This is a genomic window from Sphingomonas sp. Leaf407, assembly GCF_001425385.1.
Classification (GTDB): Bacteria; Pseudomonadota; Alphaproteobacteria; order Sphingomonadales; family Sphingomonadaceae; genus Sphingomonas.
In genome coordinates, this window is the sequence record NZ_LMQO01000004.1 from 57,672 (window position 1) to 288,357 (window position 230,686).

Genomic DNA, 230,686 nt, shown 5'->3' on the forward strand with positions numbered 1-230,686 from the left:
CTCGGCGCTCAGCGGCGATCCCGACAGTTCGGCAGCGCCATAATCGCCGGTCCGCCCGCCGGTCGGCGCGAAGGCGCGGCTCTTGAACGCGGTGCCCGGATTGCGCTGCCCGTCATAGGTGAGGACGAGGTCGGCGGTGACGGCGGGGGTCGGCGTCCAGCGCAGCGATCCGCGAAGCCCACGCTGGTCCTGCCCGTTCAGGTCGTCCTGATCGACCCGACCCTGATTCTGGTTCGGGATGGTCGCATCACCCGCGATGTTGCGGACATAGCCGTCGCGGTATTTATAGGCGAACGCCAGCCGCCCGGCGAGCGTGTCGCCCCCCGCATTGATGACACCCGACACCTGCGTCCGGTCGAAATTGCCCCGGGATGCGGCGGCTTCCACCGAGAAACCGGGGCGGGGCCGCGCGGAGATGATCGATACCGCGCCGACGGCGGCGGCGGTGCCGAACAGCGTCGCCTGCGGCCCCTTCACCACCTCGATCCGTTCGAGATCGAACAGGTCCTGATACGCCCCGCGCGACCGGCTGATGTCGACGCCGTTGTAATAGAAAGTGACGCGCGCGCCCTGCTGCGCCGATCCCGAATCCGACGTGATGCCCCGGATCACGAAGCCCGGATTATTGGCGCTCTGCTCCTGGATGACGAGGCCGGGGATATATTGCGCGACATCGGCCAGCGTCGATACGCCGAGGTCGGCCATCCGCTTGCCGGTGATGGCGGTGACGGTGAGGGGTACGTCCTCGATCCGCTGTTCCATCTTTTGCGCGGTCACGACGATCTCGGCGGCACTATCGGCATCGTCGGATGTGCGCGGCTGGACATTGGCCTGCGCGAAGGCGGTGGTCGAACAACCAAGCGCGAGCAGCGCGACGAGCGGACGCGAGAACGACATGCAATATCCCCCTAATGATGGCGCCGCCTCTAGGGGGAAGGAATGACAGTCCGGTTACGTCATCGACCTGTCGTATCAGCGACATAGGGGGCGGCTGTCCCGCTTCTGCCAAGGTTTGCCGCCCATGACGATCAACCGCCGCACCGCCCTTCGCACCATCGGCGGCAGCGCCGCGCTCGCGCTGCCCGCCGTCACGGCCCATGCCGCCCCCCCGCCCGCGCGGTTCGAGCATGGCGTGGCGAGCGGCGATCCGGCGGCGGACGGCGCGATCCTGTGGACCCGCGCGACGCCGCCCGCCGGCGCGACGGGGGACATTCCGCTCGACTGGCATGTCGCCACCAGCGAGCAGGGCACGCCCGTCGCCAGCGGCCGCGTCACTGCCCGCGCCGCGCGCGACTTCACCGCCAAGGTGGAGGTCACGCGGCTGACCGCCGGGCGCGACTATTGGTACTGGTTCACCACTGCCGACGGCACCCGTTCGCCGACCGGCCGGTTCCGTACCCTGCCGCGTGGGCGCACCGCCGATGTCGTGCTGGCAGTGGTGTCGTGCCAGCTCTATCCCGGCGGCTACTGGCACGCCTATACCGCGATCGCCGCCGAACCCCGGCTGGACGCGGTGCTGCATCTTGGCGACTATATCTATGAATATGCTCCCGACGGCTATGGCGCCGACATCGGCCGCAAGCTGAACCGCCTGCCCGAACCGGCGCACGAGATCGTCACCCTCGCCGATTATCGCACCCGCCATGCGCAGACCAAGCGCGACCCGGCGATGCAGGCGGCGCACGCCCGCGCCGCGTTCCTCTGCGTCTGGGACGATCACGAGAGCGCCAACGACGCTTGGGTCGGCGGGGCCGAGAACCACGATCCCGCGACCGAGGGCGACTGGGGCAAGCGCAAGGCGGCGGCGATGCAGGCCTATTTCGAATGGATGCCGATCCGCGATCCCAAGCCGGGCCAGCCATGGGCGGCGATCAACCGCGCGTTCGACTTCGGCGATCTGGCGACGCTGGTGATGGTCGAAACCCGCCTGCTCGCCCGGTCGGAACAGGCCGCGCCCAAGGGAGCCGGCATCGCGCCCGACGATTATGCACGGATGATGGCGATCCGCGCCCGCCCCGACCGCGAATTGCTGGGCAAGGGGCAGCAGGACTGGGTCGAGGCGCAGCTCGCCCGGTCGGTCGCGGCGAAGCGGCCATGGCAGCTCCTCGGCAATCAGGTGGTGATGGCGCGCGTCCCCGGCCCCGATCTTGCCGCAGCCCTCGGCGATGCCGGCTATGCCGAGTTTCTTGCCAAGGCACCCGCCGCCTATCGCGACCGGATCGCCGAGGGGCAGGCATCGTACAAGGCGGGACTGCCGTTCAACTTCGATAGCTGGGACGGCTATCCCCCGGCGCGCGAGCGGCTCTATGCCGCGTTCCGCCGGGCGGGGTCGCGGCCGATCGTGCTGTCGGGGGACAGCCATGCCGGCTGGGCGAACGATCTGCACGACGATGCCGGCCGCCTCGTCGCCGCCGAATTCGGCGCGACCGCGATCTCCAGCCCGTCCTATGGTTCGATCCTGCCCGGCATCGGCACGATCATCGCCGATGGCAGCCCGGAGGTCCGCTACTGCGATCAGGACCGCAAGGGCTATCTGCTGCTCACCCTGACGCCGACCCGCGCGCAGGCGCAGTTCCGCACCGTGTCGAGCGTGATCGAACCGACCTTCACCACCGCAACCACCGCGCGCTGGTCGGTCGCGGCGGGCAGCGTGGCGCCGATCGTCGAGGAGTAGGACTAGGGCCGATCGACATTCCGTCGGCCGTGCCGCCAGCAACGACCATTTCCGTCACCCCGGACTGGTTCCGGGGTCCACCGTGCAGCGATTGATGCCGCTCGAAACACTTGCGACAGCGTTTGCGACCAAGTGGACCCCGGAACAAGTCCGGGGTGACGAAGGAGGATGGCGTTTTCGACTACGAACTGCACCGGAATAGCTGAATGTCGATCCCCACTAGCCCCGCAACACGTCGTGCAGATCGGTCCACGCGACGTCGTAGCGCGCGTTGTCGGTCGGGGCCGACGGCGCGCGCCCGTCGAACATGTTGTGGAGATACTGCATCCCCTGCCAAGCCGGGAACACCGAGGTGCGATCGGGGAACAGCCGCCGCGTCGCCCCGATCAGCCGAGCGAGGCCGTTCAGCGATCCGGCGCGCAGCACGCCATAGCGCTTGCCCGTCACCTCGCCCATCACCCCGGCGAGGTCGCGCGCGCTGACGCTGGCCCCGGCGATGTGCAGGTCGCGTGGTGCTGCGGTATCGAGCGCGGCGGCGGCGGTATAGGCGGCGACATCATCCTTGGTCGTCAGCGCGAAGCGGGTGTCGGCATCGCCCCAGTACAGCACCCGCCGCACCGGCCGCTGGATCAGCGGCATCTGCCCATTGAGCATGTCGGCGAACGCACCGTTGAAGATCGAGGTGGCGAGGATCGGCGCGGTGTCGAGCCGGGTGCGAAAGGCGCGACGCAGGTCGAAATTGCGATTCGTGCCCGTCGGCAACGCGGTATAATCGATCGAGAAGTCGGAAGGCACGAACCGCGCCGCCCCGCCACCGATCGCCGCGTCGAGCAGCCGGGTCTGCGTATCGAGGATCGTCTCGCCCAGACCGTTCAACGCCGACACCACGCAGCGGGCATCACGGCATGCGCGGACCAAAGCCGCCGCATCGCTATAGTCGACGGCGACGACCTCCGCACCGGCCGCCGCCAGCGCCGCGGCGTCGCCCCCCGGCCGGACCAGCGCGCGTACCACCGCACCGCGCGCGAGCCCCGCACGGACGATCCGCCCGCCCAGATCACCGTTCGCACCGGCGACGACGATCGTTTCTGTCACATCCTTGCGTATCATTGCGGTTAGCGAACCACCCTGCCGTCCGTGCGTTCCCTACGCGCACCACCGCGAAACGGGAACAGCCATTGGACGAAGCGATCACCGGGCCCCGCTGCCCGATATGCGGCAACGATCGCTGGCATGCGCGCGCGCTGCCCGAATGCACCCATTGCGGCCTCGCCGTCGCCGATCTGCGTTTCGACGCGGTGGCGCTGCGCGAGGCGATCCGCGCGCATCTGGTGGGAGGAGCGGCAACCGGCTTCACGCTCGCGCCGCATGCCCGGCGCAACGCGGCATGGGCGCTGGGGATGATATGGGAGGCGGAGCGCTGGCACCCGACCACGCCGCGCTCGCCCGACGTGACGCTGGGCATCATCGCCCGCGCCGGCGACAGCGACACGGTGGCGGCGATGCTCGCGGCGCTGCGGCCAAGGTTCCCCAAGGCGATCGTCGTCCTCGACGGCACGATTGGCGATGCCGCCACTCTCGCCATGCAGGCGCGCGGCGTGCAGGTCATGGCGCATCCGCTGGGCGGCGACTTCGCCGCGCAACGCAACCGGGTGCAGGCGCTGGCGGAAGGATGGGTGCTGCACCTCGACACCGACGAACGGCCCGACGACGCGCTGCTCGGCGCGCTCGGCTGGCTGACGGCGGCGGCCGATCGCGACGGTCTGTGCGCGCTGGGCCTCGCCCGGCGCAATCTGGTCGACGGGGTGCAATCGGCGCTGTGGCCCGACATTCAGTACCGGCTGGTGCGCAGCGACATCCGCTTCGCCGGCCGGGTCCACGAACGCCCCGACGTACCGTTCGAGCGGACCTCGCTGGCGCTGACCGGCGCGATCGATCACCGGCTCGACCGCACCCGCGTACTCGCACGATCGAAAGTCTATGAGGCGATGTCCGCCGGGGCCGGCCGCCCGACCGATGAAGCCGCCTTGCTCCGCCCGTTCACCGCCGCGACATAAACCGCCGCCGTCTCCGTCGCCAGGCTCGTCCGGGTGAAGCGCCCCGCCGCCACCCGCGCCGCCGCCGACAGGGCGGCGCGCAACCCGCCGTCGCGCAGCATCCGCCGCAACACGTCGCCTAGCGCCAGCGCCGTGCAATTCTCCGCCAGCAGCCCCGCGCCGCTGTCGCCGACGAACAACCGCGCGCTCGGGTCCTCGCCACACGCCGCGATCGGCCGGGCGAACATCATCGCCTCCTGATACACCAGCCCGAAACTTTCGTAGCGCGACGGCGCGACCACCATGTCCGCCGCCGCCAGTTGCGCGTGCAGCGTGTCATCGTCGACGCGGTGAAAGGAATCGATCCGGCGCAGCGCCGCCGGCGGCAGTCCGTCCAGTTCGTGGCGATGCAGCCCGATCACCGTCAGCCGAAAATCGGGCAGCTCCCCCGCATCGGCCTCCGCCGCCAATGCGGGCAGCGCGCCGATCAGCGCATCGGTCCCTTTACGCGGTTCGTTGCGCCCGACGAACAGCATCCGCAGAATGTCGTTGCCCGGCGGATAGGATGCCGCCTGCCCCGCCGCGACGATCGCGGGGTCGAGGCTCAGGCCGACCACCGCATGACCCGGCCCCGGCGGTGCCGTGCGGTACAGCGCGGCGATCTTCGCGCCATGCGCCGCGGTATTGGAGATGAGCCCCGCCGAGGCGCGCGCCGCCACCGCCTCCACCATCACCGCCCCCCGCCGATCGATCCGGTCGCGCAAGGTTACGGGCGGGGCGGCGCTGGTCGCGACCGGCGTGGAATTGCGCGTGACATAGGGCACCGGCCCGGTCAGTGCGATCCATAGCCCCGGCGCATACCAGTTCGTCCCCTCGACCACGTCGAACGGGCGTTCGGCATGCAGCCGCCGCACCGTCCCCGCGATCATCGCCGGGCCGCACAAATGGCCGATGCCGGGCCAGCGCCGCAGCCATGCCAGCCAGCCGCCGCCGCCTGCGCCGACCACCTCGACCGCGCCGTCGCGCTCGCGCCCCGACCGGTCCATCGTCACGACGCGCACGTCATGCCCCGCCCCGGCCAGCGCCTGCGCGATCTCGCGCGCGGCGCGCGACAGGCCGCTCTTCTCGGGCGGATAGGCCCAGGTGACGATGCCGATCCTCATTTGAGCGCGATCAACTGGCGGTAGAGCGCGACATAGTCCTCGGCCATCCGCCGGGCGGTGAACCGCGCCTCGAAGCGTTCGCGCACCCGCGCCCGGTCGAGCGTTTCGATCCGCTCCAAGGCGGCGACCGCCTCGTCCTCGCTGCCGACGACGAAGCCGGTAACGCCCTGCTCCACCACCTCACGCGCGCTGCCCCGGTCCCATGCGATCACCGGCGTGCCGCACGCCATCGCCTCGATCATCACCAGCCCGAACGGCTCGGGCCAGTCGATCGGGAAGAGCAGCGCCGCCGCCTCGCCCAGCAGCGCCTGTTTGGCGCGGTCGTCGACCTCGCCGACATGCACCGCATCGTCGCCCAGCAGCGGCGCGACGCTGTCGGCGAAATAGCGCGGGTTGCCGACGTCGATCCCCCCGGCCAGCCGGATCGGTCGCCCGGCGGCACGCGCGACGCGGATCGCGACGTCGGGCCGTTTCTGGTCGGTCATCCGCCCGATGAAGGCGACGCCGCGCCCGCCCGGCCCTGCCCGGAACCGTTCGGGCGGAATGCCGTGGTGGACGATGCCGGCGCGGTTCGACCGGGGCAGGTCGCGCGCCTGCGCCGCCGAGATCGCCGCGACCGGCAGCTCGGGAAAGCTGCGAAAGAACAATTGCCGGTCCAGCTCGTCCAGCCGCCAGTGGACCGTCGTCAGGCTGCACCCGATCCGGTCGCCTAGCACCGCCGCATGGGCGAACTCGCCGTGGCAATGCACCATGTCGAACCGGTCGAGATAGCGCCGCAGGATGCCGAGCTGCGCCGCCTCCAGCGCGGCGGGAACCCCCGGCGCGACCGGCCCATGATGCTGTTCCAGCGTGCGCAGGCTGGGGTGCGCCGACAAATGCCGCGCGGTGGTGATGCTGTCCGACGGCGCGATCAGCGTCACGTCATGGCCCATCGCCACCAATGTCTCGGTCAGGTCGGACACGACCCGTTCGGTCCCGCCGGTCCGGCCCGGCGGGGTGGGGTAGATCACCGGGGCGAGCTGCGCGATGCGTAAAGGGACGGGCATTCCACGGGCGGAACCATCCGCCTGCGCGACGGTTCCGTCAGGGTGGTCCCAACACCACGTATTTAAACGGGAAAGTTCCGTAATGTTCATCCTACATCTTGCGTTGCAGGGCTGTCTTCGTGCGCGCGAGGTGGAATATGGCGTTACGGCCGACACCGGCGGCCACATCCGCTACCTGCTCGATCTGGTCACGGCCGGCGGGCGGCATCCCGACATCGAACGGCAGGAAATCGTTACCCGCGCGTTTCGCGGCGGTCCGGCAGGCGAGGGCTATTGGCGCGCGGTCGAATCGATCGATGCGACGACCCGCCTCGTCCGCCTGCGCTCGGCGAGCGATGCCTATATGGCCAAGGAAGCGCTATGGGGCGAACATGAAACCACGGTCGATGCGCTCGTCGCCCATATCGCGACGCTCGACCGCCGGCCCGACCTGATCCATGCCCATTATGCCGATGCCGGCGCGGTGGCGGCGGCGATCAAGGACCGGCTCGGCATCCCCTATCTGTTCACCGCCCATTCGCTCGGCCGGGTCAAGCGGACTGCGTTCGGCACCGATTGCGCCGAGACGCAGGGAATCGACCGCCGCATCGCGATCGAGGACCGCGCGATCGCCGGGGCCGCCGCGATCATCGCCTCCTCGCGCGACGAGGCGGAGGTGCAGTACGCCGGCTATCCGAGCTACGATCCCGGCCGCATCCGCATCATCCCGCCGGGCAGCGATCTCGCGCTGTTCGCCGGCACCTGCACCGATACGCTGGTCGACGCCCGGATCGACCGGTTCCTCGCCGATCCGACCAAGCCCGCGATCCTCGCCATCGCCCGGCCGGTCAGCAAGAAGAACCTCGCCGCCCTCGTCCATGCCTATGGCCGGTGCCCCGCGCTGCAGACCGCCGCGAACCTCGTCATCGTCGCCGGCACCCGCGACGATCCGCGCAGCCTCGAACCCGAACTCGCCGGCAACATGGCCGAACTGTTCGCGCTGATCGACCGCTACGACCTGTACGGATCGGTAGCACTTCCCAAGAGTCACGCCCCGCACGAAGTCCCGGCGATCTATGCCTATGCCCGCGCGCGGCGCGGCGTGTTCGTCAACCCCGCGCTCAACGAACCGTTCGGCCTGACGCTGCTCGAAGCCGCCGCCTCGGGCCTGCCGTTGGTCGCGACCGACAGCGGCGGGCCGAACGACATCATCGAAGGCTGCGGCAACGGCATCCTCGTCGATCCGCGCGATCCGCATGCCATCGGTCAGGCGGTGCTGAAAATCCTCTCCGACGACATGCTGTGGGACCGGTATTCGCAGGCCGGGGCGGTCGCGGCACGGCTGTACGACTGGGACGGCCATGTCGAACGCTATGTCGAACTGGCGCAGGCGGTCATCGCCCCGCCGGCCCCGGTGATGGAGTCGCCGCGTCTGCTGCTCGTCTCCGACATCGACAACACGCTGCTCGGCGAGGCGGAGGCCGCCGCCGCGTTCAACCTGTGGCACGGCGACCAGCGCGACATGGCGTTCGGCATCGCCACCGGCCGCAGCCTGCACAGCGCGCTGGCGATCCTCGCGCAGAACCATGTCGCGCCGCCCGCCGTCATGATTACCTCGGTCGGATCGGAAATCTACCACCGCGTCCACGGCGGCGTCTATGCCCGCGACGATGCGTGGACCCGGCGGATCGACGCCGGCTGGGACCGCGCTGCCATCGCGCGGCTGCTCGCCACCGTCGACCATCTCCGCCCGCAAAGCCCGCTCGAACAGCGCAGCCACAAGCTCAGCTATTTCACCGGCGGCGAGGCGGACATCACCGAACGGGTGCGCGACCTGCTCGCCGCCGCCGGCGTCACCGCCTCGGTGATCCACAGCCACAACCGCTATCTCGACGTGCTGCCGCTCGCCGCGTCGAAGGGTACAGCGGTCGAATATGTCCGTCAGCATCATGGCCTGCGCCCCGATCAGGTGATCGTCGCGGGCGACAGCGGCAATGACGTCGAGATGCTGCGCGCCTGCGCCCGATCGATCATCGTCGGCAATTATTCGGATGGACTGGCGGAGCGCGCCGACCTCGCGCACAGCTATGTCGCGCGGACCGGCTATGCGTTCGGCATCATGGAAGGCGTCGCCCATTTCCGCGCGCAACCCGACCGGCGGCTGATCGCGTGATTTCGGTCTGCACGCTGGTGCGCGGCCGCGAGGGGCATCTTGCGCAGTTGCTTGCCGGCATCGCCCGCCAGACGCAGGCCCCGGACGAAGTCGTCATCGCGTACATGCAGGACGCCGCCCCCACCGGCCTGCCCGATCCCGGCGTGCGGGTGTGTGAGGTGTTCGTCCCCGGCGATCCGATGCCGCTCGCCCGCGCGCGCAACGCCGCCGCTGCCGCCGCAGAGGGCGACACGCTGATCTTTCTGGATGTGGACTGCATCCCCTCGCCGACGCTGGTCGAACGCTATGCCGCCGTGCTGGCCGACGCGCCCGGCGTCTATCTCGGCGAAGTCCGCTATCTGCCGCCCGGCCCGGTCGATCCGGCGGCGCTGCCGTACATCGGCCAGCGCCACCCCGCCAAGCCGGCGCTCGCCGACGCCGAGGTCCGCCCGGTGCCGAGCCACGGCGAACTCTGGGGCCTGTCGTTCGCCCTCCCCCGCAGCGCATGGGATGCGGCGGGCGGCATGGACGAGGGCTATGTCGGCTATGGGGCTGAGGAAACCGACTTCGCGTGGCGGCTCCACGCGGCGGGCGTGCCGATGGCATGGGTCGGCGGCGCGGTCGCATGGCATCAGCATCACGCGGTCCACGTCCCCCCGCTCCACCAGTTCGACCCGATCCTGCGCAATGCCGCCCGCTTCCGCGAACGCTGGGGCCGGTGGTGCATGGACTATTGGCTCGGCCAGTTCGCGGATGCCGGACTTATCCGCTGGACCCCCGACGCGACCGCGATCGAACGCCTGCGCGACCCTACCCCTGCCGAGATCGCCGCCAGCCGGCGCTGGGATGCGTTGTTCAGTTAGCTGGGATCGGCATTCAGCCAGACGTTGGCTTTTGGTGGCTCCCCTCCCTGGAAGGGAGGGGTTGGGGGTGGGTCGGCCCGAGAGGAAACGTAAGCGCTCCACAACCGGCCAACCCACCCCCACCCCCTCCCTTTCAGGGAGGGGAGCAGATTGGGAAGCCATTTCGTTAAATGTCGACCCGACCCAGGACCGAATCCACCAAATCTGCATGCCCGCTCGATACCCGCCGCACATCGTCCGCCTATCGTCCGATCGATCACGACGATGGAGGTTCCGATGCGCACGGTCCGGCGACCCACCTTTCCCTGGCGGCTTCTCGGATGGGGCGGCCTTGCCGCGTTGTTGCTGTTGCCATGGGCGGCGGGCGCACCATGGACGCCGGCGGATTACGGCTTCGCCGCCGCGATGTTCGCCGCACTCGGCGGGATGATCGAGCTGGCGGTGCGCACCTCGGGCAACCCCGCCTATCGCGCGGGCGCGATCGTCGCAATCGGCACCGCCTTCCTGCTGCTATGGAGCAACGCCGCGGTCGGCCTGCTCGGCGACGGGGATAATCCGGCCAATGCGATGTTCCTGATCGTCCTCGCCATCGCCATCCTCGGCGGGCTGTTCGTCCGGTTCGGCAGCGCCGGCATGGTCCGCGTGATGCAGGGCACCGCGCTTGCCCAGTTGCTTGCCGGCACGCTCGGCTGGACCTTGGGCTGGGCCGCGCCGGGCGGGCAGGGCGTGTATGAAGTCACGCTCGGCGTCGCCCTGTTCGGCACGCTCTGGCTGGTCGCCGCGGGATGCTTCGCCCGCGCCGCGCGTCACTCCGCCCAGAGCCGTACCGCCAGCCCTTCGATATAATCGGCGGCATGGGCGGCGGCGGCGGGATCGTACAGCGCCGCCAGCGCCGCAGGATCGAGCGCCTTCGCCGCGTCGAGCAGCCCGCGCCATGGGCTGAGTGACCCCGGCCAGCGGTGCAGCGCCACCGCCGCGCCGACCTCGGCCAGCCGGTCGGCCTTGCGCGTCTGTTCGGCGAAATAGCGCCATTCGGGCGCGCAGATATAGGGCCGGCCGACCCGCGCGATCTCGTGCACCGTATTGTCCCCGGCCGACGCGATGACGACGTCGGCTGCCGCGATATGATCGGTGACGTTCGCGACCCAGCCCTTCTCCACCAGATTGCCGAAGTCGGTTTCATGCCCCTCGCGGTGGACCGGTCCGATCACCAGCCACAGCGCGTCCGGCACCGCCCGCGCCGCCATCGTCAGCGGCGCATAGGGCGTCCCCGCCCCGCCCCCGCCGGTGAGCACCAGTACGACCTCGCGGTTCGGATCGATCCCCAGCCTTGCCCGCGCCTCGGCTTTCGATGGCACCGGATCGGTCGTGGTACACAGGCCGCCGGTGTAGCAGGTCTTGGCCCGCGCCCAGTCGGGGAAATCATCCTGCTCGATGCCCTCATCGAACGGCGCCAGCAAGCCAACGCACGCCTGATAGGCACCGAGATGCCCCGGATCGGTCCGGTCGCCGTGCATGCGGATCTTGATCGCCGGCACGCTCGCGATCCGCGCCATCAGCGCGATCTCTGCCGACACGTCGACCACGAACAGCGCAGGGCCGACATCGTCGAGATGGTCGAGGATCGTGCGCATCGTTCGCCGCGTCGCCGCGACGCCCAAGGGTACGCAATGCAGCACCTCGGGCGTCGGCTGGTCGAACAGCGCAGCGGTGGGCACCGGCGCGCCGATCATGTTGGGCAGTTCGATCAGCTCGATCGGCCGGTCGAACCCGTCGAACAGGTCGGGCCGCGCACACAGGATCGTCACGCGCCGTTCGGGCGGCAGTTCGCGGATGATCGCCATCGCGCGATTGGCGTGTCCGCGCCCTTGATGATGGATGAAGAAGGTGATCGGCCGTGTCGTCATATATCCCCCGGAGAACCCGACTATCGACAGCGGCGTACGCTGCGTTCCGGCCGGGGAACCCTTGTTCGCACCCGGCGTATCCCGCATAGCTAAGTTATTGCGGTAGCGCAACAATTTCCGATTCGATCGCTAGGAATTACCCATGTCCGAACGCTGGACCAGCCCCCGTCCCGGCCTGTCGCTGCTTCGGCGTGGGCACGCCCCGATCCGGGCGATCCAGGTCTATGGACAACGCTGTTCGGGCACCAACGTGCTGATCCGCTCGATCGAGGCGAACCTCGGGGCCGCCGCCTTTACGGAAAGCTGCGGTTTCAAACACTGGTTCGTCCCCGAACAGGTGTTGTTCCCGCGCGACGTGATGGTGCTGGTGATCGCGCGCGATCCCGTAGACTGGGTGCGCAGCCTGCACCGCCAGCCATGGCACGCCCATCCCGATCTCAAGGCGCTCGGCTTCTCCGACTTCATCCGCGCGCCATGGCACAGCTATTGGGACCAGGAATTCTGGGGGGTCGACGCCGACCATCCGGTGCTGGGGCGCGAGATGCTGCACGAACGCTGCCCCGTGACCGGCGACCGGTTCGCCAACCCGCTCGCCAAGCGGACCGCGAAGCTGCGCCATTGGAGCGAGCTTGGCGACCGCGCGCATCATGTCGCGCTGCTCGGGCAGGATGCGTTCCTTGCCGATCCGCAGGGGGTGATCGACGATTTGGCGGCTGCGACCGGCCTCACCCGCAGCGGACCCTTCGTGTCGCACGACAGCTACAAGGGGCAGGGTTTCCGCAAGTTCGTGCCGACCCGCTACGATCGGGTATCGGACGCCGACCTCGCCCATATCCACGCATGGCTCGACCCCGAGGTAGAGGCGCGCTTCGGCTTCGACATTCCCGCGCTTCAGGCACAGGCCGCCGAATAAACGATCAGGCGGGCCGCCGCCGCACGAGCAGCAACAGCACCGCCAGCATCGCGCCCGCCACCACCGCCCAGATCGCCAGCCCCTGCCACGGGGTATAGCCCAGCCATTCGTCGGCGACGGTGCGCAGATAGCCCGGATCGAACCGTTCGGCGAACACGCCGTCGCGCACTGCGCGCTCGACGCTGCCCGGCGCGGTGATCTCGGCGCTGGCGATCGCCATGTTGAGCACGATCGATCCTGCCAGCAACGCCGCCACCGCCAGCCGCGACCAGCGCAGCGCTCTCGCCCAGAACATGCCGATGCCGAGGCACAGGAACCCGACCGCCGGCAGCGCATGGCGCGGCCCGGTCGCATTGCCGCCGTCCCAGTAATAATAGGAGGCGTTGATGAGGAACGGCAGCACCGCCCCGCCCAGCGCCAGCCATCCGACCGCGCGGGTGCGCGCATCGGCGATCAGCATCGCGATCCCGAATGGCGCGACGATCAGGATCGGCGCGACCCACAGCATTCCCCGCCGCTCGCCGAAGGTCAGTTGATACAGGACATCGGGCTTGGGATAGGTCAGCCCGAACAGCCCCTCCTGCATCCCTGCGAAATCGGTGACGCCCGAATAGCCGAGGCGAAACACCGTCCCGAACGCGAACCAGTTATAGCCGAGCAGCAGGACCAGCGCGCTCGCCCCCGCCGCCAGCACGATACCGCAGGCGCGCACCTGTTCGGCGCGGTTCCGGTCGCGCAGGCTCCATAGCGCGTACAGCCCGACCGGCAGTCCGGCGATCAGCGCCGAATGCTCGATCAGCACCGCCCAGCCCAGCGCCAGCCCGGCAACCAGCGGATAGCGCCACGGGATCGCGGGCGACGCGCTCCCCCGCCACACCGCCCAGCCGGCGATCACCAGCAACGCCGCGACCGGCGCATGGCCGAAGATCGTCGTCGACCATCCCCAGACGGTGGTGCCCAGCCCATAGCTCAGCGCCGCGACCACGCCCGCGCTTCGGTCGCCGGTCAGCCCCCCGACCCAGCCGTAGAGCAGCATCGCCGCCAGCGCGGTAAGGCCGGCACACACCAATGCCGCGACCAGCCGGATACGGATTTTCAGGAAGCGGTTGAAGCCGGGGTCCTCGAACGCCGGGGTATAGTCGCTCGACGTCACCCCCGACACCCGGTCGGCCACCGCGACGACCGGCAGCGCGAGCAAGGTCATGCCCGGCGCCTTATCCGAATAATAATGCTCGCCGAACCGTGCCTTGTCGATCGTCAGCGGCGCGTAACGGTCGATCGTCGCATCGCCCTGTTCGACGATCGCGATCGCGGCGAACATCCGCACCGCATTGTTCGGGTTAAATTCCCACGATCCGAACCACGCGCACGAAAACCATGTCAGCAGCAGGATCGCCCAGGCGACGGGATCGCGCTGCAACGGCGGGGTCGGCATGGTCCTGCGTTCCCCGCCGCCGAAATCAGAACAGCTTGTTGAGCAGGAAGTACAGCGACCCCGACAGCAACACCGACACCGGCAGCGTCAGCACCCATGCCATCAGCAGGTTGCGCACCGTCGCCATCTGCAACCCCGACCGGTTGGCCGCCATCGTTCCGGCCACGCCCGACGACAGGACATGCGTGGTCGACACCGGCAGGCCGAGGCTGTCGGCGCCGAAGATCGTGCCCATCGCCACCAGTTCGGCCGACGCGCCCTGCGCATAGGTCAGGTGGGTCTTGCCGATCTTCTCGCCGACCGTCACGACGATCCGCTTCCACCCGACCATGGTGCCGAGCCCGAGCGCGAAGGCGACCGCGACCTTCACCCACAGCGGGATGAAACGCGTGCCCGAATCGAGCGAGCCGCGATATTCGGTCAGCACCTGCTTGTCGGCGTCGGTCAGCGCCAGCGCATTCTCCTTCGACAGCCGCTTGATCGCTTCCGACGTCAGATACATGTCGTTGCGCATGTTGCCGCTGACCGCGGCGGGCACCTTGGCCAGACGGCCATATTCGCGGACCTGCTGGTCGATCGTGCCGATCAGCGTCGATACGGCGGGCACGGTGTCGGCAGCGATCTTGTGCGAGGCGATGTAGCTTTGCGCCTGGGTGCGGGCAGTCGCTTCGTCGGGCGCGGCCTGCACCTGCGCACGCGGGCCGAGCACGCGGAGCGCGGCGGCGCTGTTGGTGGCGAACTGCGCCTCATATTGCGCGGGCACCGCGCGGTTGAGCGCATAGGCGGTGGGCACCGTGCCGATCAGGATCAGCATGATGAGCCCCATGCCCTTCTGCCCGTCGTTCGATCCATGGGCGAAGCTGACGCCGGTGCAGGTAAAGATCAGCAGGCAGCGGATCCACAGCGGCGGCGGCGTATCGGCGACCGGTGCTTCATACAGCGCGCGGTTGCGCACCAGCGTCTTCATCGCAAGAAACAGCAACGCCGCCACGCCGAAACCGATCGCTGGCGATACCAGCAGCGCCTTGCCGATGTCCGCCGCCTTGTCCCAGTCGACGCCGGCCGAACCGCTGCGCCCCTGGATGATCGCATTCGCCACGCCGACGCCGATGATCGATCCGATCAGCGTGTGCGACGACGACGACGGAATGCCGAGCGCCCAGGTGGCGAGGTTCCACACGATCGCCGCGATCAGCAGCGCGAACACCATCGCGAAGCCCGACGCCGATCCGGCGCCAAGGATCAGCTCGACCGGCAGCAGCGAGATGATCCCAAACGCCACCGCCCCCGTCGACAACAGCACGCCGAGGAAATTGAACACCCCGGACCACACAACGGCGACATGCGCCGGCATCGAATTGGTGTAGATCACGGTGGCGACCGCATTGGCGGTGTCGTGAAAGCCGTTGACGAATTCGAAGCCGAGCGCGATCACCAGCGCCAGCAACAGCAGCGCGAAGGGCATCAGCGTCAGCGGATCGACGCTGACGGCGGCGGCATCGCGATAGACGTTGTAGAACACGTATCCGAGCGCGGCGATGATCGCCACAACGAACCCAAGGGAACCGGCACGACCGAAATTGTCGTCCAGTTTCGGGCCGGGGCGTCCATCCCGCTCCAGCGCTGCGCTCGTCATCGATATTCCCCTGCCGAATGAACGGGTCGTCCTATCGACGAAGTGTGACAGCTTCACACCGCCCGGGTGTCGGCATCGCGCCGGGCGAGCGGCCCATAGCGGATGGATCAGGCTTTGGCGATATTGTTCGGTCGCATCGCCGGCACCCCGCCGGCGGCCGCGATCAGCCGGGCGGAACCGGCGTGATGACGACCCGCGCCGGGACCAGTCCGTCGGCCTCGGCGATCAGCGTGATCGGCCCCCGCGCGCCTTCGTTGGCGCGGACGATCGCCAGCGCCTTGCCGTTGAAGGCATGCCGCACCGCCGAGGGAAAGGCGGTCAGGTCGGTCGGATCGCCGTTGTCGGTCGCGACCAGCACGCCCGGCCCCTCCACCCGGAAGCGGACCGGCGGCTTGGCCGCCGGCGCGATCCGCTGCGCCGCATCGACCACGTCGAGCGTAACGAAGGCGAGGTCGCGGCCGTCCGCGGTGATCCGGTTGCGATCGACGCTGGCCTTCAACGCAGTCGCCGCACCGGTCGTCGCCACGGTTTCGCTCGCCCATGGCTGGCCGTTCTTCCACGTCACGACCTTCACCTCGCCCGGCTGGTACGTCACGAAATCCCAGCGGAAGCGATAGGCATAGGGCGCGCGCTTCACCCGGCCCTGCGATACGCCGTTCACGAACAGCTCCGCCTCGTCCGCCGAGCTGAACACCTGCACCGGCGTCACCTGACCCTCGCGGCCGGGCCAGCTCCAGTGCGGCAGGATATGCGCGAATTTCAGGGTGGGCCGCCAGCGCGCCTGATACAGCCAGTAGCGGTCCTTCGGAAAACCGGCGAGATCGACGATCCCCGAATAGGAGCTGCGCGAGGTATAATAGGGCGTCGGCTCGCCCAGATAATCGAAGCCGGTCCACACGAACTCGCCCGCGACTCCCGGATTCTGGTCGATCGCCGACCATTCGCGGTCGGGCGTCGATCCGAAATCGGCGGCGTGCAGTTCATACGCGCTCACCTGATGCGTTACCGGATCGCCGCCCGAGCCGGGGCGTACCGGTCCGCTGACGCTGCCCGACACCGGGAACAGATATTCGCCGCGACTGCTCAGCGCCGACGCGCTCTCGCTCTCGAACAATACCTTGGTCGGGAATTTCGCGCGGAAACCGGGATATTGTCCCGGCAGCGTGCGGATGCCGCCGCCCTGATAGTTGATGTTGATGACGTCGACTTCGGCCGGAAGCGGCATGTCGGGCTTGGCATAGTTCATCGCGGTCGTCGTCGGCCGCGTATCCTCCTGCCGCACGATCGACACCAGTTCGCGTGCGATCTTCGCCCCCTCCTCGCCGGTATATTGCTCGCCCACCTCGTTGCCGACACTCCACAGCATGATCGACGGGTGGTTGCGGTCGCGCCGCAGCATCGCGCGCAGATCGGCTTCGTGCCAGTCGGGAAAGATCAGGTGGAAATCGAGCGGGGTTTTCTTGCGCTCCCACGAATCGAACACCTCGTCGATCACGAGGAAGCCCATGCGATCGGTCAGTTCGAGCAGCCCCGGTGCCGGCGGATTGTGGCTCAGCCGGATCGCATTGACGCCCATCTCGCGCAGGATCTCCAACTGCCGCTCGGCCGCGCGCATGTTGAACGCCGCGCCGATCGCGCCGAGGTCATGGTGGTTGTTGACGCCGTTCAGCGTCACCGCCTCGCCATTGACCAGAACGCCCCGCGCACCTTCGAACCGGATGTCGCGCACGCCGAAGCGCGTCTCGTAGCTGTCGACCAGCCGCCCGTTCCGCCGCACCTGCGATACCGCGACATAGCGGTTGGGTGCCTGTGTCGGCGGCGGTCCCCACAGCCGCGGATGGGCGATGATGGTACGCCCGTCGAACCGGGCGGTCGCCTTTGCCGCCACCGTCTGCCGCACCGGCGCGATCCGCGCCACCGCCTTGCCCGAGCGCGCACCATTGGCGTCGAGTGCATAGAGGTCGCTCGTCACCTCGACGGTCGCGGGGGTGGTGCCGTCATTGTCGACGCTCAGCGCCAGCGTGACCTCGGCCGCCTCCTTCGACACGCTGGGCGTCCGCACGACGCTGCCCCATTGCGCGACATGCACCGGCCGGGTCTTTACCAGCCACACGTCGCGGTACAGGCCGGCGCCGGGATACCAGCGCGCCGATTCGGGCGGATTGTCGAGCCGGATCGACAACTGGTTGCGCTGGCCCGGCACGACATAGGGCGTCAGGTCGAGCCGCCAGCTATTATAGCCATAGGGCCAGCCGCCGACGAGATGCCCGTTCAGCCAGACGGTGGCATAGGCCATCGCCCCTTCGACATCGAGGAACACCGATTTGCCGCGATCGGCGGCGGCGATGTCGATCGTCCGGCGATACCATGCCGGCCCCCAGGTCCTGAGCCGCCCCATGCCGCCATAGGGACCATCCTTCAGAAACGGTCCGGCGATCGCCCAGTCGTGCGGCAACCGCACCCGTTGCCACGCGGCATCGTCGAAGGTCGCACGGACATAGGCGACGTCGCTGCCCGGATCGCCCGCCGGCCGGACATGGCGCTTCGCCGGATCGGCGATGAAGGCATTGGCGCTGGGCAGGATCCACGGTTTCAACACCCGCTGGTTCGCCGCGTCGACCACGACCGCCGCATCGGGCATGGCGTCGGCGACCTTGCCGTCGGCGCTGCGCTCGACCGCCGGCCGCACGTCGTAGCGCAGGTCGACGGTGTTCCCCGCCGGATCGCCCTGCTGGAACCGCCACTCGTCCAGCCGGATGCGTTGCGTCTGGGCCTCGGCGACCGGACTGACCAATATCGTCAGCACGATCGCGCAGGCGGCGTACCGATGATCGGGATACCGCGGCATTGTCTCTCCTTGGGCCGGATTATTTCTCGTTACCGCTATCATCCCCGGCGATCGAGCGATCGTCAACCTGCCATATGCCGTCCGTGGTTTGGCATCCGCCCGTGATATTGTAAGACCAATGACCACGCCATCCCAAGCGAACGCGACCTTGCCCAACCGGCGGTGATAGCGCTAACGATCGGCCTGACCACCGGCGATGGCGGCGATCAGGAGAGACGATGACCAGAATGACTTGGGCGGCGACCATGTCCGCCGCGATGCTCGCGTCGTGTACCACCACGGCCCCGACCCCGCCCGTGACGGCCAGTGCCGCCGCCCCCGCCGCCCGGTCCGATCCGGCGCGCTATCTGTCGCAGCCGCTGGTCAGCGAAATCTACACCGCCGACCCCTCGGCACATGTGTGGAACGGCAAGATCTACGTCTATCCCAGCCACGACATCGACGGGCCGACCCCCGAGGACGATCTGGGCGCGCATTTCGAGATGCGTGACTATCGCGTGATGAGCATGGACCGCGTCGGCGGACCGGTCACGCTGCATCCGGTCGCGCTCGACGTGACGCAGGTGCCATGGGCCGCCAGCCAGATGTGGGCGCCCGATGCCGCGAAGAAGGGCGATACCTATTATCTCTATTTCCCGGCCAAGGACCGGCAGGGCGCGTTCCGCATCGGCGTCGCCACCTCGAAATCGCCGACCGGCCCGTTCGTGCCCAACCCCCAGCCGATCAAGGGCAGCTTCTCGATCGATCCGGCGGTGTTCACCGACGACGACGGTCGCAGCTATATGTATTTCGGCGGAATCTGGGGCGGACAGTTGCAGCGCAACACCACCGGCACCTACGACCCGAACGGCTCCAAGACCGACCTGATGGCCGACGACAAGCCGGCCCTCATGCCCAAGGTCGCCGCGCTCGACGGCAGCATGACCGAATTCGCCGAGGCCCCGCGCGACGTCGTGATCCTCGATCCGCAGGGCAAGCCGCTGCTCGGCGGCGATCACGACCGGCGTTTCTTCGAAGCGTCGTGGATGCACAAATATAACGGCAAATATTATTTCAGCTATTCCACCGGCGATACGCATTACATCAACTATGCGATCGGCACCTCGCCCTACGGACCGTTCACCTATACCGGCCGCATCCTCGATCCGGTCGAGGGCTGGACGACGCATCATTCGATCGTGAAGGCGAACGGCAAATGGTGGCTGTTCTATGCCGATACGCAATTGTCGGGACAGACGCGGCTGCGCAACGTCAAGGTGACGGAACTGACCTATAATCCCGACGGCACGATCGTGACGATCGACCCGATGCGCCGTCGCTGACCCGGCCGGCTGCCGCCCGGTTTCGGCCGGGCGGCACGCCAGACCGGTTGCGGCAAGACGATTCATACAATTGGTCTAGCCAGTTGACGCAACCCATCTGATAGCGCTACCACCTTTCCATCAGACCGCGAATCCGCGGCGTCATTGGGGAGAGGTTTCATGGCCACCACGGGTTTGTTGCGTCGCGCGGGTTCGGTCTCGATGCTGTTGCTGGGCACCACCGCCTGGCCGGTGCTGGCGCAGACCACCACCCCGCCGACCGCCACCGTCGTCACCGAAACCACCGCCGCCGAGGCGCAGGCACAGGATGGTGCCGGCGCGACCCAGCCGACCGCGATCGATTCGACCGCGCAGGCCCCGGCCGACCCGTCCACCACCGGCAATGACGACATCGTCGTTACCGGCTACCGCGCGTCGCTGACCAGCCAGACGAACGCCAAGCGCAATTCGATCGGCTTCACCGACACGATCTTCGCCGAGGACATCGGCAAGTTCCCCGACACCAACATCGCCGAATCGGTCAACCGCATCCCCGGCGTGACCATCAGCCGCGAAGTGACCGGCGAAGGCGCCAACGTCGCGATCCGCGGCCTTGGCACCAACTTCACCCGCGTGCTGCTGAACGGCGCGCCGGCGGCGATCGCCTCGGTCCGCTTCGATGCGCAGAGCACGAATCGCGAAGTCGATCTCGACCTGATCCCGACCGAGTTGTTCACGCAGTTGACCGTCAGCAAGTCGCCGACCGCCAGCCAGATCGAAGGGGGTGCCGCCGGCACCGTCAACCTGCGTTCGGCACGGCCGTTCGACAATCCCAAGCCCTATATCAGCTATGGCCTTCAGGGTTCGAAGGTCAGCACCGCCGACAAATGGGGCTATCGCGGCCATGTGCTGGCCAGCGCGACCTTCGGCGACTTCGGCATTCTCGTCGGCGGCGCGGCGGTCAAGAACCAGTTCCGCGTCGACGGGTTCGAGACGGTCGGCTGGACCAACCCCAATCTGACCGCCGCACAGAGCAGCTCGGCGACCCGCAACGCGACCGGCGGCGGCAACTTCACCATTCCGACGACCGTCCCCGCCAATGCCGGCAACGGCCTGATCGCCGGTACGGTGATCGATCAGGCGTTCCTGCTGCGCAACAATCCGGGTGCGACGATCGACCAGATCGACAACGGCATCCTGCCGCGCCTCGGCCGGCCGCGCACTGAAATCGGCGAACGCACCCGCTACAACGGCCTCGTCAGCCTCGAATGGCGGCCAAGCGACGCACTGCACTTCTATGTCGATGGCATGTACGCCAAGCGCGATACCGAATTCACCCGCACCGCGATGAACTGGGCGGTGCGCAACGGCGCGGCGATCCCGCTCAACACCACCTATGACAAGACCGACTGTTCGGCCGGTTGCACCGTCACCGGTGGCACCTATGCCAATGCGCAGTTCTTCCTCGAATATCGCCCCTACAAGGACACGCAGGACTATTGGGGCGTGAACCCCGGTGCCGAGTTCGTCGTCAACGATTTCATCAAGGGCGACCTGCAGGCCAACTACACGCAGAGCAACTTCCGCCGCGAAAGCCCGACCTTCCTCGTCATCACCCCGCCGAGCAGCGGAACGACCGTCACCTACAAGAACGACGGCGGCATTCCGTCGATCACCAGCAACGTCGATCTCAACAATCCGGCCAATTTCGGCTGGGCGGGCGGCGGCCGCGTCAACCTGAACGGCGAGGAGCGCAAGACCGAGACGCGCGGCATCCGCGGCAGCCTGTTGTTCGGCGACGAAAAGCGTTTCAGCGTCCGCGTCGGCGGCGCCTATGACGACGTCAGCCGCCGGATCACGCCGTTCGACAACACCATTCCGTGGCAGGCCGCAATCTGTGGCAACAACCCCAGCGTGGTGCTGCCCAGCCCGAACCGCCAGCCGATCTGCGACGGCGCCAACGTGCCCGGCACGGTCGCACCCTCGGGCTATCCGACCTATCCGGCGTACGGCACGGCGGCGACCGTCGGCGGCGCGCCGCTCGTCTATCGCGGGTCGATCATCCCGACGGCGGCGGTCCCCTCCTATCTGCTGCCCGGCGACAATGGCTTCGTCACCGTCGACTGGAACAAGGTGAAGGCGGCGACCGGGTACGACCAGTTGCTCGCCGGCGCGACCGAGACGGGGGCGGGCAGCAGCGGCGCCAACGGCGGCCTGATCCGCGAAAAGGTGACGGGCACCTTCGTCGAGATGAACGGCGTGTTCGACGTGGGCGACGAGGACACCATCCGCCTGAACGGCGGCGTGCGCTATGTCCGTACCGAACAGGTCGTCGGCGGGCGCACCACCGTGCCCAATCCGCTCAACACGCGGAACGGCGTGACCTGCCCGGGCAGCAGCGCCAACAACTTCGCGCTCGACGGGTCGTGCTATGCGCCGATCATCAACTTCACCGAGACGAACCGGCTCTATTCCAACTTCCTGCCCTCGGCGAGCATCGCCTACAACTTCGGGCGCAAGGCGGTGGCGCGCGGCTCGATCTCGCGGACGATGACCCGGCCCGATCCGAACCAGCTCCTGCCCGGCGCCAGCTTCGTCCAGCCCTCGGCCGACGTCGGCACGCTCGGCAACAACGCGCTTAACCCGTATATCTCGGACAATATCGACCTCGGGTTCGAATATTATACCGGCGGCGAAGGCGTGATCGCGGTGGCGGCGTTCCGCAAGTCGATCACCGGCTTCACCATCAACGGCGTCAACACCGTTCCCTTCTCGACGCTCGAACCCTTCGGCATCACCTTCTCGTCGCTGACGCAGGCGCAGCAGCAGGCGCTGATCGATCGCGCCCGCCCCTCGGGCATCGCCCCCGAACAGGTGCTGATCCAGATCCAGCAGCAGGTGAACGCCAACGGCAAGCTGAAGGTCAACGGTCTGGAATTCCAGATCACCCAGCCGCTCGACTTCCTGACGCGCCATATCGGCGTCGAGGGCTTCGGCGTGCAGGGCAACCTGACGCTGATCGACCAGAAGGGTGAAGGCACCGGCGCCCCCGCCGTCGCGCTAGGCGTCGCCCCCACCACCTATACGCTGACCGGCTATTACGAGGGCAACGGCCTGTCGACGCGGCTGACCTACACCTACAACGAAGGGTCGCAGGGTTCGGGGCTGAACCAGAACGGCATCACCAACGGCGCGATCTTCGGCCGCAACTATGGTCAGCTCGACTTCTCGGGCAACGTCGACCTCGGCAAGATCCTCGGCAACGACTATCTGCCGACCGTCGTCGTCAACGTCATCAACATCACCAAGCAGGCGCAGGCGAGCTACTTCCAGTTCCCCAACGCGACCTTCAACGAATATAATCCCGGCCGCACGCTGCTGGTCGGCATCCGCGGCCGCTTCTGATCGGTCCGGTTCAACCCTTCCCTCCCCTGACGTGGTCGGCATCCGTGCCGGCCACGTTTTTTTATGCCGGATGACCGAAACGTCACCATCCGGCCAGCCGGCGGTAGCATCCGGCGCGTCAGATGGTCCGGTGTGGGCGGCAGGGAGCCAGGCGATGCAGAGCACGGCAGAACGAACCAACCGGTCGGATACCCCCCGGACCAGCCACCGCCGGCGCGCCAGGCCGCTCGACGAGCGCATCTGCCACATGATCTGCCCGATCGCCGCGGCGATGGTCGGCGTCTGCCTGACCGGGATCGGGCTGCTTCACGTCACCCTGTCGCTGCACCGCCAGCACAGCTTCGCCGACGACCTGCTCTCGATCGATGCGCTGACGTTCCTGATCGCGACGTTCAGTTCCTATTTCGCGATGCGGACCCAGTCGGCACGGCGGCTCCACCGGCTGGAACGGATTGCCGATGCGACGTTCATCACCGCGATGCTGCTACTGACGGCGGCCTGTTTCATCATCACCTATGTGCTGAACGCCTGACCCGTCCCCGGCCAGCACCGCGCGCAACGCGGCGATACGGACGGCGGTGGCGGGATGGTCGCGATCGAGCCAGTCGATCCGCCCGCGCGACACCGCCTCCAGCAGCGGGATCGCGGCGGCGGGCGCAAAGCCGGCATCGGCCATGATCGCCACCGCCAGCCGGTCCGCCGCCAGTTCCTGCGCGCGCACGTCCACCCGGTCGCGTGCCGCCCGGCGCGCCGCGACATGGCCGAGCAGGATGTGCGCCATCTCGTGCGCCATCGCAAAGGCGAGCGCATCGTCCCGCGACGCAAGCCGCGCGAGGCCGGACGTGACCGCGATATAGCGCCCGTCGGCGCGGGCGTTGACCCCGTCCTCGATCGCGACCGCGAACCGTGCCGCACACCCCGCATCGCCGGCCAGCGTCAGCGACAACGCCTGCCCGTCGCGCCGGATACCGATCGTTACCGGCCCCCGCGCCAGTGCGCCGGCCAGATAGTCGACCATCCGTTCGGTCCGGTCGAACGAAGCCGCCGCGCCGATCGCATCGCGCGCGAAGCCGGTCAGGTCGCCGCCGTCGATCGCGACGATCTCATCCCCCGCCCGCACCCCGGCCCGCGCCGCCGCGCCGTTCGCCACGACCGCGCGGACGCCGAAACCATCACCCAGTCCCAGCGACTTGGCGATTGCGGCACGGTCGCTTTGCGCATATCCGCCGATGTCGTGGAGTATCAGGCCGGACATCTTTTCGGGTACCGCGCAGCGCGCCTGTGCGCCGCGCGCCAGACGATAGCCGATCGTGGCGATGCGGGTTTCCAGTGCCAGATCGTCGTCGACCGGTGACGCTCCGGCCGATGCCGGCATCGCGATCATGCACAGCACGAGCGCGATCCATCGCCACCACGGCGCGAACAATCTGGAACGGATGACCATGGCCCGCAGCGCCTCCTTCGCCGGCGGATCGCACGCCCCGCGTCGATCCGCAAACCTTCCCTATCCGGATACCGGCGGGACGGACGATCGCGCGTGGCGGGGTGAGGTCGTGCCGCTCGTCTATCTCGCCTTCGTCCTGCTGCTGGGTGGTGGCGGCACCTATTATCCGCTGGTCGAAACGGCGATCGAATGGGCCGCGATCGGCGTGATCGGCTGGTCGGCGCTGCGGCTGCGCCATGCCGCGATCGGCCTGTTCGGCAAGGCGTTGCTGGCGCTCGCCGCGCTCGTGCTGCTGCTGCCGCTCGCGCAACTGATCCCGTTGCCGTGGAGCATGTGGAGCACGCTGGGCGGGCAGGAACAGGCCGCCGCCATCTACCGCATCCTCGGCTGGGAAGGCGTATCGCGACCGCTCAGCCTCTCTCCCGATGCCACGCGGGCGACGCTGCTCGCGCAACTGCCGGCGCTGGCCGCGCTGCTGGCGGTGCTGGGGCTGTCATGGACCGCACGGCTCGTTGCGTTGCGTATCGTCGTCGCAATCGCGCTGCTCGGCGTACTCGTCGCCGCGCTCCAGATCGCGGCCGGGCCGGATGCCGCGCCGCTGCTCTACGACACCGCACATCGCGGCTATGGCGTCGGGCTGTTCGTCAACCGCAACCATCAGGCGGTGTTCCTGCTGGTCGCAATGCTGGTATCCACCGTCCCCGGCGTGCTGGTTCCCGATCGGCGCGGCGTGGGCGGCATCGGCCGCCTGCCCTTCCCCGCGCTTCTCGCGATCGTCGCCCTGCTGGCGATGGGCGTGCTGGCCAGCGCGTCGCGGACCGCGCTCCTGCTCCTGCCGCTGGCGCTGGCCGGTGCGCTGCTGCCCTTCGTCCGCCGGGTGCGACGCGGTCGCTGGCTGCCCGCGACGATCGGCGTCGCCATGGTCGCGGCGGTCGCGCTGTGGTTCACCCCGCTGGTGCAGGGCGTCCTCGCCCGCTTCGCGACGGTCGGGGAAGAGGATCGCTACAACTACTGGGACAACAGCCTGTTCGCGCTGCGCCAGTCGCTGCCATGGGGCACGGGCTTCGGCAGTTTCCAGACGGTGTATCCCGTCGTCGAACCGCTCGACCAGATCCAGTTCCTGACCGTGCCGCACGCGCATAGCGACTATCTCGAACTGGCGATGGAGGGGGGCGTGCCCGCGCTGGCGCTGGCGCTGGCCGGACTGGTGCTGGTCGGCCGGGGACTGGTCGCGGCGTTGCGCGCGGACGGGGCCGATGCCACGACCCGGCGCGGCGTGGCGATCGGGGCCACCGGCGGCATCGTCATGCTGCTGGCGGGATCGATCGTCGATTTCCCGCTGCGGATGAGCGCGCTGCTGACCTTGTTCGCGGCACTGGTCGCGCTGCTCGCGCCACCGGCGATCGTGCCGGCACGCCGGCGCAGCGGCATCGCGTGGCGTATCGTCGTCGCGGTCGTCCTGCTGGGCGCTGCATGGCAGGCGCTGGCGCAAGGATTGTCGCAGCAACTGATGCACGGCCGGCAAGGAGCCGCCGCCGCGCAGGTCGCGCCATGGTCCGGCCGGGCATGGGCGATGGTCGCCGCGCAGCACCCGCTTCCCGCACAGGCGGCGGCGGCGGAAGCCGCCGCGCGGCGCGCGTTCGCCACCCGGCCGATGGACGCAGTCGCGGTGCGGGTCGCCGGGCTGGCCGCCATCGCGCGGGGCGATACCGCGACCGGACAGACGCTGCTGCGACAGGCGGCCCAACTCGGCTGGCGCGACGCACCGACGCAATTGTGGCTGGTGCGCGAGGCGATCAACGCCGGCGCGTTCGACTTCGCGCTCGAACGGATCGACGCGCTGCTGCGCCAGCGGCAACTGGCGCCGATCCTCTATGCGCAGATGAGCCGGCTGTTCGATCTGCCCGAGGGCCGCAGAGCGATCGCCCGGCGACTGGCCGAACGCCCCGGCTGGCGACAGGGATTTCTCAACACACTAGCACGCGGCGCCCCCGACCGGGTCGATGCGCTGGCCGCCTTCTATGGCGATCTGGCGCGGGCCGGCGTGCCGGTTCGCACCGACGAGGTCCGGCTGACGCTGTGGCGACTGGCCGAGGCCGGCGACATGGTCGCCGCCGAACGGCTGTGGCGGATGGCGGGCGGCACCGGGCGGATTGGCAACGGCGGGTTCGATGGTCCGGCAGGCGCATTGCCGCCCGCCGCACCGCCGTTCGACTGGCGCGCGCCGCCCGCCGCCGGGGTGCGCGTCGCGATCGGCGAGCCCGACCAGCCGTGGAACGGACAGGCGGTGGAGATCGCCGCCGATGCCGGGTCCGCCGGCACGCCGCTGGCGCAGCGGACCCGGTTGCTGTCCGGCACCTACCGGCTGGGCTTCGTCCTGCGCAGCGACGGTCCGGTCCCCGCGCTCGACTGGATCGTCGCGTGTGGCGACGCGCCGTCGGTCGCGGCGACGCTGGCCGTACCGGTCGCGGATCGTGGCTGGCAACGCTACGCCGGGACCATCCGTCTGCCCGGTCGGTGCGACGATGGCGAACTGCGCGTCCGGCTGGGCGAGACGAACCGGGCGGTGTCGGCGTGGATCGACGACGTGACGCTTGCCCCGACCGGCTGATCGACCGCGCCACACCCACGCGATGCGCATGATCGCGTGGGTTGCGGTATGCGGCCGTCAAAAAGAATGATACGGCCTGCACCGGGGTTTGAGCGGGATGATGGAATGACGCTTGGGGTAGCTTCTCGGCGACGCGCGTCGCTGACGGCGGTACTATGTCTGGTGGTCGGCGCGTGTTCGGGGCCGAACATCGGGCCGAACGTGCGGTCGGGCAGCGCGGCCTATGAGGTGATACCCGCACCGGTCGGTGAACTGACCGCACAGGACTATCGCATCGGGCCGCTCGATTCGGTCGACATCACCGTGTTTCAGGAAGGCGACATCTCCAGCAAGGGCGTCGTCGTCGATGCCTCGGGCGATCTGTCGATGCCGCTGATCGGACGGATTCATGCCGGGGGGCTGACCACGACGCAGCTCGCCGAGGTGATCCGCCAGCGTCTCGGCGCACGCTTCTACGTCAATCCGCAGGTCAGCGTCGTCGTCTCCAGCTCGGTGTCGCAGCGCATCACCGTGCAGGGACAGGTGACCGAACCCGGTATCTACCCGATCCAGGGCGCGACCACGCTGCTCGACGCGATGGCGCTCGCCAAGGGCGAGACCGAGAATGCCGCGCTGAACGAAGTGCTGGTGATCCGCTATGTCGAGGGCAAGCGGATGGCGGCGGTGTTCAACGTTGCCCGCGTCCGTCGCGGCGACGATCCCGATCCGGCGATCCTCGCGCGCGACGTGGTGATCGTCGGCAACAGCAACCTCAAGAAGATCTGGCACGACACGCTGCGCGCCGCGCCGCTGTTCGGCGTCTTCACCCAATTCTGACGCTCGGGAACCAGGACCAGGCGATGATGCAACAGGCGACCGGCGGCTTCGATACCGCCCCCGACCGGACGATCGGTCCGCGCGACACCGGCCGGCACGCAGCCGCGGCCGGCGACGATCCGTCGTTGCTGCCCGATGCGGAGGACGAGGCGGGTTTCGATCCGCGCGCCATCTGGGCGGTGGTCTATCGCAACCGGCTGGTGATGATCCTGATCGTCGCGCTGGCGCTGGTGCTGGGCGTCGTCTCGATCATGGTGACGCCGCGCATCTATCAGGCGCGCTCCAGCGTGCAGATCGACCAGCAGGTCGCCAAGGTGCTCGGCACCGAGGATTCGGAACCGGCCACCGCCGGCGGCGATGCCGACCGGTTCCTCCAGACGCAGGTCGACGTCATCAACAGCCGGGCGATGGCCAAGCGCGTGTCCGACAGCCTCGGGCTGGCGGCGAACGACGCCTTCCTCGAATCGATGGGCGGCCGGGCCAAATTGCCGGTGCCGGGCGAACGTCGCATCGATCAGGTGCTCGACACGCTCCAGAATAATCTGAACGTCGACCTGCGCCGCAATTCGCGCGTGGTCGGTGTCCAGTTCAAGAGCCGCGACCCGGCCCTCGCCGCGCGCATCGCCAACAGCTATGCGAACAATTTCATCGAGAGCAACATCCAGCGCAAGTTCTCGACCTCGGCCTATTCGCGCGAGTTCCTCCAGAATCAGCTCGGGCTGGCCAAGGGGCGGCTGGAAGCTTCGGAACGCTCGCTCATCAACTATGCCCGTTCGGCGCAGTTGATCGACGCCAGCACTGGCGCGCGCCGGACCGGCCAGCCCGATGGTCCGCAGTCGCTGGTGACGGCGAACCTCGTGCAGTTGAACGAAAGCTATGCGACCGCCGCCGCCGCGCGGGTGCAGGCGCAGCAGCGCTACGAACAGGCGCGCGCCACGCCGCTGCTCTCGCTGCCCGACGTCTTGTCGAACCCGGCGGCGCAGGAGATGCTGCAACGCCGCGCCGAACTGAACGGACAGCTCAACCAGCTTCGCGAACGGTTGAAGCCCGATCACCCGACCGTCATCCAGGCGACGGCACAGCTCGACGCGCTCAACGCGCAGTTGAACCAGCTCGCCGGCAGCATCCTCGCGTCGATCCGCAACCAGTATCTGACCGCGCAGCGCCAGCAGGATGCGATCGACCGGCAGGTGTCGGGGCTGAAGAGCGCGACGCTCGCCGAACAGGATCGCGGCGTGCAGTATAATATCTTCAAGCGCGAGGTGGATACCAACCGCCAGCTCTACGAAAGCCTGCTCCAGCGCTTCAAGGAAGTGAGCGCCGAAGCCGGCGTCGCGACCAACAACATCACGCTGGTCGACAGCGCCGAAGCGCCGCGTCGGCCGACCTCGCCGCGCCCGCTCGTCAATATGGCGCTGGCGCTGGTGGCGGGCGTGTTCCTCGCCGGCCTCTATGCCTTCGGGCGCGAGCGGCTGGACGATGCGATCCGCGATCCGCGCGACGTGGAGACGAAGCTGCACCTGCCGCTGCTGGGCGTCGTGCCCGAACAGGAGGAGGGCGATCCGCTGGTCGCGCTGCGCGATACCAAGTCGGAGATCGCCGAGGCCTATTACGCGATCCGCACCTCGCTCGAACTGTCGTCGAACCAGGGGCTGCCGCGCTCGCTGCTCGTCACCAGCAGCCAGATGGCGGAAGGCAAGTCGACCACCTCCTATGCCCTCGCCCGCGATTTCGCCTCGATCGGGCACAAGGTCCTGCTGGTTGATGCCGATCTGCGGCGGCCGTCGCTCCACCGGCTGATGAACATGAGCGCGGCCGACAAGGGCCTGTCGACCGTGCTCGCCCGAATGACCCCGGTCGAGGATGCGGTGGTGTCGACCGATACCGACAATCTGTCGTTCCTGCCCGCCGGCCCGCTGCCGCCCGATCCGGCCAATCTGTTCGCGGGCACCGTGCCGGCCGACCTGCTGGCGAAGCTGGGCGAACGGTACGATCTGATCGTGCTCGACGGGCCGCCGGTGCTGGCGCTGGCCGATGCGACCGCGCTCGCGTCGTCGGCCGCCGCGACGGTCATCATCGCCGAGGCGGGTGGCGCGCATTACGGGCAGGTGCGCAACGCCATCACCCGGCTGGTCCGCGCGCAGGGCCATGTGCTCGGCTGCATCGTCACCAAGTACAACCGTCGCAAGTCGGGCTATGCCGCGACCGGCAATTATTACCGCTACGATTACCGCGCGAAGGAATAGTGCGGACGGTTCAATGGAAATCGCGCGACTTCGGCACCAGCCGGACGTCGCGCGGATGGCGCGCCGCCGGCGGGCGGGCGCCATCGCCGCTGCCGCTCCGGGGCGTCACCGGCCCCTCGCCCAGCGTATCGAGCAGGGCGCTGCCGTCCCACACCCGCGCGCCCATCAGGTGGACGACGCCTTCGGGGCTGCGCTGCACCTCGCCCTCCACCAGCATCAGCCGCGCGCCCATCACCTCGCGGCGATACGCCTCGAACAGTCGCGCCCACAGCACGACGTTGACGATGCCGGTCTCGTCCTCCAGCGTGACGAAGATCGCATTGCCCTTGCCCGGGCGCTGGCGCACCAGCACCAGCCCGGCGGTGGTGCAGCGCGTACCGGCCTTCGCCACCCCCACCTGCGCGCAACTCGCCACCCGTCGCCGCTCCAGCCGCTCGCGCAGGAAGGCGAGCGGATGGCCTTTGAGCGACAGGCGCAGCGTCTGGTAATCGGTCACGACCTGTTCGACCGGCGGCATCGCCGGCAACGCCATCGCCGGTTCGATCCCCAGTTCGGCGGCGCGGGCATGGGCGAACAGCGGCAGTTCGGCATCGGGCGTCCGCCGCGCCTCCCATAATGCCTCGCGCCGGTCGAGCCCGATCGAACGGCACGCATCGGCATCGGCGAGCAGGCGCAGCGCGCGTTGCGGCAGCCCGGCGCGCCGGGCCAGTTCCTCGACCTGCGCGAACGGCCGCGCGGCGACGATCGCCTCGGCCCAATTTGCCCGAAACCCGTCGATCTGGCGAAACCCCAGCCGCAGCGCCTGCCCGCCATCTTCCAGCGTATTGTCCCAGTCGCTCAAGTTCACGTCGATGTCGCGCACCGCCACGCCATGATCGCGCGCATCGCGCACGATCTGCGCCGGAGCATAGAAACCCATCGGCTGCGAATTGAGCAGCGCGCAGGCGAAGGCGGCGGGATGGTGGCATTTGATCCACGACGAGACATAGACCAGCCGCGCGAACGACAGCGCATGGCTTTCGGGAAAGCCGTAACTGCCGAACCCCTCGATCTGACGGAAGCAGCGCGCGGCGAAGTCGGCTTCGTAACCGCGCGCGACCATGCCGTCGATCATCTGCTGGCGAAAGCTGTCGATCGTGCCGACGTTGCGGAACGTCGCCATCGCCCGGCGCAGCCGGTTCGCGTCGGCCGGGGAAAAGGCGGCGGCGGTGATCGCCAGCTTCATCGCCTGTTCCTGAAATAGCGGTACGCCGAACGTCTTGCCGAGCAGGACTTCCAGTTCGCGCGGATCGTGCGGCGGCTTGGGCGAGGGATAGGTGATCGCCTCCCTGCCCGATCGTCGCCGCAAGTAAGGATGGACCATGTCGCCCTCGATCGGCCCCGGCCGGACGATCGCCACCTGCACGCTCAAATCGTAGAGGTTTTTGGGTTTCAGGCGCGGCAGCATGTTGATCTGCGCGCGGCTCTCGACCTGGAACACGCCGATGCTGTCGCCGCGCTCGAGCATGGCATACACTGCGGAATCGTCGGCGGCGAGATCGACGGTCAGGTCATGGTCGCCAAGGTCGTGGGCACGCAGCAGCGCGAACGCCTTGCGGATGCAGGTCAGCATGCCGAGCGCCAGCACGTCGACCTTCATCAGCCCCAGCGCGTCGATATCGTCCTTGTCCCATTCGATGAAGGTCCGCCCCTCCATCGCGCCATTGTGGATCGGCACCATCTCGTCCAGCCGGCCCTGCGTCAGCACGAACCCGCCGACATGCTGCGACAGGTGGCGCGGGAATTTCAGGATCTGGTCGACCAGATCGCGCAGTTGCGCGATCTGCGGATCCTCGACGTCGAAGCCGGCGCTGGTATAGCGGCGCCCCTCCATCTCTCCCGCGAAACTGCCCCACACCGTACTGCCCAGCCGCTGGGTCACGTCGCGCGTCAGGCCGAGCACGCGGCCGACCTCGCCCACCGCGCTGCGCGGACGATAATGGATCACGGTCGCGGCGATCCCGGCGCGCTCGCGGCCGTAGCGTTGATAGATATACTGAATCACCTCCTCGCGGCGTTCATGTTCGAAATCGACATCGATATCGGGTGGCTCGGCGCGTTCCTCTGACACGAAGCGCGAGAACAGCAGGTCGTGGGTGCTGGGATCGACCGAGGTAACGCCGAGCAGGAAGCAGACGATCGAATTGGCGGCCGACCCGCGCCCCTGACACAGGATCGGCGGATCGCACGACCGCGCGAAGCGGACGAGATCGTGGACGGTCAGGAAATAATAGGCGTATTTCTGGGTACGGATCAGCGTGAATTCCTCGTCGAGGCGGCGGCGCACGCTTTCGGGAAAGTCGGTGCCATATCGTTCCTGCGCGGCGGCCAGCACCAGATGTTCGAGCCAGTCCTGTGCCTCCCACCCCGGCGGCACCGGTTCATGGGGATATTCATAGTGGAGGTCGTCGAGCCGGAACTCGATCCGGTCGAGGAAGGCGGTACTTTCCGCCACCGCCTGCGGACAGTCGCGGAACAGCCGCGCCATTTCGGCGGGGCCTTTCAGATGGCGTTCGGCATTGGCGGCAAGGCGACGACCGGCGGCGGCGATCGTCGTGCCCTCGCGGATGCAGGTGAGCACGTCGTGCAGCGGACGCTGGTCGGGTTCGGCGTAGAGCGCGTCGTTGGTGGCGATCAGCGGCACGCCCAGCCGCCCGGCCAGGGCGATCCGTGCCGCCAGCCGCCGCCGGTCGCGCCCGCCGCGCGGCATCGTCGTCGCCAGCCACACCCGGCCGGGACAGGTATCGCGCAACCGGGCGAGCAGCACCGGATCGCCGTGCGTGACGATCAGCAGCAGCCCGTCGTGATACGCCAGCAGATCGGCGAGGCGCAGGTGGCAATCGCCCTTGCGCGCGCGCAGGTTGCCGGTGCTGAGCAGCCGGGTCAGCCGGCCCCATGCGGCACGGTCGACCGGATAGGCGATGATGTCGGGCGTGCCGTCATCGAACACCAGCCGCGCGCCGGAGACGAGACGGAAGTCGGCATCGGCAAGCCCCGCCGCCGCCGTCTTTTCGCGCGCGTGTTTGAGAGCGACATGCGCCTGCACCACGCCGGCCACCGTGTTGCGATCGGCGATGCCGAGCCCCGCCAGCCCGAGCGCGATCGCCTGCCCCACCATGTCGGCGGGATGCGACGCCCCGCGCAGGAAGGAGAAGTTCGTCGCGGCGATCAGTTCGGCATAGGCCATGGCGTCAGCCGGACAGGCCAAAGTTTACAAACTTTACACTAGAGCATGATGCCATGGTTTTGACCCACTGTGACGGAGCCGAATTTGGCTTGTGGCTAGGAGCGAGGAAGGAACGGGGTTTTCTGCCCCCGTGACTGACGAGCGACGACGCCACAGGCCAAATTCGGCCCGCCGCGAAGCGGTTGCCCTGAGCCGCCCGTCGGACGTCGTCACGCCGCTTGCACGGGCCACCAGCCCGCGCCGCGCGTCGCTCCTCGCCGACGAACGGCTCAGGGCAATCACGGTGGGTCAAAACCATGGCATCATGCTCTGGTGGCGATGGTGTGCGTGCAGGCGATGACGTGAGGATCAAGCCGTCCTACCCGCCCGATCACGCGAACACCCCGTGGACATACCATGCCGGGTCCGCCGTCTCGCGTTCGTACAGGCCGTGGCGGAAGATCCAGTAGCGCCGCCCGCGCACGTCCTCGACCCGGTAATAGTCGCGGGTGCGTGGCCGAGCCTGTCCCCGCCGCCACCATTGCGCGGCGATCCGCTCCGGCCCTTCGAACCGGATCACGTCATGCTGCGCGCGACGCCAGCGGAAGCGGTGCGGCGGGCCGTCGGGCACCTCGGCCATCACCTCGATCCGCTGCGGCGGATCGAACAGGTGGATCGGGCGCAGCGGCGGCTCGCCCGCCTCGGGCACGTCCCATGCGACCGGGGCGGGCGCGGCATCCTGCGCGATGATCGTCAGCATTCCCTGCTCGGGCAAATGGCTGTCGCCCGGCCGCACCCGCGACACCCGGCCGCGCCCCAGCCGGGTACTGAGCCGATCGACCAGCGCGACCATCGCCTCCTCGCTCACCGTGCCGCCCTCCAGTTGCAACTGGGTAGGGACCAGCGGTTCGAGCGCGGGGACGCTCAGGCGGAGCATGTCGAAGCCGAAGCCGGGATCGAGCGGATCGGCCAGGGCTGCGATCCGCTCGCGCATCAGCCGCAGGATCGTCGGCGGATCGCGCAAGGGCAGCCCGCTTTCGACCGCCAGATCGCGGGTCGCACCATCGGCGCGGTAGAGCCGGACCGCGAAGCGCCGCCCGCCACGGTCGCGCGCGACCAGTTCGGCCTCTGCCTCGCCCGCCAGTTCGCCGATCGCCGCCAGCACATCGGCATCGCGCGCGATCGGTTCGGCAAAACGCCGCTCGAAAAACAGCGCGGGCAGCGCCCGGCGCGGGCGCAGCCGCTGGTCGGCCTCCCCCAGCAGGCGTTGCAAGGCAGCGACCGTCTCCTCGCCGAAGCGCGCGGCGATCGGCGCGGTCGGGCGGCTCGCCAGATCGCCGATGGTCTTGAGCCCCGCGCGGCGCAGCGCCACCACGATCTCGTCGTCGAGCCGGAGCGCTGCCACCCCCAGCCGGCGGATCGCCGCCGCCTCGCTTGCGGCCGGGGTGTGCTGGAACCGCGCCAGCGCCTGCGCCGCGTCGGGCGTGTCGGCCAGCGCATGGCGCAGCGTACCCGCCCATGCGAACCGCGCCTCGACCTCCGCCACCAGTGCGCCCTCCCCGCCCCACAGATGCGCGCAGCCGGTGATGTCGAGCGTCACCCCGTCACCGCCGTCCAGCGCGACCATCGGCGTATAGCGGTCGCACGCATCGGCCAGCGCCTCCAGCCAGCCGTGGTCGGCGAAGGGATCGGCATCGACGACGACCAGCTCGGGCAGCAGCGCGCGGGCGTCGGCCAGCGTCATGCCCGGTGCCAGCCCCCTGTCAGCCGCGACCGGATCGACGGCGGACAGGCGCAGCGCGCCGCGCACCGCCTCGACACAGGCGAGGGCTGCGTCATCCGGTGCGGCGGCGGGCGATTGGCGCCGCAACCGGTCGGTGGGCAGGAACGGCCACCACAGCGCCAGATGGCGTCTGCGGGGCGGTGAAGAGGGTCTGGTCACGGTTCCACTCCACTTGCCAGCGTCCCTCGGCCCCCCGGCCGCGCTGGCGCAACAATTCCAGGTCGAGCGTCGGATGCCCCGGCGCATTGGCGGCGAGCGGCTGCGACGCGCAGGATCGCACCGCCCAGCGGGTGTCGGCGGCACTCGCCACCGGCGTCGCGGCGATGCGCAGCAGCAACGTCGTTACCCCGCTTTCCTCCGCGGCAAGCGCGAGGCGGCGGCTGGCGGTCAGGTCGAGCACGCGGGGATCGCGGTGCAGTTCGACCACCGCGACGCCGACCCCGCCACAGCGCACCACGTCGGCGGCGGCGCGCAGCAGTTCGAGCGGCCCGGGCAACAGCACGATCAGCAGCCGGGCGGGATCGACGCCGATCTCGACCAGCCCCGGCGCATGAAGATGCCCGCCGGCCCGCACCGCCGCTTCCTCGCGCAGCCAGACGATGCCGCCGCCGAGGCGGATCGACACCATGCCGGCAAATCCGGTAGCGCTGCCGCCGTCGCCCGACTCGAGCGCGAAGATCTCGTGCAGCCGCCCGCGCGCGATCCCGCCGCCGAGTGCCGCATCGATGTCGGCATGACCGGTTGCCACCTGCACCGCCTGTACCGACTCGACGCGCCGCTCGATCGCGGCGATGCGACGCTTGAGGGTCAGGAGGGACGACTCTTCGTTCATGATTTGTTCTTTATCGCGCGTTCCCGATGGGTTCGTCAATCGGGGATGGGCGTGGGGTTGTTCACGCGAAGGCGCGAAGGCCGCGAAGAAAGCAGAAGGATTGTTCGCGCAGAGACGCGGAGGCGCAGAGAGGGTACGCTTGCGGTAGCACCCTTCGTGTCCAATCATACCTTCCGTCATTCCCGCGAAGGCGGGAATCCATACACGCTGACGTCTGTGTAAATGCCCGAACGGCAGCGGCTATAGATTCCCGCCTTCGCGGGAATGACGAACATAATGTGCCATCGACACACCCCCTCCGCGCCTCTGCGCCTCTGCGCCTCTGCGCGAACAATCCTTCTGCTTTCTTCTTCGCGGCCTTCGCGCCTTCGCGTGAAACTACCCTCACCCGACCGGCAACGGCTCCACATCGACCGAGACGTGCATCGTCTGCGCACCCGATCCCAGCACCACGCCGTCGATCGGGGCGATGTCGGCATAGTCGCGGCCGATCGCCATCACGACATGGTCCTCCGCCATCCAGATGCCGTTGGTCGGATCGACGCCGGTCCAGCCGAGTACCGGCCCGGCCCAGATCAGCACCCACGCATGCGTCGCATCGGCCCCGACCAGCCGCTCCTGCCCCGGCGGCGGCAGCGTGCGCAGATAGCCCGAGCAATAGGCCGCCGGCAGCCCCGCGGCGCGCAGCCCCGAAAGCATGATCTGCGCGAAATCCTGACACACCCCGCCGCGCTTGGCGAAGGCCTCGGCGATCGGCGTGTCGACCAGGGTCGCGGTCGGATCGAAGGCGAAATCGCGCTGGATCGCCACCGCCAGCGCGATCGCCGCGTCGAGCACCCCGCGCGTATCGGCCAGTTCGGTCGCGCACCAGCCTGCGATCGCGGGATCGAGCGGCACGTGCGACGAGGGAAACAGATAGCTCGCCGGGCTGGCCGGCCCCGCATCGCGCACCGCGCCTGCCAGGTCGCGCACGCCGGCGATCGTCGGATCGGTGGCCGAAGGCATCGGGATCGGCCGGTCGACCCGCACGGTCGCCCGGCTCTCGATCGTCAGCGTGCGTTCGGGCCGTTCGACCACCAGCCGGGTGACGTTGGCGAGGCCCGCCTGCGCGCGCGCCGGCGCGGTATGGCCGCCCGGCTCGACGACCAGCGCATAGTCCTCCAGTTCCTGTCCCGACCACAGGATCGGGCGCAGCCGCAGGTTGCAGCGCGCATAGCCCGCCGCTTCCTCGTAATCGAAGCGGGTGACGTGGCGAATGGCATAGCGCATCATGCGAGGGTCAGCCCGGCTTCGCGCAGCGCCTGCGCGCCTTGCAGGAAATAGCGGGTGGCGATGGCGTCGGACAGTTTCTGCAACTGCTGGTTGATCTCCAGCACCCAGCCGCGATCGATCCGGTCGGCCGCCCCCATGGCGATGCCGGCGGTCAGCCGCGCGGCAATGCGCTGTTGCGGTTCGGCCAGCCCGGCATCGTTCAGCACCGGCAGCTTCGCCAGATGCGCGACGATCGTCTCCACCTGAAACGCGAGGCCCCGCGGATTGCCGGGGTCGAGCGCGATCAGATCGATCACCGGCACCCGCGCGAAGCCAATCAGATAGCGCTGGCGATAGCTGATCTGGCTGTCGGCCAGGTCGAGCAGCGTCGACAGGTCCTCGCCGCTCGCCCGGCGCAGGTCGACCGCGAGCAAGGTGCGCGTGGTGGCCAGCGCGCGTTCGATGCGACGGCCCAGATCGTGGAACCGCCACGCATCGGTCCGCCCCATATGTTCGGCCGACAGTCCGGCCAGCGCGGCATAGCGGCGCTGCAACGTGCCCGCCCGGTCGAGCAGCGTGCCGCCGACCGGATGCGGCGCATCGAGCAGCCGCACCATATCCGCCGACAGCCGGTCGCGCGACACCGCGCCGATGCTGGCGGCCAGCGCGTTGACCGCGCGCACGCTGCCCCAGCCGTCGACCGCCTCCATCGCCGCGCGCGCGAAATCGACGAGGTCGCGGCGGCGGTGACTGGGCGGGCGGGGTGCCGCTCCGGTATCGGCGATGATCGTCACCAGCCGCTCGACCGTCTCGGGGGCCAGCGCCGCGCCGGTATCCGCCGAGATCGAATGGCCGAACAGCACGCGGATGACGCCGAGCAGCGCCTCGCCGCGTTCGAGATACCGCCCCAGCCAGAACAGATTGTCGGCGACCCGGCTGGGCAGCGTGCCAGGGTTGCGGCGCAACTCGACGCTGTCGGTCGGTTGCAGCAGCGAGACGGGCGCGACCGGATCGGGACCATGGACGATGACGTCGGCCGACCACGACCCCTCACCCATCACCGCCGCGCGCGGATCGGGCTGATCGCCGATGCGGACGAATCCGCCGGGCAGCACCTGCCATTCGCCCGCCGCGTCGCGCGCGGCGAACACGCGCAAGCTGAACGGGCGGGGTTCGAGGCCCTCGCCGCAGCCGGTCGGCATCGTCGAGAGTTGCGCGACCTCCTGCCCGATATAATCCTGCGGCCGCAGCGCCATCGCCGCCGCCAGCCGTTCGCGCTGGCCCACATCCAGCGTCGCGCCGAGCACCGGCCCGCCATCCAGCCCCAGCACGCCGGGCACGAACGCCGGGCCGACGACCAGTTGGTCGAGATTGTCCAGTACCCGCGCCCGGTCGGCGGCATCGCCGCACCACCATGTCGGGACGGAAGGCAGCGCCGGATCGCGGCCGAGCAGGTGCCGGCCGATCGCGGGCAGGAAGGCGGCGAATGCGGGCGATTCGAGGACGCCCACCCCCGGCGCGTTGGCGATGACGACATTGCCCGCCGCCATCGCATCGACCAGGCCCGGCACGCCGATCGTCGAGGTCGAATCGAACGCCAGCGGATCGATGAGCCGCGGATCGAGCCGCCGCCACAGCGCGTCGATCCGCTTGAGGCCGGCGATGGTGCGCACGTACAACTGGTCGTCGCGCACCGCCAGATCGGCGCCCTCGACCAGCAGGAAGCCCAGATAGCGCGCGAGATGCGCCTGTTCGGCATAGCTGGGGTTGAGCTTGCCCGGCGTCAGCAGCCCGATGCGCGGTTCGGCGCGGCGGCAGGCGGCGGCGATCCCGGCGCGCACCCCGGCGAAGAACGGCGCGTGCCGCTCGACGTTCAGCCGCGCGGGCAGCGCGCCCAGCGTCCGCCCCATCGCCAGCCGGTTTTCCAGCGCATAGCCCGCCCCCACCGGCATGCGGACATGATCGGCCAGCACGCGCCACGTCCCCCCCGGATCGCGCGCCAGATCCATCGCGATGAAATGCAGTTGATGCCCGCCGGGCGGCACCAGCCCGACCATCGGGCGCAGGAACAGTGGCGATCCCGTCACCAGCATCGCCGGCAGCACGCCGTCGGCCACCAGCCGCTGGTCGCCATGGATGTCGGCGACGATCGATTCGAACAGTCCGGCGCGCTCGGCGACGCCGTGGGCGATGCCCTGCCATTCGGTCTTGCCGATCAGCAGCGGGACCGGCGAGAGCGGCCAGCGCCGCTCCTCGCTCTCGCCCGCCACGCGGTAGACGGTGCCGATGTCCTCGGCATGGCGCTGCGCGCGTTCGCGCGCCGGAGCCATCGTCTCGCCCGACAGCGTCGCCAGTTCCTCGAACGCTATTGCCCATGCCGCGCGGTCGCCCTCGCTCGCGTCGCACAGCATGTCGCCGCGCGGCGCGCGGGCGCAATAGTCGCGCACCCAGCGTTCGGCGGTCACGCCCGCGTCCAGCAGTCCGTTGTTCGCGTGGATCGCCATGCGCTCCCCCAATCCCCGCCTCTCCAAGCATGGGCGGCGGAACGGCGCAACCGCTTTGGGGGATGCGGCGTACCGGTGCAGGATCGAAAAACGCGGCACGCGATCGTCGTGCAACGCAGGGTGCCCGAAGCGCGGCGTTCGGCAGGCCCTGTGGATGGCTCGACCAAACGACGCGGGCAGTTCCCAAAAATGCGGGAGTCCGTCAGAACGGACCCATGCCCGTCGTCGAGTTCGAGAACCGCAAACAACGTCCGCTTGTCCTGTCGATCGAACCGACAGGTGATCGGATCGAGGTTCCGCCGCTTGGGCGCGCCGCCATCCGCTATTCGCTGCCCGAACATGCAGAGGATCGTTACCATGCCGCGATCGGCGAACACAGGATCGATGTCTGGTGCGACGCAGGGGACTATGAGGTCGACATCGTTCCCCCGTCGCCATCGGACCGATTGCTGTGGGCGATTTGCGTGGAACTTGGCTATTGCGGCGGTGTCGTCGATGGCGAGCCCGTTACCGTAACCGATCTGATCCCTGCGGCGGGTGTAATGACCGCCGGGGAATTTGCAGAACTGGCGATACGGGCGGACGGCTGGCCCGCATCAAGCCCCTTGCCGGACAACGCACTGCGACGGCTTCAGACGAAGTTCGTCGAATGTTTCGGACGAACCTCGGTCGAGGCGGACGTGTTTCATCGCGTCACCCGGCGACCGTTCGATCGTGATCCTGCATAGCGGCGATATACAGCCTGAACGGCTACACCGCCGCCCGCCGCAACCGGTCGTTGATCGCCGCGCCCAGCCCGTCCTCGGGCACCGGGGCCACCGCGATCGACCGGGCATCGCTCCGGTCCGCGCGGTGCAACGCATCGAACAGCGCCGCCGCCGCCTCGGTCAGATCGCCGCTTGCCGACAGCGTGGCGTCGCCCGTCACCACGCCGAAGCCGATCCGCCATTCGCCCGCGCGCCACCCGGTCGCGTTCAGGCGCAGCGGCTTGCCCGGTGCGTAATGGCTGGCGAGCTGGCCCGGTGCCTCGATCCCCGCGCCTGCGCCGCCGACCGGCACACCGAGCAGATCGGCCACCGCCTCGCGTGCGATCGGGCCGGGGCGCAGTTGCCGCACCGCTCCGCCGACACAGGCGATGATCGTCGACTCCAGCCCCCGCGCGGTCGGCCCGCCGTCGATCACCAGCGGTATCCGCCCGTCGAGGCTGCGCAGGACATGCCCGGCGCGGGTCGGGCTGATCGATCCGCTGGCATTGGCCGACGGCGCGGCCAGCGGCTTGCCACATGCCGCCAGCAACGCCTGCATCGCATCATGCGCCGGCACGCGAAGCGCGATCGTCGGCAATCCCGCCGTCACCAGCGAGGCGATCCCCGTATGCTCGCGTAGCGGCAGCACCAATGTCAGCGGCCCCGGCCAATAGGCATCGGCCAACCGCGCGGCATGGTCGTCGAACACCGCCAGCGCCTCGGCCGCCGCACGGTCGGGCACATGGACGATCAGCGGATTGAACGACGGCCGTCCCTTGGCCGCATAGATGCCGGCGACGGCACGCGAATCGGTCGCGTCGGCGGCGAGGCCATAGACCGTCTCGGTCGGCACCGCGACGCAGCCGCCCTCCGCGATCACCGCCGCCGCCGCGGCGATCCCCGCGCTGCCGTAAGGGAAGGTCCGGGTGGTCATCGAGGGATTTGGAAGCGCCATGATTTGGGAGCTATAGCCTATCGCAAAACAGAAACGAGAGAGGGCAAATGGACCTGACCCCCGCCACCGCCGAACAGCGGTTCGCGCTGACCCACGCTTCGGGCATCGAGGCGCTCGCGCAAAGCGAACGCTTCGCCGAGGCGACCCCCGACATGCTGGATGCCATCCTCGACGGGATCGGCCAGTTCGCGGCGGGCGAATGGCGGCCGCTCGACCGGGCGGGCGATACCGTCGGTGCGCGCTGGACTCCGCAAGGGGTGGTGATGCCCGATGGCTACCGCGCCGCCTATCAGGCCTATGTCGCGGGCGGATGGGGCACGATCGGGTCGCCGGTCGACCATGGTGGACAGGGCATGCCGTTCGCGGTCGCCACCGCCGTCCTCGAAACGCTCGGCACCGCCAACATGGGGTTCGCGCTCGCCCCCACCCTCACGGTCGGCGCGGTCGAGGCGCTGGTCCATCATGGCAGCCCCGAACAACAGGCGCGCTATCTGCCGCACCTCGCCACCGGGGCATGGACCGGCACGATGAACCTGACCGAGCCGCAGGCCGGATCGGACGTCGGCGCGCTCACCACCCGCGCCGAACCGGTCGGCGACGGTGGCTGGCGGGTTACGGGCACCAAAATCTACATCTCGTTCGGCGATCACGACATGGCCGACAACATCGTCCACCTCGTCCTCGCCCGCACGCCGGGGGCGCCAAAGGGGACCAGAGGCATCTCGCTGTTCCTCGTTCCCAAATACCGGCTGAACGCGGACGGGACGCCGGGCGAGCCGAACGACATCCGCGTCGTCTCGATCGAGCACAAGATGGGGCTGCACGCCTCGCCCACCTGCGTCCTGTCGTTCGGCGACAACGGAAACTGCATCGGCGAGCTGATCGGCGGTGAGGGCGGCGGCATGCGCGCGATGTTCACGATGATGAACAACGCCAGGCTGAACGTCGGCCTGCAAGGCGTGCAGGTGGCCGAGGCGGCGACGCAGCGGGCCATCGCCTATGCCCGCGACCGGGTGCAGTCGCCCCGTGCCTCGGCGCCCGGCGCACCGGTCGCGATCATCGAGCATCCCGACGTGCGCCGCATGCTGCTGCGGATGACCGCGCAGACGATGGCGGCGCGCGCGCTGGTCTATTACGCCGCCGGACAGGTCGACCGCGCGACGCTGGGGATGGCGGGGGCCAGGGCGCGGCTCGACCTCGTCACCCCGCTCGCCAAGGCGCACGGCACCGACATCGGCTGCGAGGTCGCCAGCCTCGGCATCCAGGTCCATGGCGGCATGGGCTATATCGAGGAGACGGGGGCCGCGCAGCATTTCCGCGACGCGCGCATCACCCCGATCTATGAGGGCACCAACGGCATCCAGGCCGCCGATCTGGTCGGGCGCAAGCTGGTCGGCGACGGTGGCGCGGGTATCGAGGCGCTGTTCGCCGAGATGGCGGGCGAGGTCGGCCATGCCGCGCTCGCCGACCTGCTGGGCGATACCCGCGCGGTAGCGCGCTGGATGCTGGAGGCGGATACCGACGACCGGCTGGCGGGCAGCTATCCGTTCCTCACCATGGTTTCGACCACGGTCTGCGGCTGGCTGCTGGAGAAACAGGCGCGCGCGCTTGGCGAGCAGGACGATCCCGACTTTGCCGCCCGCAAGTGCGCGGCGGTGGCCTTCTATCTCGATCGGATCGTGCCCGAAGCGCGCGGCCTCGGCATGGCGGCGATGGCCGGCGCGGTGGGGCTGTACACGCTGTCGGCGGAGCAGTTCGCGGTGCGCTGAGGCGCGCCGCCGGCGTCAGGCGGCGATGCCCGGCCGGGTCAGCAGGTGCGTCGGACGCACGGCGTTGTTGATCGGCAGCGTGTCGCCGCAGCAGGCGCATTCGGCGATCACCCGCCCGACGTTCCACTGCGACGCGCCGCAGGTCGGGCAGTTGTTGTGACCATGTAGCGCAAAGACCGGCACCCGCGTGCCGATGACGACCGTTCGGTCCATGGCGTTCTCCCTGAGCGGGGAGGAACGTCGCGTGCGCGTCACGGTTCCGTAACGAAGCCATCGGAAGAACCGGATCGGGGACAAGGGTTCCGCTCGTACAAAGTCATTGGCCGATTGCCGACCACGGCCGACCGCAAACCGGCGCCGGATCAGGCGATCGCCCGATCCTCCAGCAGCGCGCGGGGGTCAAGCCCCAACAGGTCGATATGCTGGCGGATGCGCGGCCAGTGTCCGGTCAGGAAGCGTTCGCGCTCGGCCACGCACAGCCGCTCGACCGCGCCGGGCAGCACGAACATGCCCACGCCGCGCCGGACCTCGACATAGCCGTCGTCCTGGAACGTCTGATAGGCCTTGGCGACGGTCAGCGGGTTCGCGCCATGTTCGGCGGCGAAGGCCCGGACCGAGGGCAACTGGTCCCCGGCGCGATAGTCGCCACGCAGGATCGCCGCTGCGACGAGCGCGCGCAGGCGGAGATAGACGGGCGTGTCTTCGTGGTCGATCGCTGTCATGCTGGATTAATACAGCAAGGATCGCAGAAGTCCATCGTTCATCCGGCCCAGCGAGTACCGATCCGCGCCGGATCGGGACGCGGCCGCTCGTCGAGCGGCCGGCCGGGCGACCCGAAATAGAAGAAACCGACGATCCGCTCGCGCGCGCCGCCGAAGGCATCGCGCACGGATTCATCCTCCGCCGCCCAGCCGGTCAGCCAGCTTCCGACATAGCCCAGCGCATGGCCGGCATGTAGCAGGTTCATCGCTGCCGCCCCTGCCGACAGTTCCTGTTCCCAGCGCGGGATATGGCTTGGGATGACCGGCGCGGAGAGCATGACGACCAACGCCTCGCCCTCGTGCGCGAACCGGTCGCAGGCGTCCAGTTGCGCCTCGGTCGCTTGGCGGTTGGCGCCGGTGAAGGCGTCGCGCAGCAATCGCGCCAGCGCCTCGCGCCGGTCGTTCGGCACGATCACGAAGCGCCACGGCGCCAGCTTGCCATGGTCGGGCGTGCGTGCGGCGAGCGCGATCATCTGGTCCAGTTCGGCGTCGTCCGGCCCCGGTGCCACCATGTCGCGCGGCTTGCCCGACCGGCGGGTGCGAAGGTGGGCGAGCAGCGACGAGCGATCGTTGAAGGTCATGGGCCGGCAGGTAGGCACTTGGCCCCCGGCGCACAATGCGCTTGGCATTGCCGTTTTCGCCGTTAGGCTCGCGCCATCCGCGAACCCCAGCGCCGTACCCGGCAGCAGGGGCGCCTATTTGTTTCGGGGGATGCGAGTACCGTGTTTGGCCTACCCATTATTCCATCGATCGCGGCGGGGTTCCTGATCCTGCTGCTGGCGCTGGGCGGTATCGCCGCTGCGTCGAAGGGCGAAGAGTTCGCCGGCCATCCCAAGGGGCTCTACGTCCTGTTCTTCGCCGAGATGTGGGAGCGCTTCTCCTACTATGGCATGCGTGCGCTGCTGATCTTCTACCTTACCAAGCACTGGCTGTTCGGCGACAGCCAGTCCACGCTGATCTACGGTGCCTATACCTCGCTCGTCTATATCACCCCGGTGCTCGGCGGCTATCTCGCCGACCGCTATCTCGGGCAGCGCAAGGCGGTGCTGTTCGGCGCGGTCGTCCTCACCATCGGCCATCTGCTGATGGCGTTCGAGGGGCAGAGCGGCATCACCGATCCGCTGGTCAAGCAGGCCGATCCGGCGATCAACATCTTCTGGGCGGCGCTCGCCTGCATCATCGTCGGTTCGGGCTTCCTGAAGGCGAACATCTCGGTGATCGTCGGGCAGCTCTACAGCCGCACCGATGTGCGCCGCGATGGCGCCTACACCATCTTCTACGTCGGGATTAACGTCGGCGCGGCGCTCGGCGTCATCTTCGCGGGCTATCTCGGCGAAACCTATGGCTGGTCCTACGGCTTCGGCGCGGCGGGCATCGGCATGCTGCTGGGGCTGCTGGTGTTCGTACTCGGCAAGCCGCTGCTGAAGGGTCAGGGCGAGGCTCCCCGCCCGCTCGCCAAAAGCACCGAATGGACGCTGTACGCGCTCGGCCTCGCCTCGATCGGGGTCATCTGGGCGCTGATCCAGTACAATTCGGTCATCGAGACGCTGCTGATCGTCTCGGGTGTCGCGCTGCTCGGCTATGTCCTGTTCGAATCGTTCAAGCTGCCCAAGGAACCGCGTGAACGGATGTTCGCCATCCTGTTCCTGATCGCGCTCAACCCGGTGTTCTGGGGCCTGTTCGAACAGGCGGGCGGATCGCTCAACCTCTATACCGACCGCTATGTCGATCGCGGCGGGGTGCCCGCATCGCTGTTCCAGTCGATCAACTCGATCTACATCGTGATCTTCGGTCCCATCTTCGCAGCACTCTGGGTGGCGCTGGGCAAGCGCCGGGTCGAACCCTCCGCCCCGGCCAAGTTCGCGCTGGCGCTGCTCCAGGTCGGCTTCTCGTTCCTAGTGTTCGTCTGGGGTGCGCGGAGCGTCGGGCCGGAAATCGCGACGCCGGTGCTGTTCGTGTTCCTGATCTACTTCTTCCAGACCACCGGCGAGCTGTGCCTGTCGCCCGTCGGCCTCTCGGCGATGAACCGGCTGGCACCGAAGCACCTCGCCAGCCTCATCATGGGTGCATGGTTCTACATGACGGCGGTCGGCAATTTCGTCGCGGGCAAGATCGGCGAGGCGACCGGCGGCGAAGGCGGCGAGATGACCAAGGAGGGCACGCTGTCGGTCTATGCGACGATCGGCTGGTGGACGATCGGCATCGGCGTGGTCGTGCTGCTGCTGTCGCGGTTCGTCACCCGCTGGATGCACCTCGGCTCACTGTCGGACGAGGTGGACCATTCGCTCGCCGGACAGGCGGAGATCGGCGAACCCAAGGCGGCGGGCGTCGACGTGTGGAAGGAACAACGCTGATCCCGGCCCCGACCGGCTGACCGTTGCAGACCCCGCTCCGGCCGATCCGCACCGTCATTCCCGCGAAGGCGGGAATCCATAGACGCTACCGTTTCCATTCCTGCCGGGACGTCAGCGTGTATGGATTCCCGCCTTCGCGGGAATGACGAGCTTTGGTCAGCGGTCCCCAAACATTACCGATTGTTCAGCGCGCGCTGACCCTGCGGCAAGCTGCGCCCGGGCAGAAGCGTTCCCATGAATAACGGGGGTGTGACGATGAAACGGTGGATGGCGTGGGGCGCATCGCTGACGCTCGGGCTGGCCAGCCCGGCGCTGGCCGCCGATGCGGTGCCGGTGGGCGACTGGATCGGGCCGCATGCCGATGTCGCGGTGCGGACCGGTCCGTGCGGGACGATGCTGTGCGGCCGGGTGGTATGGGCCAGTCCATCGGCGCGCGCGCATGCCGGCGATGGTGGCATCACCCGGCTGATCGGCACCGAACTGCTCGAAGACTATCGCAGCGACGGCACGCATGGCTGGCGCGGCACGGTGTTCGTCCCCGACCTTGGCACCCGCTTCGCCTCGCGGATCGAGCAACCCGCGCCCGATCGCCTGCGGATCGCGGGCTGCATGTTTGGCGGGCTGATCTGCCGCAGCCAGACGTGGCACCGGATCGATCGGCTGCCCGGTGCCTGACCCCCGCGCCTTCCTCGCCCGCCATCGCACCGCGATCGGCATCCTGCTGGTCGCCGCGCTCGTCGCGCTGGGCTTCACCGCGCTGGAGACGCTGACCCGCGAAATCCGCTTCGACGACGTGGCCCATGCGATCCATGCGCTCTCGCCGGTGCGGGTCGTCCTCGCACTGCTGTGTACTGCGGGCAGCTATCTCGCGCTCACCTTCTACGACGTGCTGGCGCTTCGCGTCATCGGCCGGCCGCTGCCGTGGCGCACCGCCGCGCTCGCCTCGTTCACCAGCTATACGCTCAGCCACAATCTCGGCCTGTCGCTGCTGACCGGCGGGTCGGCGCGCTACCGCATCTACAGCGGCGCGGGGCTCGACGGGCCGGATGTCGCCCGCGTCGTCGCGGTGGCCAGCGGCACCTTCTGGGCCGGGGTGGTCACGGTCGGCGGCGTAGCACTCCTCCTCCATGACGGCGCGCTGACGCTGGCGGGGTGGACGCTGGGGCAAGGCGCGACCCGGGCGCTGGGCATGGGCGTTCTGGCGCTCACCATCGCGCTCCTCGCCGGCTGCGCCTTCGCCCCCCGCCCGCTCCGCCTGTTCGGCATGGCCGTTCCACTGCCCAGCCTCGCCCAAGCGCTGGCGCAGATCGGTATCGCTGTCATCGACATCGCCTTTGCCAGCACCGCGCTGTTCGTGCTGATCCCGGGGGGACAGGCCGCGCTGCTGCCCGCGTTCATCCTCGCCTTCACCCTCGGCATGGTCGCGGCGGTCGTCACCCATGTTCCGGGCGGCATCGGCGTGTTCGAGGCGGTGGTGCTGGCGGTGGTGCCGGTCGATCGCGCAACGTTGTTCGCCGCGCTGATCGCCTACCGTGTCGTCTATTATCTGCTGCCGCTCGGCGTCGGCGTCGCGCTGCTCGCCGTGTATGAGGGCGCGCGGCGGCGGCACAGCCGGTGGCTGACCGGCCTGCGTGCGGTCGCCACCGGCGTGGCCCCGCTGGCGCTCGGCGCGGCGACGTTTCTGGGCGGGGCGATGCTGCTGCTGTCGGGCTCGCTCCCTTCGATCCACGGGCGGATGGGCGACCTTGCCGACCTGCTGCCATTGCCGCTGATCGAGGCGAGCAACGTCGCCGCCAGCCTGATCGGCACCACGCTCCTCCTGCTCGCTCCGGCGCTCTACCGCCGGCTCGATGGCGCGTTCGTCGCTGCCCGCGCGCTGTTGGTGGCGGGGGCGATCTTTTCGCTCGGCAAGGGGATCGATTACGAAGAGGCCTGCGTCTGCCTGATCCTCGTAGCCCTGCTGCAATGGACGCGCAGCGCCTTCTACCGCCGCACCACGCTCACCAGCCAGCCGATCGCGCTGCCGTGGCTGGCATCGATGGTGGCGGTGATCGGCCTGACGATCTGGTCGGGGTTCTTCGCCTATCGCCACGTCCCCTATTCTGGCGACCTGTGGTGGCGCTTCGCGCTCTACAGCGATGCGCCGCGCTTCCTGCGTGCGTTGCTGGGGGTCGCGGTGGTGCTGGCGGCGGCGTGCGTCTGGCGGTTGATGGCCCCGTCGCGCATCCGCGCGGGGTTGCAGGCGAGCGTCGCCGACCAGCGCAGCGTCCGCGACATTCTCGATCAGGCGGTTCGTACCGACGCCATGCTAGCGCTGACCGGCGACAAACGGTTCCTGCTGTCGGCGGAGGGCGATGCGTTCCTGATGTATCAGGTATCGGGCGCAAGCTGGATCGTGATGGGCGATCCCGTCGGTCCGCGCGCCGCATGGGGCGAGCTGTTGTGGAACCTGCGCGACCTCGCCGACCGCGAACAGGGGCGGCTGCTGCTCTACGAAGTCTCCTCGCCGGTGCTCGACATCGCGATCGGCATGGGGCTGACCATCGTGAAGTTCGGCGAGGATGCGGTGGTCGACCTCACGCAGTTCACGCTCGACACCCCGCGTCTGCGCACGCTGCGCAAATCCGAACGCGCGGTGGCACGCAAGGGCGCGGTGCTGGAGATCGTCCCCGCCGCGCGGCTCGATACGATCCTGACCGAGATCACCGAGGTTTCCGACGAATGGCTGCGGATCAAGGGCCAGCAGGAAAAGGGGTTCAGCCTCGGCCACTTCGATCCCGCCTATCTTGCCCATTTCGACATGGGGCTGGTGCGGATCGACGGACGGATCGTCGCCTTCGCCAATCTGTGGCTGACCGCCGGCCGCACCGAAGCCTCGGTCGACCTGATGCGCCACCGCGAGGATGCGCCGGGGGGGACGATGGATTTCCTGATGGTGAACCTGATGCTGTGGGCGCAGACGCAGGGCTATGCCCGCTTCTCGATCGGCATGGCGCCGCTGTCGGGGATCGAGGACCGCCGGCTGGCCCCGGCATGGGCCAAGGCGGCGGCGTTCGTGTTCCGGCATGGCGAGCGCTTCTACGGGTTTCGCGGCCTGCGCACCTACAAGGAGAAGTTCGCCCCCGCATGGGAGCCGCGTTACATTGCGGGGCCGACCGGCGTCGCGCTCCTGAAAGGATTGCGCGACCTCTCGCGCCTGATCGGCCGGCCGCAGCCCGCCGCGCCGTTCCCGCCCGCCGATGCCCGGTTCGATCTTGAGGAGGCCCTATGACCCGCTCCCCCCGTCAGCGGCGCATCGCTCGCCGTCGTATCCTCGGCTGGTCGGCGCTCGCCGCCGGGCTGCTGGTCCTGCTGGCGCTCGCCGCCCCCGCGCTGCACCTGATCGACAATCGCGCGCTGCGCCTGTTCCGCGGCAACGGCGAGCGCAACCCGAAGGTGGTGGCGGTCTATCTATCGGGCGACATGGGGCTGCGCTTCGGGCTCGGCGCGAAGGTCGTGCCCGCGCTCGCCGCGCACGGCATTCCGGTGGTCGGCGTCAGTTCGCCCGTCACCTTCGGCACGCGCCGCAGCCGGGCGGAGGCCGACGCGATCGTCGCCAACGCCATCCGCACCGCGATGGCGCGGACCGGCGCGACCCGCGTACTGCTGATGGGCCAGTCGTTCGGCGCCGACATCGTCTCGGCGATCGCGCCCGACCTGCCCGCCGACCTGCGCCCGCATATCGCCGCGATCAACGTCGTCGTACCCGCGCAAAGCGTGTTCTTCCGCTCGGACCCGACCGGCATCCTCTATCACGGCACCCCCGACGCATGGCCCTCGGCGGGAATGCGGCGGCTCGACTGGGCACCGGTCATCTGCATCCATGGCCGCGACGAGCGCGAGAGCCTGTGCCCGACGCTGGCCGGCACGAAGGCACAGGTGATCAGCCTGCCGGGCGGGCATTTCCTGCGCAACGACGACAAGCTGGTCATCGCCACCATCCTCGCGGCGCTGCGCTCCGCCGATCCGACGATATTGCGTTGATCCTGCTCATCCTTTCGACGGTGTGATAGAAGCGCAACACGCGAATATGAATTGTATCATATTGTTTCCATAACGCTTTACGAGCCTGCTGCACTTGCACACAAGTTGCACCAAGGCCGGGCGATACGGGGGTATCGCCATCGTTGCCGGGAGGAAATTCACGATATGACGACCATCACCGGTCGCTCGCGCCTCGTCGCGGGTGCCGCTACCCTGTCGCTTGCCGTCGCGCTGATCGCCGGCCCCGCCGCTGCCCAGACGACCCCGGCCTCGCCCGGCGCGCTGGAAGCGCAGGCGCAGGCCACCGACCCGACGACCGTGCAGGGCACCGCCGATCAGGGTGAGGGCGACACCATCGTCGTCACCGGATCGCTGCTGCGCCGCACCGACACCGAAACCCCCTCGCCGGTCACGGTGCTGACGTCGGACACGCTGGCCAAGGCCGGCATCACCAACGTGTCGGACGCGATCCGCTCGATCTCGGCCGACAGCGCCGGCTCGATCGGCACCGGGTTCCAGAGCGGCTTCTCGGCGGGCGGCTCGGCCGTGTCGCTGCGCGGCCTCGGCGTCTCCTCGACGCTGGTGGTGATCGACGGGCTGCGCTCGGCCAACTTCCCGCTGAACGACGACGGCCACAACGCCTATGTCGATCTGAACTCGATTCCGTTCAGCCTCGTCGACCGGGTCGAGGTGCTCAAGGACGGCGCATCGTCGACCTATGGCGCGGATGCGATCGGCGGCGTCGTCAACGTCATCCTCAAGAAGCAGTTCACCGGCGTCGACGGCCTCGTCGAAGGTGGCATCGCCGAGCGTGGCGACGCCTCGCACCAGCGCGTCCACCTGACGGTCGGCACCGGCGACTATGAAGCCAATGGCTGGAACGTCTTCGTCAACGGTGAATATCAGCGCGACGGCCGCGTTTCCAACTCCAGCCGCGGCTTTCCCTACAACACGCAGGATCTGACCCGGATCGGCGGGCTGGACAACAACGCCAGCGACAGCTCGATGACGGTCAACGTGCCGACCGCCTATGTCGCCCGCGTCCGCCAGAGCGACCTCAACAACCCGCTGTCGGGTCAGGCCGGCGCACCGCTGTCGAACCAGTATCAGGCGCTGGGCCTCGGCAATTGCGCACGCGATACCTTCACCGTCAACACGACCGCAGTGCAGGGCACCGGCTGCAAATACGACCTGGTCGACAAATATCGCCAGATTCAGCCGCTTCAGGAGCGCTATGCGCTGAACGCCCGCCTGAGCGTCCGCCTCGGCGACAACGTCGAGGGCTATGTCACCGCGATGTACAGCCGCAGCGACGTGAGCATCAAGGGTACGCCGGCCGCGATCCGCGCGACCCAGCCGTTCGGCGCCGCCCCCTCGGTCGCGTCGTCGAACCCGGGCATCGTGCTGCCGGTCTATATCTGTTCGGCCGGCACCAACTGCGCGACCGCCAGCGACCGCCGCCTGAACCCGAACAACCCGTTCGCCACGGCGTACGCCAACGATCCGAACAACGGTGCCGCGCGCATCTATTACCTGTTCGGCGATATTCCGGCGGGCAGCGACCGCAAGAACGAGGTCTATCGCGCCGCCGCCGGCCTGAACGGCAGCTTCGACGACGACCGCTTCGGCTGGCGGGTCGAGGGCGTCTATGCCCGCGACGAAATGGAGATCACCCAGCACGGGCTGCTCAACATCGCCCAGACGCTGCGCGCGATCAACACCGGCTCGTACAACTTCGTCAATCCGCAGTCGAACAGCCAGGCGGTGCGCGACACCATCGCCCCCGACAAGACCACCCCGTCGTTCTCGACGATGGCATCGGTCGACGCTTCGCTGACCGCGCGGCTGTTCGACCTGCCCGGCGGCCCGCTCCAGGTCGCGATCGGCGGTCAGGTGCGGCGTGAGACGCTGGAGAACAACAACCAGAACGTGAACCTCGACACCTATGGCCTGACGACCGCCTCGGCGTTCGGCGCGCATACCGTGTCGGCGGCCTATTTCGAGGCGGACGCACCGCTCCTCGAAAAGCTCGATGTGAACGTGTCGGGCCGCTACGATCATTATTCGGAAGGTTTCGGCCGCTTCTCGCCCAAGGTCGGCTTCAAGCTGACCCCGGTGCGCGAACTGGCGTTCCGCGGCACCTATAGCCAGGGGTTCCGCGCCCCCACCTTCGCCGAATCGGGTGCGCGCAGCCAGTATGCCGGCTTCGTCACCACCACCCCGCCGTGCAACTTCATCCTCCAGCATGGCGGCACCGGTACGGCGTCGGCCTGCTCGGCCAACGGCAATCCATACAACCTGCAATATTCGCTGGGTCGCGGCGTCGCCGGCAACCCGGCGCTCGAACCGGAAACCTCGCGCAGCTTCACCGCCGGCGTGATCTTCCAGCCGGTGCCGTGGTTCAGCTTCACCGCCGACTATTACAACGTGAAGAAGAAGAACCTGATCGTCACCGGCCCGCTGGTCGGCAAGGCGGTCGAGGCATACTATAACTCGGCGAACCTCGCGGCGGCACAGGCGGCGGTCGCGGCGATCGGCCAGGGCTATTCGGTCAACAGCGTCGACGGCACCGATCCGAACTTCCCCAACGCCCTCCCGCGCGTGCTCATCATCAACGTGCCCTATGTGAACGCCAACTATGCCGTCACCGAGGGCATTGATCTGGCCGCCACGATCACCGCGCCGATCACCGACACGATCAAGTTCACCAGCCGCGTCGAAGTGACGCATATCTTCGAATACAACCTCGTCACCGGCACCGGTGCGGGCGACGTGCAGAATTATGCCGGCACGCTTGGGCCGTATGACCTGTCATCGGGCAACGGCACGCCCAACTGGCGCGGCAACTGGCAGAACACGATCGACTTCGGCCAGTTCGCGCTGTCGGCGACCACCTATTACACCGGCCGCATCCAGTCGGTGTCGGAGGATCAGGGGCTGCCGCGCATCTGCGATACCGGCAACCTCTACACCCGTTCGTCGCCGCAGGATCAGACCTTCTGCTACGTCAAGCGGTTCATCAACGTCGACCTGAACGGCACCGCCAAGGTCAGCGACAATTTCTCGTTCTTCCTGAACGTGAAGAACCTGTTCGACGTGAAGGCTCCGGTCGCCCCGGCCGCCTATGCCAGCGCGCCGAACTTCCTGACGACGTGGCACTATGCCGGCCTGATCGGCCGCCAGTTCCGCGCCGGTGCCAGCTTCCGGTTCTGATCGGACGCCAGCCACGACGAGAAACGGCGGCCCCTGCGAAGGGGCCGCCGTTTTGCGTTCCAGTCCATCTTCTCCCCTCCCTGGAAGGGAGGGGTTGGGGGTGGGTTGGCCCGCGAGGGAACGCCGGCACCCGCCACAGACCTACCCACCCCCGGCCCCTCCCTTGTCAGGGAGGGGAGCAGACTACCGAGCGATGCCGCGCAGATTCGCCCGCACCAGCCGGCCCGATTCGGTCAACTCATCCTCACGCCAGTCTGCCACGCCTTGCGTCGTCGGCTTCAGGATCGCCGACGCCTCGTCCTTGTTCGCGACCGACCAGTTCAGATAGCTGATGCCGTTCCTTGCGCACCATTTCCACCACGTCCGCGTCTCGGCCGCATCGATCGGCGCATCGCCATTGGCGGCGGTGGTGCCATATTCGGTGACGAACAGTGCGATGCCACGCTTCAAGGCCATATCCGCCTTGGCGCGCAGTTCCGCCTTGTGCGTCGCGGCATAGAAATGCAGCGTATAGGCGACATTGGCGAAGGGCAGCGGATCGGCCGCCGCCTCGTCGACATCCTGCGACCAGCTTCGCGTTCCCGCCACCACGAACGCCTGCGGATCGATCGCGCGGATCGCGCCGATCACTTTGACATGATAGGGTTTTAGCACGCTCGCCCAGCCATGTTCGGGCAGCGGTTCGTTATACGTCTCGTAGATCAGGTTCGGCACGCCGCGATATTTGGTGGCGATGTGCGAGAAGAACCGCACCGCGTCGTCGGCGCGCGGCTGGTGCGCGTGCCAGTCGACCACGACATAGACCCCTTGCGCGATCGCCGCGTCGATCACCGCCTCGGCACGCGCCGTCTCCGCCGCCGGTTGCGTGTCGTACCCGCCCGACTGCGCGCCGATCGCCGCGCGCACCGCGCTCACCCGCCAGTCGCGCACCAGCCACGCGACTGTCGCCGAATCATAATAACGCGGCTGCCACTGGCTCCAGAACAGCGACATGCCCTGCACCGCATAGGGCTTTCCCGTGGCATCGACCACGCGGTTGCCCTTGACCGCCAGCCGCCCGTGCAGCGCGACCGGGGAGCCGGCCGGCGCGGCCGCCGGGGCGGCGCATGCCCCCTGCCCCAGCACCATCATGACGAGCAACAGCCACCATCCGCGCATTCCAGCCTCCTCCACCCGTCGTTTGACGACAGCGGTGTCGGCAGTCGGCCACGCTGTCAATGGCACCCCCGCCCGGCGTCAGTCGGCGGGGCGCTCCGGCGCGGCGGGTGGCGGCACGGCCTCCTCGCCGCGTGCCTGCGCCTTGCGGCGGCGCAGGTTCTGGCGCAGCGCCTGTGCCAACCGGTCCTTGCGTTCCTCGTCGCTCATGCAGCGCCCTTTACGCTTTTTACCGGCAAACTGACAACGCATCGCTTGACAATATCGCCCACCCCTGCACATAGGCGCCTCCGCAGTCGAGGGGCTTCCCCCCGGCTTGCAGTGCTGCCGTAGCTCAGTGGTAGAGCGCATCCTTGGTAAGGCTGAGGTCGTGAGTTCAATCCTCACCGGCAGCACCATTTTTTCCTGATATTTTCCCCGAGGGGAACCCCGGACGGATCGGATCGATAGCGTACCGGATACGGCGCGGTTTCGATGCGTTACGCCCGTGATGACCGGTGCCATGCCGGCCGTATCCCGTCGTCCGTCTGTCTTTCAGGAACCTCCCATGCCCGGTCCCGGCGATCTCGAACTTTCCCGTCGTGGCGTGCTCGCCGCCGGCGCGGCCTCGGCGGCACTCACCGCCGTGCCGGCCGCCTCGGCGCAGGGCGCGCCCCAGCCCCAGCCGACGATGCTGCCCGTCACGCTGGAGGTGAACGGCCAGCGCCGCGAACTGACGCTCGACACGCGCACCACGCTGCTCGACGCGCTGCGCGAGCATCTCAAGCTCACCGGCAGCAAGAAGGGCTGCGACCATGGCCAGTGCGGTGCCTGCACCGTGCTGGTCAACGGCACCCGCATCAATAGCTGCCTGACGCTGGCGGTGATGCACCAGGGCGACAAGGTGACGACGATCGAGGGGCTGGGCCGGCCCGACGCGCTGCACCCGATGCAGGCGGCGTTCGTGAAACACGACGGTTATCAGTGCGGCTATTGCACGCCAGGGCAGATCTGCTCGGCGGTCGCGGTACTGGACGAAATCCGCAAGGGCGTGCCGAGCCACGCCACGCAGGACATCACCCGCCGCTCCCCGGTCGACGCGACCGAGATGCGCGAGCGGATGAGCGGCAACATCTGCCGCTGCGGTGCCTATTCCAACATCGTCGATGCGATGACCGACGTCGCGGGAGGACGCGCATGAGGGCCTTTACCTACGAACGTGCGACCAGCCCGGCGCAGGCCGCCGCCGCCGTCGCGAAAGCCCCCGGCGCGCGTTTCATCGCCGGCGGCACCAACCTGCTCGATCTGATGAAGCTGGATGTGGAGACGCCGCCCCATCTGGTCGATCTGCGCGATCTGGGACTGAACAAGATCGAACGCACGTCGGACGGCGGCCTGCGCATCGGTGCGCTCGTCACCAACACCGATCTGGCGAGCCACGACCGCGTCCGCCGCGACTATGGCGTGCTGACCCGCGCGATCGTCGCCGGAGCGAGCGGACAGCTCCGCAACAAGGCAACGACGGCGGGCAATCTGCTCCAGCGGACCCGTTGCCCCTATTTCTACGACACCGATCAGGCGTGCAACAAGCGCAAGCCCGGTTCGGGCTGCGCCGCGATCGGCGGCTACAGCCGGCAACTGGGCGTCATCGGCACCAGCCAGCATTGCATCGCCACCTATCCCGGCGACATGGCGGTCGCGATGCGGGCGCTGGGCGCCAAGGTCGAGACGGTCGATGCCGGTGGCGCGACCCGCACCATTTCCTTGGGCGAGTTCCACCGCCTGCCCGGCGACACGCCGCACCTCGACACGGTCCTGAAACCCGGCGAGCTCATCACCGCCGTTACCCTGCCGCGCCCGGTGGCGGGCACGCATGTCTATCACAAGGTCCGCGACCGCGCCTCCTATGCCTATGCGCTCGTCTCGGTCGCGGCGATTATCCGCCGCGACGGCACCGGGCAGGTTGCGATCGGCGGCATCGCCCCGCGCCCGTGGCGGGTCGAGGCGGCAGAGGCCGCGCTGCCGCAGGGTGCCAAGGCCGTAACCGCCCACCTGCTCGCCGACGCCCGCCCGACGAAGGACAATGCGTTCAAACTGCCGCTGGTCGAGCGCACCCTCGCCGCCGTCCTCGCCGAAGTGAAGGAAGCCCGCGCATGAAGTTCGATTCACCCGCAGGCACGAACCCGATCGACCGGATGCAGGTCATCGGCAAGCCGACCGACCGGATCGACGGCAAGTTCAAGACTACCGGCACCGCGCCCTATGCCTATGAACGCCACGATGTCGCCGCCAATCAGGCCTATGGCTATGTCGTCGGCAGCGCGATCGCCAAGGGGCGGATCGGCGGCATCGACATGGCCGACGCGTGCCGCGCGCCCGGCGTGCTGGCGGTCGTCACCGCCGCGAATGCGGGAAAGCTGGGCAAGGGCGACATGAACACCGCCCGCCTGCTTGCCGGGCCGGAAATCGAACATTATCATCAGGCGGTGGCGCTGATCGTCGCCGAGACGTTCGAACAGGCGCGCGCCGCCGCCAAGCTGCTGCGGGTCGATTATGTCCGCTCGCAGGGCCGCTACGATCTCGCCGAAGCACTCAAATCGGCCCCGCTCGAAGGGGCCGGCAGCGGCGCGCCGGTCGACCGCGTCGGCGATTTCGATGGCGCCTATGCCGCCGCTCCGATCAAGCTCGACGCCGAATACACCACGCCCGACCATAGCCATGCGATGATGGAGCCGCACGCCTCGATCGCGGCATGGAACGGTGACGAGCTTACCGTCTGGACATCGAACCAGATGATAAACTGGGGCAAGGGCGACGTCGCCAAGACGCTCGGCATCCCCAAGGAAAAGGTCCGGCTCGATTCGCCCTATATCGGCGGCGGCTTCGGCGGAAAGCTGTTCGTGCGCGCCGATGCGGTGCTGGCGGCGCTGGGCGCGAAGGCGGCGGGGCGGCCGGTCAAGGTCGCGCTGCAACGCCCGCTCATCATCAACAACACCACCCACCGCCCGGCGACGATCCAGCGCATCCGCATGGGCTGCACGCCCGACGGCACGATCACCGCGATCGCGCACGAAAGCGGATCGGGCGACCTGCCCGGCGGCGGCCCCGAAGCGGCGGTCGCGCAGACCAAGCTGCTCTATGCCGGGGCCAACCGGCTGACCGCGATGCGCCTCGCCGTGCTCGACCTGCCCGAAGGCAATGCGATGCGCGCGCCGGGCGAGGCCCCCGGCCTGATGGCGCTCGAAGTCGCGATGGACGAGATGGCCGAGAAGCTGAAACTCGACCCCGTCGAGTTCCGCATCAAAAACGACACGCAGGTCGATCCCGAAAAGCCCGACCGCCCCTATTCGCAACGCCGGCTGATCGAATGCCTGCGCACCGGGGCGCAGCGCTTCGGCTGGAACCGGCGACAGGCGACTCCGGCGTCGGTGCGCGAGGGCCAGTGGTTCATCGGCATGGGCGTAGCCAGCGGCTTTCGCAACAATATGCTGATGAAGTCGGCGGCGCGCGTCCGGTTGGAAACCGATGGCCGGATCACCGTCGAAACCGACATGACCGACATTGGCACCGGCACCTACACCATCATCGCCCAGACCGCGGCGGAAACGATGGGCGTCGGGCTCGACCGGATCAACGTCCGGCTGGGCGACAGCCGCTTTCCCGTCTCGGCCGGATCGGGCGGGCAATGGGGTGCGGCCAATTCGACGGCGGGTGTTTATGCCGCCTGCATGAAGCTGCGCGAACAGATCGCGGCGAAGCTCGGCCTGACCGGCGACGTCGATTTCACCGGCGGACAGGTGACGGGCGGCGGGCGCGCCATGGCGCTGGCCGATGCCGCGCGCGGCGGCGCGATCACCGCCGAGGACGGCATCGACTATGGCGACATCGCCAAGCGCACCGCGCAGGCGACCTTTGCCGGCCATTTCGTCGAGGTCGCGGTCCATGGCTTCACCGGCGAAACCCGCATCCGGCGGATGCTGGCGGTCTGCGACGCCGGCCGCATCCTGAACCCGAAGGCCGCGCGCAGCCAGGTGATCGGCGGCATGGTGATGGGCGCGGGGGCGGCGCTGATGGAGGACCTCGCGGTCGACAAGCGCTTCGGCTTCTTCGTCAACCATGATCTGGCCGGCTATGAAGTCCCGGTCCATGCCGATATTCCGCATCAGGAAGTGGTGTTCCTGGGCGGGGCCGACCCCTATTCCACGCCGATGAAGGCCAAGGGCGTCGGCGAGCTCGGCATCTGCGGCGTCGGCGCGGCGGTGGCCAACGCGATCTACAACGCCTGCGGCGTGCGGATACGCGACTATCCGATCACCCTCGACAAGATGCTCGACAAGCTGCCATCACCCGCCTGATGGAAACCATCTCGACCACGCGCGCCCATGGCGGCACCCAAGGCGTCTACGCCCACGCCTCGACCGCCACCGGCACGACCATGACCTTCTCGGTCTATGTCCCGCCCCTGGCCGATGGGCAGCGCGCGCCGGTGCTGTGGTATCTCTCGGGCCTCACCTGCACCCACGCCAACGTCACCGACAAGGGCGAGTTTCGGGCGGCCTGTGCGCAGCACGGCATCGCCTTCATCGCCCCCGACACCTCGCCGCGCGGCGATGGCGTGCCCGACGATCCGGAGGGTGCGTGGGACTTCGGCCTCGGCGCAGGCTTCTACGTCGATGCGACCGAGGAGCCATGGGCCGCCAACTACCGCATGCGCTCGTACATCGAGGACGAGCTGCCCGCGCTGATCGCCGCCGAATTTCCGTTGCTCGATTGCAGCCGGCAATCGATCATGGGCCATTCGATGGGCGGCCACGGCGCGCTCACCCTCGCCTTGCGCAACCCCGACCGCTTCGCCTCGGTCAGCGCCTTCGCCCCGATCGTCGCCCCGTCGCAGGTGCCGTGGGGCGAAAAGGCATTGGGCGGCTATCTCGGCACCGATCGCAGCGCATGGCGAGGCGCCGACGCGGTCGCGCTGATCGAGGATGGCGCGCGGATCAACGACCTACTGATCGATCAGGGCGACGCTGACCCGTTCCTAGAAGAACAGCTCCGCCCCCAGCTACTGGTCGACGCCTGCGAAAAAGCCGGCATCGACTGCACGCTCAGGATGCAGCCGGGCTACGACCACAGCTATTACTGCATCTCGACGTTCATGCCCGACCACATCGCTTGGCATGCAGAACGGTTGGGGTAGGGCAGTAGATTAATTGAACGGACTGTCAGCAAGCGCTAATTTCTCAACGTTCAGACAAACATGAGGCCAAGCCATCCGACGAGAGCGCAATAGCCCAAATTTTTTAGACTGCTACCGCCAAGCTTGGATTTACAAATGCCGGATAGAAACGTGATAGCGCTAATAAACAGAACTATAAGCGCCAAAGCTCTTGCTGTTAGAACTGCTGGTTCGGCATTAGAACAATTTATCAGTCCACTATAGCTACCTAACAAATAAACCTGTGCCGCAGCTCCGTTGCCGCTTACCGTTAAAATCAAGTGGGCCACCTGAATCAATAAGAGCGGCCCGATTAAAATGACACCAACGATCCATCGTCCAGCCGTCTTTGCGCGCAAATCCGATCTCTCCCGCTAAAACTATAGTGGCAGCCTACGTCCACTTCCCAAAAAATCCAGCCGTTCAGCCGCTGTGCGTGACCGGTTGTCCGCACGATAACAACTCCCACAACTCATCAACCTAGCCAGCCCCCGGCGCATCGATCAGATCCAGCACGTCCCCGATGATTGCCCGCATCGCCCCCCGCGCCGCCACCGGATCGCGCGCGATGATCGCCTCGGCCACCGCCGCATGCTGCTCGATGCTCGCCGACCTCCCGACGATGGTATTGGTGAAACGGATCGAGGTGCGCAGCGCCGTCGCCACCGTCTCGCGGAACTGGGCGTAGAACGGGTTCTTCGCCGCCAGCAGCACCGCGACATGAAACGCGATGTCTGCGTCGAGCGGATCATCGTCCCCCCGCTCCGCCGCGACCATCCGGTCCAGCCCCGCCGCGACCCGCGCATGATCGGCCTCGTCGCCCATCACCGCCGCCAGCGCCGCCGCCTCGGGCTCGATCGCGACGCGCAACTGGTTGAAGTGGCGCAGCAGCTCGACCGAGAACTGCCGGTCGAGCAGCCAGTGCAGCACGTCGGGATCGAACAGGTTCCACGCCGCCGCCGGGCGCACGATCGTCCCCTGCCGCGGCCGGGCGCTGACCAGCCCCTTGGCGGTCAGCATCTTCACCGCCTCGCGCGTTACCGACCGGCTGATGCCGTGCGTCTTGGCGATCTCCGCTTCGGTCGGGAACGGCCGCGCGTCATATTCGCCGGTGACGATCGCGCGCCCGAGCAGGTCGAGCGTCGCCCGCGTCAGATTTCCTCCCGGCATTCCGCTCATCCGCGCCGCCATGCCACTCTCCTCCCGCCGTGTTTCGTTGCTTCGCACTGGACAACCTCCAATCGTCGTATAATTGTCCTGCTCCAAGTCCGCCAGCGTTGCGGAGAGGGGGAGGAACCATGCGCCTGTCGACGATCGATCTGATCGTGGTCATCATCTACGCGATCGGCATCTTCGGTCTTGCGCAGTGGGTGAGCCGCGACAAGGGGGGACATGAAAAGGACAGCTCGGACTATTTCCTTGCGTCCAAATCGCTCCCTTGGTGGGCGATCGGCGCATCGCTGATCGCGGCCAACATCTCGGCCGAACAGATCGTTGGCATGGCGGGATCGGGCTATGCCATCGGCCTTGCCATCGCGTCCTATGAATGGATGGCGGCGCTGACGCTGCTGATCGTCGGCAAATTCTTCCTGCCGATCTTCCTGCGCAACGAAATCTACACGATGCCGCAGTTCCTCGAACAGCGGTACGGCCCGTCGATCCGCACGCTGATGGCGGTGTTCTGGCTGGCGCTCTACGTCTTCGTGAACCTGACCTCGATCATCTGGCTCGGTTCGATCGCCGTCACGCAGGTGGCGGGCGTGGATCAGACCGTGGCGCTGGTCGGCCTCGGCCTGTTCGCGCTGCTCTATCAGTTGAAGGGCGGCCTCAAGGCGGTGGCACTGACCGACATCGTGCAGGTCACGCTGCTGGTATTCGGTGGTCTCACCATCTCCTACCTCACCCTGTCGCAGATCGGTGGCGAGGCCGGCGTGATCGGCGGCTTCCACGAACTGACGCGGCGCGCGCCCGAGAAGTTCGACATGATCCTGTCGGCGGACAATCCGTTCTACAAAGACCTGCCCGGCCTGTCGGTGCTGATCGGCGGCATGTGGATCGCGAACCTCAGCTACTGGGGCTTCAACCAGTATATCATCCAGCGCGCCTTGGCCGCCAAGTCGCTGCCCGAAGCGCAGAAGGGCATCGTCTTCGCCGCCTTCCTCAAACTGCTGATGCCGCTGGTGATCGTGGTGCCGGGTATCGCCGCCGTGGTGCTCGCCCCCGATCTCGCCAAGCCCGACGAAGCATACCCGACGATGATGCGGCTGCTGCCCTCGGGGCTGCTCGGCCTCGTCTTCGCGGCACTCATCGCCGCGATCATCGCGTCGACCGCGTCCAAGATCAATTCGATCGCGACGATCTTCACCCTCGACCTCTATGCCAAGCGCACCAGCGAAAGCGGCGCGATGGACAAGGCGATGGAGCGCAAGCTGGTGCGCGTCGGCCGCATCGCCGCCAGCGTCGCGATCTTCATCGCAATCGTTGCCGCCCGCCCGTTGCTCGGCGGCGCGGATCAGGCGTTCCAGTTCATCCAGGAATTCTCCGGCTTCTTCACGCCGGGCATCACCGTCATCTTCCTGCTGGGACTCTTCTGGAAGCGCGCGACCGAAGCCGGTGCGATCGGCGCGGCGGTGGCGTCGGTGCTGCTGTCGTGGCTGCTGCGCAGCGTCGCGCCGAGCATTCCGTTCATGGACCGGATGGCGCTGGTGTTCTTCCTCAGCCTCGCACTCGCCGTCGTCCTGTCGCTGGCGGTCAAGGGTCGCGGCAACGCCAACCGGATCACGATGGAAGGCGTGCGCTTCCAGACCTCGACCGGCTTCAACGTCGCTGGCGTCGGCGTCATTCTGATCCTCATCGCGCTGTACGCGACATGGTGGTGAGCCCGTTCCTCGCTCTCGACTGGGGCACGACCAACCGTCGCGCCTACCGGATCGAGGACGGGAGGATCACCGCCGTCGCCCGCTCGGCCAAGGGCGTCTCGGCGATGGCCGCCGCCGACTATCCAGCCGAGCTGGCCGCGATCCGTGCCGAGCTGGGCGACCTGCCCGTGCTGATGGCGGGCATGGTCGGCTCGACGATCGGCTGGCAGGTCGCGCCCTATGTCGCGGTTCCGGCAAGCATCGCCGACATCGCCGCGCAGCTCCACCGCATCGACGATCGCACCGCGATCGTCCCCGGCCTGTCGTTCACCAACGGCACCCACGGCGACGTGATGCGCGGCGAGGAAGTGCAGTTGCTCGGTGCCGCCCTCGCCGGACAGGTCCCGGCCGACGCGCTGCTCTGCCAGCCCGGCACCCATTGCAAATGGGTCGAGCTGACCGACAATCGCGTCACCGGCTTCACCACCGCGATGACCGGCGAGCTGTTCGCGTTGCTCAAGGGCGGCGGCGTCCTCGCCCCGCAACTGGCAGCACCGGTGAGCGCGGACGACGCCTTTCGCGACGGTGTGCGCGAAGGGGCCAGACGCGACCTCGCCGCCAGCCTGTTCGGCATCCGCGCCGCGCACGTCCTCGGCCTGCGCCCCGAGCACCAGGCCGCCTCCTACGCCAGCGGCGTCCTGATCGGCAGCGACGTTGCTGCCCGGATCGGCGACGGCCGCGACGTCCACCTCGTCGCCGACGGCGATCTCGCCACCCTCTATGCCACCGCGATCGAGACGCTGGGCGGCCGCGCCATTGTCAGCGGCTGCGAGGATGCCTTTATCGCCGGTATCACCGAAATCCGAAAGTTGTCCGCATGAGCCACCTCGCCACCTTCGACGCCGCCTTCACCCGTTGCCCGCTGGTCGCGATCCTGCGCGGCGTCCAGCCGCACGAGGTAGACGCGATCGGCGACGCGCTGCTCGATGCCGGCTTCACCATCGTCGAAGTACCGCTCAACTCGCCCGAACCGTACGAGAGCATCACCCGCCTGTCGCAACGGCTGGCCGGCTATGCCGTGGTCGGCGCGGGCACCGTGCTGACGCTCGATCAGGTGGCGCAGGTCGAGGCGGCGGGCGGCACGCTCATCATCTCGCCCAACGCCAACCCCGCCGTCATTACGGCGGCAGCGGACCGCGGGCTGGTGGCGATGCCCGGCATCGCGACCCCGACCGAGGCATTCGCCGCGCTCGAAGCCGGTGCCGCCGCGCTGAAACTGTTCCCCGCCGAAGCCGCCAGCCCGGCGGTGATGAAGGCGATGCGCGCCGTCCTGCCACGCGACGTGCGAATGCTGCCAGTCGGCGGCATCGTGCCGTCGGTACTGGCCGACTGGCACAAGGCGGGCGCGGCGGGCTATGGCCTCGGCTCGGCACTCTACGTCCCCGGCATGGACGCCGCGACCGTCGGCGAACGCGCCCGCGCCTTCGTGGCGGCATGGAAGGCGCTGGAGCAGTAAGCAGACTACTCCCCTCCCTGACCAGGGAGGGGAGCAAAGCCGCCTCAAATCTCACTACCCTGTCAGACCCCGAACAACTCGACCTCGCCCACCTCGATCACCGGCGCTTCCCACGGATGCGCGTCGGCCAGCGCCGCCAGCACCGGCCCCAGATCGGCCCCGATCGCGGCATAGCTTTTGACGACCACGCACGGCACCACCTCGGCCTGCCCGACCCGCCCGGTCGTCGGCACTGCGCCTTCGCCCGGCACGAAGCTTTCCAGACCGAACCCCAGTTCGACCACGCCGCGATAGCTGCCGATCGCGCCCAGCACGTCGCTGCCGCGCACCAGCGCCACGATCGCCGCCAGCGCCGGTTCGTCGGCGATCGCCGCGCCGTCGCCTGCCTGCAACCGCGCGAGGCCGACCGCCGATACCGGGCAATGCACCCGCACCACCCGCATCCGGCTCACAGCAGCAGCCAGTCGTTGCGCTTGCGCTTCACCTCGCCGCCGCCCTGCCGCCGCGCCAGTTCGGTCTGCGCGGTATAGCGGACGTCCTCGTCGCGGTCGGTCAGGAACGAATCGAGCGAATCATCGTCGATCTCGGTCCATTCGCGCCCACGATCGGGGCCATAGCGCACGCGCGGCAACAGCCCCGGGATTCGCGACCATTCGATCAACTGCGCGAGCGACGCCTCGTTCAGCATGTCGCGCAGGTGGAATGCGGTGACATAGGCATCGGGAAACGCCCGGTGCGCGGGCAGCCCGCGTTCATGGACCATGCCGTGGGGTTTACGCCAATAGCGCAGCATCTGGTTGGAGAATCCCGGCGAATCGGGCCACAGCCGCAGCGCGCATTTCCACGTACAGATCCAGTCGGCACCATGCGTCAGTTGCGACGTGCAGAATTTCTGTTCGAAATCCGCGCGATGCGCCGCCAGCGCGATGCGCCGCGGATAGGGATCGAGCACGCGGCGCGCAATGTCCTGCCACCACGGCGCATCGGCCACCTCTTCGTCGAGGATATGGTGGACCGCCTGCGTCACCGCCGGGATCGGCCGGCCGGGATTCACGAAATGCTGCCCGCCCTCGCCATGCAGTTCCCAGCGGCCATCCTCGCCCAGCGCAACATCCTGCCAGCCGACCTCGCACACGCCATGCGCGGGCGGGGCCTGCCCCGTGGTTTCGAGGTCGACGACACGAATGATCTGCGGCTGGGCCATGGCGCCCAGATGGCAACTACCGCCGCGAAAAGCCAGCCTGCGCGGCGGATCGGTGCGCCGCCCGCTATCCCCGCGTCACGCCGGACAGCGACAGTTGCCCGTCGATCTGCGCGAGCAACCGCGCCAGCCCCTCGGGCGTGGCGGACTCGGCGCGCGCGGTCAGCACGTCCTGCGTGTTCGACGCGCGCAGCAGCCACCAGCCGTCGGGCGTCGTCACCCGCGCGCCATCGGTGCGGTTCACCGCGACCCCCGCCGCATCCAGCCTGCCCAGCACCTCATCGATCACCGCGAACTTGCGCGCCTCGTCGACCTGAAAGCGGAGGTCGGGGGTATCGACCATCACCGGCATCGCCCCGCGCAACTCGGTCAGCGAACGGCCCGACAGATGGATCGCGCGGATCAGCCGCACCGCGGCATAGAGCGCATCGTCGAACCCGTAATAGTCCTGACCGAAGAAGAGATGCCCCGACATCTCGCCCGACAAGGGCGAGTTCGTCTCCTGCATCCGGCGCTTGATATGGCTGTGGCCGGTCTTCCACATGCAGGGGGTCCCGCCCAGCTCGGCGATACGGTCGAACAGCCCCTGCCCCGCCTTCACATCGGCGATGATCGTGGCACCGGGCAGTTCCTTCAGCAGCGGTTCGGCGAGGATCGCGAGCAACTGGTCGGCCCACACCACCCGACCCCCGCCGTCGACCGCGCCGATCCGGTCGCCGTCGCCATCGAACGCCAGTCCGAAATCGAGCCGCTTGTCGGCGACAAGCCGCCGGAGATCGGCGAGGTTCGCTTCTTCGGAAGGATCGGGATGATGGTTGGGAAAATTGCCGTCCGCATCGGTGAACAACAGATGATGCTCACCCGGCAGGAGCTTCACCAGCTTCTCGATCACCGGGCCGGCGGCACCATTGCCCGCGTCCCAGCCGATGCGGTAGCTGCCCCCGGCATAGCCGGCCATCAGCCGGCCGACATAGTCGTCCTCGACGACATGGTCCGAAACGGCGCCGTCGCCCACCTCCCAGTCGCCTGCCGCCGCCATCCGGCCCAGCGTCTGGATGTCCTCGCCAAAGAACGGGCGATGCTGCGCCACCATCTTGAAACCGTTGTGGTCGGCGGGATTGTGGCTGCCGGTTATCTGGATGCCGCCATCCACCTCCAGCACTGCCTCGGCATAATATAGCATCGGCGTCGGTCCCAGCCCGACGCGCACCACATCGACCCCGCTCGCGGTCAGCCCCGCGACCAGCGCCACCTCAAGATCGGGCGAGGAAAGCCGCCCGTCACGCCCCACCACGACGCGCGTACCCCCGGTACGCCGGACGATCGTCGCGAAACTCCGCCCCAGCGCATGGGCATCCGCCGTGCCCAGCGTCTTTCCCACGACTCCGCGAATGTCATACTCGCGCAGCGACGTCGGGTGGAAGTGGTGGCGCATGCTGGTTTCCCCGGCAGTGGCGGCTCATCGACGAGCCATGAGAAGAAAGTCTGGTTCTCGCGGAGGCGCGGAGGAAGGAAGAAGATTTTTCGCGCAGAGGCGCAGAGGCGCAGAGAGATTGCAGGCGTGACGGCTGTACCGATCCGGCGAAGCCTCTCGCTGGCTGGCACCGAAATGGAGAGCCGCTATCGCGGCAGATACAACGCCTCTGCGCCTCTGCGCCTCTGCGCGAAAAACCCTTCTACTTCTTCCTCCGCGTCTCCGCGCCTTCGCGTGAACCCACCTTCTTCCGACCCGACCTAATGCCGCAACCGCCCCAGCAGCACATCGCGCGCCGCATTGATCCGCCGCGCCAGATCGGCCGATCCGCCACGATCGGGATGGACCACCTGCATCAACCGCCGGTGCGCCGCGCGGATGTCGGCGACGCTCGCGTCCTTGCCCAGCCCAAGGATCGCCCGCGCCTCCGCCTCGCCGCCGACCTTTTTGGGCTTGGCGCGCAGCCACAGCCAGAAGGCGAGGATCGCCGCGACGATCAGGACCAGTTTCAGCATGGGCGGTTCAGGCGGCCGCCGGAGCCGAGGCGGTGGTCTCGGGCAGTTGCAGCCCGCCCATCATCTCGCGCAGTTCCTGCCGCGCCGCGACATGCGCCAGCCCCATCTCGCCGAACTCGCCGCGATCGAGCATGGTGAGGCCCGACGGGAACAGCTCGCGATAGACCACCCGTTCGGACAGTCCCGGCACGGTGCGGAACCCGACCCGCTTCGACAACTGGGTGATCGCCTCCGACACGCGGCGCATGTTGCGCGCCTCGATATGCTGCAAGCGGTTGCGCAGCACGATCCAGTCGATCGTCGATCCGTCGGCGCGCGCGCGGTGCTTGCGCGTCTCCCAGATCAGTTCGGAATAGAAGCTCGGCCGCGTGACCTTGAACGTGTCGGGGTCGACATGGCCGATCAGGTCGAAATCGACGAAGCTGTCGTTCATCGGCGTGACCAGCGTATCGGCGTTGGTGACGGCGATCCGCGCGAAGCGGTCGTCGCGCCCCGGCGTGTCGATCACCAGGAAATCGGCATGTTCGGTCAACCGTCCCAGCGCGTCGTTGAACCTGTCGAGACTCTCGCCGTCATGCGTCTCGTACACCGGCATCGGCAGGTTGCGGCCGGTGCGCTTCATCGTGTCGCGCCGATTGTCGAGATAGCGCCCCAGCGTGCGCTGGCGATGGTCGAGGTCAAAACACGCGACCCGCGCCCCGCGCGCCGCCAGCGCGATCGCGACATGGACCGCCGTCGTCGACTTGCCGGTGCCGCCCTTCTCGTTGGCGAACACGATGACGTGCAACCGATCCGTGCCCTCGTCCAACTTTACGCCCATCCTTGTTGAAACCCGGCGACTTGCCCCATAGAAGCCGCTCCCCCGTCCATATCGAAGGGCCATCGGCCGTGCAAATTATCCGTCGGTTGGAGGCGCTTCGCCAAGCCCTCGATCTGTATGCCCATGCCGGCGAGGGCGTCGCGTTGGTCCCCACCATGGGCGCGCTCCACGCCGGGCACATGGCGCTGGTCGATGCCGCGCGCCGCCGCGCGCCCCGCACCGTCGTCTCGATCTTCGTGAACCCCAAACAGTTCGGCCCGGGCGAGGACCTCGCTCGTTATCCACGGCGCGAGGCGGCCGACGCGCAGATGCTGGCTGACCACGGCGTCGACATCCTGTGGGCGCCCGAGGTGGACGAGATGTACCCGGCCGGGTTCGCCACTACCGTTTCGGTATCGGGGGTGAGCGAGGTATTGGACGGCGCGCACCGCCTCGGCCATTTCGACGGGGTCGCCACCGTCGTCGCCCGGCTGTTCGGGCAGGTGCGCCCGGTCGCCGCCTTCTTCGGCGAAAAGGATTTCCAACAACTGGCGGTGGTCCGCCGCATGGTCGCCGACCTGAGCCTGCCCGTCGAGATCGTCGGCGTGCCGACCCAGCGCGAGGACGACGGCCTCGCCCTGTCCTCGCGCAACATCTACCTCGACGAAGCCGAACGCACCCGCGCCGTGGCACTCCCCCGCGCGCTGGGCGTCGCCGAACGCGCGCTCTCGCGCGGCGACGATCCCGCCAGCGCGGTGGCCGGCGCGCTCGCCGCGCTCACCCGCGCGGGCTTCGATCCCGACTACGTCGCGCTGGTCGACGCCGAAACCTTGCGCGATCCGGTGCGCGGCCGCCCCGCCCGGCTGCTGGCGGCGGCGCGGCTCGGCACCACCCGCCTGATCGACAATATCGCGGTGGATTTCGACTGAAGGGGAATGACTATCCCGCCATCGTCATCCCGGCGCAGGCCGGAATCCACGGATACAGGCCATCCGCGACAAGCCGATACCGCCCGTCACCATGGATTCCGGCCTGCGCCGGAATGACGAAGTAACCATCGAAGCCCCCCGCCCATCCCCCCATTCCAAAAGCGGGACGCCCACGGCGTACCCACCCCCTTGGCCCGGCCGTCCCCCACCGCCTACACCGCAGCCCCATGATCCCCGACGAAGCAGACATTGTGGTCATCGGCGCGGGATCGGGCGGATCGGCCGTCGCCGGTCGCTTAAGCGAGCGCACCGACCTCACCGTCGCGCTGCTCGAAGCGGGGGGCCGCAACGACGACTGGCGCACGCGGATGCCATCGATGGTCGCGGCCCCGCCGCGCGCCGCGCGCTATTCGTGGCGCAGCGTGCCACAGCCCGGACTGAACGGCCGCCGCAGCTATCAGCCGCGGGGCAAGGGCCTCGGCGGATCGTCGGCGGTCAGCGCCATGCTCTATGTCCGCGGCCACGCCGGCGATTACGACGGCTGGGCCGCGCTCGGCTGCCCCGGCTGGAGCCATGACGATGTCCTGCCATGGTTCCGGGCGAGCGAAGCCAACACGCGCGGGAGCGACGCATGGCACGGCGACGCCGGCCCGCTGCCGGTCGCCGACCAGCGCGATCCCGACCCCGACACCGCCGCCTTCCTCGCCGCCGCCGCGCAGGCCGGCCTCCCCGCCAACCCCGATTTCAACGGCCGGCACCAGGACGGCGCCGGTCTGTATCAGGTGACGCAGGCGCGCGGCGAGCGCTGGTCCGCCGCCCGCGCGTATCTGACGCCGCGCGCCAACCTGTCGATCGGCACCGATGCGCTGGTCGAACGCATCCTGTTCGAAGACGGTCGCGCATGGGGTGTCGCCTATCGCCACGGCGGGCGGCGGCGGATCCTGCGCGCGCGCGGCGGGGTGGTGCTGGCCGGCGGGGCCTTCGCCACGCCGCAACTGCTGATGCTCTCCGGGCTGGGGCCGGCGCGGCACCTCGCCGATCATGGCATCCCGTTGCTGCGCGACCGGCCCGCGATCGGCAGCGATCTTCAGGACCATCTCGACTACAGCGCCTGCTTCACCACCGCCGCGCCGCATTTCCGCCGGGGCACCCCGCCCGGCCGGATCGCCGCCGCCCATGCGCTGCTGCGCTGGGCGACCACCGGGCGCGGTCCGGGCACCACCCCCTATGCCGAGGCCGGCGCATTCCTGCGCACCGCCCCCGGCGCGGCCGTCCCCGACATTCAGCTCCATTTCGTCGTCGCGCCCATTGAGGATCACGGCCGTACCCGGATCGCTTCGCACGGCTTCGCCTGTCGCGCCTGCCTGCTGCGTCCCGACAGTCGCGGCACGGTGCGGCTGGCGACGCGCGACGCGGCGGCGATGCCGCTGATCGATCCCGCCTATCTCTCCGCCCCGGCCGATCTTCCCCGGCTGATGGCCGGCGTCCGCGCGATGTACCGCATCCTCCATGCCCCGGCGCTGGCCGCGCTGGGCGGGCAGGATCGCTGGCCGTTCGACGATGCCACGACGCTCGAAGCGCTGGTCCGCGCCCGCGCCGACACCCTTTATCACCCGGTCGGGACCGCCCGCATGGGAAGCGACGCCGCCGCCGTCTGCGATCCGCAGCTTGCGGTGCGCGGCGTCGAGCGGCTGTGGATCGCCGACGCCTCGGTCATGCCGCGCATCATCGGCGGCAACACCAACGCCGCGACGATCATGATCGGCGAACGCGCCGCCGACTGGATCGCACGCGCGCTGCGGTAAGGATTGATCCGCCAACGCGGATTTGCGGCCCTCTCCCCCGAAAAGGGGAGAGGGATACCGCAGCTTGCCAGCTTGCTGGCTAGCGCAGGTTGGGAGAGGGGTTCGGCGAGCCAAAGGCTCGCGCGCTCGTTGCACGAGCGCACACCCCTCTCCCAGCTTCGACTAAGCGTTTGCTGCGCAAACACCAAGTCTACGCATCCCTCTCCCCTTGCAGGAGAGAGGGAAGGAAAAGCGCTGCCAGATACAGACCCCGCCTAGAACGTCACCCATTCCGGCCCGCCGGGCGACACCACATCCTCGACCTTGTCGCCGATCTTCGTCACCGCCAGCAACAGCGCGATCACGACGATCAGGTCGATGACGATCACCGCCCCCCACACGAAGGCGGGATGGAACGGGCCGATCCGGTCGAACCCGTCGCGCGTCACGCCCGCCGCATCCCTCATCTGGCCCCCCTCACTTGGCCAGTGCCGCCTGCGCCGCCGCCAGCCGGGCGATCGGCACGCGATACGGGCTGGCCGACACGTAATCGAGCCCGACCTTCTCGCAGAACGCGATCGATGCCGGATCGCCGCCATGCTCGCCACAGATGCCGAGCTTGATGTCGCCCCGCGTCTTGCGCCCGCGCTCGGCGGCCAGTTCGATCAGCTCACCCACGCCCTCGACGTCGATCGAAACGAACGGGTCGCGCGCATAGATGCCCTGCTCGACATAGGCGCCGAGGAACCGGCTGGCATCGTCGCGGCTGACGCCCAGCGTCGTCTGGGTCAGGTCGTTGGTGCCGAACGAGAAGAATTCGCCCACCTCGGCGATCTCGCCGGCCTTCAATGCCGCGCGCGGCAGCTCGATCATCGTGCCGACCAGATACTCGATCCGCCGTCCCTTGTCGGCGAACACCGCCTCGGCCGCCTTGTCGACCACCGCCTTCATCAGCTCCAGCTCGCGGCGCGTGCCAACCAGCGGGATCATCACCTCGGGGATCGGCGCATCGCCCGATTTCTCGGCGACGATCACCGCCGCCTCGAAGATCGCGCGCGCCTGCATCTCGTAGATTTCGGGATAGGTCACGCCCAGCCGGCACCCGCGATGCCCCAGCATCGGGTTGAACTCGTGGAGCTCCGCCGCCCGCCGCTTCAACTGTTCGACCTCGATTCCCGCGGCCTGGGCCACCTCGGCGAACTCGGCTTCCTCATGCGGCAGGAACTCATGCAGCGGCGGATCGAGCAGGCGGATGGTGCAGGGCAGCCCGACCATCACCTCGAAAATCTCGACGAAGTCGCTGCGCTGTTCGGGCAGCAGCTTGTCGAGCGCGGCGCGACGCCCCGCCTCGTCCTCGGCGAGAATCATCTGCCGGACCGAGGTGATGCGCGACTGTTCGAAGAACATATGTTCGGTGCGGCACAGGCCGATGCCCTCCGCGCCGAAATCTCGCGCGGTGCGGCAATCGAGCGGGGTTTCGGCGTTGGCCCGTACCTTCAACCGGCGGACGCCATCGGCCCATTCCATCAACGTGCCGAAATCGCCGGCCAGTTCGGGCTGGACGGTCGCGACCGCGCCCGCCATCACCTCGCCGGTCGCGCCATCGATGGTGACGATGTCGCCTTCGCGGATCTCCCGGCCGGCGACCTTCATCACCCCCGCCTTCGCATCGATCGAGATCGACCCCGCGCCCGACACGCACGGCCGCCCCATGCCGCGCGCGACCACCGCCGCATGGCTGGTCATGCCCCCACGCGCGGTCAGGATGCCACGCGCCGCGTGCATGCCGTGAATATCCTCAGGGCTGGTTTCGGTGCGGATCAGGATCACCGCGTCGCCCGCATTCGACCGGCGCTCGGCCGTATCGCTGTCGAACACCGCGATGCCGCTGGCGGCCCCCGGCGACGCCGGCAGTCCCTTGGTCAGCACGTCGCGCGCGGCATTGGGGTCGAGCGTCGGGTGGAGCAACTGGTCGAGCGCCTGCGGATCAACGCGCAGGATTGCCTCCTCGCGGGTAATCAGCCCCTCCTCGGCCATGTCGACCGCGATCTTGAGCGCGGCCTTGGCGGTGCGCTTGCCCGAGCGCGTCTGGAGCATCCACAGCTTGCCCTGCTGCACCGTGAATTCGATGTCCTGCATGTCGCGGTAATGCCGCTCCAGCCGGTCGAACACGGCGGCCAGCTCGGCATAGGCCTCGGGCATCGCCTCTTCCATCGACGCCGGCTTGGCGTTCGCGCCCTCGCGCGCCGCCTTGGTCAGATATTGCGGGGTACGGATGCCCGCGACGACATCCTCACCCTGCGCGTTGATGAGGAACTCGCCGTAATAGGCATTGTCGCCCTTCGCCGGATCGCGGGTGAAGGCGACGCCGGTGGCCGAGGTGTCACCCATGTTGCCGAACACCATCGCCTGCACGTTGACGGCGGTGCCCCAGTTGGCCGGAATGTCGTTCAGCCGGCGATACACCTTGGCACGATCCGCCTGCCACGATCCGAACACCGCGCCGACCGCACCCCACAACTGGTCATGCACGTCCTGCGGGAACGGCTTGCCCCACAATTCCTCGACCAGCGCCTTGTATTCGGCGACCAGCGCCTGCCAGTCGGCGGCGGTCATCTCGGTGTCGAGATAATAGCCGCGATCTTCCTTGGCGATCTCCAGCGCTTCCTCGAACCGGCCATGGTCGAGTTCGAGGACCACGTCCGAATACATCTGGATGAAGCGGCGATAGCTGTCCCAGGCGAAGCGCGCATCGTCCGACACCTGCGCCAGCCCCTCGACCGTGGCGTCGTTGAGGCCGAGGTTGAGCACCGTGTCCATCATGCCGGGCATCGACACCCGCGCGCCCGACCGCACCGACACCAGCAACGGATCGCCTTCGTCGCCGAAGGTCTTGCCCGTGATCCCCTCGATATGGGCGATGCCGGTGGCGACCTCGTCCCGCAGCGAATCGGGGAACGCCTGCCCTTCGTCGTAATAACGGGTGCACATCGTCGTCGCGATGGTGAACCCCGGCGGCACCGGCAGGCCGATCGAGGCCATCTCGGCCAGGTTCGCGCCCTTGCCGCCCAAAAGCGTCTTGTCGCCCGATCCGCCGTCCGACACCCCGCCGCCGAAGCGATAGACATACTGGGTCATGCTGCCGTGCAATCCTCATGCTGTCCGCTGGATCGGGCACAGGCCCGCAGCGGGGTATCGTGATTCGCGAGCCTCGAAGGCCATGGCGTCCCGTTAAACGGGTTAAACCGTCAGGTCATCCCTCGATTTTGGCAAAGTCGGCAACGCTATGCACCGCGCCGCGCACCCTTGCCAGCAACGCCAGCCGCGCGGCGCGTTTCGCCGGATCGGCATCGTTGACCGTCACCTCGGTAAAGAACGCATCGATCGGCGCGCGTAAGGAGGCCAGCGCCGCCATCGCCTCCTCGAACCGCTCGCCCGCGATCGCCGCCGCCGCACGCGGCTCGGCCGCATCGAGCGCGGCGATCAGCGCCGCCTCGGCCGGTTCGGGGGTATAGTCGCGGGCGACCTCGCCCTCGACGGGGCCTTCCTTCTTCAGAATATTCGCCGCCCGCTTGTACCCGGCGAGCAGGTTCGCGCCGTCCTCGGTCGTGACGAACCGCTGCAACGCATGGACGCGGGCGAGCAGCCGGACGAGATCGTCCTCGCCGCCGAGGGCAAACACCGCGTCGATCAAGTCGTGGCGGACGCCGGCCTCGCGTTGCTGGACTTTGAGGCGGTCGGCGAAAAAGTCGATCACGTCCTGCGCGCCGGTCCCATGCCCGGCAACATCCGCCGCCTTGCCAAGCGGCAATCGCACACCGTTGTCCAGCACCAGCGACAGGATGCCAAGGGCGGAGCGACGCAATGCGAACGGGTCCTTCGAACCGCTCGGCTTCAGCCCGACCGCAAAAAACTGGACGATGCTGTCCAGCTTGTCCGCCAACGCCACAGCCACCGTCACCGGCGCGACAGGAACGTCATCCCCCTGCCCGACCGGCTTGTAGTGATCGCGCACCGCCTCGGCGACTTGCGGGTCCTCGCCCTGCGCGGCGGCGTAATAGCCGCCCATCAGCCCCTGCAATTCGGGAAACTCGCCGACCATGCCGGTGACGAGATCGGCCTTCGCCAACCTGGCGGCACGCTCCGCCATAACGGCGAGCGCCTCCCTCTCCCCTTCAGGGGAGTTCCGGGTCGGTTGTGCCCCCGGCACAACCTCAACAGCGCGGGGCGCTGTTGACCCGGAACTGGTCGGGGAGAGGGGCGTGTCCACGAGCGCCGCGCTGGAAGTAGAAGAGGTCCCCTCTCCCAACCCTCTCCCCTCAAGGGGAGAGGGCTTTATGACGCCCGACTCGACCAGCCAGCGCGCCAGCTTCGCCACCCGCTCGACCTTGTCGGCGACCGTGCCGAGCTTCTCGTGAAACACGATCTTTTCGAGCTTCGGCAGCAGCGCATCGAGCGGCGTCCGCAAATCCGTCTCGTAAAAGAACTTCGCGTCCGACAGCCGCGCCGCCAGCACCTTGGCGTTGCCCGCGACGATCCGCTCGCCGCCATCGGCCGCGTCGATGTTCGCGGTGCAGACGAACGCATTCGCCAGCCGCCCCTCGCCATCGCGGCACACGAAATATTTCTGGTTCACCCGCGCGGTCAACTGGATCACCTCGGGCGGCACCGCCAGATAGGCCGCGTCGAACCGCCCGATCAACGGCACCGGCCATTCGGTCAGCCCGGCATTCTCCGCCAGCAGCCCCTCGTCCTCGACCAGTTCCAGCCCCGCGCCGCGCGCCGCCATCTTGGCGCCGACCGCGATGATCGCCGCACGTTCGTCCTGATCGACGATCACATGGCACGCGCGCAGCTTCTCGACATAGTCGCCCGCCGACCCGATCGTGATGCTACCGGGATGATGGAAGCGATGCCCCAGCGTCGTCGCCCCGCTGCTCACGCCGGCGACCTCGCACGGCACCACGTCGCTGCCGAACAGCGCGACGATGCCCTGCAACGGCCGCACCCAGCGCGGCGATTCGGGACTGAGCGACACCGCGCCCCAGCGCATCGACTTGGGCCACGGAAACGCCCGCACGATCGCCGGGATCGCCGCGCCCAGCACGTCGGCGGTCCGCCGCCCCGGCACCTCGGTCACGGCGAACAACACGCCGTCACGCTCGGTCAGCGCCTCGCGCGTCAGCCCGGTCTTGCGCAGGAACCCTTCGAGCGCCTGCGGTGGCGCGGACGCACGCGGCCCCTTCACTTCCTCGCGCACCGCCTGCGTGGCCTCGGGCAGGTCATGCGCGATCAGCACCAGCCGCCGCGGCGTCGCATAGGTGGTAACACGCGGCGCGGCGATCCCCGCCTTGCCCAGCTCGGCCACGAACAACTTCGCCAGATCCTCGCGCGCACGCGCCTGCATCCGCGCCGGAATCTCTTCGGAGCGCAGCTCCAGCAGGAAATCGCTCATGCCACCCACCCCGGAAAGCGTGCCTGCCACTGGGGCGTCCGCATCTCGATCCACTTCTGGCACGATCCCTTCGCCAGATCGCGCACGCGGGCGATATACGCCTGCCGCTCGGCGACCGAGATCACGCCGCGCGCACCCAGCAGGTTGAAGATATGGCTCGCCTCGATCGCCTGTTCATAGGCGGCGATCGGCACGTCGGCGGCCAGCGCGTTCTCGCACTCGGCCACTGCCTTGCGGAACAGGTCGAACAGCGACTCCGTATCGGCGACCTCGAAATTCCACTTCGACATCTGCTTCTCGTTTTCGAGAAACACGTCGCCGTACGTCACGCCCGAATCGTTGAACGCCAGGTCGTACACGCTGTCCTTGTCCTGGATATACATGGCCAGCCGCTCCAACCCATAGGTCAGCTCGCCCGCCACCGGCTTGCAGTCGAACCCACCCATCTGCTGGAAATAGGTGAACTGGGTGACTTCCATCCCGTCGCACCACACTTCCCAGCCCAAGCCCCATGCGCCCAGCGTCGGCGATTCCCAGTCGTCCTCGACGAAGCGGATGTCGTGCTGCGTGAAGTCGATGCCGATCGCCGCCAGCGATCCCAGATACAGTTCCTGCAAGTCGGGCGGCGAAGGCTTCAATATCACCTGATACTGGTAATAATGCTGCAGCCGGTTCGGGTTCTCGCCATAGCGGCCGTCGGTCGGGCGGCGGCACGGCTGGACGAAGGCGGCGTTCCACGGCTCCGGGCCCAGCGCCTTCAGCGTCGTCGCCGGGTGAAACGTCCCCGCCCCCATGCGCATGTCATAGGGTTGCAGGATCACGCAGCCCCGATCGCTCCAATAGTCGTGGAGGGTCAGGATCATCTTCTGGAAACTGAGCGGGGCGGACACGGAGCCTCGTCGCGTAAGGGAAAACAGGCCCCAGCGCCTAGCGCCTGCCCGCCGCGCGGGTCAAGCGACCCCCGTGTCACGATCACACGATATTATGTCAGGTTGTATTGACAATAAGCGCGAATAACTCGATACATAGTCAGGTAAGCACGACACAATGTCAGCATCCAACGACACAGGGGATAATCCGATGGCATCGCAACCGGCACGACGCAGCCCCAGCCTGCTGGCGATCGGCTTCTTCATCCTCGTGGTGTTCCAGGGGGTGAAGCTCGATCTGCCACGGGTCGTCACCGTGCCGCTCCCGGTCGCGGTCGATACCGCCCACGGCATCGCCATCGCCGCGAAACTGGGCGACGCCGCGATTTCGTTGAGTTGGCGCTGACAGACCCCGCGACAAGAAACACCACCCCAACCCCATCGTCACCCCGGACCTGTTCCGGGGTCCACCGTCCCGCAGACGCACCCGATGTTGTCTTGTTGGAACCGTAGACCCCGGAACAAGTCCGGGGTGACGAAAGAGGGGAAAAGACCCGCCCTTTCCGTCATCCCGGCGAAGGCCGGGATCCATGGACCCGAAACACCGTGACAAGAAGCGCCACCCTCACCCCATCGTCACCCCGGACCCGTTCCGCGAACGCACCCACCGTTGCTCTCACGGGATCATAGCCCCCGGACCAAATCCGGCGTGACGACCGGGGAAAAGCCCCGCCCCTATCCAACCACCCCCCATCCGAAAGGCCCCGCATGCCCGACCCCCAATGGGGCGAACGCCGCGCCACCGCCCGGCAACGCGCCCGCCAGCGCTGGATCGCCGGTATCACCGCCGTGGTCCTCGCCTCGCCCTTCGCGCTCCACCATGGATCGAAACATTATGCGGCAAGTGGCGGCGTGATGCCCGACGGCCGGTTCCCGCTGTGGATACCGATCCTCTACTGGCTCCTCGTCGTCGCGATCGCGTTCGCCGGCGTGATCCGCCTCTACCATGCCAGCGACGAATTCGAACGGCGCCGCCTGATCGACGGGTTCGCGGTCAGCGGGCTGTTGCTCGGGCTGCTCGTCCCGCCGCTCTTCTTTCTCGATTTGAGGTTCGGCCTTATCTACGCATGGCTGGCGGCACTCCTCGCCGGCCTCGCCACCTTCGCGCTGCGCCGGTCCACGCCATGAAGAACCGGCTGAAGGTACTGCGCGCCGAACGCGACTGGAGCCAGGCCGAACTCGCCGGGCGGCTCGACGTGTCGCGGCAGGCAGTGAACGCGATCGAGACCGGCAAGCATGATCCCTCGCTCCCGCTCGCCTTCCGCATGAGCCGATTGTTCGCGCTGCCGATCGAGGATATTTTCGAGGATGATGTCGATGCACGATAACTGGGGCACCACGCGCGAACGATCCCGCAAGCGGCGGCGGTGGCAATGGGTCGGACTGGCGGTGGTTCTCGTCGTGCTGGCACCGATCGCCGCGTCGTTCGGGCTGGGGCTGGTCGAGGGCATCTGGTCGGTGCGTGATCCAGGGACGGCCGTCAGCACGCGCGACCATATCGGCTATGTCGGCGTCGCGATGACGATGCTCGTGGCACTCGCCGTCCAGTATCGGCTGTGGCGCGCGGCCGACGAGGTCGAACGCGGCCAGATCGCTACCGCGCTGTCGCTCGCCGCGATCGTCGCGTTGACCACCTTGCCGGTCCTGTCGCTGGCGCAGGGTCCGCTCGGCCTGCGCAACCCGGCGATGATCGGCTGGGGGCTGGCCGCCGCGACGCTGATCGCCACGCGGATCGTCCAGCGGCTGCGCGGATGATTGCCCGCCTGGCTGCCGCGCTGCTCTACTGGGTCGCGCTGGCCAGCCCGCTCGCCGCCCCGCTGCCGCTCACTCCGGCGCTGTGGGTCGCGCGAGGGAACGGTGCGACGGTATGGCTGTTCGGCACGGTGCATCAGCTACGGCCGGCCATGCCATGGCTGACCGGCCGGGTCGCGCAGGCATTTGCGGCGAGCGACACGCTGCTGCTCGAACTGATCGCGCCCACCCCCGTCGAAACCGCCGCCGCATTGTCGGCGGTCGTGCAGGCGCAGTCGCTGCCCGCCGATCTGCGTCGCCGCCGCGACGCCCGCGCGGCGGCGCTGGGCTTTCCGCCCGGCTCGTTCGACCGCCACGGCGCATGGTTCGCCGCGACCTCGATCGGTGGCGCGGGGCTGGCGCGCGCCGGCTACACCAGCACCTCCGCCCCCGAAATGCTGCTCGCCCGGTTGGCCGGACGCACCGGCAAGCAGGTCGTCGGACTGGAAACCCAGCGTAGCCAGCTCGGGATGTTCGCCGCGCTGCCGGCATCAGTGCAGCGCCGGATGTTGGCGCAGGCGCTGTCGGGGGACGGCGCGGCGACGATGGACCGGCTGGTCGCCGCATGGGGGTCCGGACAGGTGTCCGCGCTCCGCACCTTGCTCGACACCGACATGGCGGCCGCCGGCCCGGCGTTCCGCGCCACCCTCCTCGACCGTCGCAACGCCGCCTTCGCATCCGCCATCCGCCGCCGGATGACGCCCGCGACGACATTGTTCGTCGCCATCGGCACCGGGCATCTGCTGGGTCCCGGCGGCGTGCCCGCGCGCCTAGCGGCCAGCGGCATGGTGATCGAACGGGTGCAATAGCGGCGGATAACCCGCTTTTTCCCGACCCTGTCCTACACCGGCCGGTGCCACTATTCCTTGTCCCGCCCTGCCGTTCCGGGCCGCCGGCCGGCGCACCGTACCGACGTCACTAGTGTAAACTTTGCCGCGCTTGCCTTTTTTGCCATTCTCGCCTAGTCGCCCGCGCTTGTCCGTTACGCCGGGGTCATCCCTGGAGGTCCGGCGCGGCCAAGATCTGCAACACCGTATCTTTAAGGAAGACAAGATGAGCGACACGCTGCACCTGTCGGCCGAGACGCGCGACCGGGTTGGCAAGGGAGCCTCCCGTGCCCTGCGTCGCGATGGCCGCGTCCCCGCCGTGATCTATGGCAACAAGGAAGAGCCCCAGGGCATCCACCTGAACGCCCGCGAACTGATGAAGCAGCTCATGACGGGCCACTTCATGAATTCGGTCATCATGGTCGACGTCGGTGGCAAGAAGGTGCGTACGCTGGCCAAGGACGTCGCGTTCGACGTCGTCTCGGACCAGCCGATCCATGTCGACTTCCTGCGCATTTCCAAGAATGCGACCGTGACCGTTGCCGTGCCCGTGACCTTCGTCAACGAAGACGAAGCCCCCGGCATCAAGCGCGCCGGTGGCGTGCTGAACGTCGTGCGTCACGAAATCGAACTGGTGGTCGAAGCGTCGAACATCCCGACCGAGATCGTCGTCGATCTGACCGGCCGCGAAGTCGGCGACTCGATCCACATTTCGGAAGTGTCGCTGCCGAACGGTGCTGAACCGGCCGTTGAGGATCGCGATTTCACCGTCGCCACCATCGTGCCGCCGACGGTTCCGACCGCTGCGGACGAAGCGCTCGACGCCGAAGTCGCCGAAGCACAGTCGGCCGAAGCCGCTGCCGAGGCGGAAGCCGAAGCGGCCGCCGACGAAGAGGACAAGGCCGAGGGCTGATCCGCCCTTTCGCCGGTATCTCGATGGAGCGGGGCGGCCGGACACGGCGGCCCCGCTTCTTCGCGTTTGGAGGCTAAGTGTATGAAAATATGGGCAGGCTTGGGCAATCCAGGGCCGCAATATGCGATGCACCGCCACAATATCGGCTTCATGGCCGTGGATTCGATCGCCGAGGTCCATGGCTTCGCCGCCCCCCGGCGTGGCTTTCAGGGCTGGGTTCAGGAAGGCCGGATCGGCCCGGACAAGGTGCTGCTGCTCAAGCCCGGCACCTGGATGAACGAAAGCGGCCGCGCGATCGGCGAGGCGATGCGCTTCTACAAGCTCACCCCCGCCGACGTGACCGTGTTCCACGACGAGCTCGACCTCGCCCCGTTCAAGCTGAAGGTGAAGACCGGCGGCGGCCATGCCGGCCACAACGGCCTGCGTTCGACCGATCAGCACATCGGCCCCGACTTCCGCCGCATCCGGCTGGGCATCGGCCATCCGGGCCACAAGGACCGGGTAACGCCGTACGTTCTCGGCAATTTCGCCAAGGCCGAACTGGACGACCTGACCGACCTGCTCGGCGCGGTCGCCGCCGAATCACCATGGTTGGCGGCCGGCGACGACGTCCGCTTCATGAACGAAATCGCCCGCCGCATGGGCTAGGCACGACTGCGACTACCAGACCAACGCGACCGGCGGCTCGCTCGCCAGCAATCCCGGCGACCAGCGCCGGACACGACAACGGCGCCGCAGCCTGTTGCTACGACGCCGTCATTATCGTTCAATCGGCGAGCCTGACCGGCCCGCCCGTCGCTTAGTTCGGGCTCGAGTCGCTGCCGCCGCTGGCCGCGACGACGATGATCGAGATGAGCACGATGCCGCCGATGATCGCCGGGATCAGCAGGCCACCGGCCGCAATGAACTCGGCGTCCTTGGCAACCTTGCGCTTCGCCGGAGCGGTCATCGACTGCACCGGGGCATTCACCGCCGGGAACGCCGCGCTGCCCGCGCGCTGGCCTGCCATCGCGACCGTCGAACCGGCCATCACATATCCCGCAAGCGCGATTGCGAGCGCACCCTTCTTCAGCATCGTTCGCCTCCCGTTGCGCGCGCATCGATGATGTTGCGGCGCGAAAATCATGTCCCCGGTACTGCATCCGGGCACTTGCGTCAACCACGGCGCCTGTTTTTGCACTGCCGCAAAACAAGCATCACTAAATAATAACCATGGGCCGTGACGATCCGTTCCCGATGATATTCCGAATTTCAATGTACTCCGCGCGAGGTAAACAAGCGGTTAGGGAGCACCGTTCATGCGCCGACCGTCAGCACTTCGCTGCGATCACCTTCCAGATATACCGCCGACAACCGTCCGGTTCGATAGGCACCGGTATCGATTCCGATGCGGTTGGGGCGGATCTGCACCGTGGGCTCGATGCTGTGGCCATGCACGATCACCGCGCCGTGATCGCTTTCATCGTACAGAAAATCGTCGCGGATCCACAACAGGTCCTCGCGGGCCTGCCGCCGCAGCGGCACGCCGGGGCGAACCCCGGCATGGCAGAAGAAATAGTCGCCCGACTGCGCGGTGAGCGGCAATCGCTGCATCCACTGCACCCATTGCCGCGGGATCGCCACGCGCGCCCGGCGCAGGAAATCGCGCATGTCGTCGTCCGGCCCCGGCGGATCGATGCCGAAACTGCGCAGCGTGTCGCGCCCGCCGACGTTCAGCCACCCGCGCAGCGTCGCCATATCGCCGGCCAGCGCGCGCAGCATCGCTTCCTCATGATTGCCCTGCAGGACGATCACCCGGTCGCTACGGGTTTGAAGATCATGAAGAAATTCGAGGACCTTGGCGCTGTTGCCACCACGGTCGATCAGATCGCCGATGAAGATCAGGTGGAGCGACTCCACCGGCGGCAACCTTGCCGAATGGTCGCCGATCACATCGACCATTTGGCGCAGTAAATCATAGCAACCATGAATATCGCCGACAGCATAGATGCGTTCGCCTGAATCCGTGCTTGGCAAGGCTGCGGTTCCCGATATAGCGTGAGGTAAGGGGTTATTTGGGGGAAGAGACGGGTCGCGTCTATGCCGGGTACGACAAGGCGGTCAATGCACGGCAGCGAAGCGCCGAACGCATGATTTCACCGCCGGGTCCGAGCGGCGGCGCATCGTCGATATTGCCGATATGGTTGCAGCGGAAAGGCCCGGGTGGAACGCATGGCACACGATCGCCGGCACGCTTGCGTCTGACCCGGACCGCCATGGCCTGCGTCCCAAATCCGGGCCCGCGCTATCGCCGCGGACCGATTCGATGATCGATCCCGCCATAGCTGACGGGATCGCCACGGCTGGCACCCCTCGTCGCTCCGACCAGCTCGTCACCCGCCCGCGTGTCCTGCTGGTCGCATCGGCCGGCGGCCACTGGATCGAACTGGCACGGCTGAGCGCGGCGTTCGAGGGCTGCGAATGCCAGTTCGTCAGCACCGCCGGCGGCATGGTCGCGCCGGACGACGGTGCGCCGGTGCTGCAGATCAGGGACAGCTCGCGCGACACGTTGCCCGACATGTTGCGCAGCGTTCGCGCCATTTGGAAGATCATCCGTGAGCATCGCCCCGACATCGTCGTCTCGACCGGCGCCGCACCCGGCGCGATCGCGCTCGTCCTCGCCAAGCTGCATGGCGCGCGCACCGTGTGGATCGATAGCATCGCCAATGGCGACGAACTGTCGATGTCGGGCCGGGCGGTCCTGCCCTTTGCCGATCTTCGACTGACGCAATGGGCGCATCTGACGAAGCGCTACCGTTACCTGCGATATTTCGGACAGATATTGTGATTTTGCTGTCGGTCGGCACGCAGTTGCCGTTCGATCGCCTCGTCCGGGCCGTCGACGACTGGGCGCTCGCTGCGGCGCGTGACGATGTCGTCGGCCAGATCGGTCCGTCGAGCTACCGGCCGCAAACGATCCGCGCGTTCGACTTTCTCGACCATGGACGCTTCCGCGCGCTTCAGGCGGACTGTTCGCTGATGGTCAGCCATGCGGGCATGGGATCGATCATCACCGCGATGGAACTGGGCAAGCCGATCATCCTGCTCGCCCGCGATCATCGGCTGGGCGAACATCGCAACGCGCACCAGACGTCGACCATTCGCCACTTCGCCCAGCTTCCCGGCGTCTATGCCGCGCGCGATACCGCCGAGGTCGTGGCGCTGCTCGATCGGGCGGATACGCTGCTTGCCCGCCCGAGTGCCAGTACCAGCGCTCCGCCCGAATTCACCGAACGGCTGGCCCACTGGCTCCATACCCCGCCTCGCCCCACCTTGTTGCAGCGGATCGCGCGGCGTCTGCGATAGCGGCTGGCCACGGGCCGCTCCTTGTACAGACAAGGCAGGGCATCGCGGCGCGGGATACTGGATCAGCGGCAATATTCATACCAAGGAACAACGCGATTCCGGCCTGTTCCGCCATTTTGCGGCGGGCCGTGTTCTTGTAAATGCCCGGACGTACCGATACAGGACATATGTCGGGGCAGGTAAACAAGGCGGGTGCGCGTGAAGATGAAAGCGGTTTTCGGCGGCGCCATGATTCTTGCGCTGGCCGCCTGTTCGAGTTCGGAACCCCCGCCGCTGTCGAGCGGCGACCGTTACGTCGCCGATGCCAATCCCGCCGAAGCCTATCCGCTCGGTGCGGGGGACAAGATCCGGCTGACGGTGTTCAACGAACCGACCCTGTCCGGCGAGTTTTCGGTCGGCACCGACGGTCAGTTGTCGCTGCCGCTGATCGGCAACGTGCCCGCGCTCGGCAAGACCACCGGCGATGTTGCCGCGCTGGTCCAGGGCATGCTGGCGGACGGCTATCTGCGCTCGCCGCGGGTCGCCATGGAAGTCATCAACTACCGGCCGTTCTTCATTCTCGGCGAAGTCCGTGCGCCGGGCGAATATCCCTATGTCAGCGGCCTCACCGTCCTGAACGCGGTGGCGACCGCCCAGGGCTTTACCCCGCGCGCGCGCCGGTCGTGGGTCAATATCCGCCGCTTCGGTGAACAGGCCGAGCTTCGTTACGAATTGACGCCGAACCTGCGCGTCTGGCCGGGCGACACCATCCGCCTCGCCGAGCGCTATTTCTGAGCCGACGTGGCGCAAGCCGGATCGCGCGGGCCGACCGTCCCGCTCCATCGTCCGGTGACCAACCGGCGGGGAGGTGTCGCATGCGCGGGGAAGTGAAGCTCGTTCCGTCGAATTCATACCGCTTGAAGCCATGGCAGCGTGCGATGTTGTCGGGTGCGATCGGCACACCGGCAGTGCTGGCGGGTGGCGCGGCACAAGCACAGTTGAACCCGTCGCTGATCCGCACCGTCGTCTTGCCCGACTTCAGCCGCGACCGGAACCAGGGCGTTACCGAGCGCGCGCGCCCCGATTTCGACGCGATCGGCGTGCAGGTCGGCTCGTTCCTCATCAACCCGCAATTGTCGGTAGCGACCGGTGCCACCAGCAACGTGCTGCTGAGCGACGCCGATCGTCGCGGGGATATTTACACGGTTTACGAGCCGGCGTTGCGGGTCGCGTCGAACTGGTCGGTCCACCGGATCGCGCTGGATGCGGTCGGCGACATACGGCGCTACGCATCGACACCGGCCCGCAATCAGGACGCAGGCTATATCAATGCCCAGGGCCGGCTAGACGTCAGCCAGCAGATCACGGTCGTTGGAGAAGGACAGATCAGCCGGGTGTTCGAATCACCCTTCTCCGACGACTTGGTCGTCAACCAAACCTATTTCTCGCACTTCACGCGAAGCAGCGCGTCGATGCGCGGCATCTACGCCAGCGGGCGACTGCGCGCGACGGCAATCCTAGACCACAGTGATTACAGCTTCGCGCCGATCCGGTTCACCGATGGCCGCACAGGATCACAGTCGTTCCGCGACCGGACGATCGATCGGGGAACGGCGATCGCGGAATATGGCGTGACGCCGACCGTCGCCTTCTACGCCCAAGCGGTGTACGACCGGACGCGCTACCCCAATCTGCTGGCAGGCAATCTTGCCAACCGCGATTCGAACGGCACGACGGTGCTCGGCGGCGTGAGCTTCGACATCGCCGGCCTGATGCGCGGTGCCGCCGGGATCGGCTATACCTCGCGCAACTATCTCGCGGCGCGGTTCAACGATGCCAGCGGCATCTCGCTGCAGAGCCGCCTAGATTTCTTTCCGACCGAACTCACCACGGTCGGCGTATCGCTCCAGCGTCAGATCCAGGATGCGAACCTGGGCAACGGCAGCGCGTTCATCGACAACCGCATCGGCCTCAACGTCGACCATGAACTGCTTCGCAACCTGATTCTGAGCGCCAACGCCAATCGCATCCGGCGCAGCTATTTCGAGAATGACGCGCAGACCAACGTCACCCAGGCAGGCGCTTCCGCCCGGTTTCAGATGACCCGGTCGCTCAGCTTCGACCTCAACACATCTTATGGCGCAGTGGTGCCGGTCGGTGGCCTGCGCCTCGGCGTCAAGTCCACCGAATGGCGCGGGCAGGTTTCCGTACGGATACGGCGGTAACGACGTTCCGGTTTTTATGATATGGAATGGTGCGGAACCTTTTCGGGAATCGCACGTGGGGAATGAGCCAGAATGAAAGTTTCCAACGCAGCGGCCGGATATGAAACGCGGTTGGCCGACGTGGTCCGCACCGCGAAGGACGTCATCCGCCGCCGCTATCTGACGCTGGCGGCGATCACGCTTGCCGTGACGGCGATCGGTGTCTTCCTGACGCTGAGGATCACCCCGACCTATCAGGGTGTCGCGAAGATTCAGATCGATCCGTCGCGCAACCCGCTCACCCGCAACCAGAGCGAGGCGAACGCCCAGTTGGCGAGCGAGGCGATCGAAACCGAAGTGACCAACCTCGGCTCGATGGATCTTGTCCGCACCGTCGTGCGCCGCCTGAACCTCGTGAACCATCCCCAGTTCCGCGGCATCTGGCAGGCGCGTGCCGAAAAGACCGGGCCTGTGTCCGATACGGAAAAGGTCGAAATGGTCGCCGCCGCCGTGCGCAGCGACGTCAGCGTCTCGCGCGACAAGCTGACCTATATCCTGCTCGTGCGCTACAGTTCGCCCGATGCGGACATCGCCGCCAAGGTCGCCAATGCGATGGCCACCGCCTATCTCGACAACAAGGTCGGCAGCCGTATCGGCACCGCCGAGCGCCAGTCGAAATGGTTCGAATCGCGCATGGCCGATCTGGTGCAGGAAGTTCGTGTCGCCGACGAGCGGGTCGCGCAATATCAGGCGCAGGCCGGGATCGTGCGCGGCGCATCGAACAATTCGGGAACGATCACCGACCAGCAGGTCGGCCCGCTCTCGGTCCAGCTCGCCAGCGCCGAATCGATCGCCGCCGAAGCACGCTCGAAACAGACCTCGGCGCAGCAACAGGTCAGCCGGGGTACGCTCGACACGGTATCCGATGTGCGCAATTCGGCGACGGTGCAGGATCTGCGCCGCCAGCGCGCGCTGTTGATGCAGGCGAGCGCCGAAATGGAAGGCCGCTACGGCAACCGCCATCCCGACTATCTGAAGGTCCGCGATCAGCTCGAAGGGCTCGACAAGCAGTTGGCCGAAGAATCGCGCCGCGTCGTCAGCTCGCTGCGCTCCGACGCCGATGCCGCCGATGCGCGTGCCGCCAGCCTGCGCTCGTCGATGCGCGCGCTGGAGGAGCGTCAGGCGAACAACGCCCGTGCCTCGGTGATCGCCGCCAGCCTGCAACGCGACGCCGACAGCAAGCATGCCGCCTATGACCGGCTGTCGCAGCTTGCGCTCGAAAGCCGTCAGGCGGCGCAGAACTCGATCGCGCAGGCGCAGATCATCGAAGCCGCGCAAACGCCGCGTGCCCCAAGCTGGCCGAACAAGCCGCTGCTGTTCATGGTGTCGTTCCTCGTCGGCCTTGCCGCCGGTATCGCGGTCATCACCACGCAGGAACTGATGGTGTCGGGGCTGCGCACCGTCGAGGAGGTCGAGGAGAAGCTGGGCGTCCCGCTGCTCGCCGCGATCCCCAACGTGCGCAAGAACACGCGGCCGGCGAACCTGCTGATCGAAAAGCCGACGTCGCAGTTCGCCGAGGCGCTACGCAACGCCCGCGCCTCTATCCTCGGTGTCCGCGAGAAGGATCGGCCGCAGATCATCGCGCTGACGTCGGCACTGCCGTCGGAAGGCAAGACCACGACGTCGCTGGGCCTGGCCCGCACGATGGCGATCAGCGGCGATCGTACGATCCTCGTCGATGCCGACGTCCGCCGTGCGATGCTGCGCAACATCCTCGACACCAGCAGCACCGGTCCGGGCATCGTCGAGGTGCTGCACGGCGAAGTCGATCTCGATCAGGCAATCCAGCCGAGCGGGGTCGAGAATCTCGACCAGATCCTCGTGCAGAAGCCGTATTTCAGCTCGGAAAACATGTTTGGCAGCGGCCAGATGCAGACGATGCTCGACGAGTTGAGCAAGCGCTACGACACGATCATTCTCGATCTTCCGCCGCTCGTCGGTCTGGCCGATGGTCGCTTCATCGCCGCGCTGGCCGATGCGGTCGTGCTGGTCATCAAGTGGGATACGACTCCGGCCGATGCGGTCATCTCGGCCGCCGACCATCTGAAGTCGGACGGTGCCAATCTGGTGGGGGCCATGTTCACCATGGTCGACCAGAGCTCGAAGGCGGCCGGTGCCTATTATTACTACACCAAGCAATATTCGTCCTACTATCAGACCACCTGATCGGCGGTCGGGGGAGCGGGTCGACGCGGCCCCTCCCCCACCGATGGCAAAGCAGAGCTGGCGGGCAGGCGCAGTAATGCTTGCTTTGTCCTGCGGTCCCGCGCCCCTACCTGAAGGGCGATCATGACCGAATTTGCGACCCTCACCCATCTCCAGCGGCTGGAAGCCGAGAGCATCCACATCCTGCGCGAAGTCGTCGCCGAGGCCGAACGCCCGGTGATGCTCTATTCGGTCGGCAAGGATTCGGCGGTGATGCTGCACCTCGCTAAAAAAGCGTTCTTCCCCGCGCCCCCGCCCTTCCCGCTGCTGCATGTCGATACGACGTGGAAATTCCGCGCGATGTACGATCTGCGTGACAAGGCGGCACGCGATGCCGGCATGGAGTTGCTGGTCCATCGCAACCCCGACGCGGCGGCGCGCGGCATCAATCCGTTCGACCATGGCAGCCTCCATACCGATCTGTGGAAGACCGAGGGGCTGAAGCAGGCGCTCGACCACTATGGTTTCGACGCGGCGTTCGGCGGTGCCCGACGCGACGAGGAAAAGAGCCGCGCCAAGGAACGCATCTTCTCGTTCCGCTCGGCCAATCACCGCTGGGACCCGAAGGCGCAACGCCCCGAGCTGTGGCACCTTTACAATGCGCGCAAGGCGAAGGGTGAGTCGATCCGGGTGTTCCCGTTGTCGAACTGGACCGAGCTCGACATCTGGCAATATATCCTTGCCGAGAAGATCGAGATCGTGCCGCTCTATTTCGCGGCACCCCGCCCCACCGTCGAGCGCGACGGCATGTTGCTGATGGTTGACGACGATCGGTTCCGGCTGAACCCCGGCGAAGTGCCGGTGGAACGGTCGATCCGTTTCCGCACGCTTGGCTGCTATCCGCTGACCGGCGCGGTGGAGAGCGAGGCGGCGACGCTCACGCAGGTCATTCAGGAAATGCTACTGACCACCACGTCGGAACGACAGGGCCGTGCGATCGATCGCGACGCGGGATCGGCGAGCATGGAAAAGAAGAAGCAGGAGGGGTATTTTTGATGACGACCGCCCCCGCCTATACCCCCGATGCGCTGATCGCGGCGGACATCGATGCCTATCTGGCGCAGCACCAGCGCAAGTCGCTGTTGCGCTTCATCACCTGCGGCTCGGTCGACGACGGCAAGTCGACGCTGATCGGGCGGCTGCTGTACGACAGCAAGATGATCTTCGAGGATCAGTTGGCCGCGCTGGAAAGCGATTCGAAGCGGGTCGGCACCCAGGGGCAGGAGATCGACTTCGCGCTGCTGGTCGACGGACTTGCCGCCGAGCGCGAGCAGGGCATCACCATCGATGTCGCCTATCGCTTTTTCGCGACCGAGAAACGCAAGTTCATCGTCGCCGATACGCCGGGCCACGAACAATATACCCGCAACATGGTGACGGGCGCATCGACCGCCGATCTGGCGGTGATCCTGATCGACGCGCGCAAGGGGGTGCTGACCCAGACCCGGCGGCACAGCTATCTGGCGCACCTGATCGGCATCCGCCATATCGTGCTGGCGGTGAATAAGATGGATCTGGTCGGCTACGACCGGACCGTATTCGAGCGGATCGTCGCGGACTATCTCGGCTTTGCCGAATCGATCGGCATCGCCGGCTTCACCGCGATCCCGCTGTCGGGGTTCAAGGGCGACAACATCACCGGCCCGTCGATCAACACGCCATGGTATGACGGCCCGGCGCTGATCAAGCATCTGGAAAGCGTCGAGCTGGACGGCGAGGCCGCCGTGCGCAAGGGCTTCCGCCTGCCGGTGCAATGGGTGAACCGCCCCAACCTCGACTTCCGGGGCTTTGCCGGCACGATCGCCGGGGGCATGGTGCGGCCGGGCGATGCGGTGCGGGTGCTGCCGTCGGGGCGGACCAGCCATGTCGCACGGATCGTGACGATGGACGGCGATCTGCCGCAGGCGGTCGCCGGCCAGTCGGTCACGCTGACGCTGACCGACGAGGTCGACTGTTCGCGCGGCGACGTGATCGCCGCCGCCGACACCCCGCCGCAGGTCGCCGACCAGTTCCGCACGACCATCGTCTGGATGGACGGCGAGCCGCTGCTGCCGGGCCGGGCCTATTGGCTCAAGACGGCGGCGGGCACCGTGTCGGCGACGGTACAGGCGCCGCGCCACGCGATCGATGTCAACACGCTGGCCGAACTGTCGGTCCGCACACTCGGCCTCAACGACATCGGCGTGGCCGACGTGTTCACCGATCGCGGCATCGCCTTCGAAGCCTATGGCGAGAATCGCGAACTAGGTGCGTTCATCCTGATCGACAAGATCAGCAACGCGACGGTCGCGGCGGGCATGATCGATTTCTGCCTGCGCCGCAGCCAGAACGTCCATTGGCAGTCGGTCGACATCACCCGGCAGGCGCATGCCGCGCAGAAGAACCAGAGTCCGAAGGTGCTGTGGTTCACCGGCCTGTCGGGATCGGGCAAGTCGACGATCGCCAATCTGGTCGAGAAGAAGCTCCACGCGCTCGGCAAGCACAGCTTCCTGCTCGATGGTGACAATATCCGCCACGGCCTGAACCGCGATCTGGGCTTCACCGATGCCGACCGGGTCGAGAACGTCCGCCGCGTCGGCGAAGTGGCGAAGCTGATGGCCGATGCCGGGCTGATCGTGCTCACCGCGTTCATCTCGCCGTTCAGGGCCGAGCGCGATCTTGCCCGGTCGATGCTGCCGGCGGGTGAGTTCGTCGAGGTGTTCGTCGATACGCCGCTCAGCGTTGCCGAAGCGCGCGACGTGAAGGGGCTGTACGCCAAGGCGCGCAGCGGCGCGCTGGCCAACTTCACCGGCATCGACAGCCCGTACCAAGCGCCGCTCCGTCCCGACATCCATGTCGACACGACGCGTGAAAGCCCCGAGGCGGCGGCCGAGCGGATCGTCGAGCATGTGCTGGGCATCTGGGCGCCCACGCTGTGAGCGACGCGCTGCTCGCCAGTGCGATCGCGGCGGAAGCGGGCAAGCTGCTGCTGGCGATCCGCGCCGAAGGGGCCGAGCACGGCAAGACGCTCGGCGATCGTGGCGATCGCATGGCGAACACGCTGATCCTCGAGCGGTTGCGTGCCGAGCGGCCGGGCGCGTTCATCCTGTCGGAGGAGTCGGCGGACGACAAGTTGCGCTGCGGATCGGCGGAGACGTGGATCGTCGACCCGCTCGACGGGACGCGCGAATATGCCGAGGGGCGTGACGACTGGGCGGTGCATGTCGCGCTGGCGGTCGAGGGACGGGCGATGACCGGCGCGGTGGCGTTGCCAGCACTCGGGCTGGTGCTGGCGACCGAGCCCGCGCCGTTCGTGCCGCCGCCCCCGCCGCGTCGGCGGATGGTCGTCAGCCGCACCCGCCCCGCCCCCGAAGCATTGGCCGTTGCCAAAGCGCTCGACGCCGCGCTGTTGCCGATGGGATCGGCCGGGGCCAAGGCGATGGCGGTGGTACGCGGCGAGGCCGACATCTACCTCCATTCGGGCGGGCAGTATGAATGGGACAGTTGCGCGCCGGTCGCGGTGGCGCTCGCCGCCGGGCTGCACGCCTCGCGCATCGACGGCACGCCGCTGCGCTACAATTGCCATGATACGTGGCTGCCCGACCTGCTGATCTGCCACCGGGGCGATGCCGACCGCATCCTCGCGCTGATCGCCGCCGGCTGACCGCGGCGCACATTCGTACGATCGTATCCGAACGCCGCTGGACGCTGTTAACCCACCTTGATAACGTTTCGGTAAGGGGGACGTGTGGGGATCGATCCGTGGATCATGGTGGCGCTCGTCGCGAACATCGCAGGCTATGCGGTGTATCTGCGCGCGCTGCGGCGTGATCTGGTCGAACCCAATCGCGCCTCGTGGCTGATCTGGAGCATCGGCACCGGCGTCGAGGCGGCGACCTATGCCGCGGTCAACCCCCGCGCGCTCCAGACGATCGTCCTGCTCGTCTCGGCGCTTGCCTGCATCCTCGTGATGCTCGGCATCTGGCGGCGGTCGGCCTGGGCCTCGCCCAGCCGAAGCGAGACGGCGTGCATCGTCGCCAGCCTCGGCGCGCTGGTCCTGTGGCTCGGCTTCCGCGATGCCTTCTGGGCGCATATGCTGGTCGTGGTGGCGGTGCCGGTCAGCTTCTGGCCGACATGGGTCGCCGCCCGTGCCGATCCGCAGCGCGAACGCTCGCCGGCATGGGGGCTGTGGACGATCGGCGATCTCGCCACGCTGCTGGTCGCGCTGGGTGTCGCGCATGGGCGCAGCGTCGGCGAACTCGCCTATCCGATCGTCGAGCTGGCGTCGCATGCGGCGGTATGGGGACTGGTGCTGTGGGGCACCCGCCGGCGTGGCGCGCGCGCGCTGACGGCGACCGCCATCGCCGAACGGTTCCGGGTCGGCAGCAATCATCTCGGCAAGGCGGTGTTCGCCAATACCGCCATTACCGAGGGTGCGCGGCTGTTCCCCTTCACCGGCCCACGCCTGCGCGCCGCGCGGGTGCCGCAGCAATTGCTGGGCAACAGCGACCGCTATGTTCAGGTGACGCCTGACGAATATATGGGACCGTCAGGGCGGATCGACGACCTTGTCAACCATAGTTGCGATCCCAACGCGGGGCTGCGCTTCGCCGACGACGGCGTCTGGCTGGTCGCGCTGCGCGACATCGCGGCGGGCGAGGAAGTGGCGTGGGACTATTCGACCACGCTCAGCGAGAGCAACTGGCACATGCTGTGCCAGTGCCGCGCGCCCGAATGTCGCCGGGTGATCGGCAATTTCGCCGGCCTGCCGCCCGAGCGACAGGAATGGTTCCGCGCCAAGGGGGTCGTCGCCCCCTATCTGCGTCGGCGCGACGACACGACCTCCCCCGATGCGCTACCGTCGGTCGCGGTCGGCGCGGGCAAGGCGTCGATCGGCTTTTGATTCGATCAGGCGGCAGCGCTCGCCTGCATCGCCTCCGCCGCCTGTAGCGTCAGCACCGCATGCGCCCCGCACCCCGGTCCCTCACTCTCCAGCCGCAGCGCGCCGCCCATCGCGACCATCGAATTGGCGCACCAGTGCAGCCCGAGGCCGCCCGACTTGTGCGACCGCGTCGAATAGCCGCGCTGGAACAGCAGCGCAGCCGTAGCCGGGTCGAAGCCTTCGCCGTCGTCCGAAATCGTCACGGTCACGTCATGCTGCGCCTCGGCGATCGTCACGGTGATCTGCCCCCCCGCCCCGATCCGCGCGGCGATCGATTCGGCCGCGTTGCCGAACAGGTTGCCGATCACCTGGCTCAGAATCACCCGGTTGGCGAGCACCCAATAGGGCTGTGCCGGGAACGAGAAGGCGATCGAATGTTCGCCCGAATAGCGGGCGATCGCGGCGTTGCGCGCGACGATGTCGGTCACGTCGCACGGGTCGAGCGGCGGGCGTTCATGCGCCGCCTGCTGCTGCTCGCCGATGATGTCGAGGACATTGTGCAGCGCCGCCCGCCCGATCTCGAGCTGCGCCATGCGCTCGATCCGCGCCGCGCTCGCCGCTTGCGTGGCGGCGGTGATGAACCCGGCCAGCTTGCGCCGCCGCGCCGGGACCACATCGTCATTGGCAAGTTCGGCCACCGCCCGGTCGAGCAGCGCGCGGTCGGCGACCGGCGGCTGGATGAGTCCGTGCGACAGGATCGTGCTGATCGGCGACAAGGCGTTGCGGACATTGTGCATCACCGCCACCGCGCTTTCAGACCGGCCGAGGCGGAACGACTGCGCCTCCAACTGTTCGGACAGGTCGTTCAACTGGCGCAGCATCGCGTTGAAGCTGGTGACGAGCGAGCCGATCTCGTCGTCGCGCCGTTCCTCGCGCAGCACGCGCATCGTGCCCGACGCGCGGACGTCGTGCATGTGCCGTTCGATCCGCGCCAGCGGCCGCAGCACCAGCCGCGCGACGATCCGCGTCAGCACCAGCAGCATGAGCGCGAGCAGCAACACCGTGCCCCCGACCGCCAGCCACAGCATCTGCCGGCCGAGCAGCGTCAGATCGCGCGGCACGGTGAAGGCGGCATCGGCGACCGGGCGACCGTCCGCCCCGGCGATCGGCACCGCGATCGACAGGGTACGCGGCCGCGTGGTCATCCGCCACGCCGTCCCTTGCGTATCGGAGCGGATGACGGCGGGAAGCTGCACCAGCGCGGCCAGTTGCTTCGAGGACATGGCGCGGGCCATCAGCACGAAACCGCGTGGATCGCCGCTGCCGTCGCTGCGCCGGACGCGCGCGACGCCGATCGCGCTCAGCCGGTCGCCCAGCCGGATATAGAAGCTGGCCGAACTGCGCGGCCCCAGTTGCGCGTCGAGATCGATCCCGCCGATCGCCTTCACCAGTTGCGCGCGCATCGCCGGCACGTCGCGCCCCGCCGCCTGATCGACCCAGCGCGCGATCACGATGCGGCGGTCGGGCGCGACATAGGCCATGCCGTCCATGCCGAGATTGGCCATCGCCAGCACCGAAAAACTGTCGCGCTCGAACGCGGCACTGGGCGCGGCCATATAGGCATAGCTGTCGTTCCAGTCGCCATAGTCGCGCGACGCGCTTTCGACCTTGCCGGCGAATTCGCGCAGAGCCGCGCGGGTCCGCTCGACATGGCCCTGCACCGCCTGCTCCTCCAGCCGGTCGAAACTGGGGGTGATGACGGCGGCCAGCATCACCATGATCGCAACCGCGCCGATCACGCCAGCGGCACTCAGCATCCAGATGAGCTTGCCGCCGAGCGAGCGCGGACGGGGCAGCCGCACCCGCCGGAACCGCGCGGTCATCCGCCGTAGGTGCCGGTGACGGGCAGCGCCGTGCCGGTCAGGCCGTTGTTGGCAAGCTCGATCGCCACCGGGCCGGCCACCGGGCGCGAGAGATAATAGCCTTGCAGATGCGAACAGCCGGCAACCCGCAGCGCCTGCACCTGCGCATCGGTTTCCACCCCTTCGGCCACGACTTCGAGGCCCAGCGCCCGGCCGAGATGGATGATCGAATGGACGATCGCCGCGCTCTCGCGCTCGCGGCCCATGCCGTCGATGAAGCTGCGGTCGATCTTCAGGCAATCGAGCGCGAACTTGCGGATGTTGTACAGCGACGAATAGCCGGTGCCGAAATCGTCGAGCGCGATGCGGAAGCCCATCTGCCTGAGCTTGTAGAGCGTTTCCGCCGCGCGTTCGGCATTGTCGAAGATCGCGGTTTCGGTGATCTCGATCTGCAGCCGGTTGGGCGGCAGGCCGGTACGCTGCACCTTTTCGAGCACATGGCCGACGAAATTCTGCCGCCGGAACTGGCGGGGGCTGAAGTTGACCGAGACATATTGCCCCGGCCAGTTGGGCAGCATGGCCAGCGCGGTATCGAGCACCCAGTCGCCCAGTTCGTGGATCAGGTTCGATTCCTCGGCGATCGGAATGAACATCGCCGGGCTGATCGCGCCATAGGTCGGACTGTTCCAGCGTAGCAGCGCCTCGAACGCGACGACGTCCAGCGTGTTGCGCGACACGATCGGCTGATAGACGAGGCTCAGTTCGCCATTGGCGATCGCTTCGGCAAGGCCGCTTTCGATCTGGCGGCGGAAGCGGATCGATTCATCCATGCTGTCGTCGAACACGCGCACCACCCCGCGCCCCGAACGCTTGGCTTCGTTCAGCGCGAGGTCGGCGCGACGCATGACATCGACGGGTTCGCGCCCGGTATCGCCTTCGACGATGACCACGCCGACCGACGCCGCGCCCTGCACCGAATGGCCGAACACCCGGAAACTGGTCGAACAGGCAAGGACCAGCCGCTCGCAGCGCATCACCGCATCGTCCTCGCCGGTGACGGGCATCAGCACGCCGAACTCGTCGCCGCCCAGCCGGGCGACGAATCCTTCGCCCGCGACCTGTTCGGTCAGGATCGTACAGGTCATGCGGATCAGCTCGTCGCCCGCCAGATGGCCGAGCGTGTCGTTGACCAGCTTGAACCGGTCGAGATCGATCATCGCCATCGCGAAGGTCTCGGCCCCACGCACCTGTTCGGTCAGCGCGCGCAGGAACGCCAGGCGGTTGGGCGCCTCGGTCAGCACGTCGTGGTTGGCCATGTGAATGGCCTTGCTCTCGTTCGCCGCCAGTTCGAGCGCCTGTTCCTCCAGTTGCTCGACCTTCGCCGCCAGCGCGGCGCGCATGTCGGCCAGTTCGCGGTCGGACTGCCAGCGGTGCGACAGCGCGGTCGCCATCTGGCGGATTTCCTCCACCTCGAACGGCTTGGCGAGATAGAAGATCTTGTCCGCCGGGCCGGCGGCGCGGCTGATCTCCAGCGGCGAGAAATCGGAATAGCCGGTGACGATCACGATCTGCACATCGGGGTCGAGCGCGCGGATGCGGGTCGCCGTCTCGCGCCCGTCGATGCCGGGCGGCATCCGCACGTCGATGAACGCGACGGCGAAGCGATCACCCTCCGCGATACCGCGTTCGACCGCCGCGACCGCGTCCAGCCCCTGGGTATGGTGGACCAGCCGGAAATCGGGCTCGTCGGCCGCGACCGTCGCCTCGACGTCGTCGAACAGCTCGGCGGCCATCGCGCCCAGCATATCGGCGGTGTCGTCGCGCCGGAACGACCGGCGATAGGCGTCATGGACCGCCGATTCGTCGTCCACGATCAAGATCCGCACTATGCCCGCTCCCGTCTCGAAACTCATGGGTATCGGGGTAGGCGGACAGGGTTAAATGCGGGTTAAGCAGGGTTCGTAACCGCGATGCCCCGCCCCGCCGACAGGACGGACCGCCGCCGGGCGCCCGATCGCCACCCCCTGCTTGCACCCGACGGAACAACGCGATAAGGCGCACGCATCGCTGGTGGAAACCATAGCGATCGACGGCGGGACCGCATGGCGCTCCCCACCCGTTGCGGGTGTAGCTCAATGGTAGAGCAGAAGCTTCCCAAGCTTACGACGAGGGTTCGATTCCCTTCACCCGCTCCAACCGACCGTCAGTCAGGGCTTATCCCGTCGGGATCGAAGAACGCGGCGCGCAGCGGCAGGGTCGCGGCGCCGATCGCGGCGGCGTCGCCGTCGATGACCGAGGCTATGATCCAGGGGGCCGGCCGGTGATGGCCACGGCGTTCGGGGTTGGTGAAGCGGACCCGATTGATGATTCGCGCGGCCAAGGCGGGGGGCAGGCGTCCGCCCAGCACGATCATCGCCGGGTCGGCGACCGCCGAGATCGCGGACACCACCAGATCGAGCGAGGGGATGCTGCGGTCGAGCCAGACGTCGACCGCCGGATGGTCGACGTCGAACGCGGCGAGCATCGAGTGCAGGTCGGGATAGGCGGTTCCCATGGCGGCAAAGGTCAGCCGTAGCGCCTCCAGGTTCGGCTGCGGCCAGTCGACCGGCAGGATCGACGCGAATTCGCCGGCGTTGCCATGGCTCCCACGCAACGGCAGCCCCTGCGCGATGATGCCGCCGCCGAACCCGGCCGAGAAATAGAGATAGGCAAAGTCGCGCACGCTGCGACCATGGCCGAGCATCGCCTCGCCGATCGCGGCGACGTTGCCGTCGTTGTCGATCCAGACCTTTTGCCCGAGCGCGTCGGCCAATATCGTGTCGAGCGGGACCAGTGCCCATGGATCGAGCAGCCGTGGCGGGTTGAGTCGCGCTCCGTCGCCGATGAAATAGCCGGTGACGCCGATCCCGATGCCGACCAGCGTCGCCGGATCGCGGCCTGCGTCGGCAACGGCATGGTCGATCATCCGGCGGATCTGATGGCAGGCGCGATCGATGCCGATGTCGACCAGCCGCTCGGTCCGCGCCGCCTCAACGGTGCCGGCCAGATCGAGCAGCACGAGCGAGACGGCATCGGTCATCACCGACAGCCCGACCGCGAACGCCGCCCCCCCCTCCAGCGCCAGCTTGGCGGCGGGCTTGCCGCGACCGGCGGCGATCGGGGCGGCCTCGCGCAGCAGGCCGCGCGCGATCAGCGGTTCGACCAGCCGGGTGATCGAATGGGGGGCAAGCCCGGTCAGTCGTGCAAGGTCGGCGCGGCTGGAAGGCCCCAGCCGCGACAGCAAATCCATGACCAGCCGTTCGTTGACGGTCGCGGTCCGTCGGCCATCGTCGCGAAGAAAATGGGCTGGAAACGCCCCGGCGGTGATCCCGTTCATCGGCCTGAAAAGCGGCGTCGGCGCACCGCTGTCAAGCACGACGGCATCGGGATCGCCGAACCTGCCCCTGTTTGCGGTGCCGGCCCGCTCCCCCTCGGGTCCCAGCAAAGTATTACTTTGCTGGGCTACCCTCTCCCGACCACCCATCAAGGATACGCTGTGGGTGGTCGGGAGGGGGAGCGGGCCGGCACCGCCTTGAAATTCGCTCTCCCGCGAATTTACAGACAGCCGCTCAGCGGAGCCAGCGGACCTTGTAGAGCCGCATGCCCGGCGTTTCGATCCGGCGCGGCGCGGCCATGGCGCGGTTGGCGACGGTGAAGCCGTGCGCCCACCAGCTTTCCTCGGCCTGCACCCATGCGGTCGCACGGGCCGATACGCTGACCGACTTGACCTTCAGCTTCGGGTTCAGCGCCGCGATCGGCGTGAACCGACCGCGCGCCGGATCGAAGGTCCATGCGCCATCGTCGGTGGTGACGACATAGCCGCCGTCGGGGGTCGGCGACAGGTCATGCCCGTCGCGCCGCCCGGGCAACGTCCAGCGCTGCGTTTCGACGAGTTGCGGGGTCGCCGCGCGCGGATCGAACGAGAACGCCTGCACCATGTCGTGCGACAGCGCGAACAGGCGCTTGCGGCGGGCATCCCACACCGCGCCATGGCCCGAAGGCAGCGGCAGGGTGAGCAGCGGGGTTTCGCTCTGCGACAGGCGGTAGAGTTCCAGCCGGTCGCCGCGCGGATGGATCGACAGCGCGACCGCGGCATAGCCGCCGGGCAGCAGGTCGGCCGAATGCGCCATCGGCGCGGTCGCGCGGAACCGGACCTTGCCGGTCGCCCGGTCGACCAGCACCACCCCGCCGGTCGAGGCGGTGACGAGGATCGCCCGGCCACCGTCGACCGGCTTGCAGTCGTCGATATGCGCCAGCAGCTTCGTGCGATAGGCGGCGGGCAGATCCTCGGCCGCCGCCGCGCTCCAGCGCCAGGTTTCGACCACCGATTCGCCGCTCACCCGATATTCGCGAATCTGATCGTCGCCACAGGCATAGAGCCGCTCCGATGCGGCGGTGGGTCCGTGCGCCATCATCCCGGCAAGCGCCATCAGCATCTTCGACGTCATCATTTTTCCCGTCCCCATCCAATCATGTTTGCGGCTTCACATACCGTCACAGTTATGTCACCTATAGTGAATAATAACCGCCCGACCAGATCGGGGATAGAGGGGAAACACCATGAAACTGTTCGTTACGACACGCGCGATCCTGTTGCTGTCATCGGCCATCGCCGCGCCCGCCATGGCGCAGGGCGTGCCGCCCGCGCCCGCCGCCGGCACGCCGCAGGACGAGGCCGAAGGCGAGATCGTCGTCACCGGCGCGCCGCTTCAGGCGCTGCGCGAGATCGAGGCGAAGCGCACGATCGCCGTCATTTCGGACAGCATCAGCGCCGACGAGATCGGCACCCTGCCCGACTTCGGTCTGGGCGAGGCGCTGACCCGCGTGCCGGGTGTTTCGACCGTGCAGAACAACGCGCGCGGCGAAGCGCAATTCCTGTCGATCCGCGGCCTCAACGCCGACTACAACCTCGTCCAGATCGACGGCGTGACGCTGCCCGCCAACGAGGTCGGCCGCCGCAACGTCTCGCTCGACGTCATCCCCTCGTCGCTCGCCTCGCGGGTCGAGGTGTACAAGTCGGTCAACGCCGCGATGAACGGCAATGCGATCGGCGGGGTCGCCAACCTGCGCACGCGCAGCGCGTTCGACAATGGCGGCAAGGGCTTCCTCGGCGGGCGTTTCGACATCGGCACCTGGGACTATCGCCGGGTCCGCGCCGATGCGACCCCGTCGGGCCAGGCCGAACTGATCGCCGCCACCACTTTCGGTCCCGAACGCAAGTTCGGCTTCGTCGTGTCGGCGAGCTATTTCCGCCGCGACTCGGCCTCGCTCAATTCGGCAACCGACAATTATCTGTATTTTGATCCGACGACGGGCGGGCGGCTGACATCGCCGGCGAACGACGTGTCGAACGCCCTCGTCGCGCCGGATCGCCGCCGCTGGCTGCACTATGACAACGTCCGTCAGCGCTACGGCGCGTTCGGCAAGCTGGAATTCGACGACCATATCCTGTTCCGCGCCGCGTTCACGCTGGCCGACTTCCGCCACACCAACGACGAGGAGCGGCAGTCGAACATCGTCATCGCCAATACCGCGGTGACGACCGCCACCAACCGCTACACCAATTTCGCCGACGTGACGGCAAGCGGCGGATCGGTGGCCAATGCCAATGCGCAGGTCGATCTGGCGCAGTTCGCCCAGCAACGCCGGGTGCGCTACGGCGACTTCCATGCCGAACTGAGCCCCGCCGACACCGTCCGTGCCGATTTCGGCGTCAACTATGCGGTGTCGACCTATCGTCAGGACGCGACGCTCGCGACCTATCGCATCGCCAATACCCCGAACCTCGCCTATCGCTATGCGATCACGCCGGGCGACTTTCCCCGCTTCACCTTCGCCAATGCCAGCTATGCCTTCGACCCGGCCAATTACCGCCAGTTCGAATATGGCACGACCGCCGACAACAACCGTGAACGCGCACTGACCGCGCAGGCCAATCTGGGCGTCAACATGGCGGCCAACGAACGCGGCTGGGGCGTCCAGACCGGTGCCTATGCCCGCTTCCTCAACCGCCGCTACGATTTCACCGTCCTGAATTTCCGCCCGCTGTCGTCGAGCAATTTCCTGCTGTCGGCAGTCGACGATCCCGATGCGCGCTTCTCCGCCTATAACAGCGGCAACCAGCCGATGCTGTTCGTCGACCCCCGGCTCGCCGCCGATTTCTTCGCCGCCAACGGCAGCGGCTTCAGCGCGAATACCGCCAACACCTCGGCCAGCCTGACGCCCGACTATTCGCTGGGCGAGGATATTCTCGCGGGCTACCTCATGACACGCTACGCGACCGATGCGATCGAGGTGACGAGCGGCGTACGCTACGAACAGACCGACCTGCGCACCACCTCGACCTCCAGCAACACGCGCGCGGGCGTCACCAGCTTCGTGTTCGGCCAGCGCGAACAGGATTACGGCTATTGGCTGCCCTCGGCACAGGTGAACTGGAACGTCAGCGACCGGTTCAAGCTGCGCGCCGCCGCCAGCCGGACGCTCGGCCGGCCCAATTACGACGATCTGGCGGCGCGCGAGGTCGTCTCGATCTTCTCGCAGGCCGATGGCGGCGGGCGGACGATCACCAGCGGCAATCCCGACCTGAAACCGCGTCTTGCCAGCAACTATGACATCAGCGCCGAATTCTATGTCGACCGCGACATCCTGTTCTCCGCCGGGCTGTTCCTGAAGGACATTCGGAACGAGATCCTGACCGCGCGCAATCAGGCGATCGAGACGGTCGACGGCACGCCCACGCTGGTCACGCGCATCCGTCCGGTCAACGGCAGCACGTCGCAGATCAAGGGGGTGGAGCTGAACGCGGTGGTGTCGCGGATGCGCTTCCTGCCCGGCCCGCTCGCCGGCTTCGGCTTTTCCGCCAACGTCACGCTGCTCGATCCGACGCCGCCGAGCGTGGTGTCGCCGAACGGCCTTGGCACGCGGCAATTGTCCGGCCTGTTCGAAAGCGCCAACACCGTCGCCAACGCCAAGCTGTTCTATACCGCCGGACCGGTGCAGGTGCAGGGTGCGTGGAACCACCTGTCGCCCGTCCTCTTCTCGGTTTCCACGTCCGATCCGTTGCAGGACCGGCGCTATGCGACCAGCGACCTGTTCGACGCGCAGATCCGGCTGAAGCTCGACCGTCGCTTCACCATCGTGGCGCAGGGCAAGAACCTGACCAACTTCCGCCCGCAGCGCCTGTTCGGACCGGGCTTCGGGCTGCTGCGCGAGGAGATCAACAACGGGCGGGCCTTCTACATCGGCGCGCTGGTCCGCTACTGATGCGGTATGCGATCCTGCTGCCGTTGCTCGCGCTGGCGGCGCCCGCCGCCGGGCAACCCTATCTGGCCGGGCCGGGCGTCGCATTGCGCGACGTCCTGCCCCCGCCGCCCGTGACCGGATCGAGCGAGGACGCAGCCGATCGCGCGACGTTCCGGGCGACACGGTCGCAGGAGGGCACGCCGCGCTGGCGACAGGCGATCGCCGACGTGGACGAGAGCACGCCCGCCATGCTCGCGGACTTCACGGCGGCGGCGGACCAGCCGCTGTCGCTCGAGGCGACGCCGGTGCTGGCAAGGCTGTTGACGCGGATGCGCGGCGACGTGGCGGCGGCGGTGAACGTCGCCAAGCGCGGCTATGCCCGCCGCCGCCCGTTCCTCGTCGATGCCGGTGCGATCTGCCAGCCGCGCGCCGCGCTGGAGAACAGCTACGACTATCCCTCGGGCCATACGGCATGGGGCACGTCGGTCGCGCTGGTGCTGGCCGAACTGTTGCCCGCGCGGGCGAGCGACATCCTCGCGCGCGGCAGCGCCTATGGCGAAAGCCGGATCATCTGTGGCGCGCATAACGCCAGCGCAGTCGCCGCCGGGCGGCAGGCGGCGGGAGCGATCATCGCGCGGCTGCACGGCGATGCCGGATTCCGGCGTGACCTCGACGCCGCGCGGCGCGAGCTGGACCCGGCGTTGCGGATCATGGCGCGGATCGCCGATCCCGCCGCCGGCCCGGTCGTGATCGCCCATCGCGGCTGCCATGCCGCGATCAGGGGCCTGGGCAGCGCACCCGAAAACTCGCTGGTGGCGCTGGAGCATTGCGTCGCCAAGGGGGTCGACGTGATGGAAACCGACGTGCGGATGACGCGCGACGGGCATCTGGTGATGATCCACGACGCCACCGTCGACCGGACGACCGACGGGCACGGCCGGGTCGCCGACCTGACGCTCGCCCAGATTCAGGCGCTGCGGCTGCGCGACGATCTGGGCGGTGCCGGGGCGGCGCTGACCGACCGCCGGGTCGTGACGCTCGACACGATGCTCGCGGCGGCGGCGGGGCGGATCGTCCTCAACCTCGACGTCAAGGATTCGGTCTATGCCGAAGTCATCGAGGCGGTGCGGCGCGCCGGGGCGGAGGGGCGCGTGCTGGTGAAGGCGACGGCGGGGATCGCCAGCCCGCCGCTCGCCGGGCTGGCGCCTTATGCTGCCGTCCCGTTCATGCCGATGCTGTCGGGCACCACCGATCTGGCGCAGGTGATCGAGCGCCAGTCGCAGGCGACGGTCCGCCCGGTCGGCTATGAAATTCCGCGCATGGCGCTGCCGGACCTCGCCAGTGTCGTGGAGGCCGCGCGCAAGGCAAAGGGCCGATTGTGGGCGAACAGCCTGTGGGAAGGCTTCGTGGGCGGCATCGGCGGCGATACCGCCGCGCTGGCCGATCCCGATGCGGTATGGGGGCGGCTGATCCGGGGCGGCGTCTCGATGATCCAGAGCGATTATCCCGCCGAACTGCACGATTTCGTCGTCGGCCGGGCGCGTTCGACGGCGGCGAACTGAAAAGCGTCGCCCGCCGGTCGCGCCTGCGCTAAGGGCCGGTCCGGTGGCGACGCAGGTGATTCAGGAACGATATTCCGCGCAGGCGCCCGTACCGCTGCGCCGGCGCGTGGCGACGCTGGCGCTGGTCGTCGGCATCCACCTGCTGATCCTGTGGCTGCTGCTGCACATCGCGCCGACGATCATGTCGCCGCCGCCCGGCCCCGAATCGGCGCTGGTGGTCGACATGCTGCCCGCCGACCGGGTCGCCCCTGCCGCCGCCCCGGCGAAACAGGCGGCGCGCAAGGCGGCATCGGGCAGCGCCGCGACCGCAACCCCGGTCGAGCGGGTCGCCCCCCCGCCCGACATTCCGCCGCCTCCGCCGGTGCCGACCGCGCCCAGCGACGACATCTGGTCGCGGGTGATCCCGATGACCGGGCGCGACTTCGCCCGTGCCGCGATCGCGCCGGGCAAGAGCGCGGCGACCGAAGGGGCCGGGAGCGGTGCCGCCAAGGGCGACAGCGGCGATGGCGACGCGGTGGCCGATGCCGGCGGCGGCAGCGGCGGTGGCGACCGGCTCTACGCCGCCGACTGGTATCGCCGCCCGACCCATGCCGAGCTGTCGACCTATCTGCCGTCGCGCGCCCAGCCCGGCTGGGGCGAGATCGCGTGTCGCACCATTCCGAACAATCAAGTCACCGACTGCCGCGAGATCGGCCAGTCGGCGCGCGGATCGGGGCTGGCGGGCGCGGTGCGGCAGGCGGCGTGGCAGTTCCGCATCGTGCCGCCGCGCGTCGGCGGCAAGCCGCTGATCGGGGTGTGGGTCCGCATCCGCATCACCTATTCGGACAAGGGCGCGGCGGTGGAGTGAGGCTGCCGCGCATCCTTGCCCTCCCCCGCCCCAACGGCTAGTCGGCGGGCGTTTACCTTCCTCGCACACCGGGTCGCTTCCATGTCCGCATTGTTCCGCATCACCCTCCCCGACGGCGCCGTCCGCGAGGTGACGCCGGGCACTACGCCGGCCGACATCGCCGCCGCGATCTCGCCGGGGCTGCGCAAGGCGGCGATCGCGGCGAGGGTCGACGGGCAGGTGCGCGATCTCAATCGCCCGTTCGACGGCGACGCCGCGCTGGCGCTCGTGACCGCGAAGGACGAGAGCGACGCGCTCGAACTCCATCGCCACGACTTCGCGCACGTTCTGGCCGAAGCGGTGCAGACGCTCTATCCGGGCACGCAGATCACCTTCGGCCCGGCGACCGACGACGGGTTCTATTATGACTTCGCGCCCGCGCCGGGCCGCGGCATGTTCACCGACGAGGATCTGCCGCTGATCGAGGCCGAGATGCGCCGGATCATCGCGCGCGGCGAGAAGTTCGTGCGCGAGGTCGTGACGCGCCAGCAACTGATCGACCGCTGGACCGCACAGGGCGAGACGTTCAAGGCCGAGTGGGCCGCCGAACTGCCCGAGGGCGAAGAACTGACGATCTATCGCCAGGGCGAATGGCTCGACATGTGTCGCGGGCCGCATCTCGAATCGACCGCGAAGCTGGATCCGGCGGCGTTCAAGCTGACCCGCGTGTCGGGCGCCTATTGGCGTGGTGACCAGAAGAACGCGATGCTCAGCCGCATCTACGGCACCGGCTGGCTGTCGAAGAAGCAGCTCGACGCGCATCTGACGCGGCTGGAGGAGGCCGCCAAGCGCGACCACCGCAAGCTGGGCGCGGAGATGGACCTGTTCCACCTCCAGTCCGAAGCGCAGGGGTCGGTGTTCTGGCACCCCAAGGGCTATATGATGTGGCGGCAGCTCGAGGCGTACATGCGCCGCCGGCTCGACGCGACCGCCTATCAGGAAGTGAAGACGCCGCAGTTGATGGACGCGCGGCAATGGGAACAGTCGGGCCACTGGGGCAAGTATCGCGAGAACATGTTCGTCGTCCCCGACGAAATCCCCAATACCGAGGATGAGGGGGCGATCCTGAGCGGCGATGCCGATCTGATGGCATTGAAGCCGATGAACTGCCCGGCGCACGTCCTGATCTTTCGTCAGGGGATCAAGTCGTACCGCGACCTGCCGATCCGCATGGCCGAATTCGGCTGCTGCCACCGCAACGAGCCGCACGGCGCGCTCCACGGCATCATGCGCGTGCGCCAGTTCACGCAGGACGACGCGCATATCTTCTGCCGCGAGGATCAGTTGGTGCAGGAAGTGCGCGACTTCTGCGAGCTGCTCGACTCGGTCTACCGCGATCTGGGCTTCACCGACTATGCGGTGAAGCTGGCGCTGCGCCCGGACAAGCGCTTCGGCTCCGACGACATGTGGGACAAGGCGGAGGCCGAACTGCGCGAGGCGGTGCTGTCGTCGACCCTCTCCGACGAGATCAAGGGCAAGTTCGAGGAGCTGCCCGGCGAAGGCGCCTTTTATGCGCCCAAGCTCGAATTCCACCTGACCGACGCGATCGGCCGGACGTGGCAGGTCGGCACGATCCAGTCGGACCGGGTGCTGCCCGAACGACTCGACGCGACCTATGTCGGCGAGGACGGCAACCGTCACCGCCCGGTGATGCTCCACCGCGCGATCCTCGGCACGTTCGAACGCTTCCTCGGCATCCTGATCGAACATCACGCCGGGCGCATGCCGATGTGGCTGTCGCCGGTGCAGGCGGTGGTCGCGACGATCGTGTCCGACGCCGACGACTATGCCAACGAGGTCGCCGCCGCGCTGAAATCGGCGGGAATCCGCGTCGAAACCGACCTGCGCAACGAGAAGATTAACTACAAGGTGCGCGAACATTCGCTCGCCAAGGTCCCGGCGCTGGTCGTGGTCGGCAAGCGCGAGGCGGAGGAACGCACCGTCGCGCTGCGCCGTCTGGGCAGCCAGGGACAGCAGGTGATCGCGCTGGACGAACTGGTCGCGATGCTCCGGCAAGAGGCGCTGGCACCCGATCTTGCGCGGAACCTTTCGTAACCGCGCAAGATTGATTATATAGGTCTTTGGTCAACTACAGGAGCAGCACCTATCCGTCCGCCCATGATGCGACGCCCCAATGCGCCGCCGCCGATGAACGGCCCCCGATTCAACGAATTCATCCAGTCGCCCAAGGTCCGCGTGATCGACCATGAGGGTGAGAATCTGGGTGTGATGTTCACGCGCGCCGCCATCGAGGCCGCTGCCGAGGTCGGGCTCGATCTGGTCGAGGTATCGCCGAACGCCGATCCGCCGGTCGCCAAGTTCCTTGATGTCGGCAAGTTCAAGTACGAGGCGCAGAAGAAGGCGAACCTCGCGCGCAAGACCCAGAAGACGCAGGAGATCAAGGAGATCAAAATGCGTCCGAACATCGACGATCATGATTATGATACGAAGATGAAGAAGGTCGAGGAATTCATCGGCGAGGGCGACAAGGTCAAGGTGACGATGCGCTTCCGTGGTCGCGAGTTGAGCCACGGCCAGCTCGGCATGGCGGTGTTGCAGCGCGTTGCCGAGGCCCTGCACGAAATCGCCAAGGTCGAAGCCTATCCGCGCATGGAAGGCCGCCAGATGCTGATGGTGCTGGCGCCCAAATAAGCGTCTGCCGCCGGTTTCCGGTCGCTTCAAAAAACCGTCATGTCCCCGCGTGTGGACATGACGGTTTTTTAATGTCCCCGTCGCTTGACGCCCGCCGCCGCCGGGCGCATCTGCCCGCCCGAACGGTCCCGTTGTGGTCCGTTCGACTCCGCCAACGTCCCGAGAATGGGTCCATGTCCGACAACGATTCCAGTCGATCGACCGCGCCGCAGCGGCCGCTTCCGCCACTCGCCTGATCGTTTCGGGGGGGGTGCGCGCGAACCGGCCGATGCGGCCGGTCGTCCCGCGCGAGGTACTCTCCGATGAACACCACCCTCCGGTTCCTGACCGATCCCTTCCGCCGCGCCGCGCCCGTGCGCGATCCCAATGCCGCGTTCGACGACACGATGACGCTGGGCGAACGCCTTGCCGACCGGGTCGCCGCGATCGGCGGGTCGTGGGGCTTCATCTCGTCGTTCTGCCTGTTCCTGATCGGCTGGGCGGTGCTCAACACGATCGTGCTGGGCGGCCATGCGTTCGATCCGTTTCCGTTCATCTTCCTCAACCTGATGCTGTCGATGCTGGCGGCGTTGCAGGCCCCGATTATCATGATGAGCCAGAACCGGCAGGCAGCGAAGGACCGGCTGGAGGTGCGGCTGGATTACGAAACCAACCTGCGGGCCGAGGCGCAGATCAACCGGCTGCTCGAAGAGGTCGCCGCGATCCGCGCCGAACTGGCGGGCGCGACGCCGGTGCGACAGGTCGCCTGACGCACCGGAAACCTTGGCCGACATATTGTTTTGGGACGATCGCCGGGGCCGCATATACTCGCGCCGCGATACGTGGGGGGCGGCAACGCGACTCGCCGGTACAGGTCCTGGCCGCAATCTTGGAGGATTGCATGAGGCATCTTGGTTTGGGCGTCGCGCTGGCGGCGATCGTTCTTCCCGCGGCGGCATCGGCGCAAAGCGTGTTCGATGGACGGTGGCGGGTCGATCTGGGCAGCACCCAGATTCCGAAGAAGCCGTGGGTCCTGACGCTGAACAAGACCGGCTATCGCTGTGTCAGTTGCAGCACGCCATGGGGCATTCCCGCCGACGGTGGCTTCCACCGCGTCGCCGGCCAGAATTATTTCGACGAAGCCGCCCTGAAACAGATCGATCCGCGCACCGTCGAATTCCACTACCGCAAGGGCGGGCGACTGGTCGAAACCGACCGGATCAGCGTGTCCGCCGATGGCAAGACGCTGACCTCGGTCGATACCGACCTTGCAACCGCCAATGGCCAGCCCGCCATCTATCGCAGCACCGCGCGGCGGAGCGCGGCGGGCGCGCCCGGATCGCATGTCCTGGGTGGAAGCTGGGTCACGACCTCGTTCGACAAGGGGTCCGACAATACCATGACGGTGACGATGCGGCTGGAGGGCGATCGCTTCTCGTTCGCCGATGGCACCGGATCGCATTATGTCGCGACGTTCGGCGGTCCTGCGGTCAAGGTCGAGGGCGACATCGCCGGGCGGATGATCGCGGCCAGTCGGCTCGGTGCCCATGCGATCCAGCTCGATTCGTCGATCGGCGGCAAGGCGGACAGCCGGATGATCGTGACGGTTGCACCCGACGGCAAGAAGATGACCGTCGAGTCGACCAATCTGAAGCAGGGCACGACGGCCCGCTTCGTCGCCTACAAGCAATGATCCCGGCCGGGGGTGGCTCAGTCGCCGCCCCCGCAGCCGCCACCGTCGCTGCCGCCGCAATCCGACGATCCGCCGTGGCCCGCGTCGCTCCATGCGCCGTCGGAGACGAACCAGTCGCCGCCGGTGGCTGCACGGCGCGGCCGGTCGCGATGAATCCAAGATGCGATGAAGGCGGTGGCCAGCACCACGGCGATGACTGCGATCAGCAGCAGGAACGGCAGGTCCATAGCCGGATGCTGTCCTAATTCCTACCGATCCGCAAGGGATTAAACGAAGCCTGCGAACTCCTTGCCCGCCGCCGCGTCGAGCATCCGCCGTTCGAGCGATTTCAGCCGTAACTGCCCGGTGATCCGGTCGCCAGTCAGGTCGGTGACGTAAAAGGTGTCGACCGCGCGTTCGCCATAGGTCGCGACATGCGCCGAATGCAGTGTCACCTTCGACTGGAACAGCGCCTGCGCCAGATGGTGGAGCAGCGCCGGCCGGTCGCGGGCGTTCACCTCGATCACGGTGAAGCGGTTCGAGGCGGCATTGTCGATCAGCACGTTCGGCTCGATCGGGAACGCTTCGGCGCGCGGACGCGACAGCGGCTTGGCCGCCAGCCGGTCGCCCAGCTTCATCCGGTTGGCGAGCGCGTCGCCGATCGTCTTCTTCAACCGTTCGAGCTGCCCCGCCTCGTCGAACGGCCCGCCCAGCGGATTCTGGACGAGGAAATTGTCGAGCGCCATGCCGGTGCGGGTGGTGTGGATACGCGCGTCGATGATGTTGCCGCCCGCCGCATGGATCGCCCCGGCGATGCGATAGAACAGCCCGGGATGGTCGGCGGCATGGACCGTCACCAAGGTCGCGCCGCGATCCTCGTCGACGCTCGTCTCGATCGACAGGCGGATGTCGCCGGCATGATCGACCATCCGCGCGTTGGCGACGATGACGTCATCGGGCTCGGCGATCCAGTAAGCCGGCGGCAGGTGGCGGACATAGGCGGCCAGCGTCTCGCGATCCCAGCCTAGCGCGGCGCGCAGCGTTTCCTGCTTCTCGGCGATCCGCTCGTCGCGACCACGCTGCTTGTGGCCGAGGCGCAGGACCTCTTCCGCCGTCTCGAACAGGGTGGTGAGCAACTGGCGCTTCCACCCGTTCCACGTCCCCGGCCCGACCGCACGAATATCGACGACGGTCAGCACCAGCAGCATGCGCAGCCGCTGCGGCGACTGCACCACGCCGGTAAAGTCGAGGATCGTCTTGAAGTCGCTCAAGTCACGCTTGAACGCGGTGGCCGACATCAGCAGGTGGTGGCGCACCAGCCATGCGACCGTCTCGGTTTCCGCCGGGGTGAGGCCGAGACGCGGGCACAGCCGTTCCGCTACCTCTGCCCCCAGGATCGAATGGTCGCCGCCGCGCCCCTTGGCGATGTCGTGGCACAGCACCGCGACGAACAGCGCGCGCCGCTGCACGATCCCGCCGAACAGCGCGGTAGCGAGCGGGTGCTCGTCGCGACAGATGCCGCGCTCGACCTGCGACAGCAGCCCGATCATGCGGATGGTGTGCTCGTCGACCGTATAGTGGTGGTACATGTCGAACTGCATCTGCGCGACGATGCGGCCGAAATCGGGAATGAACCGGCCGAATACCCCCGCCTCGTTCATCCAGCGCAGCACCAGTTCGGGATCGCGCGGGGACGTCAGCACGTCGAGGAACAACTGGTTGGCGCGCGGATGCGAGCGGACGTGCCCCGCGAGGCGCGCATCGCGCGACGCCGCGCGCATCGCCAGCGGATGGATTTCGAGGCTGTGGAGATCGGCCAGCGCGAAGATTTCGATCAGCCGGACCGGGTCCTCGGCAAAGAAACTGTCCTTGGGCAGCGCGAGGCGTCCGCGATCGAGGACGAAGCCATGCAGCCGGCGCGGCCGGCGCCGCAGCCGGGGCAGGCCGAACCGGCTGCCGCGCGCGGCATAGGTTTCGTCGAGGTGGCTGAGGAACATGCCGGTCAGGTCGCCGACGCGCTTGGCCTGCAGGAAGTAGAACTGCATGAACCGTTCGACCCGCGATTTGCCGACGCGGTCGCTGTAGCGCATCCGCGTCGCGATCTCGGTCTGCACGTCGAAGGTCAGCCGCTCCTCGGCCCGCCCGGTGATGAGGTGGAGGTGACAGCGCACCGCCCACAGGAAATCCTCGGCGCGATTGAACTTGCGCAGCTCGGGCGCGCTCAGCAACCCGGCGTGTACCAGATCGGCGGCGCGGCGGACGTTATAGGCGTATTTGCCGATCCAGAAGAGCGCGTGGAGGTCGCGCAGGCCGCCCTTCCCCTCCTTCACATTGGGTTCGACGACATAGCGGGTGTCGCCCATCCGCTTGTGCCGCGCGTCGCGTTCGGACAGCTTCTCGGCGATGAAGTTCCGCGCGGTCCCTTCCTGCACCTCGGCCTTGAAGCGGCGCGCCGCCTCGGCATAGAGCGCGGTATCGCCCCAGACATAGCGCGCCTCGACCAGTGCGGTGCGCACCGTCGCGTCGCCCTTGGCCTGGCGCACCATCTCGTCGAGCGAGCGCGACGAATGGCCGACCTTCAGCCCCAGATCCCATAGCGCGTAGAGCAGCGATTCGATGACCTGTTCGGACCATGGCGTCTGCTTCCACGGGGTCAGCACGCCGATGTCGACGTCCGAATGCGGGGCCATCTCGCCCCGGCCATAGCCGCCGACCGCGATCAGCGTCATCCGCTCGGCAGCGGTCGGGTTGGGATTGGGATGGACCCGGCCGACGATCACCTCCGACAGCGCCAAAAGGATGACGTCGGTCAGCCACGCATAGGCCGCCGCCGTTTCCAGCCCGTGACCCGGCCGGTCGCGAAAGCGTCGTTCGATCTCGGACCGGCCACGTGCCAGCGCGTCGCGCAGCACGGCGGTCGCCGCGCGGCGCAATGCCGCACGGTCGCTGTCGTCGGGGATCGCCGCCAGTGCCGCTGCCAGCGCCTGCGGATTCGCGATCGCCTGGGGATCGGGAATCCGTTCGAAGCGCGGCGGCGTCGCCAGATCGGTCGGGGCGGGGTCGGTCAGGCGTCGCCCTCCGGCGCCTTGGCCACGCCGACCAGCGCCGGGCGCAGCAACCGGTCGCGGATCATGTAGCCGGTCTGGATTTCCTGGACGACGGTGCCGGGGGCGGCATCCTTTGACGGCACCTCGAACATCGCCTGATGGCGGTTCGGATCGAGCGACTCGCCGACCGCGTTCATCTTCGTGATGCCGTGGCGGCTGAACACGCTCTCCAGCTCGCGGCCGGTCGCCTCCAGCCCGGTGACGAGGCCCTTCATCCGCTCCTCGCCGCGCAGATCGTCGGGGATCGCCGACAATGCGCGGGCGAGATTGTCGGCGACCGACAGGATGTCGCGCGAAAAGGCGGTCGCGGCATAGGCGCGGGCATCGGCCACTTCCTTTTCGGCGCGGCGGCGGACGTTCTGCAAATCGGCACGGGCATAGAGCACCTCGGCCTGCGCATCGGCCAGCTTCGCTTCCAGCTCGGCGGCGCGATCCGCCTCGGCGACTTCGGGCGCGGCCTCGGCGGTGGCTTCGCGCAGGTCGGCGGTATCGTCGTTCGCGGGAGTATCGGTCATTCCACTCTCTTCTTACTCATCAACCAAGGAGCCGCGCCAGCGTCGCGGCAGTAAAATCCACCATGGGCACGACACGCGCATAGTTCAACCGGACGGGGCCGATCACCCCGACCACGCCGACCACACGCCCGTCGAGCGCGCGCACCGGCTTGGCGATCACCGAGGATCCGGTCAATGCGAACAGCTTGTTTTCCGACCCGATAAAAATACGCGCAGCATCCCCGCCCTGTGCCGATTCGAGCAGCCGGGCGATCTCTTCCTTGCCCTCCAGCTCGTCGAGCAACTGTCGCACCCGGTCGAGATCGCTCGACGCCGCCTCGTCGAGCAGCCGCGCCTGCCCGCGCACGATCAGCACCGGGCGGTGGCCGCCGTCCTCGCTCCATACCGCAAGGCCACGCTCGATCAGCACGCGCGCGGTGGCATCCAGTTCGGCGCGCTCCTGCCCGATCTCGGCAAGGATGCGCGCGCGCGCCTCCCCCAGCGTCATGCCCGACAGGCGGGCGGTCAGGTAATTGGCCGCCTCGGCCAGCGCCGCCGAACCGGTGCCGGGGACGAGATCGACCACGCGATTCTCGACCGATCCGTCGGCCCCGACCAATATAGCCAGCGCGCGACCGGCCGACAGCGGTACGAACGATACCTGCCGCAACACCGGTTCGCGCTTGGGCACCAGCACCAGCCCGGCACTGGCCGACAGGCCGGACAGCGCGGTCGCGGTGGCGGCGAGCGCTTCCTCGACCGGCCCGGCACTCTGGACCTGCGCGGAGAGCGCGGCGCGTTCCTGCGCCGACGGCTCCATCGCGTGCATCATGCCGTCGACGAACAGGCGCAGCCCGCTCTCGGTCGGCATCCGCCCGGCGCTGACATGTGGTGCTGCGAGCAGCCCGGCTTCCTCAAGATCCTGCATCACGCCGCGAATCGAGGCTGGCGACAGGTTCAGCCCCGACAGTTGCGCGATGGTGCGCGATCCCACCGGCGTGCCCGTAGACAGATAGGAATCGACGACGATCCGAAACACGTCGCGCGCCCGGTCGGTCAGTTCGTGGATCGGCTGGGCCATGCCCTGAATGTAGGGGGAAGATCGCGGCGGCGGAACCCCGATCCTCCCCGCCCCCGCATCAACCGGCCTTGATATAGCTCGCGACCGGCAGTTCGCCGATCGCGCCGCGCAACGCCTCGCCGGTCCGGCCGCCGTCGGCAGCACCACAGCCGTAATAATAGGACAGTTTCTGCGATGCGCCGCTCAGTTCACTCCACCGCACCTCGACCGAGGGCATGTCGGTCGGCGCATTGCCGCATCCCGGCTGGCCCGGTTGCAGCAGCCGGTCGCCCTGCGCCGGACGATAGGGCTGGAGCTTGGCCGCGAAGGCGCGATATTGCGCGGGCGTCGCCTGGAACGATCGCACGCCGCTGACGGCGGTGAAGCGCTTGCCCTCGAAGGTGCCGCGCCCGTCGGGCTGGATCGTCACCATATAAACCGGACAGGTGCCAAAACACGGCGAGGTTTCGTAACTGATCGTCTCACGCTCGATCGCGACCGGCTTGCCCCCCTCGGTATTGCCGATCGCCATCACGCAGCCGCCCAGCAGCGGCACCAGTCCCAAGGCGATGATCTTCATGGTCGTCCTCCCGTTGGCGCATCGTTTCGCGCGCGTATCGTCGATACCGCGGCGTGACTGGCGCGGGGATGAACGGCCCGCTAGAGCCGATCGACATTCAGCCAGACGGTGGCTCTTGGCGGCTCCCCTCCCTGAAAAGGGAGGGGCTGGGGGTGGGTCGGCCCGAGAGGAAACGTAAGCACTCCACAACCGGCCAACCCACCCCCAACCCCTCCCTTGTCAGGGAGGGGAGTAGATTGGGAAGCCATTTCGCTGAATGTCGATCCGCGCTAGGGCTGTGCCCGAGATTTTCAGGAGACACGCATGCGCCCCTCCGGCCGCACCCCCGACGAAATGCGCCCCATCACGATCCAGACCGGCTATACCCGCCATGCCGAAGGGTCGTGCCTGATCGGCTTCGGCGACACCCGCGTGCTGGTGACGGCGTCGGTCGAGGAGCGCCTGCCGCCATGGCTGCGCGGCAAGGGCGAGGGCTGGATCACCGCCGAATACGGCATGCTGCCGCGCGCCACCCACACCCGCGGCAGCCGCGAGGCGGCCAAGGGCAAGCAGTCGGGCCGGACGCAGGAAATCCAGCGGCTGATCGGGCGCTCCCTGCGCGCGGTGGTCGACCTGAAGGCGCTGGGCGAGCGGCAGATCACGCTCGATTGCGACGTATTGCAGGCCGATGGCGGCACCCGCACCGCCGCGATCTCGGGCGCATGGGTGGCACTTCGCCTCGCAGTCGACGGGCTGCTGCGCGAGGGCAAGCTGAGCGTCGATCCGATCAGCCGGCAGGTCGCGGCGATCAGTTGCGGCATCCACAACGGCACGCCGGTGCTCGACCTCGACTATATCGAGGATTCGGCCGCCGATGCCGATGCCAATTTCGTGCTGACCAGCGACAACAACATCGCCGAGGTTCAGGCGACCGCCGAAGGCGCCTGCTACGACGAGGAAGCGCTGCTCCGCCTGCTCCGCCTGGCGCACATCGGTTGCGGCCGCATCTTCGCCGAACAGCTCCGGGCGACCGGCCGGTGAGCGGCGAGGGCAAGGACCCCCAGGCGATCCGCAAGCTTGCCCCCGGCAGGCTCGTCATCGCCAGCCATAACCCGGGCAAGATCCGTGAGATCGCGGCGCTGCTCGGCCCGTACGGCGTGACGCCGATTTCGGCGGGCGAACTCGACCTGCCCGAGCCGGAAGAGACCGGCACGACCTTCGTCGCCAATGCCGAGTTGAAGGCGTTGCAGGCGGCCGACCTGTCGGGCCTGCCCGCGCTGGCCGACGACAGCGGCCTGTGCGTCGAGGCGCTGGGCGGCGATCCCGGCATCTTCTCGGCGCGCTGGGCCGGGCCGTCCAAGGATTTCGACGCGGCGATGCGGCTGGTCGAGGAACGGATGCAGGCGACCGGCCCCGATCACAGCCGCGCCGCGCATTTCGTCTGCGCGCTGGCACTGGCGTGGCCCGACGGCCATGTCGAATGGTTCGAGGGGCGGGTCGACGGCACATTGGTATCGCCGCCGCGCGGGGCCAACGGCTTTGGCTATGACGCGATGTTCCAGGCCGACGGCATGGCGCAGACCTATGGCGAGATCGATCCCGACCATAAACATGCGATCAGCCACCGTGCCGATGCGTTCGCGCAACTGGTACGCGCGGTATTCTGACGGAACGGCCGGGGCTGCCGGGGCATTGATCCCGGCAGCCGACAGGGAGCCTGATGTGAGTGATGAAACCGTGAAGATCCGCCACCGCGAAATCGCGGTTGAACACCTGCTGTTCTGGACGATGCGCTATGTCGAACGGCGCCTGCCCGGCCTGCTCGACTCGCTCGACCTCAGCCTCGACAAGCTCGGCGACCCGTCGCACGGCGAGGACAAGAACGACGACAAGGTCCGCCACATCGCCGCCAAGATCGTCGCCGGCGCACGCGAGGACATGAAGGACGGCGAATAACGCTGCTCGGAACCGATCAAGGTTCCATCGTCACCCCGGACCTGCTCCGGGGTCCACTGGGCCGCAAACATTGTCGCCGGTGCCTCAAGCCACACCGATCGCTGCACCGTGGACCCCGGAACAAGTCCGGGGTGACGATAGCGGCAAAGGGGTCGACCCGCCCTAGAACGCCCGCTGGCCGACGATATTGCCGGCGGGCACGTAACGGCAGGCGATGAAATCGTCCTTCGCATTGCTCGCCTCGGCGCAGCCATAGCGCTGCGTCGTGCGCCACAGGATCTGGGTATAGTGCGCCACGTCGCCGAAATTGCCGGTGTTCGACGACGCCGGCACCGCGACCGGCAGATAATAGCGCTTCTCCGCTACCCAATGTCCGACCATCTCGTCGTAGCGATAGGCGCCGCGCGTGCCGGTCCACAGGTTCTCGCCCTGTTCGGGTGTTCCGCGCGGCTGCGGCGAATGCTCGAACGTCGCCGTCCGCGCCATCTCGCTGGCATAGCGTTTCGCATCCGCCGCCAGTGCCGGGTCCCATACCAGCGGCGCCAACCCCGCTTCGGCGCGGGCGGCACGATGACCCGCTTCCATCGCCTGTCGCAGCAGCGCCGCGCCGCGTGGCGCGACGCCGTCGAACGCGCGCGGTTCGACCACCCGTTCGGGGCCGCTCGCCGGCACCGCCGAACATCCCCCCAGCAGCAGCGCCGCCGTCAATATTTGTATCCCACGCATACGCCCCATATGGGGCACGCATGTCCGCCGACCAACCGCCGCTTGCGCTCTACGTCCACTGGCCGTTTTGCGTGTCGAAATGCCCCTATTGCGACTTCAACAGCCATGTCCGCGAGCGAGTGGATCAGGACGCATGGGCAAGCGCGCTGCTCGCCGATCTGGCGCATGAGGCGGCGCTGCTGCCCGGCCGCCGGCTCGCCTCGATCTTCTTCGGAGGCGGCACGCCCTCGCTGATGCCGCCCGCCACCGTCGCGGCGATCATCAACGCCGCCTGTCGCCTCTGGCCGGCGATGCCCGACATCGAGATTACGCTGGAGGCCAACCCCTCCTCGGTCGAGGCGGCGCGCTTCGCCGACATCGCCGCCGCCGGGGTCAATCGCGTGTCGCTGGGCGTGCAGGCGCTCGACGATGCCGCGCTCGGCTTTCTCGGCCGGGCGCATGGCGTCGACGAGGCGCTGGACGCGCTCGCCATCGCCCAGCGCCATTTCGCGCGGGTCAGCTTCGACCTGATCTACGCCCGTCCGGGTCAGTCGCTGGCGGCATGGGAGGCCGAACTCGCCCGCGCGCTGTCGTTCGGCACCGAACATCTCTCGCTCTATCAACTGACGATCGAGCCCGGCACCCGCTTCGCCACGCTGGCCGCCAAGGGCGAGTTGACCCTGCCCGACACCGATCTCGCCGCCGACCTGTTCGAGATGACGCAAGGAATGACCGCCACCGCCGGCCTGCCGCTGTACGAAATATCCAACCATGCCCGGCCGGGCGCGGAGAGCCGCCACAACCTCACTTACTGGCGCTACCGCGACTATGCCGGCATCGGCCCCGGCGCGCATGGCCGGCGCGGCGGCATGGCGACGCAGCGCCACCGCAAGCCCGAAAACTGGATCGCCGCCGTCGCGCGCAACGGCCACGGCATCGAACGCGAGGACGCGCTGACCCGCCAGGAGCGCGTCACCGAAGCGCTGGTGATGGGGCTGCGCATGGCCGAAGGGATCGACCTTGCCCGGATCGCGCGGCTCGGCGAACGGACGGTCGGCGAGGTCGTGCAACTCGATCGGGTCGAAACGCTGATCCGACAGGGGCTGCTCACCCACGACGGCGACCGGCTGGCGCTAACCCCGGCCGGCATTCCCGTGCTCGACGCGGTCCTGCGCGAGATCGCGGTCTAGCGCGGATCGCCATGTAGCGAGATCCTCAGTTTCTCCCCTCCCTGATAAGGGAGGGACGGGGGTGGGTTGGCCGGTTGTGGAACGCCCACCTCCCCTCGCCAGCCGACCCACCCCCAGCCCCTCCCTTGTCAGGGAGGGGAGCAGTTTCGCTGGCGTTTCAGCGAAAAGGCCAATCAAACCTAGGCTGCCGGGTCCATCCATACCGGGCCGAAGCCATGGCCGTCGGGGTCCTCGAACGCGCGGCTGTACACAAGGCCCTCGTCCTCCGCGCCATGCACCTCGCGCCCGCCCGCCGCGAGCGCCGCCTGCATGATCGCATCGACCGCGTCCCGGCTGTCGAGGCCGAGCGCGATCAACACGCCGCTGACGGCATGGGCGTCGGCGATCGGCTTGTGCGCCAGCGTCGCGTAGAAATCGCGGTCGAGCAGCATGATCCGAACGGTATCGGTCCAGATCATTGCCGCGGCATGCGGCCCCGACAGCCGGTCGTCCCTCACCATGCCGATCGCCTTATAAAAGGCGCTCGACCGGGCGACGTCGGCGACGGGCAGGCTGATGAAGAGCGACCTCGGCATATGCTTCCTCCCACGGCAGGATCGTCGCGCAGCCATCGCCCCCGGACAAGCCACGAATCCCGCCTTGCCGCTTGCGCCCGCCGCACCTGCCCAGCACAGTCGCGCACCGACCGTATCAAGCAGGAACCGCCATGCCACCGATCACCCGCCGCACCGCGATCGCCGGCCTCGCCGCCGGCGGCACCGCCGCCGCCCTTCCCGCCCAGCCGCGCGCGGCCACACCGTTCCGCATCGCCTCGACCTGGGACTTCGGGGTGGCGGCCAATGATGCGGCGGTCGCGCGCTTCCGCGCCGGCGGCACCCTGATCGACGCACTGGAAGCCGGCGCGAAAGTGCCCGAGGCGGACCTCGCCAATCATTCGGTTGGCAAGGGCGGCTATCCCGACCGCGACGGCATCGTCACGCTCGACGCGGTCATCATGGACGATCGCGGCCATGTCGGCGCGGTCGCCGCACTGGAGGACATCGCCCATCCCATCTCGGTCGCGCGCGCGGTGATGGAGCGCACGCCGCACACCTTTCTGGTCGGCGACGGCGCACGCCGGTTCGCGCTGGAAAACGGCTTCAAACCTGAAAAACTACTGACGCCGGAGGCAGAGGCCGAATGGCGCAAATGGCTGCAAACGTCGAAATACGCGCCACAGGCGAACAGCGAGAACCGCCGTACCCCACTGGGCGGGCCGCTCGACCATGACACGATCGGCATGATCGCCCGCGCCCCCGACGGCGCGCTCGCCGGGGCCTGCACCACCTCGGGCATGGCGTTCAAGCTGCACGGCCGGGTCGGCGACAGCCCACAGGTCGGCAGCGGGTTGTTCGTCGAGGGCGGTGTGGGTGCGGCGACCGCGACCGGGCTGGGCGAGGAAGTCACCCGCATCGCCGGCACCGCGCGCGTCGTGTCGTCGATGCGCGCCGGCCTGTCCCCCGCCGCCGCCTGTCGCGAGGCGGTGGAGCATATCGCCCGGTTGCGTGGGGTAGCGCTCGACGGGGTGCAGGTCGGCTTCCTCGCGATGGACCGCGCCGGACAGGTCGGCGCGTTCGCGCTGCTGCCGGGCTTCACCTATGCGGTGGCGGGCGACGACGCGCGCAGCACCGTCGTCAAATCGGCTAGCCTGCGCCCCGCCTAATTACGGGAGCAAGTGGACGATGCCGGGCGCCACCTGCACCGCCGCGCGAACCCCCGGCACGCGCGCCAGCACGCCCACGTCGACCGGCTGGCGAAGCTCGACCCGGATGCGGCCGGCCAGCGTCGTCGCCTTCGCCACCGCCGCCGCGCCGCCCAGCGCCGCCAGCACGTCGGGGGCCAGCGTAACCGTCGATTCAGCGGCGGGGGCGACCGGCGCAGCCGCCACCGGCGAGGTGCCGGCGGCGTTGCCCGCCTCGCGGATTTCCTCGGCGACCTGATCGGCGACAGGGCCGACGATCACCTGCACCGCGCGCGCCGACGGCCGCAGCACGCCCATCGCGCCCAGCGCCTTCAACGCCGGCTCGTCGACCAGCGCCTGATCGACGACCAGCAGCCGCAGCCGCGTGGTGCAGGCGCCGATGCTCGACAGATTGGCCATGCCGCCCAGCGCCGCCAGATAGGCCGCACCGCGCGGCGTCTCCACCCCGCCCGCCGCCGGTCCGGCGACCGGCGCGCCCGCATCGCGCCCCGGCGTCTTGAGATCGAAGCGGACGATGAAGAAGCGGAACACGCCGTAATAGAGCGCGAAATAGGCAAGGCCGACCGGAAGCAGCAGCAGCGGCTTCGTCGCCTTGCCATAGTTCAGCACGTAATCGAACAGCCCGGCCGAGAAGCCGAAACCGAGCTTCACCCCCAGCCAGTTCATCACCGCCATCGACAGCCCGGTCAGCACCGCATGGACCCCGTAGAGGACGGGGGCGAGGAACATGAACGAGAATTCGATCGGTTCGGTAACACCGGTCAGGAAGCTGGTGAGCGCGAGGCTGAGCAGCATGCCGCCCACCGCCTTGCGCCGTTCGGGCAGTGCCGAGCGATACATCGCAAGGCACGCGGCGGGCAGACCGAACATCATGACGGGGAAGAACCCGGCCATGAACGCCCCCGCATTGGGATCGCCCGCGAAGAAGCGCCGCAGGTCGCCCGTCGTCCCCTCGAAATCGCCCAGCACGAACCACGCGACGTTGTTCAGGATATGGTGCAGCCCGGTGACGAGCAGCAAGCGGTTGAGCAGCCCGAAGCCGAACAGCCCGAAGCTTCCCGACGCCACCAGCCCACGGCTGGTCAGGTCGAGCCCGGTGCTGATCCCGCCGAAGCTCAGCCCCACGATCGCGGCGATGGCGATGCCGGCCAGCCCGCTGACGATCGGCACGAAACGCCGCCCGCCGAAGAAGGCGAGATATTCGGGCACCTTGATCGTGGCGAACCGGTTGTAGAAGCTGCCGCCGATCAGGCCGGAGACGATACCGATCGGCACGTCGAGCTTGGCGAACGCCTTGGCCTTCCACGCGGCGGACAGTGTCGCGGCGATGCCCTCCTCGAACCCCTTCGTCACCTCGGCCGGCACGGTCAGGAACACCGGACCACCGTTCTTGATGACCAGATAGCAGACCACCCCGGCAAGACACGCCGCGCCATTGCCGTCGCGGGCGATGCCGCACGCCACGCCGATCGCGAACAACAGTCCCAGATTGGCGAACAGCGCATCGCCCGCCGCCGCCAGCAGGCCGATGTCGAGCAGGTCGGGCTGGCCCAGCCGCAGCAGCAGCCCGGCCACCGGCAACACCGCGATCGGCAGCATCAATGCCCGGCCGATCGGCTGGAGCAGTTCGATCATCGACCTCATGCGGCTTGCTCCTTCAGGAAATCACGAACCATCGCGCGCACCTCGCCCGCCGATGCGGCGGCAAGGGCGCGGGTTGCCAGCGCGTGGCAGCGATCGATCGACAGGGTGCGCACCAGCGCCTTGAGTTCGGGAACGAAGCGCGGCGCCGCCGACAATTCGGTGATGCCGAGGCCAATCAGCAACGGCACCGCGAGGCCATCGGACGCAAGGCCGCCGCACACCCCGACCCAGCGGCCATGGCGCGCCGCGCCTTGCGCGGTGTGCGCGATCAACTGCAACACGGCGGGGTGCAGCCCGTCGATCCCGGCGGCGACCGACGGATTGCCGCGATCCATCGCCAGCGCATATTGGGTCAGGTCGTTGGTGCCGATCGACAGGAAATCGGCATGGCCGGCAAGCGTCCCCGCCGTCACCGCCGCCGCCGGCGTCTCGACCATGATGCCGACCTCGACCCGTTCGGCGATGCCCATCTCGCCGCGCAACCGGTCGACGACCGCGCGGACCGCGACGATCTCGGCGACGCTCGCCACCATCGGGATCATGATCCGGCATTGCCCGACCGGCCGGACCGACAGAATGCCACGCAACTGCGCCTCGAGGATCTCGGGCATCGCCAGCGCGACGCGGATGCCGCGCAGCCCCAGCGCCGGATTCTCCTCCGGCGCGATCGGCAGATAGGGGGCGGGCTTGTCGCCACCGACGTCGAGCAGCCGCACGATCAGCGGTCGCCCTTCGAGCACCCCGGCAATCTCGCCGTACAGCGCCGCCTGTTCGGTCGCATCGGGCGCGGTGTCACGTTCGAGGAACAGGAATTCGGTGCGCAGCAGCCCCGATCCTTCCGCGCCGTTCGCCACCGCGATCCGTGCGTCCTCGACCGAGCCGAGATTCGCGAACGCCTCGATCCGCACGCCGTCGGCGGTGCGGCACGTCTCGCCCGCCGCCGCCAGCGCCGCCGCCGCCGCATCGGCACGTCGCCCGGCGATGGCGCGCGCTTCCATCAGCACGGCTTCGGGCGGATCGACATGGACCACGCCGCCATCGGCATCGAGGATCAGCGTCGTTCCGTCCGCGACGTCCTGCAACGCCGCGCCGATCGCGACCAGCGCGGGCAGCCCCATCGTCCCGGCAAGGATCGCGACGTGCGAGGTCGGCCCGCCGCGCTCGATTGCCAGGGCGACGACCGTGGCGGGGTCGAGCGCCATCACCTGCGATGGCAGCAGATCGTCGGCGAGCAGGATCGTGCCCGGCGCGAACGCCAGCGCCGCTGTCTCCGCACCGGTCAGTTCGGCCAGCACCTGCCGTTCGAGGTCGAGCAGATCGTCGGCCCGCTCGGCCAGCCGGGAATCGCCCAGCCCTTTCAGCACCATCGCCTGTGCCCGCGTCGCGCCACGCCACGCATGGCCCGCATCCTGTCCGCCGACGATCCCGCGATCGGCTTCGGCGCGCAGGTCGTCGTCGTCCAGGAACGCGATATGCGCCGCGCGGATCGCCGCCCCCGCCCCGGTCCCCGGTGCCGCCGCCAGTCGCGCCCGCACCGCGCCCAATGCGCGTTCGAGCCGCTGCGCCTCCACCTCAATGCCCTGCCCGTCGACCGGCACCTCAATCTCGGCGACGCGCAGCCAGCGCGCGGTGCCGATCGCATAGCCCGCCGCTGCCAGCGTACCGCCAAGCTGCCCGGCGGGCAGGTCGCGCAATCGTGCCGGGGCGGGCGCGATCGGTGCCGGCGGCGGTGCGTCGAGCGCCGTCGCCTCGCCCATGCCGCCCTCGATCAGCGCGACCAGCGCCGCGACCGCCTGCGCCGCGTCCGCGCCGCTCGCGCGGACCTCGATCACGTCGCCATGCCGGATGCCGAGGCCGAGCAGCCCGACCGCGCCGCGCGTCGTCGCCTGCGCGCCGTCCTTCGCCAGCCAGCTCGTCGCCGAAAAGCCCTTGGCGACATCGCCGATCCGCGCGGCGGGCCGGGCATGGATGCCATGCGCCATCGGCACGCGGACCTCGGCGGACACCCGTTCGCCGCCCGTCTCCGCCACCGCCTCGCGCGCCGCGACCGGCTCCAGCGTCAGCACCACGTCGCCGGGTTCCACCATCCGCCCGCCGCCGTGCGCGACGATGCGGAACGCATCGCCATTGGTGACGAGGATCGGGGTGACGACCGACGGCGCGGCGCACACGATCGCGTCGAGATCGAACTCGATCAGCACCTGCCCCTGTGTCACCCGCTCACCCGGCGCGACGCGCGCGGTGAACGGCGCGCCGCCCAGTTGCACCGTGTCGATGCCGATGTGCATCAACAGCTCGACCCCGCCGGTCCCGCGCAGCGTGATCGCATGGCCGCCGGAATGGAGCGTCAGCACCTCGCCGTCGCACGGTGCATGCAGGCTGGTGCCGACGGGATCGATCGCGATGCCGTCGCCCAGCATGCGCCCGGCGAACACCGCATCGGGCACCTCGTCCAGCGAACAGGCCCAGCCCTTCAGGGGCGCGGTCAGGCGGATGGCGGTCATGGGCGGCCTCTTGCTTGGGTGGACCCACCCCCCGGTCGGTCGCTGCCCGTTGACGATGTTCCGGCGCTACCGCCGGTCAGAAGACGCGGACGCCACCGATCCAGGTGCCGCGCACGGTCAGGTCGGGCGCCAGCCAGACGAAATCGGCGTTGCCGCCGACAATCAGGCTGCCGATCCGGTGCGACAGGCGCAGGAACGCGGCGGGATTGGCCGATGCCATCGCCACCGCGTCGACCAGATCGACGCCCAGCGCATGGGTGTTGGCCACCGCCTGCGCCATGTCGAGGTCGCAGCCGGCCAGCGTCCCGTCGGGGCCGACGCACACGCCGTTCTCGACATGGATCGGCCAGCCGTTCAGCACGAATTCCTTGGTATCGGCCCCCACGGTCGGCATCGCGTCCGTCACCAGCATGAACCGGTCGTGCGGCCGCGCCGCCAGCGCCACGCGGATCGCGGCGGGGTGGAGATGCGCGCCGTCGACGATCAGCCCGGCATAGACGCTCCGGTCCTCCAGCACCGCGCCGACGACGCCCGGATCGCGGTGCCGAAGCGGCGACATGGCATTGTAGAGGTGGGTGACGCCGCGCGCGCCTGCATCGATCGCGGCGCGCGCCTGTTCATAGGTCGCGTCGCTATGGCCGATGCTGACGATCACGCCGGCCGCGACCAGCCGCCCGATCGCCGCCGTGTCGTTGCGTTCGGGGGCCAGCGTCACCATCACCACGCCCTTGCGCGGACGGGTCAGCAACTCGATCGCCGCATCGTCCAGCGCGCGGAAATGCGCCGCATCGTGGATGCCCTTGCGCACCGGGTTCAGGAACGGTCCCTCGACATGGATGCCGACGACGCCGGGCACCCCCTGGTCGATCGCCGCATCCACCGCATCCAGCGCGGTCGCGACGACGTCAAGCCGGTCGCTGATGAGCGTGGGCAGAAACGCGGTGGTGCCATAGCGGGCATGCGCCGCGCCGATCGCGGCGATCCCCTCGACACTCGGCGTGTCGTTGAACAACACGCCCCCGCCCCCGTTCACCTGCGTATCGACGAAACCGGGCACCAGCCAGCCGCCGCCCAGGTCGATCGTCTCGGCCGCGCCATCGACATGGAAGTCGGCGATCCGCCCGTCCTCGACCCGGAACGCGCACGATGCACCGTCGCAGCCTTCGGCGAGCACGCGCCCGCCGTGAAAAACGAAGCCGCTCATCGGGTTTCGGTCACTTTGCGCAGGTGCGGCGGCGCGTCGGGGTTGAGTCCCCGCCGCCGCGACACGGTTTCGATCATGCGATAGAAGCTCTGGATCATCAGGATCGGTTCGATCGCGGGATGGCTGCGCAATGCGGGCGGATGGCTGTCGTCGCTCGCCGCATCGGCCAGATGCACCGCAGCCCCCCGCCCGGCGAACTCCGCCGCCGCCGCGCGCACATCGTCGCCCGCCTCGTCCGACGTCGCGAAGCCCAGCAACGGGAATCCGTCGTCGATGATCGCCATCGGCCCGTGGCGCACCTCGGCGCTGCTGAACGCCTCGGCATGCAGCGCCGAGGTCTCCTTCATCTTGAGCGCCGCTTCCTGTGCGATGCCGAAGCTGTAGCCGCGCCCGATCACGAACAGGTTGCGCGCCGCCACCAGCGTATCGACCACCGCACTCCAGTCGAGCGCGAACGCCTGCTCCAGTTGCGCCGGCGCTGCATCCAGCGCGTCGAGCAGCGCCCGGTCCTCGCTCCAATGCGCGGCGACCGCCGCCAGCCCGGCGAGCGAGGCGATGAACGACTTGGTCGCCGCGACCGACGTTTCCGCACCGGCCGACAGCGGCAGCACGACATCGGCCAGCGCAGCGAGCGGCGCGTCCTCTACGTTTACCAGCGCCACGACCCGCGCGCCGGCGGCCTTGTAGCTCTCGACGGTGCGCAGCAGGTCGGGGCTGCGGCCCGATTGCGACACCGCGATCACCAGCGCGTTCATCCGCTCCATCCGCGTCGCATAGACCGACGCGACCGACGGCGCGGCGCTGGCGACCGGCACGCCGCACAGCGTCTCGATCAGATATTTGCCATAGGTCGCGGCATGGTCCGACGATCCGCGCGCGCAGGTGACGACCAGCGCCGGCGGATCGGCGCGCAACTGCGCGCCCAGATCGGCCAATGCCTGCGCGTTGCGCGCCAGGAAGCGGGCGACCGCCTGCCCCCCCTCGGCCGCCTCGCGGTGCATCGCGGTCGGTTCATGGGCAGCGGTCTGGGCCGGGTCGGCCGACAGGATGGACGTCATATACCCCCTCGATGCACCGACCCGGACTGCCCGGATCAGCTCGCGTTCAGTTCGGCGACCACGTCATAGGCGTCGCCACGATAATAGGACTGGGTGAATTCGACCGTGTCGCCATCGGCCAGAAAGCCGCGACGTTCGATGAACAGCCCGGCATGGCCGGTCTCGACGCCCAGCCGCCGCGCCTGTTCGGCGGGAAAGGCCATCGCGCGCAGCCGTTGCAGCGCGCGCACCGGCCGGCATCCCGCCGCCTCCAGCGCGGCATAGAGCGAATCGCCCACCGCATCGACCGAGGGCAGGCAATGCCCCGCGATCGTCGCATATTCGACCGCCATCGGCACGTCGTCGGCATAGCGCATCCGCTGGAAACGATAGACCGGCGTGCCGGGCGACAGGCCGAGCGACATCGATTCCTCGGGCGTCACCAGCCCCGCCGACTTCGATACCCATTCGCTGGCGGGCACGCGCCCGCGCGCCATCATGTCCTCCGAAAAGGACGACAGCTTGGAAAAACTCTTCTCGACCCGCGCCGCGACGAAGGTGCCCGCCCCGCGCCGCCGCACGACCAGCCCTTCGTTGGCCAGCCCCTCGATCGCCTTGCGCACGGTGATGCGCGACACGTCATATTCGGCGGCCAGCTCGCGTTCGGGCGGGATCACATCGTCCTGCACCAGCACCTTTCGTTCGATCGCGGTACGAACCAGTTGCTGGAGCTGAACATAGAGCGGGGCATGCGCGTCATCGCGCAGCCGCCCCACCCGCTCATAGAAACTCATGCCGACGCCCTTCGAAACCATCTGCCGCGCAGCGTAGGGGGTGGCTTGGATATTCACAACCGATACGCATAGGTATGTTTTTGGTATTGGGCAATTCGGTTTTTTGGCCTGTTTCGTCCGTGCGGCATCCTGTCGCGACTGTCCGGCGTCGACGCTCCGCCCGACATGACACCGCTCCCCCGACCATGCCGCCTCATACCAATGGATCAGAACACCGCCGTCCACACGTTTCCGGCGCATTTCACCCCCAGCGCCCGTCATCGGCCCGTTGAAATTTCGCTGCGCCAATGCGGTACTTACGGCACGAAAACCAAACTCCGCCGCGTCGATCACGAACAAATTTCTCACCAGTGATGTAGGTTTTCATTTTTATGTAGATTTTATGATCTAAATTGGTCACACTCCGATCGACCAAAAAGAGCCGACATGGGACCAATATGGGACCAATGCTCGGCCAATTGTCGTGTTGCGCAAGCGTTGCCGCATCGTCGCGGCCATTCGGGGGGGCGCATTCCCGCGCCCGGACATTGCAAAGGGGATCGGGTCCATGGCTTTCTCGCGTTACGCATATCTCGCCACCACCGCGCTCGTCGCGCTGGCCGCGCCAGCCATGGCGCAGACCGCGCCGACCACGGCGGGTGACGACGATCTCATCACCGTCACCGGCATCCGCAAGTCGATCGCGGACTCGATCGCGACCAAGCGTAACGCCGACTCGATCGTCGACGTCATCTCGGCCGAAGACGTCGGCAAGCTGCCCGACAGCAACATCGCCGATTCGCTCGCCCGCCTGCCCGGCGTCACCGTCGACCGCCAGTTCGGCGAAGGCGAGCAGCTTTCGATCGCGGGCACCGAGCCGGCGCTCAACCGCGTCACGATCGACGGCCACTCGGTCGCCTCGGCCGACTGGGGCGGCAACCCGTCCGACCGGTCGAGCCGCAGCTTCAACTATTCGCTGCTGTCGCCGACGATCATTAGCCAGGCGGTGCTCTACAAGACGCCCGAGGCACGGTTGCAGGAAGGCGCGATCGGCGGCACCGTCGACATCGTGACGCGCAAGCCGCTCGACCTGAAGTCGGGCACGATCGCGGCGACCGCCGGCGGCGAATACAACGACCGGGCAAAGCGCGGCAGCTTCCGTGGTTCGGCGCTGTATAGCTGGAAGAACGCCGACGAGACGATCGGCTTCCTCGGCTCGATCAGCTACGACAAGGAACAGTTGAGCCGTGCCGGCGTCGCCAGCTACTGGTATCGCACCGGTGCCGCGCTGCTCGAAAGCTATCCCAAGGACGCGAACGGCAACATCATCTATGCCGGCCCGAACGGCACGGTCGCCAGCGGTGCCACGATCAACGGTTCGCGCCCGAACGCGGCGACGATCTCGGCGTTCAGCGCGTCGCGCTATGCCTCGTTCCTCGCCCGCGAATTCTTCAAGCAGGAGCGCGAGCGCATCAGCTTCAGCGGCGCGATCCAGGCCAAGCCGACCGACGATCTGACCGTAACCGGCACCGCGCTGGTCATCCGCGGCAATTACGACAACGTGTCGAACTCCGAATATACCTATGGCTTCGAAGGATCGCGGATGACCGCGGCGACCTTCGTTCCCGGGCAGAACGGCCAGCCGGGCATCGTCGATTCGGCGACCTTCACCGGCATCACCTCGGGCACCGGTTCGACCGGTCAGCTCGACACCTACTATCGCCGCACCCGCCTCAAGAACGACTCGGTTTCGCTGCTGGTCGACTGGGCGCCGGGCGAGTGGAGCATCACCGGCAACGTCGGCGCCACCCGCGCGACCGGCGGCAAGGACCCGGAATATCTGCTCGACTTCCGTACGCAGCAGGGCTTCACCGCCGGCGCGAACGGCCGCAACACGCAGGTCAACTGGAACTCGCCCGCCAGCGACCCGACCAAGTGGCTGAGCAACTTCACCGCCAACGGCGGCGAGAACATCACCGCTCCCGATGGCCGCCGCTTCTTCGGTCGCCAGATCGGCGGCATCCCGCTCCAGTCGGGCTTCACCACCGACAGCGAGATCTTCGGTGAAGTGAACGTCAAGCGCGACGTCGAATTCGGCCCGATTAAGGCGATCCTGTTCGGTGGCCGCTATGCGTCGCACCTGAACGGCAACACGACCTACAGCAACGCCGTCTACACCAACCAGAACTACACGCTGGCCGATCTCGACTTCTATGTGCAGGACAAGAACCTGTACAACGGCCTCGGCACCTCGGGGAACGGCACGCCCTATGCCACGCTGGACAAGGACGGCATTCTCGCCGCGCTGACGAAGTACGGCAATTTCACGGCCGATCGCGGTCTGTCGACCAGCGAATACTGGCGGGTCCGTGAAAAAATCGCCGCCGGATACGTTCAGGCCAATTTCGAACTGGGCCAGTTCCGCGGGAACGTCGGCGGACGGCTGGTCAACACCCGCGACGAATCGAGCTTCTTCATCTCGAGCGGCGGCCGCACCGCGCCGACCCGCGTGAACAGCGACGAAACCCGGTTCCTGCCCGCCGCGAACGTGATCTACACGGCCAGCGACGAAGTCACGCTGCGCGCCTCCGCCGCCAAGGTGATCGCCCGCGCCCGGTACGGCGATCTGGCGGGTTCGGTTTCGCTGACCGACACGTTCGTCGGCACCGACGGTCGGGTCAACGGCACCGGCAGCGGCGGCAACCCCGACCTGAAGCCCTATGCGGCGACCAACTATGGCCTGTCGGCCGAATGGTATTTCGCACCCGCAAGCTTCCTCGCCGCCGAATTCTTCTACCGCGACATTTCCAACTATGTCGGCAATGCGGTGGACGAAGGTGTCGAGTTTACGAACACCGCTACGGGCCGCAGCGGCGTCTATGCCATCACCCGTCCCGTCAACGGCGGCAAGGCATCGGTCACCGGCTTCTCGCTGTCGGGCAATACCAACCTCGCCTATGGCTTCGGCGTGCAGGGCAGCTACACCTTTGCCGATGCGGAAACCCCGTTCGCCAACGGCCTGCCCTTCCTGTCGCGCCACACCTTCACGATCGTCCCCTATTTCGAGGAAGGTCCGTTCCAGGCGCGCGTCAGCTACAACCGCCGGTCGAAGTATTTCTACCGCTTCGGTCGTCAGGCAAGCTCGGACTATACCGATCGCTATCGCCAGCTCGACGCGCAGATCAGCTATGCCGTGACCGACGGGATCGGCATCACGGCGGCGGCATCGAACCTGCTCGACGAAACCTACTATCAGTACAGCAGCACGCCCGATGCCCCCACGTCGATCTACAAGAACGGCCGGGTGTTCTCGCTCAGCGCCACGTTCCGCATGTAACCTGCGGGGCTGAACGATCCGGGAGCATCGGCGATGCTCCCGGGGGTACGCGGCCCCGGCTTTGCCGGGGCCGTTTTTGTTTTAGAACGTGACGGCCGGTCGATTCGGACCGCCCCATGGAGAGTATCCGCGTGAGCCAGCGTGTCCTTGAGCCTTCGACCCATCGGCGCAGGACGACGGGGCGCACGATCGCCCTGCTGCTCGCCGTCGCCCCCGCCGCGCTCGTCGCCGCCCCGCGCCAGACGATCCCGCTCGAGCGCGGCTGGCAGGTCCGCCTCGCCCCCGGCGATGCGGCGGCAAAGGATCATCCGAAGGCCGCGCGCTGGCTCCCCGCCACGGTGCCGGGCTATGTCCAGACCGATCTGATCGCGGCACGGATCACGCCCGACCCGTTCGTCGGCCTGAACGAAGCGACGATCCAGTGGGTCGGGCGCAGCGACTGGGACTATCGCGGAACCCTGAACGCTTCCCCGGCGCTGCTGGCGCGGGGCCACGTCGACCTCGTGTTCGACGGGCTCGACACCTTTGCCGAGGTCTTCGTCAACGGCACGAAGCTGCTCGCCGCCGACAATGCCCATCGCCGCTGGCGCGCCGACGCCAAGCCATTGCTGCGCGCCGGCGCGAACGAGATCCGCATCGCGTTCAAATCGCCGCTCGGCGTGCTGAAACCGGTGGTGGCGGGCATCGCCAATCCGCTGCCCGGTGAATATGATTCGACCGCCGGCGACGAACCCGAAGGGCGGCAGACCTCGCCCTATATCCGCAAGCCCAAATATCATTACGGCTGGGACTGGGGTCCCCGCATCCTCAACGTCGGCCCCAACGGCGCGGTCAAGGTCGACGCATGGGACGACGCCCGGATCGAGACGCTGCGCGTCCAGCAGGAAGCCGTCACCCCGGCCGAGGCGCGTCTCACCGCCGAGGTACTGATCGTCGCCGATCGCGCCGCGACCGTACAGGTCGACGCGACCGTGACCGGCCCCGGCGGCACCCCCGTCCGCGCCAGCCGCACCGTGCAGGTCGCCGCCGGCGAGAACCGCGTCGCGGTGCCGCTCGCCATCGCCGATCCGCAACTCTGGTATCCTGCGGGCTATGGCGCGCAGCCGCTTTACACCGTCACCACCGACGTCAGCCTCGACGGCGAGATCGTCGACCGCCAGCAGCGCAGTACCGGCATCCGCACGGTCGAGCTGGTCCGCAAGAAGGACGCCATCGGGCGCGGCTTCCTGCTCAAGGTCAACGGCATCCCGATGTTCGCCAAGGGCGCGAACCTGATCCCGTTCGACAGCTTCGGCCCGCGCGTCACCGATCAGCGAATGCAGTCAATTCTGGCGGATGCGAAGGCCGCCAACATGAACATGATCCGCATCTGGGGCGGGGGCATGTATCTGCCCGACAGCTTCTTCGATGCGGCCGATGCGCTGGGGCTGATGATCTGGTCCGACTTCATGTTCGGCGGCGCGGTCACACCCTATGATCGCGAGTTCCGCGAGAGCGTGCGGATCGAGGCGGAGGAACAGGTCGACCGGGTGCAGGCGCACCCCTCGATCGTGCTGTGGTCGGGCAACAACGAAGTCCTGTCGGGCTGGGAGACGTGGAGCGACCGCACCGCGTTCAAGGCGCGGGTCGGGCCGGGGGAGCGCGAGCGCGTCGGCGTCGGCATGGCGATCCTGTTCAACCAGGTGCTGCGCGACGCCGCCGAGCGGCGCGACGCCGACGTGCCCTATTGGCCCGGCAGCCCCAGCAGCAACTATGACGGCAAGCCCGATCAGGACGGCGACGGCGACCGCCATTACTGGGACGTGTGGGGCGGCAAGAAGCCCGCGACCGCCTATCTCGATAGCTGCCCGCGCTTCATGTCCGAATACGGGCTACAGGCGATGCCCGACATGGCGACCATCGCCCGCTTCGCGAAACCGAAAGATTACGCGATCGAATCGCCGGTCATGAAGGCGCACCAGAAGTTCCTGAAGGGCGAGGGTCAGGGCCGGCTGCTCGACTATATCCGCATGCGCTACCGCGAGCCGCGCGACTTCGCCGACTTCGTGTATCTCTCCCAGGTAATGCAGGCCGACGGCATCCAGTTGGGCGCGCTCCACCACCGCGCCTGCCGCCCGGTCACGACGGGATCGCTCTACTGGCAGTTGAACGACGTGTGGCCCGGCGCGTCATGGTCGAGCATCGATTATTACGGCCGGTGGAAGGCGCTGCACTTCGCCGCGCGGCGGTTCTTCGCCCCTGTCGCCATCGCGGCGGCGCGCAAGGAGAGCGGCAGCACCAGCATTACATTGATCTCCGACGCGACGCAGCCGGTCGCGGCGCGCTGGATCGTGCGCACCATCGACGTCACCGGCCGCGAACTGGCGCGGCGTGAGAATGCGGTGTCGCTCGCCCCGCTGTCGGCGACGGGGGTCGGCATCTTCACCGATGCCGACCTGTTCGGCACCGCCGACCGTCGCACCGCCTTCGCGGTCGCCGAACTGGTGATCGACGGCCGGGTCGCCTCGCGCAGCCTCGTCTCGGCACTGCCCGAAAAAGCGATGGCGCTGCCCGATCCGGGCTTCGTCACCCGCTGGTCGAACGCGGAGGGCCGCCCGACGCTCACCGTCACCGCCACCCGGCTGGCGCGCGCGCTGTGGATCGACTTCGGCACGCTGCCGGTACAGGCGTCGGACAATTTCCTCGACCTGCTGCCCGGCGAAAGCGTTACCGTCACCATCACCGGCAAGGCATCGACCGCCAGCCTGAAACGAGCGCTGCGCCTCAGGACGCTGGGCGCGGAGAAAGCGAAATGACGATCCTCCTCGCGCTCCTCGCCGGCGTTGCCGAACCGGACCCGCAGATCGCCGCGACCATCGCGGCGATGACCCCGGCGGAAAAGGCCGCGCAACTGCAAAGCAGCGCCCCCGCACAAGGCGATGCCCTGCCCGCCTACGACTATTGGAACGAGGCGCTGCACGGTCTGGCGCGCAACGGCGTGGCGACGGTGTTCCCGCAGGCGATCGGGCTGGCGGCGACATGGGATGCGCCGCTGATGGAGCGGATCGGCACCGTCGTGTCGACCGAGGCCCGCGCCAAATATAATGCGCTGCCCGGCAAGAACCGCCGGCGCTACGAGGGGCTGACGATCTGGTCGCCCAACATCAACATCTTCCGCGATCCGCGCTGGGGTCGCGGCATGGAAACCTATGGCGAGGACCCGGTGCTGACCGGCGGCCTCGCGGTCGGCTATGTCCGGGGATTGCAGGGGCCGGACCCGCTGCAACCGCGCGTGATAGCCACCCCCAAGCACTTGGTCGCGCACAGCGGCCCCGAAGCCGGGCGCGACGCCTTCAGCGTGCAGACCGCGCCCTATGACATGGAGGCGACCTACCTCCCCGCCTTCCGCCGCGCGATCACGGAAGGGCAGGCGCAGTCGGTGATGTGCGCCTATAACGGCGTCCATGGCGTGCCGGTCTGCGCCGCCGACTGGCTGCTCAACGACCGGTTGCGCGGCGACTGGGGCTTCACCGGCCTCGTCGTGTCGGACTGCGACGCGATCGGCAATATCGCCCATTATCAACGCTACACCCTCGACAACGCCGCCGGCTCCGCCGCCGCGCTCAACGCCGGCATGGACCTCAATTGCGGCAGCGCCTACGCCGCGCTGCCCAAGGCGCTCGAACGCGGGCTGACGACGCCGGCGATCATCGACCGCGCGCTCACCCGCACCTTCGAGGCGCGCAAGCGGCTGGGCGATGCGTTCGGCGCCAAGAGCCGCTGGGACTCGATCCCCGCCTCGGCGCTCCACACCCCGGCCAACCGCGCGCTGGCGCTGGAGGCGGCGCGCAAGTCGATCGTCCTGCTCGAAAACAACGGCGTCCTGCCGCTCAAGCGCGGTGCGAAAATCGCGGTGATCGGCCCCAACGCCGACAGCCTCGACGTGCTGGAGGGCAATTACAACGGCACCCCGGCCAATCCGGTGACGCCGCTCACCGGCATGCAGCAGCGCTTCGCCGTCGCCTATGCTCAAGGCGCGACGCTGGCCGACAACGTGCCGCTTCCCGTACCCCAGACCGCGTTCGGCGCGGGGCTGAAGGCGGAATATTTCGCTGATCCGGCGATGACCGGCATGCCCGTGGCGACGCGCACCGACCGCACGATCGATTTCAACTGGCGGCGCACCAGCCCGCTCGCGGCGCTGCCGGTCGATCGCTACGGGGTGCGCTGGAGCGGCAGCCTCACCCCGCCGGGGCCGGGGCGCTACACGCTCAGGATCGACATCAACCGCTGCTGGGACAAATGCACCGGGCGTGACAGCGTGAAGCTGTGGATCGACGGGCGCGACGTGCTGACCAGCGCCGCTGCCGGCGCGGCGGTCGAAGGTGCCGCCAACGACAGCAAGTCCGAACGGATGGAGGCGACGCTCGACTTCACCGATACCGCGCCAAAGCCGTTCCGCCTCGACCTCACCCACGCCGGCACCGACGACAGCATCCGCCTGACGTGGGTCGCCCCTGCCGAGGCGCAACGCGCGCAGGCAGTCGCGGCGGCACAATCGGCCGATGCCGTCGTCGCCTTCGTCGGCCTGTCGCCGGCGGTCGAGGGCGAGGCGCTGCGCCTCGAAGTCGCCGGCTTCTCGGGTGGCGACCGCACCGACATCGCGCTGCCGCCGACGCAGACCGCGTTGCTCGAAGCGGTCAAGGCGACGGGCAAGCCGCTGGTCGTCGTGCTGCTGTCGGGCAGCGCGGTCGCGCTCGAATGGGCCAAGACCCACGCCGACGCGATCGTCGCCGGCTGGTATCCGGGCGAGGTCGGCGGCACCGCGATCGCCGACGTGCTCGACGGGACGACCAACCCGTCGGGCCGCCTGCCCGTCACCTTCTACGCCCGCACGAGCGACCTGCCCGCCTTCGTCGATTACAATATGAAGGGGCGGACCTACCGCTATTTCGACGGCACGCCGATGTGGGGCTTCGGCTTCGGCCGGAGCTACACCAGCTATGGCTATAGCGACGCGAAGGCTCCCGCCACCCTCGCCGCCGGCCAGTCGCTCACCGTAACCGCCCGTATCGCCAACACCGGCAAGCGTGCGGGCGAGGAAGTGGCGCAGGCCTATCTGATCGCGCCCGACGCGCTCAACCGGATCGGCGCGTGGAACGATCCGGTGCTGCGCCACAGCCTCGTCGGCTTTCAGCGCGTCGCGCTGAAGCCGGGCGAGGCGAAAACCGTGACCTTCACCCTCGACCCGCGCCTGCTCAGCACGGTCGCACTCGACGGCAAGCGCGCGGTGCGGCCGGGGCAATATCGCCTGTTCGTCGGCGGCGGCCAGCCCGGCGCGACGCCGGGACAGGAAGTGACGTTCACCATCACCGGCACGCAGGAGCTGCCCAAATGACGATGCTCTCGCGGCGAACGCTGCTCGGCAGCAGCGCCGGCCTTGCCGTCTCGGCATCGCTTCCCGCGGTCGGCGTGGCCGCCCGCACCCGGCCCGACCTGTTCATCGGCACCGGCGGCGACGGCCATACCTTCCCCGGCGCGACGATGCCGTTCGGCATGGTGCAACTGTCGCCCGATACCGACACGACGCGCTGGGAAACCTGCTCGGGCTATCACAAGAGCGACACCTCGATCCTCGGGTTCAGCCACACCCATTTGTCGGGCACCGGCATCGGCGACATGCTCGACGTGCTGGTGGTGCCGACCCGCGGACCGGTGCGACTGGAGGGCGGGCCGCGCGACAACCCCGACGCGGGCTATCGCCAGCGCTTCTCGAATGAAGTCGCCGAGCCCGGCTATTACGCTGTCACGCTCGAAAGCGGGGTTCGCGCCGAACTGACCGTGACCGAACGCACCGGCATCCAGCGGCATCGCTTCCCTGCCGGCCCCGGCCATATCCTGATCGACATGTCGCATCTGGTGATGGAGGGGCCGAACCAGCGCCCTTATATCGACGATGCCGCGCTGACGCTGGAACCGGACGGCAGCATCACCGGCACCCGCCGCGTGTTCCGCTGGGCCAAGGGGCGGCGGATCTTCTTCGCGATGCAATTGTCGCGCAAACCCGACCGGATCGAATTCTTCGGCGACGGCGACGCGCCCGCCGGCAGCACGGGCGTGAAGGGCAACCGCGTCAAGGCAGTGCTGCATTATGCCGACGCCGGCAGCGCCCCGATCGTGATCCGCACCGGCATTTCGGCCGTCGACCTGAACGGCGCGAAGGCCAATCTCGCCGCCGAGGCGAAGCATTGGGACTTCGATCGCTATGCCCGCGCCGCGCGCACCGCATGGGCGCGCGAGCTGGACCTGATGACCTTCGAAGGGGGCAGCGCGGCGCAGCGCACCGTCGCGTCTTCAGCGCTCTATCACGCCTCGATCGGGCCGACATTGTTCTCCGACGTCGACGGCCGCTACGTCGGGCTCGACCGGCAGGTGCATAGCGTGCCGAAGGGCGAACAGGCGTACAGCGCCTATTCGCTGTGGGACACCTATCGCGCCTTCCATCCCCTGCAGACGCTGATCCGCCCGGCGCGCACCCGCGAATTCGTCGGCGACCTGATCCGCCAGACGCAGCAAAGCCCGTTCGGCCCGCCGGTCTGGCCGTTGCAGGGCGTGGAGACCGGCACGATGATCGGCTGGCATGCAGTCCCCGTGCTGGCCGAGGCGCGCGCCAAGGGCGTGCCCGGCGACTATGCCGCCGCATGGGGCGGGGTGAAGAAGCGCTCGTTCGACTGGTCGACCCCCAATCTCGACAACAGCATCGGCGTGCAGCCCTATGACGAGCTGGGCTATGCCCCGGCCGACCGCATCTTCGAGAGCGTGTCGAAAACGCTCGAATATGCCTATGACGATTATGCCGGCGCGTGCATCGCCGATGCGGCGGGCGATGCCGCCGGCGCGGCGCGGCTACGCAAACGGTCGGGCAACTGGCGCAACGTGTTCGACGTGAAGACCGGTTTCGCCCGCGCCCGCCTTGCCGACGGACGCTGGGCCGAACCCTTCGCCCCCAACGGCATCGCCCACAGCAAGAAATGGCGCGACTATACCGAGAGCAATAGCTGGCAGGCGACGTTCCTGAACCAGCACGACATCCCCGGCCTGATCGCGGCGATGGGCGGCGATGCCGCGTTCGAGGCGAAGCTGGACGGGCTGTTCAACGCCTCGTCCGAACTGCCCGCCGATGCGCCGCCCGACATCTCGGGACTGGTCGGGCAATATGCGCACGGCAACGAACCGAGCCACCATGTCGCCTATATGTATGCGTACTGCGGCGCACCGTGGAAGACGCAAGCCATGGTCCGCCGGCTGCTGACCGAAATGTACCACGACCGCCCCGACGGCATCATCGGCAACGACGACTGCGGCCAGATGAGCGCATGGTATCTTCTGTCGGCGCTCGGCTTCTATCCGGTCGATCCGGTCAGCGCGGTCTATGTGCTGGGCAGCCCGTTGTTCGACCGCGCCGTCGTGCGCGTCGGTAGCGGCAGGCGGCTGGTGGTCGAGGCGCGCGGCAACGCCCCCGACCGGCCCTATGTGCAGGCGGTCCGCTGGAACGGCCGGCCATGGACCAAGAGCTGGATCGCGCATGCCGATCTGGTGAAGGGCGGCACGCTGTCGTTTGACATGGGCGCGACGCCCAACAAGGCATTCGGGTCCGCGCCCGGGGACCGGCCGGGGCGGCGTTGATCGCCGCGCTGCTCCTCGCCGCCGCGCCGGTCACGGTGCCGCTGAACGCTGCCTGTGTCGAGGGCACCGACCCGGCGGCGCAAGTGCTACGCGAACGGCTGGCGGAGCGCGGGGCGGTATGTCCCGCCCCGTCGTCATTCCGGCGCAGGCCGGAATCCATGGATGGGGGGACGGCAGCGAAAGCGCCGGGAACACCCGACACAATGGATTCCGGCCTTCGCCGGAATGACGGGGGGCGCGGAGTGACGATCCGCTTCCTCCCCGCGCGCCTAACCGCCGAAGCCTTCGCGATCGACACCACGCCGACCGCCATCACCATCCGCGCCGCGACCACCCGCGCCCGGCTCTATGCCGCCGGCTGGCTGCTGCGCCACACCGATGGGCTGACGCTCACCGCGCCGGCACACCTGACCGACGCCCCCGCGACCACGATACGCGGCACCCAGATCGGCTACCGCGCCAAGAACAACAGCTATGATGCATGGACCCTCCCCATGCTCACCCGCCGGATCGAGGATTTCGCGCTGCTGGGGGCCAACCGCATCCAGTTCGTGGCGCCGGTGTCCGACGATGCCGCAACCTCGCCGCTCTCGCCGCTGCCCGCCACCGAAACGCTGGTCGCGCTCAGCGCCGCCACCCACCGCCTCGGGCTGGACACGGCACTCTTCTATCCGGCGCTGCGCGACTATACCAAGGCCGGCAACGCCGAAGCCGAGGTAGCCGACCTCACCGCGCTGCTCGCGAAACTGCCCGCGCTCGATGCGCTCTACATCCCCGGCGGCGATCCCGGCCACACCGCACCCACCGACCTGTTCCCGCTCGGCGAACGCCTCGCCACATCCTTGCGCCGGCGTTTCCCCAAGGCCGAACTGCTGCTCTCGACGCAGGGGTTCGACGCCGCCGGCCTCAACGCCTTCCATGCCGAACTGGCCAAACGTCCACGCTGGCTGTCGGGCCTGTTCGTCGGTCCGCAGACCCGCGACAGCCTCGCCACCCATGTCGCGCGCGTGGGCGAAGCCTATCCGCTTGAGACCTATCCCGACACCGCGCACACCATGCACGCGCAATTCCCGATTCCCGACTGGCACCCGGCCTTCGCGCTGACGCAGGGGCGCGAGCCGGTGAACCCCCGCCCCGCCGCCACGCAGCGCATCTTTCAGTATCTCCGCCCCGGCAGCCGCGGCTTCGTGACCTATAGCGAGGGCGTCAACGACGACTGGAACGTGACCCAGTGGTTCCGCCTCGGCTGGAACCCCGCCACCGCATCGAACGAGATCGCCGCTGACTACGCGCGGATGTTCGTCGGCGACTTGGGTTTCGCCGCCGTGCCGATGGCGCTGGAGGGCAACTGGCGCGGCGATCCCGCCGCCAATGCCGGGATCGACGCGACGCTGACGCTGGTCGAACGCCTCCGCCCGGCGGCCTGGGCCGACTGGCGGATCGATCTCTATCGCTACCGCGCGACCTATGATGCGCTGGTCCGCCACCGCCTGATCGCCGCGCGCGAGCGCGAGGGCGAGGCGCGCTGGACGCTGCGACAGGCCACCGCCATCGGTGCGGAGGCCGCCGCCGTCGCCGCGCGCTTCGCCTATGCCCGCAGCGAACCCGCCATCGTTGCGCCGCTGCGCGCCGACCTCACCACCATCGCCGACCGGCTGTGGCAGCGTGCGCGGATGCAGTTGTCGGTCGTGCGCCACGGCGCATCGCACTGGGAACGCGGCGCGAACCTCGACCGCGCCGATATTGCGCTGAACGATCGCACCGCCGTTGAAGCCGGTATCGCCGCCGCCCTGTCCCGGCCCGACGCCGCCGCCCGCCTCCACGCGATCGGCGATCCGTGGCGCAACCGCGACATGGCGCTGTACGACGATCTCGGCGATCCCCTGAACGAGCCGCATCTTGTCCGGGGGCCGGGTTTCGACGCCGATCCGCAATCGCTGGCAAGCGCGATCGACGGTATCGCCGACCATATCCCCGACGAGGGCTGGCGCATGGCCGACCTCAGCTACGCCGAGGGACTGTACGAAACCCCGGTCCGCCTGCGCTACACCGGGCTGGAGCGCAACCGCCGCTACCGCCTCGTCGCGCGCTGGGCGGGCGAGGGCTATGCGCTGCCAATGCGGCTGATGGGCGACGGCACCGAACTCCACCCCTATCGTGCCCGTACCGCCAACCCCGAAACCGTCGAGACGCCGATCCCGCAGGCGCTCACCGCCGATGGCGCGCTGACCCTCGAATGGCACCGCCCGCCCGGCATCGGCGGTGGCGGGCGCGGCCATCAGATCGCACAGACCTGGCTGATCCCCGAACCCCTCGAACCCCATGCTTTCGGAGCACCGCAATGACCCTTTCCCGCCGCAGCCTGATGGGCAGCAGCCTGATCGCCGGCGCCGCCGCGTGCAGCCCGGTCCGTCCCAACGGCGGTGCCGGCCCCCTCCCCGCGCCATGGGGGGCGACGCCGTCGCCGCGTCAGCTCAAATGGCATGATCGCCGCCAGTACGGCTTCATCCATTTCTCGATCAACACCTTCACCGACAAGGAATGGGGCTATGGCGACGAGGACCCCAAGCTGTTCAACCCGACCGACTTCGATCCCGACCAGATCGTCACGGCGGCCAAGGCGGGGGCGCTGACCGGCCTGATCCTCACCGCCAAGCATCACGACGGCTTCTGCCTGTGGCCGACGATGCTGACCGAGCACTGCATCCGCAATTCGCCCTACAAACAGGGCAAGGGCGACATCGTCGGCGAACTGGCGGCGGCATGCGCGCGCGGCGGGATCGATTTCGGCGTGTATCTTAGCCCCTGGGACCGCAACCGCGCCGATTACGGCACGCCCGCCTACATCACCTATTATCGCGCGCAACTGACCGAACTCTGCACCCGCTACGGCAAGCTGTTCGAGGTGTGGTTCGACGGCGCGAACGGCGGTGACGGCTATTACGGCGGCGCGCGCGAGACGCGGCGGATCGACGCCCCGGCCTATTACGACTGGCCGTCGATCGTGAAGCTGGTCCACGACCTGCAACCCGATGCCTGCACCTTCGATCCGCTGGGCGCCGACATCCGCTGGGTCGGGAACGAGGACGGCCACGCCGCCGACCCGTGCTGGCCGACGATGCCCGACCATCCGTACGATCAGGCCGAGGGCAATACCGGCGTGCGCGGCGCACCCCTGTGGTGGCCGGCCGAAACCAACGTCTCGATCCGGCCCGGCTGGTTCTACCACGCCGACGAGGATGCGCAGGTCAAGACGCCGCAGAAGATCATGGAGATGTACGACCAGTCGGTCGGCCATGGCACCACCTTCCACCTCAACCTGCCGCCCGACCGGCGCGGCCGCATTCCCGACCGCGACGTCGCCAGCCTCACCGCGTTCGGCGACGCGATCCGCGCGACCTTCGCGACCGATCTGGCGGCAGGCGCGGTCGTCACCGCCAGCGCCGATGCCGGGGGGAGCGCGCGCAACGTCAACGACGGGCGGCTCGACACCTTCTGGCTCGCGCCCGCCGATGCGAGGGACGCGACGGTCACGCTCGACCTGCCGCCCGGCCGCAGCTTCGACACCATCCGGTTGCAGGAATGGCTGCCGCTCGGCCTGCGCGTCACCCGCTTCGCGATCGACGTGTCGGACGGCGGTGACGTGTGGACCACGGTCGCCGAAAAGGACATGGTCGGGCCGCAGCGCCTGATCCGCCTGGGCACGCCGATCGCCCCGCGCCGCGTCCGCTTCCGCACCATCGCCGCCGAGGCCGGCCCGGCGCTGCGCGAATTCGCGCTGTTCCGCTCGGTCGCCCCCGCCACCCTGCCGCCCGCGCGCAACAACGATCCGAGCATCGTCGATCGCACCGGCTGGCGCGTGACCGCCGCCAGCGCGCCCGGCGGCGCGGCGATCCTCGACGCTTCCCCGCGCACCGCATGGATCAGCCCGGCCCCCGCCAGCCTGACGATCGACATGGGTCGTTCGGAGACGCTGGCCGGCTTCACCCTCACCCCCACCCGCCACATCGATCCGCAGGCCGCCCCGCCAATGCGCTACCGCGTCGAAACCAGCGTCGACGGGCGGAGCTGGACACCGGGCGGCGAAGGTGAGTTCCAGAACATCAACTACGCCCGCGCGACGCAGCGCCTGCCCTTCCCGACCCCACGGCCTGCGCGCTACCTGCGCTTCGCCTTCCCGCAACCGGCGGTCCCCGCCCCGGCGATCGCCGTCGCCGAGATCGGCGCGTTCCGGTAAGGCTGCAACGCCGCGATGTTGCCCTTTCGAGGGGAACATCGCGGCCCACCGCTACCCCTTCGTCAGCACCCGCACCACGCCGGTGATTCCCGACGGCTGGTTCGCTGCCGCCTCCGCCAGCACCGCAACCGTCTTCGCGCCCGCCGGAATCGCCACGTTCACTGGCCCCGGTGCCGCCTCCGTCTTGATGGCGACCAGCCGGCCGTCGACATAGACCTTCGCCAGCCCGGCGATGGCCGCGAAGGCGATGACGCCGCCGTCCGCCATCACCCGCCGCCGCACCGGAATGGCGGCGCGATACAGGCGGAAGCTGCGCGCCGGTTCGGGCGGGGTCGGCGTGCCGCTGCGGGTGAACGCCCAGCTATTATTGTCGTCGGCGGACGGGGCCAGCGCCGGATCGGGGCTGGCGGCGAATGCCGGCGAGCGTCGCCAGCCGGCGATGAACGCCCCGCCCGGCGTCGCCGCCACCTGCGCGCGCGGTTCGGCGGCGATCCGGGGGATCGTCAGCCGCGCGGGGCGCAAGCCCTCCGCCTGCGCGACGATCGTGACTGGCCCACGCCCGATCTCGGCCTGCACCAGCATCTGCGCGAGGCCGTTGAACAGCGCCCGCTCTGGCGCCTTTTCGCTCTCATGGCTGTTGGGATTGCCGTTGCCGACGCCGATCAGCGTCGCGCCGGCGACCGTGAAGCGCGTCGCCCGGTTCTCGGTCGGAACATGCCGCCCCTGCGCATCGACCGCGTCGATCGTGACCGCCACCACATCCTCACCGTCGCCCAGCATCGTGGCCCGCGCCGGCGTCAGCCGCAGCGCCACCGCCGGCCCCGCCGTCTCGTGGATCGCGCGCGCGACCTCGCGTCCGCCGCGCAGGGCCACCGCCTCCAGCCGCCCCGGCGCGTAGGGCACGGTGAAGGCATTGCCCATGATCCGGTCGACCGCCTGTTCGCCGATCATCCGCCCGTTGAGCAGCACCCGCACCCGATCGGCGTTGCTCGTGACGAGCAGCTCGACCGGCTGTCCCTCACGTCCGGGCCATGTCCAGTGCGGCGCGATGCCGACGACCGCCTCGTCGTCTATCCAATGCGCGCGGTGGATGTCATAGGCGGTCTTGGCGAAACCGCACAGGTCGAGGATGCCGAAGAAGCTCGCGACGCTCGGCCAGGTGAACGGCGTCGGCTCGCCGTGATAGTCGAACCCGGTCCACACGAACCCGCCCGCGACGAAGCGGCGTTTGGCGATCTCCGCCCAAGCCTGCCGGTGCGTCGCGCCCCACGGTGCGGCCTCGGTATCCATCGAGGTCATGACGTTGGCCGCCTTGTCGGTCGCATAGGCGCCGCGCGTCATATAGGCGCTGGTATCCTCCGACGAGGTGCTGGGTTTCGCGGGGTTCAGCGCGTGGAACTTGTCGTAATCGCCCTGATAATAGTTGAACCCCATCACATCGACCACGCTCGACACGTTCTGCGGGTCGTAGAAGCTGCCGTTCATCGCCGCCGTCACCGGCCGGCTGCCGTCGAGCGCATGGACCCGCGCGGCCATCCGCCGCACCATCTCGACGCCCGCCTCGGTGCCCTGCATCGGTTCCTCGTTGAACACCGACCACAGGATGATGCTCGGATGGTTGCGATGCGCCCGCACCAGCCATTCGAGCTGCGCCATATTCTCCGGCGCCGGGTTAAAGACGCGGTTCTCGTCCATCACGACGAACCCCATCCGGTCGCACAGATGATAGAAAGCGTCGGCCTGCGCATTGTGCGAACAGCGGATGGCGTTGACGCCGGTGTCCTTCATCCGCTGCAACCGCCATTCGAGCAGCGCGTCGGGCACCGCCACCCCGACCCCGGCATGGTCCTGATGCAGACACACGCCCTTCAGCTTGACCGGCTTGTCGTTGAGGAAGAAGCCCTGATCCGCATCGAAGCGGATCGTGCGGAAGCCGACGGGCACCCGCCGTTCGTCACGCCCGCCCGCCGCCTCGCTCGTCACCCGCACCGCATACAGCGTTGGCGTCTCGATCGACCATAATGCCGGCTGCGCCACCGGCAGCGTCAGCGCGACGCTGGCCTGCCCGAGCGGCGTCACCCTCGCCTGCCCGGTCGCGGTGGCGATGACCTTGCCCGCCGGATCGATCAGTTCGGCGGTAACGCTCGCCGTCGCCTCGCCGCGCGCGATGCTTTCCAGCGTCACTGCCAACGGCACCTGCCAGCCGCCGTCGCCCCGGCGCGGGTCGCAATGGACCCCGTCGGTCGCGATTCCTACCGCCGATCGCTTCGCCAGCCAGATGTCGCGGTAGAGGCCGGCCCCTTCGTACCACCAGCCTTCCATCTGCGTCGCATCGACCCGCACGGCGATGACGTTCAGTTCGTCGCCGAACCGCGCGAACGGCGTCAGGTCGATGGTGATCGCGTTGTAGCCGGAGAAGTTGCGCGCCACGACGCTGCCGTTGATCCAGATCGTCGAGGCGGTGGCGATCGCGCCGAAATGCAGTTCCAGCCGCTTGCCCCGATCCGCCGGATCGAGCCGCAGCGTGCGACGATACCAGCCGATCCCGCGCGGGCGATAGCCCTGCGACACGTTCGCGCTCTCGACGAACGGTTGCGCCGATGCCCAGTCGTGCGGCAGCGTGACCGAAGCCCAGTTGCTGTCGTCATGGTCCATCGCCGCCGCCCCGCGCGCATTACCGGCCTTGGCGTTCAGATAGGTCGCGTCATGCGTCAGCGGCGCGGGCGGCACGATGTCGCCCTCGTGGAACAGCCACCCCCGATTAAGCAGCGCGCGCGATGGATCGACCACCGGCAACCGCGCCGGCACGCCGCCGCGTGGCGCCAGTCCGTGCGGCAGCCCGCGCAACCCCGCACCGCGCGGCGCGGCGTGCAACGGCAACGGCAGCCCCGCCACCGCCAGCGTCCCCGCCGTGCCGCCAAGCAGCGTCCGGCGATCGATCGTTCCCATCGTCATTCGCTCTCTCCCCGATCGATCGCATCGCGCAGCGCGGCGACCGTCGCCCGGTCGGTCCGTGCCAGCGGCGCGGCAAAGCCCAGCGCGGCGACCTTCGCATCGTCCTGCACCACCGGCATCCCTGCCGACGCATGGACCTCGCTCGCCCCGGTCGCGGCCAGCAGCGCGGCGACATTGTCCGGCCGCACGCCCGATCCCGGCATCACCACGATCCGCCCGATGGCACGGGCCTGCATCGCCCGGATCACGGCCGCACCGTCCACCGCCTTCACCGCGCCGCCCGACGTCAGGATCCGCGCGAAGCCCAGCGCCACCGCCGGTTCCACCGCCGCGACCGGATCGGGCAGCAGGTCGACCGCGCGGTGCAGCGTCAGGTCGATGTCGTGCCGTTGCGCAACCACCGCCGCCACCCAGTCACCCAGCACGTCCATGTCGAGCGCGCCGCCGCGCACCGCGCCGAACACCAGCCCGTCGACCCCGGCGGCGATCAGCGCCCGCGCATCGGCCAGCGCGGTCGCGGCCTCGTGTCGGTCATAGGCGAAATCGCCCGCGCGCGGCCGCACCATCGCATGGACGCGCACCCCCGCCGTCCGCGCGACGCCCACGACCTGCGCCACCAGCCCCGGCGACGGCGTCAGCCCGCCCACCGACAACGCCCCGCACAGCTCGATCCGCTGCGCGCCGCCGGCGATCGCCGCCTCGCATCCGCCCATGCTGTCGATGCAGATTTCCAGCAGTATCGGCATCGTTCCCCGGTGAACATGGTTTCGCCGAGCTATGAAGCGCGCGCGGGCAAGGTCAACCCCGTCCGCTACCTTGACTCCCCCGCCGATCGCGACTAGGCGCGCCCTCAAGCGTCGTACCCGGATTCGTCCGCACGACGTCCGTCCGAGACAGCAGGTGCGGGTTTCCCGCTTAATGTCCTGCCGAGGCGGGGAATGTGTTGCAAATGCCCGCGCGGTTTCGCGTGGGCCTGCCATGGGCATACTGCCGTGGCGACCATGCCCCTTCACGGACTTTTCGCCCCGTTCGTCGTCCTCACGGCGAGCGGATCGTTCGCGGGCATATCCGGCACCCGGATACGCCCCAGTTAAGGAGAACGGCATGGATCGCACTCAGAAGAGTGAAGCCGTCGCCGAGCTGAACCGCACCTTCAACGAGGTCGGCGTGGTGGTCGTCACCCGCAACCTCGGCATGACCGTCGCGCAATCGACGGGCCTGCGCAACAAGATGCGTGATGCCGGCGCGAGCTACAAGGTCTCGAAGAACCGTCTTGCCCGGATCGCAGCCGAAGGCACGCCGTACGCGGTGATCGCCGACCTGCTGACCGGCCCGACGGCGCTGGCGACGTCGACCGATCCCGTTGCCGCGGCACGGGTCATCAACGACTTCGCCAAGACGAATGACAAGATCGAGATCGTCGGCGGCGCGATGGGCGGCCAGTTGCTCGACGCGGAAGGCATCAAGGCTCTGGCCTCGCTGCCCTCGCTCGACGAACTGCGCGCCAAGATCGTCGGCCTCATCGTTGCCCCGGCAACGAAGCTGGCGACCATCACCCAGGCTCCCGCGGCACAGATCGCCCGGGTCCTGTCGGCATATGCGGAGAAGGACGCGGCCTGACCGGCGGCTTCCTCATCAACACAACCTTTCTGATTTACGGAGAATATCATGGCTGACCTCAACGCAATCGTCGACCAGCTGAGCGAACTGACCGTCCTCGAAGCAGCCGAGCTGTCGAAGCTGCTCGAAGAGAAGTGGGGCGTTTCGGCCGCCGCTGCCGTTGCAGCACCTGCCGCCGCCGGTGGCGCCGCTGCTCCGGTCGCTGAAGAGCAGACCGAATTCGACGTCATCCTGACCGGCGACGGCGGCAAGAAGATCAACGTCATCAAGGAAGTCCGTGCGATCACCGCGCTCGGCCTGACCGAAGCGAAGGCACTGGTCGAAGGCGCGCCGAAGGCCGTCAAGGAAGGCGTGTCGAAGGACGAAGCCGCCAAGATCAAGGCGCAGCTCGAAGCCGCCGGCGCGACCGTCGAAGTCAAGTAAGCCGCAGGCGGGACAGCGGAGCCAAGGCTTCGCTATCTCCGCCAAGGCCGGCCGGCGGGCCGCAAGGCCCGACCGACGGGATGGAATTCACTTCCATCCCGGCTTGCCAAGGAAAAAGGGGCGGCCCCACGCGGGGACCGCCCCTTTTTCATGCCGGAACCATAGCACCCGTCCTCTTTCACCGACAGTTCATGTCGATGATGCAACGACCGCCCTCATGATCGGCAATTGTCCGGCTTTCGGAGCATCCGCCCCATGATCCTGCCGATTGCCGCAATCACGATGGCGCAGGTCGCCGCCCCCGGGCTCCCGCCCATGGCCCATCCCGGCGACTGGTCGGGCACCCTGACGCTGCCGTCGCGCGCGACGTTGCGGCTCGTCGTGCGTCTGCGGGTCGATGACGGCGGCATCGTGCGCGGCAGCATCGACAGTATCGACCAGCGGGTGTGGAACACCCCGCTCGACGGCATCGCGATGACCGCGACGACGCTCGACTTCACCGTACCGGCCAACGGCAGCCGCTATCGCGGACGCTGGGATGCGGCGGCGCGGGGCTGGAGCGGCATCTGGTCGCAGGGCGACGCGGCATTTGCGCTGTCGCTGGTCGCAGGCGGTCCGCCGCCCCGCGCGGCGGTGGCGGCGGACGCATGGGCGCTGCCGTCCGATGCGGAGATCGGCGACATCCTCGACCGCCGCATCGCGCAGCGGCCGGGCGAAGCGATCGTGGTCGGGGTGATCGACGACCATGGACGCCGCATCGTCGCGCGTGGTCCCGCCGGGGCCGACACGCTGTTCGAAATCGGTTCGATCACCAAGGTGTTCACCGCATTGGTGCTGGCCGACATGGCGGCACGCGGCGAGGTCGGGCTCGACGACCCGGCGGCGCGCTATCTTCCGCCGGGCTGGACGCTGCCGGTGCGCGGCCGGGCGATCACGCTGCTCGATCTGGCGACGCATCGTTCGGGCCTGCCGCGGCTGCCGCTCAACATGCCCTATGTCGAGGCGGGCGACCCCTATGCGGGCTACACCCCGGCGGCGATGCGCGCTTTCCTGAAGGACTGGGTGCCGGATCGCCCCGCCGGCGCGCAGTATGAATATTCCAATCTCGGCGGTGCGTTGCTGGGGCAGATCCTCGCGCGACGGGCAGGCACCGACTATGAAACGCTGGTCCGCACCCGCATCACCGGGCCGCTGCGAATGCGCGATACGCAGGTGCGATCGTCCGGCGCGGCACTGCGGAACCAAGCCACGCCGCACGACGAATTCCTGCGCCCGGTCGCCGCATGGGACCCGAGCGTGATGGTCGCGGCGGGCGGCCTGCGATCGGACGCGCGCGATATGCTCACCTTCCTCGCCGCCAATCTGGGCTTCGTCCCCACGCCGCTGAAACCCGCGATGGACGCGATGCGCATCGTCCGGGCGCAAGGCGATGGCCCCGACAACGCGATGGCCACCGGATGGACGGTCGCGAAGACGCCGACCGGCCCGGTCGTGACGCACGGCGGCGCGACCGGCGGGTATCTGGCGAACATCGCGTTCGATCCCCTGCGGCGGCGCGGCGTGGTGGTGCTGGCCAATACCCGCGCGGAACCGGGCGTCGACGACATCGCCACGCATATTCTCACCGGCTCCCCCCTCGCCGCCGTGCCGCCGCCGCCAAAGCCGTCGGCCATGCGCCCCGCGATCCGGCTGGCGCCGGGCGACCTTGATCGCTTCGTGGGGCGATACCGCCTGCCGCCCGATCAGGTCATCACCGTCTTCCGGTCGGGCAATCGATTGATGATCCAGTTGATCGGGCAACAGGCGATGCCGATCCACCCGTCGGGACCGGCCGATTTCTTCGCGCGGATCGTGGACGCCGAACTACGGTTCCACGCGACCAACGGCATGATCGACAGTGTGACGCTGCTGCAAAACGGTGCGGAGAAGGTTGCACCGCGCCTGTAAGAAGGCCACCGGGGCGACCCACGCCGCCCCGATGGCCTGCGCGCTTACGGCACTGTCACCGTCTGCACCGGCACGCCCTTCAATTCCGGGAGCGCATCCAGTTGCGGCTTCACGCTCGCCAGATCGCCGACCACGACCAGCGTGAACTTGTCGAGCGGGAACGCCTGCGCGACCGATTGGCTGAACTGCGCGTCGGTGACGGCCATCGTCGCCGGGACATAGCGGTCGAGCCAGTCGGCGGGCAACCCCAGCGCGTCGCGCGTCGCCAGTTGCCCGATCAGCGACGAACTGTCTGAATTGCGCAGAACGAACAGCCCGGCGTTGTAGCTGCGCATCCCCGCCGCTTCCTCAGGGGAAGGCGGCGTCGTCTGGAGCGTACGGATTTCCTTGAACACTTCCTTCAACGACGCCCCGGTGACGGCGGTGGTCACATCGGCGTCGAAGCTCCACTGGGCATCGCCCGGACGCTGCACCGTTCCCGATCCCGGCGAATAGGTATAGCCCTTGTCCTCGCGGATGTTGCGGGTGATCCGCGACGAGAAGCTGCCACCGAGCAGCGCGTTGCCGACGCGCAGCGGGATGTCGCCCTCGCTCCCGGCCAGCGGCGCGCTCCACGCGAGGCGGATCGTCGACTGCGGTGCGCCCGGACGGTCGACCAGCACGACGCGCGGCCCCGCCGCTTGGCGGGGCACCAGCGACAGCCGCTCCGGCCCCTGCGCCCAGTCGCCGAACGCGCGGGCCACCGCCGCCTTCACCGCCGCCGCGTCGAACCGCCCGGCGACATAGAGATGCGCGCGCCGCGCCCCGAAATTGGCGGTATAAAACGCCTTCGCCTGTTCGAGCGTATAGCCGTTCAGTTGGGCGGTCGTCGGCAGGATGCGGCCATAGGGATGGTCGCCATAGGTCGCCCGCGCCAGCGCATAATCGGCCAGTACCCCTGCCTGTGCCAGCGACTGGGTGAGCGATCGCGCGCGGTTCGCCTTCACCCGCGCGAAATCGGCGGCGGGAAAGGTCGGGCGACGCGCGACATCGCCGACCAGCGCGACGGCGGCGGGAGCGAATTCGCTCAGCGCGCCCATGTTGATCGCGGTGCCGGTGGCCGATACGCCGACGCCCAGATTGCCACCCATGCCGGCGGCGGCGGTGGCGAGCGCTGCGGAATCGCGGGTCCCCGCCCCTTCCTTCAACATGTCGCCCGCCAGATCGGCGAGCCACGGATCGCGCCCTTCGTCCAGATTGCCGGCGAACACGCGCAGCGACACCGCGACCTTGGGCGCGTTGCCATAGGGGATCAGCGTCACCTGCATGCCGTTGGACAGGGCATAGGTTTCGCTGGCGGGCACCTTGAAGGCTTTGGGCGCACCGATCGGCGGGGCGGGCAAGGCCGCCGGCGGGGTGGCCGTCTGGGCGGCGAGCGGGGCGGCGACGATCGCCAGCCCGGCGAGGAGGATCGAACGCTTCATCTCACTTGGCTCCCTTCGCGGCGGCGGCGCCGGGGACGATGGTGTAGATCGACCGGTTGGTCGGCCGGAGATAGTCCTGCGCGGTCTTCTGGATCAGCGCGGGCGTCACCTTGGCGAAGCCGTCCTCGATCCGGTTCACCGCCTGCGGGTCGTTGTCGAACAGCGCATAGACCGCGAGCAGATCGATCAGGCCGACGCGCGTGCCGCCGTCGACCGACGAATAGAGGTCGGAGCGCAGCTTGGTCCGCGCCCGGTCCAGCTCGGCCGCGCTCACCGGGATGGTGCGCAGGCTCTCGATCACCGGATCGATCGCGGCACGGATTTGCGCGTCGCCGAACTGCGGGTCATGGGTGAAGTTGAACGCCCACAGCATCGGCCCGTTGTAATTGTACATGCTGCCCAGATACGCATTGATCCCGCCGCCCAGATCGCCGGTGATGCCGGTATCGGCTTTCAGCTTGCGCGCGAGGCGGCTGTCGTCGCCCTGCAGCAATAGCTGGTCGATCAGCCCCATCGCATACCATTCGGGCGTGCCACGCGGCGGCATGTGGTATCCGACCGCGAACCCCGGCTTGGGGGCCAGCGCGTCGACGCGGGACCGGGTCTTTTCCGCCGTCTGGCGCGGTTCGGTGAGGTCCGGGAGCACCACCGGCGCGCCGCGTTGCAGCGGGCCGAAATATTTGCGGACCATCGCCTCGGCCTGCGCGTAGTCGATGTCGCCCGCGACCACGAGGACGGCGTTGTTGGGACGATAGAAGCTGGAAAAGAACTGCGTCGCGTCGGCCACGGTCGCCGCCTCGATCTCTTTCAGATCGCCGTAGAAATTATGGCTGTTGTGCCAGTTGGTGTTGGCCAGCATCGGCAGGTCGATCCACGGCCACGTCCCATAGGGCTGGTTGAGGACGTTGACCTTCACCTCGTTGCCCACCACGCCCTGCTGGTTCTTGAGCACCGCATCGTTGATGACCGGCCGCGCCATCCGGTCGGCCTCCAGCCACAGGATGCGTTCCAGCGCGTTCGACGGCGCGATCTCGAAATAATTGGTGAAGTCGAACCGGGTCGATCCGTTCAGAATGCCGCCGGCGTTGCTGATCGTGCTGACGAACACGCCCTTGGGCGCGTTCTGCGACCCCTGGAACATCAGATGTTCGAACAGATGCGCGAAGCCGGTGCGCTCGCGCGGTTCGACGCGGAAACCGATCCCGTAATAGACGCCGACCGTGACCGTGGGGGCCAGCGTGTCGCGCGACAGCACGACCTTGAGGCCATTGGGCAGCGTGACATAGTGCATGTCGATCGCCAGCTTGGCCGGCGCCGCCACGGTCGTCGCGCGTGGCTGCGCCAGCACACTCGCCGGCAGCGCGCACAATGCCGCCCCCAGCAGCATTGCCTTCATTCCTCGCATCATATCGTCCCCCTTGGTCGTGGTTCAGTCGTCGAGTGCGTCCCCCATGCCATCCCCGGTCGCTGCATGGACGAGGATGTCGCCGGGCTGGCAGTCGAGCACGCGGCAGATCGCGTCGAGCGTCGTGAACCGGATCGCGCGCGCCTTGCCGGTTTTCAGGATCGAGAGGTTGGCGAGGGTGATGTCCACCGCCTGCGCCAGTTCGGTCAGCGTCATGCGCCGGGCCAGCAGCACCTCGTCGAGACGGACGAGCACCGCCATCAGACCGTGCCCTCAAGGTCTTCGCGCAGCGCCGCCCCTTCGGCGAACACGCGCGCGAGGATGAAGGCGACCAGCACCGACAGCCAGCCGCCGATCGACAGTGTCGATCCGCCCGCCTCGATCCCCAGCCCGTCGAACCGCCGCACGATCAGCGCCAGCGGGAAATCGAGCAACTGGATCGCGAGCAACGCCCAGCCGATCAGCGCCACCCGCCGCGCATTGGGCGACGCGAACGTCTCGCCGATGCGCACCGTGCCCATCACCGCCGACAATCGCGAGAAGATGACATGCGCCGGCACCGCCGCGACGATGCCGAGCAGCAGCAGCCAGCGCACCCCGGCGATCACCGCGCCAGCGTTCGCGGCGGGATATTTGGCGGCGATCTTGGCGGCGAACGCCGCGTGCAGCGGCACGCTGGCGACCAGGGCGATGGCAAAGACGGCGGCGAAGACGATGTTGAGCACCAGCAGCACGCGCAGCACCAGCACCGTGAACCGCAATATCCGATCGCGCCGTGCCATGCCGCCCCCCCGGTCCGTTGCCGCGATGCTATCGCCTGTATCGTTTATCGGCAAGAGACTCAGCTCCGTTCGGGACGCGACACGTCGCGTCTGCGGTGCCTGTCCGCTCCCCCACCCGGCCACCTACTTAAGTATGCTGATGGGTGGCCGGGTGGGGGAGCGGGAAGGCACCGCCTGACATTCAAGTACGCCGCACCTCGCCGTGGAGCCGTGCCTCCAACCGGTCGATCATCCGGTCGCCCTTGTCCATGAAGATCGGCGCGAGCTTGCCCGACGGCAGCGTCGGCCCGATCAGGAAGGCGGCGGTGGTGCGCGATATGCGCCCGTCGCTCCAGCGATAGCGCGCGTCGATCGCCATCAGCGGCACGAAGAACGGCCGCTCGCGCGAGGTGACGACATGCAGCGCCGCCTTGGGCAACGCCATCGTCGCCTCCAGATGGCGGCGCTGCCCGGCGGGCAGCGCGAACGGGTCGAGCCCGCGTGGTTCGGTGTTGCCGAAGAACGCGGCGAGCTGGTCGTCCTGGCGCGGATTGGCGGTGAGCAGCAGCGTGGCGATACGCACTTCCTCGACGCCGATCGACGTCGGATTGCCGACCGTCAGGTCGAAATCGAGCAGCGCATTGTCGGCATCGGTCCCGACGCGCAGCGGCGCGAGCTGGAATTCGAGGAAGCCGCGCGGCGGCTCGGCCACGACCGGCGCGGCAGGCACGGCGGGCGCGCGAACCGGTGCCGGAGCGATCGGAGCGACCGGTGCCGGGATCGGCGCGGGCGGCTCCGGCGCGGCGAGCGGCGGCGCGACCGGTTGCGGCGCGACCGGTGCGACATCCTCGACCGTTTCCACCCGTGGCCTGCGCCGCAGCCGCGTCGCGATCAGCGCGACCACGCCCGCCACCGCGATGCCGGCCAGAAACCACACCCACCACGGCATCGCCGCATTGTCGGACGCGGGAACGGACGTAGCCGCCTCGGGCGTCGCGACCGGTTCGGGCGATGGGGTCGCGACGACCGCCGGTGCCTCGGTCGCCACCGGCACGGGAGCCGTCTCGACCGGTGGTGTCACCGCCGGCACCGTGCGCGGCGTCGCGGTGGGCTGCGGCACCGGAGCCGCGCGCGGCTCCGGTGCCGCGGTCGCCCGCGGCGCGGGGGCAGGACGCGCGACCGGCGTGGCCCGGACGACCGGCACGGCGCGCGGCGTCGGCGTCACGCGCGGCGTTGGGGTCGCCGCTGGAGTCGGCGTCGCCACCACCGGCGGGGTGATGTCATAGATCGGGATGTCGCCCGCGCCCGGCGGGGTCTGTTGTGCGGGCACGGCAAGCAGCGCGGCCGCCGCCGCGATCGTCGGATACAGGATCATGCCCGCCCTCAACCGGGGTTTTGGGGGCCACGTCACGCGCCGCGACGCTCGGTTGCGACGAAACGAGCGTTCGATACGTCGAACCGTTGGCGGCATCGACGCGGTTTGACTCCGCCCCATACGCAGCGTATAGGCCGGCTCTGCTTCAGGACCGGGAAAGAATGCGTCGTCGCGCGGGCGCATTGCAGGTATGGACCTTTAGCCATTGCAGGACGCCCGAAAAGCTGCGGCCCCACCCGGGGTGACGCGGCTTTCGTCGTCCGTTCCGCACGCCAGCCCGGTCGGCACCGGGCACCGAAATTGAACCAGTACGAGGCCAACCAACCCATGGCGACCAAGGCAAGCACGAGCGGCACGCACAAGCGCCGCATCCGCAAGGTGTTCGGCGACATCCACGAAGTGGTGCAGATGCCGAATCTGATCGAGGTGCAGCGCGAGAGCTACGAACAGTTCCTGCGCAGCGATCCGTCGATCGGCTATGTCTCGGGTCTGGAAAAGACGCTGCGGTCGGTGTTCCCGATCCGCGACTTCGCCGGCACCGCCGAGCTGGACTTCGTGACCTACGAACTGGAAAATCCCAAGTTCGACGTGGAAGAATGCCGTCAGCGCGGCATCACCTATGCAGCACCGATGCGCGTTACCCTCCGCCTGATCGTGTTCGAGGTGGACCAGGATACCGAGGCCCGGTCGGTCCTCGATATCAAGGAGCAGGACGTGTACATGGGCGACATGCCGCTCATGACCGAGAACGGCACCTTCTTCATCAACGGCACCGAGCGCGTGATCGTGTCGCAGATGCACCGCTCGCCGGGCGTGCTGTTCGATCACGATCGCGGCAAGACCCATGCGTCGGGCAAGTATCTGTTCGCCGCGCGTGTCATCCCGTATCGCGGCTCGTGGCTCGATTTCGAATTCGACGCCAAGGACATCGTCAACGTCCGCATTGACCGCAAGCGCAAGCTGCCGGTCACGTCGCTGCTCTATGCGCTGGGCATGACTGGCGAGGACATCCTCAACCACTTCTACAACCGCGTCACCTTCGTGCGCGGCGAAGGCGGGTGGCGCATTCCGTACGCGCCGGAAAACTGGCGTGGGCAGAAGCCGTCGTTCGACATCGTCGACGCGAACACCGGCGAGGTCGTGTTCCCGGCCGGCACCAAGATTTCGCCGCGTCTGGCGAACAAGGCGGGCAAGGACGGCCTGGCCGAACTGCTGATCCCGACCGAGGAAATCTTCGGCCGCTACAGCGCCTATGATCTTATCAACGAGACGACCGGCCAGATCTATATCGAGGCGGGCGACGAAGTGTCGGCCGAGAATCTCGAACTGCTCGACCAGGCAGGGATCGAGCGGATCGAACTGCTCGACATCGACCATGTCTCGACCGGCCCGTGGATCCGCAACACGCTGAACGTCGACAAGGCCGAGGAGCGCGAGCAGGCGCTGTCGGACATCTATCGCGTGATGCGCCCCGGCGAGCCGCCGACGCTGGAAACCGCCGAATCGCTGTTCGCCGGCCTGTTCTTCGATCCCGAGCGCTACGACCTGTCGGCCGTCGGCCGCGTGAAGCTCAACATGCGCCTCGATCTCGACACGCCGGACACGGTGACGACGCTGCGCAGCGAGGACATCCTCGAAGTCGTCAAGACGCTGGTCAATCTGAAGGACGGCAAGGGCGAGGTCGACGACATCGACAACCTCGGCAACCGTCGTGTCCGCTCGGTCGGCGAACTGCTCGAAAACCAGTATCGCGTCGGCCTCCTGCGCATGGAACGCGCGGTCAAGGAGCGCATGTCGTCGGTCGACGTCTCGACGGTCATGCCGAACGACCTCATCAACGCCAAGCCCGCGGTCGCCGCGGTGCGCGAGTTCTTCGGCTCGTCGCAGCTCTCGCAGTTCATGGATCAGACCAACCCGCTGTCCGAAGTGACGCACAAGCGTCGCGTTTCGGCGCTCGGGCCGGGCGGTCTGACGCGCGAACGCGCGGGCTTCGAAGTCCGCGACGTTCACCCGACCCACTACGGCCGTATCTGCCCGATCGAAACGCCGGAAGGCCCGAACATCGGTCTTATCAACAGCCTCGCGACGTTCAGCCGCGTCAACAAATACGGCTTCATCGAAACCCCGTACCGTCGCATCGTCGACGGCAAGGTGACGAACGACGTCGTGTATCTGTCGGCGATGGAAGAGCAGAAGCACACCGTCGCGCAGGCGTCGGCCACGCTGAACGAGGACAGCAGCTTCGCCGAGGAACTGGTGTCAGCGCGTCAGGCCGGCGAATTCCTGATGGCGCTGCCGGAAAACGTCACGCTGATGGACGTCAGCCCGAAGCAGCTCGTGTCGGTCGCCGCATCGCTCATTCCGTTCCTGGAAAACGATGACGCCAACCGCGCGCTGATGGGCTCGAACATGCAGCGGCAGGCCGTGCCGCTGGTGAAGGCCGAGGCGCCGTTCGTCGGCACTGGCATGGAAGAGACCGTGGCGCGCGATTCGGGTGCGGCGATCTCGGCCAAGCGCGCCGGCGTCGTGGATCAGGTCGATGCCGCGCGCATCGTGATCCGCGCGACCGGCGAAGTCGATGCGGCCGAAAGCGGCGTCGACATCTACACGCTGATGAAGTTCCAGCGCTCGAACCAGTCGACCTGCATCAACCAGCGTCCGCTGGTGAAGGTGGGCGACGTGGTGAAGGCCGGCGAGGTCATCGCCGATGGTCCCTCGACCGAGTTCGGCGAGCTGGCGCTGGGCCGCAATGCGCTGGTCGCGTTCATGCCGTGGAACGGCTACAACTACGAGGATTCGATCCTCATCTCCGAACGGATCGTGAAGGACGACGTGTTCACGTCGATCCACATCGACGAGTTCGAGGTGATGGCGCGCGACACCAAGCTCGGGCCGGAAGACATCACCCGCGACATCCCGAACGTCGGTGAGGAAGCGCTGCGCAATCTCGACGAGGCGGGCATCGTCTACATCGGTGCCGAGGTCGAACCGGGCGACATCCTCGCCGGCAAGATCACGCCGAAGGGCGAATCGCCGATGACGCCGGAGGAAAAGCTCCTGCGCGCGATCTTCGGTGAAAAGGCCAGCGACGTGCGCGACACCTCGCTGCGTCTGCCGCCGGGCGTGTCGGGTACGGTCGTCGACGTCCGCGTCTTCAACCGTCACGGCATCGACAAGGACGAGCGCGCGATGGCGATCGAGCGCGAGGAGATCGAGCGTCTGAAGAAGGACTCGGACGACGAGCGCGGCATCCTCAACCGTGCCACCTGGTCGCGTCTGCGCGAGATGCTCGAAGGGCAGACCGCGACGGCCGCGCCCAAGGGCGTCAAGAAGGGCGTGGTCATCGACCGCGACCTGCTCGACCAGATCGATCGTCACGAATGGTGGCGGTTCGCCGTCGCCGACGACGCGGCGCAGGGCAATCTCGAAGCGATCAAGGCGCAGTATGACGAAGCGGTGAAGCGCATCACCGACAAGTTCCACGATCGCCGCGAGAAGCTGGAGCGCGGTGACGAGCTGCCGCCGGGCGTGCTCAAGATGGTCAAGGTGTTCGTCGCGGTGAAGCGCAAGCTGCAGCCGGGCGACAAGATGGCCGGCCGTCACGGCAACAAGGGCGTCATCTCGCGCATCCTGCCGCAAGAGGACATGCCGTTCCTCGAGGACGGGACTCCGGTCGACCTCGTGCTCAACCCGCTGGGCGTGCCGTCGCGCATGAACGTCGGGCAGATCTTCGAGACGCATCTGGGCTGGGCGGCGCGCAACCTCGGCATGCAGGTCGCACGCTCGCTGCGCGACTGGCGTGAGGCGAATCCGGACGCGGTCGGCGGCGAGATGCCGGCGGCGGTCAAGGATCGGCTCAAGGAGATCTACGGCGATCACTATGCCGAGGACATCGACAGCCGTTCGAACGAGCAGCTCCACGAACTGGTGCAGAACATCAGCACGGGCGTCCCGATGGGCACCCCGGTGTTCGACGGCGCGCGCGAAAGCGACGTGTCGGACATGCTGGAACTCGCCGGGCTGCACAGCTCGGGCCAGTCGATCCTGTTCGACGGGCGTACCGGCGACCAGTTCGACCGGATGGTGACGGTCGGCATCATCTACATGCTGAAGCTGCACCACTTGGTCGACGACAAGATCCACGCGCGGTCGATCGGGCCGTACAGCCTCGTCACCCAGCAGCCGCTGGGCGGCAAGGCGCAGTTCGGCGGCCAGCGCTTCGGGGAAATGGAAGTGTGGGCGCTCCAGGCGTACGGCGCCGCCTATACGCTCCAGGAAATGCTGACGGTGAAGTCCGACGACGTGGTCGGCCGCACCAAGGTCTATGAAGCGATCGTCAAGGGCGACGACACCTTCGAGGCCGGCATCCCCGAAAGCTTCAACGTGCTGGTCAAGGAAATGCGCTCGCTGGGCCTCAACATCGAGTTAAGCAGCTTGGAAGAGAAGGACGGCCTGGCCGAAGCGGCGGAGTAGGGGAAGGCGTGCGAGCAGCCGTCAGAGAATTGGTCGATCGTCCGGGATTCGTGCTCTCGGACGATCAACCGATGGAAACTGTGCAGTGGGTCGTTAATCTCACTGATAGTTTCCCTACGACGGCGACAGATGAGGAAGCTGTTGCCCTGCTCAATCTGCTCTCCCGATCCGACGATCTATTTTACGAAGTATCTTGGACGATCTTGCACTTTATCGAAACGGCTCCCGGTTGGCCGATCTGGCCAGCTTTGCGAACTGCCAAAGGTGAGTGGGCGAGAATTCTGAGCGTAAGATTAAAAAATGCTGGGCTAATGCCGCCCCCCGCGGCGGTCATTAAGGAATAGCACCATGAACGAACTGACCAATTTCGCGAACCCGGTGGCCAAGCCGGAGACCTTCGACCAGATCCAGATCGGCATCGCCTCGCCGGAGCGCATCCGCTCGTGGTCGTTCGGCGAGATCAAGAAGCCCGAGACGATCAACTATCGCACGTTCAAACCCGAGCGTGACGGCCTGTTCTGCGCGCGCATCTTCGGTCCGATCAAGGATTACGAGTGCCTGTGCGGCAAGTACAAGCGCATGAAGTACAAGGGCATCGTCTGCGAAAAGTGCGGTGTCGAAGTCACCGTGTCGAAGGTCCGCCGTGAGCGGATGGGCCATATCGAACTCGCCGCCCCGGTCGCGCACATCTGGTTCCTGAAGTCGCTGCCGTCGCGCATCGGCCTGCTGCTCGACATGCAGTTGAAGCAGCTCGAGCGCGTGCTGTATTTCGAGAGCTATATCGTGATCGAGCCGGGCCTGACCGCGCTCGACAAATATCAGCTCCTGACCGAGGACGAGCTGCTCGACGCGCAGGACCAGTATGGCGAGGACGCCTTCTCGGCCGGCATCGGCGCGGAAGCGGTCAAGCAGATGCTGATCGACCTCGACCTCGAAGGCGAGAAGCGCGACCTGCTCGAAGAGCTGGCCGTCACCAAGTCGGAACTCAAGCCCAAGAAGATCATCAAGCGGCTCAAGGTCGTCGAATCGTTCCTGGAGTCGGGCAACCGTCCCGAATGGATGATTCTCGACGTCGTGCCGGTCATCCCGCCCGAACTGCGCCCGCTGGTGCCGCTCGACGGTGGCCGCTTCGCCACGTCCGATCTGAACGACCTCTACCGCCGCGTCATCAACCGCAACAACCGGTTGAAGCGCCTGATGGAACTGCGCGCGCCGGACATCATCGTCCGCAACGAAAAGCGCATGTTGCAGGAAGCGGTCGACGCGCTGTTCGACAACGGCCGTCGCGGCCGCACGATCACCGGCGCGAACAAGCGTCCGCTGAAATCGCTGTCCGACATGCTCAAGGGCAAGCAGGGCCGCTTCCGCCAGAACCTTCTCGGCAAGCGCGTCGACTATTCGGGCCGTTCGGTCATCGTGACCGGCCCGGAACTCAAGCTGCACCAGTGCGGCCTCCCGAAGAAGATGGCGCTCGAACTGTTCAAGCCGTTCATCTACGCGCGCCTCGACGCCAAGGGCCTGAGCATGACGCTCAAGCAGGCGAAGAAGTGGGTCGAGAAGGAGCGCAAGGAAGTCTGGGACATCCTCGACGAAGTCATTCGCGAGCACCCGGTCATGCTGAACCGCGCGCCGACGCTCCACCGTCTGGGCATCCAGGCGTTCGAGCCGGTGCTGATCGAGGGCAAGGCGATCCAGCTCCACCCGCTGGTCTGCTCGGCGTTCAACGCCGACTTCGACGGCGACCAGATGGCCGTCCACGTTCCGCTGTCGCTCGAAGCGCAGTTGGAAGCGCGCGTCCTGATGATGTCGACCAACAACATCCTGTCGCCCGCCAACGGCAAGCCGATCATCGTGCCGTCGCAGGACATGGTGCTGGGCCTCTATTATCTGTCGATGGAAAAGACGAACGAGCCGGGCGAAGGCATGCTGCTGGGCGACATGGCGGAGGTGCATCAGGCGCTCCACGCCGGTGCCGTCACGCTGCACACCCGCATCACCAGCCGCGTTCCGCAGACCGACGAGGCCGGCAACCAGTATCTCAAGCGCTATGAGACGACGCCGGGCCGCATGCTGCTCGGCGAAACCCTTCCCAAGTCGCACAAGGTCCCGTTCGAGACGGTCAACCGCCTGCTGACCAAGAAGGACGTCGGCGACGTCATCGACGAGGTGTATCGCCACACCGGCCAGAAGGAGACGGTGCTGTTCGCCGATGCGATCATGGCGCTGGGCTTCCGTCATGCGTTCAAGGCCGGCATCTCGTTCGGCAAGGACGACATGCTGATCGCGCCGGACAAGGACAAGCTGGTCGACGAGACGCGCGACCAGGTGAAGGACTTCGAACAGCAGTATCAGGACGGCCTGATTACCCAGCAGGAGAAGTACAACAAGGTGATCGACGCCTGGAGCCGCTGCGGCGATCAGGTGGCGACGTCGATGATGGACGAGATCAAGGCGGTCCGCCGCTACGAGGACGGTCCCGACAAGGGCCGCGAGAAGCCGATCAACTCGATCTACATGATGGCCCACTCGGGTGCCCGTGGTTCGCAGGCGCAGATCAAGCAGCTCGCCGGCATGCGCGGCCTGATGGCCAAGCCGTCGGGCGAGATCATCGAAACGCCGATCATCTCGAACTTCAAGGAAGGCCTGACCGTCCTTGAATATTTCAACTCGACCCACGGCGCCCGCAAGGGTCTGGCCGACACCGCGCTCAAGACAGCGAACTCGGGCTATCTGACCCGCCGTCTGGTCGATGTCAGCCAAGACTGCGTCATCATCATGGAAGACTGCGGCACGCAGCGCGCGCTGGAAATGCGCTCGATCATCGAAGGCGGTGCCACCATCGCCTCGCTGGCCGAACGCATCCTCGGCCGCACCACCGCCGAGGACGTGACCGATCCCAAGACGGGCGAAGTCGTGTTCCCGACGGGCACGCTGCTCGACGAACCGATGGTCGCGCGGATCGAGGCGATGGGGCTTCAGGCGATGAAGATCCGCTCGCCGCTGGTCTGCGAAGCCAAGGTCGGCGTCTGTGGCACCTGCTACGGCCGCGATCTTGCGCGGGGGACCCCGGTCAACATCGGCGAGGCGGTCGGCGTCATCGCGGCGCAGTCGATCGGCGAACCGGGTACGCAGCTTACCATGCGTACCTTCCACATCGGCGGCGCGGCGCAGCTCAACGAGCAGTCGAACCTCGAAGCGCCGGTCGACGGCACGGTCGAATTCCGCGACCTGCGCCTGATCGAAGACCAGCGTGGCCGCCGCGTGGTGCTTAGCCGCTCGGGCGAGATCGCGATCGTCGACATGGACGGCCGCGACCTCTCGGTCCATCGCATCCCCTATGGTGCCTATGTGCTGTTCGACGATGGCCATATCGTCAGCCAGGGCGACCGTATGGCGGAGTGGGACCCGTTCACCGCGCCGCTCATCACCGAAACCGGCGGTACGGTGAAGTTCATCGATCTGATCGAGAACAAGACCGTCACCGAGCGCGTCGACGAAGCGACCGGCATCGCCCAGCGCGAGATCATCGAATATCGCGTGACGACCAAGTCGAAGGAGGATCTGCGGCCGCGCATGACCCTGCTCGACGCCAACTCGGGCGAGGCCGCGCGCTACATGCTGGCACCCGGCGCGACCCTGTCGGTCGAGGACGGTGCGCAGGTGCAGGCGGGTGACGTTCTCGCCCGTGTCGCCCGCGAATCGGCCAAGACCCGCGACATCACCGGCGGTCTGCCGCGCGTCGCCGAATTGTTCGAAGCGCGTATCCCCAAGGAGGCGGCGATCATCGCCAAGGTCTCGGGTCGCGTGATCTTCGGCAAGGATTACAAGGCGAAGCGCAAGATCGGCATCCAGCCCGAGGATGGCGGCGATGTCGTCGAATATCTGATCCCCAAGTCGAAGGTGATCGACGTTCAGGAAGGCGACTACGTCAAGCGTGGCGACAACCTGATCGGCGGTTCGCCGAACCCGCACGACATTCTGGAAACGCTCGGCATCGAGCCGCTGGCCGAATATCTCGTCAGCGAAATCCAGGGCGTCTATCGACTCCAGGGCGTGAAGATCAACGACAAGCACATCGAGACGATCGTCCGTCAGATGCTGCAGAAGGTCGAGATCACCGACGGCGGCGACACCACGTTGCTGGCGGGCGAACAGCTCGACCGTGACGAGATGGACGAAGCCAACGCCAAGCTGGAGCGCGGTCAGGCTCCGGCACAGGGCAAGCCGGTGCTGCTCGGCATCACCAAGGCCTCGCTCCAGACGCGCTCGTTCATCTCGGCCGCCTCGTTCCAGGAAACGACCCGCGTCCTCACCGAAGCATCGGTGCAGGGCAAGATCGACAGCCTGAACGGCCTGAAGGAAAACGTGATCGTCGGCCGGCTCATCCCGGCGGGCACCGGTGCGGGCATGAACCGCCTGCGCGTGGCCGCCACGTCGCGCGACGTGGCGCTGCGGGCGCAGCAAAAGGCGCTGGCCGGCTTCGTCGCGCCGCACTCGGCCAAGGAAGAGCACGCCGCCGAACTGGCACGCTCGGCCCGTGACGGTCAGGGCGCAGCCGATCCGCTGGCCGAGGTCGTGCCCTCGGGCACCGGCACCGACGCCGATGCGGGCGAGTATCTGAACGACTGATCGTTCGAGACAGCATGACGTGACAGGCCGCCGTCCGGGCAACCGGGCGGCGGCTTTGTTTTGGGGGATGCGGCAGCGCTGCAATCACCGGCCAGCGCTCGAAAACCGGCGGCCGTCCCGAACGCACCCCCTCCGCGCCCTTCGCGCCTCCGCGTGCCCCCAATCCGCGATCTACGTCAGGCGGCCCGGCTCGCGGGGATCGCCCACCCGCCCGGCAAGCACGCACTCGGACACAACCCTGTCCTACACGGCATCCACCGGCGCATACCCGCTTGATGCCCAGCCCTCACCGCACACGGATCGTCACCCCGGACCCGTTCCGGGGTCCACCGATCCACCAGCGTCATCGCCGACCATGGTTGCGAACCAATCGCAACAAACGCGCGGTGAGTGTAAAGTTTGTAAACTTTGGGGGGAATTGGGCAAACACCGGATGCCGCTCAGGGCAAGGCTTCCGGTGTAGAACGGCGCTGCCCGCGCTGCCGGCCAGACCGGATAGCCATTCAGCAAAGTGCCCTCGACCCGCTCCCCTCCCTGACAAGGGAGGGGTTGGGGGTGGGTCGGCCGGTTGTGGAGCGCGTACGTTCACTCTCGAGCCAACCCACCCCCGGCCCCTCCCTGTCAGGGAGGGGAGATGCCAGGGCTCGCTGTCCGACCGCATCTCGATCGGTCCCAGGCGTACTTCGTCCGGTACGACCTGACGTTTGATTCCTCTGCACCTACCCGTCGCCCCAGCGCAGGCTGGGGCCTCAAGCGGCTCCTGCCGCGCCCGATTGCCACGAAATCCCGGCCTTCGCCGGGAATACGTCCGTCCCCCGCTTCGCCACGCCTCGCCCGGCGCGCCGTTCGGCCAGACCAAAGGCCACGCCACGGGCAAAGCCCGTGTCGTCGAACGGCGCTGCCAGCGCCGCCGGCCGCGCGTGCCTCGTGCGGCGCGGTGCTGCTGCGCTGCACCTTGCCCGGCGCGCGCTACGCCTTGCTCAGCGCCTCGACCCCTCGCTCCAACCCCCGCAACTCCGCCAACCCCCGCAATCGCCCGATCGCGGTATAGCCCGGATTGCTCCCCGACTTGGCAAGGTCGTCGAGCATCTGATGCCCATGGTCCGGCCGCATCGGGATCGACCGGCCTTCCGCCACCGACAGCTTGTGGACCGCCTGCACCACCGCGACCATGTCGACCTGTCCGTCGAGATGCTCCGCCTCATGGAACGCGCCCGGCGCGTCCGCCGCGACGTTGCGCAGATGGAGGAAGCCGATCCGCGATCCGAAGCGCTCGACCATCGCCGGCAGGTCGTTGTCGGGGCGCACGCCGAGCGATCCGGTACACAGACAGAGGCCATTCGACGCATTAGGCACGGCGGCGAAGAGGCGGTCGAGATCGGCGGCGGTGCTCACCACCCGCGGCAGGCCGAACAGCGGCATCGGCGGATCGTCGGGATGGACCACCAGTTGCACGCCAAGGGCATCGGCATGCGGACATACGTCGCGCAGGAACGCCACGTGATGCTCGGCCAGCCGCCCGGCATCGATCCCGGCATAGGACGACAGCGCCTGCGCGAAATCGGCGGTGGTGAACCCTTCCTCGCTGCCCGGCAGCCCGGCGATGATCGTGCGCTCCAGCGCCGTCCGCTCGCCCTCGTCCATGCCCGCGAACCGCGCCGCCGCGCGCTCCAGCGTCGCTGCGTCATACGCCGCCTCCGCGCCGGCGCGCCGGAGCATATGCACGTCATAGGCCGCGACGGCATCCAGCTCGAAGCGCAGCGCCTTCGCTCCCGTCAGCAGTTCCCAGCCGAGGTCGGTCCGCGTCCAGTCGAGCACCGGCATGAAATTATAGGTGATGACGCGGATGCCGCATTCGGCAAGATTGGTCAGACTCTCGCGATACGCCGCGACATGCGCGTCGCGTTCGGGGCCGGCGGTCTTGATCGCCTCCGACACCGGCAGGCTCTCGACGACGTCCCACGTCATCCCCGCCGCCTCGATCAGCGCCTGACGTTCGCGGATCGCCTCGACCGGCCAGACCTCGCCGTTGGGGATCGCGTGCAGCGCGCTCACCACGCCGCTGCACCCCGCCTGTCGAATGTCCCGAAGCGACACGGGGTCGGACGGACCGAACCACCGCATCGTCTGTCGCATGCGCATCACCCACTCCTGTCATACCAATCTGGTTATTGGCCTGACCTAAGCGATGTAGCCGGAGTCGTCGAGCCGGAATTGACATCGTCGATCGTTCGGTTAGCCCCGTGGCATGAACGACGCGGGCAATTACCGACTCTATGTGAAAGTCTCGGCCGACATCGCACGGCAGATCACCGAGGGCGACTATGCCATCGGCGCGCGCCTGCCGCCCGAACGGGTACTGGCGCAGACCTATGGCGTGTCGCGCCCGACGGTGCGCGAGGCGATCATCGCGCTGGAAGTCGACGGGATGGTCGAGGTGCGGATGGGATCGGGCGTCTATGTCGTCGCCGCGGTGCCGCGCGGCGGCATCGCCGCCTATCCCGACATGGGCCCGTTCGAGGTGCTGGAGGCACGGCGCGCGGTGGAGGGCGAGGTGGCGACGATCGCCGCCGGCCGCATCACCCCCGACGCGCTCGCCGAACTGGATGGGTTGCTGGCCGAAATGGCGGCGGCCGAGGATTATCAGGTGAGCGAACGCGCCGACCGCGATTTCCACCTCGCGATCGCGCGGGCGACCGGCAACAGCGGCTTCGTCGCGGTGATCGACATGCTGTGGCAGGCGCGCAACCGCTCGCCGCAATATCTGCTGATGAGCGAAAAGGCGCATGCCGCCGGCGTCTTTCCGCGCCACGACGAACATGTCGCCATTCTCGACGCGCTGCGGTCGGGCGACGGCGCGCGCGCCGGCCAGGCGATGCGCGGCCACATCACCCGCGTCCTCGAATCGTTCATGCACGCGACCGAAATCAACGAGGTCGAACGCATGCGCCAACGCTTCGCCCGCGAACGCGAACGCTTCCTCTCGACGCGCTAGGGTTTTTCGTCCCCCGCCAACGCCCGGCGCAGCGCCTGCACCTCGGCGGTCAGCGCGGCGACGCCGGCCTCGTCCAGCCCGCTGCGCGCGAACGCCACCTGCGCCAGACAATGGCTGTCGCCCCGCATCGCCCGGCCGGCATCGGTCAGCCGGACCAGCACCTGCCGCTCGTCCTGCGCCGCGCGTTCGCGCGTCACCAGCCCGGCGGCGGCCAGCCGCTTGACCAGCGGCGTGACCGTGCTCGACTCGAGCGCCAGCCGCTCGGCGATTGCGCCAATCGTCCGCCCGTCCACCTCCCACAGCGCATGCAGCACGAGATATTGCGGATAGGTGATGCCCAGCCGGTCGAGCAGCGGCTTGTACACCCGGGTCATCGCCATCGACGCGCCATAAAGCGCGAAGCAAAGCTGCCGGTCGAGCGGGATCGAAGCGTCCATTACCCTACCCTACACCCTTGGCGGAGCGTCCCCAAGCTTCGCACTAGACATTATGCCGCACCGATATATATCGCGATATAGATTATCGCGAAAGGAACCAGCGTGAGCGTTGATGTCAAATACCGCACCACCGCCACCGCCACCGGCGGCCGCGAAGGCACCGCCGCCAGCGAGGATGGCCGCTTCACCGCCAAGCTGTCGACGCCGCGCGAACTGGGCGGCGCGGGTGGCGACGGCACCAACCCCGAACAATTGTTCGCGGCGGGCTATTCGGCCTGTTTCATCGGCGCGCTGAAGGTCGCCGGACAGCAGTTGAAGCTGAAGGTGCCCGACGATACGCAGGTGACGGCGACGGTCGGCATCGGTCCGCAGGCGGCGGGCGGCTTCGGCATCACCGCCGATCTTCGGGTGGCGCTCCCCGGCCTCGACCCCGCCGATGCGCAGCGGCTGGTTGATACCGCGCACACCATCTGCCCCTATTCGAACGCGACGCGCGGCAATGTCGACGTCGGCCTCACCCTCGCCTGATACGGAAGCGGACGGAGCGGTTGCGCATGGTTGGACGCGCGCGACCGCTCCCCATATCGGGCCGGTTGTTCTCCCACGGAGTCCCCATGACCGACTATCGCAAGACCGACGCGGCGATCGCCCGCCTGACCCCCGAACAATTTTACGTGACGCAGCAAAGCGGCACCGAACGCCCCGGCACCGGCGAATATCTGAACGAGAAGCGCGCCGGCATCTATGTCGACATCGTCTCGGGCGAGCCGCTGTTCGCGTCGGCCGACAAGTTCGATTCGCATTGCGGTTGGCCGAGCTTCACCAAGCCGATCGAGCCGGCCAACGTCGCCGAACTGCGCGACGTGACCCACGGCATGGTCCGCACCGAAGTCCGCTCGGCGGGCGGCGACAGCCATCTCGGCCATGTCTTCCCCGACGGTCCGCGCGACCGGGGGGGCCTGCGCTACTGCATCAACTCGGCGGCACTGCGCTTCGTGCCGCGCGACGCGATGGAGGCCGAGGGCTATGGCGCCTATCTCGATCAGGTCGAATAGCGCCGATCACCGCCGCCGGGCGAACTGCGCCCCGGCGGCGGTCAGCAATCCGAAGATCAGGTGATTGGCACCGTGCAGGCCGATCGTGCTCCTGCCCGCGCGCCATTCGGGTTGCTTGACGCCGAGCAGCGGCCCGACGATCCAGTGCATCGCGCCATAGAATGCCAGCCCGAACCCGACGCCCGACGGGATGACCGCCACATCGTCGCGCGTGATCGCGACATAGGTCGCGGCGGCAGCGGCCGACAGCAACAAATGCCCGCCCTGCACCACCGCCTGCTCGCCGGCCGAGGGCAGCCGGTCGGCCGGCGGTGTCTCCAGTCCCAGCTTCTCCGCCGCCTTGCGCTCCAACACCGCCAGTTCGGACGGCTTGCCGCTCCTGCGCTCGCCCGCGATCAGCAACGCGGTGATGCCGAGGCCCGCCAGCACGCCGCCTGCGACCGCGCCCGCCATCCGACTGCTATCCATCGCCCATATCCTCGCCTCTGTCCTGCCGGTACAACCGGCACCGCCGGTGATGGTTGCCGCCGGCCCCATGCGAACATATATTGAACAGATGGCGCAACTCGACACTCGCGAGAAACTGGCGATCCTGGCGGATGCCGCCAAATATGATGCGTCGTGCGCATCGTCCGGCACCGCCAAACGCAACTCGCGCGACGGCAAGGGGCTGGGCTCGACCGAAGGCATGGGCATCTGCCACGCCTATGCCCCCGACGGCCGCTGCATCTCGCTGCTCAAGATCCTGCTGACCAATAGCTGCATCTTCGACTGCCATTACTGCATCAACCGCAAATCCTCGAACGTCCGCCGCGCGCGCTTCACCGCGCAGGAGGTCGTCGCGCTGACGCTCAGCTTCTATCGCCGTAATTATATCGAGGGGCTGTTCCTCTCCTCGGGGATCATCGGGTCGTCGAACTACACGATGGAACAGATGGTCGAGGTCGCGCGGTCGCTGCGCGAGGATCACGACTTTCGCGGCTATATCCACCTCAAGACGATCCCCGACGCTGATCCCGAACTGGTGCGCCTCGCCGGGGTCCATGCCGATCGCGTGTCGATCAACGTCGAACTGCCGACCGTCGGCGGCCTCAAGCGCCTCGCGCCCGAGAAATCTAGCGAACGGATCGAAGGCGCGATGAAGGACGTCGCCCATGCTATCACCGACGGTCAGGATGCGCGCAAACGCTACAAGTCGGCCCCCAAATTCGCCCCCGCCGGGCAATCGACGCAGATGATCGTTGGCGCCGATGCCGCGACCGACCGCGACATCGTGACCAAGGCATCGACGCTGTACGACCGTTATGCCCTGCGCCGAGTCTATTATTCGGCGTTCAGCCCGATCCCGCAGGCGTCCGCCGTGCTGCCGTTGCAACGCCCGCCGCTGATGCGCGAACACCGGCTGTACCAGTCCGACTGGCTGATGCGCTTCTACGACTATTCGCCGCAGGACGTCCGCGCCGCCGCCGACGACGCGACCGGCATGCTGCCGCTCGACATCGATCCCAAGCTCGCCTGGGCGCTGAAATTCCGCGACCGCTTCCCGGTCGACGTCAACCGCGCGCCACGCGAGATGCTGCTGCGCGTGCCGGGGCTGGGGATGAAGGCGGTGGGCTCGATCCTGTCGGCGCGGCGCTGGCGGCAACTGACGCTGGCCGATGTCGGCCGGCTGACCGTCTCGGTCACGAAGCTGCGCCCGTTCATCATCGCCAGCGACTGGCGCCCGGTGGTCCTGTCCGACCGCGCCGAACTGCGCCCGGTCGTGGCGCCGAAACGCGAGCAACTGGAGTTGTTCGCGGCCTGACCACCTCGTCATTCCGGCGAAGGCCGGAATCCATGGAAACGGGCGTTAGCGATAGAGGCGATACGCCCCGTATCCATCGACCCCGGCCTGCGCCGGGGTGACGAACGGCAAGAACCAGACCACCCCTCCCCCTGCAAATCCCTCGCAAGAGAAACCTCCGCCCGCCCCCGCCGTTGCCCTGTCTTCCCTCGCCGACAAGGACCCCGCCATGGCCGACGCCCGCATCTACGCCGATCTGAAGGCCGATCACGATCGCCACCGCGACCTGCTCCAGCGGATCGACGCTGCCTCCGCCACCGACCGCGCCGACCTGTTCGAATCGTTCCGCATCGAAGTGACCGCCCACGCCGCCGCCGAGGAGGAAGCGCTCTACGCGACGATGCTCGCCAACCCCGACCTGCGCGACGAAGCGCGCCATTCGGTGTCCGAGCACAAGGAGATCGACGATTATCTGGGCAAGATCGCGAAACTCGATCCGGCGAGCAACGAATGGAACGAGCGTTTCGCCGAGATGCGCCATCGCTACGAACATCACATCGACGAGGAGGAGGAAGAGATGTTCCCCGCCGCGGCGCAAGAACTGAGCGATGCCGAAGAAGCCCGCATCGCCAAGGTGTTCGAGGATCGCAAGCCGATCGAGGCCGAACTGGCCAGGGCGGGCGAAGCGGGCGACGACCGCGACTGATGCGCGTCGCGGCGCTCGCCAGCGCGGATGACTTCGACGGGTGGCGCGACGCCGCCCGTCGCCTGATCGCCGAACGGGTGCCGCCGCACGACGTCGTCTGGCAGATCGGCGACCTCCCCACCGACCTGTTCGGTGACGAGGCGATCACCGCCGACCCCGCCCCGTTCCGCGTGCCGCGCGCGTTCGTCGATCTGGCGGGGACCGCGATCCTCCACGCCGCGCCCGAACGTTTCGCGCTGCTCTATGCGATGCTGGTTCGCCTCGTCGCCGAACCCCGGCTGATCGACGACCGCGCCGACCCCGCGATGCGCCGGCTGGAGGAGATGGCCAAGGCGGTCCGTCGCGACATCCACAAGATGCGCGCCTTCCTGCGCTTCCGCGAGATCGCCGACGACGACGGTCCCCGCTTCGTCGCATGGTTCGAACCCGAACATCATATCGTCCGCCACAATGCGCGCTTCTTCGTCGACCGTTTCGCGGTGATGCACTGGTCGATCCTGACGCCCGAACTGTCGCTGCACTGGGACGGCAAGGCGCTCGCCGAAGGGCCGGGCGCGACCAGGGCCGACGCGCCCGACGGCGATCCGGTCGAGGAGGTGTGGAAGACCTATTACGCATCGATCTTCAATCCCGCCCGGCTGAAGAAAGGCGCGATGCTCAAGGAGATGCCGCGCAAATACTGGAAGAACATGCCCGAAACCGCGCTCGTCCCGGCGCTGATCGCGGGCGCACAGGCAAGGGAGGCCGCGATGATCAAGACTGCCCGCACCGCGCCGCAGGACAACGTGCTGCCCGCATGGGAAGCCTTGCGCGACGAAGCCACCGCCTGCACCCGCTGCCCGCTCTGGAAACCCGCGACGCAGACGGTGTTCGGCGAAGGCCCGGCCGATGCCGAACTGATGATCGTCGGCGAACAGCCGGGCGATCAGGAGGACCTTGCCGGCCACCCCTTCGTCGGCCCCGCCGGACAGTTGTTCGACCGGGCGATGGCGGCGGCGGGCCTCGACCGCTCGCGCGTCTACCTCACCAACGCGGTCAAGCATTTCAAGTTCGAGCAACGCGGCAAACGCCGCATCCACGCCAAGCCCGGCGTGGGCGAGATTGACGCCTGCCGCTGGTGGATCGAACAGGAGCGCGCGATCGTCCGCCCGAAGATGACGATCGCGATGGGCGCGACCGCCGCCCGCTCGCTCACCGGCAAGGCGGTGACGATCGGCCGCGAACGCAGCCGGCCGCTCACGCTCCCCGACGGCGGCACCGGCTGGATCACCGTCCACCCGAGCTACCTGCTGCGCCTGCCCGACCCGGCCGCCGCCGAAATCGAATTCGGCAAGTTCGTCGAGGATCTGCGGAACGCGGCGGCGGGAGTCTAAAGCCCCAACGCCTTGCGAATGAACAGGTCCGACCGCGACAGCATGTCTGCGCGCACATTGTCGTCGCGCAACTGGTGGTCGAGTTTGGGCAGTTCGATATAGTCGACCGGCTTGCCCGCCGCGCGCAGCCGCGCCGCCATCAACCGCGATTCGCCGACGCCGACATTGTCGTCGCGCTCACCGTGGAACATCAGCACCGGCGCACGGATCGCGGCGATATTCTGCGCGGGCGATCCGGCGCGGACGTGCGGCCCCCGCCCGATGAACGCATCGACTTGCGGATAATCCACGAAGTTGCGGCGTTCGCCGCGCAGCGTCTCCAGATCGGTGACGGGCGCGATCGCGACGATCGCCTTGAACAGATCGGGGTCGAGCACCGGCGACTGCAACGCCGCATAGCCGCCATAGGACCAGCCGACGACCGCCAGCCTGTCCTTCGCCGCGATCCCCTGCGCCGCCAGCCAGCGTCCGCCGTCGTTCACGTCGCCGACGGCGGTCGCCCACGACTGGAAGCCGTTCTTCTGAAACCACGCATCGCCGTAACCGGTCGATCCGCGGAAATTGGGCTGCAACACCGCATAGCCGCGCTGCGCGAAATATTGCGCCAGCCAGTCGAAGCCCCATTCGTCGCGCGCGCCCGGCCCGCCATGCGGCATGACGATCGCGGGCAGCCCCTTGCCGTCGCTCCCCGGCGGCAGCGTCAGATAGCCCGGGATCATCGTCCCGTCCTTCGCCGGATAGGTCACGGCGCGCACTGGGGCCAGCGTGACGGCGGCGAGTTCGGGGCGCAGCGGCAGCAGTTCGCTCAGCTTGCGGCTGTCCTTGTCGTACAGATAATACCGCCCCGGATCGACATCGGACCCGGCGAACAGCACCAGCTTGCGCTCGTCGGCGCTGGCATCGACGAAGCTGACGAGCGGCAGGTTCGGCAACGCCTTCGCCAGCGACGCACCCAGCTTCTTGAGCTCGGGATCGAAGAACACCGTCTGCCGCCGGTCGGTCGCATAGCTGACCCCGACGACGCGGTTCTGGCGACCGATCTGGATCAGCCCGTCGACGTCGACCTGTGGGTCGGCATGAACCAGCTCGCGCTGCATCGACCCGTCGAGCTTGATGCGGAACAGCGCCTGGCGTCCCTGATGCTGGTCGAAGCCATAGACGACGTTCAGGTCGCGATCGACCGCATAGGGGTTGAACCCGCTCGACGCGCTGCCGTTCAGCATCAGTGTCGACAGCGGCAACCATTCGCGGCTGTTCGGCTTGCGATAGGAATAGACGATGCGGTCGGCGTTGTAGCCGCTGCTGCCCTGCGGCTGGATACCCGTCACCCGCACCACGCCGTGCCCGTCGGTGATGAACTCGCCCGATTCCGCGCGCGGTTGCTCGACGGTGGTACGCTTCAGGGTGATAGTATTGACTCGCTCGACCGCGAGGCCCGATCGCGATTCGGCCAGATGCGTGCCCGTCGAGGCTTCGGGCACGATCCGCCGGGTCATCAGCACATTGCCGCCGGCGGCGTCGCCATTGCCATCCGCCAGCCAGTCGATCACCGTGCCGCCGTTCTGCATCAACCCCAGCGCACTGGTGCTGCTGCGCGCGCTCAGCAGCTTCATGTTGCCGCCATCGGCATCGATCGCGACCATCCGCGTGAACATCAGCGCGCCGGTGCCGGTTTCGGACCGCAGGACGATGGTACACACCAGCCGCCGCACCGCCGACCAGTGGCATCCGCCGATCCGGTCGGTGTCGCCATCGCTGCTCAGGATCGATCTCTGGGTGTCGCCGCCGATATCAAACACGGTGACGACCTGCCCGCGCGTCCCGTTCGCCATCACCATCGCCACCCGCGCGCCGTCGGGTGACAGCGCGACATCGCTGATCCGCTCGCGCGCGCCGAATGCCTTGGCCGGATCGATCGGCGCGGTGCCCTGCGCGCCGCCCGTGACCGGCATTCCCACGACGATCAGCGCCAGCGCCAACGACAGTTTCGGCTTCATCGATACCCCCTCTTCCCGCCGCCGACCCTATCGGGCGGTCGCACGGGTGCCAAGGCGGGTTCGGCGCGCGCGCGGCGACAAACTGCGACAGTTTCCCGCTGGACGAACCGTCGCGATCGACATATCGTTTATCGATGCTCCGTCGATCCGTCCTGCTTGGTCCGGCATTGCTGGCAACCGCCTGTACCACCGGCCCCGCCTATCGCGCGCCGGTCGATGCCACGCTGGGCGTGCCCCCCGCCTTTTCGGTGCCGACCGCCGCTGCCCCGCGCACCGACCTGACGCGCTGGTGGCAGCGGTTCGACGATCCGCTGCTGGTGCGGCTGGTCGATTCGGCCGCCGCGACCAACCTAGATGTGGCGCAGGCCGTCGCCCGGCTGGCGCAGGCGCGCGAGCAACTGGCGGTCAGCCGGTCGTCGCTGTTCCCGCAACTCTCCGCCTCGGGCAGCTATTCGCGACTTGAAGTCCTGCGCGGCGGCGGCGGCACCACCACCCTGCCCGACGGTACCATCGTCCAGCGCAACATCGGCGCGTCGAACAGTTTCTCGGTCGGCGCCGACGCCAGCTACCAGACCGACCTGTTCGGCGGCATCCGCAGCGGCATCGCCGCCTCGCGCGCGCAACTCGAAGCAACGCGCTACGACTATGCGACCGTCCTGCTGTCGGTGCAGTCGGAGATCGCGCGCAATTACCTGACCGCGCGGCTGGCGCAGGCGCAGCTCGCCAACGCCCGCGCCTCGATCGCGCTGCAGGACGACAATCTGGAGATCGCCGGCTTCCGGGTGCAGGCCGGGCTCGTGTCCTCGCTCGACGTCGAACAGGCACGCACCGCCCGCGCGCAGACCGCCGCCGGGCTGCCGACGATCGAGGCGAGCTATGCCGCCGCCGTCGCGCGGCTGGGCGTGCTGACCGGACAGGCCCCCGGCGCGCTGCGGGCGCAACTGGGTCAGCCCGCCGCGATTCCCGTGGGCGACGCGCGGATCGGCACCGGCATCCCCGCCGATACGCTGCGGCTGCGCCCCGACGTGCTGGCCGCCGAGCGCAACCTCGCCGCCGCCGTCGCGCAGATCGGGGTGGCGACCGCGCAACTCTATCCCGCGCTCAACCTCGGCGGATCGATCGACACCAACGCCACCTCGTTCGGCGCGCTGACCGACATCATCAACGGCCGCCTGTTCAGCTCGATCGCACAGACGATCTTCGACGGCGGGCGGCTGCGCGCGCAGGTGCGCGGGCAACGCGCCGCCGCCGATGCCGCCTTCGCCGCCTATAAACAGACGGTGCTGACCGCGCTGGAGGATGTCGAGAACGCGATCGTCTCGCTCGACACCGCGACCCGCCGTGAGCGCGAGTTCACCATCGCCGCCGACGCCGCGCGCAACTTCGTGCTGCTGTCGCGGCTGCAATATCGCTCCGGCCTCACCGATTTCACCACGCTCAACCAGGCCGAAGCCTCGCTGCTGTCGGCGCAGAACGGCGTGGTGCAGGCGCGCGCCGACCGGGCAAGCGCGCTCGTCCAGTTGATGACGGCACTCGGCGGCGGATGGAGCGACGCCGCCATCCCTGATCCCGCAGCACTTCCCACCCCCGACCGCGCCCAATATACCGAGGACCGCTGATGGCCGAGCCGACGCAACCCGATCTCGACCAGTTCCTGCGCGTGAAGCCGCAGCCGCGCTGGCGCAAATGGCTGAAATGGGCGTTGATCGCGCTGGGCGTCGTGCTGCTCGGTCTCGCGGTGCGCAGTTGCGTGAAGGGCGGCGACGCGCCGCAATATGTGTCGCAGGCGGTCGAACAGGCCCCGCTCACCGTAACCGTCTCCGCCACCGGCAAGCTCGCCCCGACCAACCAGGTCGAGGTCGGATCGCAATTGTCCGGCCTCGTCACGCAGGTCGTGGCCGACGTCAACGACCGGGTCATCAAGGGCCAGCCGCTGGCACTGATCGATCCCGAACAGTTGGACGACGCGATCCGCCAGGGGCAGGCACAGGTCAACGCCAACCGCGCGCAGGTCGCGACCGCCGAAGCGACGCTCAACGAGGCGCGCGCCCAGTTGCAACGGCTGGAGGACGTCCGCCGCCTGTCGGGCGGGCGCGTCCCCTCGGCCACCGAACTCCAGACGCAGCAGGCCGCCGTCCAGCGCGCGGTCGCCGGCGTGCGGCAGGCACAGGCTAACGTCGAGGCGTCGCGCGCCCAGCTCAATTCGAGCCAGACGCAGCGCTACCGCGCGATCATCCGCTCGCCGGTCAACGGCGTGGTGCTGGCGCGGCAGGTCGAACCGGGCCAGACCGTCGCCGCCTCGTTCAACACGCCGACGCTGTTCGTCATCGCCGAGGATCTCCGCGGCATGAAGCTGGAGGTCGCGATCGACGAGGCCGACGTGGGGCAGGTCCAGAACGGCCAGCGCGCCGACTTCACCGTCGACGCCTTCCCCGGCGAGACCTTCCCGGCGCGGATCACGCGGGTCGATCTGGGCTCCAACCTCTCGGCACAGACCGCGTCGTCGACCACCAGCACGGCGACGACCACCGGACAGGTCGTGTCCTATGCCGCGACGCTCTCGGTCGCGAACCCGAACCTGAAACTGCGTCCGGGCATGACCGCCACTGCCGAGATCGTGACGCTGGAGCGCCCGCGTGCGCTGCTCATCCCCAACGCTGCGCTGCGTTTCCGCCCGAGTAACGCCGACGCTTCGGCGAGCGGCGGTGGCCTGGCGAGCGCCTTCGGCCCCCCGCGCCGTCGTCGCGGCGGTGGCGCGGGCAAGGCGGCGACGATCGGTCGCGGCTCGCAGCAGACGGTCTATATCGTCGGACAGGACGGCAAGCCGCAACCGGTGCAGATCACCACCGGCAACAGCAACGGCGCGATGACCGAAGTCACCGGCGGCGGATTGAGGCCCGGCATGAAGGTCATCACCGCGCAACTCGCCGACGAGAACAGCAAGGCCGGCAGCGCCAAGGGTGGCGCGTCGAAGGGCGGCGGGGCTCCGCGTGGCTGACGCCCCGCTCATCCAGCTTCGTGGCGTCACCAAAAGCTACGGCGCGGGCGCGACCCAGTTTCAGGCGCTCAAAGGAGTCGACCTCGACATCGCAGCGGGGGATTTCGTCGCGGTGATGGGGCCGTCGGGGTCGGGCAAGTCGACCACGATGAACATCCTCGGCTGTCTCGACGTGCCGACCGGCGGCACCTTCCTGTTCCGCGGCCACCACGTCGAACGGCTCGACCGCGACCAGCGCGCGCTGCTGCGGCGCAACTATCTCGGCTTCGTGTTTCAAGGGTTCAACCTGCTCAGCCGCACCACCGCGCTCGAGAACGTCGAACTGCCTTTGCTCTATCGCGGCGATGCCAAGGCGGATCGCCGACGCGCGTCGATGGCCGCGCTCGAAAAGGTCGGGCTCGATCGCTGGTGGGACCATACCCCCGCCGAACTGTCGGGCGGCCAGCAGCAGCGCGTCGCGATCGCCCGCGCGATCGTCACCAACCCCGACGTGCTGCTCGCCGACGAGCCGACCGGCAACCTCGATTCCGAACGCTCGGTCGAGATCATGCACCTGCTGACCGACCTCAACCGCACCAGCGGCATCACCGTGCTGATGGTGACGCACGAAAGCGAGATGGCGGCATTCGCGCGCACCGTGGTCCATTTCAAGGACGGACTGGTCGAACGGATCGAGGCGCAACATGCCCAGGGCACGGCGGTGGAGGGATAGATGCTCGGCACCACCTTCCTCCTCGCGATCCGCTCGATCCTGCGCCACAAGCTGCGCTCGTTCCTGACCACGCTCGGCATCATCATCGGCGTGGCGGCGGTCGTCACCATCTCGACGCTGGGACAGGCGACGACCAGCGCGGTGCAGTCGAACATCGCCAGTCTGGGCAGCAACATCCTGCAGGTCCGCCCGGGGCAGGGCTTCGGGCGCGGCGGCGGCGGCCCGCGCCCGTCCGACTTCAAGCCCGAGGACGTCGAGGCGATCCGCGACCAGATCGCCGGCGTCACGGCGGTCGCCCCGCAGGCGCAATCGACCGCCACCGCGATCTACAACGGCGCCAACTGGTCGACGACGATCAACGGCACCACCAACGCCTATTTCACGGTCCAGCCATGGCCGCTGGTGTCCGGCCGCACCTTCACCCCGGCCGAGGAAGCGGCGGGCAAATCGGTCTGCATCATCGGCAACACCGTCAAGACCAACCTGTTCGCCGGCGGCGAGGCGGTGGGATCGCGCTTCCGCATCGGCTCGATCAGTTGCGATGTCGTCGGCACGCTGTCGACGCGCGGCCAGAGCGGGTTCGGCGGAGATCAGGACGATGTCGTCATCATGCCGATCAAGACGGTGCAGCGCCGCTTCACCGGCAACCGCGACATCCGCCTGATGCTGGTCGGCGTCAACCCGGCCTACGACGGCGCGGCGGTGCAGGCGTCGCTGACGCAATTGCTGCGCGAACGCCGCAACATCGCCGGCGGCAAGGAAGACGATTTCAACATCTTCGACACCGCGCAGATCACCGCGACGATCACCAGCACCACGACCTTGCTCACCACCATCGTCTCGGCGGTGGCCGCGATCAGCCTGCTCGTCGGCGGCATCGGCATCATGAACATCATGCTGGTATCGGTGACGGAGCGCACGCGCGAGATCGGCATCCGCCTCGCGATCGGTGCGGTCGCCTCCGAAGTGCTGCTCCAGTTTCTGGTCGAGGCGGTGGCGCTGTCGTGTCTGGGCGGCCTGATCGGTCTACTGATCGCGCAGGGCGCGGTGGCGGCGCTGTCGCTCGCCAGCGACCTGCCGTTCCTGTTCCTGCCGCAAGTGAACCTGATGGCGTTCGGCGTCTCGGCGCTGATCGGCGTCGTGTTCGGCTATTTCCCCGCCCGCCGCGCCGCCAGCCTCAACCCGATCGATGCGCTCCGGCACGAATAGCGGCGTTTGACCTCCTCTGCCCCAAACCGTCGCCCCAGCGAAGGCTGGGGCCTCAAGCGGCTCTTGCCCCGCACGACAACCACGAGATCCCAGCCTACGCTGGGATGACGTCAGGCAATCACCGAAACGGCCACACCCCGTCATCGGGCAACCGCAGCAACGCCACCGCCACCGGCAACGACACGATCCCCAGCGCGGCGAAGCTGGCCGGCACGCCCATCCCCGCCCCCAGCATCGTCGTGACGAGTGCCACCAGCACCACCGTCACCACCGCGTTGACGATGTTGTTGGCGGCGATCACCTGCGACCGCTTGTCCGGCGGGCTGCGCGTCTGGAGAATCGCATAGAGCGGCACGACGAAGATGCCGCCGAACAGCGCGATCCCCGCCAGATCGGCCATCAGCCGCCAGCTATCGGGCGTCGCGACGAACTCCCGCACCCCGGCCCCCGGCGTCACCACGCTGAAATGGGTGCAACACCACCACAAATCGATCTGGAGCAGCGCCAGCGCGAGCCCGGCGGCGGGCACGTAGCGCGCCGAAACCTTGCCGTTCAGCAACCGGTTGACCAGCAACGATCCGATCGCGACGAACAGGCTGAAGATCGCGAGGAACAGCGTCACCACCCCGGCGGTCGCCCCCAGCGTCCCCGACACCAAGGGCGGAAACTGCGACAGGATCACCGCGCCGATCGCGAAGAACCAGCTTATGCCGGTGATCGCCAGCCAGATGCCGCGCGGGCCATGCGCCGCCTTCAGCACGCCCCACAGGCTGCGCAGCGGATTGCGATCGATCTTGACCGTGCCCATCGGCGGCGCATCGGGAATCCGCCGCGCCATCACGAACCCCGCGATCGCCAGCACCGTCGCGACGATCCCGGCATGGAGCGGCGCGATCAGGCTGCCGAGCAACTGCCCGCTCAGGATTGCGACGAACGTCCCCGCCTCGACGAGGCCCGTGCCGCCCATCAGTTCGCCGGAGCGCAGATGCTGCGGCAGGATCGAATATTTGACCGGCCCGAACACCGTCGAATGCAGCCCCATGCCGAACAGGCAGACCAGCAGCACCGGCAGCGACGGCAGCAGGAACCCGACCAGCGCCAGCACCATGATGCCGACTTCGATCCCCTTGACCCATCGGATCAGCCGCGCCTTGTCCCACGCATCGGCCATCTGCCCGGCAAGCCCGGAAAACAGGAAATAGGGCAGGATGAACACACCGGTCGCGATCGTCGCCAGCGCCGCCGCCTTGTCGGGCTGGTCGCGGTACAGCGTGAAATTGGCGAGGAACAGCAACGCGAACTTCAGCAAATTGTCGTTCATCGCGTTCAGGAACTGGACGGCGAACAACGGACCATAGCGACGCTTGGCGAGCAGCGAGAAATCGGGCGCGGACATCGGGTTCCCCTTCGCCTGCCCCCATCGGCCAAAGTCGCGCCGCCGCCTAGCGCGGATCGTGGCCCGCGGTCTTTTCTCCCCTCCCTGACAAGGGAGGGGCCGGGGGTGGGTAGGCTTGGGGCAGGTACCGGCGTTCCCTCGCAGGCCGACCCACCCCCAACCCCTCCCTGTCAGGGAGGGGAGTTATCCACCCCCTAATTCGACCGCGTCGGATCGGTCAGCGCGTCGGCCATCTCGCGCGATCCCTCCAGCCTTGCCACCGGCAGCGACCCCGTCTGCCGCTCGATCATCCGGTGGACCCGCGGCGGCGCATCACCCTGATGAAACGCCCGCAGCGCCTCGCTGTTGGCGTCGTCGGCCTGCGTGCGCCGCTGGTTGTGGCGGATGTAGTCGAGCCAGGTCGACACATGATAGCGCTCGATCCATAATTCGGGATCGTTCAGGTCGCGCAGCAGCGCCCAGTGGTGCGCCCCGTCGCGTCGGCGGATGCGCCGCCGCTCGGCCATCACCCCCAGGAACGCGACGATGTCGCCCGACCGGATGCGATAGTCGATCGTCACCACCACCGGCCCGGATCGCGGCTCGACCGGCACCTGCGTATCGGGCGTCTCCCACCCGCGCGGATCGAGGTTCGCCGTCTCGATGTCGGGCAGCGGCAGGCGCAGGCCCAGAACCACGCTCAGCATCTGCACCGCCCCCGCTGCCGCCAGCGCAAGCGTGACGCCGTGCGTGTCGGCGACCGATCCGAACAGCCAGCTTCCCGCCGCCATCCCGCCGAACGCCGCCATCTGATACAGCGACAGCGCGCGTGCCACGACCCAGCGCGGGGCGGCCATCTGCACCGTCACGTTGAACGTGCTGAGCGCCGCGACCCAGCCCGCGCCCGCCACCACCAATGCCGCGAGCGTCAGCGGCAGGACGGTGCTGAACCCCGCCACCACCGCGCCCACCGCCAGCGCGGTCGCCGCCGCGCGCACGATCCGCTCGGTCGACCAGCGCCGCCGCAGGCGCACGCTGCCCAGCGCCCCGCCGACCGCCCCCACCCCGAACGCGCCCAATAGCGCGCCATAGGTCAGCGGCCCGCCGGTCACGAGGTCGCGCGCGATCAGCGGCATCATCGCCGGCACCGCGCTCGCCGCCAGCCCGAACAGCGCGGCGCGGATCAGCACGGTACGGATGCTCGGCGACATGCGGACATAGCGCACCCCCGCCGCCATCGCGAGGCCAAGCCGCTCGCGCGGCAACAGGCGCGGGGCCCGCGCCGGCCGCCACCGCGCCAGCACCACGATCAGCCCGATATAGCTCAGCGCATTGGTCAGGAACGCCGCCGCCGCCCCCGCCGCCGCGACGATCGCGCCACCGATCGCCGGGCCAAGGCTGCGGGCGATGTTGAACCCCATCGAATTGAGCGCGACCGCGCTCGGCAACACGCTGCGCGGCACCATGTCGCCGACCGACGCCTGCCATGCCGGCCCGTTGATCGCGGTGCCGCAGCCGATCAGGAAGGTGAACGCGAGCAACAACCACGGGGTCAGCACCCCCTGCCACGCACAGACCGCCAGCAGTACCGAAACAGCGAGCATGAACCCCTGCGCCGCCAGCATCACCCGCCGCCGGTCGAGATTGTCGGCGACCGCGCCGGCCCATAGCGAAAACATCATGATCGGCAGCGTCGTCGACGCCTGCACCAGCGCGATCATCTGCGGCGACGACGCCAGCGAGGTCATCATCCACGACGCGCCGACCGACTGGATCAGCCCGCCGAAGTTCGACGCCATCGACGCGATCCAGATCGCGCGGAAGATCGGGATCGACAACGGTCGGGTCGGCGTCGCGGTCGCGATCGTTACGGGAGCGGCGGTCATGCCGGGTGAATGCCGCAGCACGCGAAATAGTGCCATCGCGGACACATGAAAACCACGCCCCTTGCGCAGCGTGCCGATCGGGCGTCAGGCAGCGACGATGCCCCCGCCCTTCACCCTTGATGCCGACGGCGCGACCCTGACCGTGCGCGTCACGCCAAAGGCATCGCGCAGCGCACTGGCGGGCGTGGTGCCGCTGGGCAACGGCAGCACCGCGCTGGCGCTGCGCATCGCCGCCCCGCCGGTCGACGGCGCGGCCAACGCCGAAGTGGTGCGGTTCGTCGCCAAGCAACTGGGGATCGCGAAGGGCAAGGTAACGATCGTCAAAGGCGAAACCGCGCGGGTGAAGCAGGTGCGGATCACCGGCGACCCGGCCGTTCTGGCAGCCACGCTACAGGCGCTGGCGGCAGGCTGACGACTTCTCCCCTCCCTGAAAGAGAGGGGTCGGGGGTGGGTTGGCCGCTTGTTGAGCGCGCAGCTATCCTCGCTGGCCGACCCACCCCCCAACCCCTCCCTTGTCAGGGAGGGGAGCAAAGGTGACGGTGACGCCCCCCCTACGCCCGAATATCGCGCCGGAACGTCTCGGGCAGGAACAGCACGCCCAGCACCAGCGTCACCACCGCCAGCACCACCGGATACCACAGGCCGTAGTAAATATCCCCGGTCGCCGCGACCATCGCAAACGCCGTGGTCGGCAGGAAGCCGCCGAACCACCCGTTGCCGATATGATAGGGCAGCGACATCGACGAATAGCGGATGCGGCTGGGGAACAGCTCGACCAGCAATGCGGCGATCGGGCCATAGACCATGGTGACGAGGATCACCATGAACCACAGGATCGCGACGACCTTGACCGTGTCGATCCGCGCCGGATCGGCCTTCGCCGGATAACCGGCGGCGACCAGCGCGGCGGCGATCTCGCCCTGATAGGCGGTGATCGCGGCGGCCCGCGCCGCGCCGTCCACCGTCGCCGGATCGGGCGCGGTCAGCGCGGCATTGCCCACCTGCACGCTGGCGATCGTGCCCGCCGGCGCCTCGACATTGGTATAGCTGATGCCGTTCTTCGCCAGATACGACTTGGCGATGTCGCAGCTTTTGGCATCGAACTTGTTGCTGCCCACGGGATCGAACTGGAACGAGCAGTCGGCGTCATGCGCGATCACCCGCACCGGCGCATTCGCCTGCGCGGCGGCGAGCGCCGGATTGGCCGCCTGCGTCAGCGCGCCGAACAGCGGGAAATAGGTCAGCGCCGCCAGACCGCAGCCGGCCATGATGATCCACTTGCGCCCGATCTTGTCCGACAGCCAGCCGAAGAACACGAAGAACGGCGTGCCCAGCGCCAGCGATACCGCCAGCAACACGTTCACCGTGGCACCATCGACCTTCATCATCTTTTCGAGGAAGAACAGGACATAGAATTGCCCGGTGTACCACACCACCGCCTGCCCCATCGCCGCACCGAACAGCGCGATCAGCACGATCTTCAGGTTTGGCCAGCGCAGGAACGCTTCGGTCAGCGGCGCCTTCGACGTCTTGCCCTCCTCCTTCATCTTCAGGAACACCGGGCTTTCCGACAATTGCAGCCGGATCCACATCGACACGCCTAGCAGCAGGATCGACACGAGGAACGGCAACCGCCAGCCGATATCGCTGAACGTCTCCTCGCCCAGCGCGTTGCGAAAGCCGATGACGACCAGAAGGGCGGCGAACAGCCCCATCGTCGCCGTCGTCTGGATGAAGCTGGTGTAGAGGCCCCGCTTCCCGTCGGGCGCATGTTCGGCGACATAGGTGGCAGCGCCGCCATATTCGCCGCCCAGCGCCAGCCCTTGCAGGATGCGCAGCAATACGAGGATGATCGGCGCAGCGACGCCGATCGTCTGATACGACGGCAACAGCCCGACCGCGAAGGTCGACAGCCCCATGATCCCCATCGTCACCAGAAACGTGTTCTTGCGCCCGACCAGATCGCCGATCCGCCCGAACACCAGCGCGCCGAACGGCCGCACCGCGAAGCCGGCGGCGAACGCGCCCAGCGCGAGGATGAACCCGGTCGTCTCGTTCACGCCCGAGAAGAACTGTTTCGAGATATAGGTCGCGAGCAGCCCGTAGAGGTAGAAATCATACCACTCAAACACCGTGCCGAGCGACGAGGCCGCGATCACCAGCTTCTCGTTCTGACCCTTGGGGTGCGCCCCGGCCGTCGTCGTGTCCGCCATGACGGCATCCTCTCCTATATCCCGGTCGCTGTCGGCCGGGGTGTTTACCTCCCCTCCCTGACAAGGGAGGGGCTGGGGGTGGGTAGGCCCGTTATCGCGCGCTTACCTGACCTCGCGGGCCGACTCACCCCCGCCCCCTCCCTTGTCAGGGAGGGGTGAAGCGGAAAACCGGCCCGATGCAAGGGCGCGATCGTTCGCCGCACCTCCTTGCCGCGCCAGTGTCACGCCTGCGCCGCACATCGCCTAGTAAGACCTTGGTCGTACGCCCGCACGGCTTGACGCACGCCCGCACGAGCGCAGATCAGGGAATACAGGAGAGAGATATGACCCAGACGATCCATGCCGCCCCAAAGGACGACGCGGCCAAGCTGGACAAGGCCGAGTATGACACGCGCACCGCCGCCTCGGTCGCCGACCCGGAAGCCTATTGGCGCGAGGGCGGCACCTGCATCGACTGGTCGCGGCCCTATACCCAGGTCAAGGATACCTCGTTCGACGAGGCCGATTTCCGCATCCGCTGGTTCGCCGACGGCCAGACCAACGTGTCGGCCAACTGCCTCGACCGCCATCTCGCCGAGCGTGGCGATCAGGTCGCGATCCTGTGGGAAGGCGACGAGCCGGGCGAGACGCGCCAGGTCACGTACCGCGAACTCCACCAACAGGTGTGCTGCTTCGCCAATGTCCTGAAATCGAAGGGCGTGAAGAAGGGCGACCGTGTCACCCTGTACCTGCCGATGGTCCCCGAAGCGGCGGCGGCGATGCTCGCCTGCACCCGCATCGGCGCGATCCATTCGATCGTGTTCGGCGGCTTCTCCCCCGACAGCCTCGCCAACCGCATCGTCGATTGCGACAGCAAGCTGGTCATCACCGCCGACGAAGGCTGTCGCGGCGGCAAGCGTATCCCGCTGAAGGCCAATGTCGACAAGGCACTGGCCCATGCCCCCGCCGTCGAAACCGTGATCGTCATCCGCCGCAGCGGCGGCACCGTGACGATGCAGGACGGCCGGGACTTCTGGCTCCACGACCTGCTCCCGCAAGCCTCGCCCGACTGCCCGCCCGAACCGATGGATGCCGAGGACCCGCTGTTCATCCTCTATACCTCCGGCTCGACCGGCAAGCCCAAGGGCGTGCTGCACACCACCGGCGGCTATCTGGTATGGGCGCACACCACCTTCCGCGACGTGTTCGATTACCGCGAGGGCGAAGTGTTCTGGTGTACCGCCGACATCGGCTGGGTCACGGGGCACAGCTATGTCGTCTATGGTCCGCTCAGCAACGGTGCGACCACCGTAATGTTCGACGGCGTGCCCAATTATCCCGACCATGGCCGCTTCTGGGAAACGATCGACCGGCTCGGCGTCAACATCTTCTACACCGCCCCCACCGCGATCCGCGCGCTGATGCGCGAGGGCGACAAATGGGTGACGAAGGCGAGCCGCCAGTCGCTGCGCATCCTCGGATCGGTCGGCGAACCGATCAACCCGGAGGCGTGGGACTGGTATCACCGCGTCGTCGGCGACCGCCGCTGCCCGATCGTCGATACCTGGTGGCAGACCGAAACCGGCGGCATCCTCATCTCGCCGCTGCCCTATGCCACCGATCTCAAGCCCGGCAGCGCGACCAAGCCGCTGCCCGGCGTGCAACCGGTCATCGTCGATGCCGAGGGCAAGGTCCTCGACGGCGCGACCGAAGGCAATCTGTGCATCGCCGATAGCTGGCCGGGGCAGATGCGGACGGTGTGGGGCGATCACGATCGCTTCTTCCAGACCTATTTCACGACCTATCCCGGAAAATATTTCACCGGCGACGGGGTGCGGCGCGACGCGGACGGCTATTACTGGATCACCGGCCGCGTCGACGACGTCATCAACGTCAGCGGCCACCGCATGGGCACCGCCGAGGTCGAAAGCCCGCTGGTATCCCACGCCAAGGTCGCCGAGGCCGCCGTCGTCGGCATGCCGCACGACATCAAGGGGCAGGGCATCTACGCCTATGTGACGCTGAATTCGGGCGAGGAACCCTCCGACGCGCTGCGTACCGAACTCCGCAACTGGGTCCGGCAGGAGATCGGCCCCGTCGCCACTCCCGACGCGCTGCAATTCGCGCCCGGCCTCCCCAAGACCCGCTCGGGCAAGATCATGCGCCGCATCCTGCGCAAGATCGCCGAGAACGACACCGCGAACCTCGGCGACACCTCCACGCTCGCCGACCCGTCGGTGGTCGACACGCTGGTCGCCGAGCGTATCCGCCCGGCGTGAGGACGACGGCGTCACCCTCCGGCGCAACCGCACCGCCGCGCGGACGAGAGGCAAGGACGGGCCGACCCTTCACTACTCCCCTCCCTGAAAGGGAGGGGTCGGGGGTGGGTTGGCCGGTTGTCGAACGCCGGTGTTTCCTCGCTCGCCGACCCACCCCCAGTCCCTCCCTGAAAGGGAGGGGCGTAGTCGAGCCATCGTTCTGCATGACCCCAGCCCTTCGCTCGCGCGGGTGCAGGGCCATCCGGCGTCCACGGACTCCCCGATGACCACCATCCTCGTCGCCGACGACCATCCGCTGTTCCGCCAGGCGTTGGGCGTCGCGATCATGGCGGTGGCTCCAGCGGCACATATCGTCGAGGCCGGCTCGCTCGACCGCGCGGTGCAGGCGGTGCGCGACCATGGCGACCTCGCGCTGATCCTGCTCGACCTCAACATGCCCGGCGCGATCGGCTACAGCGGCGTCGCGCTGCTCCATGCCGAGGCGCCCGCCGTCCCGATCCTCGTCGTTTCAGGTGCCGACCGTGCGGCGGCCTTCGCGCAGGTCGCCCGCTTCGGCGCGGTCGGCTTCGTCGGCAAGGATGCGGGCCTGAGCGAGATCGAGGGGGCGATCGCCGCCGCGCTGGCAGGCGACCGCATGGCCACCGACGCGCCCGACGACAACGACATCGCCACCCGCGTCGCCTCGCTCACCCCCACGCAACTGCGCGTCCTGCTCGGCGTGCTGGCGGGGCGGCTGAACAAACAGATCGCCCACGACCTCGGCATGGCCGAAGCCACGGTCAAGGCGCACATGACCGCCGTGCTGCGCAAGCTCGACGTCGGCAACCGGACACAGGCGGCGCTGGCCGCCCGCGCGCTGGGGGTCGAGGTAACGGGATAGCCTTCGATTACCGCGCCGGCAGCGCGGCGCGCAACCGCTGCGCCATCGCCTCCATCTCGGCACGGCTGGCCCGCACCCGCGGCACGCGCGGCGTATCGGGGATCACATGGACATGCAGGTGGCAGACATGCTGGCTGCTCGCATTGTTCTGCTGCAACGAAAAGCCGCTGTTGCCCAGCGCGCGGCGCTGCGCGGTCGCCACCCGGCGGACCATGGCCATCACCGCCACCAGATCGCGGTCCCGCAGATCGTACAGGTTGCGTACCGGCCGTTTCGGGATGACCAGCGTGTGGCCGGGGCGCTCCCATTCCAGCGGGATGATCGCCATCACCCGCGCATCCTGCGCGACGATCGACGCCGGCAACTCGCCCCGCACGATCCGGGCAAAGACATTGCCGCCATCATAGGGCGCATCGAGCGGACAGGGCAGCGCGTCGCCGGCGGGTACGCCGCGCGTCTTGCCCGACGACACGCTCGCCATGCCGAGCGCCGGGACCAGCAGCCACGCCCCGATCGATCGCCTTGCAAACCGCCTCATCGCACGGCCACCGGCGGCAGGCGCGCCTCCTGCGACGCGATGATCTGCCAGCGCCCCTGCCGCCGCAGCCACGTATCGGTCCCGAACGATTGCGCCTCGCGGTTCGTCGCCGGATCGTGCCATTGTTCGTTCCACACCACGATCGCGACCGTGCCATGCTGATGGACGTCGGCGCGCAGCAACTGGCTCCGCGTCATCCGTGGCGCGTTGCGCAGCGCGGCGATCGCCTGCCGCTTGCTCCATCGCTCGCCGTTGGCCAGCGACCAGACGGCATCCTCGGCGAACAGCCGCTCGACGATGCGCACGTCGCCGGACACCAGCATCGATGCCAGTTCGGCCTCCCCCTGCCACAGCGTCCGGCAGACCGCCGCTTCGCCGTGGCAGGCGCCGGGCGGCGTCTCCGCCCGCGCCGCTGCGGAAAGCGCGGCGATCCCCGCGACGATCGTGGCGCCGAATATCCGTCCTGCCCTAGCGTGTCGCATCATCGCCCCCTTGGCTCCCGCACAGGGGCGGGATGCTACCATCGGCGCGGCGGGAACGGGAAGCAAAACCGCTGTCCTACTGCCCCGGCGGCGGCCATATTCGCACCGGCTCCTTCCCACCGTCGACCACCCGCGAACCTCGCCGGGACACAGGAACGCGCTATTCGCGAACCGATCGCAACAAACCCGTCGTTAGTGTAAACTTTGTAAACTTTGGCCGGGTCGTGGCCGCCGTGCCACGGGCCGCCCTTCGTCATTCCGGCGAAAGCCGGAATCCATACACGCTGACGACGCGACTCCTGACCGGAAGTCGTTCCGATCACCCCCAGGCCCGCCACGGGCAAAGCCCGTGTCGTCGGACGGCGCTTCCCGCGCCGCCGGCCGGCCGCGCCTCGGGCGGCTCGGCGTAGCTGCGCTACACCTTTGCCCGGCGCGCTTCGTCATTCCGGCGAAGGCCGGAATCCATACCCACTGACGACGCGGCTCCCAGCCGGAAGCCGTTCCGATCGCCCCCAGCCCCGCCACGGGCAAAGCCCGTGTCGTCGAACGGCGCTGGCAGCGCCGCCGGCCGGCCGCGCCTATTGCGGCTCGGCGTAGCTGCGCTACGCCTTGCCCGGCGCGGCTACCCACGCATCGAACACCTCCCCGGACAATGGCTTGAGCAATACCGCCACCCCCATGTCCCGCGCCGCCTCCGCCAGCGTCCGGCTGGCATCCGCCGTCACCAGCGCCGCGCGCAGCCCCGGCACCCGCTCCCGAAGCTGCCCGATCAGCGTCAGCCCGTCGATCGTCCCGCCCAGATCATGGTCGACGAACGCCACCGCCACGCCGTCCACCTGGGCCAGCGCCTCGTCCGCCCCTGCCGCGATCCGCACCCCATGCCCCCGGCTGGTCGCCAGCGCCGCCATCCCCCGCCGCACCCCGGCATCGTCGTCGACGATCAGGCAGCGCAGCGGCCGGACCGCCTGTGGCACCGTGCGCACCGGCGCCGTCACCACCGGCCCCTCGCCGATCGCCAGCGATACCGCGAAGCGGCTGCCCCGCCCGACCCGGCTGTCGAGCTCGACCACCGCCCCCAGCAGCGTCGCGGTCCGCGCGACGATGGCGAGGCCCAGCCCCAGCCCGGCGTCCTCGGCCGTCGCCAGCCGCTCGAACTCGCGGAACACCCGGCCCCGCGCGTCCTCGGGGATGCCCGGCCCGCTATCGACCACCTCGATCCGCGCCAACCCCCCGCGCCGCCGCACCCCGATCACCACTCCGCCGCGCGCGGTATAGCGCACCGCATTGCCGAGCAGGTTCTGCACGATCGATCGCAGCAACACCCGGTCGGTCTCGACCACCGCATCGCCCGCCCCCAGCCGCAGCCGCAGCCCCTTGGCCCGCGCCTGATCGGCGAAACTGTCGACCAGTTCAGCGAGCAGCTCACGCACCGCAAACCGCGTTGCCACTGGCACGATCCCCCCGGCGTCCAGCCTGGAAATATCGAGCAGCGCGCGCAAAAGCTGGTCCGCCGCAGCGATCGACTGGTCGATCCGCGTCACCAGTGGCTGCTGGCGATCGTCCGCCCCGCGCGCCAGCGCGGCGGTGAACAGCCGCGCGGCGTGGAGCGGCTGCAACAGGTCGTGGCTCGCGGCGGCGAGAAACCGGGTCTTGTCGGCGGTCGCCCGCGCCAGCGCGGCATTAGCCTCCGACAGTGCGGCGGTCCGTTCGGTGACCCGGCGTTCCAGCTCGGCGCGCGCCGTCTCCACCGCGCGCAACGCCTGCGCCTCGGCGGTGATGTCGGAAAAGCACATCACATAGCCGCCGCCAGGCATCGGTCCGCCGACCGTCTTCAGCACCCGCCCGTCGCTCCTCACCCGCTCGAAACTGTGCCGCCGCCCGCGCCGCATATGTGCCAGCCGCCGCGCGACATGGTCGTCGACCTCGCCCGGCCCGCAATCGCCGCGCAGCGCGTTGAACGCGATCGCATCGGCCACCGGCGCGCCCACCCGGATCATGCCCGCCGGAAAGCCGAACAGGTCGATATAGCGTTGATTCCACGCGACGAGGTTCAGCGCGGCATCGACCACGCTGACCCCCGGATCGATATGCTCCAGCGTCGCCGCCAGCAGCCCTTGCGAGAATTGCAGGCTCTGCCCGCTGGCATCCAGCATCCGCGCGACCTCGGCCACGTCCAGCCCCTCGCCCGACAGTGCCGACGCCACCAGCCGTCGGGCCGAGGACACGCCGACCACCTGCGCCACCAGTCGTTCGGCGCGCCGTGCGGCGCGGGCATCGACATGGGTGCCCTCGCCCAGCTCGCTCGCCGCCCGCTCCTCGCCCACGAAGCGCGCGACCAGCCGGACCAGTTCGGGCAGGTCGCGCACCGGCGCCACCCGCGCGTCGCGCACGATCGCCAGCCGCGGTGCCCGGCTGCGCGCCACCCCCCAATGCACCAGCGCGTTGATCGCCAGCGCGGCAAGCGCCCCCATCGTCAGCGGCCCGGCCCCGCCGACCGACGGCAGCACGACGATCGGGTGGCCGATCAGCACCGGCACGAACAGCAGCAGCCCCCACGCCGCCAGCCCACTCGCCAGCCCGGCCATCGCCGCCTTGGGATCGCGCCCGCCATGCGCCACCGCCAGCAGCAGCGCCGGGGCGAACTGCGCCATCGCGGCAAAGGCGACGATGCCGCTCGCCGCCAGCCCCTGCCCGGCGGGCGTCAGCAGCGCATAGCCCAGCGCCACCGCCATCATGCCGAGGATCACGCCGCGCCGCACCCACAGCAGCACCCGCCCGACCTGCGCCGAGCGCCCGAGGCGCGGATGGCGCAGCAGCAGCGGCGCGATCAGGTCGTTCGACACCATCGTCGCCAGCGCCACCGTCTCGACCACGACCATGCCCGTCGCCGCCGAGAATCCACCGACGAACCCCAGCAGCGCCAGCCCCGGCGCGCCGCCCATAAGCGGCAGGCCGATGACCAGCAGGTCGGGCCGCACCCCGGCCGGCGCGATCAGTCCGGCGAGCGTCACCGGCACCACCAGCACCGCGAACAACGCCAGATAGCCGACGAACGGCCAGCGCGCCCGCACCGGATCGGCGGGGCTGGCGGCGGCGATCACGCTCACGTGGAACTGGCGCGGCAGGCACAGCACGGCGGCGGCGGCCAGCATCGTCACCACCGCGAAGTCGAGTGCTGCGGGCGGCTGCGCAAAACCCTGTCGCAACCGCGCGATGCCCGCCGCGCGCACGCCCGAATCGGCATTTGTCACCAGCAGCACCGCGAACAGCGCGACGGCGGCGAACGCGGCCAGCTTCACCAGCGATTCGACCGACACTGCCGCCAGCAGCGCGCCGTCCGCCCGCCCGCGCCCGTCGACCCGCGTGCCAAAGCCGATCGCGAACCCGGCCAGCACCAGCGAGGTCGCGATCATCGGCCGCGTCGCATCGGCCATCCCCGCCAGCGCGGCATAGGTCGTGCCGACCGAGCGCAACTGGAGCGCGACATAGGGAATCGTGCCGAGCAGCGCGATCAGCGTCACCAGCGCCGCCACCCCCCGGCTGCGCGAGAAGCGCGCGCCGATGAAGTCGGCGATCGAGGTCGCGCCATCGGCCTGCACCGCCGCGACCAGCCGGGCGAGCAGCCGGGGCGCGAGCGCGAATACGAGGATCGGCCCCAAATAGATCGGCAGATAGGCCCAGCCATCGGCCACCGCGCTGCCGACCGCGCCATAGAAGGTCCAGCTACTGCAATAGACCGCTAGGCCCAGCGTATAGACGATCCGCCGTTCGCGCGGACCCGGTCGCCGCGCCCGCGCGGCCCACGCCACCGCGAACAGCACGGCGGCATAGCCGATCGCGATCGCGAACAGCACGATCCCGTTCAAACGCTATGTCCCCTGCCGCATGCGCCCTCTTACGCCGGAACGCGCGAGCGCTCTACCCCGGCGACGCCGCCGATCCCGCTAACAACCCGCCGTCGAGATGCACCTCGCTGCCGGTCATGTACGCCGCCTCGTCCGACGCCAGCATCGCCACGACGGCGGCGACCTCCTCGACGCTGCCGAAGCGCCGGAGCGGGGTGTCGGCGACCAGCGCCGCCATCCGCGCTTCGCGGTCCGACCCGTCGCCCAGCATCGCTTCCCACATCGGCGTCAGGATCGCAGCGGGGTGGACCGAATTGCAGCGGATACGCCACCCCTGCTGCGCGCAATACAGCGCCACGCTCTTACTATGGTTGCGCACCGCCGCCTTCGACGACGCATAGGCCGCCGCGCCGGGAATACCGACCAGTCCCGATCGTGACGAGATATTGACGATCGACCCCGCGCCCGCCGCCTTCATCGCCCCGATCGCATAGCGACAGCCGAGGAACGTCCCGTCGAGGTTGACCGCATGAACCGCGCGCCAGTCGGCAAGGCTGGCATGTTCGGGATCGTGCGGTACCATGCCCTGCTCGAACCCCGTCACCCCGGCATTGTTGACCACGACATCGGCCACCGGCACCGCTTCGGCCAGCCGCGCCCAATCGCCTTCCTCGCGCACGTCGAGCGCCACGAAGCGCACGCCGATCGCCTCGGCCACCGCCTGTCCGGCTGCGGCATCGATGTCGGTCAGCACGACCCGCGCGCCTTCGCCATGGAAGCGTTCGACGATCGCCCGGCCGATGCCACGCGCCCCGCCGGTCACAATACAGAGTTTATCGGTCAGTCGCCGCATCGCCGTGCTCCGGGTTCGGGCGGTCCTTGCGTGGTGGGCGCTGACGGGCTCGAACCGCCGACCCTCTCGGTGTAAACGAGATGCTCTACCAACTGAGCTAAGCGCCCCCTTAGCGGGAACCGGCGGAATACCGTGGTTTCCGCCAGTTGCAAGCCCCCTTGTTTGAGTCCGCTCCACTGACGTGGAGGCGGTGCCGGCCCGCTCCCCCTCCCGTCCACCCACAGCGTATCCTGAATGGGTGGCCGGGCGGGGGAGCGGGCCGGCACCGCAAAACGCGCGTCAGCGCGTTTCAGACAGATGCCTACGCCCAACCCAAGCCAGCGCTCGCAACCGCCCCGGCATAGCCGTTCATCCCCGCCACCGCCCGCGCGGTCAGGACGATGAACGCGCGCCTGCGGTCGGCCGGATCGTCGCGCCGCTCGACGAGGCCGGCATCGACCAGCGTCCCGATCCAGCGCAGCGCGGTCGTCGGCGGGACGGCGGCGGCGATGCACAGGCTCGACACCGATACCTGCGTGCGCTCCAGCCATGCGGCGAACAGGTCGAGCAGCATGTCCCACGCCGGATCGGCGAACAGCTCGGTCGGCAGGAACTGCCCGCGCAGCCGCCGTGCGCGGATCGCGCCGCGCACCTCGGCGGCAGTCACGGTCCCCATCACCCCGGCGGGCGGCGGCGCGGTATAGTCCTTCGACCGGTCGCGCACGCTCCCGCCGGCATCGCCCTCGCCCCGCGCCAGCCGCGCCAGTACCTCGGCGATCCGCGCGACCTCCTCGTTCAGCCGCCGCAGCCGTTCGCTGTCGGGGTCGCGGTCCTGCACGCCCCCCACCGCCGCCCGGCCCAGCGCGATTGCCGCCACCCGGTCGGACAGGCCGGCATCGCACAGCAGATCGGCCGGGCCGCCGAGCAGATGCAGCGTCACCGTGTCGATGTGCTCCGCGCCGAACGCCACGACCATGTGTGCCCGGTCGCGCACCGCCCGATCGCGCAACAGCGGAAGCACCGCGTCGAGCAGGTCGACGCTCGCCCCGGCGGTTTCGATCAGGTGAAGGTCGGCATGGGCGATCCCGTCCAGCGCCGCCGCGACGTCGTCGCCGCTGGTGATAGTCGCCACCACCTGCACGCCGCCATGCGCCGCCGCGCGCACCGCCATGTCGCTGCCTGCCGCGTCGAACGCCACGACGATCGCCCGTCGCACGTCCGCCGCCCCGCTCGAAAATCCGTCGAACCCCAGCCCCACCCGTCATTCCCCCTGGTTGAATCGCGCCGCTATGGCGGCGGATCGGGGCAAAGGCCAGCCGGCAGCAGGCGGTCTATTCGATCGACTTGACGATCTCCTCGACCATCTTCTTGGCGTCAGCCAGCAGCATCATGGTATTGTCGCGGTAGAACAGCTCGTTATCCACCCCGGCATAGCCGACGCCGCCCATCGACCGCTTGATGAACAGCACCGTCTTCGCCTTTTCGACGTCGAGCACCGGCATGCCGTAGATCGGCGAGGTCTTGTCGGTCTTGGCCGCCGGGTTGGTCACGTCGTTGGCGCCGATGACGAAGGCGACGTCGGTCTGCGCGAATTCGGCGTTGATGTCCTCCAGCTCGAACACGTCGTCATAGGGCACGTTAGCCTCGGCGAGCAGCACGTTCATATGCCCCGGCATCCGCCCCGCGACCGGATGGATCGCATATTTCACGCGGACGCCGTGTTCCTTCAGCTTGTCGCCCATCTCCCTGAGGGCGTGCTGCGCCTGCGCGACCGCCATGCCGTATCCGGGCACGATGATGACCTGTTCGGCCTGGCTCATCAGGAACGCGGCATCCTCGGCCGATCCCCGCTTCCACGGCCGGTCGATCGCCGCACCACTCCCTGCGCCGCCACTGTCGGTCGCGCCGAAGCCGCCGGCAATCACGCTCAGGAAGCTGCGGTTCATCGCACGGCACATGATGTAGCTCAGGATCGCGCCCGACGATCCGACCAGCGCGCCGGTGACGATCATCGCGGTATTGCCGAGCGTAAAGCCCATCGCCGCCGCCGCCCAGCCCGAATAGCTGTTGAGCATGCTGACGACGACCGGCATGTCCGCCCCGCCGATCGGGATGATGAGCAGGAAGCCGATCGCGAACGACGCCACCAGAATGGTCCAGAACGGCCACGCATCCTGGCCATGCGCGAATACCGCGACGCATAGCAGGATTCCGACCAGCACTCCCAGGTTGATGCCATGGCGACCGGGCAGCAGGATCGGTTTGCCCCCCATGTTGCCGTTCAGTTTCAGGAACGCGATGACCGACCCGGAAAAGGTGATCGCCCCGATCGCGACGCCCAACGCCATCTCGACCTTGGCGACGGGGTTGATGACCGCGAACGGCTCGCCGATCATCGGCACGACCAGCGACGAAATGCCGAACGCGCCCGGATTGAGATAGGCGGCGATCCCGACCAGCACGGCGGCGAGGCCCACCAGCGAGTGGAACGCGGCGACGAGCTGCGGCATGGCCGTCATCGCGATCCGCTTGGCGGTGGTCAGGCCAATGACCGCGCCGATGCCGATCGCGGCGAGGATTTCAGCGACGGTCACATAATCGACCGTCCCAGAAAGAACCTCACGTCCCGCTACGCTGACGAACTGCTCTCCCTCCGCAAAAGGGATGTGCGTAAAGATCGTGGTCAGCACCGCGATCCCCATGCCGATCATGCCGAGGCGATTACCCCGCCGGCTGGTGGCGGGCGACGACAGTCCGCGCAGGGCAAGGATGAAGCACACCCCCGCCACCAGATAGGCGAGCGCGACCCATGGATTGACCGGTGCGGCCTCGTGCATCCCCTCAGCCCTTCTTCTTGTACATGGCGAGCATGCGTTCGGTGACGGCGAACCCGCCGAAGATGTTGATGCTGGCCAGCACGACGCCGAGCAGCCCCAGCCATTTGGCCCCCGGCACCCCGGCGGCGGCGGCGGCCACCAGCGCGCCGACGATGATGACCGAGGAGATGGCGTTCGTCACCGCCATCAGCGGGGTGTGGAGCGCGGGCGTCACCGACCACACGACATAATAGCCGACGAAACAGGCCAGCACGAAGATCGACAGGATCGAGAGAAAGTCCATGGGTCTGTTCCTGCTTGGTCGGTTCAGCTCGACAGGCGGGGGTTCACCACCTGTCCGCCGCGCGTCAGAACGATCGCCTGGGTCACTTCGTCGTCGGCGGGCAGTACCGGGCGGCCCGCCTCCTTGTCCCAATAGGCGGCGAGGAAGTTGTAGAGGTTGCGCGCGAACAACGCCGAGGCATCGGCCGCCAGCCGGCTGGGCACGTTGCGGTGGCCGACGATGGTGACGCCGTGGCGCACCACGCTCTCCCCCGCCACGCTGGCCTCGACATTGCCACCCTGCTCGACCGCCAGATCGACGATCACGCTGCCCGCGCGCATGCTGGCGACCTGGGCATCGGTGATGAGGCGCGGCGCAGGCCGGCCGGGGATCAGCGCGGTGGTGATGACGATGTCCTGCTTGGCGATATGGCCCGACACCAGCTCGGCCTGTGCTTCCCTGTATTCGGCGCTCATCTCGCCGGCATAGCCACCCGCGCCCTCGCCCTCGATCCCCGCCACCTTCTCGACGAAGATTGGTTTGGCGCCCAGCGACTGGATCTGCTCGCGGGTCGCCGATCGCACGTCGGTGGCGCTGACCTGCGCGCCCAGCCGCCGCGCGGTCGCGATCGCCTGTAGCCCGGCCACGCCCACGCCCATCACGAACACCCGCGCGGCGCTGATCGTGCCGGCGGCGGTCATCATCATCGGGAACGCGCGGCCATAGGCGGCGGCGGCATCGAGCACCGACTTGTACCCGGCAAGGTTCGCCTGCGACGACAATATGTCCATCGACTGGGCACGGGTGATGCGCGGCATCCACTCCATCGCCAGCGCCTCGAGCCCAAGCGCGGCATAGCCGTCGACCCGCGCACGCTCCCCGATGGGATTGAGCGCGGCGACCAGCCATGCGCCCGGCTTCACCCCGCCCAGACTGTCGGGCGCCGGCCCCTGTACGCCGAGCACGACATCGGCATCGGCCAGCACCGCCGCCCGGTCGCCAAGGGTCGCGCCAGCGGTGGCATAGGCAGCGTCGTCGATCGACGCCCCGGCGCCCGCCCCCGCCTCCACGGCAAGGGTCGCGCCGAGCTGGATCAGCTTGCGGACGGTTTCGGGGGTGGCGGCAACGCGGCGTTCATCGGCGGCCTGTTCGGCAAGAACGGCGATCCGCATCTCAGGATGCGATCAGCCAGACGACCAGCGCGGCAAGCAGCGCGCAGAAAACGGTCCCCCAGGTGAACCAGCGCAGAAAGCTGGTGTAGGTGCCCGGATGTGCGGGCGGTCGGCCGTTGGTCGCCATGGTCGGCTCTCCTGTGCGTCCGCTTGTCGGACGGCTCTTTGGACGCACCGTACCGTGCCCGTCGCCCGTCGCCAAGCCCCGCAGGCCATCCGCGCCATTAAGGGCGTTTTTACACGATGCCGCCTAGAACTGCCCCGGTACGGGACGATGGACAACGGGGATGGGCGATGATGCGAGGCGGACAGCGGGTGCTGATGGTCATCGACGACGAACCGGCGCAGCGCCGGCTGGTCGCCGCCATCGCCGCCAGGCGTAGCTGGCGCACGGTGTTCGCCGCCGATGCCGAGGCGGCGATCGCGATGCTCGCCACGCCCGACGGCGCGGCGCTGGATGCGGTGCTGCTCGACCATTGGTCGCCCGATGCCGATGCCGGCGCGCTGATCGGCGAACTGCACCGCCACCGCCCCGCGCTCCCCATCCTGATGCTCACCGCCAACGGATCGGTCGCGGGTGCGGTCGCGGCGATGCGCAGCGGGGCGAGCGATTTCCTCGTCAAGCCAATCGCCGCCGAACGGCTGCTCGCCGCGCTCGACGTGGCGGCCGGCGGCGAGGCGAGCGGCGAACTTCGCCCGCTCACCGAAAAACTCTCCGCCCCGCTCGCCTTCGACGAGATCGTCGGCTCCGCCCCGCGCTTCCGTGCCGCGCTCGCCATCGCCGCCAAGGCGGCACGCGCCCGCGTGCCGGTGCTGATCGAGGGTGAGAGCGGCGTCGGCAAGGAAGTGGTCGCCGAAGCGATCCACGCCGCCTCCCCCCGTGCGCGCAAGCCCATCGTCCGGGTCAATTGCGGCGCGATCCCCACCAACCTCGTCGAAAGCGAGTTGTTCGGCCACGAAAAGGGTGCGTTCACCGGCGCGTTCGAACGCAAGACCGGTCGGTTTCAGGAGGCGGACGGCGGCACGCTGTTCCTCGACGAAGTCGGCGAAATGCCGTTCGAGGCGCAGGTGAAGCTGCTGCGCGTGCTGCAATCGGGCGAGGTCCATGCGGTCGGCGCGCGCCATCCGCGCGAGGTCGACGTGCGGGTCATCGCCGCAACCAACAAGACGCTCAGCGTCGAAGTGGAGGCTGGGCGCTTCCGCGAGGACCTGTATTACCGGCTGAACGTGGTGCAGGTGACGATCCCGCCGCTTCGCGACCGCAGCGGCGACATTCCGGCGCTCGCCCGCCACCTGATGGCGCGGATCGCGCAACAGCCGGGGTTGCGCCAACTGGGCATCACCGACGATGCCATCGCGCTGCTGTCGACCTATGCGTGGCCGGGCAACGTTCGCCAGCTACAGAATGCGCTGTTCCGCGCGGCGGTGCTGTGCGACGGCGACGCGCTGACCCGTGCCGATTTCCCGCAGATCGCGCAGATCGCCGACGGTGGCGAGGCGCGGCCCGCCACCGCCCCGCCGCGCCACGGCGATGCCGGCGGCGTCACGCTGTTCCGCCCCGACGGCAATCTGCGCGCGCTGGACGAGATCGAGGCCGACGTCATCCGCCTCGCCATCGGCCATTATCGCGGCCGCATGACCGAAGTCGCCCGCCGCCTCGGCATCGGCCGCTCCACCCTCTACCGAAAGCTCGGCGAACTCGGCATCGACCAGAACGCCGCCTGAAGCCCTCTCCCCTTCAGGGGAGAGGGTTGGGAGAGGGGCAGTGCGCTACGCCTCCCGCCACTCCCCCGGCAACAACCCGTCCAGCGACCACTCCCCCACCCGCCAGCGCACCAGCCGCAGCGTGGGCAACCCGACCGCCGCCGTCATCCGCCGCACCTGCCGGTTGCGCCCCTCGCGGATCGTGATTGACAGCCAGTGATCGGGCACCGACTTGCGGAAGCGCACCGGCGGCACCCGCTCCCACAACACCGGCGGATCGATCGCGGAAACCTCGGCCGGGCGGGTCGGCCCGTCGTTCAGCACCACCCCCCGCCGCAACCGCGCCATCGCAGCCTCGTCGACCGCGCCCTCCACCTGCACGAAGTAGGTCTTGGCCAGCTTGAACCGGGGATCGGCGATCCGCGCCTGCAACCGGCCATCGTCGGTCAGCAGCAGCAACCCCTCGCTGTCGCGGTCGAGCCGTCCGGCGGGATAGACGCCAGGCAGCGCGATATGATCGCTCAGCGTCGCGCGCGCGGTCGGACTGCCGCGATCGGTGAACTGCGACAGGACGCCATAGGGTTTGTTAAACAGGATCAGCCGGGCCATGCCGCCCGTCTGGCGCAACGCCCCGCCGCTTGTCGAGGGGCGCGCCGCCCGGTCGCCGCATCCTCTGGCGACCGGCTTTCCAAGAAAATACTTCACCCCGCCGGGAACCCGTTTTGAAGGGCCACGAATAGGTGATAATAATCATACCTTGAACTCCAGCCCGATGCCGGTCATCGGAAGAGAGGCAAGACAATGTTGATAGCAATCAGCACATTGGCACTATTGGCGGCGGCCACCATCTATTCGGTTCTCCATACCGCCGGACAGATCGAACACATCGAAACGAAGGATACCCTGCCGCTACCGTGAGTCGCGGCGGCGGATCGTTCCGTCGATCCGGTTGCGTCGGGTCATGGCCTTCCCCCTCAACCCGACGCGGCTGCCAAGGATCGATACATGCTTTCGGTGTTAGCTGCTCGACGGGCAACGGGTTCAGAATGGGCAGAATTCAGCCACAGATTTTTCTGTTGTCCATCCTTGCCGGTTGCTCGTCCTTGCCTGGCGACGCAACATCCGACCGGATCGATGCTGCGCAACGTGCTTCAAAATTTGGATCAACTGCCGATTGGAAAATTTCCGACGCAAACTGGTCGAAGAATACCAGAACCATGCGGGATCGTGCGTATCGATTCTGCATCGAACGATACGAAGCAAACATCATATGCTTCGATGAGCAGGACTATTCCCTGATAGCGGCCAATCACTCGGAGACGAACGCGCGCCGCGCCATTGTCAAAGAATCCGGCTACCTTCCCTTTGACAGCATTCGGTCCCGTCCAGAAGCGTTTGACGAAGCCCGCCGGTATTGCTTCTCAATCTATCAGGATGCAGGTGCAGCGGACGCACGAATGCTGGGTCCCTGCCTTTCAAATGCAACCGGCAGCGATTTTTTCAGCATCATACCGGTTTCATAGGCGATCGACGCAAGCGACAGAAATCGCCCCAGTTTTCGCGAGAACGACCATCCGCAACATCGTCATCCTCACCGGCGCGGGCATCTCCGCCGAATCGGGCATCGCCACATTTCGCGGCCCCGGCGGCCTATGGGAAGGGCACCGGGTCGAGGACGTCTGCACCCCGCAAGCGCTCCGCGCCGATCCCGATCTCGTCCACCGCTTCTACGACCTGCGCCGCGCCGCGCTTGGCGGGGTTACGCCCAATGCGGCGCACGACGCGCTCGCCCGGCTCGATGCCGCATGGCCCGGTGAGCTGCTGATCGTCACCCAGAATGTCGACGACCTGCACGAACGCGCCGGCGCGAAGCGGCTGCTCCACATGCACGGCGAGTTGAAGTCGCAACTGTGCCCGCGCTGCGGCGACCGGCGACCGCGCGATGGCGATCTGTCACCCGGCAGCATCTGTCCCGCCTGCGCCGCACCCCGGCTGCGCCCCGACATCGTGTTCTTCGGCGAGATGCCCTACCAGATGGAGCGGATCGAGGACGCGATCGCAGGTTGCGACCTGTTCGTCTCGATCGGCACGTCGGGCGCGGTCTATCCCGCCGCCGGGTTCGTCGAGCTTGCCAACCATGTCGGCGCGGCGACGCTGGAACTGAACCTCGATCGCTCGGCCGGGTCCGACCGGTTCGACGAAAGCCGCCTCGGCCCGGCCAGCGTACTGGTGCCGGCGTGGGTCGACGAACTCCTCAGCGCTCACTCCACCCAGTCAAGCCCGATGTCGCGGTAGAGCATCCGGTCCTCTTCCCAATTGGGCTTCACCTTGACGTGGAGATAGAGGTGGACGCGCACGCCGAGCAGTTCCTGCAACTCCTTGCGCGCGGTCGCACCGATCTCCTTGATCCGCTGCCCGCCCTTGCCCAGCACGATCGCGCGCTGCGTTTCGCGCGCGACATAGATCTGCTGGTGGATCTCGACCGATCCGTCCTCGCGCTCCAGATAGCGTTCGGTGTCGATCGCGCTGGCGTAGGGTAGTTCCTCGTGAAGCTGGTGATAGAGTTGCTCACGCGTCACCTCCGCCGCCAGCATCCGGTCGGTGGCGTCGCTCACCTGATCCTCGGGGAAATGCCACGGCCCCTCGGGCATCCGCCTGGCCAGCGCCGCCTTCATCTCGGGCAAGCCATCGCCGGTCGTCGCGCTGACGAAGAACGTCTCCTCGAACGCCGCCATCTCGTGCAGCCGCGCGGCATGGTCGAGCAGGCGCGGCTTGTCGGCGATGTCGACCTTGTTGAGAATCAGCAGCTTCGGCTCCTTGCGGTCGGCCAGCGGCTCGACGATCGCGCGGACCTTGGGGCCGATCCCGCCCCGGCCGTCGACCACCACCGCGACCGCATCCGCGCCGTGGGTGCCTTCCCACGCCGCCGACACCATCGCCCGGTCGAGCCGGCGCTTCGGCTCGAAGATGCCCGGCGTGTCGACCAGCAGCAACTGCGTGGTGCCCTCGATCGCGATGCCCATCAACCGGGTGCGGGTCGTCTGCGCCTTGGGGCTGGTGATCGCCACCTTCTGCCCGACCAGCGCATTGACCAGCGTCGACTTGCCGGCATTGGGGGCGCCGAGGACCGCGACGAGGCCGCACGACTGGGGAACAGGATTCAAAGGGGATGACTCGCTTCGTTGAAAAGGGGCAGGCCGCTTCCATACCCTGCCCGCCCGCCGGACGCAAAGCGCGCACGGTCCGACTTGGCGCTTGATCGCCGGGGAAAGCATGGCTATCCATTAGTCAGACAAGTAAAACAGGAGAGGGGAGCTTCATGCCCAAGGCCCGACCGACACTGGCGCGCAGCCTGCGCCGCCATGCCCGCCACTGGTTCGTGGGCACCGCCTGCGCGCTGATCGCGACGACCGCCTCGGCACAGACCGCCGCCCCCACCCCGCAACCGGGCGAGCCGGCCAAGGTCACGATCCGCGGCGACCAGGGCGGCCCGACCTACGACAAGCGCATCTTCACCCAGTTCGCCGAGCATCTCGGCAACGGCATCTATGGCGGGCTGTGGGTCGGCAACGACCGCACCATCCCCAACACGCGCGGCTTCCGCAATGACGTGGTGGCCGCGCTGAAGCGTCTCGGCGTGCCGGTCATCCGCTGGCCCGGCGGCTGTTTCGCCGACGAATATCACTGGCGCGAAGGGATCGGCCCGAAAGCCAAGCGCCCGGTCAAGATCAACACCCATTGGGGCGGCGTGACCGAGGACAATGCGGTCGGCACGCATGAATTCATGGACCTGACCGAACAGGTCGGGGCCGAGGCCTATATTTCGGGCAACGTCGGCAACGGCTCCCCGCGCGAAATGGCCGAGTGGGTCGAATATATGACGCAGGAGGCCGGCACGCTTGCCGACGAACGCGCGAAGAACGGCCGCAAGCAGCCGTGGAAAGTGCCCTATTTCGGCATCGGCAACGAGCTGTGGGGCTGCGGCGGCAACATGCGCCCCGAATATGCCGCCGATGAGACTCGCCGCTTCGCCACCTTCATCAAGTCGCCGCGCGGCAGCCGCATCCTCAAGATCGCCTCGGGTGCCAACGTCGACGACTATAACTGGACCGAAGTGATGATGCGGCAGGCGATCGGCCAGATCGATGCCGTCTCGCTCCATTACTATACCGTCCCCGGCGGCTGGGCGCCCAAGGCGTCGCCGACCGAGTTCGGCGAGGCGGGCTGGGCCGAGACGCTGAGCCTGACCTACAAGATGGACGAGCTCATTACCAAGCATTCGGCGATCATGGACAAATATGATCCGCAGAAGCGCGTGTGGCTGGCGGTCGACGAATGGGGGACGTGGTACGGGCAGGACCCGGGCACGCATCCGGGCTTCCTGCGCCAGCAGAACACGATGCGCGACGCGCTGGTCGCCGCGATCAACCTCGACATCTTCGCCAAGCACGCCGACCGGGTAAAGATGACCGCCATCGCCCAGATGGTGAACGTGCTCCAGGCGATGATCCTGACCGACGGGCCGAAGATGGTCCTGACGCCGACCTATCATGTGTTCGAGATGTACAAGCCGTTCATCGACGGCACGGTGCTGCCGATCACGGTCGCCAGCCCCTGGTATTCGCGCGACCAGTGGTCGATCCCGGCGGTGTCGGCCTCGGCGGTACGCGGCAAGGACGGGGTGATCCATGTCGCGATGTCGAACGCCGATCCCAACCGGCCGACCACGGTACAGGCGGCGCTGACCGGCATCGCCGGCACCGCTGTCACCGGCCGGGTGCTGACCGCGCCGACGATCACCGCGCACAACAGCTTCGACGCGCCGAACGTGGTGACGCCGGCCGCCTTCACCGGCGCGCAGGTGCAGAACGGCACGCTCACCGTGACGCTGCCCGCCAGATCGGTGGTGATGCTCGACCTGCGCTGATCGGGCGTCATCGCGATGGCGACGCCGTCGACCCACAGCGGGTCGGCGGCGTCGTTCGTTTCGGGGGTTGGCGTGGCCGCCGCCACGGCCTAGCCTTTGGCAATGGCTACCACATCCCCCCTGCCCGGCGCCGCGCCGGACCGCGCCGCCCGGCTGAAAGCCATCATCGGCGGATCGACCGGCAATCTGGTCGAATGGTTCGACTGGTATGTCTATGCCGCGTTCGCGCTGTATTTCGCGCCGCACTTCTTTCCCGACGGCGATCGTACCGCGCAGTTGCTGAGCACCGCCGCCGTCTTCGCGGTCGGCTTCGTCATGCGGCCGATCGGCGCGTGGATCATGGGCATCTATGCCGATCGCCACGGCCGCAAATCGGGCCTGTCGGTATCGGTCACGCTGATGTGCGCCGGCTCGCTCATCATTGCGCTGACGCCGGGCTATGAAACCATCGGCGTCGCCGCCCCCATACTGCTGGTCGTCGCGCGGTTGATGCAGGGGTTGTCGGTCGGCGGCGAATATGGCGCCAGCGCCACCTATCTCTCTGAAATGGCGGGCAAGGACCGGCGCGGGTTCTTCTCGTCGTTCCAGTATGTCACGCTGATCTCGGGCCAGTTGCTCGCCATCCTCGTCCTGCTGATCCTGCAATCGACGCTGTCGGAAGGCGCGCTCGACGCATGGGGCTGGCGCATTCCGTTCGGCATCGGCGCGGTGCTGGCGGTGGTGGTGTTCTACATCCGGCGGGGGTTGGCGGAGAGCCACAGCTTCACCGCCGCCAAGGCGGCGGGCGCGCCCAAATCGGGCTTCTGGCTGCTGGTGACGCAGCATCCCAAGGAAACGGCGGTGGTGATGCTGCTAACCGCCGGGGGCACGCTCGCCTTCTATGCCTATTCGATCTACATGCAGAAGTTCCTCGTCAACACCTCGGGCTTCAGCCGCGAGGTCGCGAGCCAGATCAACGCCGTCACGCTGTTCGTCTTCATGCTGCTGCAACCGGTGGCGGGCGCGCTGAGCGACCGGATCGGGCGCAAGCCGCTGATGATCGCGTTCGGGGTGGCGGGCGTGCTGTTCACCTATCCGATCTTCTCGACGCTGGAGCACACGCGCGATCCGGTGATTGCCGGGTTGCTGGTGATGGCGGCGCTCGTCATCGTGACTGGCTATACCTCGATCAACGCGGTGGTGAAGGCGGAGCTGTTCCCGGCCCATATCCGCGCGCTGGGCGTGGCGCTGCCCTATGCGCTGGCCAACACCATCTTCGGCGGCACCGCCGAATATGTCGCGCTGCGCTTCAAGGACGCGAAGTTCGAACAGGGCTTCTACTGGTATGTGACGGCGATGATCGCGATCTCGCTGATCGTGTACCTGCGGATGCGCGATACACGGACCAACAGCCAGATCATGGAAGACTGATCGGCGCAGAGGGACCATTCTCGACCACTCACCGTCATTCCCGCGCAGGCGGGAATGACGATGGGTGCTTGCATAGCCGATCCACGACCCGTCAACCGCAGACGGCTACCCGGCGATCTCCGCCAGCACCTCTTGCACCCGCGCCAGCCGGTCGGCCGCATCCTCGATCCGTTCCGCCAGTATCCAGCGGCCGTTCTTCTCGACCAGCCCGGCCGCCTCCGGCATCGTCGCCTTGCCGTGTGGGGTGAGCGCGATCGCCGCCGGCCCGGCATCGATCCTGGCGATGCCGGCGACACAGGCCAGCAACTGCACCCGCTTCAGATCGATCAGCCGTTGCGCCTCGCCCGGTAACGCCCCGAACCGGTCGGCCAATTCCTCCTCATACGCATCAAGCGCGCCTTCCTCGCCGATCCGCGCCAGCCGGCCATAGAGGGTGAGGCGCACCTCGGCCTCGGGAATCCATGTTTCGGGCAGGCACCCGGCCAGCCCCAGATGCACCTCGGGCACCCAGCGATCGACCGTCTCGCCCCGCACCGCGCGCAGCGCGCGGGTCAGCAGGAACTGGTACAGGTCGATGCCGATCAGCTTCATGTGCCCGGCCTGCGCCTCGCCCACCAGATCGCCGGCACCGCGCAGGTCGAGGTCGCGCGCGCTGATCGCGAAGCCCGCGCCCAGCCGGTCAAACGCCTGCAGCGTGCGCAGCCGCTGCATCGTCGCCTCGGCCACCTGCTTGTCCGGCTCGGTGGTCAGCAGCACCTGCCCCCGCCGCCCGCCGCGCCCCACCCGCCCGCGCAACTGGTGCAACTGCGACAGGCCGAACCGGTCGGCATGGTGGACGATCATCGTGTTGGCGCGCGGCACGTCCAGCCCCGCCTCGATGATGTTGGTCGCCAGCAGCACGTCGCCATCACCCTGCGCGAAGCCGACCATCGCCTCGTCGATCTCGGTCGCCGCCATCTTGCCATGCGCGACGACGACCCCGAGTTCGGGCGCCAGCCGCCGCAGCCGCTCCTCCAGCGCGGCAATATCCTCGATCCGCGGCACCACGACGAAGCTCTGCCCGCCGCGCGAGCGTTCACGCAGCAAGGCGGTGCGCACCGTCGTATCGTCGAAGATGCCCAGCGTCGTGCGGATCGGCTGCCGCCGCGCGGGCGGCGTCGCGATGACCGACAGTTGCTGCAACCCGATCATCGCTGATTGCAGCGTGCGCGGGATCGGTGTCGCCGACAGCGTCATGACGTGATCGCTCAAGGCCCGCAGCTTCGCCTTGTCGGCCGCGCCAAACCGCTGCTCCTCGTCGATCACGGTCAGCGCGAGATCGGCATAGGCCACACCCTTGCCGGCCAGCGCCTGCGTGCCGATCACGACCCCGATCGACCCGTCGGCCAGTCCCGCCTTCACCCGCTTTTTCTCGGCCGCGCTCGACAGCCGCGAGAGGCCAGCGACGACGATGCCGGTGCCGGCGAAACGGCGAGTGAAGCTGTCGAGATGCTGGCGCACCAGCACCGTCGTCGGCGCGGCGATCGCCACCTGCCGCCCGGCCAGCGCGACGATCGCGGCGGCGCGCAACGCCACCTCGGTCTTGCCATAGCCGACGTCGCCGATGACCAGCCGGTCCATCGGCCGCCCGCTCGCCAGATCGGCGCGGACCGCCGCGATGGCGCGCGCCTGATCGGGCGTTTCGGTAAAGGCGAAGCCGGCGGCGAAGCGTTCGTACGCCGCGACATCGGCCTCGATCGGCGGCACCTGCCGCGCATCACGCTCGGCGGCGATCGCGGCCAGCTCGCGCGCGCTCTCGGCGATGGCGGCGTCGATCGCACCGCGCCGCTTCTGCCAACTCGTTCCGTCGAGCGCATCGAGCGCTACGCCGTCGCCTTCCGCGCCATAGCGCCAGATGCGGTCGGCCTCCGCCACCGGCACCAGCCGCCGGGCGTCGCGCGCATAGTCCAGCACGATCGCGTCGCCGCCTTCCTCGCCCGGCAATGCTTCCAGCCCGGTGATGCGACCGATGCCGAAGTCCTCATGCACCACCACGTCGCCGATGCGCAGCTCGCCGCCTTCCGCGAACAGCGCCCCGGTCAATACCGCAAGCTCGTCACCGCGCGCCCGCCCGCCGAGCAGGTCGCCGCCTGCCACCACGGTCACGCCACTGGCGACGAAGCCGCGATCGACCGGCGCGGTCAGCAGCATCGCGCTGCCGGGCTTCGCCTGCGCCGCCTCGGCCCACGACCCGATCGTTACCGGGTCGGTCCGGCCAAGCGTCGCCAGCCGGGGGGCAAGAAACCGCAGGTCGCGCGGACTGCCCGCCAGCACCAGCCGGCCATCCGCCAGTACTCCGCGCGCGAACCTGCCGAACGCACGCGCCGGGGCGTTGCCGGTGACGAAGCGCGGCGGCGCATCCCCGGCGGGCGGCAGGTCGATCCGCTCCCGCCCGGCGATCAGCGCGTCCCAGGTTGCGCCATCCACCAGCGTCGCATCGTCGCGCCGCCGCCGATGGGTAGCATCGCGAGCAAGGTCGAGGAACCGCTGGCGACGCTCGTCCACCTGCGCGTCGGAGACAATCGCGGCATCGGGAAGGTGATCGGTCAGCGGCACGCCGTCCGCGACGACCGGCTCGGCGGCGCGGCCGATGACGATGGCGTCCAGATCGGCATCGCTGCGCTGCGTCACCGGATCGTAGCGGCGGACGGCGACGATCCGATCGTCCTCGATCGTGACGCGCACCGGCCCCGCCGCATCGGCGGGGAACAGGTCGATCACCCCGCCGCGCACCGCGACCTCGCCCGGCTCGTCGACCCGGTCGTCGATGACATATCCCAGCTCCACCGCGCGATCGGCGAAACCGCCTATGTCGATCGCATCACCCGTCCGCAGCACCGGCGGCGCGGCATCGAACGCCGCCGGCGGCGCGACGCGCAGCGCGGTCGCCTCGGGCGTAGTGATGCACGCCACGCTCCGCCCCCCGGCGCTCGCCACCCGCAACCGCCGCAGCGCCGCGACCCGCGCACCGGCATTGGCCGGCGATGCGGGGGCATCGTCGCCGGGCAGCGCGTCGCTCGCGGGCAGATACACGACCTCGCCATCGGGCACGAACGCCGCCAGCAGCGCCGCGACCCGTGCCGCGCGCCCCTCGTCGGCGGCGACGAACAGCACCGACCGCGTCGCCAGCGCATCCGCCAGCGCGGCGCTCACCACCTCGGGCGAGGGAACGGCGGTACGGACGGCGGCATCGATCGGCGCTTGCAGCATGGCGGAGGTCCCGGCGCTGCCCCGGAAGGGGGCATCTCACCCCCGTCAACGAAGCGCCTCCGCCCGACGTTCCGCCATCCCAAGGGAGCGCAATCTATATCGAAAAACGACGATTGCTCGCTACCCCGGCGCATCGCCTGCTGCTAGATTGCGGCCGTCGCCGGTGGAGGCGACACCAACGGGGGACGTTATGAAATCCAGGACCTTGCCGTACATCGGCGCCGCGCTGGCGCTCTTGTCCGGCCCCGCCCTTGCCCAGACCGCGCCTGCGCCCGCACCGGCCGCCGCGACCGCCGCACCGGCGACGAAGGATGCCGATCCCGCGCTGTGGGTGGTCAAGGACAAGGACACCACCATCTATCTGTTCGGGACGATCCACGTCCTGAAGCCCGGCCTGTCATGGTTCGACGAAGCGGTGAAGACCGCGTTCGACAAGTCGAACGAGGTCGTGCTCGAAATCCCGATGCCGACGCCCGAACAGGCGCAGGCGGCGGTGATGAAGTCGGCGGTCAACATGACCGGCCCGAAGCTGAGCGAGAAACTCCCCGCCGCCGAACGTCCAGCCTATGCCAAGGCGGTCGCCGATGCCGGCCTGCCCGAAGGCGCGCTCGAACCGCTCGATCCGTGGTTCGCCGCTTCCACGCTCATGCTCGTCACGCTCCAGAAGCAGGGCTATGACCCGGCAAGCGGCGCCGAGCAGACGATCTCGGCCGCGGCCAAGGCGGCGGGCAAGCCGGTGACGGGGCTGGAAACGCTCGAACAGCAGTTCGGCTTCTTCGATTCGCTATCGGACGCGGCGCAGGTGACGTTCCTCACTGAGACGGTGAAGGAACTGCCCAAGGCCGGGCAGATGATCGACACCATGGTCGCCGACTGGGCGAAGGGCGATCCGGTGGCGCTGGCGGCGACGATGAATGCCGAGATGGTCGACACGCCCGAGTTGAAGCGCGTCCTGCTGACCGATCGCAACGCGCGCTGGGCCAAGTGGATCGAGGACCGCATGGCCCGTCCGGGCACGGTGTTCATCGCGGTCGGTGCCGGCCATCTGGCGGGCGACGGCAGCGTGCAGGACGCGCTCAAGCGCTACAAGCTGCGCGCGACGCGGGTGAAATACTGAACGGACCGATCCGGATACACCGTCGCCCCGGAACGAGTCCGCGGTGACGGTACGGAGAGGATGGTCGATCGGGCCGGAACATCCCGTTCCTTACCACGAGGACGCCGGTTCCAAGGCCGGCGATCGGCCTTTGAAACCCATAAAAAAGGCCGGTGGGAATTCCCACCGGCCTCATCAGGTACGATACGGTCCGGCGGCCCGGAAGGGGAGCCGCCGCGCCGGAAATCAGGCGGTGCAGCTCTGCGCGGGCTTGCCGGGCTGCGTCAGGGTGATCGACTTCGGCGTGCCGGTCAGCTTGTAGCCACCCTCGGCGACCAGCGGCTCGCCCGTGGCAGGGGCCTTCAGCCGCGTCGGGACCGCATTCTGGTCGGCGCGGAAGTTCGCCTGCGTGTCGCCTTCGAAGAAGTCGACATAGGCGAGGCTGTTGTCCTTGCAGCGGAAGGTGACGCTTGCCTTCACCGGCGGCGGCAGTTCCGCCTTCGGCCGGTTGGCGAGCTGCGACGCCAGCGGATCAGGCGCGCGCGTGTCGAGTTCATCGGGCTGCTGCTGGCCACAGGCCGACAGGGCGAACGCCGCGGTGGCCGCGACGAGGAGAAGGGGGTGCTTCATAGGGGTAAAGCCGTTCGCAAAGCCTTGTCGCTTCGTCAAGCACCCATGCCGCAAACGCAATAAAGCCCTGCGGCGACGCAATAATCGGGCAGCGCTTCGCCGCTATGCCGCAGCGTCGGCGAGGGTGAACGTCAGGCGGATCACGCTTTGCCACGACTCGCCGGGGTTCAGCCGCGCGCTCGGGAAATCGCTCCGGTTGGGACTGTCGGGAAACGCCTGCGGTTCGAGGCAGACGGCATCGCCCTGCCGGTACAGCCGCGCGTCCTTGCCGCCTTTCGTCCCGTCGAGGAAATTGCCGGTATAGAGTTGCAGGCCGGGTGCGGTGACGCTCATCGTCATCACCCGCCCCGATGCCGGACACGCCAGCACGGCGGCCGGGCGCAGCGCGCCCGCCGTGCCGTCGACGATGAAATTATGGTCGTAGCCGCGCCCGATCACGATCTGGTCGTCGCGCCCGTCGCGCAGTCCCGCGCCGATCCGGCGCAGCACGCGGAAATCGAACGGCGTGTCCGCCACCGCGCGCCGCTCGCCGGTGGGAATCGAGGTCGCATCGACCGGCAGATACTGGTCGGCATGGAGCATCAACCGCTGCGCCATCGCCTCGCCGATGCCCGACAGGTCCAAGAACGCATGGTTGGTCAGGTTGACGACGGTCGGCGCATCGCACGTCGCGCGATAGGTGATCGTCAGCCCGTCCTCGTCCAGCGTATAGGTCGCGCTGGCGTGCAGCGTGCCCGGATAACCGGCATCGCCATCGGGGCTGTAGAGTTCGAGGCGAACCCATGCCGTATCCTCGTCAGCCGCGACCTTCGCGACATGCCACAGCCGCTGGTCGAACCCGTCCGATCCGCCGTGGAGGTGGTTGGGACCGTTGTTGATCTCCAGCGGATACTCGACCCCGTCGAGCGTGAAGCGTCCCCCGGCGATGCGATTGGCGTAGCGCCCCACCGTCACCCCGTACCAGCCCGGCCGGTCGCGATACGACTGCACGTCGTCATAGCCGAGCAGCACATCGGCCGCCTCGCCATTCCGATCGGGCACGTGCAGCGCATGCAGCGTCGCCCCGAACGGCAGGATGCGCGCGAACAGCGCGCCTGCCGCCAGTTCGATCGCCTCGGCCGGCGCGCCGTCCAGCGTTCCGAAGGAAACCCGTGTCGCCGTCGCCATCGCCTGCTCTCCCGCCTGTCCGACGCTGCTGTGCACTCATCACCGCCGCAGCGGAAGCCGGCTCGTTGCCGTCATTCGTCGGTGCGCAGCTTCACCTTGTTCGGCAATGTCTTGCCCTTGGTCCGGCGCGAGGGGAGCTGCACCGGGTTCTTCTTCTTCCAGTCGCCCCAGCGCTTCGGCCCCTCGGGCGTGTCGATGATCGTGTCGTCGTCCATGGCATGTTTCCGAACATGAAGAAGGCGACGGATCAACGACCCGCCGCCCCCTTATTTCCAGTCAGGTCCGATCGACATTCCGTTCGCTGACGCGGGACGACTGCTCCATCCCTTGTCGTCACTCCCGCGCAGGCGGGAGCCCATATGCACCAGCGTTGCGAATCCAGCCTAAACGTCAGCGGTTATGGATTCCCGCCTGCGCGGGAATGACGAACATCAACGAGTATCACCGAATATCGATCGGTCCCGGCAAGCCATCAACCGACCGTCCACGCCCCGTCGATCCGGGCGAGCGCGCCATTCTGGTTCCCCTCGCGCAGCGCGTCAGGCAGCAGCGCCTCGGGGAAATCCTGGTACGACACCGGCCGCAGGAAGCGGTGGATGGCGAGCGTGCCGACCGAGGTCGTCCGCCCGTCCGACGTCGCCGGGAACGGCCCGCCATGGACCATCGCATGGCCCACTTCGACGCCGGTCGGCCAGCCGTTGCACAGGATGCGGCCGACGGTGCGTTCCAGCACCGGGATCAGCTTGCGGGCGTCGTCGTAATCGGCCTCGTCGATCTGGAGCGTCGCGGTAAGCTGTCCCTCCAGCTTGCCCAGCACCTCGGCCAGTTCGGCGGCATCGGCGCACTTCACGACGACCGACGACATGCCGAACACTTCGTGGGCATGCGCCGGATCGGCGAGGAAGTCCTCGCCCGACACCGCGAAGATCGCCGCGCGACCGCGCGTCGGACCTTCGGGCTCGGCACCTTCGCCGACGATCGTTACCGCCGGGCTCGACGCCAGCTTGGCGCGGCCTTCCTCATACGCCTTGTGGATGCCGTCGCTCAGCATCACCTGCGCCGGGGTGCCGAGCAGCGCTTCGCCCGCCACGTCGAGGAACGCATCGAGTTCCGGCCCGGCGATGCCGAGGACGAGGCCGGGATTCGTGCAGAACTGGCCCGCGCCCATGCTGAGCGACCCGACATATTGCTTGGCCAGCGGCTCGCCGCGATTCTTCAGCGCGGCGGGCATCAGCACGACCGGGTTGATCGACGACATTTCGGCATAGACCGGGATCGGCTGCGGCCGCTCCTGCGCGACCTTCATCAGCGCGGTGCCGCCGGCACGCGATCCGGTGAAGCCCACCGCCTGCACGCGCGGATCGGCGACCAGCGCGGTGCCGATCACCTGCCCCGACCCCGACACCATCGAGAACACGCCATCGGGCATGCCGGTCTTTTCCGCCGCCTTGATGATCGCCGAGGCGACCAGCTCGGCGGTGCCCGGATGCGCCTGATGCGCCTTCACGATCACCGGGCAGCCCGCCGCCAGCGCCGAGGCGGTGTCGCCACCGGCGGTCGAGAAGGCGAGCGGGAAGTTCGACGCGCCGAACACCACCACCGGGCCGACGGGCACGGTGCGCAGCCGCAGGTCGGGCTTGGCCACCGGGGCGCGGGCGGGATCGGCATGATCGATGCGGAGCTGCTGCCACGCACCGTCGCGCACTTCCTTGGCGAACAGGCGCAACTGGCCGCAGGTGCGCCCGCGCTCGCCGGTCAGGCGTGCGGTCGGCAGACCGGTCTCGCGGCTGCCGCGCTCGATCAGCTCGTCGCCCAGCGCCTCGATTTCATCGGCGATCGCGTCGAGGAAGGCGGCACGCTGCTCGATCGGCAGCGCGGCATAGAGCGGCGCGGCGGCGGCGGCACGATCGCATGCCTCGATCGCGTCTTCCTTCGTGCCCTTGGAAAAGCCTTCGCCGAACAGCGCGCCGGTGGCGGGGTCATAGGCCTGGAACAAATCGTCGCGGGCAACGCGCTTCGCGCCCAGAAACAGTTCGCCGGTGATCGTCATGATGGTCCTCTCGCTCGGTCCTTGGACGCCAGATAGGGATTGTTAGCGCTACCGTAAATGGCTCATCACATTACTCGGACAATCTATGCCCCGAGTAGCGCGCCGGGTCGACCCCTGCGGGCGGCAGGCCGTGCCCCAGCAGCGCCGCGCACAGCCGCGCGGCGGCGGGCGCGGTCTGGATGCCGAACCCGCCCTGGCCTGCGCACCAGAAGAAGCCGGGCACCGCGCGATCGAAGCCGTACACCGGCAACCGGTCGGGCGCGAAGCTGCGCAGTCCCGCCCAGCGCCGCTCGACCGCCACGACGCGCCAGTCGACCACTTCCTCGAACCGGGCGATCGCGGTGGCGACGTCGATCTCCTCGGGCGCGACGTCATGCGGGGTGTCGGGCGTCTCGTCATGCGGCGACAGCCACAGCCGTCCGCCCGGCTCGGGCTTGAAATAAAACCCGCCGGCGGCGTCGATCACCAGCGGCAGGTCGGCCGGCGCACCCGGATCGACCCGCAACTGCACCACGGTCCGGCGATACGGCCGGATGCCGAGCGGCGCTGCCCCGGCCAGTTCCGCGACACCATCGGCCCATGCCCCGGCGGCGTTGACCACCACGTCGGCCGCCAGCGTCGCCCCGTCGGCCAGCGTCAGCATCCACGCCCCGCCCCGCCGCCCGGCGGCGACCAGCCCCGAGTCGCAACGCAGCACCACGCCAGACCGCCGCGCCTTCGCCAGATATGCTGCGTGGAGCGCCGCGACATCGATGTCGGCGCAGCCCGGCGACCACAGCGCGTCCCATGTCCCGCGCAGCCCCGGCACCTGCACGCCCGGATCGCGCCGTTCGATCGGCACCCCGCTCCCGGCGAACCCGGCGGCGAGCGTGTCGAGCACGGCGGGATCGCGCGCGATCAGCAATTCGCCGCGCGTGCGCAGGAACGACCGTTCGGCGAAGTCCGCCGGCGGCGCATGGAGCAGCGGCCCCGACGCGGTGGTCAACGGCTGGACCAGCGGCCCGCCATAGGTCTCCGACCAGAACGCCGCCGACCGCCCGGTCGCATGATAGCCCGGCTGCGATTCGGCCTCCAGCAAGACGACGTCCGCCGCCTCGCCCAGTTCGGCGGCAAGGCTCGCCCCGGCCATGCCTGCGCCGACGATCGCGATTCGCTGGCGGGTCATGCGTGGGTCGTCCGCCGCGCCGGTGCCCGCGCGTCGAGGAAGCCGTCGATCGCGGCGATCGCTTGAGCGCGCACCGGATCGGCCTCGCGCAAGATCTCGTGCGCCGATTCGGGGCCGAAGCGCAGCAGGTCGCAATCGGGCAGCGTCGCCGCGACCTTGAGCGCGGCGGCGGGATCGACCAGCGCGTCGGCTTCGGCGACCAGCATCTGCACCGGCACGCGCATCGTGGTGAGCGCCGGATCGGCGCGCAACTGCCGGGTCGAGCGGAACGCATCGATCACCCAGCCCCAGCTCGGCGGCCCGGTGCGGTGCGCGGCGTTCGCCCCCTGCCACCAGACCTCGTCGGCATAGCGCGCCGGATCGTGCGTCAGCAGCGACTCGCGCGATTTCAGCGTATGCGGCCGTTCGTTGCCCTTCCACGCCGCGCGGGTCCGCCTGCCGAACGCGGCGATCAGCCGCGCCATCCCCTCGCCGAAGCGCGGCCCCACCGGCGCGCGCAGTCCCAGCATCGGCGCGACCAGCACGGCGGCGGCGGGATCGATCCGCCCCTCCACCAGCGCGCGCAGCATCAGGTGCCCGCCCATCGAATGGCCGATCACGACGCGCGGGCCCCCGGCGGGCAGGCTGGTCCAGAACGCGGCGAGATCGTCCAGATACGCCTCGAACCGGTCGATATGGCCGCAGTCGCCCGCCGGGGTGCAGCGCCCCGATCCCCCCTGCCCGCGCCAGTCGAACGACGCGATGTGCCAGCCGCGCACGTGCCAATGAGCAAAGGCTTCGAGATATTTCTCGAACACGTCGCCGCGCCCGCCCTGGAACAGCATCACCCCGCGCGGCGCGATATTGGCGGGGGCGGGCCAGTCGAACCGACGGTGCGCCCAGCCGTCGGCCGCCTGCCACTGCGTAATGGTGGCGGCGGAGGGGATCGCACGGCGGTACAGGGCATGGGCGGCCATGGGCCCGGTTACGGTTTCGCAACCCCTAAAGTCTAGGGGGTTGGACCATGACGCCCATCCTTATCCCCTGTCTGGCGGCGGCGCTCGTGCTGCTGCTCCTGCTCGCGGGGATCGAGGATGCGCGCACCCGCGAAATCGCGAACGCGAAGAATCTGGCGATCGCGCTGCTGGCTCCCCTGTGGTGGTGGGCACTCGGCCTCACGCCATGGGACATGGGGCTGCAGGCGCTCGTCGCGCTGATCGTGTTCGCGCTGTTCGTCGGCGCCTTCGCGCTGGGGCAGATGGGCGGGGGCGACGTCAAGATGATCGGCGCGCTGGCGCTGTGGCTGCCGCCGGGCGCGGTGCTGTCGATGCTGCTGGTCATGTCGATCGTCGGCGGGGCGATCACGCTGGTGTTCGTCATCGATCGCCGCCGGCGGCGAAGCGAGGCGGTGCCCGAAATCCCCTACGGCGTCGCCATCGCCATCGCCGGCATGCTGATCCTCGCGAACCCGATCTTAACCACTCTGGGATGATGCTTAACGCCATTCCGCCGGCCAGAGAATCGAAAGGCCATCGACGTCATGGACGCACGTAAACTGATCCTGTTGGTAGGAGCGCTGGTGATCGCAGGGATCACCGCGTTCATGGCACGATCGCTGATGATGGGCGCCCCCGCCCCGGTCGCCGCCGCCAATTCGGTCGAGGCCCCGGTCGACGGCCCGCGCGTGCTGGTGGCGACGAAGGCGCTGCCGGTCGGCACGATCATCGACGCCGCCTCGCTCCGGTTCCAGCCATGGCCCAAGGAACTGGTCGAGAACGCCTATTACCTCGAATCGGCGGCCGATGCGCGCAACCTGGCCGGCACCGTCGTCCGCTTCGCCATTCCGGCGGGACAGCCGATCACGCAAGGCTCGCTGGTGAAGCCCGGCGACCGCGGCTTCCTTGCCGCAGCACTTGGGCCCGGCATGCGCGCGGTGACGGTGCCGGTGTCGGCGCAGAGCGCGGTCGCGGGCTTCGTCTTTCCGGGCGACCGTGTCGACCTCGTCCTCACCCAGACGGTGACGGGCGGCGGCGACGGCGCGCCGCTCAAGGCATCGGAGACGTTCCTGCGCAACCTGCGCGTGCTGGCGACCGACCAGCGGACCGACAAGAACACCGACGACCAGGGCAAGACCGTCGTCTCGGGCTATTCGACCGTCACCGTCGAGGCGACGCCGCGCATCGCCGAAAAGATCGCGGTGGCACAGACCGTCGGCACGCTGTCGCTGTCGCTGCGCTCGATCGCCGATACCGGTGCCGACCTTGAGGAAGCGATCGCCAGCGGCGACGTGACGCTGCCCGCGAACGGCGATCCCAAGGCGGAGAAGGCCGCGCTCGAACGCATCGCCGCGCGGCCGATCGACGGTTCGTCGACCTTCTCGACCGGGGCGGACGTGTCGCGGTTCCAGCGCAGCACCGTGCCCGGCCGGACCCCCGGCGGCATGGGCGGCATGGCCGGCCCCGACGGCATGTCCGCGCCGCCCATGGCCGCGCCGTCGTCGTCGCCCGCCGGCGGCGCCCCCGGCTATGCCCCGCCCGCGCCGCGCGGACCGGTGGTGCGGATCACTCGCGGCAACACCGTGACCGACGTGCCGGTCGGGGGGAACAACTGATGCGCCCTGATTTCATCCGCCGTACGCTTGGGGGCGGGCTCATGCTCGCACTGGTCGCGACCTCGATGCCCGCGCTCGCCGCGCCGACGCCCGCCCGACAGGCCCGCGCCGCCCGCGTCGGCACGATGCCCGCCGGATCGATCCGCCCCTCGAGCGAGGTGCAGCTTTCGATCGGACAGGGCGAGCTGGTGACGCTGCCCGGCACCGTCGTCGACGTCTGGGTATCGAACCCTACGGTCGCCGACGTCTATGTCGGCAATCCGCGCCAGATCCACCTGTTCGGCAAGGCCGACGGCGAAGCGACGATCTTCGCGACCAATGCCGCCGGACAGATCGTCTATGCCACCAACGTCCGCGTCGGCCAGAACATCACCGGCATCGACCGGATGCTGCGCGCGGCGATTCCCGATGCCGACGTCCGGGTGACGACGGTCGGACAGATCGCGGTCATCAACGGCACCGTCGCCTCGCCCGCCGACAGCGCGCAGGTCGAACGGCTGGTCGCCTCGCTGCTCAACCCCGGCGTCGCGGTCGGCGATCCGGCGGCACTGCTCAAGGTCGCCGTCGTCAACCGGTTGAAGATGGCGACCCCGCTGCAGGTCAACCTCCAGGTCCGCATCGCCGAGGTCAGCCGCAGCTTCGTCAAGAACATCGGCGTCAACCTGACTTCCGCCGACGCGACCGGAGGCTTCAAGTTCGGCGTGGGGCAAGGCCGCGCCTTCTTCCCCCAGTTCGTCCCCGGCGGTCCGCTAGGCCAGTCGACCGAACTCACTGCGGGCATTACCGCGGTCACAAAAGCCAGTATCGGCACGTCGCTGTTTGGCGCGGGTAAATTGCTCGGCCTCGACGTGCTTGGCGCGCTCGACCTCGGCGAACGGGTGGGTCAGGTGACGACGCTCGCCAACCCCAATCTCACCGCGCTGTCGGGCGAAACCGGATCGTTCCTCGCCGGCGGCGAGATTCCGATCCCCGTCAGCCAGGGGTTGGGCGCGGTGTCGGTCGAATACAAGCAATATGGCGTCAGCCTCGCCTATACCCCGACGGTGCTGGCCGACGGCCGCATCTCGATGCGCGTCCGCCCCGAAGTGTCGCAACTGACCGCCGCCGGATCGGTCCAGATCAACGGCACCACCATCCCCGCGCTCTCGACCCGGCGGGTCGAAACCACGGTCGAACTGGGCTCGGGCCAGAGCATGATGATCGGCGGGCTCCTGCAGAACAACCACGACAATTCGATCGAAAAGGCACCGGGTCTGGGCGATCTGCCGATCCTCGGCTCGCTGTTCCGCTCGAACGGGTTCACCCGCAACGAAACCGAACTGGTGATCGTCATCACCCCCTATCTGGTCAAACCGGTCGACAGCCAGACGCAGATCGCGCTGCCGACCGACAGCTACAAGACGCCGAACGATGTCGAGCGCGTGCTGCTCGGCCAGATGCAAGGCGGCGGCACCCCCGCCCCGCGTCCGGTGCCGACGATGGTCACGCCGCTGCCCGCGCGCCCCGCGACCGGCGCGGCGGCCCCCGTGCCCGCCGATCCCGCCCCCCGCCGCCGCGACCGGGCGACTCCCGCCGTCGCCCCCGGCTTCAGCAATCAGTGAGGGATATTCCGATGCTCTCTATCCGTACCCTCGCCCTCGCCCTTTCCGGCACCGCGCTGCTGGCGGGATGCAGCGGCACGCCGAACCGCGGCGTCGAATCGGTCCACCAGCCGGTCGTCTCGCGCGCCGCCTATGCGATGGACCTCGCCGCCGGTCCCGCCGGCCTCGCGACCGGCGAACGCGCCCGCCTCGCCGGCTGGCTCGACACGATGCGGCTGCGTTACGGTGACGAGGTCGGCGTCGATGCCGGCGGGTCGGCCGACCCGGCGGTCCGCGCCGACGTCGCCGCCGAAGCCGCGCGCCACGGGCTGCTGCTCGCCGACATGGTCCCGCCCGTCGCAGGCGTCATCGAACCCGGCACGGTGCGCGTCGTCGTCTCGCGGATGACCGCCGCCGTTCCCGGCTGCCCCGACACGTCGCGGCTCAGCCAGCCCAACTATGGCGCACACACCTCGTCCGACTTCGGCTGCGCGGTGAACACCAACCTCGCCGCGATGGTCGCCGCGCCGGGCGATCTGGTGCGCGGGCAGCGCGACATGGGCACCACCGACACCATCACCGGCACCAAGGCGATCGGCGCGCTGCGCCGCGCCGCGCCCAGCGGCAACGGCGGCGGACAGATCACCAACAGCGTCGGCAGCGCGACCGGGGGGAGCGGCAAGTAATGAACGCCCCCTTCTCCCTCGCCAAGACGAGCGTGCGCGATCCCTTCGTCGGCTTCGTGTGCGACGATTATTCCACCGACGTGCTGCGCGGCCTTGCGACCGAACACGGCTGGCCGACCGAAAAGGTCCAGCGCGGGGGCCTGCGCGCCGCCGTCCAGTCGCTGTCGGTCGCCGCCAGCCCCCATGTCCTGTTCGTCGACCTGTCTGAATCGGGCGATCCGCTCAACGACATCAACGGTCTGGCCGAAGTCTGCGAACCCGGCACCGTCGTCATCGCCTGCGGTCAGGTGAACGACGTGCGGCTCTACCGCGACCTGATCGGCAGCGGCATCCACGATTATCTGCTCAAGCCACTCAACCCCGACATGGTGCGCGACGCGATCACCCAGGCGCAGGCGCTGCTCAACGCGCCAAAGCCGGTCGAGACGAGCGTCGAGCGTCCGCACTGCGCCATCGCCGTCGTCGGCACGCGCGGCGGCGCGGGGGCGACGACGATCGCCGCCTCGCTCGCATGGCTGCTGAGCGACCGCGAGAAGCGCACCACCGCGCTGCTCGACCTCGACGTGCATTTCGGCACCGGCGCGCTGGCGCTCGACCTCGAACCCGGACGTGGCCTCACCGACGCGATCGAAAATCCCAGCCGCATCGACGGGCTGTTCATCGAACGCGCGATGGTGCGCGCGGGCGAACGCCTCTCGGTCCTCTCGGCCGAGGCACCGATCAACCAGCCGGTGCTGACCGACGGTGCCGCCTATTACCAGTTGCAGGAAGAGATGCGCGCCGCGTTCGAATGCACGCTGATCGACATGCCGCGCGGCATGCTGGTCGCGCATCCGCACCTGTTGTCCGACGTGCAGAGCGCGGTGATCGTCACCGAACTGACGCTGGCGGCGGCGCGCGACGCGATCCGCATCCTGTCGTGGTTCCGCAGCAACGCGCCGCAGACGACGCTGCTGGTCGTCGCCAACCGCGTTCAGCCCGCCGCACTGCTGGAAATCAGCCGCAAGGATTTCGAAGGATCGATCGAACGCAAGATCGACTTCCTCGTCCCCTTCGACGGCAAGCTCGCCGCACAATCTGCCAAGCTCGGCAAGCCGCTCGCCGAGGCGGGCAAGGGCAGCAAGACCGTCGCCCCATTGCTCTCGCTTGCCCAGCGGCTGTGCCGGATGGCGGAGGACGACATCGACACGACGACGGCCAAGGCACGCGGCAAGGCCGGCGGCACCTCGCTGCTCGGCAAGCTCGCCGGGCTGCGCGCGCGCCTGCCCGCCAAGGGCAAGGCAAAGGCGGGGGCGAACGCATAGCCATGGAGATGCTGCCGCTCCTGCTGACGATGGCCGGCGCGTCGCTCACGCTGGTGCTGATCGCGGTCGCCTTCGCCGGTCCGTCGACCCGGCGGGCGACCAGCCGCCGCCTGCTGGCGGTGCGCGAACGGCACAGCGGATCGGCCAGCACCGTCGCGATGGACGCGCAGCTTCGCCGGATCGGCAACAACCGCACCAGCAAGGCGGATCGCACCGCCCAGCGCATCCTGCCCAACGTCGAACAATTGAAGCTGCGCCTCGTCCAGACCGGCAAGGGCTGGACGATCGGCCAGTATTTGATGGCGTCGTGCGGCCTGTTCGCGGTGACGGCGCTGCTGCTGCTTATCAAGGGCATGCCGTTCCTGCTGGCGCTGCTGTTCGGCCTGTTCGTGGGCGCCGGGCTCCCGCACTTCGTCGTCGGCAAGCTCATCCAGCGGCGCGTCGCCAAATTCACCGCCAAATTCCCCGATGCGATCGAATTGCTGGTGCGGGGCCTGCGCTCAGGGCTACCGATCACCGAGACGATGGGCATCGTCGGCAACGAGGTCGATGGCCCGGTCGGCGAGGAATTCCGCGCCATCAACGACCGGATGAAGATCGGCCGCACGCTCGATGCAGCACTTCAGGAAACCGGCGACCGGCTCGGCACGCCCGAATTCCAGTTCTTCATCATCACCATCGCCATCCAGCGCGAAACCGGCGGCAACCTCGCCGAAACGCTCGCCAACCTTGCCGACGTGCTGCGCAAACGCTCGCAGATGAAGCTGAAGATCCGCGCGATGTCGTCCGAATCCAAGGCGTCGGCCTATATCATCGGATCGCTGCCGTTCATCGTGTTCGGGATGATCTGGTTCATCAACGGCAGCTACATGCAGACCTTCTTCATCGACCCCCGGCTGATCGTCACCGGCCTTGGCGGGATGGTCTGGATGGGCATCGGCGCCTTCATCATGGCCAAGATGATTAACTTCGAGATCTGATGCGATGCTGAGCAACCCCAACGGTCCGACCCTGCTCGGCATCGACGTCCTGATGGTCGCGACGATCCTGTCGGGCGTCGCCGCGATGGCGGTGCTGCTGGCGATCTATGCCGCCACGTCGGTGCGCGATCCGATGCAGCGCCGGGTCAAGGCGCTCAACGACCGGCGCGAACAGTTGAAGGCCGGCATCACCGCCTCGACCAGCAAGCGCCGCGCCAAGCTGGTCCAGAAGAACGAGGCGACCGACCGCATCCGCGCCTTCCTCACCTCGCTCAAGGTGTTGCAGGACGAACAGCTCAAGACCGCACAGATCAAGTTGCTCCAGGCCGGCATCCGCTCGAAGGACTGGGCGGTCGCGGTGATCTTCGGCCGTCTCGTGCTGCCGATTACCTTCGGGCTGCCGATCCTCTACCTCGTCTATGGCACCGATGCCTTTTCCGACTACAGCCCGCTGCAGGCGTATGGCATCGTCGCGGGCACCGCCATCCTCAGCTACAAGGCGCCCGACCTTTACCTGAAGAACCGCATCACCAAACGCTCGGACGCGATCCGCAAGGGCCTGCCCGACGCGCTCGACCTGCTGGTGATCTGCGCCGAGGCGGGGTTGACCGTCGACGCCGCCTTCCACCGCGTGGCGCGCGAACTGGGCCGCGCCTATCCCGAGCTGGGCGAGGAATTCACCCTCACCGCGATCGAGCTGGGCTTCCTGACCGAGCGGCGTCAGGCGTTCGAGAACCTCGCCACCCGCATCAACCTCGACGCGGTCAAGGGCGTGGTGACGACGATGATCCAGACCGAGAAATACGGCACCCCGCTCGCCAGCGCGCTGCGGGTCCTGTCGGCCGAATTCCGCAACGAACGCATGATGCGCGCCGAGGAAAAGGCCGCCCGCCTGCCCGCGATCATGACCGTGCCGCTCATCCTGTTCATCCTGCCGACGCTGTTCATCGTCATCCTCGGGCCAGCGGCCTGCAGCATCAGCGACGCGTTCAAATAAAACCTCCCCTCCCTGACAAGGGAGGGGCCGGGGGTGGGTAGGCCCGCGAGGGAGCGCGCCGCCCGATCCGCACGGAACACCCCGGCATCGCGACCGTTCTAGCCCCGTAACCAAACGGGGACCTGTGCGATGCTCTTCCAGACGCCGACCCAATTCGCGGTACTCGCGCTGATCCTCTTGGCCGGCTGGCTGCTCGGCCTCGCCTCGTCCTCGGGCGGCAAGAAATGGAAGCAGCGTTTCCGTGACGAGGAAACCGCGCACAAGGCGTATCGCGCCGAAGTCGCCGCCGACCTCAAGACCCGCGAGACGAAACTGCGCGAGGTCGAGGCCGAACGCGATCGGTTCGCGAAGGAACGCGGCACCGCCACGACGGCGGCGACCGCCACGGCGGCGGCCAGCGCCTCGCACGGCAGCGGCTTCTTCGGCTGGGGCCGCGACAATCTCTCGCGTATCCGGGGCATCGACCCCGATCTGGAAACCGCACTGGGCCAGCGCGGCATCAAGACCTATCGCGCGATCGAGAACCTGACCGAAGCCGACGAGCGCGCGCTGGAGGACGACCTGCGCCTGCGCCCCGGCACGATCGACACCGAACGCTGGCGCGAACAGGCCGCGATGCTGCGCGAAGGCCACGACGACGACCACCGCAGCCGCTGGGGGTAAAGTACCTTGTCCCCTCCCTGACAAGGGAGGGGCCGGGGGTGGGTAGGTCGGCGAGGAATGGTGAGCGTACCCCAACCGGCCGACCCACCCCCAACCCCTCCCTTGCCAGGGAGGGGAGCCTGCCCGGTGCTGAAACTACCGCCGCCCGCGATACGCCGGCAGCGCCAGCCGGAACCGGATCGCCGCGCCGCGCAGCACGAACCCGGCGGTAGCCGCCGGCAGCGCGGCGACGAACGGCGGCAGGCCCACCGCGACCAGCACGACATGCAGCCCCGCCGCCAGCGCCGCCGCCGTCACATACAGCTCGGGCCGGATCAGGATCGACGGCACCCCCGCCAGCACGTCGCGTAATATGCCGCCGACGCACGCGGTCAGCACCCCCATCACCGCCGCCTGGAACGGCGGCACGCCGAAGCTCGCCGCCTTGGCCGCACCGAACACCGCATAGGCCGCCAGCCCCGCCGCATCGAGCCATTCGAGCGCGCGCTCGCGCCACCAGTCCTCGGGCGTGATCCAGACCAATGTCGCCACCGCGACGCAGATCGCGGCATAGGGCGCGCCATGCACCCAGAACACCGGCGCGCCGATCAGCAGGTCGCGCACCGTGCCGCCCCCCACCCCGGTGACGAGCGCGAAGAACGCGGCGGTGACGAACGTCTGCGCGGTCCGCGTCGCCGCCAGCGCGCCCGACGCGGCGAACACCGCGATACCGACCAGATCGAGCGCGCCGAGCATCTGCCCCAGCGCTTGCGGAGAAGGGACCATCGTCCGCGCGTATCGTACCGCGCGCGGGTTGACGAGGCGGAACCACCATGGCCTCACGCGAATTGCCCCTGATGCCGATCCCGAGCCGAGACCCATGCGACGCCTCACCCCAGCCGCGACCCTTGCCACCATCGCCCTCGCCGCGCTCGCCGGCATCGTCGACGCGCTGGCGTTCCAAAGTCTGGGCGGCTTCTTCGCCTCGTTCATGTCGGGCAACTCGACCCGACTGGGGCTGGGGTTGGCGGAGGGCTGGAACGGCGCCGCCGCCACCGCCGCCGCGCTGATCCTCGCCTTCATCTGCGGGGCGATGCTCGGCACGATCGCCGGGGCCGCCGCCACCGAACGGCTGGGCGCGCAGCGGCGCGGCGAGGCGGTGATGGGCCTCGTGACCGTACTCCTCGCAATCGCCGCCGCGCTCACCGCCTTCGTCCCGCTCCCCCTCGCGCTGCTGCCGCTCGCCGTTGCGATGGGCGCACAGAACGGCGTGGTGGCCGAGGACGGCGAAGTCCGCGTCGCGCTGACCTATATGACCGGCACGCTCGTCCGAATCGGCCAGCGCCTTGCCCGCCGCCTGCTGGGCGAGGCCGCCGCGCCGGGCTTGCGCGCCGAACTGCTGCTGTGGCTCGGCTTCGTCGCCGGGGTCACGATCGGCGCGGTCGGCTGGCACTGGCTCGGCCTCGCCATGCTGTGGGTCGCCGCCGCCATCGCCGCGCTGCTGACCATGGCGGTGGCGCGGACCGGATTGCGCTGATTCTCCCCTCCCTGACAAGGGAGGGGCCGGGGGTGGGTAGGCTTGTGGCAGGCGCTATCGTTCCCTCGCGAACCGACCCACCCCCAACCCCTCCCTGTCAGGGAGGGGAGCAACCTTTTACTCCGGCAGCAACGCCCGCACCTCGCCCACGAAGCGCACCACCGAAATCGGCTTGGTCACATAGGCATTGGCCCCGGCGGCGCGCACCCGCTCCTCGTCGTCGCGCCCCGAATAGGCCGTCACCGCCATGATCGGCACGCCGCGCAACCGCGCGTCGGCCTTCAGCAGCGCGATCAGCTCCAGCCCCGTCATATGCGGCAACTGGATGTCGGTGATGATGAGGTCGGGCAGGAACCCCCGCGCCTTCGCCACCGCCTCGCGCCCGTCGCGCACCGGCTCCACCACGAAGCCATGCGCGCGCAGCAGGTCGCAGAACAGCTTCAGGTTAAGTTCGTTGTCCTCGACAACGAGTACCCTTTTTGCCACGCGCTTCGTTTCCCGCCAGAGTGCAAGGAGGCTGTCTAGGCGATGCGCGGACGAGAGACAAATCACGACGCGGTCACCACCGCCCTCGGCGCACTCGCATGGGTGATGTCGGAGGCCCCGCGCGCCGAACGCTTCCTGTCGCTGACCGGCATCGACCCGGCCGACCTGCGCGCCCGCGCCGGCGACCCCATCTTGCTGGTCCAGCTTCTCGCCCATCTCGAAGCGTATGAGCCCGACCTGATCGCCTGCGCCGACGCGCTGGGCCTCACGCCCGCCGACCTCGTCGCCGCGCGCACCCGACTGGAGAATCCATGAAACCCCTGCTCATTACCGACTGTGACGAGGTGCTGCTGCACATGGTCCGCCACTTCGGCACCTGGCTGGGCGAAGCGCACGCGATCGATTTCCGCATGGAGGGCGGCAGCTTCGCAGATTCGATGACCCGCGCCGACGGCACCGTGCTCGCGCCCGAAGAAATGTGGGAAAAGCTCGACGGCTTCTTCCCCGCCGAAATGGCGCGCCAGACGCTGGTGCCGCACGCCCGCGAGGCGCTCGAACGGCTCGCTGCCCACGCCGACATCGTCGTGCTGACCAACTTGCAGGACCATTGCCGCACCCACCGCGTCGATCAGCTCGCCACCCACGGCATCGTCCACCGCGTCGAATGCAATCAGGGGGGCAAGGGCCCGCCGGTCGCGCGGCTCGTCGCCGAATATGGGCCGAGCGTCACCGTGTTCGTCGACGACCTGCCCGTCCACCACGAATCGGTCGCGCAGACCGTGCCGGAGGTCCACCGACTGCACATGGTGTCCGAACCCGATCTGGCGGTCCACATTCCCCCCGCGCCCCACGCCCATGCCCGGATCGACGACTGGGTCGAGGCCGAACGCTGGATCGCGGCGCGTTTCGAACGCGGCCTGCCCGCCACCGCTTGACTGCCACCCCCCTGCCGAACGAGGAACTGCTCCATGGCATATGACATCCCTGCGAAACTGGCCGAACGCGGCCTCTCCCTTCCCGTCGCCGCCGCTCCGGTCGCGGCCTATGTTCCGGCGGTCGAGGCCGGCGGCCTGCTTCACCTCTCGGGCCAGTTGCCCTTCGACGATGGCGAGCTGATGACCGGCCGCGCCGGTGACGACCGCGATCTGGCCTATGCCACCCGCGCCGCCGAACGCTGCGCGCTGATGGTGCTGGCACAAGCCGAAAAGGCGTTGGGCAGCCTCGACCGGGTCGAGCGCGTCGTGAAGCTCGGCGTGTTCGTCAATTCGGCCGCGACCTTCACCGATCAGCCCAAGGTCGCGAACGGCGCGTCCGAACTGATGGTCGCGCTGTTCGGCGACGCCGGCACCCACGCCCGCAGCGCGGTCGGCGTACCCGTCCTCCCGCTCGGCGCGGTGGTGGAGATCGACGCGATCCTCGCCGTTCGCGGTTAACCCCATCGTCCTTCCCGCGCAGGCGGGAATCCATATACGCCGTCGTCGCGACAGATTCGCTACGTCGGCGGCAATGGGTCCCCGCCTTCGTGGGGATGACCATCAGGGCGGATCGACATCCACTGCCACATCGTCACCCCGGACTTGTTCCGGGGTCCACGGCGCAGCGATCGATGCCGCTCGATGCACTGTCGACAGCGCACGCGGCCGGGTGGACCCCGGAACAAGTCCGGGGTGACAGACAAGGCAGCATTTTCGATCAAGCGCTGTACCGGAATGGCTGAATGTCGTTTCCGCCCTGGACGAGAGTGATCCCGTCCCTCCAATGCCCGCTGTTGCCGCCACGCAACAGCGGGCGTCGTTGCATCGGCCCGCCGCGCAATAATCATTGTGCGGCGCGGCGGATACCGACATATTCGCGCCATCGACGGCCAGACCGCACGGACCAGCAAGGTCCACCCCATCGCGGCGACCGTCAACGCAGGAGAATCACCCCGTAACCGCAGAAAGGGTTTACGATGCGATTCTCGACCTTCCTCCCGGCCGCCATTCTGGCAGCCACTGCCGCAGTTCCCGCCATGGCGCAGGAAACCGCGCCACCCGAACCGATCACCGTCAGCGGCAGCGCGTCGGTCGCGTCCGACTATCGCTTTCGCGGCGTGTCGCAGAGCGACAAGAACGTCGCGGTGCAGGGCGGCATCACCATCGCGCATGAAAGCGGCCTGTACATCGGCACCTGGGGTTCGAACCTCGCCGGCTGGGGCACGTTCGGCGGCGCGAACCTCGAACTCGATCTGATCGCGGGCTACAAGCACACCTTCGACACCGCGACCGTCGATGCCGGCGTCACCTGGTATACCTATCCGGGCGGCGCGGACGAAACCGACGTGGTCGAATTCTACGGCAAGCTCTCGGGCACCGCCGGCCCCGCCACGCTCACCGCCGGCGTGTTCTACGCACCCAAGCAGACCTCGCTCGGCCTGTTCACCCGCTCGCTCACCCCGCTGATCGCGGGCGACGGCAGCCGTCAGGACAATATCTACCTGTCGGGCGATGCCGCCGCGGGCGTGCCGAACACGCCGGTGACGCTGAAGGCGCACATCGGCTATTCGGACGGTAACCCCGGCCTCGGGCCGAACGGCACCAGCCTTGCCCCCACCGGCAAATATTGGGACTGGTCGCTCGGCGCCGACTTCACCTACAAGAACCTGACGCTGGGCGTCGCCTATGTCGACACCGACATTTCGGATCGCGAAGCGCTCTATCTGACGCCGAACTTCAGCAAGACCACCAACGGCAGCCCGATCGCGGCGAGCACCGGCGTCGTCTCGCTGACCGCCGCCTTCTGATCCCGTCCCCCGGTCGCGCACTACGCACCGGGGGACGTTTCCGGCTGTCCTACACCAGCCATCATCGGGCAGGATCGCGCTATGCGTTCCTGCCCGATGTCTTTCCGTGCCAACCACACCGTCCGGCCATCAGGGACGTTCGGAACGCGCGCCCCGCCTCCGCGCGAAGCGCCCTCCACGCCCCGCCCGACAACGCACCAACGCCAAGGCGGAAACGCAACCGCACCGCGCCCACACCCTCTCCGCGCCTCCGCGCCTCCGCGCGAACCAAACCTTCTTCTGCCCCGAACCACCGAAAAAATAAGAATCACTCGCAACAAACACGCCGCAAGTGTAAACTTTGTCAACTTTGGGGGGAATTACGGAAGGTGAAGCGCCACGCCCGCGCCACCATTCCGGCGAAGGCCGCAATCCATACACGCCGACGATGCGGCTCCTGTCCGATCGCCGACGACCGAAGCCCGCCACGGGCAAAAGCCCGCGTCGTCGGACGGCGCTGCAAGCGCCGCCGGCCGTGCGGGCGTAGCGCGGCTCGACGTAGCTTCGCTACCCGAGCCGCGCTACGCCCGCACCACCCCAACCTCGCTGAACGGCCTCGGCTCCTTCGGCGGCACCGAAGCCTCGTTCAACCGGCATTGCCAAAAGCCGACGTCGATCCACCGCCCCTGCTTGAAGCCGATCTCGCGGTACACCCCCGCCCGGCGGAATCCGACCGCCTCGTGCAGCGTGATCGACGCATCGTTGGGCAGCGACAGCACGCCGATCGCCTGGGTGAAGCCTTGCGCGCGCAGCGTATCGATCAGCGCCTCGTACAACAGCCGCCCGGTGCCCTTCTGCTGCGAGGCACCGGCCAGATAGATCGAGGTTTCGACGACATAGCGATACGCCGGCCGCTCGCGGAACTTCGACGCATAGGCATAGCCCAGCACCGCATCGCCGTCCGCCGCGCCGGTGGTCGCGACCAGCCACGGGTACAGCCCGTCGCTCGCCGCCATCCGGTGGCGGATCGCCCGCGCGTCGGGCGCATCGGTTTCGAACGACACGGTCCCGCCCAGCACATAGGGGGCATAGATCGCGGCGATCGCCGCCGCGTCGTCGCTGCGCGCGCCCCGGATCGCGATCACAGCCCCAGCCTCGCGACGATCAGGTCGAGCAGCGACCGGTCGCTCACCGAGGCATCGACTGGTCCCAAGCCCGCGCATTCGAGGCAACGTGCCTGCACTCCGACGCGGCCCGACAGCATCGCGCGGGCGTCGCCCAGCGCCTGCGCCACCACCGCGCGCTGGTCGCGCGCCGCCATGCCCAGCAGGTCGGTCGCCGCCTGCCCGCCATCGCCCTGATCGCGCTGCTGGTCGGCATAGCTCTTGAGGATCGTCTCCCATGCGCCCGGCTGCTTGTCGAGGTACACCGCCCGTGCCTTCGCCGGATCGATCTTGGCGCGCTTCGCCGCCTCGGCCACCGCATCGCCCAGCGTCCCGAACCGGTCGACCAGCCCGAGCTGGCGCGCGGTCCCGCCGTCCCAGACGCGCCCCTGACCGATCTGGTCGACCCGCGGCTGCGGCAGCTTGCGCGATTGGGCGACGAGGCCGGTGAAGCGGCGATAGATGTCCTCGACATTGCCCTGCATGATCGCATCGAACGCCGGCGTGGTGCCGCGCGTCACGTCGGGCTGGCCGCTCAGCGGCGTGGTCGCGACGCCGTCGGCGCTGACGCCGATCTTGGCGAGCGTGTTCTCGAACGTCGGGATCACCCCGAACACCCCGATCGACCCGGTGATCGTGTTCGGCTCGGCAAAGATCACGTCACCCGGCGTCGACACCCAATAGCCACCCGACG

The 230,686-nt window shown here is 68.3% G+C and carries 184 protein-coding genes and 3 tRNA genes (2 of these 187 only partly in view); 102 read left to right on the forward strand and 85 right to left on the reverse strand.

Annotated features, from left to right (window positions below; translation table 11 throughout):
• Positions 1 to 897, reverse strand: partial view of a TonB-dependent receptor gene (locus ASG37_RS12630; RefSeq protein WP_055760745.1) — the 5' end (the start) only. 1,503 nt of this gene lie to the left of the window's left edge; only the first 897 of its 2,400 coding nucleotides appear in the window; the start codon lies at positions 895 to 897; the stop codon falls past the left edge of the window.
• A gap of 124 nt (positions 898 to 1,021) precedes the next feature.
• On the opposite strand from ASG37_RS12630, the gene ASG37_RS12635 reads away from it, so the two are divergent.
• Complete coding sequence (locus ASG37_RS12635; RefSeq protein WP_055760748.1) at positions 1,022 to 2,674, forward strand: alkaline phosphatase D family protein; 1,653 nt, start codon at positions 1,022 to 1,024, stop codon at positions 2,672 to 2,674.
• 219 nt (positions 2,675 to 2,893) lie between these two features.
• On the opposite strand, the gene ASG37_RS12640 is transcribed toward ASG37_RS12635, so the two are convergent.
• A complete protein-coding gene (locus ASG37_RS12640) occupies positions 2,894 to 3,769 on the reverse strand; it encodes an NmrA family NAD(P)-binding protein (RefSeq protein ID WP_235525236.1) in 876 nt (291 codons plus the stop codon).
• An 83-nt stretch (positions 3,770 to 3,852) separates the two neighbouring features.
• Here ASG37_RS12640 and ASG37_RS12645 point away from each other — a divergent pair, with 83 nt between their 5' ends.
• The gene (locus ASG37_RS12645) at positions 3,853 to 4,731 is read left to right on the forward strand and encodes a hypothetical protein (RefSeq protein WP_055760756.1); all 879 of its coding nucleotides are present in this window, start codon (positions 3,853 to 3,855) and stop codon (positions 4,729 to 4,731) included.
• Here ASG37_RS12645 and ASG37_RS12650 read toward each other — a convergent pair.
• Together ASG37_RS12650 and ASG37_RS12655 are read right to left on the reverse strand one after the other, a co-directional pair.
• Positions 4,653 to 5,873, reverse strand: coding sequence for a glycosyltransferase family 4 protein (locus ASG37_RS12650; protein ID WP_082448448.1), 1,221 nt, complete (start codon positions 5,871 to 5,873; stop codon positions 4,653 to 4,655). The genes ASG37_RS12645 and ASG37_RS12650 overlap by 79 nt on opposite strands.
• Positions 5,870 to 6,919: a glycosyltransferase family 4 protein gene (locus ASG37_RS12655; protein ID WP_055760759.1), complete on the reverse strand. Its 1,050-nt coding sequence runs from the start codon at positions 6,917 to 6,919 to the stop codon at positions 5,870 to 5,872. Before ASG37_RS12655 ends, ASG37_RS12650 begins: the two co-directional genes overlap by 4 nt.
• Before the next feature lie 82 nt (positions 6,920 to 7,001).
• Between ASG37_RS12655 and ASG37_RS12660 the strand changes: the two genes are divergently transcribed.
• The 3 genes from ASG37_RS12660 (at position 7,002) to ASG37_RS12670 (ending at position 10,759) form a co-directional block, all read left to right on the forward strand.
• A complete protein-coding gene (locus tag ASG37_RS12660) occupies positions 7,002 to 9,071 on the forward strand; it encodes an HAD-IIB family hydrolase (protein ID WP_055760762.1) in 2,070 nt (689 codons plus the stop codon).
• Positions 9,068 to 9,913, forward strand: coding sequence for a glycosyltransferase family 2 protein (locus ASG37_RS12665; protein ID WP_200909806.1), 846 nt, complete (start codon positions 9,068 to 9,070; stop codon positions 9,911 to 9,913). Before ASG37_RS12660 ends, ASG37_RS12665 begins: the two co-directional genes overlap by 4 nt.
• 276 nt (positions 9,914 to 10,189) lie before the next feature.
• On the forward strand, positions 10,190 to 10,759 hold the full coding sequence (locus tag ASG37_RS12670) for a hypothetical protein (protein ID WP_156349194.1): 570 nt from the start codon (positions 10,190 to 10,192) through the stop codon (positions 10,757 to 10,759).
• Here the strand turns inward: ASG37_RS12670 and ASG37_RS12675 are convergent.
• Entirely contained in the window at positions 10,720 to 11,820 is a 1,101-nt protein-coding gene (locus ASG37_RS12675) for a glycosyltransferase (protein ID WP_055760768.1), read from the reverse strand. The two genes, ASG37_RS12670 and ASG37_RS12675, sit on opposite strands and share 40 nt — an antisense overlap.
• Before the next feature lie 142 nt (positions 11,821 to 11,962).
• Here ASG37_RS12675 and ASG37_RS12680 point away from each other — a divergent pair, with 142 nt between their 5' ends.
• Complete coding sequence (locus tag ASG37_RS12680) at positions 11,963 to 12,733, forward strand: hypothetical protein (protein WP_055760771.1); 771 nt, start codon at positions 11,963 to 11,965, stop codon at positions 12,731 to 12,733.
• Positions 12,734 to 12,737: 4 nt separating this feature from the next.
• Here the strand turns inward: ASG37_RS12680 and ASG37_RS12685 are convergent, their stop codons facing one another.
• From ASG37_RS12685 to galB, 3 genes are all read right to left on the reverse strand, one after another.
• Positions 12,738 to 14,168: a hypothetical protein gene (locus tag ASG37_RS12685; RefSeq protein ID WP_055760773.1), complete on the reverse strand. Its 1,431-nt coding sequence runs from the start codon at positions 14,166 to 14,168 to the stop codon at positions 12,738 to 12,740.
• A gap of 25 nt (positions 14,169 to 14,193) precedes the next feature.
• The gene (locus ASG37_RS12690; RefSeq protein ID WP_082448450.1) at positions 14,194 to 15,804 is read right to left on the reverse strand and encodes an inorganic phosphate transporter; all 1,611 of its coding nucleotides are present in this window, start codon (positions 15,802 to 15,804) and stop codon (positions 14,194 to 14,196) included.
• A gap of 163 nt (positions 15,805 to 15,967) precedes the next feature.
• Complete coding sequence (gene galB, locus ASG37_RS12695) at positions 15,968 to 18,652, reverse strand: beta-galactosidase GalB (protein WP_082448452.1); 2,685 nt, start codon at positions 18,650 to 18,652, stop codon at positions 15,968 to 15,970.
• Positions 18,653 to 18,870: 218 nt separating this feature from the next.
• On the opposite strand from galB, the gene ASG37_RS12700 reads away from it, so the two are divergent.
• From ASG37_RS12700 to ASG37_RS12710, 3 genes are all read left to right on the forward strand, one after another.
• The gene (locus tag ASG37_RS12700) at positions 18,871 to 19,974 is read left to right on the forward strand and encodes a glycoside hydrolase family 43 protein (RefSeq protein ID WP_055760776.1); all 1,104 of its coding nucleotides are present in this window, start codon (positions 18,871 to 18,873) and stop codon (positions 19,972 to 19,974) included.
• A gap of 159 nt (positions 19,975 to 20,133) precedes the next feature.
• The gene (locus tag ASG37_RS12705) at positions 20,134 to 23,358 is read left to right on the forward strand and encodes a TonB-dependent receptor (protein ID WP_235525237.1); all 3,225 of its coding nucleotides are present in this window, start codon (positions 20,134 to 20,136) and stop codon (positions 23,356 to 23,358) included.
• A 154-nt stretch (positions 23,359 to 23,512) separates the two neighbouring features.
• Entirely contained in the window at positions 23,513 to 23,890 is a 378-nt protein-coding gene (locus ASG37_RS12710) for a hypothetical protein (RefSeq protein WP_055760779.1), read from the forward strand.
• Here the strand turns inward: ASG37_RS12710 and ASG37_RS12715 are convergent.
• Entirely contained in the window at positions 23,843 to 24,802 is a 960-nt protein-coding gene (locus ASG37_RS12715) for a M48 family metalloprotease (RefSeq protein WP_082448495.1), read from the reverse strand. The genes ASG37_RS12710 and ASG37_RS12715 overlap by 48 nt on opposite strands.
• Between ASG37_RS12715 and ASG37_RS12720 the strand changes: the two genes are divergently transcribed.
• The 3 genes from ASG37_RS12720 to ASG37_RS12730 all read left to right on the forward strand — a co-directional run bounded on the left by ASG37_RS12720 (position 24,801) and on the right by ASG37_RS12730 (position 30,475).
• On the forward strand, positions 24,801 to 27,413 hold the full coding sequence (locus ASG37_RS12720; protein ID WP_162233471.1) for an O-antigen ligase family protein: 2,613 nt from the start codon (positions 24,801 to 24,803) through the stop codon (positions 27,411 to 27,413). The genes ASG37_RS12715 and ASG37_RS12720 overlap by 2 nt on opposite strands.
• Before the next feature lie 105 nt (positions 27,414 to 27,518).
• Entirely contained in the window at positions 27,519 to 28,229 is a 711-nt protein-coding gene (locus ASG37_RS12725; RefSeq protein ID WP_162233472.1) for a polysaccharide biosynthesis/export family protein, read from the forward strand.
• Between the two features lie 23 nt (positions 28,230 to 28,252).
• Positions 28,253 to 30,475 carry a GumC family protein gene (locus ASG37_RS12730; RefSeq protein WP_055760793.1) on the forward strand — a complete coding sequence of 741 codons (2,223 nt, stop codon included), beginning with the start codon at positions 28,253 to 28,255 and terminating at the stop codon, positions 30,473 to 30,475.
• Positions 30,476 to 30,485: 10 nt separating this feature from the next.
• Here ASG37_RS12730 and ASG37_RS12735 read toward each other — a convergent pair whose 3' ends face one another.
• The 5 genes from ASG37_RS12735 to ASG37_RS12755 form a co-directional block, all read right to left on the reverse strand.
• Positions 30,486 to 33,701, reverse strand: coding sequence for an error-prone DNA polymerase (locus ASG37_RS12735; RefSeq protein ID WP_055760796.1), 3,216 nt, complete (start codon positions 33,699 to 33,701; stop codon positions 30,486 to 30,488).
• Between the two features lie 370 nt (positions 33,702 to 34,071).
• Entirely contained in the window at positions 34,072 to 35,622 is a 1,551-nt protein-coding gene (locus ASG37_RS12740; protein WP_055760800.1) for a Y-family DNA polymerase, read from the reverse strand.
• A complete protein-coding gene (locus ASG37_RS12745; RefSeq protein WP_055760802.1) occupies positions 35,516 to 36,295 on the reverse strand; it encodes an ImuA family protein in 780 nt (259 codons plus the stop codon). The genes ASG37_RS12740 and ASG37_RS12745 overlap by 107 nt, the downstream gene beginning before the upstream one ends.
• A gap of 384 nt (positions 36,296 to 36,679) precedes the next feature.
• Positions 36,680 to 37,564, reverse strand: coding sequence for a transglutaminase family protein (locus tag ASG37_RS12750; protein WP_055761527.1), 885 nt, complete (start codon positions 37,562 to 37,564; stop codon positions 36,680 to 36,682).
• The gene (locus ASG37_RS12755; RefSeq protein ID WP_055760805.1) at positions 37,564 to 40,050 is read right to left on the reverse strand and encodes a circularly permuted type 2 ATP-grasp protein; all 2,487 of its coding nucleotides are present in this window, start codon (positions 40,048 to 40,050) and stop codon (positions 37,564 to 37,566) included. Before ASG37_RS12755 ends, ASG37_RS12750 begins: the two co-directional genes overlap by 1 nt.
• A 215-nt stretch (positions 40,051 to 40,265) precedes the next feature.
• Between ASG37_RS12755 and ASG37_RS12760 the strand changes: the two genes are divergently transcribed.
• Entirely contained in the window at positions 40,266 to 40,778 is a 513-nt protein-coding gene (locus tag ASG37_RS12760; protein ID WP_055760808.1) for a hypothetical protein, read from the forward strand.
• Between the two features lie 22 nt (positions 40,779 to 40,800).
• Here ASG37_RS12760 and ASG37_RS12765 read toward each other — a convergent pair whose 3' ends face one another.
• The gene (locus tag ASG37_RS12765; RefSeq protein ID WP_055761530.1) at positions 40,801 to 41,730 is read right to left on the reverse strand and encodes an L-threonylcarbamoyladenylate synthase; all 930 of its coding nucleotides are present in this window, start codon (positions 41,728 to 41,730) and stop codon (positions 40,801 to 40,803) included.
• Positions 41,731 to 41,798: 68 nt separating this feature from the next.
• On the opposite strand from ASG37_RS12765, the gene ASG37_RS12770 reads away from it, so the two are divergent.
• Complete coding sequence (locus ASG37_RS12770) at positions 41,799 to 43,520, forward strand: acyl-CoA dehydrogenase (RefSeq protein WP_055760811.1); 1,722 nt, start codon at positions 41,799 to 41,801, stop codon at positions 43,518 to 43,520.
• A gap of 15 nt (positions 43,521 to 43,535) precedes the next feature.
• On the opposite strand, the gene ASG37_RS12775 is transcribed toward ASG37_RS12770, so the two are convergent.
• From ASG37_RS12775 to ASG37_RS12785, 3 genes are all read right to left on the reverse strand, one after another.
• The gene (locus ASG37_RS12775; protein WP_055760813.1) at positions 43,536 to 43,733 is read right to left on the reverse strand and encodes a hypothetical protein; all 198 of its coding nucleotides are present in this window, start codon (positions 43,731 to 43,733) and stop codon (positions 43,536 to 43,538) included.
• A 149-nt stretch (positions 43,734 to 43,882) separates the two neighbouring features.
• A complete protein-coding gene (locus ASG37_RS12780; RefSeq protein ID WP_055760816.1) occupies positions 43,883 to 44,242 on the reverse strand; it encodes a GntR family transcriptional regulator in 360 nt (119 codons plus the stop codon).
• 38 nt (positions 44,243 to 44,280) lie between these two features.
• Positions 44,281 to 44,862: a nitroreductase gene (locus tag ASG37_RS12785; protein ID WP_055760819.1), complete on the reverse strand. Its 582-nt coding sequence runs from the start codon at positions 44,860 to 44,862 to the stop codon at positions 44,281 to 44,283.
• A 141-nt stretch (positions 44,863 to 45,003) separates the two neighbouring features.
• On the opposite strand from ASG37_RS12785, the gene ASG37_RS12790 reads away from it, so the two are divergent.
• The 5 genes from ASG37_RS12790 to ASG37_RS12810 all read left to right on the forward strand — a co-directional run bounded on the left by ASG37_RS12790 (position 45,004) and on the right by ASG37_RS12810 (position 53,871).
• Entirely contained in the window at positions 45,004 to 46,635 is a 1,632-nt protein-coding gene (locus ASG37_RS12790; protein ID WP_055760821.1) for a peptide MFS transporter, read from the forward strand.
• 255 nt (positions 46,636 to 46,890) lie between these two features.
• Positions 46,891 to 47,310 (forward strand): DUF2147 domain-containing protein, encoded by a 420-nt coding sequence (locus ASG37_RS12795; protein WP_055761534.1) that lies wholly within the window; start codon positions 46,891 to 46,893, stop codon positions 47,308 to 47,310.
• Positions 47,303 to 49,906: a bifunctional lysylphosphatidylglycerol flippase/synthetase MprF gene (mprF, locus tag ASG37_RS12800; RefSeq protein ID WP_055760825.1), complete on the forward strand. Its 2,604-nt coding sequence runs from the start codon at positions 47,303 to 47,305 to the stop codon at positions 49,904 to 49,906. The genes ASG37_RS12795 and mprF overlap by 8 nt, the downstream gene beginning before the upstream one ends.
• A complete protein-coding gene (locus ASG37_RS12805; RefSeq protein WP_055760828.1) occupies positions 49,903 to 50,658 on the forward strand; it encodes an AcvB/VirJ family lysyl-phosphatidylglycerol hydrolase in 756 nt (251 codons plus the stop codon). The genes mprF and ASG37_RS12805 overlap by 4 nt, the downstream gene beginning before the upstream one ends.
• 165 nt (positions 50,659 to 50,823) lie before the next feature.
• A complete protein-coding gene (locus tag ASG37_RS12810) occupies positions 50,824 to 53,871 on the forward strand; it encodes a TonB-dependent receptor plug domain-containing protein (protein ID WP_055760833.1) in 3,048 nt (1,015 codons plus the stop codon).
• 183 nt (positions 53,872 to 54,054) lie between these two features.
• Here ASG37_RS12810 and ASG37_RS12815 read toward each other — a convergent pair whose 3' ends face one another.
• Entirely contained in the window at positions 54,055 to 55,029 is a 975-nt protein-coding gene (locus ASG37_RS12815; protein ID WP_200909808.1) for a glycoside hydrolase family 5 protein, read from the reverse strand.
• 78 nt (positions 55,030 to 55,107) lie between these two features.
• The gene (locus tag ASG37_RS18160; protein ID WP_268795744.1) at positions 55,108 to 55,236 is read right to left on the reverse strand and encodes a hypothetical protein; all 129 of its coding nucleotides are present in this window, start codon (positions 55,234 to 55,236) and stop codon (positions 55,108 to 55,110) included.
• 113 nt (positions 55,237 to 55,349) lie between these two features.
• Between ASG37_RS18160 and ASG37_RS12820 the strand changes: the two genes are divergently transcribed.
• The 5 genes from ASG37_RS12820 to fghA all read left to right on the forward strand — a co-directional run bounded on the left by ASG37_RS12820 (position 55,350) and on the right by fghA (position 60,199).
• Positions 55,350 to 55,424 (forward strand) — tRNA-Thr (locus ASG37_RS12820).
• A 149-nt stretch (positions 55,425 to 55,573) separates the two neighbouring features.
• Complete coding sequence (gene paoA / locus ASG37_RS12825; RefSeq protein ID WP_055760835.1) at positions 55,574 to 56,206, forward strand: aldehyde dehydrogenase iron-sulfur subunit PaoA; 633 nt, start codon at positions 55,574 to 55,576, stop codon at positions 56,204 to 56,206.
• Complete coding sequence (locus ASG37_RS12830; protein WP_055760837.1) at positions 56,203 to 57,162, forward strand: FAD binding domain-containing protein; 960 nt, start codon at positions 56,203 to 56,205, stop codon at positions 57,160 to 57,162. The genes paoA and ASG37_RS12830 overlap by 4 nt, the downstream gene beginning before the upstream one ends.
• The gene (paoC, locus tag ASG37_RS12835) at positions 57,159 to 59,360 is read left to right on the forward strand and encodes an aldehyde oxidoreductase molybdenum-binding subunit PaoC (RefSeq protein WP_055760842.1); all 2,202 of its coding nucleotides are present in this window, start codon (positions 57,159 to 57,161) and stop codon (positions 59,358 to 59,360) included. Before ASG37_RS12830 ends, paoC begins: the two co-directional genes overlap by 4 nt.
• Positions 59,360 to 60,199 (forward strand): S-formylglutathione hydrolase, encoded by an 840-nt coding sequence (fghA, locus tag ASG37_RS12840; RefSeq protein ID WP_055760845.1) that lies wholly within the window; start codon positions 59,360 to 59,362, stop codon positions 60,197 to 60,199. Before paoC ends, fghA begins: the two co-directional genes overlap by 1 nt.
• A 498-nt stretch (positions 60,200 to 60,697) precedes the next feature.
• Here the strand turns inward: fghA and ASG37_RS12845 are convergent, their stop codons facing one another.
• On the reverse strand, positions 60,698 to 61,408 hold the full coding sequence (locus tag ASG37_RS12845) for a FadR/GntR family transcriptional regulator (protein ID WP_055760848.1): 711 nt from the start codon (positions 61,406 to 61,408) through the stop codon (positions 60,698 to 60,700).
• Positions 61,409 to 61,515: 107 nt separating this feature from the next.
• Between ASG37_RS12845 and ASG37_RS12850 the strand changes: the two genes are divergently transcribed.
• The 3 genes from ASG37_RS12850 to ASG37_RS12860 are packed head-to-tail and all read left to right on the forward strand — an operon-like array spanning position 61,516 to position 64,591.
• The gene (locus tag ASG37_RS12850) at positions 61,516 to 63,096 is read left to right on the forward strand and encodes a sodium/sugar symporter (RefSeq protein WP_055760851.1); all 1,581 of its coding nucleotides are present in this window, start codon (positions 61,516 to 61,518) and stop codon (positions 63,094 to 63,096) included.
• Positions 63,087 to 63,956 (forward strand): 2-dehydro-3-deoxygalactonokinase, encoded by an 870-nt coding sequence (locus tag ASG37_RS12855; RefSeq protein ID WP_055760854.1) that lies wholly within the window; start codon positions 63,087 to 63,089, stop codon positions 63,954 to 63,956. Before ASG37_RS12850 ends, ASG37_RS12855 begins: the two co-directional genes overlap by 10 nt.
• Positions 63,953 to 64,591: a 2-dehydro-3-deoxy-6-phosphogalactonate aldolase gene (locus ASG37_RS12860; RefSeq protein ID WP_055760857.1), complete on the forward strand. Its 639-nt coding sequence runs from the start codon at positions 63,953 to 63,955 to the stop codon at positions 64,589 to 64,591. Before ASG37_RS12855 ends, ASG37_RS12860 begins: the two co-directional genes overlap by 4 nt.
• Before the next feature lie 62 nt (positions 64,592 to 64,653).
• Here ASG37_RS12860 and ASG37_RS12865 read toward each other — a convergent pair whose 3' ends face one another.
• The 5 genes from ASG37_RS12865 to ASG37_RS12885 all read right to left on the reverse strand — a co-directional run bounded on the left by ASG37_RS12865 (position 64,654) and on the right by ASG37_RS12885 (position 68,589).
• Positions 64,654 to 65,034, reverse strand: a complete 381-nt coding sequence (locus ASG37_RS12865) for a hypothetical protein (protein WP_055760860.1) — start codon at positions 65,032 to 65,034, stop codon at positions 64,654 to 64,656.
• A gap of 5 nt (positions 65,035 to 65,039) precedes the next feature.
• Positions 65,040 to 65,795: an exonuclease domain-containing protein gene (locus tag ASG37_RS12870; RefSeq protein WP_055760862.1), complete on the reverse strand. Its 756-nt coding sequence runs from the start codon at positions 65,793 to 65,795 to the stop codon at positions 65,040 to 65,042.
• Positions 65,796 to 65,859: 64 nt separating this feature from the next.
• Positions 65,860 to 67,227 (reverse strand): phosphoglucomutase/phosphomannomutase PgmG, encoded by a 1,368-nt coding sequence (gene pgmG / locus ASG37_RS12875; protein WP_055760864.1) that lies wholly within the window; start codon positions 67,225 to 67,227, stop codon positions 65,860 to 65,862.
• A 299-nt stretch (positions 67,228 to 67,526) separates the two neighbouring features.
• A complete protein-coding gene (locus tag ASG37_RS12880; protein ID WP_055760867.1) occupies positions 67,527 to 67,781 on the reverse strand; it encodes a J domain-containing protein in 255 nt (84 codons plus the stop codon).
• 7 nt (positions 67,782 to 67,788) lie between these two features.
• Complete coding sequence (locus ASG37_RS12885) at positions 67,789 to 68,589, reverse strand: division plane positioning ATPase MipZ (protein WP_230769326.1); 801 nt, start codon at positions 68,587 to 68,589, stop codon at positions 67,789 to 67,791.
• 80 nt (positions 68,590 to 68,669) lie between these two features.
• On the opposite strand from ASG37_RS12885, the gene panC reads away from it, so the two are divergent.
• A complete protein-coding gene (gene panC, locus ASG37_RS12890) occupies positions 68,670 to 69,509 on the forward strand; it encodes a pantoate--beta-alanine ligase (RefSeq protein WP_055760872.1) in 840 nt (279 codons plus the stop codon).
• A gap of 227 nt (positions 69,510 to 69,736) precedes the next feature.
• A complete protein-coding gene (locus ASG37_RS12895; protein ID WP_055760875.1) occupies positions 69,737 to 71,314 on the forward strand; it encodes a GMC family oxidoreductase in 1,578 nt (525 codons plus the stop codon).
• Positions 71,315 to 71,568: 254 nt separating this feature from the next.
• On the opposite strand, the gene ASG37_RS17710 is transcribed toward ASG37_RS12895, so the two are convergent.
• The 4 genes from ASG37_RS17710 to ASG37_RS12910 all read right to left on the reverse strand — a co-directional run bounded on the left by ASG37_RS17710 (position 71,569) and on the right by ASG37_RS12910 (position 77,611).
• Positions 71,569 to 71,760 (reverse strand): hypothetical protein, encoded by a 192-nt coding sequence (locus ASG37_RS17710; protein ID WP_156349197.1) that lies wholly within the window; start codon positions 71,758 to 71,760, stop codon positions 71,569 to 71,571.
• A gap of 10 nt (positions 71,761 to 71,770) precedes the next feature.
• Positions 71,771 to 74,431, reverse strand: coding sequence for a pyruvate, phosphate dikinase (gene ppdK / locus ASG37_RS12900; RefSeq protein ID WP_055760878.1), 2,661 nt, complete (start codon positions 74,429 to 74,431; stop codon positions 71,771 to 71,773).
• 115 nt (positions 74,432 to 74,546) lie between these two features.
• Entirely contained in the window at positions 74,547 to 76,748 is a 2,202-nt protein-coding gene (glyS, locus tag ASG37_RS12905; RefSeq protein ID WP_055760881.1) for a glycine--tRNA ligase subunit beta, read from the reverse strand.
• Complete coding sequence (locus ASG37_RS12910; RefSeq protein ID WP_055760883.1) at positions 76,745 to 77,611, reverse strand: glycine--tRNA ligase subunit alpha; 867 nt, start codon at positions 77,609 to 77,611, stop codon at positions 76,745 to 76,747. Before ASG37_RS12910 ends, glyS begins: the two co-directional genes overlap by 4 nt.
• Positions 77,612 to 77,828: 217 nt before the next feature.
• On the opposite strand from ASG37_RS12910, the gene ASG37_RS12915 reads away from it, so the two are divergent.
• The 7 genes from ASG37_RS12915 (at position 77,829) to pth (ending at position 81,856) form a co-directional block, all read left to right on the forward strand.
• Positions 77,829 to 78,023, forward strand: coding sequence for a hypothetical protein (locus ASG37_RS12915; protein WP_055760886.1), 195 nt, complete (start codon positions 77,829 to 77,831; stop codon positions 78,021 to 78,023).
• A gap of 362 nt (positions 78,024 to 78,385) precedes the next feature.
• Positions 78,386 to 78,805 (forward strand): hypothetical protein, encoded by a 420-nt coding sequence (locus ASG37_RS12920; RefSeq protein ID WP_055760891.1) that lies wholly within the window; start codon positions 78,386 to 78,388, stop codon positions 78,803 to 78,805.
• Positions 78,802 to 79,005 (forward strand): helix-turn-helix transcriptional regulator, encoded by a 204-nt coding sequence (locus ASG37_RS12925; RefSeq protein ID WP_055760894.1) that lies wholly within the window; start codon positions 78,802 to 78,804, stop codon positions 79,003 to 79,005. The genes ASG37_RS12920 and ASG37_RS12925 overlap by 4 nt, the downstream gene beginning before the upstream one ends.
• Complete coding sequence (locus ASG37_RS12930; protein ID WP_156349198.1) at positions 78,995 to 79,432, forward strand: hypothetical protein; 438 nt, start codon at positions 78,995 to 78,997, stop codon at positions 79,430 to 79,432. The genes ASG37_RS12925 and ASG37_RS12930 overlap by 11 nt, the downstream gene beginning before the upstream one ends.
• Positions 79,429 to 80,277, forward strand: a complete 849-nt coding sequence (locus ASG37_RS12935) for a TraB/GumN family protein (RefSeq protein WP_055760899.1) — start codon at positions 79,429 to 79,431, stop codon at positions 80,275 to 80,277. The genes ASG37_RS12930 and ASG37_RS12935 overlap by 4 nt, the downstream gene beginning before the upstream one ends.
• A gap of 244 nt (positions 80,278 to 80,521) precedes the next feature.
• Positions 80,522 to 81,208 (forward strand): 50S ribosomal protein L25/general stress protein Ctc, encoded by a 687-nt coding sequence (locus ASG37_RS12940; RefSeq protein ID WP_055760903.1) that lies wholly within the window; start codon positions 80,522 to 80,524, stop codon positions 81,206 to 81,208.
• Positions 81,209 to 81,289: 81 nt separating this feature from the next.
• Complete coding sequence (pth, locus tag ASG37_RS12945) at positions 81,290 to 81,856, forward strand: aminoacyl-tRNA hydrolase (RefSeq protein WP_055760905.1); 567 nt, start codon at positions 81,290 to 81,292, stop codon at positions 81,854 to 81,856.
• A 151-nt stretch (positions 81,857 to 82,007) separates the two neighbouring features.
• Here the strand turns inward: pth and ASG37_RS12950 are convergent, their stop codons facing one another.
• Entirely contained in the window at positions 82,008 to 82,334 is a 327-nt protein-coding gene (locus ASG37_RS12950) for a hypothetical protein (protein ID WP_156349199.1), read from the reverse strand.
• Positions 82,335 to 82,504: 170 nt separating this feature from the next.
• Complete coding sequence (locus tag ASG37_RS12955; protein ID WP_055760911.1) at positions 82,505 to 83,224, reverse strand: metallophosphoesterase family protein; 720 nt, start codon at positions 83,222 to 83,224, stop codon at positions 82,505 to 82,507.
• Positions 83,225 to 83,513: 289 nt separating this feature from the next.
• Between ASG37_RS12955 and ASG37_RS12960 the strand changes: the two genes are divergently transcribed.
• The 9 genes from ASG37_RS12960 (at position 83,514) to ASG37_RS13000 (ending at position 93,883) form a co-directional block, all read left to right on the forward strand.
• Complete coding sequence (locus tag ASG37_RS12960) at positions 83,514 to 84,035, forward strand: glycosyltransferase (RefSeq protein ID WP_162233473.1); 522 nt, start codon at positions 83,514 to 83,516, stop codon at positions 84,033 to 84,035.
• Positions 84,032 to 84,553, forward strand: a complete 522-nt coding sequence (locus ASG37_RS12965) for a glycosyltransferase (protein ID WP_055760917.1) — start codon at positions 84,032 to 84,034, stop codon at positions 84,551 to 84,553. The genes ASG37_RS12960 and ASG37_RS12965 overlap by 4 nt, the downstream gene beginning before the upstream one ends.
• Positions 84,554 to 84,781: 228 nt before the next feature.
• Positions 84,782 to 85,327, forward strand: a complete 546-nt coding sequence (locus ASG37_RS12970) for a polysaccharide biosynthesis/export family protein (protein WP_235514957.1) — start codon at positions 84,782 to 84,784, stop codon at positions 85,325 to 85,327.
• 143 nt (positions 85,328 to 85,470) lie between these two features.
• The gene (locus ASG37_RS12975; RefSeq protein ID WP_162243698.1) at positions 85,471 to 86,757 is read left to right on the forward strand and encodes an outer membrane beta-barrel protein; all 1,287 of its coding nucleotides are present in this window, start codon (positions 85,471 to 85,473) and stop codon (positions 86,755 to 86,757) included.
• 72 nt (positions 86,758 to 86,829) lie between these two features.
• Positions 86,830 to 88,962, forward strand: coding sequence for a GumC family protein (locus ASG37_RS12980; RefSeq protein ID WP_055760924.1), 2,133 nt, complete (start codon positions 86,830 to 86,832; stop codon positions 88,960 to 88,962).
• Positions 88,963 to 89,085: 123 nt separating this feature from the next.
• Entirely contained in the window at positions 89,086 to 89,997 is a 912-nt protein-coding gene (cysD, locus tag ASG37_RS12985) for a sulfate adenylyltransferase subunit CysD (protein WP_055760926.1), read from the forward strand.
• The gene (gene cysN, locus ASG37_RS12990) at positions 89,997 to 91,919 is read left to right on the forward strand and encodes a sulfate adenylyltransferase subunit CysN (RefSeq protein WP_055760929.1); all 1,923 of its coding nucleotides are present in this window, start codon (positions 89,997 to 89,999) and stop codon (positions 91,917 to 91,919) included. The genes cysD and cysN overlap by 1 nt, the downstream gene beginning before the upstream one ends.
• On the forward strand, positions 91,916 to 92,644 hold the full coding sequence (locus ASG37_RS12995) for a 3'(2'),5'-bisphosphate nucleotidase CysQ (RefSeq protein WP_082448458.1): 729 nt from the start codon (positions 91,916 to 91,918) through the stop codon (positions 92,642 to 92,644). The genes cysN and ASG37_RS12995 overlap by 4 nt, the downstream gene beginning before the upstream one ends.
• Positions 92,645 to 92,728: 84 nt before the next feature.
• On the forward strand, positions 92,729 to 93,883 hold the full coding sequence (locus ASG37_RS13000; RefSeq protein ID WP_082448460.1) for an SET domain-containing protein: 1,155 nt from the start codon (positions 92,729 to 92,731) through the stop codon (positions 93,881 to 93,883).
• 5 nt (positions 93,884 to 93,888) lie between these two features.
• Here the strand turns inward: ASG37_RS13000 and ASG37_RS13005 are convergent, their stop codons facing one another.
• Both ASG37_RS13005 and ASG37_RS13010 read right to left on the reverse strand, forming a co-directional pair.
• Positions 93,889 to 95,745, reverse strand: a complete 1,857-nt coding sequence (locus tag ASG37_RS13005) for a CHASE4 domain-containing protein (RefSeq protein WP_055760936.1) — start codon at positions 95,743 to 95,745, stop codon at positions 93,889 to 93,891.
• Entirely contained in the window at positions 95,742 to 97,610 is a 1,869-nt protein-coding gene (locus tag ASG37_RS13010; protein ID WP_235525239.1) for a putative bifunctional diguanylate cyclase/phosphodiesterase, read from the reverse strand. The genes ASG37_RS13005 and ASG37_RS13010 overlap by 4 nt, the downstream gene beginning before the upstream one ends.
• Before the next feature lie 235 nt (positions 97,611 to 97,845).
• Here ASG37_RS13010 and ASG37_RS13015 point away from each other — a divergent pair.
• Positions 97,846 to 97,919, forward strand: a tRNA-Gly gene (locus tag ASG37_RS13015).
• A gap of 8 nt (positions 97,920 to 97,927) precedes the next feature.
• Here the strand turns inward: ASG37_RS13015 and ASG37_RS13020 are convergent.
• Both ASG37_RS13020 and ASG37_RS13025 read right to left on the reverse strand, forming a co-directional pair.
• On the reverse strand, positions 97,928 to 99,100 hold the full coding sequence (locus ASG37_RS13020) for an ROK family transcriptional regulator (protein WP_055760942.1): 1,173 nt from the start codon (positions 99,098 to 99,100) through the stop codon (positions 97,928 to 97,930).
• Positions 99,101 to 99,332: 232 nt separating this feature from the next.
• Positions 99,333 to 100,211: a DUF6528 family protein gene (locus ASG37_RS13025; RefSeq protein ID WP_235525240.1), complete on the reverse strand. Its 879-nt coding sequence runs from the start codon at positions 100,209 to 100,211 to the stop codon at positions 99,333 to 99,335.
• Between the two features lie 112 nt (positions 100,212 to 100,323).
• On the opposite strand from ASG37_RS13025, the gene ASG37_RS13030 reads away from it, so the two are divergent.
• The 7 genes from ASG37_RS13030 to ASG37_RS13060 all read left to right on the forward strand — a co-directional run bounded on the left by ASG37_RS13030 (position 100,324) and on the right by ASG37_RS13060 (position 109,780).
• Positions 100,324 to 103,029, forward strand: a complete 2,706-nt coding sequence (locus tag ASG37_RS13030) for a TonB-dependent receptor (RefSeq protein WP_055760947.1) — start codon at positions 100,324 to 100,326, stop codon at positions 103,027 to 103,029.
• On the forward strand, positions 103,029 to 104,570 hold the full coding sequence (locus tag ASG37_RS17415; RefSeq protein ID WP_082448462.1) for a glycerophosphodiester phosphodiesterase family protein: 1,542 nt from the start codon (positions 103,029 to 103,031) through the stop codon (positions 104,568 to 104,570). The genes ASG37_RS13030 and ASG37_RS17415 overlap by 1 nt, the downstream gene beginning before the upstream one ends.
• Before the next feature lie 43 nt (positions 104,571 to 104,613).
• The gene (locus ASG37_RS13040) at positions 104,614 to 105,417 is read left to right on the forward strand and encodes a hypothetical protein (RefSeq protein WP_055760949.1); all 804 of its coding nucleotides are present in this window, start codon (positions 104,614 to 104,616) and stop codon (positions 105,415 to 105,417) included.
• A gap of 81 nt (positions 105,418 to 105,498) precedes the next feature.
• Positions 105,499 to 107,511, forward strand: a complete 2,013-nt coding sequence (gene thrS, locus ASG37_RS13045) for a threonine--tRNA ligase (protein WP_055760952.1) — start codon at positions 105,499 to 105,501, stop codon at positions 107,509 to 107,511.
• A 63-nt stretch (positions 107,512 to 107,574) separates the two neighbouring features.
• Complete coding sequence (infC, locus tag ASG37_RS13050; RefSeq protein ID WP_055760955.1) at positions 107,575 to 108,108, forward strand: translation initiation factor IF-3; 534 nt, start codon at positions 107,575 to 107,577, stop codon at positions 108,106 to 108,108.
• 302 nt (positions 108,109 to 108,410) lie between these two features.
• Positions 108,411 to 108,857 carry a DUF1003 domain-containing protein gene (locus ASG37_RS13055; RefSeq protein WP_055760957.1) on the forward strand — a complete coding sequence of 149 codons (447 nt, stop codon included), beginning with the start codon at positions 108,411 to 108,413 and terminating at the stop codon, positions 108,855 to 108,857.
• A 131-nt stretch (positions 108,858 to 108,988) separates the two neighbouring features.
• Positions 108,989 to 109,780, forward strand: coding sequence for a hypothetical protein (locus tag ASG37_RS13060; RefSeq protein ID WP_156349200.1), 792 nt, complete (start codon positions 108,989 to 108,991; stop codon positions 109,778 to 109,780).
• 17 nt (positions 109,781 to 109,797) lie between these two features.
• Here ASG37_RS13060 and ASG37_RS13065 read toward each other — a convergent pair whose 3' ends face one another.
• The 5 genes from ASG37_RS13065 to ASG37_RS13085 are packed head-to-tail and all read right to left on the reverse strand — an operon-like array spanning position 109,798 to position 115,000.
• Positions 109,798 to 110,007 (reverse strand): hypothetical protein, encoded by a 210-nt coding sequence (locus ASG37_RS13065; protein ID WP_055760966.1) that lies wholly within the window; start codon positions 110,005 to 110,007, stop codon positions 109,798 to 109,800.
• Positions 110,008 to 110,046: 39 nt separating this feature from the next.
• Complete coding sequence (locus tag ASG37_RS13070) at positions 110,047 to 112,803, reverse strand: [protein-PII] uridylyltransferase (protein WP_055760969.1); 2,757 nt, start codon at positions 112,801 to 112,803, stop codon at positions 110,047 to 110,049.
• A 20-nt stretch (positions 112,804 to 112,823) separates the two neighbouring features.
• On the reverse strand, positions 112,824 to 113,381 hold the full coding sequence (grpE, locus tag ASG37_RS13075) for a nucleotide exchange factor GrpE (RefSeq protein WP_055760972.1): 558 nt from the start codon (positions 113,379 to 113,381) through the stop codon (positions 112,824 to 112,826).
• Positions 113,382 to 113,400: 19 nt separating this feature from the next.
• Entirely contained in the window at positions 113,401 to 114,441 is a 1,041-nt protein-coding gene (gene hrcA, locus ASG37_RS13080) for a heat-inducible transcriptional repressor HrcA (RefSeq protein ID WP_055760975.1), read from the reverse strand.
• 58 nt (positions 114,442 to 114,499) lie between these two features.
• A complete protein-coding gene (locus ASG37_RS13085; protein ID WP_055760978.1) occupies positions 114,500 to 115,000 on the reverse strand; it encodes a DUF6438 domain-containing protein in 501 nt (166 codons plus the stop codon).
• Between the two features lie 303 nt (positions 115,001 to 115,303).
• On the opposite strand from ASG37_RS13085, the gene rph reads away from it, so the two are divergent.
• The 3 genes from rph to ASG37_RS13100 are packed head-to-tail and all read left to right on the forward strand — an operon-like array spanning position 115,304 to position 116,935.
• The gene (gene rph, locus ASG37_RS13090) at positions 115,304 to 116,020 is read left to right on the forward strand and encodes a ribonuclease PH (protein WP_055760981.1); all 717 of its coding nucleotides are present in this window, start codon (positions 115,304 to 115,306) and stop codon (positions 116,018 to 116,020) included.
• Positions 116,017 to 116,646, forward strand: a complete 630-nt coding sequence (gene rdgB / locus ASG37_RS13095) for an RdgB/HAM1 family non-canonical purine NTP pyrophosphatase (RefSeq protein WP_055760984.1) — start codon at positions 116,017 to 116,019, stop codon at positions 116,644 to 116,646. Before rph ends, rdgB begins: the two co-directional genes overlap by 4 nt.
• 55 nt (positions 116,647 to 116,701) lie before the next feature.
• A complete protein-coding gene (locus tag ASG37_RS13100; protein ID WP_200909810.1) occupies positions 116,702 to 116,935 on the forward strand; it encodes a hypothetical protein in 234 nt (77 codons plus the stop codon).
• Between the two features lie 162 nt (positions 116,936 to 117,097).
• Here the strand turns inward: ASG37_RS13100 and ASG37_RS13105 are convergent, their stop codons facing one another.
• A complete protein-coding gene (locus tag ASG37_RS13105; protein WP_156349201.1) occupies positions 117,098 to 117,661 on the reverse strand; it encodes a CAP domain-containing protein in 564 nt (187 codons plus the stop codon).
• Positions 117,662 to 117,681: 20 nt separating this feature from the next.
• Between ASG37_RS13105 and hemW the strand changes: the two genes are divergently transcribed.
• The gene (hemW, locus tag ASG37_RS13110; RefSeq protein ID WP_055760989.1) at positions 117,682 to 118,830 is read left to right on the forward strand and encodes a radical SAM family heme chaperone HemW; all 1,149 of its coding nucleotides are present in this window, start codon (positions 117,682 to 117,684) and stop codon (positions 118,828 to 118,830) included.
• 179 nt (positions 118,831 to 119,009) lie between these two features.
• On the opposite strand, the gene ASG37_RS13115 is transcribed toward hemW, so the two are convergent.
• On the reverse strand, positions 119,010 to 119,405 hold the full coding sequence (locus tag ASG37_RS13115; protein ID WP_055760991.1) for a VOC family protein: 396 nt from the start codon (positions 119,403 to 119,405) through the stop codon (positions 119,010 to 119,012).
• A 131-nt stretch (positions 119,406 to 119,536) separates the two neighbouring features.
• On the opposite strand from ASG37_RS13115, the gene ASG37_RS13120 reads away from it, so the two are divergent.
• Positions 119,537 to 120,532 carry a N(4)-(beta-N-acetylglucosaminyl)-L-asparaginase gene (locus ASG37_RS13120; protein ID WP_055760994.1) on the forward strand — a complete coding sequence of 332 codons (996 nt, stop codon included), beginning with the start codon at positions 119,537 to 119,539 and terminating at the stop codon, positions 120,530 to 120,532.
• On the opposite strand, the gene nagE is transcribed toward ASG37_RS13120, so the two are convergent.
• The 5 genes from nagE to ASG37_RS13145 form a co-directional block, all read right to left on the reverse strand.
• Complete coding sequence (nagE, locus tag ASG37_RS13125) at positions 120,533 to 122,215, reverse strand: N-acetylglucosamine-specific PTS transporter subunit IIBC (RefSeq protein WP_055760997.1); 1,683 nt, start codon at positions 122,213 to 122,215, stop codon at positions 120,533 to 120,535. It abuts the gene before it with no gap.
• Positions 122,212 to 124,719, reverse strand: coding sequence for a phosphoenolpyruvate--protein phosphotransferase (gene ptsP / locus ASG37_RS13130; RefSeq protein WP_055761000.1), 2,508 nt, complete (start codon positions 124,717 to 124,719; stop codon positions 122,212 to 122,214). Before ptsP ends, nagE begins: the two co-directional genes overlap by 4 nt.
• 76 nt (positions 124,720 to 124,795) lie before the next feature.
• Entirely contained in the window at positions 124,796 to 125,923 is a 1,128-nt protein-coding gene (gene nagA, locus ASG37_RS13135) for an N-acetylglucosamine-6-phosphate deacetylase (RefSeq protein WP_055761003.1), read from the reverse strand.
• Positions 125,920 to 126,981, reverse strand: a complete 1,062-nt coding sequence (locus ASG37_RS13140; protein WP_055761006.1) for an SIS domain-containing protein — start codon at positions 126,979 to 126,981, stop codon at positions 125,920 to 125,922. The genes nagA and ASG37_RS13140 overlap by 4 nt, the downstream gene beginning before the upstream one ends.
• Positions 126,982 to 127,016: 35 nt before the next feature.
• On the reverse strand, positions 127,017 to 127,754 hold the full coding sequence (locus ASG37_RS13145) for a GntR family transcriptional regulator (protein ID WP_055761552.1): 738 nt from the start codon (positions 127,752 to 127,754) through the stop codon (positions 127,017 to 127,019).
• A gap of 201 nt (positions 127,755 to 127,955) precedes the next feature.
• Between ASG37_RS13145 and ASG37_RS17715 the strand changes: the two genes are divergently transcribed.
• The 7 genes from ASG37_RS17715 to ASG37_RS13175 all read left to right on the forward strand — a co-directional run bounded on the left by ASG37_RS17715 (position 127,956) and on the right by ASG37_RS13175 (position 142,972).
• Entirely contained in the window at positions 127,956 to 128,108 is a 153-nt protein-coding gene (locus ASG37_RS17715; protein ID WP_156349202.1) for a hypothetical protein, read from the forward strand.
• 193 nt (positions 128,109 to 128,301) lie between these two features.
• Positions 128,302 to 131,070, forward strand: a complete 2,769-nt coding sequence (locus tag ASG37_RS13150) for a TonB-dependent receptor (protein WP_055761009.1) — start codon at positions 128,302 to 128,304, stop codon at positions 131,068 to 131,070.
• Positions 131,071 to 131,186: 116 nt separating this feature from the next.
• On the forward strand, positions 131,187 to 133,865 hold the full coding sequence (locus tag ASG37_RS13155) for a beta-mannosidase (RefSeq protein ID WP_082448464.1): 2,679 nt from the start codon (positions 131,187 to 131,189) through the stop codon (positions 133,863 to 133,865).
• Positions 133,862 to 136,447: a glycoside hydrolase family 3 C-terminal domain-containing protein gene (locus ASG37_RS13160; protein ID WP_055761013.1), complete on the forward strand. Its 2,586-nt coding sequence runs from the start codon at positions 133,862 to 133,864 to the stop codon at positions 136,445 to 136,447. The genes ASG37_RS13155 and ASG37_RS13160 overlap by 4 nt, the downstream gene beginning before the upstream one ends.
• Positions 136,444 to 138,735, forward strand: coding sequence for a GH92 family glycosyl hydrolase (locus ASG37_RS13165; protein WP_055761015.1), 2,292 nt, complete (start codon positions 136,444 to 136,446; stop codon positions 138,733 to 138,735). Before ASG37_RS13160 ends, ASG37_RS13165 begins: the two co-directional genes overlap by 4 nt.
• A gap of 35 nt (positions 138,736 to 138,770) precedes the next feature.
• Positions 138,771 to 141,080, forward strand: coding sequence for a hypothetical protein (locus ASG37_RS13170; protein ID WP_414888229.1), 2,310 nt, complete (start codon positions 138,771 to 138,773; stop codon positions 141,078 to 141,080).
• Positions 141,077 to 142,972: an alpha-L-fucosidase gene (locus ASG37_RS13175; protein WP_055761018.1), complete on the forward strand. Its 1,896-nt coding sequence runs from the start codon at positions 141,077 to 141,079 to the stop codon at positions 142,970 to 142,972. Before ASG37_RS13170 ends, ASG37_RS13175 begins: the two co-directional genes overlap by 4 nt.
• A 51-nt stretch (positions 142,973 to 143,023) precedes the next feature.
• Here the strand turns inward: ASG37_RS13175 and galA are convergent, their stop codons facing one another.
• A complete protein-coding gene (gene galA, locus ASG37_RS13180; protein ID WP_156349215.1) occupies positions 143,024 to 145,921 on the reverse strand; it encodes a beta-galactosidase GalA in 2,898 nt (965 codons plus the stop codon).
• 2 nt (positions 145,922 to 145,923) lie between these two features.
• Entirely contained in the window at positions 145,924 to 146,673 is a 750-nt protein-coding gene (locus tag ASG37_RS13185) for a copper homeostasis protein CutC (RefSeq protein ID WP_055761020.1), read from the reverse strand.
• 358 nt (positions 146,674 to 147,031) lie between these two features.
• On the opposite strand from ASG37_RS13185, the gene rplJ reads away from it, so the two are divergent.
• The 3 genes from rplJ (at position 147,032) to ASG37_RS13200 (ending at position 149,917) form a co-directional block, all read left to right on the forward strand.
• Positions 147,032 to 147,547: a 50S ribosomal protein L10 gene (gene rplJ, locus ASG37_RS13190; RefSeq protein ID WP_055761025.1), complete on the forward strand. Its 516-nt coding sequence runs from the start codon at positions 147,032 to 147,034 to the stop codon at positions 147,545 to 147,547.
• A gap of 48 nt (positions 147,548 to 147,595) precedes the next feature.
• Positions 147,596 to 147,970 carry a 50S ribosomal protein L7/L12 gene (gene rplL, locus ASG37_RS13195; RefSeq protein WP_055761028.1) on the forward strand — a complete coding sequence of 125 codons (375 nt, stop codon included), beginning with the start codon at positions 147,596 to 147,598 and terminating at the stop codon, positions 147,968 to 147,970.
• Between the two features lie 255 nt (positions 147,971 to 148,225).
• Positions 148,226 to 149,917 (forward strand): serine hydrolase, encoded by a 1,692-nt coding sequence (locus ASG37_RS13200; RefSeq protein ID WP_055761031.1) that lies wholly within the window; start codon positions 148,226 to 148,228, stop codon positions 149,915 to 149,917.
• 44 nt (positions 149,918 to 149,961) lie between these two features.
• Here ASG37_RS13200 and ASG37_RS13205 read toward each other — a convergent pair whose 3' ends face one another.
• The 5 genes from ASG37_RS13205 to ASG37_RS13225 form a co-directional block, all read right to left on the reverse strand.
• Entirely contained in the window at positions 149,962 to 151,380 is a 1,419-nt protein-coding gene (locus ASG37_RS13205) for a M16 family metallopeptidase (RefSeq protein WP_055761034.1), read from the reverse strand.
• 1 nt (position 151,381) lies between these two features.
• Positions 151,382 to 152,788 carry a M16 family metallopeptidase gene (locus ASG37_RS13210; RefSeq protein WP_055761037.1) on the reverse strand — a complete coding sequence of 469 codons (1,407 nt, stop codon included), beginning with the start codon at positions 152,786 to 152,788 and terminating at the stop codon, positions 151,382 to 151,384.
• A gap of 21 nt (positions 152,789 to 152,809) precedes the next feature.
• A complete protein-coding gene (locus ASG37_RS13215) occupies positions 152,810 to 153,046 on the reverse strand; it encodes a helix-turn-helix domain-containing protein (RefSeq protein ID WP_055761040.1) in 237 nt (78 codons plus the stop codon).
• Positions 153,046 to 153,567 (reverse strand): DUF2975 domain-containing protein, encoded by a 522-nt coding sequence (locus ASG37_RS13220; RefSeq protein ID WP_055761043.1) that lies wholly within the window; start codon positions 153,565 to 153,567, stop codon positions 153,046 to 153,048. Before ASG37_RS13220 ends, ASG37_RS13215 begins: the two co-directional genes overlap by 1 nt.
• A 181-nt stretch (positions 153,568 to 153,748) precedes the next feature.
• Positions 153,749 to 154,921, reverse strand: coding sequence for a hypothetical protein (locus ASG37_RS13225; protein ID WP_055761045.1), 1,173 nt, complete (start codon positions 154,919 to 154,921; stop codon positions 153,749 to 153,751).
• A gap of 327 nt (positions 154,922 to 155,248) precedes the next feature.
• Here ASG37_RS13225 and rpoB point away from each other — a divergent pair, with 327 nt between their 5' ends.
• Together rpoB and rpoC are read left to right on the forward strand one after the other, a co-directional pair.
• Positions 155,249 to 159,394, forward strand: a complete 4,146-nt coding sequence (gene rpoB, locus ASG37_RS13230; protein WP_055761562.1) for a DNA-directed RNA polymerase subunit beta — start codon at positions 155,249 to 155,251, stop codon at positions 159,392 to 159,394.
• A 348-nt stretch (positions 159,395 to 159,742) separates the two neighbouring features.
• The gene (gene rpoC / locus ASG37_RS13235; protein ID WP_055761048.1) at positions 159,743 to 164,023 is read left to right on the forward strand and encodes a DNA-directed RNA polymerase subunit beta'; all 4,281 of its coding nucleotides are present in this window, start codon (positions 159,743 to 159,745) and stop codon (positions 164,021 to 164,023) included.
• 969 nt (positions 164,024 to 164,992) lie between these two features.
• Here the strand turns inward: rpoC and uxuA are convergent.
• Positions 164,993 to 166,165 (reverse strand): mannonate dehydratase, encoded by a 1,173-nt coding sequence (gene uxuA / locus ASG37_RS13240; RefSeq protein WP_200909812.1) that lies wholly within the window; start codon positions 166,163 to 166,165, stop codon positions 164,993 to 164,995.
• A 106-nt stretch (positions 166,166 to 166,271) separates the two neighbouring features.
• Between uxuA and ASG37_RS13245 the strand changes: the two genes are divergently transcribed.
• Positions 166,272 to 167,018 carry a FadR/GntR family transcriptional regulator gene (locus tag ASG37_RS13245; protein ID WP_055761053.1) on the forward strand — a complete coding sequence of 249 codons (747 nt, stop codon included), beginning with the start codon at positions 166,272 to 166,274 and terminating at the stop codon, positions 167,016 to 167,018.
• Here the strand turns inward: ASG37_RS13245 and ASG37_RS13250 are convergent.
• Positions 167,015 to 167,455, reverse strand: coding sequence for a MarR family winged helix-turn-helix transcriptional regulator (locus ASG37_RS13250; RefSeq protein ID WP_055761056.1), 441 nt, complete (start codon positions 167,453 to 167,455; stop codon positions 167,015 to 167,017). The two genes, ASG37_RS13245 and ASG37_RS13250, sit on opposite strands and share 4 nt — an antisense overlap.
• A gap of 102 nt (positions 167,456 to 167,557) precedes the next feature.
• On the opposite strand from ASG37_RS13250, the gene ASG37_RS13255 reads away from it, so the two are divergent.
• Both ASG37_RS13255 and msrB read left to right on the forward strand, forming a co-directional pair.
• A complete protein-coding gene (locus ASG37_RS13255) occupies positions 167,558 to 167,983 on the forward strand; it encodes an organic hydroperoxide resistance protein (protein WP_055761060.1) in 426 nt (141 codons plus the stop codon).
• 86 nt (positions 167,984 to 168,069) lie between these two features.
• Positions 168,070 to 168,510, forward strand: coding sequence for a peptide-methionine (R)-S-oxide reductase MsrB (gene msrB / locus ASG37_RS13260; protein WP_055761064.1), 441 nt, complete (start codon positions 168,070 to 168,072; stop codon positions 168,508 to 168,510).
• A 6-nt stretch (positions 168,511 to 168,516) separates the two neighbouring features.
• Here msrB and ASG37_RS13265 read toward each other — a convergent pair whose 3' ends face one another.
• Positions 168,517 to 168,978, reverse strand: a complete 462-nt coding sequence (locus tag ASG37_RS13265) for a hypothetical protein (RefSeq protein ID WP_156349204.1) — start codon at positions 168,976 to 168,978, stop codon at positions 168,517 to 168,519.
• Between the two features lie 88 nt (positions 168,979 to 169,066).
• Between ASG37_RS13265 and ASG37_RS13270 the strand changes: the two genes are divergently transcribed.
• From ASG37_RS13270 to ASG37_RS13285, 3 genes are all read left to right on the forward strand, one after another.
• A complete protein-coding gene (locus ASG37_RS13270) occupies positions 169,067 to 170,314 on the forward strand; it encodes a putative DNA modification/repair radical SAM protein (protein WP_055761070.1) in 1,248 nt (415 codons plus the stop codon).
• 208 nt (positions 170,315 to 170,522) lie between these two features.
• Complete coding sequence (locus ASG37_RS13280) at positions 170,523 to 170,999, forward strand: hemerythrin domain-containing protein (protein WP_055761076.1); 477 nt, start codon at positions 170,523 to 170,525, stop codon at positions 170,997 to 170,999.
• Entirely contained in the window at positions 170,999 to 172,372 is a 1,374-nt protein-coding gene (locus tag ASG37_RS13285) for a UdgX family uracil-DNA binding protein (protein ID WP_055761078.1), read from the forward strand. The genes ASG37_RS13280 and ASG37_RS13285 overlap by 1 nt, the downstream gene beginning before the upstream one ends.
• Here the strand turns inward: ASG37_RS13285 and ASG37_RS13290 are convergent.
• Positions 172,369 to 174,369, reverse strand: coding sequence for an alpha/beta hydrolase family protein (locus tag ASG37_RS13290; protein WP_156349205.1), 2,001 nt, complete (start codon positions 174,367 to 174,369; stop codon positions 172,369 to 172,371). The genes ASG37_RS13285 and ASG37_RS13290 overlap by 4 nt on opposite strands.
• 134 nt (positions 174,370 to 174,503) lie before the next feature.
• Here ASG37_RS13290 and ASG37_RS13295 point away from each other — a divergent pair, with 134 nt between their 5' ends.
• Genes ASG37_RS13295 through ASG37_RS13310 form a run of 4 tightly spaced genes read left to right on the forward strand, consistent with a single transcriptional unit; the run spans position 174,504 to position 179,288 of the window.
• On the forward strand, positions 174,504 to 175,988 hold the full coding sequence (locus ASG37_RS13295; protein ID WP_055761081.1) for an efflux transporter outer membrane subunit: 1,485 nt from the start codon (positions 174,504 to 174,506) through the stop codon (positions 175,986 to 175,988).
• On the forward strand, positions 175,988 to 177,367 hold the full coding sequence (locus tag ASG37_RS13300) for an efflux RND transporter periplasmic adaptor subunit (RefSeq protein WP_055761084.1): 1,380 nt from the start codon (positions 175,988 to 175,990) through the stop codon (positions 177,365 to 177,367). Before ASG37_RS13295 ends, ASG37_RS13300 begins: the two co-directional genes overlap by 1 nt.
• Entirely contained in the window at positions 177,360 to 178,079 is a 720-nt protein-coding gene (locus ASG37_RS13305; RefSeq protein ID WP_055761087.1) for an ABC transporter ATP-binding protein, read from the forward strand. Before ASG37_RS13300 ends, ASG37_RS13305 begins: the two co-directional genes overlap by 8 nt.
• On the forward strand, positions 178,080 to 179,288 hold the full coding sequence (locus ASG37_RS13310; RefSeq protein WP_055761090.1) for an ABC transporter permease: 1,209 nt from the start codon (positions 178,080 to 178,082) through the stop codon (positions 179,286 to 179,288).
• 118 nt (positions 179,289 to 179,406) lie between these two features.
• On the opposite strand, the gene ASG37_RS13315 is transcribed toward ASG37_RS13310, so the two are convergent.
• Together ASG37_RS13315 and ASG37_RS13320 are read right to left on the reverse strand one after the other, a co-directional pair.
• The gene (locus ASG37_RS13315) at positions 179,407 to 180,684 is read right to left on the reverse strand and encodes an MFS transporter (RefSeq protein WP_055761091.1); all 1,278 of its coding nucleotides are present in this window, start codon (positions 180,682 to 180,684) and stop codon (positions 179,407 to 179,409) included.
• 194 nt (positions 180,685 to 180,878) lie between these two features.
• Positions 180,879 to 182,549 carry an MFS transporter gene (locus ASG37_RS13320; protein WP_055761094.1) on the reverse strand — a complete coding sequence of 557 codons (1,671 nt, stop codon included), beginning with the start codon at positions 182,547 to 182,549 and terminating at the stop codon, positions 180,879 to 180,881.
• Between the two features lie 70 nt (positions 182,550 to 182,619).
• Here ASG37_RS13320 and ASG37_RS13325 point away from each other — a divergent pair, with 70 nt between their 5' ends.
• Positions 182,620 to 182,961 carry a DUF167 domain-containing protein gene (locus ASG37_RS13325; protein ID WP_235525241.1) on the forward strand — a complete coding sequence of 114 codons (342 nt, stop codon included), beginning with the start codon at positions 182,620 to 182,622 and terminating at the stop codon, positions 182,959 to 182,961.
• A gap of 139 nt (positions 182,962 to 183,100) precedes the next feature.
• Here ASG37_RS13325 and ASG37_RS13330 read toward each other — a convergent pair whose 3' ends face one another.
• Complete coding sequence (locus ASG37_RS13330; protein WP_055761097.1) at positions 183,101 to 184,762, reverse strand: MFS transporter; 1,662 nt, start codon at positions 184,760 to 184,762, stop codon at positions 183,101 to 183,103.
• A gap of 323 nt (positions 184,763 to 185,085) precedes the next feature.
• Here ASG37_RS13330 and acs point away from each other — a divergent pair, with 323 nt between their 5' ends.
• The gene (gene acs, locus ASG37_RS13335) at positions 185,086 to 187,020 is read left to right on the forward strand and encodes an acetate--CoA ligase (protein WP_055761100.1); all 1,935 of its coding nucleotides are present in this window, start codon (positions 185,086 to 185,088) and stop codon (positions 187,018 to 187,020) included.
• A gap of 262 nt (positions 187,021 to 187,282) precedes the next feature.
• Positions 187,283 to 187,900: a response regulator gene (locus ASG37_RS13340; RefSeq protein WP_055761103.1), complete on the forward strand. Its 618-nt coding sequence runs from the start codon at positions 187,283 to 187,285 to the stop codon at positions 187,898 to 187,900.
• Positions 187,901 to 187,907: 7 nt separating this feature from the next.
• On the opposite strand, the gene ASG37_RS13345 is transcribed toward ASG37_RS13340, so the two are convergent.
• From ASG37_RS13345 to ASG37_RS17425, 10 genes are all read right to left on the reverse strand, one after another.
• The gene (locus ASG37_RS13345) at positions 187,908 to 188,438 is read right to left on the reverse strand and encodes an HIT family protein (RefSeq protein ID WP_162233475.1); all 531 of its coding nucleotides are present in this window, start codon (positions 188,436 to 188,438) and stop codon (positions 187,908 to 187,910) included.
• Positions 188,435 to 188,920 carry a nuclear transport factor 2 family protein gene (locus tag ASG37_RS13350; protein WP_162233476.1) on the reverse strand — a complete coding sequence of 162 codons (486 nt, stop codon included), beginning with the start codon at positions 188,918 to 188,920 and terminating at the stop codon, positions 188,435 to 188,437. The genes ASG37_RS13345 and ASG37_RS13350 overlap by 4 nt, the downstream gene beginning before the upstream one ends.
• 602 nt (positions 188,921 to 189,522) lie before the next feature.
• The gene (locus ASG37_RS13355; protein ID WP_235525242.1) at positions 189,523 to 192,786 is read right to left on the reverse strand and encodes a PAS domain-containing hybrid sensor histidine kinase/response regulator; all 3,264 of its coding nucleotides are present in this window, start codon (positions 192,784 to 192,786) and stop codon (positions 189,523 to 189,525) included.
• Positions 192,787 to 192,838: 52 nt separating this feature from the next.
• Complete coding sequence (locus ASG37_RS13360) at positions 192,839 to 193,618, reverse strand: SDR family oxidoreductase (protein ID WP_055761113.1); 780 nt, start codon at positions 193,616 to 193,618, stop codon at positions 192,839 to 192,841.
• A 31-nt stretch (positions 193,619 to 193,649) separates the two neighbouring features.
• Positions 193,650 to 193,725, reverse strand: a tRNA-Val gene (locus ASG37_RS13365).
• Between the two features lie 194 nt (positions 193,726 to 193,919).
• Positions 193,920 to 194,855, reverse strand: a complete 936-nt coding sequence (locus ASG37_RS13370; RefSeq protein ID WP_055761116.1) for a winged helix DNA-binding protein — start codon at positions 194,853 to 194,855, stop codon at positions 193,920 to 193,922.
• Positions 194,856 to 194,928: 73 nt separating this feature from the next.
• A complete protein-coding gene (locus ASG37_RS13375; RefSeq protein ID WP_055761119.1) occupies positions 194,929 to 196,434 on the reverse strand; it encodes an NAD(P)(+) transhydrogenase (Re/Si-specific) subunit beta in 1,506 nt (501 codons plus the stop codon).
• Positions 196,435 to 196,438: 4 nt separating this feature from the next.
• Positions 196,439 to 196,717 (reverse strand): proton-translocating transhydrogenase family protein, encoded by a 279-nt coding sequence (locus tag ASG37_RS13380; protein WP_055761122.1) that lies wholly within the window; start codon positions 196,715 to 196,717, stop codon positions 196,439 to 196,441.
• Between the two features lie 23 nt (positions 196,718 to 196,740).
• Positions 196,741 to 197,868 (reverse strand): Re/Si-specific NAD(P)(+) transhydrogenase subunit alpha, encoded by a 1,128-nt coding sequence (locus tag ASG37_RS13385; protein WP_055761125.1) that lies wholly within the window; start codon positions 197,866 to 197,868, stop codon positions 196,741 to 196,743.
• A gap of 1 nt (position 197,869) precedes the next feature.
• On the reverse strand, positions 197,870 to 197,995 hold the full coding sequence (locus ASG37_RS17425; RefSeq protein WP_082448469.1) for an aa3-type cytochrome c oxidase subunit IV: 126 nt from the start codon (positions 197,993 to 197,995) through the stop codon (positions 197,870 to 197,872).
• A 167-nt stretch (positions 197,996 to 198,162) separates the two neighbouring features.
• Here ASG37_RS17425 and ASG37_RS13390 point away from each other — a divergent pair, with 167 nt between their 5' ends.
• Positions 198,163 to 199,593, forward strand: a complete 1,431-nt coding sequence (locus ASG37_RS13390; RefSeq protein ID WP_055761127.1) for a sigma-54-dependent transcriptional regulator — start codon at positions 198,163 to 198,165, stop codon at positions 199,591 to 199,593.
• A 45-nt stretch (positions 199,594 to 199,638) separates the two neighbouring features.
• Here the strand turns inward: ASG37_RS13390 and ASG37_RS13395 are convergent, their stop codons facing one another.
• Positions 199,639 to 200,181 (reverse strand): pseudouridine synthase, encoded by a 543-nt coding sequence (locus ASG37_RS13395; protein WP_055761130.1) that lies wholly within the window; start codon positions 200,179 to 200,181, stop codon positions 199,639 to 199,641.
• A 467-nt stretch (positions 200,182 to 200,648) separates the two neighbouring features.
• Here ASG37_RS13395 and ASG37_RS17720 point away from each other — a divergent pair, with 467 nt between their 5' ends.
• Positions 200,649 to 201,095, forward strand: a complete 447-nt coding sequence (locus tag ASG37_RS17720) for a hypothetical protein (RefSeq protein ID WP_156349207.1) — start codon at positions 200,649 to 200,651, stop codon at positions 201,093 to 201,095.
• On the forward strand, positions 201,052 to 201,867 hold the full coding sequence (locus ASG37_RS13400; protein ID WP_082448471.1) for an NAD-dependent deacylase: 816 nt from the start codon (positions 201,052 to 201,054) through the stop codon (positions 201,865 to 201,867). Before ASG37_RS17720 ends, ASG37_RS13400 begins: the two co-directional genes overlap by 44 nt.
• Here the strand turns inward: ASG37_RS13400 and era are convergent.
• Positions 201,834 to 202,736, reverse strand: a complete 903-nt coding sequence (gene era / locus ASG37_RS13405) for a GTPase Era (RefSeq protein ID WP_055761133.1) — start codon at positions 202,734 to 202,736, stop codon at positions 201,834 to 201,836. The genes ASG37_RS13400 and era overlap by 34 nt on opposite strands.
• Positions 202,737 to 202,891: 155 nt before the next feature.
• Between era and ASG37_RS13410 the strand changes: the two genes are divergently transcribed.
• Both ASG37_RS13410 and ASG37_RS13415 read left to right on the forward strand, forming a co-directional pair.
• A complete protein-coding gene (locus tag ASG37_RS13410; RefSeq protein WP_156349208.1) occupies positions 202,892 to 204,499 on the forward strand; it encodes an alpha-N-arabinofuranosidase in 1,608 nt (535 codons plus the stop codon).
• 102 nt (positions 204,500 to 204,601) lie between these two features.
• The gene (locus ASG37_RS13415) at positions 204,602 to 205,909 is read left to right on the forward strand and encodes an MFS transporter (RefSeq protein WP_055761137.1); all 1,308 of its coding nucleotides are present in this window, start codon (positions 204,602 to 204,604) and stop codon (positions 205,907 to 205,909) included.
• Between the two features lie 105 nt (positions 205,910 to 206,014).
• Here the strand turns inward: ASG37_RS13415 and ASG37_RS13420 are convergent, their stop codons facing one another.
• Complete coding sequence (locus tag ASG37_RS13420; protein ID WP_055761139.1) at positions 206,015 to 209,158, reverse strand: helicase-related protein; 3,144 nt, start codon at positions 209,156 to 209,158, stop codon at positions 206,015 to 206,017.
• A 190-nt stretch (positions 209,159 to 209,348) separates the two neighbouring features.
• Here ASG37_RS13420 and ASG37_RS13425 point away from each other — a divergent pair, with 190 nt between their 5' ends.
• A complete protein-coding gene (locus tag ASG37_RS13425) occupies positions 209,349 to 210,275 on the forward strand; it encodes a TraB/GumN family protein (RefSeq protein WP_055761142.1) in 927 nt (308 codons plus the stop codon).
• 225 nt (positions 210,276 to 210,500) lie between these two features.
• Here the strand turns inward: ASG37_RS13425 and ASG37_RS13430 are convergent, their stop codons facing one another.
• The 6 genes from ASG37_RS13430 to ASG37_RS13450 form a co-directional block, all read right to left on the reverse strand.
• Positions 210,501 to 210,884: a hypothetical protein gene (locus ASG37_RS13430; RefSeq protein WP_055761145.1), complete on the reverse strand. Its 384-nt coding sequence runs from the start codon at positions 210,882 to 210,884 to the stop codon at positions 210,501 to 210,503.
• Between the two features lie 102 nt (positions 210,885 to 210,986).
• A complete protein-coding gene (locus ASG37_RS13435; protein WP_235525243.1) occupies positions 210,987 to 212,087 on the reverse strand; it encodes an aldose epimerase family protein in 1,101 nt (366 codons plus the stop codon).
• A gap of 35 nt (positions 212,088 to 212,122) precedes the next feature.
• Positions 212,123 to 212,266 (reverse strand): hypothetical protein, encoded by a 144-nt coding sequence (locus ASG37_RS17925; RefSeq protein WP_200909814.1) that lies wholly within the window; start codon positions 212,264 to 212,266, stop codon positions 212,123 to 212,125.
• A 257-nt stretch (positions 212,267 to 212,523) separates the two neighbouring features.
• Positions 212,524 to 214,101, reverse strand: coding sequence for an aldehyde dehydrogenase (NADP(+)) (locus ASG37_RS13440; protein WP_055761147.1), 1,578 nt, complete (start codon positions 214,099 to 214,101; stop codon positions 212,524 to 212,526).
• Positions 214,102 to 214,171: 70 nt separating this feature from the next.
• Positions 214,172 to 215,266, reverse strand: coding sequence for an NAD(P)/FAD-dependent oxidoreductase (locus ASG37_RS13445; RefSeq protein ID WP_055761150.1), 1,095 nt, complete (start codon positions 215,264 to 215,266; stop codon positions 214,172 to 214,174).
• The gene (locus ASG37_RS13450) at positions 215,263 to 216,222 is read right to left on the reverse strand and encodes an alpha/beta fold hydrolase (RefSeq protein ID WP_055761153.1); all 960 of its coding nucleotides are present in this window, start codon (positions 216,220 to 216,222) and stop codon (positions 215,263 to 215,265) included. The genes ASG37_RS13445 and ASG37_RS13450 overlap by 4 nt, the downstream gene beginning before the upstream one ends.
• A gap of 47 nt (positions 216,223 to 216,269) precedes the next feature.
• Here ASG37_RS13450 and ASG37_RS13455 point away from each other — a divergent pair, with 47 nt between their 5' ends.
• From ASG37_RS13455 to ASG37_RS13490, 8 genes are all read left to right on the forward strand, one after another.
• Positions 216,270 to 216,737, forward strand: a complete 468-nt coding sequence (locus tag ASG37_RS13455) for a prepilin peptidase (RefSeq protein ID WP_055761156.1) — start codon at positions 216,270 to 216,272, stop codon at positions 216,735 to 216,737.
• A 48-nt stretch (positions 216,738 to 216,785) separates the two neighbouring features.
• Positions 216,786 to 217,856: a Flp pilus assembly protein CpaB gene (cpaB, locus tag ASG37_RS13460; protein WP_055761159.1), complete on the forward strand. Its 1,071-nt coding sequence runs from the start codon at positions 216,786 to 216,788 to the stop codon at positions 217,854 to 217,856.
• A gap of 41 nt (positions 217,857 to 217,897) precedes the next feature.
• Positions 217,898 to 219,457: a type II and III secretion system protein family protein gene (locus ASG37_RS13465; RefSeq protein ID WP_082448475.1), complete on the forward strand. Its 1,560-nt coding sequence runs from the start codon at positions 217,898 to 217,900 to the stop codon at positions 219,455 to 219,457.
• Between the two features lie 11 nt (positions 219,458 to 219,468).
• Positions 219,469 to 220,122, forward strand: coding sequence for a CpaD family pilus assembly protein (locus tag ASG37_RS13470; RefSeq protein WP_055761163.1), 654 nt, complete (start codon positions 219,469 to 219,471; stop codon positions 220,120 to 220,122).
• Complete coding sequence (locus ASG37_RS13475; RefSeq protein ID WP_055761166.1) at positions 220,122 to 221,426, forward strand: pilus assembly protein CpaE; 1,305 nt, start codon at positions 220,122 to 220,124, stop codon at positions 221,424 to 221,426. Before ASG37_RS13470 ends, ASG37_RS13475 begins: the two co-directional genes overlap by 1 nt.
• A 2-nt stretch (positions 221,427 to 221,428) precedes the next feature.
• The gene (locus ASG37_RS13480) at positions 221,429 to 222,406 is read left to right on the forward strand and encodes a type II secretion system F family protein (RefSeq protein WP_055761170.1); all 978 of its coding nucleotides are present in this window, start codon (positions 221,429 to 221,431) and stop codon (positions 222,404 to 222,406) included.
• A gap of 4 nt (positions 222,407 to 222,410) precedes the next feature.
• On the forward strand, positions 222,411 to 223,403 hold the full coding sequence (locus ASG37_RS13485) for a type II secretion system F family protein (RefSeq protein WP_055761171.1): 993 nt from the start codon (positions 222,411 to 222,413) through the stop codon (positions 223,401 to 223,403).
• Positions 223,404 to 223,532: 129 nt separating this feature from the next.
• Entirely contained in the window at positions 223,533 to 224,066 is a 534-nt protein-coding gene (locus tag ASG37_RS13490) for a hypothetical protein (protein WP_055761174.1), read from the forward strand.
• A gap of 135 nt (positions 224,067 to 224,201) precedes the next feature.
• On the opposite strand, the gene ASG37_RS13495 is transcribed toward ASG37_RS13490, so the two are convergent.
• Positions 224,202 to 224,831, reverse strand: a complete 630-nt coding sequence (locus tag ASG37_RS13495) for a trimeric intracellular cation channel family protein (protein WP_055761178.1) — start codon at positions 224,829 to 224,831, stop codon at positions 224,202 to 224,204.
• A gap of 94 nt (positions 224,832 to 224,925) precedes the next feature.
• On the opposite strand from ASG37_RS13495, the gene ASG37_RS13500 reads away from it, so the two are divergent.
• Positions 224,926 to 225,582, forward strand: a complete 657-nt coding sequence (locus ASG37_RS13500; protein WP_055761180.1) for a YoaK family protein — start codon at positions 224,926 to 224,928, stop codon at positions 225,580 to 225,582.
• A gap of 117 nt (positions 225,583 to 225,699) precedes the next feature.
• Here the strand turns inward: ASG37_RS13500 and ASG37_RS13505 are convergent, their stop codons facing one another.
• Positions 225,700 to 226,068, reverse strand: a complete 369-nt coding sequence (locus tag ASG37_RS13505) for a response regulator (RefSeq protein WP_055761183.1) — start codon at positions 226,066 to 226,068, stop codon at positions 225,700 to 225,702.
• A gap of 42 nt (positions 226,069 to 226,110) precedes the next feature.
• Between ASG37_RS13505 and ASG37_RS13510 the strand changes: the two genes are divergently transcribed.
• The 4 genes from ASG37_RS13510 to ASG37_RS13525 all read left to right on the forward strand — a co-directional run bounded on the left by ASG37_RS13510 (position 226,111) and on the right by ASG37_RS13525 (position 228,850).
• Positions 226,111 to 226,383 (forward strand): DUF3572 domain-containing protein, encoded by a 273-nt coding sequence (locus ASG37_RS13510; protein WP_055761186.1) that lies wholly within the window; start codon positions 226,111 to 226,113, stop codon positions 226,381 to 226,383.
• The gene (locus ASG37_RS13515; protein ID WP_055761189.1) at positions 226,380 to 227,003 is read left to right on the forward strand and encodes a hypothetical protein; all 624 of its coding nucleotides are present in this window, start codon (positions 226,380 to 226,382) and stop codon (positions 227,001 to 227,003) included. The genes ASG37_RS13510 and ASG37_RS13515 overlap by 4 nt, the downstream gene beginning before the upstream one ends.
• Before the next feature lie 33 nt (positions 227,004 to 227,036).
• Positions 227,037 to 227,501, forward strand: coding sequence for a RidA family protein (locus tag ASG37_RS13520; protein ID WP_055761193.1), 465 nt, complete (start codon positions 227,037 to 227,039; stop codon positions 227,499 to 227,501).
• Between the two features lie 518 nt (positions 227,502 to 228,019).
• Complete coding sequence (locus tag ASG37_RS13525) at positions 228,020 to 228,850, forward strand: TorF family putative porin (RefSeq protein WP_055761195.1); 831 nt, start codon at positions 228,020 to 228,022, stop codon at positions 228,848 to 228,850.
• Positions 228,851 to 229,410: 560 nt separating this feature from the next.
• Here the strand turns inward: ASG37_RS13525 and ASG37_RS13530 are convergent.
• Both ASG37_RS13530 and sppA read right to left on the reverse strand, forming a co-directional pair.
• Entirely contained in the window at positions 229,411 to 229,974 is a 564-nt protein-coding gene (locus tag ASG37_RS13530) for a GNAT family N-acetyltransferase (protein ID WP_055761198.1), read from the reverse strand.
• On the reverse strand, positions 229,971 to 230,686 hold the 3' end of the coding sequence (gene sppA / locus ASG37_RS13535; RefSeq protein ID WP_055761200.1) for a signal peptide peptidase SppA. Its footprint extends 1,171 nt past the window's final position; the window shows 716 of its 1,887 coding nt (coding positions 1,172–1,887); its start codon lies beyond the right edge, outside the window; its stop codon occupies positions 229,971 to 229,973. Before sppA ends, ASG37_RS13530 begins: the two co-directional genes overlap by 4 nt.

Excerpts from the sequence above, each read along its gene's own strand:
- ASG37_RS12775 (WP_055760813.1), bottom strand. The coding sequence starts at position 43,733 with ATGGACCGAACGGTCGTCATCGGCACGCGGGTGCCGGTCTTTGCGCTA.
- ASG37_RS13400 (WP_082448471.1), top strand. The coding sequence starts at position 201,052 with ATGCAACCGGCAGCGATTTTTTCAGCATCATACCGGTTTCATAGGCGA.
- nagE (WP_055760997.1), bottom strand. The coding sequence starts at position 122,215 with ATGAGGTCGATGATCGAACTGCTCCAGCCGATCGGCCGGGCATTGATG.
- ASG37_RS12675 (WP_055760768.1), bottom strand. The coding sequence starts at position 11,820 with ATGACGACACGGCCGATCACCTTCTTCATCCATCATCAAGGGCGCGGA.
- ASG37_RS13280 (WP_055761076.1), top strand. The coding sequence starts at position 170,523 with ATGGCCGACGCCCGCATCTACGCCGATCTGAAGGCCGATCACGATCGC.
- ASG37_RS13390 (WP_055761127.1), top strand. The coding sequence starts at position 198,163 with ATGATGCGAGGCGGACAGCGGGTGCTGATGGTCATCGACGACGAACCG.
- ASG37_RS13200 (WP_055761031.1), top strand. The coding sequence starts at position 148,226 with ATGATCCTGCCGATTGCCGCAATCACGATGGCGCAGGTCGCCGCCCCC.
- ASG37_RS12870 (WP_055760862.1), bottom strand. The coding sequence starts at position 65,795 with ATGGCCCAGCCGCAGATCATTCGTGTCGTCGACCTCGAAACCACGGGG.
- hemW (WP_055760989.1), top strand. The coding sequence starts at position 117,682 with ATGTCCGCCGACCAACCGCCGCTTGCGCTCTACGTCCACTGGCCGTTT.
- ASG37_RS13060 (WP_156349200.1), top strand. The coding sequence starts at position 108,989 with ATGAGGCATCTTGGTTTGGGCGTCGCGCTGGCGGCGATCGTTCTTCCC.
- ASG37_RS13005 (WP_055760936.1), bottom strand. The coding sequence starts at position 95,745 with ATGACCGCGCGGTTCCGGCGGGTGCGGCTGCCCCGTCCGCGCTCGCTC.
- ASG37_RS12655 (WP_055760759.1), bottom strand. The coding sequence starts at position 6,919 with ATGCCCGTCCCTTTACGCATCGCGCAGCTCGCCCCGGTGATCTACCCC.
- ASG37_RS13470 (WP_055761163.1), top strand. The coding sequence starts at position 219,469 with ATGCTCTCTATCCGTACCCTCGCCCTCGCCCTTTCCGGCACCGCGCTG.
- ASG37_RS13500 (WP_055761180.1), top strand. The coding sequence starts at position 224,926 with ATGCGACGCCTCACCCCAGCCGCGACCCTTGCCACCATCGCCCTCGCC.
- ASG37_RS13360 (WP_055761113.1), bottom strand. The coding sequence starts at position 193,618 with ATGCGGCGACTGACCGATAAACTCTGTATTGTGACCGGCGGGGCGCGT.
- ASG37_RS13145 (WP_055761552.1), bottom strand. The coding sequence starts at position 127,754 with ATGAGTTTCTATGAGCGGGTGGGGCGGCTGCGCGATGACGCGCATGCC.
- ASG37_RS13215 (WP_055761040.1), bottom strand. The coding sequence starts at position 153,046 with ATGGCGGTGCTCGTCCGTCTCGACGAGGTGCTGCTGGCCCGGCGCATG.
- acs (WP_055761100.1), top strand. The coding sequence starts at position 185,086 with ATGACCCAGACGATCCATGCCGCCCCAAAGGACGACGCGGCCAAGCTG.
- ASG37_RS13475 (WP_055761166.1), top strand. The coding sequence starts at position 220,122 with ATGAACGCCCCCTTCTCCCTCGCCAAGACGAGCGTGCGCGATCCCTTC.
- paoA (WP_055760835.1), top strand. The coding sequence starts at position 55,574 with ATGCCCGGTCCCGGCGATCTCGAACTTTCCCGTCGTGGCGTGCTCGCC.
- ASG37_RS17415 (WP_082448462.1), top strand. The coding sequence starts at position 103,029 with ATGCGGTATGCGATCCTGCTGCCGTTGCTCGCGCTGGCGGCGCCCGCC.
- grpE (WP_055760972.1), bottom strand. The coding sequence starts at position 113,381 with ATGACCGATACTCCCGCGAACGACGATACCGCCGACCTGCGCGAAGCC.
- ASG37_RS13185 (WP_055761020.1), bottom strand. The coding sequence starts at position 146,673 with ATGCCGATACTGCTGGAAATCTGCATCGACAGCATGGGCGGATGCGAG.
- rplL (WP_055761028.1), top strand. The coding sequence starts at position 147,596 with ATGGCTGACCTCAACGCAATCGTCGACCAGCTGAGCGAACTGACCGTC.
- ppdK (WP_055760878.1), bottom strand. The coding sequence starts at position 74,431 with ATGACCCAGTATGTCTATCGCTTCGGCGGCGGGGTGTCGGACGGCGGA.
- ASG37_RS12670 (WP_156349194.1), top strand. The coding sequence starts at position 10,190 with ATGCGCACGGTCCGGCGACCCACCTTTCCCTGGCGGCTTCTCGGATGG.
- ASG37_RS12710 (WP_055760779.1), top strand. The coding sequence starts at position 23,513 with ATGCAGAGCACGGCAGAACGAACCAACCGGTCGGATACCCCCCGGACC.
- thrS (WP_055760952.1), top strand. The coding sequence starts at position 105,499 with ATGTCCGCATTGTTCCGCATCACCCTCCCCGACGGCGCCGTCCGCGAG.
- ASG37_RS12925 (WP_055760894.1), top strand. The coding sequence starts at position 78,802 with ATGAAGAACCGGCTGAAGGTACTGCGCGCCGAACGCGACTGGAGCCAG.
- ASG37_RS12970 (WP_235514957.1), top strand. The coding sequence starts at position 84,782 with ATGATTCTTGCGCTGGCCGCCTGTTCGAGTTCGGAACCCCCGCCGCTG.
- ASG37_RS13310 (WP_055761090.1), top strand. The coding sequence starts at position 178,080 with ATGCTCGGCACCACCTTCCTCCTCGCGATCCGCTCGATCCTGCGCCAC.
- ASG37_RS13345 (WP_162233475.1), bottom strand. The coding sequence starts at position 188,438 with ATGAGGCGGTTTGCAAGGCGATCGATCGGGGCGTGGCTGCTGGTCCCG.
- ASG37_RS12845 (WP_055760848.1), bottom strand. The coding sequence starts at position 61,408 with ATGGCGGCGCGGATGAGCGGAATGCCGGGAGGAAATCTGACGCGGGCG.
- ASG37_RS13480 (WP_055761170.1), top strand. The coding sequence starts at position 221,429 with ATGGAGATGCTGCCGCTCCTGCTGACGATGGCCGGCGCGTCGCTCACG.
- ASG37_RS17715 (WP_156349202.1), top strand. The coding sequence starts at position 127,956 with ATGGATCAGAACACCGCCGTCCACACGTTTCCGGCGCATTTCACCCCC.
- ASG37_RS12920 (WP_055760891.1), top strand. The coding sequence starts at position 78,386 with ATGCCCGACCCCCAATGGGGCGAACGCCGCGCCACCGCCCGGCAACGC.
- ASG37_RS13490 (WP_055761174.1), top strand. The coding sequence starts at position 223,533 with ATGCTCTTCCAGACGCCGACCCAATTCGCGGTACTCGCGCTGATCCTC.
- ASG37_RS13020 (WP_055760942.1), bottom strand. The coding sequence starts at position 99,100 with ATGAACGGGATCACCGCCGGGGCGTTTCCAGCCCATTTTCTTCGCGAC.
- ASG37_RS12755 (WP_055760805.1), bottom strand. The coding sequence starts at position 40,050 with ATGGCGATCCACGCGAACAACGGACTGCTGGACGCGGGCGTGACCGCC.
- ASG37_RS12930 (WP_156349198.1), top strand. The coding sequence starts at position 78,995 with ATGCACGATAACTGGGGCACCACGCGCGAACGATCCCGCAAGCGGCGG.
- ASG37_RS13175 (WP_055761018.1), top strand. The coding sequence starts at position 141,077 with ATGACCCTTTCCCGCCGCAGCCTGATGGGCAGCAGCCTGATCGCCGGC.
- uxuA (WP_200909812.1), bottom strand. The coding sequence starts at position 166,165 with ATGCGCATGCGACAGACGATGCGGTGGTTCGGTCCGTCCGACCCCGTG.
- ASG37_RS12940 (WP_055760903.1), top strand. The coding sequence starts at position 80,522 with ATGAGCGACACGCTGCACCTGTCGGCCGAGACGCGCGACCGGGTTGGC.
- ASG37_RS12635 (WP_055760748.1), top strand. The coding sequence starts at position 1,022 with ATGACGATCAACCGCCGCACCGCCCTTCGCACCATCGGCGGCAGCGCC.
- ASG37_RS12855 (WP_055760854.1), top strand. The coding sequence starts at position 63,087 with ATGGTGGTGAGCCCGTTCCTCGCTCTCGACTGGGGCACGACCAACCGT.
- ASG37_RS13525 (WP_055761195.1), top strand. The coding sequence starts at position 228,020 with ATGCGATTCTCGACCTTCCTCCCGGCCGCCATTCTGGCAGCCACTGCC.
- ASG37_RS13285 (WP_055761078.1), top strand. The coding sequence starts at position 170,999 with ATGCGCGTCGCGGCGCTCGCCAGCGCGGATGACTTCGACGGGTGGCGC.
- ASG37_RS13420 (WP_055761139.1), bottom strand. The coding sequence starts at position 209,158 with ATGCTGCAAGCGCCGATCGATGCCGCCGTCCGTACCGCCGTTCCCTCG.
- ASG37_RS12865 (WP_055760860.1), bottom strand. The coding sequence starts at position 65,034 with ATGCGGGTGGTGCGGGTGCATTGCCCGGTATCGGCGGTCGGCCTCGCG.
- ASG37_RS12975 (WP_162243698.1), top strand. The coding sequence starts at position 85,471 with ATGTTGTCGGGTGCGATCGGCACACCGGCAGTGCTGGCGGGTGGCGCG.
- ASG37_RS13225 (WP_055761045.1), bottom strand. The coding sequence starts at position 154,921 with ATGATCCTGTATCCGACGATCGCGGCGGCGGCCGCGCTGCTTGCCGTG.
- ASG37_RS12700 (WP_055760776.1), top strand. The coding sequence starts at position 18,871 with ATGACCAGAATGACTTGGGCGGCGACCATGTCCGCCGCGATGCTCGCG.
- ASG37_RS12830 (WP_055760837.1), top strand. The coding sequence starts at position 56,203 with ATGAGGGCCTTTACCTACGAACGTGCGACCAGCCCGGCGCAGGCCGCC.
- ASG37_RS12860 (WP_055760857.1), top strand. The coding sequence starts at position 63,953 with ATGAGCCACCTCGCCACCTTCGACGCCGCCTTCACCCGTTGCCCGCTG.
- ASG37_RS12770 (WP_055760811.1), top strand. The coding sequence starts at position 41,799 with ATGGACCTGACCCCCGCCACCGCCGAACAGCGGTTCGCGCTGACCCAC.
- ASG37_RS13030 (WP_055760947.1), top strand. The coding sequence starts at position 100,324 with ATGAAACTGTTCGTTACGACACGCGCGATCCTGTTGCTGTCATCGGCC.
- galA (WP_156349215.1), bottom strand. The coding sequence starts at position 145,921 with ATGGGAACGATCGATCGCCGGACGCTGCTTGGCGGCACGGCGGGGACG.
- ASG37_RS13245 (WP_055761053.1), top strand. The coding sequence starts at position 166,272 with ATGAACGACGCGGGCAATTACCGACTCTATGTGAAAGTCTCGGCCGAC.
- ASG37_RS13445 (WP_055761150.1), bottom strand. The coding sequence starts at position 215,266 with ATGACCCGCCAGCGAATCGCGATCGTCGGCGCAGGCATGGCCGGGGCG.
- ASG37_RS13290 (WP_156349205.1), bottom strand. The coding sequence starts at position 174,369 with ATGAAGCCGAAACTGTCGTTGGCGCTGGCGCTGATCGTCGTGGGAATG.
- rpoC (WP_055761048.1), top strand. The coding sequence starts at position 159,743 with ATGAACGAACTGACCAATTTCGCGAACCCGGTGGCCAAGCCGGAGACC.
- ASG37_RS13495 (WP_055761178.1), bottom strand. The coding sequence starts at position 224,831 with ATGGTCCCTTCTCCGCAAGCGCTGGGGCAGATGCTCGGCGCGCTCGAT.
- ASG37_RS12805 (WP_055760828.1), top strand. The coding sequence starts at position 49,903 with ATGACCCGCTCCCCCCGTCAGCGGCGCATCGCTCGCCGTCGTATCCTC.
- ASG37_RS13025 (WP_235525240.1), bottom strand. The coding sequence starts at position 100,211 with ATGACGTCGAAGATGCTGATGGCGCTTGCCGGGATGATGGCGCACGGA.
- ASG37_RS13430 (WP_055761145.1), bottom strand. The coding sequence starts at position 210,884 with ATGAAGCACCCCCTTCTCCTCGTCGCGGCCACCGCGGCGTTCGCCCTG.
- paoC (WP_055760842.1), top strand. The coding sequence starts at position 57,159 with ATGAAGTTCGATTCACCCGCAGGCACGAACCCGATCGACCGGATGCAG.
- pgmG (WP_055760864.1), bottom strand. The coding sequence starts at position 67,227 with ATGCGCCACCACTTCCACCCGACGTCGCTGCGCGAGTATGACATTCGC.
- cysD (WP_055760926.1), top strand. The coding sequence starts at position 89,086 with ATGACCGAATTTGCGACCCTCACCCATCTCCAGCGGCTGGAAGCCGAG.
- rph (WP_055760981.1), top strand. The coding sequence starts at position 115,304 with ATGCGCCCCTCCGGCCGCACCCCCGACGAAATGCGCCCCATCACGATC.
- ASG37_RS13315 (WP_055761091.1), bottom strand. The coding sequence starts at position 180,684 with ATGTCCGCGCCCGATTTCTCGCTGCTCGCCAAGCGTCGCTATGGTCCG.
- cysN (WP_055760929.1), top strand. The coding sequence starts at position 89,997 with ATGACGACCGCCCCCGCCTATACCCCCGATGCGCTGATCGCGGCGGAC.
- ASG37_RS12895 (WP_055760875.1), top strand. The coding sequence starts at position 69,737 with ATGATCCCCGACGAAGCAGACATTGTGGTCATCGGCGCGGGATCGGGC.
- ASG37_RS13320 (WP_055761094.1), bottom strand. The coding sequence starts at position 182,549 with ATGACCGCCGCTCCCGTAACGATCGCGACCGCGACGCCGACCCGACCG.
- ASG37_RS13380 (WP_055761122.1), bottom strand. The coding sequence starts at position 196,717 with ATGGACTTTCTCTCGATCCTGTCGATCTTCGTGCTGGCCTGTTTCGTC.
- ASG37_RS13375 (WP_055761119.1), bottom strand. The coding sequence starts at position 196,434 with ATGCACGAGGCCGCACCGGTCAATCCATGGGTCGCGCTCGCCTATCTG.
- ASG37_RS13520 (WP_055761193.1), top strand. The coding sequence starts at position 227,037 with ATGGCATATGACATCCCTGCGAAACTGGCCGAACGCGGCCTCTCCCTT.
- ASG37_RS13210 (WP_055761037.1), bottom strand. The coding sequence starts at position 152,788 with ATGATGCGAGGAATGAAGGCAATGCTGCTGGGGGCGGCATTGTGCGCG.
- ptsP (WP_055761000.1), bottom strand. The coding sequence starts at position 124,719 with ATGACCGCCATCCGCCTGACCGCGCCCCTGAAGGGCTGGGCCTGTTCG.
- hrcA (WP_055760975.1), bottom strand. The coding sequence starts at position 114,441 with ATGGCCCAGCCGATCCACGAACTGACCGACCGGGCGCGCGACGTGTTT.
- ASG37_RS12750 (WP_055761527.1), bottom strand. The coding sequence starts at position 37,564 with ATGCGCTATGCCATTCGCCACGTCACCCGCTTCGATTACGAGGAAGCG.
- ASG37_RS12680 (WP_055760771.1), top strand. The coding sequence starts at position 11,963 with ATGTCCGAACGCTGGACCAGCCCCCGTCCCGGCCTGTCGCTGCTTCGG.
- ASG37_RS13270 (WP_055761070.1), top strand. The coding sequence starts at position 169,067 with ATGGCGCAACTCGACACTCGCGAGAAACTGGCGATCCTGGCGGATGCC.
- ASG37_RS12960 (WP_162233473.1), top strand. The coding sequence starts at position 83,514 with ATGATCGATCCCGCCATAGCTGACGGGATCGCCACGGCTGGCACCCCT.
- ASG37_RS13295 (WP_055761081.1), top strand. The coding sequence starts at position 174,504 with ATGCTCCGTCGATCCGTCCTGCTTGGTCCGGCATTGCTGGCAACCGCC.
- ASG37_RS13485 (WP_055761171.1), top strand. The coding sequence starts at position 222,411 with ATGCTGAGCAACCCCAACGGTCCGACCCTGCTCGGCATCGACGTCCTG.
- ASG37_RS12950 (WP_156349199.1), bottom strand. The coding sequence starts at position 82,334 with ATGATTTTCGCGCCGCAACATCATCGATGCGCGCGCAACGGGAGGCGA.
- ASG37_RS12720 (WP_162233471.1), top strand. The coding sequence starts at position 24,801 with ATGGCCCGCAGCGCCTCCTTCGCCGGCGGATCGCACGCCCCGCGTCGA.
- ASG37_RS13265 (WP_156349204.1), bottom strand. The coding sequence starts at position 168,978 with ATGGATAGCAGTCGGATGGCGGGCGCGGTCGCAGGCGGCGTGCTGGCG.
- ASG37_RS12795 (WP_055761534.1), top strand. The coding sequence starts at position 46,891 with ATGAAACGGTGGATGGCGTGGGGCGCATCGCTGACGCTCGGGCTGGCC.
- rpoB (WP_055761562.1), top strand. The coding sequence starts at position 155,249 with ATGGCGACCAAGGCAAGCACGAGCGGCACGCACAAGCGCCGCATCCGC.
- ASG37_RS12880 (WP_055760867.1), bottom strand. The coding sequence starts at position 67,781 with ATGCTGAAACTGGTCCTGATCGTCGCGGCGATCCTCGCCTTCTGGCTG.
- ASG37_RS13395 (WP_055761130.1), bottom strand. The coding sequence starts at position 200,181 with ATGGCCCGGCTGATCCTGTTTAACAAACCCTATGGCGTCCTGTCGCAG.
- ASG37_RS12745 (WP_055760802.1), bottom strand. The coding sequence starts at position 36,295 with ATGAACGAAGAGTCGTCCCTCCTGACCCTCAAGCGTCGCATCGCCGCG.
- ASG37_RS12650 (WP_082448448.1), bottom strand. The coding sequence starts at position 5,873 with ATGAGGATCGGCATCGTCACCTGGGCCTATCCGCCCGAGAAGAGCGGC.
- ASG37_RS13350 (WP_162233476.1), bottom strand. The coding sequence starts at position 188,920 with ATGCGACACGCTAGGGCAGGACGGATATTCGGCGCCACGATCGTCGCG.
- rplJ (WP_055761025.1), top strand. The coding sequence starts at position 147,032 with ATGGATCGCACTCAGAAGAGTGAAGCCGTCGCCGAGCTGAACCGCACC.
- ASG37_RS13205 (WP_055761034.1), bottom strand. The coding sequence starts at position 151,380 with ATGAAGCGTTCGATCCTCCTCGCCGGGCTGGCGATCGTCGCCGCCCCG.
- ASG37_RS13155 (WP_082448464.1), top strand. The coding sequence starts at position 131,187 with ATGGAGAGTATCCGCGTGAGCCAGCGTGTCCTTGAGCCTTCGACCCAT.
- ASG37_RS13515 (WP_055761189.1), top strand. The coding sequence starts at position 226,380 with ATGAAACCCCTGCTCATTACCGACTGTGACGAGGTGCTGCTGCACATG.
- ASG37_RS13105 (WP_156349201.1), bottom strand. The coding sequence starts at position 117,661 with ATGCGTGGGATACAAATATTGACGGCGGCGCTGCTGCTGGGGGGATGT.
- glyS (WP_055760881.1), bottom strand. The coding sequence starts at position 76,748 with ATGAGCGATTTCCTGCTGGAGCTGCGCTCCGAAGAGATTCCGGCGCGG.
- ASG37_RS12705 (WP_235525237.1), top strand. The coding sequence starts at position 20,134 with ATGGCCACCACGGGTTTGTTGCGTCGCGCGGGTTCGGTCTCGATGCTG.
- msrB (WP_055761064.1), top strand. The coding sequence starts at position 168,070 with ATGACCGACTATCGCAAGACCGACGCGGCGATCGCCCGCCTGACCCCC.
- ASG37_RS12765 (WP_055761530.1), bottom strand. The coding sequence starts at position 41,730 with ATGACCACCCGGACCTTCCCTTACGGCAGCGCGGGGATCGCCGCGGCG.
- ASG37_RS13140 (WP_055761006.1), bottom strand. The coding sequence starts at position 126,981 with ATGACGTCCATCCTGTCGGCCGACCCGGCCCAGACCGCTGCCCATGAA.
- ASG37_RS13465 (WP_082448475.1), top strand. The coding sequence starts at position 217,898 with ATGCTCGCACTGGTCGCGACCTCGATGCCCGCGCTCGCCGCGCCGACG.
- ASG37_RS13055 (WP_055760957.1), top strand. The coding sequence starts at position 108,411 with ATGAACACCACCCTCCGGTTCCTGACCGATCCCTTCCGCCGCGCCGCG.
- ASG37_RS17425 (WP_082448469.1), bottom strand. The coding sequence starts at position 197,995 with ATGGCGACCAACGGCCGACCGCCCGCACATCCGGGCACCTACACCAGC.
- ASG37_RS13455 (WP_055761156.1), top strand. The coding sequence starts at position 216,270 with ATGACGCCCATCCTTATCCCCTGTCTGGCGGCGGCGCTCGTGCTGCTG.
- ASG37_RS12735 (WP_055760796.1), bottom strand. The coding sequence starts at position 33,701 with ATGGCCTATGCCGAACTGATCGCCGCGACGAACTTCTCCTTCCTGCGC.
- ASG37_RS12685 (WP_055760773.1), bottom strand. The coding sequence starts at position 14,168 with ATGCCGACCCCGCCGTTGCAGCGCGATCCCGTCGCCTGGGCGATCCTG.
- pth (WP_055760905.1), top strand. The coding sequence starts at position 81,290 with ATGAAAATATGGGCAGGCTTGGGCAATCCAGGGCCGCAATATGCGATG.
- ASG37_RS18160 (WP_268795744.1), bottom strand. The coding sequence starts at position 55,236 with ATGAGCGACGAGGAACGCAAGGACCGGTTGGCACAGGCGCTGCGCCAG.
- ASG37_RS12810 (WP_055760833.1), top strand. The coding sequence starts at position 50,824 with ATGACGACCATCACCGGTCGCTCGCGCCTCGTCGCGGGTGCCGCTACC.
- ASG37_RS13330 (WP_055761097.1), bottom strand. The coding sequence starts at position 184,762 with ATGGCGGACACGACGACGGCCGGGGCGCACCCCAAGGGTCAGAACGAG.
- fghA (WP_055760845.1), top strand. The coding sequence starts at position 59,360 with ATGGAAACCATCTCGACCACGCGCGCCCATGGCGGCACCCAAGGCGTC.
- ASG37_RS13120 (WP_055760994.1), top strand. The coding sequence starts at position 119,537 with ATGCCACCGATCACCCGCCGCACCGCGATCGCCGGCCTCGCCGCCGGC.
- ASG37_RS13300 (WP_055761084.1), top strand. The coding sequence starts at position 175,988 with ATGGCCGAGCCGACGCAACCCGATCTCGACCAGTTCCTGCGCGTGAAG.
- ASG37_RS13065 (WP_055760966.1), bottom strand. The coding sequence starts at position 110,007 with ATGGACCTGCCGTTCCTGCTGCTGATCGCAGTCATCGCCGTGGTGCTG.
- ASG37_RS12660 (WP_055760762.1), top strand. The coding sequence starts at position 7,002 with ATGTTCATCCTACATCTTGCGTTGCAGGGCTGTCTTCGTGCGCGCGAG.
- ASG37_RS13385 (WP_055761125.1), bottom strand. The coding sequence starts at position 197,868 with ATGCGGATCGCCGTTCTTGCCGAACAGGCCGCCGATGAACGCCGCGTT.
- ASG37_RS13220 (WP_055761043.1), bottom strand. The coding sequence starts at position 153,567 with ATGGCACGGCGCGATCGGATATTGCGGTTCACGGTGCTGGTGCTGCGC.
- ASG37_RS13415 (WP_055761137.1), top strand. The coding sequence starts at position 204,602 with ATGGCTACCACATCCCCCCTGCCCGGCGCCGCGCCGGACCGCGCCGCC.
- ASG37_RS13160 (WP_055761013.1), top strand. The coding sequence starts at position 133,862 with ATGACGATCCTCCTCGCGCTCCTCGCCGGCGTTGCCGAACCGGACCCG.
- ASG37_RS12935 (WP_055760899.1), top strand. The coding sequence starts at position 79,429 with ATGATTGCCCGCCTGGCTGCCGCGCTGCTCTACTGGGTCGCGCTGGCC.
- ASG37_RS12760 (WP_055760808.1), top strand. The coding sequence starts at position 40,266 with ATGCCCGTCGTCGAGTTCGAGAACCGCAAACAACGTCCGCTTGTCCTG.
- ASG37_RS13165 (WP_055761015.1), top strand. The coding sequence starts at position 136,444 with ATGACGATGCTCTCGCGGCGAACGCTGCTCGGCAGCAGCGCCGGCCTT.
- ASG37_RS13410 (WP_156349208.1), top strand. The coding sequence starts at position 202,892 with ATGCCCAAGGCCCGACCGACACTGGCGCGCAGCCTGCGCCGCCATGCC.
- ASG37_RS13250 (WP_055761056.1), bottom strand. The coding sequence starts at position 167,455 with ATGGACGCTTCGATCCCGCTCGACCGGCAGCTTTGCTTCGCGCTTTAT.
- galB (WP_082448452.1), bottom strand. The coding sequence starts at position 18,652 with ATGCCGCGGTATCCCGATCATCGGTACGCCGCCTGCGCGATCGTGCTG.
- ASG37_RS13425 (WP_055761142.1), top strand. The coding sequence starts at position 209,349 with ATGAAATCCAGGACCTTGCCGTACATCGGCGCCGCGCTGGCGCTCTTG.
- ASG37_RS12690 (WP_082448450.1), bottom strand. The coding sequence starts at position 15,804 with ATGACGAGCGCAGCGCTGGAGCGGGATGGACGCCCCGGCCCGAAACTG.
- ASG37_RS13450 (WP_055761153.1), bottom strand. The coding sequence starts at position 216,222 with ATGGCCGCCCATGCCCTGTACCGCCGTGCGATCCCCTCCGCCGCCACC.
- ASG37_RS13115 (WP_055760991.1), bottom strand. The coding sequence starts at position 119,405 with ATGCCGAGGTCGCTCTTCATCAGCCTGCCCGTCGCCGACGTCGCCCGG.
- ASG37_RS13340 (WP_055761103.1), top strand. The coding sequence starts at position 187,283 with ATGACCACCATCCTCGTCGCCGACGACCATCCGCTGTTCCGCCAGGCG.
- ASG37_RS12915 (WP_055760886.1), top strand. The coding sequence starts at position 77,829 with ATGGCATCGCAACCGGCACGACGCAGCCCCAGCCTGCTGGCGATCGGC.
- cpaB (WP_055761159.1), top strand. The coding sequence starts at position 216,786 with ATGGACGCACGTAAACTGATCCTGTTGGTAGGAGCGCTGGTGATCGCA.
- ASG37_RS12980 (WP_055760924.1), top strand. The coding sequence starts at position 86,830 with ATGAAAGTTTCCAACGCAGCGGCCGGATATGAAACGCGGTTGGCCGAC.
- ASG37_RS12780 (WP_055760816.1), bottom strand. The coding sequence starts at position 44,242 with ATGACAGCGATCGACCACGAAGACACGCCCGTCTATCTCCGCCTGCGC.
- ASG37_RS12730 (WP_055760793.1), top strand. The coding sequence starts at position 28,253 with ATGATGCAACAGGCGACCGGCGGCTTCGATACCGCCCCCGACCGGACG.
- ASG37_RS12815 (WP_200909808.1), bottom strand. The coding sequence starts at position 55,029 with ATGCGCGGATGGTGGCTGTTGCTCGTCATGATGGTGCTGGGGCAGGGG.
- ASG37_RS12715 (WP_082448495.1), bottom strand. The coding sequence starts at position 24,802 with ATGGTCATCCGTTCCAGATTGTTCGCGCCGTGGTGGCGATGGATCGCG.
- ASG37_RS12785 (WP_055760819.1), bottom strand. The coding sequence starts at position 44,862 with ATGACCTTCAACGATCGCTCGTCGCTGCTCGCCCACCTTCGCACCCGC.
- infC (WP_055760955.1), top strand. The coding sequence starts at position 107,575 with ATGATGCGACGCCCCAATGCGCCGCCGCCGATGAACGGCCCCCGATTC.
- ASG37_RS13510 (WP_055761186.1), top strand. The coding sequence starts at position 226,111 with ATGCGCGGACGAGAGACAAATCACGACGCGGTCACCACCGCCCTCGGC.
- ASG37_RS17925 (WP_200909814.1), bottom strand. The coding sequence starts at position 212,266 with ATGGACGACGACACGATCATCGACACGCCCGAGGGGCCGAAGCGCTGG.
- ASG37_RS12850 (WP_055760851.1), top strand. The coding sequence starts at position 61,516 with ATGCGCCTGTCGACGATCGATCTGATCGTGGTCATCATCTACGCGATC.
- ASG37_RS12910 (WP_055760883.1), bottom strand. The coding sequence starts at position 77,611 with ATGATCCTGACCCTCCACGACTATTGGAGCGATCGGGGCTGCGTGATC.
- nagA (WP_055761003.1), bottom strand. The coding sequence starts at position 125,923 with ATGAGCGGCTTCGTTTTTCACGGCGGGCGCGTGCTCGCCGAAGGCTGC.
- ASG37_RS12725 (WP_162233472.1), top strand. The coding sequence starts at position 27,519 with ATGACGCTTGGGGTAGCTTCTCGGCGACGCGCGTCGCTGACGGCGGTA.
- ASG37_RS13150 (WP_055761009.1), top strand. The coding sequence starts at position 128,302 with ATGGCTTTCTCGCGTTACGCATATCTCGCCACCACCGCGCTCGTCGCG.
- ASG37_RS17710 (WP_156349197.1), bottom strand. The coding sequence starts at position 71,760 with ATGAGGGATGCGGCGGGCGTGACGCGCGACGGGTTCGACCGGATCGGC.
- ASG37_RS13085 (WP_055760978.1), bottom strand. The coding sequence starts at position 115,000 with ATGAAGATCATCGCCTTGGGACTGGTGCCGCTGCTGGGCGGCTGCGTG.
- ASG37_RS13440 (WP_055761147.1), bottom strand. The coding sequence starts at position 214,101 with ATGACGATCACCGGCGAACTGTTTCTGGGCGCGAAGCGCGTTGCCCGC.